Origin of the sequence: Pseudoalteromonas sp. MMG024 (assembly GCF_021654175.1) — a bacterium.
Lineage (GTDB): Bacteria > Pseudomonadota > Gammaproteobacteria > Enterobacterales > Alteromonadaceae > Pseudoalteromonas.
Map to the genome: position 1 here is coordinate 1 of NZ_JAKFZO010000009.1, position 204,960 is coordinate 204,960.

At 40.7% G+C, this 204,960-nt stretch carries 192 protein-coding genes and 1 pseudogene; 87 read left to right on the forward strand and 106 right to left on the reverse strand.

Annotated features, from left to right (window positions below):
• Nucleotides 1–336 precede the first annotated feature (336 nt).
• Nucleotides 337–816: a nuclear transport factor 2 family protein gene (locus tag L1068_RS09980; RefSeq protein WP_237130124.1), complete on the reverse strand. Its 480-nt coding sequence runs from the start codon at nt 814–816 to the stop codon at nt 337–339.
• Nucleotides 817–948: 132 nt separating this feature from the next.
• Here L1068_RS09980 and L1068_RS09985 point away from each other — a divergent pair, with 132 nt between their 5' ends.
• Complete coding sequence (locus L1068_RS09985) at nt 949–1,353, forward strand: helix-turn-helix domain-containing protein (RefSeq protein WP_237130125.1); 405 nt, start codon at nt 949–951, stop codon at nt 1,351–1,353.
• A 28-nt stretch (nt 1,354–1,381) separates the two neighbouring features.
• Here L1068_RS09985 and bla read toward each other — a convergent pair whose 3' ends face one another.
• Together bla and L1068_RS09995 are read right to left on the reverse strand one after the other, a co-directional pair.
• Entirely contained in the window at nt 1,382–2,128 is a 747-nt protein-coding gene (gene bla, locus L1068_RS09990; RefSeq protein ID WP_237130126.1) for a subclass B1 metallo-beta-lactamase, read from the reverse strand.
• Nucleotides 2,129–2,184: 56 nt separating this feature from the next.
• Complete coding sequence (locus L1068_RS09995; RefSeq protein WP_237130127.1) at nt 2,185–3,606, reverse strand: alkaline phosphatase PhoX; 1,422 nt, start codon at nt 3,604–3,606, stop codon at nt 2,185–2,187.
• 133 nt (nt 3,607–3,739) lie between these two features.
• Between L1068_RS09995 and L1068_RS10000 the strand changes: the two genes are divergently transcribed.
• The 6 genes from L1068_RS10000 (at nt 3,740) to L1068_RS10025 (ending at nt 10,414) form a co-directional block, all read left to right on the forward strand.
• On the forward strand, nt 3,740–4,189 hold the full coding sequence (locus L1068_RS10000) for a transcriptional repressor (RefSeq protein WP_237130128.1): 450 nt from the start codon (nt 3,740–3,742) through the stop codon (nt 4,187–4,189).
• A 32-nt stretch (nt 4,190–4,221) separates the two neighbouring features.
• Nucleotides 4,222–5,550 (forward strand): dihydroorotase, encoded by a 1,329-nt coding sequence (locus L1068_RS10005; protein ID WP_237130129.1) that lies wholly within the window; start codon nt 4,222–4,224, stop codon nt 5,548–5,550.
• A gap of 115 nt (nt 5,551–5,665) precedes the next feature.
• Complete coding sequence (locus L1068_RS10010) at nt 5,666–6,331, forward strand: DUF1826 domain-containing protein (protein ID WP_237130130.1); 666 nt, start codon at nt 5,666–5,668, stop codon at nt 6,329–6,331.
• 166 nt (nt 6,332–6,497) lie between these two features.
• A complete protein-coding gene (locus tag L1068_RS10015) occupies nt 6,498–8,927 on the forward strand; it encodes a M1 family metallopeptidase (RefSeq protein ID WP_237130131.1) in 2,430 nt (809 codons plus the stop codon).
• 14 nt (nt 8,928–8,941) lie between these two features.
• Nucleotides 8,942–9,427, forward strand: a complete 486-nt coding sequence (locus tag L1068_RS10020) for a DUF6702 family protein (RefSeq protein WP_237130287.1) — start codon at nt 8,942–8,944, stop codon at nt 9,425–9,427.
• Between the two features lie 51 nt (nt 9,428–9,478).
• A complete protein-coding gene (locus L1068_RS10025; protein WP_237130132.1) occupies nt 9,479–10,414 on the forward strand; it encodes a GTP-binding protein in 936 nt (311 codons plus the stop codon).
• A 77-nt stretch (nt 10,415–10,491) separates the two neighbouring features.
• Here L1068_RS10025 and L1068_RS10030 read toward each other — a convergent pair whose 3' ends face one another.
• The 4 genes from L1068_RS10030 to L1068_RS10045 form a co-directional block, all read right to left on the reverse strand.
• Nucleotides 10,492–10,866 (reverse strand): hypothetical protein, encoded by a 375-nt coding sequence (locus L1068_RS10030; protein WP_237130133.1) that lies wholly within the window; start codon nt 10,864–10,866, stop codon nt 10,492–10,494.
• 29 nt (nt 10,867–10,895) lie between these two features.
• Nucleotides 10,896–11,702, reverse strand: a complete 807-nt coding sequence (locus L1068_RS10035) for a transporter substrate-binding domain-containing protein (protein ID WP_237130134.1) — start codon at nt 11,700–11,702, stop codon at nt 10,896–10,898.
• Between the two features lie 6 nt (nt 11,703–11,708).
• Nucleotides 11,709–12,839, reverse strand: a complete 1,131-nt coding sequence (locus L1068_RS10040) for a porin (RefSeq protein WP_237130135.1) — start codon at nt 12,837–12,839, stop codon at nt 11,709–11,711.
• A 65-nt stretch (nt 12,840–12,904) separates the two neighbouring features.
• Nucleotides 12,905–14,776 (reverse strand): methyl-accepting chemotaxis protein, encoded by a 1,872-nt coding sequence (locus L1068_RS10045; protein WP_237130136.1) that lies wholly within the window; start codon nt 14,774–14,776, stop codon nt 12,905–12,907.
• A 698-nt stretch (nt 14,777–15,474) separates the two neighbouring features.
• On the opposite strand from L1068_RS10045, the gene L1068_RS10050 reads away from it, so the two are divergent.
• Both L1068_RS10050 and L1068_RS10055 read left to right on the forward strand, forming a co-directional pair.
• Nucleotides 15,475–15,684, forward strand: a complete 210-nt coding sequence (locus tag L1068_RS10050) for a cold-shock protein (protein WP_010558354.1) — start codon at nt 15,475–15,477, stop codon at nt 15,682–15,684.
• Nucleotides 15,685–15,809: 125 nt separating this feature from the next.
• On the forward strand, nt 15,810–16,208 hold the full coding sequence (locus L1068_RS10055; protein ID WP_040642098.1) for a hypothetical protein: 399 nt from the start codon (nt 15,810–15,812) through the stop codon (nt 16,206–16,208).
• 75 nt (nt 16,209–16,283) lie between these two features.
• Here the strand turns inward: L1068_RS10055 and L1068_RS10060 are convergent, their stop codons facing one another.
• Entirely contained in the window at nt 16,284–16,748 is a 465-nt protein-coding gene (locus L1068_RS10060; RefSeq protein ID WP_237130137.1) for an HPP family protein, read from the reverse strand.
• 105 nt (nt 16,749–16,853) lie between these two features.
• Between L1068_RS10060 and L1068_RS10065 the strand changes: the two genes are divergently transcribed.
• Nucleotides 16,854–17,405, forward strand: a complete 552-nt coding sequence (locus L1068_RS10065; RefSeq protein WP_237130138.1) for a TetR/AcrR family transcriptional regulator — start codon at nt 16,854–16,856, stop codon at nt 17,403–17,405.
• A gap of 62 nt (nt 17,406–17,467) precedes the next feature.
• On the opposite strand, the gene L1068_RS10070 is transcribed toward L1068_RS10065, so the two are convergent.
• The 8 genes and pseudogenes from L1068_RS10070 to L1068_RS10105 form a co-directional block, all read right to left on the reverse strand.
• Nucleotides 17,468–18,487 (reverse strand): acyltransferase, encoded by a 1,020-nt coding sequence (locus L1068_RS10070; RefSeq protein WP_237130139.1) that lies wholly within the window; start codon nt 18,485–18,487, stop codon nt 17,468–17,470.
• Between the two features lie 162 nt (nt 18,488–18,649).
• The gene (locus L1068_RS10075; RefSeq protein ID WP_237130140.1) at nt 18,650–19,138 is read right to left on the reverse strand and encodes a hypothetical protein; all 489 of its coding nucleotides are present in this window, start codon (nt 19,136–19,138) and stop codon (nt 18,650–18,652) included.
• Nucleotides 19,139–19,299: 161 nt separating this feature from the next.
• Nucleotides 19,300–19,667 (reverse strand): annotated as a pseudogene (locus L1068_RS10080) (GNAT family N-acetyltransferase).
• Nucleotides 19,668–20,186: 519 nt separating this feature from the next.
• On the reverse strand, nt 20,187–20,846 hold the full coding sequence (locus L1068_RS10085) for a CoA transferase subunit B (RefSeq protein ID WP_237130141.1): 660 nt from the start codon (nt 20,844–20,846) through the stop codon (nt 20,187–20,189).
• Nucleotides 20,846–21,550 carry a CoA transferase subunit A gene (locus L1068_RS10090; RefSeq protein ID WP_237130142.1) on the reverse strand — a complete coding sequence of 235 codons (705 nt, stop codon included), beginning with the start codon at nt 21,548–21,550 and terminating at the stop codon, nt 20,846–20,848. Before L1068_RS10090 ends, L1068_RS10085 begins: the two co-directional genes overlap by 1 nt.
• A gap of 9 nt (nt 21,551–21,559) precedes the next feature.
• Nucleotides 21,560–22,321 (reverse strand): 3-hydroxybutyrate dehydrogenase, encoded by a 762-nt coding sequence (locus L1068_RS10095; RefSeq protein WP_237130143.1) that lies wholly within the window; start codon nt 22,319–22,321, stop codon nt 21,560–21,562.
• The gene (locus L1068_RS10100; RefSeq protein WP_237130144.1) at nt 22,314–23,495 is read right to left on the reverse strand and encodes a homoserine O-acetyltransferase; all 1,182 of its coding nucleotides are present in this window, start codon (nt 23,493–23,495) and stop codon (nt 22,314–22,316) included. The genes L1068_RS10095 and L1068_RS10100 overlap by 8 nt, the downstream gene beginning before the upstream one ends.
• 9 nt (nt 23,496–23,504) lie before the next feature.
• Nucleotides 23,505–24,806: an SLC13 family permease gene (locus tag L1068_RS10105; protein ID WP_237130145.1), complete on the reverse strand. Its 1,302-nt coding sequence runs from the start codon at nt 24,804–24,806 to the stop codon at nt 23,505–23,507.
• A 258-nt stretch (nt 24,807–25,064) separates the two neighbouring features.
• Here L1068_RS10105 and L1068_RS10110 point away from each other — a divergent pair, with 258 nt between their 5' ends.
• The 7 genes from L1068_RS10110 to L1068_RS10140 all read left to right on the forward strand — a co-directional run bounded on the left by L1068_RS10110 (nt 25,065) and on the right by L1068_RS10140 (nt 32,508).
• Nucleotides 25,065–27,377, forward strand: coding sequence for a TonB-dependent receptor (locus L1068_RS10110; RefSeq protein WP_237130146.1), 2,313 nt, complete (start codon nt 25,065–25,067; stop codon nt 27,375–27,377).
• 110 nt (nt 27,378–27,487) lie between these two features.
• Nucleotides 27,488–28,159, forward strand: a complete 672-nt coding sequence (locus tag L1068_RS10115; RefSeq protein ID WP_237130147.1) for a response regulator transcription factor — start codon at nt 27,488–27,490, stop codon at nt 28,157–28,159.
• Between the two features lie 110 nt (nt 28,160–28,269).
• The gene (locus tag L1068_RS10120; RefSeq protein ID WP_237130148.1) at nt 28,270–28,977 is read left to right on the forward strand and encodes an AraC family transcriptional regulator; all 708 of its coding nucleotides are present in this window, start codon (nt 28,270–28,272) and stop codon (nt 28,975–28,977) included.
• Between the two features lie 99 nt (nt 28,978–29,076).
• Nucleotides 29,077–30,018, forward strand: a complete 942-nt coding sequence (locus L1068_RS10125) for an EamA family transporter (RefSeq protein WP_237130149.1) — start codon at nt 29,077–29,079, stop codon at nt 30,016–30,018.
• Nucleotides 30,019–30,062: 44 nt separating this feature from the next.
• Nucleotides 30,063–30,944 carry an NAD(P)-dependent oxidoreductase gene (locus L1068_RS10130; RefSeq protein ID WP_237130150.1) on the forward strand — a complete coding sequence of 294 codons (882 nt, stop codon included), beginning with the start codon at nt 30,063–30,065 and terminating at the stop codon, nt 30,942–30,944.
• A 452-nt stretch (nt 30,945–31,396) separates the two neighbouring features.
• Nucleotides 31,397–31,858, forward strand: a complete 462-nt coding sequence (locus L1068_RS10135) for a hypothetical protein (RefSeq protein ID WP_237130151.1) — start codon at nt 31,397–31,399, stop codon at nt 31,856–31,858.
• A gap of 122 nt (nt 31,859–31,980) precedes the next feature.
• Nucleotides 31,981–32,508, forward strand: coding sequence for a DinB family protein (locus L1068_RS10140; protein WP_237130152.1), 528 nt, complete (start codon nt 31,981–31,983; stop codon nt 32,506–32,508).
• A 316-nt stretch (nt 32,509–32,824) separates the two neighbouring features.
• On the opposite strand, the gene L1068_RS10145 is transcribed toward L1068_RS10140, so the two are convergent.
• Both L1068_RS10145 and L1068_RS10150 read right to left on the reverse strand, forming a co-directional pair.
• Nucleotides 32,825–34,066 (reverse strand): HDOD domain-containing protein, encoded by a 1,242-nt coding sequence (locus L1068_RS10145; RefSeq protein ID WP_237130153.1) that lies wholly within the window; start codon nt 34,064–34,066, stop codon nt 32,825–32,827.
• Nucleotides 34,067–34,251: 185 nt separating this feature from the next.
• Nucleotides 34,252–35,130 carry a LysR family transcriptional regulator gene (locus tag L1068_RS10150; RefSeq protein WP_237130154.1) on the reverse strand — a complete coding sequence of 293 codons (879 nt, stop codon included), beginning with the start codon at nt 35,128–35,130 and terminating at the stop codon, nt 34,252–34,254.
• A gap of 110 nt (nt 35,131–35,240) precedes the next feature.
• On the opposite strand from L1068_RS10150, the gene L1068_RS10155 reads away from it, so the two are divergent.
• Both L1068_RS10155 and L1068_RS10160 read left to right on the forward strand, forming a co-directional pair.
• Entirely contained in the window at nt 35,241–35,612 is a 372-nt protein-coding gene (locus L1068_RS10155; RefSeq protein ID WP_237130155.1) for a DoxX family protein, read from the forward strand.
• Between the two features lie 227 nt (nt 35,613–35,839).
• Nucleotides 35,840–37,837: a methyl-accepting chemotaxis protein gene (locus L1068_RS10160; RefSeq protein ID WP_237130156.1), complete on the forward strand. Its 1,998-nt coding sequence runs from the start codon at nt 35,840–35,842 to the stop codon at nt 37,835–37,837.
• Nucleotides 37,838–37,970: 133 nt separating this feature from the next.
• On the opposite strand, the gene L1068_RS10165 is transcribed toward L1068_RS10160, so the two are convergent.
• The gene (locus L1068_RS10165) at nt 37,971–41,402 is read right to left on the reverse strand and encodes a PAS-domain containing protein (RefSeq protein WP_237130157.1); all 3,432 of its coding nucleotides are present in this window, start codon (nt 41,400–41,402) and stop codon (nt 37,971–37,973) included.
• Between the two features lie 449 nt (nt 41,403–41,851).
• Here L1068_RS10165 and L1068_RS10170 point away from each other — a divergent pair, with 449 nt between their 5' ends.
• The gene (locus tag L1068_RS10170; protein ID WP_237130158.1) at nt 41,852–43,477 is read left to right on the forward strand and encodes a methyl-accepting chemotaxis protein; all 1,626 of its coding nucleotides are present in this window, start codon (nt 41,852–41,854) and stop codon (nt 43,475–43,477) included.
• Between the two features lie 68 nt (nt 43,478–43,545).
• Here the strand turns inward: L1068_RS10170 and L1068_RS10175 are convergent, their stop codons facing one another.
• The 3 genes from L1068_RS10175 to L1068_RS10185 all read right to left on the reverse strand — a co-directional run bounded on the left by L1068_RS10175 (nt 43,546) and on the right by L1068_RS10185 (nt 47,557).
• On the reverse strand, nt 43,546–45,591 hold the full coding sequence (locus tag L1068_RS10175) for a TonB-dependent receptor (RefSeq protein ID WP_237130159.1): 2,046 nt from the start codon (nt 45,589–45,591) through the stop codon (nt 43,546–43,548).
• A gap of 85 nt (nt 45,592–45,676) precedes the next feature.
• Nucleotides 45,677–46,588, reverse strand: a complete 912-nt coding sequence (locus L1068_RS10180; RefSeq protein ID WP_237130160.1) for a DMT family transporter — start codon at nt 46,586–46,588, stop codon at nt 45,677–45,679.
• A gap of 243 nt (nt 46,589–46,831) precedes the next feature.
• Entirely contained in the window at nt 46,832–47,557 is a 726-nt protein-coding gene (locus L1068_RS10185) for a transporter substrate-binding domain-containing protein (RefSeq protein ID WP_237130161.1), read from the reverse strand.
• Nucleotides 47,558–47,773: 216 nt separating this feature from the next.
• Between L1068_RS10185 and L1068_RS10190 the strand changes: the two genes are divergently transcribed.
• From L1068_RS10190 to L1068_RS10200, 3 genes are all read left to right on the forward strand, one after another.
• Entirely contained in the window at nt 47,774–48,307 is a 534-nt protein-coding gene (locus L1068_RS10190) for a dihydrofolate reductase family protein (RefSeq protein WP_100914629.1), read from the forward strand.
• A complete protein-coding gene (locus tag L1068_RS10195; RefSeq protein ID WP_237130162.1) occupies nt 48,307–49,314 on the forward strand; it encodes a S66 peptidase family protein in 1,008 nt (335 codons plus the stop codon). Before L1068_RS10190 ends, L1068_RS10195 begins: the two co-directional genes overlap by 1 nt.
• A 335-nt stretch (nt 49,315–49,649) precedes the next feature.
• Entirely contained in the window at nt 49,650–51,824 is a 2,175-nt protein-coding gene (locus tag L1068_RS10200) for a M3 family metallopeptidase (protein ID WP_237130163.1), read from the forward strand.
• 132 nt (nt 51,825–51,956) lie between these two features.
• On the opposite strand, the gene L1068_RS10205 is transcribed toward L1068_RS10200, so the two are convergent.
• Nucleotides 51,957–53,537 carry a methyl-accepting chemotaxis protein gene (locus L1068_RS10205; RefSeq protein WP_237130164.1) on the reverse strand — a complete coding sequence of 527 codons (1,581 nt, stop codon included), beginning with the start codon at nt 53,535–53,537 and terminating at the stop codon, nt 51,957–51,959.
• 192 nt (nt 53,538–53,729) lie between these two features.
• Nucleotides 53,730–57,113: a S8 family serine peptidase gene (locus L1068_RS10210; protein ID WP_237130165.1), complete on the reverse strand. Its 3,384-nt coding sequence runs from the start codon at nt 57,111–57,113 to the stop codon at nt 53,730–53,732.
• Between the two features lie 464 nt (nt 57,114–57,577).
• Here L1068_RS10210 and L1068_RS10215 point away from each other — a divergent pair, with 464 nt between their 5' ends.
• Entirely contained in the window at nt 57,578–58,693 is a 1,116-nt protein-coding gene (locus tag L1068_RS10215) for an anhydro-N-acetylmuramic acid kinase (RefSeq protein ID WP_237130166.1), read from the forward strand.
• Nucleotides 58,694–58,948: 255 nt separating this feature from the next.
• Here L1068_RS10215 and L1068_RS10220 read toward each other — a convergent pair whose 3' ends face one another.
• A complete protein-coding gene (locus tag L1068_RS10220) occupies nt 58,949–59,305 on the reverse strand; it encodes a gamma-glutamylcyclotransferase family protein (protein ID WP_237130167.1) in 357 nt (118 codons plus the stop codon).
• 83 nt (nt 59,306–59,388) lie between these two features.
• Between L1068_RS10220 and L1068_RS10225 the strand changes: the two genes are divergently transcribed.
• Together L1068_RS10225 and L1068_RS10230 are read left to right on the forward strand one after the other, a co-directional pair.
• Nucleotides 59,389–59,955, forward strand: coding sequence for a hypothetical protein (locus L1068_RS10225; protein WP_237130168.1), 567 nt, complete (start codon nt 59,389–59,391; stop codon nt 59,953–59,955).
• Nucleotides 59,956–60,230: 275 nt separating this feature from the next.
• Nucleotides 60,231–62,360 carry a GGDEF and EAL domain-containing protein gene (locus tag L1068_RS10230; RefSeq protein ID WP_237130169.1) on the forward strand — a complete coding sequence of 710 codons (2,130 nt, stop codon included), beginning with the start codon at nt 60,231–60,233 and terminating at the stop codon, nt 62,358–62,360.
• A 45-nt stretch (nt 62,361–62,405) separates the two neighbouring features.
• On the opposite strand, the gene L1068_RS10235 is transcribed toward L1068_RS10230, so the two are convergent.
• From L1068_RS10235 to L1068_RS10245, 3 genes are all read right to left on the reverse strand, one after another.
• Nucleotides 62,406–62,846: a hypothetical protein gene (locus tag L1068_RS10235; protein WP_237130170.1), complete on the reverse strand. Its 441-nt coding sequence runs from the start codon at nt 62,844–62,846 to the stop codon at nt 62,406–62,408.
• A 10-nt stretch (nt 62,847–62,856) separates the two neighbouring features.
• Nucleotides 62,857–64,674 carry a S8 family peptidase gene (locus L1068_RS10240; protein WP_237130171.1) on the reverse strand — a complete coding sequence of 606 codons (1,818 nt, stop codon included), beginning with the start codon at nt 64,672–64,674 and terminating at the stop codon, nt 62,857–62,859.
• A 553-nt stretch (nt 64,675–65,227) separates the two neighbouring features.
• Nucleotides 65,228–66,214, reverse strand: a complete 987-nt coding sequence (locus L1068_RS10245) for a helix-turn-helix domain-containing protein (RefSeq protein ID WP_054977934.1) — start codon at nt 66,212–66,214, stop codon at nt 65,228–65,230.
• Nucleotides 66,215–66,342: 128 nt separating this feature from the next.
• Between L1068_RS10245 and L1068_RS10250 the strand changes: the two genes are divergently transcribed.
• Both L1068_RS10250 and L1068_RS10255 read left to right on the forward strand, forming a co-directional pair.
• A complete protein-coding gene (locus tag L1068_RS10250; protein WP_237130172.1) occupies nt 66,343–68,241 on the forward strand; it encodes a beta-ketoacyl synthase in 1,899 nt (632 codons plus the stop codon).
• Between the two features lie 364 nt (nt 68,242–68,605).
• A complete protein-coding gene (locus L1068_RS10255; protein WP_100914614.1) occupies nt 68,606–69,205 on the forward strand; it encodes a lytic transglycosylase domain-containing protein in 600 nt (199 codons plus the stop codon).
• Between the two features lie 23 nt (nt 69,206–69,228).
• Here L1068_RS10255 and L1068_RS10260 read toward each other — a convergent pair whose 3' ends face one another.
• Nucleotides 69,229–69,462 carry a hypothetical protein gene (locus tag L1068_RS10260; RefSeq protein ID WP_010558399.1) on the reverse strand — a complete coding sequence of 78 codons (234 nt, stop codon included), beginning with the start codon at nt 69,460–69,462 and terminating at the stop codon, nt 69,229–69,231.
• A 415-nt stretch (nt 69,463–69,877) separates the two neighbouring features.
• Between L1068_RS10260 and L1068_RS10265 the strand changes: the two genes are divergently transcribed.
• Entirely contained in the window at nt 69,878–70,750 is an 873-nt protein-coding gene (locus tag L1068_RS10265) for an autotransporter domain-containing protein (protein WP_237130173.1), read from the forward strand.
• Here L1068_RS10265 and L1068_RS10270 read toward each other — a convergent pair.
• A complete protein-coding gene (locus tag L1068_RS10270) occupies nt 70,747–72,792 on the reverse strand; it encodes an EAL domain-containing protein (RefSeq protein WP_237130174.1) in 2,046 nt (681 codons plus the stop codon). The genes L1068_RS10265 and L1068_RS10270 overlap by 4 nt on opposite strands.
• 346 nt (nt 72,793–73,138) lie before the next feature.
• Between L1068_RS10270 and L1068_RS10275 the strand changes: the two genes are divergently transcribed.
• Nucleotides 73,139–73,861: a YebC/PmpR family DNA-binding transcriptional regulator gene (locus L1068_RS10275; RefSeq protein ID WP_237130175.1), complete on the forward strand. Its 723-nt coding sequence runs from the start codon at nt 73,139–73,141 to the stop codon at nt 73,859–73,861.
• Nucleotides 73,862–73,930: 69 nt separating this feature from the next.
• Here L1068_RS10275 and L1068_RS10280 read toward each other — a convergent pair whose 3' ends face one another.
• Nucleotides 73,931–76,099: a malate synthase G gene (locus L1068_RS10280; protein ID WP_237130176.1), complete on the reverse strand. Its 2,169-nt coding sequence runs from the start codon at nt 76,097–76,099 to the stop codon at nt 73,931–73,933.
• 253 nt (nt 76,100–76,352) lie between these two features.
• Between L1068_RS10280 and L1068_RS10285 the strand changes: the two genes are divergently transcribed.
• Nucleotides 76,353–77,960 (forward strand): isocitrate lyase, encoded by a 1,608-nt coding sequence (locus L1068_RS10285; RefSeq protein ID WP_237130177.1) that lies wholly within the window; start codon nt 76,353–76,355, stop codon nt 77,958–77,960.
• 919 nt (nt 77,961–78,879) lie between these two features.
• On the opposite strand, the gene L1068_RS10290 is transcribed toward L1068_RS10285, so the two are convergent.
• From L1068_RS10290 to L1068_RS10310, 5 genes are all read right to left on the reverse strand, one after another.
• Nucleotides 78,880–79,524, reverse strand: a complete 645-nt coding sequence (locus L1068_RS10290) for a hypothetical protein (protein WP_237130178.1) — start codon at nt 79,522–79,524, stop codon at nt 78,880–78,882.
• A gap of 117 nt (nt 79,525–79,641) precedes the next feature.
• Nucleotides 79,642–81,321, reverse strand: a complete 1,680-nt coding sequence (locus L1068_RS10295; RefSeq protein ID WP_237130179.1) for a phosphate ABC transporter substrate-binding/OmpA family protein — start codon at nt 81,319–81,321, stop codon at nt 79,642–79,644.
• A gap of 149 nt (nt 81,322–81,470) precedes the next feature.
• A complete protein-coding gene (locus L1068_RS10300) occupies nt 81,471–81,809 on the reverse strand; it encodes a DUF3718 domain-containing protein (RefSeq protein WP_237130180.1) in 339 nt (112 codons plus the stop codon).
• A gap of 215 nt (nt 81,810–82,024) precedes the next feature.
• The gene (gene deoD, locus L1068_RS10305) at nt 82,025–82,726 is read right to left on the reverse strand and encodes a purine-nucleoside phosphorylase (RefSeq protein WP_010558407.1); all 702 of its coding nucleotides are present in this window, start codon (nt 82,724–82,726) and stop codon (nt 82,025–82,027) included.
• Nucleotides 82,727–82,743: 17 nt separating this feature from the next.
• Nucleotides 82,744–83,955 (reverse strand): phosphopentomutase, encoded by a 1,212-nt coding sequence (locus L1068_RS10310; RefSeq protein ID WP_237130181.1) that lies wholly within the window; start codon nt 83,953–83,955, stop codon nt 82,744–82,746.
• Between the two features lie 309 nt (nt 83,956–84,264).
• Between L1068_RS10310 and udk the strand changes: the two genes are divergently transcribed.
• Together udk and L1068_RS10320 are read left to right on the forward strand one after the other, a co-directional pair.
• Nucleotides 84,265–84,891: a uridine kinase gene (gene udk, locus L1068_RS10315; RefSeq protein WP_040642196.1), complete on the forward strand. Its 627-nt coding sequence runs from the start codon at nt 84,265–84,267 to the stop codon at nt 84,889–84,891.
• 21 nt (nt 84,892–84,912) lie between these two features.
• Complete coding sequence (locus L1068_RS10320) at nt 84,913–86,142, forward strand: NupC/NupG family nucleoside CNT transporter (protein WP_237130182.1); 1,230 nt, start codon at nt 84,913–84,915, stop codon at nt 86,140–86,142.
• Nucleotides 86,143–86,688: 546 nt separating this feature from the next.
• Here the strand turns inward: L1068_RS10320 and L1068_RS10325 are convergent.
• Complete coding sequence (locus L1068_RS10325; RefSeq protein WP_343221908.1) at nt 86,689–87,381, reverse strand: transporter substrate-binding domain-containing protein; 693 nt, start codon at nt 87,379–87,381, stop codon at nt 86,689–86,691.
• Between the two features lie 93 nt (nt 87,382–87,474).
• Nucleotides 87,475–88,956 (reverse strand): VCBS repeat-containing protein, encoded by a 1,482-nt coding sequence (locus L1068_RS10330; protein ID WP_237130184.1) that lies wholly within the window; start codon nt 88,954–88,956, stop codon nt 87,475–87,477.
• 90 nt (nt 88,957–89,046) lie between these two features.
• On the opposite strand from L1068_RS10330, the gene L1068_RS10335 reads away from it, so the two are divergent.
• The 4 genes from L1068_RS10335 (at nt 89,047) to L1068_RS10350 (ending at nt 96,241) form a co-directional block, all read left to right on the forward strand.
• Nucleotides 89,047–91,269: an exonuclease domain-containing protein gene (locus tag L1068_RS10335; RefSeq protein WP_237130185.1), complete on the forward strand. Its 2,223-nt coding sequence runs from the start codon at nt 89,047–89,049 to the stop codon at nt 91,267–91,269.
• A 225-nt stretch (nt 91,270–91,494) separates the two neighbouring features.
• A complete protein-coding gene (locus L1068_RS10340) occupies nt 91,495–92,931 on the forward strand; it encodes a hypothetical protein (RefSeq protein ID WP_237130186.1) in 1,437 nt (478 codons plus the stop codon).
• Nucleotides 92,931–95,078: a LodA/GoxA family CTQ-dependent oxidase gene (locus L1068_RS10345; protein ID WP_237130187.1), complete on the forward strand. Its 2,148-nt coding sequence runs from the start codon at nt 92,931–92,933 to the stop codon at nt 95,076–95,078. The genes L1068_RS10340 and L1068_RS10345 overlap by 1 nt, the downstream gene beginning before the upstream one ends.
• Nucleotides 95,079–95,110: 32 nt before the next feature.
• Complete coding sequence (locus tag L1068_RS10350; RefSeq protein ID WP_237130188.1) at nt 95,111–96,241, forward strand: tryptophan 7-halogenase; 1,131 nt, start codon at nt 95,111–95,113, stop codon at nt 96,239–96,241.
• Nucleotides 96,242–96,263: 22 nt separating this feature from the next.
• Here the strand turns inward: L1068_RS10350 and L1068_RS10355 are convergent, their stop codons facing one another.
• On the reverse strand, nt 96,264–96,482 hold the full coding sequence (locus L1068_RS10355) for a TIGR02450 family Trp-rich protein (RefSeq protein WP_237130189.1): 219 nt from the start codon (nt 96,480–96,482) through the stop codon (nt 96,264–96,266).
• Between the two features lie 46 nt (nt 96,483–96,528).
• A complete protein-coding gene (locus L1068_RS10360) occupies nt 96,529–97,437 on the reverse strand; it encodes a histone deacetylase (protein WP_237130190.1) in 909 nt (302 codons plus the stop codon).
• A 227-nt stretch (nt 97,438–97,664) separates the two neighbouring features.
• On the opposite strand from L1068_RS10360, the gene L1068_RS10365 reads away from it, so the two are divergent.
• Nucleotides 97,665–98,951 carry a diguanylate cyclase gene (locus L1068_RS10365; RefSeq protein WP_237130191.1) on the forward strand — a complete coding sequence of 429 codons (1,287 nt, stop codon included), beginning with the start codon at nt 97,665–97,667 and terminating at the stop codon, nt 98,949–98,951.
• 86 nt (nt 98,952–99,037) lie between these two features.
• Here L1068_RS10365 and L1068_RS10370 read toward each other — a convergent pair whose 3' ends face one another.
• Complete coding sequence (locus L1068_RS10370) at nt 99,038–101,047, reverse strand: urocanate hydratase (RefSeq protein WP_237130192.1); 2,010 nt, start codon at nt 101,045–101,047, stop codon at nt 99,038–99,040.
• A gap of 11 nt (nt 101,048–101,058) precedes the next feature.
• Nucleotides 101,059–102,558, reverse strand: coding sequence for a histidine ammonia-lyase (hutH, locus tag L1068_RS10375; protein WP_040134779.1), 1,500 nt, complete (start codon nt 102,556–102,558; stop codon nt 101,059–101,061).
• Nucleotides 102,559–102,697: 139 nt separating this feature from the next.
• Here hutH and L1068_RS10380 point away from each other — a divergent pair, with 139 nt between their 5' ends.
• The 3 genes from L1068_RS10380 (at nt 102,698) to L1068_RS10390 (ending at nt 105,352) form a co-directional block, all read left to right on the forward strand.
• A complete protein-coding gene (locus L1068_RS10380; RefSeq protein ID WP_237130193.1) occupies nt 102,698–103,597 on the forward strand; it encodes a LysR family transcriptional regulator in 900 nt (299 codons plus the stop codon).
• A 166-nt stretch (nt 103,598–103,763) separates the two neighbouring features.
• Nucleotides 103,764–104,204, forward strand: coding sequence for a phosphate ABC transporter substrate-binding protein (locus L1068_RS10385; protein ID WP_237130194.1), 441 nt, complete (start codon nt 103,764–103,766; stop codon nt 104,202–104,204).
• Between the two features lie 11 nt (nt 104,205–104,215).
• Nucleotides 104,216–105,352 (forward strand): porin, encoded by a 1,137-nt coding sequence (locus L1068_RS10390; protein ID WP_237130195.1) that lies wholly within the window; start codon nt 104,216–104,218, stop codon nt 105,350–105,352.
• 51 nt (nt 105,353–105,403) lie between these two features.
• Here L1068_RS10390 and L1068_RS10395 read toward each other — a convergent pair whose 3' ends face one another.
• Nucleotides 105,404–106,552, reverse strand: a complete 1,149-nt coding sequence (locus L1068_RS10395) for a capsular biosynthesis protein (RefSeq protein WP_237130196.1) — start codon at nt 106,550–106,552, stop codon at nt 105,404–105,406.
• 296 nt (nt 106,553–106,848) lie between these two features.
• Between L1068_RS10395 and L1068_RS10400 the strand changes: the two genes are divergently transcribed.
• Both L1068_RS10400 and L1068_RS10405 read left to right on the forward strand, forming a co-directional pair.
• Entirely contained in the window at nt 106,849–107,238 is a 390-nt protein-coding gene (locus tag L1068_RS10400; protein WP_237130197.1) for an MAPEG family protein, read from the forward strand.
• A gap of 26 nt (nt 107,239–107,264) precedes the next feature.
• Nucleotides 107,265–107,834: a GNAT family N-acetyltransferase gene (locus tag L1068_RS10405; protein WP_237130198.1), complete on the forward strand. Its 570-nt coding sequence runs from the start codon at nt 107,265–107,267 to the stop codon at nt 107,832–107,834.
• 60 nt (nt 107,835–107,894) lie between these two features.
• Here the strand turns inward: L1068_RS10405 and L1068_RS10410 are convergent, their stop codons facing one another.
• The gene (locus L1068_RS10410) at nt 107,895–108,038 is read right to left on the reverse strand and encodes a hypothetical protein (protein WP_237130199.1); all 144 of its coding nucleotides are present in this window, start codon (nt 108,036–108,038) and stop codon (nt 107,895–107,897) included.
• Nucleotides 108,028–108,366 carry a DUF413 domain-containing protein gene (gene maoP / locus L1068_RS10415; RefSeq protein ID WP_010558434.1) on the reverse strand — a complete coding sequence of 113 codons (339 nt, stop codon included), beginning with the start codon at nt 108,364–108,366 and terminating at the stop codon, nt 108,028–108,030. Before maoP ends, L1068_RS10410 begins: the two co-directional genes overlap by 11 nt.
• Nucleotides 108,367–108,678: 312 nt before the next feature.
• Here maoP and L1068_RS10420 point away from each other — a divergent pair, with 312 nt between their 5' ends.
• On the forward strand, nt 108,679–109,440 hold the full coding sequence (locus tag L1068_RS10420) for a DUF4097 domain-containing protein (RefSeq protein WP_237130200.1): 762 nt from the start codon (nt 108,679–108,681) through the stop codon (nt 109,438–109,440).
• 206 nt (nt 109,441–109,646) lie between these two features.
• Here L1068_RS10420 and L1068_RS10425 read toward each other — a convergent pair whose 3' ends face one another.
• The 3 genes from L1068_RS10425 to rmuC all read right to left on the reverse strand — a co-directional run bounded on the left by L1068_RS10425 (nt 109,647) and on the right by rmuC (nt 112,093).
• The gene (locus tag L1068_RS10425; RefSeq protein WP_237130201.1) at nt 109,647–109,820 is read right to left on the reverse strand and encodes a hypothetical protein; all 174 of its coding nucleotides are present in this window, start codon (nt 109,818–109,820) and stop codon (nt 109,647–109,649) included.
• Between the two features lie 295 nt (nt 109,821–110,115).
• The gene (locus L1068_RS10430) at nt 110,116–110,511 is read right to left on the reverse strand and encodes a DUF3465 domain-containing protein (RefSeq protein WP_237130202.1); all 396 of its coding nucleotides are present in this window, start codon (nt 110,509–110,511) and stop codon (nt 110,116–110,118) included.
• 223 nt (nt 110,512–110,734) lie between these two features.
• Complete coding sequence (rmuC, locus tag L1068_RS10435) at nt 110,735–112,093, reverse strand: DNA recombination protein RmuC (RefSeq protein ID WP_237130203.1); 1,359 nt, start codon at nt 112,091–112,093, stop codon at nt 110,735–110,737.
• A 262-nt stretch (nt 112,094–112,355) separates the two neighbouring features.
• On the opposite strand from rmuC, the gene L1068_RS10440 reads away from it, so the two are divergent.
• Nucleotides 112,356–112,598, forward strand: coding sequence for a hypothetical protein (locus L1068_RS10440; protein ID WP_237130204.1), 243 nt, complete (start codon nt 112,356–112,358; stop codon nt 112,596–112,598).
• A gap of 33 nt (nt 112,599–112,631) precedes the next feature.
• Here the strand turns inward: L1068_RS10440 and L1068_RS10445 are convergent, their stop codons facing one another.
• From L1068_RS10445 to L1068_RS10460, 4 genes are all read right to left on the reverse strand, one after another.
• Nucleotides 112,632–113,447: a WYL domain-containing protein gene (locus L1068_RS10445; RefSeq protein WP_237130205.1), complete on the reverse strand. Its 816-nt coding sequence runs from the start codon at nt 113,445–113,447 to the stop codon at nt 112,632–112,634.
• Between the two features lie 230 nt (nt 113,448–113,677).
• Entirely contained in the window at nt 113,678–116,830 is a 3,153-nt protein-coding gene (locus tag L1068_RS10450; protein ID WP_237130206.1) for a DEAD/DEAH box helicase, read from the reverse strand.
• Nucleotides 116,831–117,024: 194 nt separating this feature from the next.
• A complete protein-coding gene (locus L1068_RS10455; RefSeq protein WP_237130207.1) occupies nt 117,025–117,993 on the reverse strand; it encodes a ParB N-terminal domain-containing protein in 969 nt (322 codons plus the stop codon).
• A gap of 13 nt (nt 117,994–118,006) precedes the next feature.
• The gene (locus L1068_RS10460) at nt 118,007–119,242 is read right to left on the reverse strand and encodes an AAA family ATPase (RefSeq protein WP_237130208.1); all 1,236 of its coding nucleotides are present in this window, start codon (nt 119,240–119,242) and stop codon (nt 118,007–118,009) included.
• Between the two features lie 857 nt (nt 119,243–120,099).
• Here L1068_RS10460 and L1068_RS10465 point away from each other — a divergent pair.
• Nucleotides 120,100–121,317 (forward strand): hypothetical protein, encoded by a 1,218-nt coding sequence (locus L1068_RS10465; RefSeq protein ID WP_010558445.1) that lies wholly within the window; start codon nt 120,100–120,102, stop codon nt 121,315–121,317.
• Between the two features lie 6 nt (nt 121,318–121,323).
• Here L1068_RS10465 and L1068_RS10470 read toward each other — a convergent pair whose 3' ends face one another.
• On the reverse strand, nt 121,324–122,187 hold the full coding sequence (locus tag L1068_RS10470) for a DNA replication terminus site-binding protein (protein WP_237130209.1): 864 nt from the start codon (nt 122,185–122,187) through the stop codon (nt 121,324–121,326).
• A 116-nt stretch (nt 122,188–122,303) separates the two neighbouring features.
• On the opposite strand from L1068_RS10470, the gene L1068_RS10475 reads away from it, so the two are divergent.
• From L1068_RS10475 to L1068_RS10490, 4 genes are all read left to right on the forward strand, one after another.
• A complete protein-coding gene (locus tag L1068_RS10475) occupies nt 122,304–123,287 on the forward strand; it encodes an iron ABC transporter permease (protein WP_237130210.1) in 984 nt (327 codons plus the stop codon).
• The gene (locus L1068_RS10480) at nt 123,287–124,066 is read left to right on the forward strand and encodes an ATP-binding cassette domain-containing protein (RefSeq protein WP_237130211.1); all 780 of its coding nucleotides are present in this window, start codon (nt 123,287–123,289) and stop codon (nt 124,064–124,066) included. Before L1068_RS10475 ends, L1068_RS10480 begins: the two co-directional genes overlap by 1 nt.
• A 76-nt stretch (nt 124,067–124,142) precedes the next feature.
• On the forward strand, nt 124,143–125,492 hold the full coding sequence (locus L1068_RS10485) for a 3-deoxy-7-phosphoheptulonate synthase class II (protein WP_200911100.1): 1,350 nt from the start codon (nt 124,143–124,145) through the stop codon (nt 125,490–125,492).
• A 203-nt stretch (nt 125,493–125,695) separates the two neighbouring features.
• Nucleotides 125,696–126,418, forward strand: a complete 723-nt coding sequence (locus tag L1068_RS10490; RefSeq protein ID WP_237130212.1) for a transporter substrate-binding domain-containing protein — start codon at nt 125,696–125,698, stop codon at nt 126,416–126,418.
• Here the strand turns inward: L1068_RS10490 and L1068_RS10495 are convergent.
• Nucleotides 126,415–127,224: a sterol desaturase family protein gene (locus tag L1068_RS10495; RefSeq protein WP_237130213.1), complete on the reverse strand. Its 810-nt coding sequence runs from the start codon at nt 127,222–127,224 to the stop codon at nt 126,415–126,417. The genes L1068_RS10490 and L1068_RS10495 overlap by 4 nt on opposite strands.
• A complete protein-coding gene (locus L1068_RS10500; RefSeq protein ID WP_237130214.1) occupies nt 127,211–127,639 on the reverse strand; it encodes an SRPBCC family protein in 429 nt (142 codons plus the stop codon). The genes L1068_RS10495 and L1068_RS10500 overlap by 14 nt, the downstream gene beginning before the upstream one ends.
• 100 nt (nt 127,640–127,739) lie before the next feature.
• Between L1068_RS10500 and L1068_RS10505 the strand changes: the two genes are divergently transcribed.
• The 6 genes from L1068_RS10505 to L1068_RS10530 all read left to right on the forward strand — a co-directional run bounded on the left by L1068_RS10505 (nt 127,740) and on the right by L1068_RS10530 (nt 132,643).
• Entirely contained in the window at nt 127,740–128,726 is a 987-nt protein-coding gene (locus L1068_RS10505) for an AraC family transcriptional regulator (protein WP_237130215.1), read from the forward strand.
• 112 nt (nt 128,727–128,838) lie between these two features.
• On the forward strand, nt 128,839–129,342 hold the full coding sequence (locus L1068_RS10510) for an NAD(P)H-dependent oxidoreductase (RefSeq protein ID WP_237130216.1): 504 nt from the start codon (nt 128,839–128,841) through the stop codon (nt 129,340–129,342).
• 10 nt (nt 129,343–129,352) lie between these two features.
• Nucleotides 129,353–130,162 carry an arylamine N-acetyltransferase gene (locus L1068_RS10515; RefSeq protein WP_237130217.1) on the forward strand — a complete coding sequence of 270 codons (810 nt, stop codon included), beginning with the start codon at nt 129,353–129,355 and terminating at the stop codon, nt 130,160–130,162.
• 117 nt (nt 130,163–130,279) lie between these two features.
• Nucleotides 130,280–130,696 carry a VOC family protein gene (locus L1068_RS10520; protein ID WP_237130218.1) on the forward strand — a complete coding sequence of 139 codons (417 nt, stop codon included), beginning with the start codon at nt 130,280–130,282 and terminating at the stop codon, nt 130,694–130,696.
• A gap of 43 nt (nt 130,697–130,739) precedes the next feature.
• Nucleotides 130,740–131,141 (forward strand): GFA family protein, encoded by a 402-nt coding sequence (locus L1068_RS10525; protein ID WP_237130219.1) that lies wholly within the window; start codon nt 130,740–130,742, stop codon nt 131,139–131,141.
• Nucleotides 131,142–131,344: 203 nt separating this feature from the next.
• Nucleotides 131,345–132,643 carry an MFS transporter gene (locus L1068_RS10530; RefSeq protein WP_237130220.1) on the forward strand — a complete coding sequence of 433 codons (1,299 nt, stop codon included), beginning with the start codon at nt 131,345–131,347 and terminating at the stop codon, nt 132,641–132,643.
• Between the two features lie 137 nt (nt 132,644–132,780).
• On the opposite strand, the gene L1068_RS10535 is transcribed toward L1068_RS10530, so the two are convergent.
• The 4 genes from L1068_RS10535 to L1068_RS10550 all read right to left on the reverse strand — a co-directional run bounded on the left by L1068_RS10535 (nt 132,781) and on the right by L1068_RS10550 (nt 136,435).
• The gene (locus L1068_RS10535; protein WP_237130221.1) at nt 132,781–134,058 is read right to left on the reverse strand and encodes a M56 family metallopeptidase; all 1,278 of its coding nucleotides are present in this window, start codon (nt 134,056–134,058) and stop codon (nt 132,781–132,783) included.
• Nucleotides 134,055–134,432: a BlaI/MecI/CopY family transcriptional regulator gene (locus L1068_RS10540; protein ID WP_237130222.1), complete on the reverse strand. Its 378-nt coding sequence runs from the start codon at nt 134,430–134,432 to the stop codon at nt 134,055–134,057. Before L1068_RS10540 ends, L1068_RS10535 begins: the two co-directional genes overlap by 4 nt.
• A gap of 127 nt (nt 134,433–134,559) precedes the next feature.
• Entirely contained in the window at nt 134,560–134,967 is a 408-nt protein-coding gene (locus L1068_RS10545; RefSeq protein ID WP_237130223.1) for a hypothetical protein, read from the reverse strand.
• 238 nt (nt 134,968–135,205) lie between these two features.
• Nucleotides 135,206–136,435: an alpha/beta hydrolase-fold protein gene (locus tag L1068_RS10550; RefSeq protein WP_237130224.1), complete on the reverse strand. Its 1,230-nt coding sequence runs from the start codon at nt 136,433–136,435 to the stop codon at nt 135,206–135,208.
• Between the two features lie 139 nt (nt 136,436–136,574).
• Here L1068_RS10550 and L1068_RS10555 point away from each other — a divergent pair, with 139 nt between their 5' ends.
• The 5 genes from L1068_RS10555 to L1068_RS10575 all read left to right on the forward strand — a co-directional run bounded on the left by L1068_RS10555 (nt 136,575) and on the right by L1068_RS10575 (nt 140,713).
• Nucleotides 136,575–136,991, forward strand: a complete 417-nt coding sequence (locus L1068_RS10555) for a GFA family protein (RefSeq protein WP_237130225.1) — start codon at nt 136,575–136,577, stop codon at nt 136,989–136,991.
• Entirely contained in the window at nt 136,939–137,964 is a 1,026-nt protein-coding gene (locus L1068_RS10560; RefSeq protein ID WP_237130226.1) for a nucleotidyltransferase family protein, read from the forward strand. The genes L1068_RS10555 and L1068_RS10560 overlap by 53 nt, the downstream gene beginning before the upstream one ends.
• Nucleotides 137,965–138,026: 62 nt before the next feature.
• Nucleotides 138,027–138,245: a DUF6500 family protein gene (locus L1068_RS10565; protein WP_010558465.1), complete on the forward strand. Its 219-nt coding sequence runs from the start codon at nt 138,027–138,029 to the stop codon at nt 138,243–138,245.
• A gap of 172 nt (nt 138,246–138,417) precedes the next feature.
• Nucleotides 138,418–139,890: a diguanylate cyclase gene (locus L1068_RS10570; RefSeq protein ID WP_054977996.1), complete on the forward strand. Its 1,473-nt coding sequence runs from the start codon at nt 138,418–138,420 to the stop codon at nt 139,888–139,890.
• 358 nt (nt 139,891–140,248) lie between these two features.
• Nucleotides 140,249–140,713, forward strand: a complete 465-nt coding sequence (locus L1068_RS10575; protein WP_010558467.1) for an Sbal_3080 family lipoprotein — start codon at nt 140,249–140,251, stop codon at nt 140,711–140,713.
• A gap of 243 nt (nt 140,714–140,956) precedes the next feature.
• Here the strand turns inward: L1068_RS10575 and L1068_RS10580 are convergent, their stop codons facing one another.
• A complete protein-coding gene (locus L1068_RS10580; protein ID WP_237130227.1) occupies nt 140,957–141,856 on the reverse strand; it encodes a LysR substrate-binding domain-containing protein in 900 nt (299 codons plus the stop codon).
• 101 nt (nt 141,857–141,957) lie between these two features.
• On the opposite strand from L1068_RS10580, the gene L1068_RS10585 reads away from it, so the two are divergent.
• On the forward strand, nt 141,958–143,064 hold the full coding sequence (locus L1068_RS10585; protein ID WP_237130228.1) for an FAD-dependent oxidoreductase: 1,107 nt from the start codon (nt 141,958–141,960) through the stop codon (nt 143,062–143,064).
• A gap of 66 nt (nt 143,065–143,130) precedes the next feature.
• Here L1068_RS10585 and L1068_RS10590 read toward each other — a convergent pair whose 3' ends face one another.
• Both L1068_RS10590 and L1068_RS10595 read right to left on the reverse strand, forming a co-directional pair.
• Nucleotides 143,131–143,454 carry a hypothetical protein gene (locus L1068_RS10590; protein ID WP_237130229.1) on the reverse strand — a complete coding sequence of 108 codons (324 nt, stop codon included), beginning with the start codon at nt 143,452–143,454 and terminating at the stop codon, nt 143,131–143,133.
• 11 nt (nt 143,455–143,465) lie between these two features.
• Nucleotides 143,466–143,918 carry a hypothetical protein gene (locus tag L1068_RS10595; RefSeq protein WP_237130230.1) on the reverse strand — a complete coding sequence of 151 codons (453 nt, stop codon included), beginning with the start codon at nt 143,916–143,918 and terminating at the stop codon, nt 143,466–143,468.
• A gap of 493 nt (nt 143,919–144,411) precedes the next feature.
• Here L1068_RS10595 and L1068_RS10600 point away from each other — a divergent pair, with 493 nt between their 5' ends.
• Nucleotides 144,412–145,632, forward strand: a complete 1,221-nt coding sequence (locus L1068_RS10600; protein WP_237130231.1) for an endonuclease/exonuclease/phosphatase family protein — start codon at nt 144,412–144,414, stop codon at nt 145,630–145,632.
• A gap of 100 nt (nt 145,633–145,732) precedes the next feature.
• On the opposite strand, the gene L1068_RS10605 is transcribed toward L1068_RS10600, so the two are convergent.
• Nucleotides 145,733–146,272: an XRE family transcriptional regulator gene (locus tag L1068_RS10605; protein WP_237130232.1), complete on the reverse strand. Its 540-nt coding sequence runs from the start codon at nt 146,270–146,272 to the stop codon at nt 145,733–145,735.
• Between the two features lie 100 nt (nt 146,273–146,372).
• Between L1068_RS10605 and L1068_RS10610 the strand changes: the two genes are divergently transcribed.
• Nucleotides 146,373–147,545 (forward strand): benzoate/H(+) symporter BenE family transporter, encoded by a 1,173-nt coding sequence (locus L1068_RS10610; protein WP_237130233.1) that lies wholly within the window; start codon nt 146,373–146,375, stop codon nt 147,543–147,545.
• Between the two features lie 36 nt (nt 147,546–147,581).
• Here the strand turns inward: L1068_RS10610 and L1068_RS10615 are convergent, their stop codons facing one another.
• From L1068_RS10615 to L1068_RS10635, 5 genes are all read right to left on the reverse strand, one after another.
• Nucleotides 147,582–147,959 carry a hypothetical protein gene (locus L1068_RS10615; RefSeq protein ID WP_237130234.1) on the reverse strand — a complete coding sequence of 126 codons (378 nt, stop codon included), beginning with the start codon at nt 147,957–147,959 and terminating at the stop codon, nt 147,582–147,584.
• Between the two features lie 231 nt (nt 147,960–148,190).
• The gene (def, locus tag L1068_RS10620; RefSeq protein ID WP_237130235.1) at nt 148,191–148,694 is read right to left on the reverse strand and encodes a peptide deformylase; all 504 of its coding nucleotides are present in this window, start codon (nt 148,692–148,694) and stop codon (nt 148,191–148,193) included.
• Between the two features lie 103 nt (nt 148,695–148,797).
• Nucleotides 148,798–149,286, reverse strand: coding sequence for a GNAT family N-acetyltransferase (locus L1068_RS10625; protein ID WP_237130236.1), 489 nt, complete (start codon nt 149,284–149,286; stop codon nt 148,798–148,800).
• A 23-nt stretch (nt 149,287–149,309) separates the two neighbouring features.
• A complete protein-coding gene (locus L1068_RS10630; RefSeq protein ID WP_237130237.1) occupies nt 149,310–149,756 on the reverse strand; it encodes a GNAT family N-acetyltransferase in 447 nt (148 codons plus the stop codon).
• Between the two features lie 10 nt (nt 149,757–149,766).
• A complete protein-coding gene (locus L1068_RS10635; RefSeq protein ID WP_237130238.1) occupies nt 149,767–150,111 on the reverse strand; it encodes a lactoylglutathione lyase in 345 nt (114 codons plus the stop codon).
• A 368-nt stretch (nt 150,112–150,479) separates the two neighbouring features.
• Here L1068_RS10635 and L1068_RS10640 point away from each other — a divergent pair, with 368 nt between their 5' ends.
• A complete protein-coding gene (locus L1068_RS10640) occupies nt 150,480–151,448 on the forward strand; it encodes a dihydrodipicolinate synthase family protein (RefSeq protein ID WP_237130239.1) in 969 nt (322 codons plus the stop codon).
• Between the two features lie 85 nt (nt 151,449–151,533).
• On the opposite strand, the gene L1068_RS10645 is transcribed toward L1068_RS10640, so the two are convergent.
• Nucleotides 151,534–153,300, reverse strand: coding sequence for a hypothetical protein (locus tag L1068_RS10645; RefSeq protein ID WP_237130240.1), 1,767 nt, complete (start codon nt 153,298–153,300; stop codon nt 151,534–151,536).
• A gap of 269 nt (nt 153,301–153,569) precedes the next feature.
• On the opposite strand from L1068_RS10645, the gene L1068_RS10650 reads away from it, so the two are divergent.
• The 5 genes from L1068_RS10650 to L1068_RS10670 are packed head-to-tail and all read left to right on the forward strand — an operon-like array spanning nt 153,570 to nt 158,793.
• Nucleotides 153,570–154,244, forward strand: a complete 675-nt coding sequence (locus L1068_RS10650) for an ATP-binding cassette domain-containing protein (RefSeq protein WP_237130241.1) — start codon at nt 153,570–153,572, stop codon at nt 154,242–154,244.
• Nucleotides 154,241–155,215: an HlyD family efflux transporter periplasmic adaptor subunit gene (locus L1068_RS10655; RefSeq protein ID WP_237130242.1), complete on the forward strand. Its 975-nt coding sequence runs from the start codon at nt 154,241–154,243 to the stop codon at nt 155,213–155,215. Before L1068_RS10650 ends, L1068_RS10655 begins: the two co-directional genes overlap by 4 nt.
• Nucleotides 155,208–156,374, forward strand: coding sequence for an HlyD family efflux transporter periplasmic adaptor subunit (locus L1068_RS10660; RefSeq protein WP_237130243.1), 1,167 nt, complete (start codon nt 155,208–155,210; stop codon nt 156,372–156,374). Before L1068_RS10655 ends, L1068_RS10660 begins: the two co-directional genes overlap by 8 nt.
• A complete protein-coding gene (locus L1068_RS10665; RefSeq protein WP_054978014.1) occupies nt 156,371–157,561 on the forward strand; it encodes an efflux RND transporter periplasmic adaptor subunit in 1,191 nt (396 codons plus the stop codon). Before L1068_RS10660 ends, L1068_RS10665 begins: the two co-directional genes overlap by 4 nt.
• Nucleotides 157,558–158,793 (forward strand): ABC transporter permease, encoded by a 1,236-nt coding sequence (locus L1068_RS10670; protein WP_237130244.1) that lies wholly within the window; start codon nt 157,558–157,560, stop codon nt 158,791–158,793. Before L1068_RS10665 ends, L1068_RS10670 begins: the two co-directional genes overlap by 4 nt.
• Before the next feature lie 95 nt (nt 158,794–158,888).
• Here L1068_RS10670 and proB read toward each other — a convergent pair whose 3' ends face one another.
• A complete protein-coding gene (proB, locus tag L1068_RS10675; protein WP_237130245.1) occupies nt 158,889–159,998 on the reverse strand; it encodes a glutamate 5-kinase in 1,110 nt (369 codons plus the stop codon).
• Between the two features lie 3 nt (nt 159,999–160,001).
• Nucleotides 160,002–161,480, reverse strand: a complete 1,479-nt coding sequence (gene putP, locus L1068_RS10680) for a sodium/proline symporter PutP (RefSeq protein ID WP_275419477.1) — start codon at nt 161,478–161,480, stop codon at nt 160,002–160,004.
• 532 nt (nt 161,481–162,012) lie between these two features.
• On the opposite strand from putP, the gene L1068_RS10685 reads away from it, so the two are divergent.
• Both L1068_RS10685 and L1068_RS10690 read left to right on the forward strand, forming a co-directional pair.
• A complete protein-coding gene (locus L1068_RS10685) occupies nt 162,013–162,981 on the forward strand; it encodes a catalase family peroxidase (RefSeq protein ID WP_237130247.1) in 969 nt (322 codons plus the stop codon).
• Nucleotides 162,978–163,496 carry a cytochrome b gene (locus L1068_RS10690; RefSeq protein WP_237130248.1) on the forward strand — a complete coding sequence of 173 codons (519 nt, stop codon included), beginning with the start codon at nt 162,978–162,980 and terminating at the stop codon, nt 163,494–163,496. Before L1068_RS10685 ends, L1068_RS10690 begins: the two co-directional genes overlap by 4 nt.
• A 103-nt stretch (nt 163,497–163,599) precedes the next feature.
• Here the strand turns inward: L1068_RS10690 and L1068_RS10695 are convergent, their stop codons facing one another.
• Nucleotides 163,600–166,650, reverse strand: coding sequence for an efflux RND transporter permease subunit (locus tag L1068_RS10695; protein WP_237130249.1), 3,051 nt, complete (start codon nt 166,648–166,650; stop codon nt 163,600–163,602).
• Nucleotides 166,651–166,652: 2 nt separating this feature from the next.
• The gene (locus L1068_RS10700; RefSeq protein WP_054978021.1) at nt 166,653–167,735 is read right to left on the reverse strand and encodes an efflux RND transporter periplasmic adaptor subunit; all 1,083 of its coding nucleotides are present in this window, start codon (nt 167,733–167,735) and stop codon (nt 166,653–166,655) included.
• A 221-nt stretch (nt 167,736–167,956) separates the two neighbouring features.
• Here L1068_RS10700 and L1068_RS10705 point away from each other — a divergent pair, with 221 nt between their 5' ends.
• Nucleotides 167,957–168,568, forward strand: coding sequence for a TetR/AcrR family transcriptional regulator C-terminal domain-containing protein (locus L1068_RS10705; protein ID WP_237130250.1), 612 nt, complete (start codon nt 167,957–167,959; stop codon nt 168,566–168,568).
• A gap of 36 nt (nt 168,569–168,604) precedes the next feature.
• Here L1068_RS10705 and L1068_RS10710 read toward each other — a convergent pair whose 3' ends face one another.
• From L1068_RS10710 to L1068_RS10755, 10 genes are all read right to left on the reverse strand, one after another.
• Nucleotides 168,605–168,871, reverse strand: a complete 267-nt coding sequence (locus tag L1068_RS10710) for a GNAT family N-acetyltransferase (protein WP_343221909.1) — start codon at nt 168,869–168,871, stop codon at nt 168,605–168,607.
• A gap of 175 nt (nt 168,872–169,046) precedes the next feature.
• Entirely contained in the window at nt 169,047–169,313 is a 267-nt protein-coding gene (locus L1068_RS10715) for a hypothetical protein (RefSeq protein WP_237130252.1), read from the reverse strand.
• Nucleotides 169,291–170,037: an SDR family oxidoreductase gene (locus tag L1068_RS10720; RefSeq protein WP_152960688.1), complete on the reverse strand. Its 747-nt coding sequence runs from the start codon at nt 170,035–170,037 to the stop codon at nt 169,291–169,293. Before L1068_RS10720 ends, L1068_RS10715 begins: the two co-directional genes overlap by 23 nt.
• Before the next feature lie 4 nt (nt 170,038–170,041).
• Nucleotides 170,042–170,452 carry a GFA family protein gene (locus tag L1068_RS10725; protein WP_237130253.1) on the reverse strand — a complete coding sequence of 137 codons (411 nt, stop codon included), beginning with the start codon at nt 170,450–170,452 and terminating at the stop codon, nt 170,042–170,044.
• 8 nt (nt 170,453–170,460) lie between these two features.
• Nucleotides 170,461–170,946 carry a helix-turn-helix transcriptional regulator gene (locus tag L1068_RS10730; RefSeq protein ID WP_054978024.1) on the reverse strand — a complete coding sequence of 162 codons (486 nt, stop codon included), beginning with the start codon at nt 170,944–170,946 and terminating at the stop codon, nt 170,461–170,463.
• A gap of 154 nt (nt 170,947–171,100) precedes the next feature.
• Nucleotides 171,101–171,631, reverse strand: a complete 531-nt coding sequence (locus tag L1068_RS10735) for a GNAT family N-acetyltransferase (protein ID WP_054978025.1) — start codon at nt 171,629–171,631, stop codon at nt 171,101–171,103.
• A gap of 12 nt (nt 171,632–171,643) precedes the next feature.
• The gene (locus tag L1068_RS10740; protein ID WP_237130254.1) at nt 171,644–172,105 is read right to left on the reverse strand and encodes a DUF523 domain-containing protein; all 462 of its coding nucleotides are present in this window, start codon (nt 172,103–172,105) and stop codon (nt 171,644–171,646) included.
• Nucleotides 172,106–172,112: 7 nt separating this feature from the next.
• Entirely contained in the window at nt 172,113–172,607 is a 495-nt protein-coding gene (locus L1068_RS10745; RefSeq protein WP_054978027.1) for a GNAT family N-acetyltransferase, read from the reverse strand.
• Nucleotide 172,608: 1 nt separating this feature from the next.
• Nucleotides 172,609–173,364 (reverse strand): alpha/beta hydrolase, encoded by a 756-nt coding sequence (locus tag L1068_RS10750; RefSeq protein WP_237130255.1) that lies wholly within the window; start codon nt 173,362–173,364, stop codon nt 172,609–172,611.
• 73 nt (nt 173,365–173,437) lie between these two features.
• Nucleotides 173,438–174,043 (reverse strand): class I SAM-dependent methyltransferase, encoded by a 606-nt coding sequence (locus L1068_RS10755; protein WP_237130256.1) that lies wholly within the window; start codon nt 174,041–174,043, stop codon nt 173,438–173,440.
• An 81-nt stretch (nt 174,044–174,124) separates the two neighbouring features.
• Between L1068_RS10755 and L1068_RS10760 the strand changes: the two genes are divergently transcribed.
• A complete protein-coding gene (locus L1068_RS10760) occupies nt 174,125–174,532 on the forward strand; it encodes a helix-turn-helix domain-containing protein (protein WP_237130257.1) in 408 nt (135 codons plus the stop codon).
• A gap of 18 nt (nt 174,533–174,550) precedes the next feature.
• On the opposite strand, the gene L1068_RS10765 is transcribed toward L1068_RS10760, so the two are convergent.
• The 5 genes from L1068_RS10765 to L1068_RS10785 all read right to left on the reverse strand — a co-directional run bounded on the left by L1068_RS10765 (nt 174,551) and on the right by L1068_RS10785 (nt 177,423).
• Nucleotides 174,551–175,348 (reverse strand): PhzF family phenazine biosynthesis protein, encoded by a 798-nt coding sequence (locus tag L1068_RS10765; protein ID WP_237130258.1) that lies wholly within the window; start codon nt 175,346–175,348, stop codon nt 174,551–174,553.
• Nucleotides 175,345–175,716, reverse strand: a complete 372-nt coding sequence (locus L1068_RS10770; protein ID WP_237130259.1) for a hypothetical protein — start codon at nt 175,714–175,716, stop codon at nt 175,345–175,347. The genes L1068_RS10765 and L1068_RS10770 overlap by 4 nt, the downstream gene beginning before the upstream one ends.
• A gap of 133 nt (nt 175,717–175,849) precedes the next feature.
• Entirely contained in the window at nt 175,850–176,254 is a 405-nt protein-coding gene (locus tag L1068_RS10775) for an MAPEG family protein (protein ID WP_237130260.1), read from the reverse strand.
• A 43-nt stretch (nt 176,255–176,297) separates the two neighbouring features.
• A complete protein-coding gene (locus L1068_RS10780; RefSeq protein WP_237130261.1) occupies nt 176,298–176,819 on the reverse strand; it encodes a GrpB family protein in 522 nt (173 codons plus the stop codon).
• A gap of 166 nt (nt 176,820–176,985) precedes the next feature.
• Nucleotides 176,986–177,423, reverse strand: a complete 438-nt coding sequence (locus L1068_RS10785) for a GNAT family N-acetyltransferase (RefSeq protein ID WP_054978090.1) — start codon at nt 177,421–177,423, stop codon at nt 176,986–176,988.
• 228 nt (nt 177,424–177,651) lie between these two features.
• Here L1068_RS10785 and L1068_RS10790 point away from each other — a divergent pair, with 228 nt between their 5' ends.
• Both L1068_RS10790 and L1068_RS10795 read left to right on the forward strand, forming a co-directional pair.
• Nucleotides 177,652–178,479: a TIGR02285 family protein gene (locus tag L1068_RS10790; protein ID WP_161805648.1), complete on the forward strand. Its 828-nt coding sequence runs from the start codon at nt 177,652–177,654 to the stop codon at nt 178,477–178,479.
• Nucleotides 178,480–178,536: 57 nt separating this feature from the next.
• Nucleotides 178,537–179,181, forward strand: a complete 645-nt coding sequence (locus tag L1068_RS10795) for a VTT domain-containing protein (protein ID WP_237130262.1) — start codon at nt 178,537–178,539, stop codon at nt 179,179–179,181.
• Nucleotides 179,182–179,202: 21 nt separating this feature from the next.
• Here the strand turns inward: L1068_RS10795 and L1068_RS10800 are convergent, their stop codons facing one another.
• The 3 genes from L1068_RS10800 to L1068_RS10810 form a co-directional block, all read right to left on the reverse strand.
• On the reverse strand, nt 179,203–180,822 hold the full coding sequence (locus L1068_RS10800) for a diguanylate cyclase (RefSeq protein ID WP_237130263.1): 1,620 nt from the start codon (nt 180,820–180,822) through the stop codon (nt 179,203–179,205).
• Between the two features lie 346 nt (nt 180,823–181,168).
• Nucleotides 181,169–182,914, reverse strand: coding sequence for a methyl-accepting chemotaxis protein (locus L1068_RS10805; RefSeq protein ID WP_237130264.1), 1,746 nt, complete (start codon nt 182,912–182,914; stop codon nt 181,169–181,171).
• Nucleotides 182,915–183,046: 132 nt separating this feature from the next.
• The gene (locus L1068_RS10810; RefSeq protein WP_237130265.1) at nt 183,047–183,517 is read right to left on the reverse strand and encodes a hypothetical protein; all 471 of its coding nucleotides are present in this window, start codon (nt 183,515–183,517) and stop codon (nt 183,047–183,049) included.
• 255 nt (nt 183,518–183,772) lie between these two features.
• On the opposite strand from L1068_RS10810, the gene L1068_RS10815 reads away from it, so the two are divergent.
• The 6 genes from L1068_RS10815 to L1068_RS10840 all read left to right on the forward strand — a co-directional run bounded on the left by L1068_RS10815 (nt 183,773) and on the right by L1068_RS10840 (nt 187,131).
• The gene (locus tag L1068_RS10815; protein ID WP_232732436.1) at nt 183,773–184,075 is read left to right on the forward strand and encodes a hypothetical protein; all 303 of its coding nucleotides are present in this window, start codon (nt 183,773–183,775) and stop codon (nt 184,073–184,075) included.
• A 131-nt stretch (nt 184,076–184,206) separates the two neighbouring features.
• The gene (locus tag L1068_RS10820) at nt 184,207–184,626 is read left to right on the forward strand and encodes a hypothetical protein (RefSeq protein WP_054978093.1); all 420 of its coding nucleotides are present in this window, start codon (nt 184,207–184,209) and stop codon (nt 184,624–184,626) included.
• Between the two features lie 66 nt (nt 184,627–184,692).
• Entirely contained in the window at nt 184,693–185,322 is a 630-nt protein-coding gene (locus L1068_RS10825; protein WP_237130266.1) for a DUF6058 family natural product biosynthesis protein, read from the forward strand.
• Nucleotides 185,323–185,337: 15 nt separating this feature from the next.
• On the forward strand, nt 185,338–185,979 hold the full coding sequence (locus tag L1068_RS10830; protein WP_237130267.1) for a glutathione S-transferase family protein: 642 nt from the start codon (nt 185,338–185,340) through the stop codon (nt 185,977–185,979).
• Nucleotides 185,980–186,022: 43 nt separating this feature from the next.
• The gene (locus L1068_RS10835) at nt 186,023–186,664 is read left to right on the forward strand and encodes a glutathione S-transferase N-terminal domain-containing protein (protein WP_237130268.1); all 642 of its coding nucleotides are present in this window, start codon (nt 186,023–186,025) and stop codon (nt 186,662–186,664) included.
• Between the two features lie 11 nt (nt 186,665–186,675).
• The gene (locus tag L1068_RS10840; protein ID WP_237130288.1) at nt 186,676–187,131 is read left to right on the forward strand and encodes a GNAT family N-acetyltransferase; all 456 of its coding nucleotides are present in this window, start codon (nt 186,676–186,678) and stop codon (nt 187,129–187,131) included.
• Nucleotides 187,132–187,134: 3 nt separating this feature from the next.
• Here the strand turns inward: L1068_RS10840 and L1068_RS10845 are convergent, their stop codons facing one another.
• The 3 genes from L1068_RS10845 to L1068_RS10855 form a co-directional block, all read right to left on the reverse strand.
• Complete coding sequence (locus tag L1068_RS10845; protein WP_237130269.1) at nt 187,135–189,111, reverse strand: TonB-dependent receptor; 1,977 nt, start codon at nt 189,109–189,111, stop codon at nt 187,135–187,137.
• 79 nt (nt 189,112–189,190) lie between these two features.
• Entirely contained in the window at nt 189,191–189,547 is a 357-nt protein-coding gene (locus L1068_RS10850) for a hypothetical protein (RefSeq protein ID WP_237130270.1), read from the reverse strand.
• Between the two features lie 133 nt (nt 189,548–189,680).
• On the reverse strand, nt 189,681–190,658 hold the full coding sequence (locus tag L1068_RS10855; RefSeq protein WP_237130271.1) for a helix-turn-helix transcriptional regulator: 978 nt from the start codon (nt 190,656–190,658) through the stop codon (nt 189,681–189,683).
• A 374-nt stretch (nt 190,659–191,032) separates the two neighbouring features.
• Here L1068_RS10855 and L1068_RS10860 point away from each other — a divergent pair, with 374 nt between their 5' ends.
• From L1068_RS10860 to L1068_RS10880, 5 genes are all read left to right on the forward strand, one after another.
• A complete protein-coding gene (locus tag L1068_RS10860) occupies nt 191,033–191,929 on the forward strand; it encodes a DUF3369 domain-containing protein (protein WP_237130272.1) in 897 nt (298 codons plus the stop codon).
• On the forward strand, nt 191,929–193,257 hold the full coding sequence (locus L1068_RS10865; RefSeq protein WP_237130273.1) for a HAMP domain-containing sensor histidine kinase: 1,329 nt from the start codon (nt 191,929–191,931) through the stop codon (nt 193,255–193,257). The genes L1068_RS10860 and L1068_RS10865 overlap by 1 nt, the downstream gene beginning before the upstream one ends.
• 102 nt (nt 193,258–193,359) lie before the next feature.
• The gene (locus L1068_RS10870) at nt 193,360–193,800 is read left to right on the forward strand and encodes a GyrI-like domain-containing protein (RefSeq protein WP_237130274.1); all 441 of its coding nucleotides are present in this window, start codon (nt 193,360–193,362) and stop codon (nt 193,798–193,800) included.
• 85 nt (nt 193,801–193,885) lie between these two features.
• Complete coding sequence (locus L1068_RS10875) at nt 193,886–194,182, forward strand: hypothetical protein (RefSeq protein WP_237130275.1); 297 nt, start codon at nt 193,886–193,888, stop codon at nt 194,180–194,182.
• 223 nt (nt 194,183–194,405) lie between these two features.
• A complete protein-coding gene (locus tag L1068_RS10880) occupies nt 194,406–195,095 on the forward strand; it encodes a hypothetical protein (RefSeq protein ID WP_237130276.1) in 690 nt (229 codons plus the stop codon).
• 127 nt (nt 195,096–195,222) lie between these two features.
• On the opposite strand, the gene L1068_RS10885 is transcribed toward L1068_RS10880, so the two are convergent.
• From L1068_RS10885 to L1068_RS10940, 12 genes are all read right to left on the reverse strand, one after another.
• The gene (locus L1068_RS10885; RefSeq protein WP_237130289.1) at nt 195,223–196,389 is read right to left on the reverse strand and encodes a glycerophosphodiester phosphodiesterase family protein; all 1,167 of its coding nucleotides are present in this window, start codon (nt 196,387–196,389) and stop codon (nt 195,223–195,225) included.
• Nucleotides 196,390–196,609: 220 nt separating this feature from the next.
• A complete protein-coding gene (locus tag L1068_RS10890; protein WP_237130277.1) occupies nt 196,610–196,897 on the reverse strand; it encodes a YciI family protein in 288 nt (95 codons plus the stop codon).
• A 60-nt stretch (nt 196,898–196,957) separates the two neighbouring features.
• Nucleotides 196,958–197,539, reverse strand: coding sequence for a class I SAM-dependent methyltransferase (locus L1068_RS10895; RefSeq protein WP_237130278.1), 582 nt, complete (start codon nt 197,537–197,539; stop codon nt 196,958–196,960).
• Nucleotides 197,540–197,562: 23 nt separating this feature from the next.
• Nucleotides 197,563–198,339 (reverse strand): alpha/beta hydrolase, encoded by a 777-nt coding sequence (locus tag L1068_RS10900; protein ID WP_237130290.1) that lies wholly within the window; start codon nt 198,337–198,339, stop codon nt 197,563–197,565.
• 108 nt (nt 198,340–198,447) lie between these two features.
• Complete coding sequence (locus L1068_RS10905; RefSeq protein ID WP_237130279.1) at nt 198,448–198,792, reverse strand: hypothetical protein; 345 nt, start codon at nt 198,790–198,792, stop codon at nt 198,448–198,450.
• An 85-nt stretch (nt 198,793–198,877) separates the two neighbouring features.
• The gene (locus tag L1068_RS10910) at nt 198,878–199,282 is read right to left on the reverse strand and encodes a DUF1801 domain-containing protein (RefSeq protein WP_237130280.1); all 405 of its coding nucleotides are present in this window, start codon (nt 199,280–199,282) and stop codon (nt 198,878–198,880) included.
• Nucleotides 199,283–199,443: 161 nt separating this feature from the next.
• The gene (locus tag L1068_RS10915) at nt 199,444–200,130 is read right to left on the reverse strand and encodes a hypothetical protein (RefSeq protein WP_237130281.1); all 687 of its coding nucleotides are present in this window, start codon (nt 200,128–200,130) and stop codon (nt 199,444–199,446) included.
• Between the two features lie 506 nt (nt 200,131–200,636).
• The gene (locus L1068_RS10920; RefSeq protein WP_237130282.1) at nt 200,637–202,658 is read right to left on the reverse strand and encodes a TonB-dependent receptor plug domain-containing protein; all 2,022 of its coding nucleotides are present in this window, start codon (nt 202,656–202,658) and stop codon (nt 200,637–200,639) included.
• A gap of 198 nt (nt 202,659–202,856) precedes the next feature.
• Entirely contained in the window at nt 202,857–203,288 is a 432-nt protein-coding gene (locus L1068_RS10925) for a BLUF domain-containing protein (protein ID WP_237130283.1), read from the reverse strand.
• A gap of 316 nt (nt 203,289–203,604) precedes the next feature.
• Complete coding sequence (locus L1068_RS10930; RefSeq protein WP_237130284.1) at nt 203,605–203,766, reverse strand: hypothetical protein; 162 nt, start codon at nt 203,764–203,766, stop codon at nt 203,605–203,607.
• Between the two features lie 156 nt (nt 203,767–203,922).
• Nucleotides 203,923–204,240 carry a hypothetical protein gene (locus L1068_RS10935; RefSeq protein WP_237130285.1) on the reverse strand — a complete coding sequence of 106 codons (318 nt, stop codon included), beginning with the start codon at nt 204,238–204,240 and terminating at the stop codon, nt 203,923–203,925.
• Nucleotides 204,241–204,326: 86 nt separating this feature from the next.
• The coding region (locus tag L1068_RS10940; protein WP_237130286.1) for a hypothetical protein at nt 204,327–204,960 on the reverse strand (634 nt) is incomplete at its 5' end.

Genomic DNA, 204,960 nt, shown 5'->3' on the forward strand with positions numbered 1-204,960 from the left:
CCTAATGACTGCTATTCGCTCATTTGCGACCTTAAAAGCTTTTGCTAATAGTAATTTACCACTTGTTTCAAACCTAAAAGCATCATTAAAATGATTAATGCGAGCCAGAGAGCGTAGCTGTTCAAATTAATCCTGATAAATTTGTGATTACTTATCTTTGGCAACGTACTAATTTGCCGAGAAAAATAGAACGCCGAAGACGGTCTTTCGATTAAAAGAAGGTCATTCTAATCAAGAAAAGTAACCAAAAGCTCACGGGTGGGCTTTTGGTTAGAAAGATTTTTTCACATCTAAGCAGCTATAAATTAGAGGTATTTTTTTGCTAGCACCAAAAGGCTAAAACACACCATTACTATTTCGCACTTTGCCGCCAACCATCAAACTATATAAACGCATCGAAAAACTTAAACCTTGCACGGCATCCCAATGCTCTACTAATTGGCCATTTTCTAAACGCCATGTATCGATAATATTGAAACCTTGGGTATCATCGCCACTATGTTTACGTTTTAGCGTTGCATGCGAATGAATAATAACGTAATCCCCATCGACAAATGCATGTTTAACATCATAACTAAATTCCGGGGCCGTTTTTACAAGATCGCTTACCGCTTTAACCACGCCCTCAATATTATCAGCGATGGTACGGTTATGTTGCCTATAACTATTTTGCCCGTATTGTTTGGTCACTTGGTCGAAATTATGGTCATTCATTATCAGTTGAACAAAGGCGATAACGGCCTCAACTTTTTCTCTGTCTTGTGTTGACCAGTGAGGCTTGATTAACGCTGCAACATTAATATGTGGTTTGCTCATAAATACTCTCAAATATAGTTGCTGATTTAACTTTCACTTTGCAAGTTAAATTTTTTGCTTGCAGTTTGCAGTTTGCAGTTTGCAGTTTGCAAGTAAATTAAACTCTCTAAAACTTATTCAATGAGTATATTTATGACTAAACGATCACTTTGCCCTATCTCGAATGTGTTGGATCACCTTGGTGATAAATGGAGCTTACTGATCCTAAGGGATTTGATTTTCTTCAATAAAAATTCTTATTCGGAGTTACAAAACTCTGAAGAGAAAATGGCAACAAATATTTTATCGAGCAGGCTAGAAAAACTAGAAAATGTTGGTTTAATAAGTAAACAAACAGCGCAAAGCGATAAACGAAAAAAGCTGTATACACTTACTCAAGCAGGTAAAGATACCTTGCCAATATTGCTTGAAATGATTGTGTGGAGCAGTAAACACGGTGAGAATTTAAACCTACCAGAGCAGCTTTTAACGCGTATGAAAAACGACCGCGAAGAACTAATTAATGACTTGCTGGCAAATATAAAAAGCGCACCTTAGTGCACTTAAATTATTGCCCCTGAGCTAATTATTTATTTTGCTCTGCCAAGTAGTTTTTGGCTAGTTTGGCGGTATGAAGTAGTAACGACTTATCGCCAGCGCGACCGTGCCCCGGAAATACATGCTTGATATGTGGATACGCACTGAGCGTATTTTCAATTGATGTTGGCCACGTTGAAACACGCGCATCTTCAAGGTTGCCTAAATTTTTGCTGTTAAGCCCCTTTACAAAACAGCCTGCAAAGAGAGTTTGTGGCTTTTCAAGCCATACCACAACATTATCAGTAGTATGCCCGCCACCAGGATAAAATACCTCTATTTTATCTTTGAGCAGCGAAAACTTATCCTCTTCAATAATATGTGTTGCCGACAGCCCTTTATGTTTTTCTAATAACTGATTCGTTTTTTTATAAGCATAAGTTGGAATATTTCGCTGGTTTAGTGCAGTCAATCCGCCACTTGCATCTTGATGAAAATGCGTCACAACTGCGGCTTTCAGTGTAAAGCCTTGCTCTTTTATCCAATTAATCAGCTTTTCGGTGTCGCTGATCGACCAAGGCGTATCAATCATGTAAGCCTCTTTATCGTCAACAACAACTAACCCGCGTGCAGCAACATTACCCCACTGGCCAACGTGCTGATAGGAAATATGCTCATAAACTCCATTTTGTATTGGCTTTATCGTTAATTTCGGATCCGCGGCGTTAAGATTAAAGCTAATAATAAAAAGCACGTATAGGGTAAATTTACCCAGCGCATTAATTGAACTAAACATGTAAAAACCAGTAACGAGAAATAAAGCTATTACCTTGCAAAAACAAACAACAAAGGTCAACTTATGTTGTTAACAGTTTCTGCTTCGGCTGCTTCATTTATAAAGTTTTGCCAAGGACCCCTAATTGCCAAAGTGCGCGTAGGCGAATACAAATTAACAAATAACACCTCACCATTTGGCGAAAAACACGCCCCTGCCGGCTCTGTACTAATATTTATTTTGGCAAATGGATAAACCGCCCCACTTGGCGTTACACCGCGTAAATAGTTATCAGGAAATAAACTATATTGGTCTTCACATACCAATAAATGGCTATTTGGCATCACCGTTAAGTTATCGCCAAAGTTATATAGTGATTCATCGCTACTTTCTAAAAACAACTGCAATAACGCGGGGTGCTCTGCCTCGTTATCCGAGCCTTCAAAAGCAGACGGTTGATATCTCATTATTTGACCAAGCTGCTTTGTACCACCATTGGTGCAGCAAAAATAAAGTTCGTTATCACCAAAATGAATGCCTTCACCACGAGCAAAAACCGCTGCGCCCGCTTCATAACCGCGTTTACGCAGATCATCTTCTGGGCTTTCAGGGTTATCAAGGTTTATCCATTCCACCTCAAACCACTTTGCAAGTGGCAAAGTGGTTAGCTGCCAATTGCGTGTATCGAAGTGTTTGCTGTGTTTAAAAACAAGTGCTTGTAATTGACCACCTAAGTGCAATTTTTCTTTAACGATAGGAATAAAGCGATAAAACAAACTATCGCCTCTATCTTCTGTGAGGTAGACAATGCCTGTACGCGGATCAACTGCAGCCGCTTCGTGATTAAAGCGGCCCATAGCGCGAAGTGGCTTTGCTTCAACTAAACCCGTTGCAGTTGCCGGCACCTCAAATACATAACCATGGGATTTGCTTATTTCGTCATCGGGTGTCGCCACCGACTCTTCACACGTTAGCCAACTTCCCCAAGGCGTTATGCCGCCCGCACAATTTCGAATCGTGCCAACTAAACTGTAAAACTCACGCTCTACTTTTTGCGTACGCAAATTGTAAATGATGTGAGTGGTACCTCCGGGGAGTGCCACTTTGTCATGTTGAGAATCATAAGCAAGGTCGCTTATGTGATGTTTAATCTCATTTGATGCATCATCTAAATGCTTTGGGCTTAATTCATGATTACGCACAAGCGCAACCCGGTTTTCATCAAGCGCAAAACAGCCCATACCATCGGCGCGATCGGGTACCGTTAAACCATCACTCATTTCATTATTCAAAGAAGATATAACGCGGTAACTAAATCCTTTTGGCAGATCAATTAACCCTTTTGGATCTTCAACTAAATCACCATAGCCGTGCACACTGGGGGTGCTAACACGGTTTAAATTACTCGATGGCGAAATTGCACAGCCGAGTAAACTACTGCTCAACCCCATAAACGCTAATGTCACGGTATTTTTAGTAAATTGTCTGCGTGAAACCATTATAAATGCCCTCTCTCGTTATAAATTTTAGCCTATCCCATAAAGACGACATTTTCATTAAATCGCTGTGTATGTTGCCTTTGATTTATTTTGTTATATTATAACATTTCAATAATTCATAACAGGGGCGAAAATGTTATCAATTGAAAAGGAAGCCGAACTGAAAAAGCGGTTCAAACTCGCAGGTGTAAAAGCAACACAAAAACGCATGGAAATTTTCCATACCTTAGTGCTGGCTAATCGGGCGCTTTCACCTTACGAATTAGCACATTTTTGTGAGAACGATTTCTCGCTGTCTATTCCTGTAGTGTCAATTTATCGCACGCTCGATTTACTCGTTTCGGTTAACCTTGTTCATAAGCTCGACCTTGTAAACAAATACATTGCCTGTGCCCATTTAGAGTGCCAATCACATCATCCTCACAGCCAATTTTTAATTTGTAATGTGTGCCAAAAAGTCACCGAAATCCATATTCCACACACCATCACAAATGAATTAAGTGAGCATATTGCAAAACACGGATTTCAACTCAAATCACCTCAATACGAATTTCAAGGCATTTGCCAAACGTGTTCGTCTTGAGCCATTAACGTTCACATTATGCGGGATAGAAAATGAATCAAACCCTTTTAAAAAATGCCAAAATTGTTAATGAAAACAGCATGTTTGAAGCTGATTTACGGATAAATAAAGGCCGGATAGAACGCATCGAAAAACACCTTAACGCACAAGCAAATGAACAAGTTATCGATTTAAATGGGGATTGGTTACTTCCGGGAATGATTGATGATCAAGTACACTTTCGCGAACCTGGTCTTGAGTGGAAAGCAAACATTGCGAGCGAATCGCGCGCGGCGGTAGCCGGTGGCATTACTAGCTATATGGAAATGCCCAATGTAAATCCTGCAACCACAAACCATGCGGATTTAAGGCATAAGCGCGATATTGCCGCGGCAAATTCACTGGCAAACTACGCATTTTACTTGGGCGCGACTCCTGACAACCTTGATCAAATTAAGGCGTGTGACCCAAAAACAGTGTGCGGTGTAAAAGTGTTTATGGGTGCTTCAACAGGCGATTTATTAGTAGAGCACCCAGTTGCGCTCGAAGCAATTTTTAAAGAATGCCCAATACTTATCGCCACACATTGTGAGAAAGGCGATATTATTGCTAACAATTTAAAAGGATTGGCAGATAGACCGCTAACGATTCACGACCATCCGATTATTCGCGATGCTGAAGCGTGTTATGCCTCCTCTTCTTATGCTGTAAATTTAGCTAAAAAGTATGGTAGTGACCTACATGTGTTGCATATCACAACAGCTAAAGAGCTGGCACTCTTTGAAGCAGGCCCCATCGATAACAAGCATATTACCGCAGAAGCCTGTGTCCATCACTTATGGTTTAACCAAGATGATTACACTCGCCTTGGTAATTTAATTAAGTGTAATCCTGCGATTAAATCAGAGCATGATCGCCTCGCCTTGTTAAACGCGTTAAACGATGGCCGAATAGACATTATTGCCACCGATCATGCACCGCATACATGGCAAGAAAAACAAGTGCCCTATAGTGAAGCACCCGCAGGATTACCACTGGTGCAACATGCGCTGCTGAGTTTATTTGACCAAGTAAAGCGCGGCGCATTAACTATTAAGCAAGTTGTTGAAAAAACAGCACATAATCCCGCCAAGCGTTTCAAAATTAATGAACGCGGCTTTATTCGAGAAGGCTACTTTGCTGACCTAACTGTGGTGAGTAATAAAGCAAGCGAGGCGGTAACACACGACAATACCCATTATCACTGTGCATGGTCACCATTTGCTGGTCATCAGTTTTCCCATAGCATTCGCTACACCTTAGTGAATGGTCAATGCGTATACAGCCATGGCGACATTATTGACGACACCACCAGCGCAATGCCATTGGTATTTAACCGTTAACGTCACATTTCAATATTTGCCCTTGAAAAATGTTACAATATAACATTACAATTGAAGGCATATATTATATGTGAATAAGCTCATTTAAGCTTATTCACTTTTTTGGGGCAATAAAATGAGCGTTCAAGCTATTCAAGAAAGTTATGATCTGGATATTCGTCGTGCAGCGATGTCAGATATGCCAAGTGTACTGGCAGATATTTACCGTGAAGATATCAATATCGCTGTTTGGCAGGAAAGTTTAAATCAACAAGCAATCGACGACGCAAACACTATTTTAGCGAATAGTGAACATCTCAATCTCGTTATTGCTGCAACACCAAACGACATAATCAAACAGCTTTCAGAGCACAGCGAATTAGCAAGTCACACCGCACTTTGCCAGCACATTCACACGTTACTTGATATGTTTTGTACGTTGTTTGAGCTAAAACGGGCGGGCTTACGCTTAACGATTCTAGGCAAAGCGATGTGCCCAAAGTTTCATGTCGATAAAATACCGTGCCGCTTGGTATCAACTTTTAGTGGACCGGCAACTGAGTGGTTACAACATGAAGATGTTGACCATAGTAAATTAGGTGCAGCAAGTGTCGGTTTAAGCGATGAAGAATCAGGTGTTTACCAAAATGAGTCTCAAATACAACAATTAACAGAAGGTGATGTTGCGCTATTAAAAGGCTCAGGCTGGATTAATAATGAGCACGCGGGACTTGTTCATCGCTCACCCAACCAAGCAAAAGATCAAAGACGACTGGTGATCACCCTAGATTTTATAGATTAAACGAAAATATTTCATAGCAAGCATCTGATATTCAGTCACTTAACGCAAATACTCATGCATTATGCCGAACCGCATTGTGTAGTTTAATGTCTTGGTATCAGCTTGCTTCTTTTTCAATCAAAAACTAACCATAAGACCTGAAACTATGACAATAAGAAAATCGTTGATGTTTACGATCTTTCTTCCTCTCACTCTTATCGCTGGTGCACATGCGAGCGCTATAAAGCAAACAAAGGGTGGTTTTGAAGACAAGTTCCGTCAACTGGAAGAAGTCCTACCAACACCGAATGTATATCGCAATGCCTCAGGTGAACCAGGCGAGCGCTATTGGCAACAAAAAGTCGACTACAAAATTAAAGTGTCGCTTGATGAACAAAAGCGACGCATTACAGCTACAGAAGATATTACCTACCAAAATAATTCTCCTTACCGCTTAAAATATCTATGGGTGCAGCTAGATCAAAACCGCTTTAAAGATGATTCAATTGCAAACATGGCAACTGACTTTGGTGGTTTAGGTCGTCGTGGGCCGGTAAACACAGTTGGCGATGCAACGAAAGCAACAAAACTAAACCTCAATGAATTGCGCGCAATGCACTTTAAAGCCGACAATGAATTAGGCTATGAAATAAAAGCGGTAAAAGACAGCCGCGGTAATGCGATTAAATTTACCGTGGTTGGCACGCAAATGCGTATTGACCTAACTAAGCCTCTTAAATCAGGTGATGACGTAGAATTTACTATCGATTTTGCTTTTAACATTGTTGAAGAAAATGCCGTTTCAGCGCGCTCTGGTTACGAAAAGTTTGAAGACGGTAACGATATTTTCTTACTTGCTCAGTGGTTTCCGCGTTTACATGCTTACACTGACTACGAAGGTTGGAACAACAAGGAATTCTTAGGCCGCGGCGAATTCACGCTAGAATTTGGTGACTACGAAGTTGAAATCGACGTGCCTGCTGATCACATTGTTTCTTCTACGGGTGTATTAACAAACCCGAAAAAAGTACTTACAAAAACGCAGCGTAAGCGTTTAGAGCAAGCGAAAACGGCAAAACGCCCGGTATTTATCGTTACTGAAGAAGAAGCATTAGAGAACGAAAAAGAAGGCACAAACAAGCGTAAAACGTGGAAGTTTAAAGCAGAAAACGTGCGTGACTTTGCCTGGGCTTCATCACGTACCTTTATATGGGACGCCAAAGGCTACCAGCAAGGTGGTGACGTACAAGAGCACGTAATGGCAATGTCTTTCTACCCAGTAGAAGGGGGCGATTTATGGAAGAAGTACTCAACTGAATCTGTTATTCACACCATGGAAGTGTATTCACGTTTTTCATTTGATTACCCTTACCCAACGGCTCAATCAGTAAATGGCCCTGTTGGCGGCATGGAATACCCAATGATCACCTTTAATGGCCCGCGTACAGAATTGCGTGACGATGGTGACCGCACTTATTCGCAAGCTGAAAAGCGCTTTCTTATTGGCGTAGTTATTCACGAAATTGGTCATATATACTTCCCAATGATCGTTAATTCAGACGAGCGCCAGTGGACTTGGATGGATGAAGGCCTAAACAGCTTTTTAGATGGTGTTGCGGGTCGCGAGTGGGATCCAACCATTCCTTGGGGCGTTGAACCACGCGACATCACAGGTTATATGAAATCACAAAACCAAGTACCTATTATGACTCAATCAGACAGCGTGTTGCGCCTTGGTCCAAATGCTTATACTAAGCCTGCTGCAGCACTGAATATTTTACGCGAAGTCATTCTAGGGCGTGAATTATTCGACTTCGCTTTTAAAGAATACTCTGAACGCTGGGCATTCAAACGCCCAACACCATCTGATTTCTTCCGTACCATGGAAGAAGCGTCAGGTGTCGATCTTGACTGGTTCTGGCGTGGGTGGTTTTACTCAACCGATCATGTAGATATCTCAATCGATAAAGTCTACAAAATGCGTTTAGACACACATAACCCTGATATTGATTTCGCGCGTTTACGCGATATAGAAAATGACAAGCCATCGTCATTATTTGTTGAGCGCAATAAAGCCGAAGGTAAAACGCTATGGGTTGACCGCAATAAAGACGTAACTGACTTCTACGACGAAAATGACCGTTTCACAGTGACCAATAAAGAGCGTAATGCTTATCAAAAATTCCTAAAGGACTTAAAACCTTGGGAACGTGAAACGTTAGCGCGGGCGATTAAAGAAGACAAAAACTACTACGTATTAGAGTTCTCAAATATTGGTGGTTTGGTGATGCCAATTCTACTTGAGCTAACTTACCAAGACGGTACGGTGGAAGAGCAGTATATTCCAGCGGAAATCTGGCGTCGTAGTCCGAAAAAAGTACGCAAACTAATTGTTACAAACAAAGAAAAAGAATTAGCGAGCGTTGTGGTTGATCCAGGTTGGGAAACCGCTGATGTTGACGTAGAAAATAACCACTACCCACGTCAAATTATTCCATCACGTATTGAAGCGTATAAATCGAAGAAGAGCAAAGCTAAAGTTCGTCGCGACATTATGCAAGATATTAAAACGGAACTAAAAACTGACAAAGAAGAAACAGAGAACAAGGGTAACTAACGTTGAAACAGCCAATTTATACCCTGATTGCTGTGCTATTTATGCTGGTTGCGAACAATGCGTTCGCCCACCAGCTAAAAGCAGCTGAAACAACAGTGCTTTTTAACAAGCAATCGAATCAACTTGAAGTGATGCACCGCTTTTATCTGCATGATACCGAGCATGCCGTGCAGCACTTATTTGATAAAAAAGCCGATATCATCGGCTCAAAAGAAACCCAGCATGACTTCGCAAACTATGTGGCAACGCAGTTTTTTATTAAAGACCTTGCTGAAAACACATTAGCGCTAAATGATGTTGGCTTTGAAGTAGATGGCAAGTTTTTTTGGGTTTACCAAGAAACGAAGTTACCAACCGATCTCACCGGCATAAAGCTATTTAATGGCGCATTAAGAGAGCTTTGGCCAACACAAGTAAATATGGTCAACATAGAAGGTAAGGGCGAGGTAAAAACCTTGTACTTTACAAAAAATGAAGACTGGCTAGTAACAAAGTTTTAATCGTGAAAGTACGTCGAATTATCTCGACGTGCACTCTATTGGAGATATTTAATGGAAGCAATCATCGTCATTGTTGGATTTCTTGGCGCAGGAAAAACAACTTTACTTAAAAAGCTCGTAGATAACGCTGTTGAACGCGATTGGAATCCATTCGTAGTGCTTAATGACTATGAAAATGCCAACCTCGATGTGGCACAATTAAGTGAAAAAATAGACTCAAAATGGCTAAAAGCACTCAGCGGTAGTTGTATTTGTTGTAGCGGTATTTCTGAACTCAGGGATTCTGTAAATCGTATACCTGAACGCAAAAATGGCATCACCTTTGTCGAAGCGAACGGCACAACCGATGCATGTTCGTTAATGGGTTTTTTAGGCGTTGGCATAGACGAACGATTTCTCCCGCCCGTTCAAATATCGGTTGTTGACGTGAAAAATTGGCAACTGCGAGGGGAGCATAACGAGCTTGAGGCTAATCAAATACAGGTTTCGTCAATCTTGGTATTAACCCATGAAAGTGGTATTGAAAGCGCACGAATTGAAGCTGTAAAGACTCAGTTAAAAGCGCTCAACCCAAGCGCTAAAATAATCAGTGCAGATGAGTTAGACATCACCCAGTTGCCTGAAGTCGCACCGTCTGAAAATAGTGCTACAAAACTCGACCATCATAAAGCGCATTGGGCATCGAGTTCGGCCGATTTGCCGCATTTACCCGATTACCTATGTGTAAAAGACATTTGCGATGCTTTGCCCAGCACCATTTTACGCATAAAAGGCTGTACCACTATCGCCAATGAGCCCCATTATGTATATTTTGAGCGTTGCCCAGACGGAGAAGTATATGTAAGACCTTATCGCGGCAAACCTGACACCGGAACAAAATTACTTACCATTGGCCCAGGAAGCGATAAAGCGCTGTTAGAGCAAGTTATTAAAAATGCCTTAGTAACCGCAAAACAACGAAAAAGCCAGAAGGCCTGTAACGTTTAACACAAAACCACTTTGCGATAATTAAAAATAGCACGTAAAGCGCTATTTTTATTGCTTATCGAAAAAACAGCAAAACGCTAACCATTGGCTGCAACCATGGTCAAAGCACTAACTACCGCAAATAAAATCCACGACAAGTGTTTTGCTTTCGAGCCCACTAACGCCACGATAAAATAAATAGCAAACGTCACTGCAATAATATAAAGCACCGTAACCTTATTAAGGTTTGGCTCTGCAAGTACCAACAAAATAGCGGCAAAACCAACCCAAGTAACCGAGGTTAAATGCCAAGCAAAACGCAATGTGCGTTTGGTAAAATCATCGTTACCAAAAAGCTTAGGTAAATTATCTCGCTTAAATAGCCTTATCAGAATGTAACGCTCACCAAGGTAAGAGTGTGCTAACGATACAAGTAACAGTAAGCAAGCAGAAGTGTAGAGTAGAAACGTCATATCCTTATGTACCACTTTATAGATTAAGTTTATTGCTCAACTGAGTCAGTCGTTCGCTGCTGATTAGATATCAGTTTAATGGCGTTATTTAGCTCAGCCAAAAACAACTCAAAATCAGTAAAATATTTCACATATTCTTTTGAAAAGCCAATATGTGCAGATTGGGAAGAAATGGTTTCCATAACAATAAAATCGGCATTATTCAGCATATCATTTTGCGCTAACGCATCTTTTAACACCAGCAAAGTTGATGTTTTATCATTTATATAACAATCAATTCGCCGTTTCAGTAATTTTTCAACATTATGTTCAGTGCTCTTATTACTTTCTAACAAAATTGTGCCCTGTTTAACCGCATTTGAATATTTGTCATTGAGCAGTATATAACCCGCATTAATGCCTAAACTAAGCGGCTTTGAGGTTTTATTTTGAGAAAAATAATCAACTAATCGCACGTTTTTATGGCATAACACTACGACTTCTTCTAACCCAATTTTTTCCGAATAATGAGAAATAAAGGGTCGTGTTTCAGGGTGTTTATAAGGAGGCAAAATGGCAAGCTCTTTGCCTTGGTCAACAAGCATTAATGCACGCTTCCATGGCAGTGGCACAAACGTAATATGATAATTAGGTGCAAGTTCACGACTTACTTGGCGTATAAGATCAATGTAGATTCCTTGCACTCTGCCATTTTCAATGTAGCTGTAAGGCGGATAATCATCGTCCACTAAAATGCGTACTTCTTGACTATCTGCCGCCAATAAATAGGCACTGCAAAAAAGCAGTAAACTAAACGAAACAAATGGGCACAAACGCAAATAGTACTTAACTTTCATGTAGTTCTAATACGCCCACTGCTGAGAGTAATCATAGCGAAAGCCTACCGAAATTGACTGCGTGTCGTCCAAGGCATCAAAGTCTTTCGTTAAATATTCTAAATGAAAACGTAGATTATCGCTTGGCAGCCATTCAAATGTTAAGTTGGCTCCTTGATGGCTTTTAGTTTCAAGTTTTGAATTTCCATCATCAAAGTCAAAGAAGCCTAATTTAGCGCGGTACAAAGGATGAAAACGATAGGCAAGTGAAACATCGAGCGTGGAGCCACTTCTTGAGTTAGCACGCTGATAGTCAACATCTTGATACGCAATAGCGGCATAAAGATTGTCGCTAATATCAAGCGCTGCCATGCCCGCTACCACTTCAGTTTTACCAATTTTTATTTGTTGTTGATCATAATCATCTTGCGTTGAATAGGTTAGCGCTAAGTGCAAGCCATTTCGGCTGTAACCTAAACCGGTATTAACAAAGTCGGCAAAATCATCGCCACTATCGCCGTCAAACTGTCCACCTATCATAAACTTAAAATCATTAATTTGGTTTTCATAGGTAACTAGGTTATTGACAAAAAACGGGCTTTCAACATCGTAAGCAAAGGGACTACTGCGATGGTTAAAAATATCTACATATTCAGCAATTAAGGTGTATTGCACCGGTCTTTGTTTTCCAAGACCAAACTGACCGACTGGCGAATCTAGCGCCACGTATACTTGTCTGGCCTTACCAAAGTCACCATTATTGCCAAGATCGATACTCCATTCGCCATGAGCGATTGCCTGCCAACCGGGTTTAAATTGGTAGGTAGATTTAAATCCTGCATGAGACAACGCATCCTGAATGTCCCAAAAATCATCGTTATGATCTTCAATATAACCGTAAGTTGGCCGCAACGTCGCATACAGCTTAATACTGCCGTCTTCGCTCTTTTTGGGCTGTAAAACCTCTGGGTTTTCTGGCACATCGTTTTTATTCGTTGCGCCTTGTTGGTTGGCTTTTGCTTCTAAATCTGCCAAACGTTTTTGCAACTCAAGTAACTGCTGTTTTATAAGCTCAATTTCATTTTCTTGGCTGGTATCGGCATGTGCAACATGAGCAAAAAGTAACGGTGCACAAAGCAGTAAGTTAAAGCATTTCATCGGTGTATCCTCACTATGGCTAACTGACTAAACTATTGTCCATTGATTAAACAGGCGATTGTCCGTCACACCTTAAAGCGGTCTAATATTTGCTTCTGTTCTTGAATACTATTCGCTTGCAACTCAATTGATTCGCTCGTTTGGTGCGCATAATTAGAAACATTGACCGAAATATCCCGGATCCTAACGGTATTTTCATTAATTTCTTCCGACACCGAACTTTGCTCTTCGGCTGCCGATGCAATTTGCGTATTCATGTCGTTAATTAAATTAATTGCAGCGCAAATTCTATCGAGTGCTTGCTGTGTGCTTTTTGCTTGTTCAACGGTTTCTTGTGCAGCGCCTTGGCTTACTTTCATAGCCTCTACAACCGTTTTTACGCCCGATTGCAATTGATCAATCATGGCGCGAATTTCAGTTGTGGAATCTTGGGTACGAGAGGCGAGTGTACGAACTTCATCGGCCACCACGGCAAAACCACGCCCCTGTTCACCTGCCCTTGCAGCTTCAATTGCAGCATTAAGCGCAAGCAAGTTAGTTTGTTCTGCAATCTCGTTGATCACTTGCAAAATGGTTTCAATGTTATGGGTCGCATTTTCTAAAATTTCGACATTACCAACCGCATGCTCAATGCGCGTCGATAATGTATCAATCAATGAGGTTGTTTGTTCTACGATTTGCACCCCTGTTTGGGTGGCGTTATCAGCTTCTTTCGTTGCTTCAGCGGCACTTTGCGCATTATTGGCAACTTCGGAAGCAGTTATCGTCATTTGATTCATCGCCGTGGCAAGCAAATCAATTTCTTGCAACTGCGTCGATACCGCAGCATTCGAATCGTGTACGCCTTGTTGTGATACTTTCATGCTGCTCAAAACATCATCGCCAGTCGACTTTAACAGCTTAATCTGTTCTCTCAGGTTTTCTTTAAACAGGTTAAACCCGGTGGCCAGTTCAGCAAATTCTTGATCTGTATCGGTAGATAGCCGTCTTGTTAAATCCCCTTCACCAGTTGCAATATTCTCTATCGCACTGTTTAGTGCATTAAGCGGCGTCAATAATTTTTTAATTATAAACTGCAGCACTAAGACGCTCACGATTAACGCAATAATACTAAAAATAACAACTTGGTTACGCATATCGGTGACCGCTTTGTAGGCAATTTTTTCGTTAAGTAATACACCTATGTACCAATCCTGCTCAGGGATTTTAGCAAATCGAAGGTTAAACTCTGCGCCATCAACGATTGGGTGTTCAATGTTATTAACCTGAATACGAGAATTTGGTAAAAACTCACTCATATTTTTACCATTTTTACTGGAATCGGGATGGGCTATCACCACGCCACTTTCCGATACAATAAAAATGTAACCAGCATCGAACAATTGCACGCGATTAACCAAATCCGATAAACCAGACAAACTCAAATCAAAAAAGATTGAACCAATAAACTCATTGGCTTTTATCAACGGAGTGGCAACGGAAATCAGTATTTCACCTGTAGCCGAATCCGCATAAGGTTCGGTAATAATCAGTTGCCTTTCATTTTTTGCTTTTACATACCAAGGTCTTACTCTTGGGTCCCAACCAGCCCCTGGTTCCCAATCAGGGTCACTTTTAAAGTTTGAACCATCCGATTCGTAGCCGCCGCCGATCAGTAAAAACTCTTGTTTAATTTCTGGAATACGAATGACATCGGTAATGTGCTGATGAGAAGGGTCTAATTGCGCAAGCGATGTAGCATAACTGGCAATTGCTTTTTTCCCACCGAGTTCTGACGAAACGGTGTTTTTAACACCGTGCACAATGTCTTCAATACTTTCTTCGATGGTTGTGTGAAGTTTTGATTTAATGGTGAAAAACTGAATGGTGCCAAGAAAGGCAATGGTGATGATAAGTAACAGTGAAGATGCAATTGCAACCTTATGAACAAATTTCATAACATTCTCAACCTAATGTTTGCTACATAACTAAAAAGCGTCTAAGCAAGTGGGTTGCTTAGCCTCTTTTTATTAGATGTCTTTAACATTAGTTAATAAATTTACATTTTTCCTTCTCATCACCCATATATCCTCTATTTTTTGTCGTTATAAAAGCGATTTAAACAAGATCTGTAACCGCGAAAATAACTATCCAATTCGGGGAATGCACCTTTAATTGAAGTCGCATCAAAGCGAACTGTCCGTTGCAGTTTAAAGTAATAAACTGCAACGTGTTACCGATGTATTTGAGCGCTTCACAAATGTCACCGCGGTGTCTTTTGCATGCTTAACACTACTGTAACCAATGTAACCTCTTGTCATTATCACAATATTTAAATTAATTACTTATACTTCAAGTATTAAACCATCAGAAAAGCCAATCTTTCTGTGTATATTGAGTCGCATAAAGCGCTCACTAATCAAACAAAAATTGAGTAAAATTTTCCCAACATTGTCATTAAATTATCATTGACTTTGACTTGCATGCCAGTTAACTTGAGTTAGTAGCTAATAAGTTGAGTTACAGTATTATTTCTTCATTTCGCCGAATATGATGTACGTCGTTCTGTTGTTATTAACACTTTGCTTTATTTTGACGCTATTCACGCTCATTGTGAGCAATTGTTACACCCCTATTTATATACTGGATTTATATCATGTCAGAAAAAGTAAACGGCACTGTAAAGTGGTTTAATGAATCAAAAGGTTTTGGCTTTATCGAGCAAGCATCAGGCCCAGACGTATTTGTACACTTTAGTGCTATTACTGGTGACGGCTTCCGTACCTTAACTGAAGGTCAGAAAGTTGAGTTCACTGTAACGACAGGTCAAAAAGGACCTCAAGCTGAAAACCTAGTGGTTTTATAAGCAAAAATTCCGGAGGCAAGTAATCTATTTGCCTCAGCTCCCCTCCAACAAATTCGTATTAAATTCCAACTGATATCTGTCACTAATTCGGTTACAATTACATTTTTCACCCCTAATCACCGAAAATGAAAGTTAATTCATCAAGTAGCTATGGAAAGTTCACCGTATCCCTATTAAGTGAGCGCATTATTTACGCCAAACTTATTGGCAGCTTTAGTGAGCGTGGTATTAGTGATTACATCAATCAGGTGAAAACAATAATCAGTGACTTTGCCGGCAAGCCGTTTGCAATGCTAATCAATAATCTAGAAATTGAGGGTGGCACGCCAGAGGCATACCAAACCCTCGATAACTACAATCACTGGTTAAATCAGCAAGCAATCGTTGCAAAAGCATTTATCATTGATGACAACGTCACAAAACATATTTTGTTAACGCGCACGCCATCATTAAAACAGCAAAACATCGCCTTTTTCAAAACAGTAAATGAAGCACAGGACTGGCTAGAAGCCGAATTGCATTAATTTTTCACTGCAATATTTGCCTCAGATAATCACTTCATAAGCAGAGTAAAAATCGCTTTCGCATCGGACTGGTATTTACGCACGCTTTAACATACTTACCCCATTGCGTTTTACAACCAACATTAATTTTCCAACTAACACTAATAGCACCGCGCCAATCAGCACCGGAGTTACTAAAAAGCTCCAACCTTCTCCCGCCAACATTATTAATATTGGATTTGCTCCCGCTGGCGGGTGTGTTGTTTTAGTTAATAACATTGCAGTTACCGCAAGCCCTGATGCCAGCGCTAAAGTAAAGGGTGACACGCCAATATACAAGGTAAATATAATACCAATCGAAGCTGTAATTAGATGGCCGCCAATCACATTTTTCGCTTGTGCTAATGGGCTTTCTGGCACACCAAAAACTAATACGGCTGTTGCACCAAACGGCGCCATAAGTAAGGCAAAGTCCATTACAGACGCATCAAAAAACGAGAGTAAAGCGATACCTAAAAACGCCCCCATACCTGCTAGTATCGGTAAAAACAATGTGTTCATTTCAACTCCAAATAAAAGTAGACCGTTTTGTCTACACCCTTAGGGTAGACAAACCGGTCTACTTTTGTCAATATACTTTTCAGACAAAGCCATACAAAGATGAATATGAGTAAAAAACGGCAACTGCTTATTGATACCGCCCTAACGCTTTTTTATAAGCAAGGCATTCACGCTATTGGGATCAATGAAATACTAACTGTATCTGGCGTGGCAAAACGCACCTTGTACAGTCATTTTGCAAGTAAAGACGCTTTATTAGAGGCCGCTCTCGAAACACGACATAACACCTTTATGGCATGGCTAAATGATAAGTTAGATGGCGCAAATTCGGATCAGCACACTATTGAACTGCTTTTTAACGCGTTGGCAAGTTGGTTTACACACAATGAACCCAAATTAGGGGATTTTAGGGGCTGTTTTTTTATAAATACATCAGCTGAATTTAGCGATACCCAATGTAATATTTATGCGCTATGTCAGCAACATAAAGCCGAAGTAAAAACCGTAATAGAAAATAAGTTGCAAGGCACTAACCCATTATTAGTTGATGCCATTTGTATTATGAAAGAAGGTGCTATTGTCAGCGCACAAGTCTCAGGGTACAACCCAAAACACATAGCAAGCTGTATTACTGCCTTGCAAGGTATGCTCGACTAAAACACCTAATTACTGACGTAAATTAACCTAGCCGCAAGCGAGCTATTAACGTGCTCGCTTTATTAACTAGCAGATCGAAAATTTACATTTCGCCTTATTACATTTGCAATCGGCCTTTCAAAGTATTGATACGATAAAAAAGCAACAAGCACACTCAAAACCAATGAGAGTAGCAATTTAATCTCGATAGGTAGTTTAAGCTGATTTACTTTAGTAATAATCGGCATATGCAATAAGTACAATGAATACGATATTTTGCCAATAAAATCACCAAATCGGTTTGCCAAAAGCACATTGTTATTCGGAACCCAAAATACCACACAAAAGAACACCGTACTCATAACAAGCAGCACTTCGTAGCTAAGCCACATTCTCACTTTATCAACAGTAGTCACAGGTGAAAACGCAGGGTACATTAAAGGAATAAGCAAAAGAGCCAATACAAACCTGTGTTTTTTAAGGTATTCGGGCACATTAAAGCTGTGATAATGCATGCCAAAAAGAACACCAACAAAAAAGAATGGCAGCGTTCTTAATATACTGAAATAATTGTATGGAACCCCATAAATATCACCCGTTATTCTTGGAAAATTGGTAAAAAACAAGGCGATCATTACTGCCAAAATGGATAGGTAAATATACCCTCTTCGCTTGTGTGCAAATAGCCAAAATACGATAAATAATAAATAGAAATGTATTTCTGGAGGAATTGACCAGAGCACGCTGTCACCGTAAACAAACAGTAAGTGCCCCATTAATTTATTAGCGTCAGGAATATGATAAAGGCTGTCATCTCCCATTAACGTTAAAAAATACGACGCGAAAACAACAATAAAGAATAGTGGTAGCACCCTTGCCGCCCTCGCTAAAAAATAGCGAATAAGGTTATGTTTGTTAAAACCTTGCCCTAAATACAAGTACGCCATTAAAAAGCCGCTCAATAAGAAAAAGAGCATTACCCCGTAGGCTCCCGAGCCGCCTCCTAACGCACCATCAAGCCAATGGGTTATATCGCTAAAATGCGTAAAAAACACAATCAACGCAGCTAAACCTCGCAGCATGTTCAGTTTTCGAATTTCCAAGAAGAGCTCCTACGGAGTATTAATAAGCAACACTTTGTGTCGCTAAAAAGGTTAAATCGATTTGTTAATGTGAGTCTCTAGCATCAAATAGCCGTTTTTGTACACGTTATTTCTCGTACATTAAGATACACATAACGGCAACATATCGTGCTCGTTATTCAATTATGAAGAAGTGACTAACGTTCGCTCAAGATACGTTCTCTTTTTGAAAACTAAAAAGCCAATCACTAGGTAAAGCACACACATAATTAGCAACGATGTATACATGCCTTGCTGTGAAAATATCATGTTGAGCGCATCTTCTCGCACAGGCAAACCTCGCGCTTCTCTGCTTGCCGCATACACATTGCGAACCGCATCTAAATCTCGAAGCGCAAGACAAAACGTAAATATATTTTGAGTAGCCGCAATCACTAACGCATTCATTGCAATATAAAACCCCTTGGGGTTAGGCCTAAAAAGGCAATAAACAGTTGCTGTATTTAGAACAAACACTATAAATGCAAAAACGAAGAATAACGGCGTTAGATTATTAAGCGAAAACACATAAAAATCGGTCGATAGCCCAAAGCGCACTATGGCATCAAGATCTTTACCCGCCGCCCAAATAAACCACACTATGAGTAATATTATTGATTTGCTCTTTCTCATTAATCTTCATTCCCTTATAACTACTGCGCGTTCTAAAAGGCCGCATGAGATCTGTTACCTTACAAACCAAACTAACGCTATAAAATAGTTTCTATTACACTGAGGTAAATATACCTAACTAAAGCCGACAAAAAGGCCAAAACTATTGGTATTTTAAGTGGTTATAGCGCTTTAACCATAAAGTATTTACAGCCCTCTTTTGGGTAACCTTCTTGCACCCACTGGGTAACATAGCCGTGCTTTTTATAAAATGGCATCGCTTGGAAATTTAATGTATCTAGCAAGCACTTTTTGCAGCCTCGCTTTCTCGCCGCTGTTTCAATTTTGTTAAGAAATTGCGTACCCACGTTTTGGCCTCGTAATTGCTCAGAAACCCACAAAATATCGAGTAACAGCCAATCACCAAATGTGCGAGCCGACGCTCCTGCAATAACCTCTCCCGACTCATTTTTTATTTGCGCAGCCAAAGGTAACCTCTCTTGCACTTCCCAATTCGCCCACTAATTCTGTCGGTAAGGTAATCCGTCAGCTCTTTTTCAGGGTTGTTAGAGCGTGCTAACCTTAACGGTCTTAATTCTGTTCAAATCCAAACCGTTTTGATCGCGGCGTCGCTTTGTAGGCCTTGTGAGCTAAGTCAAAAAGTGACAACAAAGAGCATAACGGTTTGGGTTGAAGCCTGCAGGCAGCGCTTGTTTGGCATTTATACTGTGTTGTCGCTCACTTATGTAGAAGAGCTACACTACAATCGCTCTGCCTAGTCTAAATGACAAACAAACTGCTGCAGAAATAGACAGCAAAGGTCAACACGCTCTTATATTTCAATATCCAATTTCAATTCCAACGCATGTTACAACCACAATTACGACACCAAGTTTTAGGTAACTGAAATTTATAAAAGCCAAGTCTGATCTGAACCTTGTGGTGTTTTTGACACGAATAAGTAATCGCCCTTATTGCACGTAAAACAGCAAGCAGCATCAGACCCCAAAAATAAAAAGAGGAAGTGCTCAGCTTCCCCTTTGGTTTAACGCTACAACTGGAAATTAAATTAACTAAACACCATTTCGGGCACACACTCTGGTACCACTAACTTGCCTTGGGTTTTGCTGACAATTTCATCCACACTAATACCCGGTGCGCGTTCTAATAAATGGAACGCACCGTCTTTTACTTCGAGCACTGCTAAATCGGTAACAATTTTATTGATACAATTCACACCGGTTAACGGTAGGCTGCAATGGCTAAGTAATTTGGATTCACCATGTTTATTAGCGTGAGTCATTACACAAATAATATTTTTGGCACCTGCCACTAAATCCATTGCGCCGCCCATGCCCTTCACCAATTTTTTGGGGATCATCCAGCTGGCAATATTGCCATGTTGGTCCACTTCAAATGCACCTAGCACAGTTAAATCAACATGGCCGCCGCGGATCATGGCAAAACTTTCTGCCGAGCTAAAAATGGCAGCACCTGTGGCTGCGGTAACGGTTTCTTTACCTGCGTTTATCATATCGGCGTCTACTTGGTCTTTTGTTGGGTAAGGACCCATGCCGAGTAAACCATTTTCTGATTGCAACATTACTTCGATACCTTCAGGCACAAAGTTTGCCACAAGTGTTGGAATACCAATGCCAAGGTTTACGTAAAAACCATCTTCAAGTTCACGTGCCACACGCTGTGCAATTTGTTCTCTGGTTAACGCCATTAGTTTTGCTCCTGTGTCACAACGCGCTCAATGCGTTTTTCAAATTCACCTTTAATAACGCGGTTTACATAAATACCCGGGGTATGAATTTCGCTTGGCGCAAGCTCACCAGGTTCCACAATTTCTTCCGCTTCTACCACGGTAATTTTGCCTGCGGTAGCCGCCATGGGGTTAAAGTTCATTGCAGTATGGCGATAAACGCAGTTGCCATAGCTGTCAGCTTTCCACGCTTTAATAATGGCAAAATCACCAACAATACTTGGCTCGAGCAAATAGTCGCGACCATTAAATTGTTTAATTTCTTTACCTTCAGCCACTAAAGTACCCACACCCGTTGCGGTATAAAATGCCGGAATACCCGCACCACCTGCACGCATTTTTTCAGCTAAGGTACCTTGTGGAGTGAGTTCAACTTCCAATTCACCCGCTAAAAGTTGCTGCTCAAATAACGCGTTTTCACCCACATACGACGACACCATTTTTTTAATTTGCTTGTCTTCAAGTAAAATGCCCAAACCAAAGCCATCAACACCACAGTTGTTTGAAACCACCGTAAGCTCTTTGGTTTGCTGGCGTTTAATTTCGCTAATTAAACCTTCTGGAATACCACACAGGCCAAAACCACCCGCAATTACTGTCATGCCATCTTCAAGCCCAACCATTGCCTCACTGTAACTTGAAACTACCTTATTAAATCCTGCCATTTTAAACTCCTATTGTGCGGTCCAGCCGCCATCTAGCGCCAAGGTTTGCCCGGTAATATTGCACGCCTCTTTTGCCATTAAAAACCGCACTGTGTGAGTGATTTCTGCAATATCGATAAATGATTTTTTTGGCATAGGCGCGAGCATAATTTGCTCAATCACCTGTTGCTCGCTAATGCCATGGTTTTTTGCCTGATCGGCAATTTGCTTTTCAACGAGAGGGGTTTTTACATACGCAGGGCAAATGGTGTTAATGGTAATGTCGTGATCAGCGGTTTCTAACGCCATCACTTTCGAAAAACCTACTAAACCATGCTTGGCCGCCACATAGGCTGACTTAAAACGCGACGCCACTAAGCTATGAATTGAGCCAATATTAATCACGCGGCCAAAATTGCGCTCGCGCATACTCGGTAATACCGCTTTGGTCATTAGTGCCGTGCCGGTAAGCATTACATCCACCAGCAAACGCCACTGGTTTTGCGGAAACTCTTCAAGCGCCGCAACATGTTGAATACCTGCATTATTAATTAACACATCAACCGGTGCTGGCAGCTCGCTAAGCAGCTGAATAATCGCAGCTTCGTCGGTCACATTGAGTGCTACACCAAGCGCGTGGTAGCCCTTGCTACTGAGTTTTTTTGCCGCCTCAAGTGCAGCCTCTTGGTTTAAATCGGTTACGGTAATTAAGGTGTCACTATCGGCAAGCGCTTCAGCAATGCCCAAACCAATACCACTGGCACCGCCGGTGATCAAAATATGTTTATTCATTAGTTGCCTCCAAAAACGCTTGAATACGTTCTTTTTGTGCTGAGATTGCAAATACCCCTTCTAAGTGTCCCCAATCGCCAGTGAGCTCTACCATATCGGTTTGTTTACCCTGCGCTGTTAATGCGCTATTAAGGGCACGGCCCATTTCTGGGCGCAGCAGTAAATCCTTGCTGGCAGGAATAATTAAACTTGGCGCGCTAATTTTGCTAAGACTTGCTAAGTAGTCATCTTGATGGCCCGTTACAAACAGCTGCGATGCGCGTACTAAATAAAGTACATGATTGGCATCTTGCGTTTTAGCGCGAAGCTTGGCTCGGCTTAATAGGGTTTGTACTACCTCAGGTTGGGTGCGAATATCGTTAAGTGCCCCTTTATCCAGCACTTTAAAATTGGGGAAACTCAGCGCAAACATATTCGGGTGCATCGCATCTTGAGTGATGTTGAGCATAGTGGCAGTTAACCCATCGATAGGCGCAGCTTTGCCGTAGTAATCACCGTTATTCCAGTTTTTATCTAAACGAATTGGCAATGCCCAATGTTCTAGTGCCGATACACTCCATGCATCCATTTGGCCAGCACCAATCACATGCACTAATTTGCCAACCCAATTTGGGTAAGTTACCGCCCACTCAAGCGCTTGAAACGACCCCATAGATGCGCCCATCACCGCATGCAGTTTTTTTATGCCTAAACTCTCAAGTACTAACTTTTGCACATTAACAAAATCGCGAATGGTCACCACAGGAAAATCAAGGCCATACGGTTTGTTTGTGGCTGGATTAATTGATGCAGGGCCTGTCGTAATGGTGCGACCATCATTTACATTGGCATTGGCAAGTGAATCCACACTAATGACAAAATATTTATTGGTATCAATGGTTTTGCCAGGGCCAATAATCGCATCCCAATAACCTGGTAGTGCATCGCTTTCGGCGTATTTGCCTGCAGCGTGCGAATTACCCGAAAAGAAATGGGTAATTAAAATAGCATTGTCTTTTTTGGCATTAAGCGTGCCGTAGCTTTCATAACCTACCTTTACTTCGGCAATGCTTTTACCGCCAAAGGTTTTAAAATTTTGTGTAGTAAATGTTTTTTTTTCAACAAGTAGCGTTTCGGCATTTACGTGCAAACACAGTAGCAAAAACACCAAAGTAATCATTTTTATTATTTTCATAATCAGCCCTTAAAACCAAATAAACAAACACAATGCCAACACAACGCCAAGTAACGGTACCACCGCACTTAATGCCGCCATAGACCAATATGCCGCTTGATGGGTTTCTTTACAAATTGCGCGAATGGTAGTTATTACATACCCATTGTGTGGCAAGGTATCGAGCGCACCCGACGAAATTGATACCACACGGTGTAATTGTTCAGGGTTGACCCCTGCATCTAAATAATGCGGCGCGACTAATGGCAGCGCAATCGCTTGCCCGCCTGAGGCAGAGCCCGTTAACCCCGCAATCACACTGACCGCAACCGCTGCACCAATCAGCTCGTTGCCTGGAATTTGAGTCATTAAATCAACCGCCACGGTAAACGCTTCTGACGATTTAGCAATCGCACCAAAACCCACAACAGCGGCGGTATTACCAATCGCAATCAGTGCGCCATTAGTGCCTTCGGTGGTGGCTTTGGCAAGATTGTGAAAGTGTTTAAAGTTGATCACCACAATCGTCAACACCCCACCTAATAACGCCACAATCAAAGCGGCCTGCTGTAAGCTATCGTGCAAAATAAATGACAGTGCCAACACCACTAATAACGGAATAAGCCCCGTTACTGGGTGCGGGTAGTCACGCTCAGGAATTTCAGGGTCGTCATCGCGCGCTTCAAACTGCTCACCATTAGCCACTGCTTTGCCAATCATTTTTTTCAGCCACCAGTAGCCAAAACACGCCATAAAAATCGCTACAACCAAACTCACTTCCCACGCAGCATAAGGCGAGGTGCCTAAATACTTGATGGGGATCCAGTTTTGAATTTCAGGCGATCCTGCGGATGTCATGGTAAAAGTAACCGAGCCAAACGCCAGCGTGGCCGGTATAAAACGGCGCGGTAAATTGGCATCTTTAAATAGCGACAGCGCCATGGGGTACACCGAAAACGCCACAATAAACACGCTAACACCGCCATAGGTTAATACGGCACAGGCAATCACAATTGCCAATACTGCGTGTTTCATACCTAGTTTATCGACAATATAGCGAGCTACACTGTCTGCAGCGCCGGTGTCTTCCATAAATTTGCCAAACAAACTGCCAAGCAAAAACATAAAAAACCATGCACTAACAAAATTAGCAAAACCATTCATATAGCCTTGAATAAAGTTATCAGCGCCAGCGCTTGGAAAAATCGCCAAATTACTGGTGAGCGCCACAATCAGTGCACATGCTGGCGCGGCAATAAATAAATTCATACCGCGCAGCGTTAACACAATCAAAAGCACCAGACCACCAATCAGGCCAAGCATACTTAACATAAAATATTCCTATTTGAATCACTAACAAGGGTGACTTGGCTGCTAGTGCGTCAAATTACTGCTGACTATCAATGTGGCTAACGGTGGCGATTTAAACAATAGCACTATAGTTATACGCGTAAGATTTATCATTTAAAAACAACAGATTAAAGTTAAATAGCACTATAGTACTAAAGCAATTGAAAAGATTACCCACTAGATTGGTAACTGACTTGGCTGTGCGATGTAACGTATAACAATAAAGATAGGAACAACATTATGACCAAGGCAAATATCAACAGCAGCAAACACGCTTGCCTGCGCTCACTGTCTGCAGTAAGTGGTGCTGTATTATTGGCATTAGCAACCCCTACATTTGCAAATCAACAGGAAAACGGCGAGAAAAAAGCAGAGCTTGAACGCATTCAAGTAACCGCGCGTAAAACCGTTGAAAATTTACAACAAGTACCGGTAGCAGTCACTTCAATCGGTGCAACCGAACTCGCCGAAAAAGGCATTGCTGAGCTTATTGAAGTACAGCAATTTTCACCGAACACTACGCTACAGCGCAGCCGTGGCACAAACTCGACTATCACAGCCTTTATTCGCGGCGTAGGCCAACAAGACCCGCTTTGGGGTTACGAGCCAGGTGTAGGTATTTACATTGACGATGTGTATTTAGCACGCCCGCAAGGCGCCGTACTTGATTTACTAGATGTTGAACGCGTTGAAGTATTACGCGGTCCGCAAGGCACACTGTATGGCAAAAACACCATAGGTGGTGCCATTAAGTACGTAACCAAAGAGATGTCGGGCGACCCAACATTTAACGTATCGGCAAGCGTAGGCAGTTATAACCAGCGCGATATTAAACTCACAGGTCAATACCCGCTGATTCAAGACACCCTTTATGTAGGCGTAGGTTATGCCAATCTAAATCGCGATGGCTTTGGTGAATACTTACAATCAGACTTACCAAATCAAGATAGCGAAAACTACAACAAAGAAGTGGAAGCAGCCCGCGTTACACTCGAATGGCATGCCAATGAGGATTTATTCTTCCGATTAAATTGGGATAAAACCGACGATACCTCAAATGCCAAAGGCGGCTACCGTTTACTACCGAGTTTATTAACAGATGCACCAGTACCAAATAGTGTATATGACTCCTACACCAGCTTACCAACGTGGAACAAAGTAGAGCTTGAAGGCTACAGCCTACTTGCCAACTGGGACTTAACAGATGCCACCAGCGTAAAATACGTTGCATCGAAGCGAGAAAGCTATTCGCCAACGAATATCGACTTTGATAATACACCGCTTCGCATTTTTGATGTACCTGCTGTGTATGACGACAATCAAACTAGCCATGAATTACAACTAAACCACGCTGGTGAAAACTACAAATTGGTGTCGGGCCTTTATTACTACGATGGCGAATCATGCGGCCAGTTTGAAGCCATTTTAGGAGTATTAGGTAATGCCATTTCATTGCCGGGGTTAACCCGTGAAGTGTCTGGTTGTAACAATTCATCAAGTAAAGCCGCGTATATTCAAGGCAGCTACTACTTTAACCAGCAGTGGTCGGCAACCCTTGGTGCCCGTTATACCCAAGATGAAAAAGAAGCAAACGTAAACAATGGCTTAGTATTTGAAACTGTCTATCCTTACTCAGGTTGGATCCCAGGTTATGAGCGACCAGCAGGCGAGCTCGTGCCAGAAGTACTGAACGATAACGAAGATTGGTCGCGCTTTACGCCACGTCTTGGTGTGGAATATCAACATTCAGATGACATGATGTTCTTTGCAAGCTACGCACAGGGATTTAAGTCAGGTACTTATAACCCACGTGCCACAACCGCAGAGCCCGCAGCAAACCCAGAGATTGTAGATTCATTTGAACTCGGTATTAAAAGCGAATGGAACGACAACCTGCGCGCTAATATCACCTTATTCTCATTACTGCATAAAGACCGCCAGTATATCTCAATTTTACCGGGCGAAACCTCAGCCGACCTCAATCAGCGTCTTGGCAATATTGGCCGTTCAGAGTCGCAAGGTATTGAAGCCGAATTTACCTATGTTGCCACTGAAAACCTAAATTTTAATGCTTCGCTTGGCTACATTGATGCTGAATTTACTGAAGTGATCGACACCAACCCAGAAACGGGCGAAGAATTTGATAAATCAGAATTTTTCGATATCGCCAATACGCCAGATTTAACCTTTAACTTAGGTTTTGATTATTCGATTGAATCAACAGTTGGTGATTTTGTAGTAAATGGTAATTACTACCACCGCGGCGATTACGTGTTGTTTGAAGAGGCTAGCCTGCTTTCGCAAGATGCCTATGGTTTAGTGAACTTAGGTGTTACTTGGTACTCAAATGACGGTCACTGGAGCGCATCACTAACAGGTAAGAACCTCACAAGCGAAGAATATCTTGTTGGTGGTTACCAGTTTGTAACCCCTGATCCTTCAGACCCAACGGATACAAGCAAATATACGCCGGGGTTAGGTGGTGACAATACCTTAATTGGTTATTACGGCGACCCGCGTACCGTTACGCTCACCGTTAATTACCGCTTTTAATTAACACTCCCCCTTGGGTCGCCAACACTTAGTTTGGTGGCCCAGCTTTGGGGAAATGCTTGTAACCGTATTTCGAATACCTTATAACAGGAAGAATTGGAGTTAATTGGATGACAACGCAAGTGAAAGCCATTATCGCAGACGATCACCCGCTATTTCGCAGTGCTTTAAGCCAAGCGGCGGCAAACTATCTCGAAAAAGACAATCTTCAAGAGTGTTATGATTTAGCGAGCTTGTTTTCTTTGCTGGAAACTCACCCTGAAACCGAACTGATTTTCCTCGATTTAAATATTCCAGGCGCCAAAGGCCTGCAAGGGCTCACGCAAATCCGCAACCAATACCCTGATATTTTAGTGATTATGGTATCGGCAACAGAAGACGCCAAAATAATTAACCACGCCATGGAAGCTGGTGCCTGCGCCTACATTCCAAAATCGACCTCGCTGAGCAATATTGGCAAAGCCATTGAAGTTGTGATTGATGGCGACACGTGGCTGCCTGAAAATCTAGACCTAGAAGCCCACCCAATCGACAACGAGCAAACCGAATTTGCGCAAAATCTAGAAAAGCTAACGCCACAGCAATACAAAGTACTCGGCATGATTGCCGACGGCCTGTTAAACAAACAAATTGCTTATGAAATGTCTGTGCAAGAAACCACAGTAAAACAACATGTATCCGCCATTTTACGCAAACTTGGCCTAAACAACCGCACCCAAGCCGGTATTTTATTTAATCAACTCAGCCAAGTAGATACCAAATCCGCAGAAGGGTTTGCGTGACCAGCTATTGTGATATCGGTTTAAAACTCATTCAAAGGTAAAACGCCTCTTGTCGCGGCGTAAATTACCGATTAAATTGCTATGAATTATCACAATTTGATGTAGTTGGCATGCCAAACCTATTATCTATTCGCTCTTATAGTGCAAACCCTGTTTCTCACTCTCATGAGTTCAATCAAATTGTTTTACCCTTGCGAGGAGTCATCAACATACACGTTGACGATTTTAGCGGTAAGGTCGCGCCGCGAGAATGTGTCGTTATTCGAGCCAATGAGAAGCATTTATTTGCAGCAGAACGGGAGGCACGCTTTATTGTTGCTGATATGCGCAACCTACCTAACAATCTTATTTCGTCAGGGCAGATTGTTTTTGAAATAAATAAGCCTTTGTTAAATTATCTACTTTTTATCGAGAGCCAGTTAGAAAATCAAATCAACCCGCTTATTGAACAGTCAATGTACGAAACATTTTATCTATTGTTAGAAAGTCAGAACTTGCTGCCTAAGCTAGATGCGAGAATTAACAATGCACTGCTTTACATTACTGAACACATTGCCGAACCTCTTAATATTGCGACACTGGCTGAAGTCGCTTATTTAAGCCCAACTCAATTTAAAAAAATATTTAAAGCACAATTGGGTGTAACTGTGCTTGAGCATATTACCCAACTTAGAATGGAGAAAGCACAGGCATTACTTACACATACAGACTACTCGCTACAGATAGTTGGTGAGAAAGTTGGCTATAAAGATTTATCGGCATTTAGCCGTAAATTCAAACAGTATTTTGGTTTATCTCCTAAAAATTTCAAAAATTAATGTCTGTCCAATTTGATAAGAATTCCGTCCGAATAGTCAAAAATAAAGTCTCTAAAAAACATATTATTTAGTCCTCAAATATTAATCTGAGAAGTTATTATGTTTGTTGAGTCAAAAATGATTAAAGGTACTTTAGCGATTGTTATTGCTAGCTTTCTTTGGGGTACAACCGGCACTGTTGCAAGCTTTTCAAATGATGTAAGCCCCCTAGCCATTGGCGCATTCGCTATGGGTTTGGGCGGTGTATTGATGGTACTAACCAACATTCGAAGTCTACTTGCAAACTATCGACAGCTTACTAAACGAAAGGGACTATTTGCTGCTGGCGCCTTATCAGTTGCAATATATCCCCTGGCATTTTATTCCGCTATGCACTTATCTGGCGTTGCGATAGGTACTATTGTGTCAATAGCCTCTGCGCCCATGTTTGCCGCCCTTCTTGAGCGTCTTTTTAATCAAAAATCAATTTCAAGAAAATGGGGGGTAAGTTTTGCGTTTGGTGTGATTGGTGTCATTTTGCTCACTCACGGTAAAAAACCCGCATTTGATGACACATCTAATTTATTTCTCAATTTATTAGGAATTGTCTTAGGCTGTATCGCTGGGTTAACTTTCGCGTGTTATTCGTGGGTCGCAAAATCCTTTATAACGAAAGGCATTGACTCTAAAGCCGCCATGTCAGGGTTATTCGGGGGAGCGGCAATTCTGCTATTACCTTCTCTATTTTTTACAGGTGAGAATTTATTTTTAAACATCACCAATAGCGCTGTTTCACTTTATATGGCAATTATCCCAATGTTTCTAGGATATTTATTATTTGCATATGGCTTAACATTTATTGAAACAAGCAATGCGACATTAATAACGTTGCTGGAGCCTTTAATAGCAACAATATTGGCGGTTTTGCTGTTGGGGGAAAGTTTTATTCTAATAGGTTGGATGGGCGCATTGTTAGTTTTACTTTGCTTGGTTATTCAGTCCATTAATCTGACTAAAATTAACACTTCGCTCAGTGACAAAAATAATCAGCTTACTTCATAATGCTTGGATGGCTGCATCGAATTTCACATAGTAAAAGGCACAAAATGAAAATATTGATAACAGGTTCTGCAGGTAGAGTCGGGCGTGCTATTTATATCAAATTAATGAAACATCATAATGTAGTAGGTTTAGATAAAACCCCTTGCTCAACGGTAGACCTTATCGGTGATATTTGCGATTGCGAATTAATTTCTAAAGCACTTGAAGGTGTGGATGTTGTTGTTCATACCGCGGCACTTCATGCACCCCATGTTGGGCTAATGGCTGATAAAGAGTTTCTAACCATCAATGTCGATGCAACCGAAAAGCTAGCCTTAGCTGGCATCAAAGCAGGCATTAAGCACTTGGTTTTTACCAGTACAACCGCACTTTATGGTTATGCTTCATCTTCTGAAGGTGAAACCAGTTGGATTACGGAGCAAGTTGAGCCTCAGCCTAAGTCTATCTATCATAAAAGTAAAATACTTGCAGAAAACAAGTTGAATGAAATTTCAAAGCTCTTCAATCTTCCAGTTACCGTATTGCAAATGTCTCGATGTTTTCCCGAACCTGCAGACTTAATGGCAATCTATCGCCTTACTCGCGGTATCGATGTGCGTGATGTCGCAAATGCACATGCATGTGCCATCAATAAACGATTAAACGGCTTTAAACGTTTCATTATTTCTGGGTTTACTCCATTTAACCAAAATGACTGCGAACACCTCTACAATCATGCGAGTGAAGTCATAAAAGAAAAGTGCCCAGAAATAGCGGCAGCATTTGAGCAAAGAGCATGGCGTTTGCCAACAAGTTTAGACCGCGTGTATGACTCATCAGCAGCACAAGCCACGTTAGGTTGGCAGCCAAAGCATGGCTTCGAAAGTGTACTGGAGATGTTAGATAGTGAAATAGCAGAAGTGTTACCCGTTTTAAAACAGCGTTAGGTAGTAATAATCGAATTTTTGTAATAGATGAGATGATTACAACTTCCTGTTTAACATAAAGCCCATCAATGGGCTCTATGTTACTCTTCTTCGCCAAAGATAAAGTAAGCAAAAGAAAGGCGACTGCTCTATCAAACTTTATCCTCAAAGCAACTTTGAATTTTTAGATAAACGCCATGAGGCAGCATGCATACCTAAGCATGGCTTGCTCGACTTACTACGCTTCCTGCCTCACATTATCCATTCAAAGTGGATTTTCGGGTTTGATAAAAGCGGAAACAACTTTAACTCCAGCCTTTAATCTCGCAATTCAACAAGTAACGGCCGTTCACACAAAGTATATTGCTTGCATAGTCAGGAAAACGACGTAATTGATCGCTTTTGTCCTGAGATAAAAGCTAGAACTACCGCATTTTTCTAGTACTGGCAAATAGTTAAGAAGTTTGTTACAAATGAGTCATTCAAGAAAAACGTGCAATTCACTCGCTATAAACATGTTATATGCCAAAGAGGGAGCCGTGCATATTGCCATTAGTTTTAAAACATCTAAGTTTGATGTCTCAAAGGAACATAAGAATCCTTATAACCATATTTATGGTGAATCACTATTAAAATGGCTAAAACAAGAGTTAGCTTCTGAGTTTGTAATTACAGCTCCAGATGCAGAGGATTGGGGCTGGTATAGCTACATTACATTTAATAATCGTCAATATATGCTGGGCGCATCTACTTACTTCGAAAACGGTGATGATCCAAAATCAGAATTAGAATGGCTCTTCCAAATAGATAAACCTCGCTCCCTTAAAGAGAAACTCCTTGGGAGAGAAAAGATATCAAACGCTGACGAGTGTGTGTTATTTTTCAAATCAAAGTTCGAGGCGCAATCAGACATTAACTCTGTAGCTTTTGAGTAATGGGAATACAATAAGTTAATTAAACAATGGACACAAAACAGCAGGCTTGTGCTCCTTCATCGATTTTAGCCAAGCTTTATTAGCTAGTTATGCGGGTTTTATGCCCTTGGAGAGTATATTTAGTGAAATCAAACTTTGAGTTATTAGCCAACTATAATTTGTGGATCAATCAAAAAATCTATGATTCTGCCAATAAGCTCGATCCCGAAGAGCAATCGGAAGATAAGGGAGCCTATTTCAGTTCAATTATTGGTACCCTTAATCATATTTTGGTCGGTGACATTATTTGGCTTAAACGCATATCTAATCACCCAGATAGTTTTGAATCGCTTAAACTGATGAAGGAATTTGCTGATCCGGTTTCTTTGAGTGAGATTGTTCATCCAGATTTAGAGTCTTTGGCTCAATCTCGAAAAATTATTGATGAAGCCATAATTAATTTCATTAATGAGATTTCGGAAGAATCAATCTTGAGCGAGTTAGACTACATCAATACCAAAGGCAATAAGTTTACAAAAAATCTTGGCTTTATTATCCAGCACTTATTTAATCATCAAACGCATCATAGAGGGCAAGTAACGACAATGCTATTTCAATCTGGCATTGATGTTGGTGAAACTGATCTATTGGCGGTTATACCCAGTGAATAACGGCATAATAAGGCGCTGCAATCGACCTCCAGTATTTGTCATTTAGCTTTAGCTGCCTTAAGGTAACTAGCACAAAGTAGCCTTGAGTAATAATTTATCCATAAGGCTTGGTTCCATCGGTCACTGCTAAACTCAGATCAAGTTACAACGAAACCGCGTTATGATTGCTTCTAATCTTTGTAAGATGTTAGAAGCAAAGACAAATATGGCTAAATGCTATACCAAAAATTAAATGGGGTGAAAAAGTGGCCTTTATTCTACTTAAGCAGTTTAAAACCGATTCTTTAACGTTTTAAGGCGCGAACTCTACCCCTTCTTACCCTGATACAACTGCAAACACATCATCTGCATAAGTGCGGCTTTGCTCTGCCAATTCAAAAATGCTCGAAATGGGTGTTGCGGGTCTTACTTCTGCTAAAATGGATTCGGCTGCTTGCCAATTATTTTCTTCAATCGCCATCGCGATTTTTAATGCGCCACCGAGAAGACCGTCATAATTTAGTAGTGCCCCGCTTGAATTACTATCCAATGAAAACTCACTAATAACGGTATTAAGATCCATATCTAGTACGGCGCCTAAAATAGACATTAAACCAATCAGGTAGCCCTGCTCGGCCATCTCTTTACCGCCCGGTGCTAGAAATAGCGACATAAACTGGGCGCGCATTAAACCAAATTTGGTCAACTCTGAAGGCTTATCAACCCCCAAGTCACTAAGTGCTAATACCCGTATAAACTGCCTAAGGGTATCTTCTCCCAAATACACCACAGCCTGCGAAATTGACCTCATTTCTTGCTTATCAAGGCCGGAATGGGCATTAACCAATTTTAACACGCGCGCAGTCAGGCTTAAGTCTTTGGCAATCTTGCTCTCGATTTCTTTGAAATTGAGGTTAGGTTGAGTGGTCGATTTTAATAAATCAAATACCACCAGCTTTGATGGTTCAACATTGCCATGGGTTAACATTTCGGGCTTGGCAAAAAAGTAGCCTTGAAACAAATCAACGCCAGCTTGTTGTAAGTAATTAAAGTCTTCGTAGGTTTCTATTCGTTCAACAACAATTTTAAGTTTGGGGTATAAACGTTTAAGCTTTTTAGCTAAGGTGGTGGTTTTTAAAATTGGGTGCTCTAGCTCTAATTTAACGTAAGACATGTAAGGTAACAAAGGCTCCCATCTTGGATCTTTGTCGTAATCATCAAGCGCAAATTTGTAATTTTGTTTTCTGAGCGTTTTTACAATCGCCAGCAACTCCTCAATATTCTGAGAGCGTTCAACAATTTCAAGCACCAAGTTATCGGGTTTTAGTAAACGCGGAATTTCCTGTAACAACGTAGTGTCAGATAAGTTGATAAATGCACAATGGTTAGCAACTAACTTATCTTTACCAACTAAAATCAGTGAGTTAAAAAACATTCGTCCCGTAGCTTGCTCATCGGTCACACCAACAGGAAAAGCATTATTGTCTGAATCTCGATACAGCAACTCATAAGCAAATATTTGCTTCGATGCATCAAGAATGGCTTGTCGTGCAATAAACTGGGTTACAGGTTTCGTCATAAGTACAGCCAATTGAGTAGTGAAAGCTCTAACAGAGTGATTTAAATTGTAACAACTATGATTCTGACTAAATTATCAACACTTTTATTAAGACTACGCCAGCCAAGCCGTTTGAGCAAACAAAACATGTTGATGAATTAAAGCCATGTCGTAAATACCCCCTCACTTAGCTTGCACAACAGGGGTCAGACCTGTTCAGAAAAATAACGCGATAAGTAATCCACAAACGCACGGATTTTAAACGGGATATAGTCTGCATTTTTATATACTGCATACATCGGGAGAGAAGCCTTTTCACAATCAGTAAATAGCTCTACCAATACGCCTTCATTCAACTTATCGTGTACCATCCATTTAGGCATTCCCGCAATTCCACAGCCCATCAGGGCCATTTGCACAATAAATTCTGGGCTATCACTTTTAATAAACTCTAAAACCGAATGCCTTTGCTGATTAATAAACCACACATTCGATGGCCGACTAAGCGAGTAAGTAATACATTGATGGTACGCCAAATCTGAAGGGGCTGAAGGATGGCCATTGTGTTCCAAGTAATCAGGCGCAGCAAAATAACACAACTCATGATGCAATATTCTTTTTGCTTTCAGCCCAGAATCAGGTAAATGTGCGGCCCTTAGTGCAATATCAATATCGTCTTTATAGAGGTCCACTTGCTGATCGTTTACAGAGACTGCTAACTTAACCTCAGGATGTTGTGATAAAAACTCTGCCACGGGCTGTGAAAGCATGTGCGTTGCAAACGCTGACGGAGCGGATATTTTTAATCTTCCCGAAACCTTTGCCTGCTCACCCTTTAACGTTTGCTCGGTGACATTAATTTGCTCAACTAATTGCACACAAAATGCTAAGTAAGATTTTCCTGCATCCGTTAAGTTTATTTTTCGTGCACTTCTTTCAAATAAGTTAAAGCCCAACTTATGCTCTAACCACGCAATCTTTTTGCTCACTGCACTTTGCGTCACATTAAGCTCATTGGCTGCAGCTGTGAAATTATTAAGCCTTGCCACCACACAAAATAAATTAATACATTCGAGTTTATCCATCTTCCACCCATACATTCCAATTGGGAATACTATAAATCATTATATAGGCATTTATGAGTGAAAACAGGAATGCTTAAATAGCGCTAACAATTACTTTAAGGCGTCACAGTATGACTATAATTACTTCCGTGCTATTTCTATTTTTTCTATTTGCAAGCTCAATCAAAGTGCTGGGTTGGCAACCGTTTATCTTTAATACTCAATTAGCCTTTTTTAAAAAGTATGGGCTCACGCGTACCCATATGTATTTAGTCGGATTGATTGAAATGGCTGCAGCCATTTTATTGCTCGCCTCACTCATATTAAAGCTAGATATACTCATGGTGTTAGGCGCATTAGGCATTGCGTTTACATCTATTGGTGCGCTTTATTTTCACTTTCGCTATGACACGTTTAAAGATGCAGTACCCGCACTCATCACACTCGTTTTATCTGGCACGATATTAATCAAGCATTATGGTTTGATCGCCAGTTTGCTCTAAGCAATTTATCACTCTGAACAAGAAACTCGTTCTGCCATACAATGCAAAATTAATAGCGAAATAAAATGACTCTAATTGTTTAAATTTTAATTTTTCACCTACTATTAGTTAATGTCTTGTTAAAGTTAAGACTGCTTTCGGCGTGCTAAAAAAATTAAATTTAATAATAAATTCATTATTAATCAAAGACTCACATAGAGCAGTATCGTTGTTGGAGACTCAGTAGTATGCATAATCGAGTTTTGAAATTTATCTCTAAACATGTGGTGTTTGTGGTTTTGCTACCGTGTGTTTTGCTCGCAATGGTTGTTTTCTATGATGTATCCATTTCTTATAAACGCATGCAAGATGCCCTTTACAGTGAATACAATGCGTTTGTCAGTCATCATGTACTGTCTCTAATTCATGAAACACAAAAAGAGCGAGGCACTTCTGCAGGGTTTCTCGCTTCAAAAGGGCAACAATTTTCCTCTGAACTGTCATCTCAACATCGCAATACAGATGAAATCCTCGCTAAATTAAAAAACACAAAACCAACTTGGACCTTATCCGACGAAATGCAGCGAGAGCTCGAGGGCTTCTTACTCAAATTTAATCGGCTAAATCAGGTTAGACAATCTGTTAAACAACAAACTATTCCGCTTGCCGACGTACTTAAATTTTATACCGACATTAACTCTAAGGGGTTACACATTGTTAATGTCGCATCTCGCCTAAGTAAAGAACAACTAATCTCTTCAGAGCTGTATAGTATTCACAATTTTTCAAGTGCAAAAGAATCCGCGGATATTGAACGCGCTGTACTATCAAATGTATTTGCAAACGACGCGTTTACCCCTTCACTTCGCAACAAATACGTTGAGCTAAAAACAAAACAATCGGTTTACTTATTCGAAGCCGTCGACTCAGCGCCCGAAGGTATACGTGGAATTTTCGAACAAGCACTCGCTTCACCAGAATTAAAGAGCGTAGAAACTTTTCGAAATGCCGCAGATAGTAAAGATAATGGGTTTAATATAGATGCAACTGAATGGTTTGCAGCCGCCACCAAACGCATTAACAGACTTAAGCAAGCTGAAGAAAAAGCGCTGATACAAGTGGACAACACAGCCATCAAAATTCAGCGCGATGCATTAAATATACTGGTTATTGAAGTAATAATTTTAATTATTGGTGCGTTAACAACGGTTGCAATCTTTCTATCTTTAAAACTAAGAGATCAACAAGGTAATGCTATTGCAAAAGGTATTGAGGTGGCTATCACAAATCGCGATCTTGCTGATGAAATTGAAATTTTATCCAGCGATGACTTAGGTGTGACAGCGACACGAGTCAACGCTTTAACGAGTCAGTTTGAAACGGATTTAGTCGAACTTATCACTGCTTCAAGAAAAATTACCACTTCAACCCATGAAACTGCTGTTGCAATTAGCCAAAGCAAAACCAATCTAGTAGAACAACAAGAAGGGGTTCAAACAATCGCCTCGGCAGCTGAACAAATGGGTAATAATGTTCAACATATCGTTGAGTCTATGGCACAAAGTGCAGAATCCGCAAAACAAGTATACATGGCTTCTTTTAAAGGTCAGGAAGTTGTGACAGATGCGGTGGGTGTTATTCAAAAAGCATCGGAAGACATGGCTCTCTCAGCCAATAAAGTGAACGAGTTAAACGAAAAAGTAGGCAGTATAACCTCAATGGTTGACCTAATCAGAGGTATCGCAGAGCAAACAAACTTGCTCGCCCTCAATGCGGCCATTGAAGCCGCGCGAGCTGGAGAACAAGGTAGAGGGTTTGCCGTTGTTGCAGACGAAGTTCGCAACTTAGCTAGCCGAACACAACAATCAACGGAAGAAATCTCAGCATTAGTCGAACAACTGCAAGAGAGTTCTATTGAAGCTGCAAGAGTCATAACACAAGGCAAAGAGAATGCATTGCAAGCAGCAGATCGTGCTGACGAAATAAGAACGGCACTGGGTGAAATAGTTGAGCAAGCAAAGCAAGTGGAAACTAATATGGGAGCGGTTTCAGTGAGCACGCAACATCAGCGTGATGCAATTGATGAAGTGAACGAAAAGATTTTTGAAATATTCCAAAAAGCCTCAGAAAACGTTGTGGGTGCAGAGCAAATAGCGGTTGCAGCTTCTCATATTGCAGAGTCTTCGATGAATATGGATGACCTTATTGAACGATACAAACTAAAAACGAAACAACCCGAATATTAGTTGTTGCGGTGGGCGCATTAAAACTCAATGCCCTTTGAGTACTTTAACGCTTCACAGTATCAAGCCTAAAAAGTGTTGCGTTTTTGCTTTATAAATCAAAAAGGCATTGCTCAGAATAGCAATGCCGACACCATTAGGCACATAACTTTTTAATTAACCGCTTTAACGCTGGCGCTTTTACCGGTTTATAAAGAAGCGGATATCCCGCATCACTTATCAATTCACGCACCGACTCGTCATGCTCGGCGGTATTTATAATACAAGGCAGATGGTTCAAGCCACATTCGTGCAGTAATTCCACCCCCGTTACACCGTCATCAAGGTGATAATCGGCAATTATTAGCATTGGCAGTACTTTTTTCTCTTTAAGCGCCGTTAACTGAGCTTTATTGGTTGCCATTTGCACATTACAGCCCCAGGTTTGTAAACGCTTGGCTAGGGCTTGTAATACCGTTTCATCGTTATCGATCAGCCAAACAGTTAAGCCAACAAAACTCGCTGCTTGCTCATTATTTACTGGTATTGGAGTAAATTCTTGTCGATTTTTATTTTCTACAACAAGCGGCAAATAAATAGAAAACTGCGCGCCGCGACCTATATTTGACCGTAAAGTAAGGCCTAGATTGAGCGCATCAGAAATACGTTTTGTAATCGCTAAGCCAAGGCCAAGTCCTTGCGCTTTATCATGTCCATCGAGTTGTTTAAATTCTTGGAATATCAGAGTTTGATCCTCAGCTGCTATACCTGGGCCTGTGTCTTTGACTGATAACACGAGTTGTTTTCCCACTTTCTCAGCGCAAAGTGACACCTCACCCGATTGGGTATAACGCACCGCATTACTTAATAAATTTTGAACCACTCTTCGCAGTAAAGTACGGTCGCAATTTACCATTATCTCATCAAAATGTGATTTAAAAGTAAGGCCTTTTTCACTAGCTAGTGCCGAAAATTCGGCACTTAGGGGTGTTAATAATTTCGCTATTGAAAATTGGCTTTTCTCTATTTTTAGATTGCCCGACTCAAGTTTCGTGAGTTCTAAAATACTGCTTAGTAATTCTTCTGCTGAGGTAAGTGAATTTTTAATATTACTGGCAAGCTCAGCATATTCTGAACCCTGTGACTTCTCTTCCATTACTGAACAAAATAAGCTCGCCGCATTAAACGGCTGTAACAAATCATGGCTCGCCGCTGCAAAAAAGCGGGTTTTACTCTCGGTCGCTTGCGCTAATTCTAAGTTTGCTTGGGTTAGTGCATGAGTTCGCTCATTTACTTTTTGCTCCAGATTAGTATTGGCTTCTTTTAGCGCATCTTGCGTATTCACAAATTCAGTGACATCACTAAAAGTGGTAACAAAGCCGCCGCTTGGCAATGGGTTGCCTTGCATTTCAAATACCCGACCATTTTGATGAGCACGCTGGTATTTATAGGCACTGCCAGTTTTTAAAAACGCCAAACGTTTAGCTATTTCGCTTTCGATGTCGCTAGCCTTAAATAACCCGCGTTCGGCATTAAAACGAATAATATCGGCAATGGGACGACCAATATAAAGGGCGTTATCTGGGTAATTGAACATGGTTTGATATACGCTATTCCATGCCACTAAATTCAAATCGCCATCTACTACGCTAATGCCTTGGTTAACGTTTTCAATTGTCGATTGCAGTAAATCGCGATTAAATTTAAGTACTTGACTAGCTTCATCGACGATGGTTGCCACTTCGCTTAATTGCCCGTGTTTATTTTTCGCAGCCGTGAGCACCAAATTAGCTGACGAGCCGCCAATCACCGCAGCCATTTCTCGGGCAACCAAAGACTCTAACTCCATACTAGCGGGTTTTTGCCAGCCTGTTATCTCTAATGGAAAATACTGCTGAATAATTTGCTTACCAGTCGCGCCATCAACAAAGCGCAGCAGTAAACGGCTTAATTCATCAACGCTTAGCTGATGTTTGGTATTGTTGGCATGTTGTTGCTCTACTGAAAATACAAACTTTTCAGCTTGCAGCTGCTCCGCCACTTCCGCGCCGCGTTTTAATGAAATATAAACAAATACTAAGGTATTAAAGGTGAGTGATAACAATAAAGTTTGCGAAATGCTATCAAGACCAAGCCCCAAAAAATCCGCAGGCGCAAGAAAATTTAATCCTAACGGGCCAGACACTAACCAAGCGCTTTGCCAATTTAAACTAGTAGCAACTGAGGGTAAAAATAAGCCATAAACCCATACAGCAAAGCCCGTTAAAATGGCGTATTTTGCCGCCTTACGCGATGCCCCCCGCCATACTAGCCCTAGCAATAACGCAGGGGCAAATTGCGCAACCAACGTAAACGACATAAGCCCCACATTTGCCAAACTATTCGTGCCACTGAGCAACTTATGGCAAAAATAGCTGGCAATAAGCACACCCAAAATAACCGCTTTTCGCGCACGTAAAATCCCTGTGGGTGAAAGCCCTGCTGCGGTGCTTTTCTCTTTATTTTTAGTTAACAGTAATGGGTTAATAATGTCGTTTGTTATCATCACTGAGAGCACAATGGCCGCTAAAATCACCATGCTAATTGCGGCTGAAAAGCCACCTAAATAGGCCACCATTGCCAATGTTTGATTTTCAAATGCAAGCGGTAACGCCAGTACAAAGGTATCTGACGCAACACTTTGTGGCTCGAGTAACAACAGCCCAGCATACCCAATTGGCAGCGTACAAATATTTAGCAAAAGCAAATATATAGGAAATATCCAGCGTGCTTTTTTAATGTCAGTTTTGTCGTCACGTTCAACAAAACTAACGTGGAATTGACGTGGTAAACACAGCATTGCCAATACGCCTAAAATCATATGGCTAATATACACATAATTGGCGCTGCCATGATCAGCAACTTGTTGTTCTAACCCTGCAGATTTAGCGCTATGCAACAGCGCTGTTGGGCTTTCAAATAATTCAAAACATACATACAAACCAATTGCTAAAAACGCGAACAGCTTAACTAATGATTCAAACGCAATTGAATTCATCAGGCCTAAGTTATGCGCATTAGGGCGCAGTTTATTAGCGCCAAATAACATCGCAAAAATCGCTAAGACTAGCGTTATATAAAACGTTCCATCGTGCCAAATTGACTGTGTTTCAACGCTACCGGCAATTAATTGGGTACTTTGGCTAATAGCACTTAATTGCAACGAAATATAGGGAATAATAGCAAATACCGATATGGCGGTGATAATGCCAGCGAGGGAACTGGATTGCCCATAGCGGGTAGCAATAAAATCGGAAATAGAAGTGATTTTATGTGTTTGGCATATATCACTGATTTTTAAATACACTTGCCAACCAAAAATAAATAAAAGCAAACTACCCACATAAGTGGGCGCTAGCCACCAGCCGTTGTTTGCAGCCTGTGCAGTGGTGCCATAAAAAGACCAAGAGGTACAGTAAACCGCTAATGTTAGCCCATAAACCATGGACTTAAATGACTGAAATTTATATTTTTCACTAACATAAGCAATCGCAAATAACAGTGCTAAATAAACAAATGCAATTGCACTAACTGACCAAATTGTAAGCATTATTTTCGTTTTTTTATATGCGTAACACTAGACTAAGTCATATTGCAGCAATTAGCTCGTATAACTTTAGTACTATCAGCGCATTCATTAATTGTGCTGCAAAAATCAAATCGTTTACATTTCAAACAATATGCCCTTCATTGTAAAAACTAAAATACCGAACCCATAAATAAGTGCGAGCATAATTTGATCAGAATCAATAAGCCTTTGATTTATCGACACTCCTTAATCAAGATGAAATAAAATAAATTTAAAATGAATTTTTAGTGAATTCAACAATGTACTTTTCTCAACAATAAACCATACTTAAAACTGGTTTATGGCTTGTTTTGTTTTTTACATTGGATAGGGAGGACCATATCGGCAAAACAGTAAGGTCGAAGGGTATATGTTAAAGCCGTTAATCTGACTCGCTCAGATTAATTTAATAAGCCTATAAGGTAATTACTATGCTCAATACCGTCAGTGTTAAAACTAGACTTACCATTCTAATAACCGTTCCCATTGTTGCTTTTATTGGCCTTGCCATCATATCGCTGATGATGACTAAGTCACTGGTGATGGGAATTCAAAGTATCAACAACGACCGTGTCGTCCCCCTAAAACAAATAAAAGTGGTGTCTGACAATTACGCCGTGAGCATTGTTGATAATCTGCATAAATACAACGCAAAATTACTTTCTAAAAGCCAATTACTCGCAGCTATTGAAAGCGCTGAAAACATTGCTAATCAAAACTGGCAGGCTTACTTAAATACCGAGCTTACCAGCGAAGAAAAACGACTGATTGGTGTGAGTGAATCCCTATTTAGCAAAGTAAAACAAAAAGTTAATTGGTACCAAAATCAGATAGCAATGGAGCAACCTCTCGCCAGCTCTCCTGAAATGTTTGTAAAAGAGATGTACGATGTGTTTGACCCATTTAGTACCAGTTTAAATGACCTTATCGATTTGCAGTTAAACACATCACAGCAATTTACCGATGATGCAACAGAAAACTACGAATCTACGCAACTGAGTTTTATCATTGCTTGTGTTTTACTGCTTATTGCCACCATCGTAATGGCGCTATTCATTTATAAATCAATTATTACCCCGTTAAGAGCAATTGGTTCTACCATGGCGAATATTGCCAATAATACCGACCTAACCCTACGTGTTTCAGAATACGGTAATGATGAATTTTCTCGTACGGCGGTAAGCATTAATACTATGCTCAACCATTTTAAGTCACTGATCGAAGAGCTTTTAAACGCGGTTAACACCCTTAGTAATGAATCAGAGCAAATGTCGCGTAGTAGTAGCCAAGTAGCTGCAACCACAGAGCAACAAGAACACCAAACCACCATGATTGCTACAGCCATTACCGAAATGAGCGCAGCTATTGGCGAGGTTGCATCCAATGCGGTAACCACATCACATAAAGCCAACGAATCTGACGATACCGCTAAACACGGATTAGCAAAAGTTCAAGAGAACATTGATTCAATTAATCAATTAAACGAAGTGATTCGTCACACCAAAGAAGACATTGATTTATTGAGTGAAAAAAGCAATGAAATCAACTCAGTGGTGCAAATTATTCAAAATGTAGCAGAGCAAACTAATTTGCTTGCACTTAATGCGGCAATTGAAGCAGCGCGCGCTGGTGAATCAGGCCGCGGTTTTGCTGTGGTTGCCGACGAAGTACGCCAGCTTGCTCACAATACGCAAAAAGCCACAGAGCAAATTAGCTCTATGATCATCGCCTTACAAGATGCGTCTCAACGCGCAGTTTCAAGTATGGAAGATGCCTCAGGTAAAGCGAGCCACAGTGTTGAAATTGCCGCGGCATCAGCCAGTTCAATTCAATCTATTGCCGACGCAATTACCGAAATTGCCGATATGAATATTGTGGTTTCTACCTCAACTGAAGAACAAACTACGGTTGCCGCTGAAATTTCGCAAAATATTAACGAGTTTAGCGATAGCATTCGCAGCGTCACAATTAGTGCATCTGATATGGCGCAAACTGGTCGTACGCTGTCGGAATTATCGGGTAAGCTTAATAACGATATTAGTATCTTTAAAGTTTAACGAGTAGCTCTTAATACCCAACAAAAAAGGAGCGATATCGCTCCTTTTTTAATATTTACAGTAACGCGCTATAAGCTCACATTAAACCCAACAAATACGTTGCGGCCAACCTCAGGTACACCTTCGCCCACCATTATTTCGCTGCCCATTGCACGGTTAACACCATTTAAATGAGGGCGATAAGCTTTATCTAGCAAGTTGTTAACACCAAAGTTAACTCTTAGTTGTGCTGTTACATCGTAATCCAATTGCCAATCAAGGATGCCGTAACCTGCTGATTCTTTCTCGTTGTTTAATTCGCTCACTTTTGTTTGTTTGGCATACCCACTCAGTGTTAACTGCGAGTGCCAATCACCAATTTGATAATGAGCAGTAATACGCGAGTTTAACGGCGCGATACGATACAGATCATCGTCGATGTCTTCTCGCTCACCGGTGACGTAACTAACAACCCCAGTTAGTTGCCACATATCATTTAAACGCCAAACAAGATTTACATCTGCACCAAATAAGTGTGCATCAATATTATTAAACTGAAGTGGCGCTTCTCCTCCCATCATAGTTCCAACCATATTCGCAGCCATATTATTTGATGGCGTACCTTGAATATAATCATCAATTTGATGATAGAAAACCTGTGGTGAAATACTGAAGCCATTGGCTTGATAATGCCATGCGAGATTTAACTGATAAGCGGTTTCTGCATTTAAATCAATATTACCAATATAAGTTTTACCATCAGCAAGGCCACCTGTAGCTTGCATTGGTAACCATAAATAACGCTGCTGATAAGATGGCGCGCGTTGTTTTAAGCCAAAACTAATTTCCGTAGAGTAGCGCTCTGAGTGCTGTGCCCTGCCCGAGTAGCTAATATCAACTGTGGTATCGTTAACACTGCGGTCGGCATTATTAAATTGCTGTTGTAACATTTTAATATGCGGATTCATCATCGCCATTGAGCTAGACACAGTACCAGCATCTGCTTTATTGTACTTAACACGCGCACCCACACGCTGGCTAAAATCATTGGCTTCTGATTGCCACTCAGTAAAGATTGAATGGCGGTTGTCTTCAACTTGATTAAAGTTTTCAACAAAAAACATCGCATTATTTGGATTGGTAATGCGTGAGCCATGCTCACTAACATAGCCCTCTAAACCAAATTGCCACTGAGCCAATTTGCCCGCAACAAAATAACTTAAATTATCAACATCTGTTGTGTTGTAGCGATGTTTTTGCATATTTGCATTACTTCGCTGTGAGTAATTGTCCATACCATGCTCTGCTGTGTGGTAGGCAATATATGCATCTAATGCAAGCTCGTTAAGCTGCGTTTGATAATCAAGTTTAATGCGATCACTTTCTACGTAATCAATGTCCATTGGCAATGCGATTGTGCCGGTAGGTTTGGTATCGGTGCGCTGCCAAATTAAGCCGACTGAAGACGCTTGTTGGCGATATGCCAAATCAACGCCATATTGTAAACGCTCGACTTGCGATGAGTGAACTTCTCGTCCATCACCATCTTTATAGTCATCCGCATTTTGCAATGCAACGTAGCTATTTAAGGCAAATTCATCAAACCCAGCCCCTGCCACGGCTGACACATTGTAACCCGCGTAATTAGATAAATAAGTACCGGTAAGTGCTAAATTACGCTCACCTGCATCAATATCAGCAGCACGTTTTTGATGCACCTTAATCACACCACCAAACGAATCTAACGCGCTACTCACAGGTGCAATACCGCGATACACATCTACCGAGTTAATTAAAAGTGGCGAAACATAACTAAGCGGCGCATCCATGGCATTAGGGCCCGCACCAATTTGCTTTACGCCGTCAATGGCAACAGCGACTTGGTCACCGTAGTATCCACGATATTGAGCTATACCCGATATTTGACCATTTTTATTGGCATTTGCCCCAGGTACTGAGAGTAACCAATCTGATACATCAGGCAGTGATACACTGGCCTTGGCCTGCTCAGTAGATAGCGCAAATTGATTAATGTGAGACGAAACAGTGATCACCTCCATATCTGACTTAGCAAATACTAAAGATGAAGATAGCGAGAGAATACAAAGCGTTATTGTGTTAAGTGTGCTTTTCATAAAAAACTTCCATATACAAACTAAGGAAATTTTCCGAAAAAAAGCACCACATCACAAAGTAAAAACCGTAAACTGCGACAATATGTCACAGTTCGCTTGATGGTTGTAAATCCCCTTTACGTTTTTTTAAAAAACGCATAGGTGAAAACCCGGTTACTAACATGGTACCTAGTAACACCGTAATAATGCCTACTAACACATTTAAAGTTAGTACTTCGCCAAGGACAACATAACCCCAAATTGCAGCAAATCCCGGAATTAAAAAGGTAACCGACAATGCTGACGCTGCGCCAATTTCGGCAACTAAATCAAAATAAAAAATAAGCGCGATGCCAGTACACACTATGCCAAGCAATACCACCGCCAATATTTCATCTGTTGATGGCATTTGATTCACTGGGAAAAACGGCAATAGCGGCACTAATAAAATGACCGTTGCGCACAAGCTACCATGAGATGTATCAAAACCCGGCACTTTGTGTTTAACATGCTTAGTGTAATTTGTAGCAATACCATAACAAAACGCGGCAAACGTAGCGGCTAGTAACGCGGTTAAACTTTCGGCATTGATCATATTCGGCGCTAACCCAACCATTAAAACAACGCCTAAAATACCCAAGCCAAGCCCGCACCAACCTTGCCTAGGAATTCGCTCACCATGCCAAAATCGGCCAATTAAACTGCCCCAAATTGGCGCCGTCGCATTTAGAATAGCTAACATCGCAACAGTTAAGGTTTGCGCCGCGTAGGCAAACAACATCCATGGAATTGCCGAATTAAAAAGTCCGACAAAAAAGTAATGCCCAACTAGGCCTTTTACCATCACTTTACGCCGCATCAATAGCGCAATAATTGATAGGCTAAGTGCAGCAAATAATACCCGCGCCTCAATTAAAAAAACCGGTGCAAAGCTGTCGACGGCAATACGAATAAGCAAGAATGACGCGCCCCAAATTGCAGCGAGCAAAAGCAAAAGAAAAAACTGTTTATTGGTCATATTTATACCCAAATAGCAATACGTTTAGGGTGAGAAAAGCGATACTACGTTGCTTATTTAAAGCAGTAAGGTTTTGCAATAGGCTAATAAACGGAGCAAATAACACTCCATTGAGAAAGGGAAAACAAAGCAACATACACAATGCTAACGTTAAATAACAGGGGCCTGTAGCATATACTAAATCTTTGTTGTGTGTTGCACTTTTAAGCTCGTTTTTTCAGCTGTTAAGTTTACCGTTAGACGTTACGGCTTTGCGCCATATTTAGCGTAAATGGTGTCTATTTCACCGCGTTGTTTCATATCAATCAAAATTTTATTTAGCTCTGCGCGCAAATCACGTAAATGTGGTTGAAACCGCATGGCAACTGGCAAATCACTCACTAATAATACCGGTTTAAACGAGGTTCTTTTGTTTTTATTTATATAAAACAGCGCACTTGCTTCGCCTAAAATAGCGTAATCAATATTGCCATGTTCAATTTGCGCCAATAACTCAACCTCAGAACGGGAATCTACTTTCACTATTTTCCCGGGTGCAAAGTGTTGTTCAAAGTCACCGTAGCGATAACCTCGTACTACGCCGAGTACTTTATGATATAAATCTAACGGTGTTTTTTCCTGACGATATTGCGACGCGATGACAATTTCTCGCGAGCTGGCATAAAATTCACTGTAGATACCCGGTACTTTGGTGTGACTGCGCCATATTGGATTAATGCCCGGTTCAATATCAACTTTGCCTTGATCGAACAGTCGTAAACCACGGGCAACAGAAAAAGTAACGAATGTAAACTGATGCCCAGATAATTCCGAGATACGCGCAAAGATATCAGGAAAAATACCTTTCACAATATCATCTTCAAAATAACTGTAGGGCGGGTTGGCACCGTGATAACTCAATACCGTATAGCTCTCTGCGTAACTTGCATTAACATACAAAAGCCCAATAAAAACCAATAACCGCAACATGGCTAACTTCCTTACTGATAACGCTTTAAGTATAGAAGCTCAATGTAATTACGCAGCTAAAAGTGGCATAACTGCTTATGAGGAAAACCCCATCACAAAACTATTTTTATGCCAAAACAAGTTGTATGGGTTTAGTTCACTACAACAAAGAGTTATTAGCCCGATTAAAATTTTTACGTTAAATTGAATTCAGAACAATAAAAAGAAGAATTTCTGATGACAAACAAAGTATTTATTGCAACTAGTCTCGATGGTTATATTGCTGATAAAGATAACAAAATTGATTGGCTACATCAGTTACCTAACCCTGACGGCGACGACTTTGGTTTTGATGCGTTTATCGCAGGCATTGATGCACTGTTAATGGGCCGAAACACCTTTGAAATGGTGTTATCATTTGGCGTAGAATGGCCATACAGCAAACCCGTTTTTGTACTTTCTAACTCCCTAACACATGTTCCTAAGGGTTACGAAGGCAAGGTTTTTCTGGTAAATGGTGAGCTACAAAAAATTGTGAAAAACTTAGCAGAACTTGGCTATCACAACCTTTATATTGACGGCGGTAAAACCATTCAAAGCTTTTTAAAGGAAGACTTAGTTGATGAAATGATCCTGACACGAATTCCTGTACTGTTAGGTGGTGGCTATCCATTGTTTGGCGATTTACCTGAACCATTGGGCTTTAAGCTCTTGGCAAGCAAAAAGTATATCGATAAAGTGGTGCAAAACCATTACATTAGAGACAGATAATGCAGTACCCAAATGCACTAGTTGCAGGCAGTAAAATCGCTGTTTGTGCATTTTCATCAGGCGTCGATAAAGCCTTTCATCCCCGCTTATCTTTGGCACTAGCGCATTTCAAACAATTGGGTTTTGAACTCGTTCTTGACCCAAACCTAAAAAATAATCACCAGCATGTGAGCGCAAACAAAGAAATTCGCGCTCAGCAACTCATGCAATACCTGCTCGACGATAGTATCGATGCGATTATGCCGCCTTGGGGTGGAGAACTTGCAATGGAATTATTGCCACTACTCGATTTTGCGCAATTACAAAGTGCGAATCCTAAGTGGTTAATTGGTTTTTCGGATGTAAGTACTCTGCAAGTTGCGCTGTCAACGCGGTTAAATTGGGCAAGTATGCACACAGCTAACCTAATGCAATTGGTTCCTAATCAATCCGATAGCACGACATCTGCTTTTTATAACGCAATAACGCTGAAAAAGGGCGATAGCTTTACACAAACCGCATCAAGTCATTTTGAAGCAGACTACGCTGATGTAATTAACAACCCAAATGCTGCTTATAATTTAACGCAAAAAACGTGTTGGAAAACACTTAATTGGGCAAGTGAGGGTGTTTCTGGGCGTTTAATTGGCGGCTGTTTAGATACGCTTATTTTTACCTTAGATAGCCCGTATTGTGATCTGCAGGGTTTTTGCCAACACTATGAAAAAGAAGGTGTTATTTTATACATCGAAAATGCTGAGCTCAGCCCTACCGCCTGGCTGCGCGCATTGCTAATGCTAAAATACAAAGGCCATTTCGAGCGCATTAATGCACTTTTTGTTGGCAGACATGCGGCCTCTGCTGCTAACAAGCAAATTGATTTTGCTTTGGCACTCACGCAAGCCGAACTTGATATTCCAATTATTTACGATATGGACATAGGCCATCAGCCACCGAACCTTACCTTGATCAACGGTGCGCTGTGCGAGGTATCACCTGGGCTTAACCTTAAGCAAACGCTCATTTAACGCAAAAACATTGTGCTTATGCAAAAAGCTTTTTAGCATAAGCACACAATCGAATTAAGCGAGTCGCTCTGCTAGCGAATTAAACATAGCAATTTGGTGCATTGAACATTTTTAGTATGAAATACCCGTACTGACATTTGCTTTTTACCTACTTGCCTGTTTTATATCAATTCTATTAAGTATGTGGTCAGATATCAGGCGGAATACACGCATTAAGCACGCTATTTAGCCCGTAAAATGATTAACTATTTAAAGAGTGAGCATTCACGCTTAGCGTGCCTTATTTTCTAAACACGATTGCAATTAAGACTCGCAAATAACACTAGGAACACACAATGAAAAAACTAAACCTTTCGCTGGTTGCGATGGCAACAGTATTTGCTTTGTCAGGCTGTGGTGAAAAATCAGCACCAACAGCTTCAAACGCACCAACAGCTGAAAAAACAGTTGCCACAAACACCAAAAACGACAACGCAATTTTGGCAGCATTTAGCGGTCCATATAACGGTGTACCAGCATTTGATAAAGTAACACTGAGCGAGCTTAAGCCTGCATTTGATGCCGCAATGGCACAAAAGCTGGCAGAAGTTGATGCCATTGCCAACAACCCTGAGCCAGCGACGTTTGACAATACCATTGTTGAACTTGAGAAATCAGGCAGCCTTTTAAAACGCGTTTACACTTACTACGGTATTTGGCGCTCAAACGTTTCTAGCGCAGAATTTCGTGCCATTCAAAAAGAAATGGCGCCTAAGCTATCTGCCTTCAACTCAAAAATTACGCAAAATGAAAAGCTTTTTGCGCGCATTAAAGCGGTATACGAAAGCGATGCGTTAAAGTCACTGACACCAGAAGAGCAACGTGTAACTTGGCTTACCTACAATAGCTTTGCACGTAATGGAGCAACGCTTGATAAACCGTCTAAGGCACGCTTTGCCGAAATTAATCAAGAGCTTGCTGGTCTTCACACTAAATTTGCCAACAATGTGTTAGCTGATGAAGAAAACTACGTGGTGTTTTTAACTAAAGAGCAACTTTCAGGCTTACCTGATTCGTTAATTTCAGCGGCAAAAGCTGCGGCGAAAGATCGTGGTAAACCAGAAATGTTCGCAATTACTAATTCGCGTTCATCAATGGATCCGTTTTTAACCTACTCAGATGAACGTGCACTACGTGAACAAGTATGGAAAAACTACTACAACCGCGGCGGTAATGGTGATGAGTTTGATAACAATCAAACCATTAAAGACATTTTAACTCTACGTCACGAGCGCATGCAGTTATTGGGCTACGACAACTACGCACAGTGGCGTTTAGAAGACCGTATGGCAAAAACACCGGCGGATGCAAAAGCTCTAATGGATAAAGTATGGCCTGCAGCAATTGCGCGCGTGGGTGAAGAAGTTGCTGACATGCAAGCAATCGCTGATAGCGAAGGTGCAAACATTAAAATTGCGCCATGGGATTATCGCTACTACGCAGAAAAAGTACGTAAAGCGAAATACGATCTTGATTCAAACGAAGTAAAACAATACTTGCAACTAGATAAACTACGCGAAGCAATGTTCTATGTGGCAGGTCGTTTATTTAACTTCAACTTTAAAGAAGTGGCAGCCGGTTCTGTACCTGTGTTCCATGAAGACGTGCGCGTGTGGGATGTAACAGACAAAACCACTGGCGAGCACATTGGATTATGGTATTTAGACCCATTTGGCCGTAAAGGTAAGCGCTCAGGTGCGTGGGCAACCACCTACCGCAGTCACACTACATTCGATGGTAAAAAAACCGTTCTGTCATCAAACAATTCTAACTTTGTTAAAGGCCCTGAAGGCGAACCGACGCTTATTTCATGGTCAGATGCAGAGACTTACTTCCATGAGTTTGGTCATGCACTTCACTTCTTATCAGCAACGGTTGCTTACCCTAAATCGCATTCAGGTGTACGCGACTATACTGAATTCCAATCGCAACTACTTGAGCGCTGGTTAACAACCGATGAAGTGATCAATAACTACCTTGTTCACTACAAAACTGGTGAGCCAATGCCAAAAGAGTTAGTTGCTAAAATTAAGAAATCAGCAACCTTTAACCAAGGCTTTAAAACTACTGAGTACTTAGCGTCGGCAATTATGGATATGCTATACCATACAACCGATCCAGCTAAAATTGACCCAGCTAAGTTTGAAAAAGAGCAATTAGAAGCCATTGGTATGCCAAGTGAGCTTGTGATGCGCCACCGCAGCACACACTTTGGCCATATTTTCTCTGGTGAAGGTTATTCAGCGGGTTATTACGGCTACTTATGGGCGGAAGTACTAACGTCAGACGCATCTGAAGCATTTGCTGAAGCACCAGGTGGTTTTTACGATAAAGAATTAGCTGACAAGCTTGTTAAGCACTTATTCTCAATTCGTAACGCAATGGACCCAGCTGAAGCATATCGTTTATTTAGAGGACGTGACGCAGAAGTTGAAGCACTAATGCGTGACCGTGGCTTCCCAGTCAAGTAACCTGACTTTGAGTTAAAATCAATTGATACAAAAATGCCGCGAATATCGCGGCATTTTTTTACATCGAACCTTGTTAACTTAAACCCTAATTAACCTGAACTCGGGTTAGTTAATAAATGATCCAACTATAGATTAACGGTGCTGACTAAATTGCTTCGCCATCGTGGTCAATCGTTCTGCTTCGTTTAACAGTTTTTCTGTCGACTCAAATGCATGCTCTGACGCGTCAAGTGTTTCTTTACTCGCATTATCAATGTTAATCACATTCTTTGTAATTTCATCGGATACCGCAGACTGTTCTTCTGCAGCGGTTGCGATTTGCGCACTCATATCGGTTATGGTATTTACCGCATCTAAAATACGACTAAGTGACGCTTTTGCAAGTTGTGCCTGATCGGCACTTTGCTCAGCTCTGGTTTGCCCTTGTTGCATCGCTGATACAGCTTCACCCGCAGATTGCTGTAACGTCGCAACCATTTGCTGAATTTCTTCTGTCGATGACTGAGTGCGTGCGGCGAGTGTACGTACTTCATCGGCAACAACGGCAAAACCACGACCTTGTTCGCCTGCCCTTGCAGCTTCAATTGCGGCATTAAGCGCAAGTAAGTTGGTTTGCTCGGCAATACCACGAATCACATCAACGACAGTGCCAATTTGCTGGCTATCTGACGCAAGTTTATTAATAACCGCTACAGCCGACTCTACTTCGCGTACAAGTTCGTTAATGTCTGCGGTTGTTCTATCAACTACTTGTTGGCCTTCAACGACTTCGTTATCGGCTACTTGCGTTGCATCAGCGGTAAGAGAGGCGTTTTGCGCCACTTCTTTTACCGTTGCCGACATTTGATTAATGGCAGCTGCGACCTGTTCTACTTCACGGTTTTGCTGCTGCATTAATTGATTCGTTTTCTCAGCCGTGTCCATGGTGCTGTGCGCAACAGTATCAAGCCCAGACGTTGCGTCGTTAATACGCCACACAATGGTTTCTTGCTGGGTTTGCAACATTTTAATCGTAAGCTGCAATTGACCTAGCTCATCACTGCGACCGGTGTATACTTGTTTAGCAATATCATTATCAAAAATCTCACGCGCTTTTCGTGCAGCATCCTGATAAGGTTTGGCAACACCCCATGCAAATAAACCAAACAGCACAAATGCCAGCGCTAATGGCCAAAGCTGTGCAACTGACGAAACAAAGAAAGAAGCAATCAAGGCAGGAATAACAGTTGCAAATACGCCCGCAAGCGTTAACTTACCCATTAAGTTAAACGACAATGCTGACGTAACTTTTTGACCAAAACTTGCGCCATTATTAACCGAACTATACAGCGCTTTCGCGCGTTTTAGATATTCTTCTTCTGGCTTTAGGCGCACCGATTGATAACCGACAATCTTTTGCCCTTCCATCACAGCTGTAATGTAAGCATCAACCCAATAGTTATCACCATTTTTACAGCGGTTATCAACAATGCCCATCCAAGGCTTACCTTGCTTTATAGTGCCCCATAAATCCTTAAAAGCCAGTGACGGCATTGCCGGATGACGGACAATATTATGCCCGTGACCAATCAGCTCTTCGCTTTGATAGCCACTGATATCGATAAAGTCTTGGTTTGCGTAAGTAATGCGACCTTTAAGATCTGTGGTTGAAACAATCCGTTGTGACGACTTTAGTTTTACCTCACTGCCTGTGAGGGTTTGGTTTTTCTGCATAAGACGACGCCAATTATTTTTTATTAATTATTTAGTTATACAAAGTGTAGTACAGAAAACAAGCACTGTACTGAACCTCTAATTAAGCTCTTAGGGGCTCGATAGTATACACTTATCTAATCAATTGGTACGTCAGACAAAAGCACTAAAAAAGCCCGCATTATTGCGGGCTTTTTAATAAAAATGAAATAGTTACTTCACTTTTCTACGACGAATAAATGCCAGTGGTGCAGCAAGCAGTGCAAGCCAACCAAATGAACCTGACGATTTTTTCGTTTTAGGTGGCGTTACTGGTTCAGGAAGTGGGTTTTCATTCACATCTGTCACCATAATTTTCACCATCGCAGGCTCAGAAATATTGCCAGCCGTATCGGTAACAACAACTTCCATTTCGATTTCAGTTAGACCAGCTTCATAATCAAGTACTGACTTATCAGCAACAACAATTTCACCTGACTGCTCTAACATAACCGCATTTGACGTTTGGCTAACGACGATAAACTCTGACGCTAAGTTTGCAAGCTCAGCACCATAAGACACTTCGAGCATTCCAACCACTGTACCGTTTTCCGAATTTTCAGCGATTGAGAACTCAGCGTCAGCAAGCATTGGTGCAACTGCGCGGTCAGCGCTTGGTGTTGCGTTAATCGCTTTCGAACCTGATTCAGATAAAATCGTAAAGTTTTTACCTGCGTGCGCAAGGTAAGCAGATTCACCCGGAGCCAACGACTCAACAATATTTTCTTCCGCAGTCATTAATGCTGCAACACCTGTTGATTTCTCAAATGTGAACGTTCCCATTGCATCATCAAGTGATTCATAAGCAATTGGTGTCCAAGTTCCTTCTTCAAGGCGGAATCGTACGTCAGCTGTTAGCCCCATGTCCTCAGTCGTTAGGCCAAATGCACCTAGACACGACTGAATAGTCATAAAGTTGTTACCCGTTGTGTGATACATATTGCCTAGCGTTCCTCTTGTATCACCGTAGGCATGAGTAAATGATATTTGTGTAGGCTCTACATCATAGAACCACTCAAGCTTACCATTTTGCGCAGTTACATCATATGTACCGTCTTGGTCTAAATCGAAGTCAACCATAAAGCCACCAATATAGCTATGGCTCACACCTTCATTCATTACAATTGTTGAGAAAACAGAGTAGCCTGATTCACAGAATTCAGTCGGCACTTCAATCATTTCAACCGAACCACTCACCAAATCTAAACGTTTGCCTTCAACAGCGTCTGAGACAGTTGTAGGTGCAAAGAATGGTTCAAAGTCAACAGCACCTACGTTAGTCACTTTATGCGCCGTGCCACCTTCCATTTGAACAGGTTCAAATGACAGTTCTGCCGCCGCCTTTGGTAATGTGTGGTAAACAAGGTGAAGTGCTTTTTCACCGCCCTCAGAAAAAATAAGCGCGCCATCTAATTCAAGATTAGTTAGATCTGTTGTAGCGTCTTGTGTACCAATATTATTTTGATTTAATGTCCACTCTGGCAGCTTTGCAGGATCAACTTTAAACGTAACATCAAACGATACAGTTTGACCGCCCGGCACTGTAATTGAATCTGGATGCATTACCATCAGCGCGCCGCGTTCAATATCGTTGCTGAAACGTTGCTCTAAGCTGAGGTCGTAAGTTTTGCTTTCACTTGTAAAGTTTTTCACTTGTACCGTTTTAACGTAGTCAGTTGCCTGAGAAGGGTTAATCAAACCAAGTGATAGTGCTGCTTGTTTTGTATCTTTTGCCCATGCTGCAACAGGCAGGTTTGCCGCTTTTTCAACGTCTACAAGACCCGCACCAATATAACTAATCGGCGCCAATTCAGTTTCTGGGTTTAATGAACGCGGCTCCATAGTGACATCAAGGTTCGCCGTATTCATAATAGTAGCTTTAAGTTCAATCGCATTGCGATTTGGATGCGCTTGCTTTAATAAGCTCATTGCACCAGCAGTCATTGGACCTGAGAATGATGTACCCGTCGCACCAGAAAGGCCTGTGCCTGTGCCCGGGTGTGCAGTCATAATGTTCACACCAGGCGCCGTAATTTCAGGTTTTAATAAACCGTCCATTGATGGACCACGTGATGAAAATGAAGCAACCGCACCAGCTGTCGTAATCGCATCTACATTAACCGAGAATACACCTGACTCTTTTAACGCCATACCCGCTTGATATGTAATACCAACAGAAGGAATGGTAACCTCTGTGCTGCTACCGCCCATAGGTGCTGGTGTGCCGTCATCGTTACTATTTGCAATAAATACAAGCTCAGCGCCCTTAGCTTGCGCCATTAAGACTTTTTCAACAAACGAACAGCCGCCACGATCAATCACGACCGCTTTCCCAGCAAAATCGGTACCGTCAGCAAAAGCTTCGCAGGCTGTTTGGTTTACATCTGGGTAGACAACTTCAAGATCTGTATTTGACAGCATGTAAGGTTCAGATGGACCAAATGACGCAAGCTGAATAATCGTTTCTTCACCATTAATAGTAAGGCTTGGAATTAATGTTTCATCTGTTGGGTGAGTCATTGCGCCAACTGATAACGCATTTTCAGAAGTACTTGGTCCACCAACAATAAATGGATAAGCGCCATCATTACCAGCTGAAATAACAACATTAGTACCTAGCTTCACTGCTTGATTAATAGCAAGACCAACACCATCCGATGCGATATCACCAAAGTCACCACCCAGCGACATATTAATTACATCAACACGGTCTGAAATATCACCATCACCATTCGGGTCCATCGCAGCTTCTAATGCCATGAACTGAGCAACACCTGGGCATCCACCAGCACACACAGAGTAAACATAAAGCTCTACATTTGGCGCTATTCCCGATACTGAATGTGACACATGCGTACCATGGCTTGTACCGGCATCAATTGGGTCTGGATCCATATTAACAAAATCATAGCCGCCCATAACCTGACCTTGCGGCCACGCTACTGCGTCTGTCGGGTCTTCAGCTGCTGCAACATATGCGGCTTCAGTACCTTCACCGCCAAATGCAGCGTGAGTGTAATCAATACCTGTATCTAACACGGCTACTTTAATACCACTGCCGTTAACAACATCCGATGCTACTAATTCGGCAGCTTTAATATATTCAGCACTGTCAGCGATATGTAACTCAGAGTCATAAATTGGGAAAATACCCGATACTTCATTATGAGCTACCAGCTGTTCAATTTCACGCTTGTCACCTTTAACAAGTAAACCATTAACAAGCTTAGAAGTTTTTGCAACAATGCTAATATTTAAATCCATCGTTTGAATTGCTGACTCAACTAAAGCCTGAGAAGTCATAATCGACGCTGTTTGACTTGCAATATTTGAATTAAGACTTTTGCTTTGCGCTATTGATGGGGTGTTAAGTTTAACTAACCAAGCACTCGCTTGCTTTACTTCTTTTTCGTCATTTTTGATACTTGCTTGCGCTTGAACTGGTTTTGCGCCACTGTAGTTATACTGCTTAAATGTTGCGGCACTTGCTGCTGTTGATGTAATTGCTGCCGCAACCGATAACGCAATTAACGTTCTTCTGTTACCAATTGTTGTCATTTTTTACTTCCCTCTTAGGTGAACTTTTTCTCTGGACAAAATAACTGTTGAGTTTGAATAACATTAACAACAGAATCTCAAAACAACAACAGCCCATTTACATTGATTTAAGATAAAGTTAAAAATTGAACGAAACCGTTGCGCGTTAGGCAACAATTTAATAATCAATGAACAAGCGAATAAATAACAAAAAAGATATTCAGTATAACTAGCTTATAAAATCACGTATTACTGTTTTTGACATGTACAGGAAAGAAAGTGAAGCATAGCTTTATGCTCCCACTTTAATGGCAACCTCTAGTCCTTCGAGAGTTTATTGATGAAGCAAACCGTGTTTGAATATCGTCCTATCACGGCAATATAACTACTTTTCCAAGTCTTTTATAATTACAAAATATATAACTAAGCATTTTTTATTCTTCTTTTAACCTTTACAATCACTTTTATTTGGCAAATGAATTTCCATGGAAAATAAATCGCATTACTACATTGGCATTATGTCTGGCACTAGCTTGGATGGTATCGACATTGCATTAGTTAACATAGTAAATGGGCAAACTAAGCTAGTAGCAAGCTTGGAAACCCCCTTTACAGACTCACTTCATCAGCTGTTGTCTTCAATTATTACCAATAAGACATGCAATATTGCAGATATAGGTAATGCGTCCTATCAACTAGCCTGTGAATACGCAGTTGCCGTTAATCATTTACTGCAAACGCAGCAAATTGATGCCAACGAAATAAATGCCATTGGCGCACATGGGCAAACTGTCTTCCACAACCCTAACAGTGAAACTCCGCATTCAACCCAGTTATTAAATGCATCTGTGCTCGCCGCTAAAACCGGCATTACTTGTGTACATAACTTTCGCGAAATGGATGTTGCCCTTGGTGGACAAGGCGCCCCGCTTGTGCCACTTTTTCATCAAAGTTTGTTAGCTCAAATAAGCACTAATAAGCATAAAGACTCTCTGGTTTTTGCCAATATTGGCGGCATTGCTAACCTAACAATTTGTCACCACAGCACCTTACTTGGTTTTGACTCAGGCCCAGGCAATACACTTATTGACGGTTTTACACAGCAAGCATTTGACCAACCATACGATCGCAATGGCGAGCTCGCAAAGCAAGGTAAAATCAATCAAGAGTTACTTAAACAACTATTAAATGATGACTACTTTACCCAGCCCACGCCAAAAAGTACTGGGCGAGAGTATTTCAATCTGACTTGGCTTAGGCAGAAGTGTGCTGAAAATACACTCAATAACCACGATATGTTAGCAACACTAACTGAGCTTACAGCGCTAACCATTTCAAGCCCTATTCAGTCAAAAGAAGGTGCGTTGGTATTGTGTGGCGGTGGTGCTAAAAACGCTTACTTGGTTGCACGCCTGCAACATCATTTACCAGATTGGCATGTTACTACTAGCGATAATATTGGTGTCAGTGCCGATTTTATGGAAGCAATGGCGTTTGCTTGGCTGGCTTATCGCACGTTAAATCGTCTGCCAGCTAATGCGCCCTCTGTAACGGGTGCTAACAAAGCAGCAGTATTAGGGCAGATCACCTTTGCACCTTAGTTTTATAATGGTGCAAATTTGCACCATTATAACTCGAATAAATATTGCGATATTGCTAATTGTTTGATTTAAATAACAAACTGATGCTGGCACGGATTTTCCATTACTAATAAAACATGTAAAGGAGAAGCCACTATGAAGTCAATTAAAGATACTTATCTATTTTTATATCAAATTACCCATTTAAACCTAGGTCAATGGAGCGTTGAGCAGCCACATGGCGCGAATGATGCGAAATACTAAACTTTAACGCTGCTAGTTACTATGCATTTTTTGCTCTTTACTAGCAGCGTATATCCAACATACTTGACCATCCTTTGTTTCAGCTTTTATGCGCGTGTATTCCGCTACTTCGTAACTATCCGCGTGCTTTAACTCTTCAGTTGAAAGCCAATAGCAATGGCCTGTAACTTCATCCGTTTGGTTACCTGTGCGCACTAAAATTGGATGATATTGCTTACCACTTTTGGCGATAACATCCTTATCCTCGATCTTTACTTCAGACAAAACATATCCTTGAAGTACAGCACGCTCACCTTCTAACACCCGTCCAAAATTAGCCCGCTGCACGTTTTCTTGTTGCAAAGTGCCATAGCTAAACAAACGCTCCATTTTAGATCCTTTTCGTTTGATTCAACCATTTAAGCCTTATCCGCTTTGTGGTATAAATTCGTTTAAAAAACACAGTATTAAACATGTCAGAAATCGGTTTTGGCTGCAATCAATATCAGCTTGCTTTTTATGTTGAAAACGCGCCACAATTTTCCTCATACGCGACTCCAAGGTCATTAGTTGAGTTACCCACGGGCGCGATTAATGAAATCTCAATGGCATGCGGTAATGGCTGGCGAAAACAGTTTAATGTTTACGCTAAATTCATTTACAACCTAAGCTCCAGTGTTTTTTCGGGTAAAACCGCAGCGCCAACCTGGCAGCAATATCGAGACACCCAATTACTACAGCAAGGCTCTGCTACCGCATTGTTGTTCAGCCCGCCAAAATACACACGCGCAAATACGCTACATATAATTGCTGGACGAGGTTACGCAAAAAAGCTTGCTTCACAAAATCTACTTGGTGGCAATTTAACCTGGCTCAACGACGAATTTGCGTACAATATCGAAAACAAATTGCTGGTTTCACCATTTTTAGACTATCGCCAACTTTCTAATCGTAAAATCGATTTTTTAGCACAAATGTGTGAGCAGCTAGTTCAACACAACTGTATTCAGCTAGAACGATTTCAACTACCGCAAATGTAGCGAATATCATTTATAAACAGCACATCTACTGCTAGTCGTTGTTTATACAGGTACCAGAATTAATTTTGCATTTAAAAAAGTAGCTGTTAACGCGAACTATTAGCTTAAGAGGCGGAGTGAATAGTTCGGAAAAAACGCCCCTCTCAACGCACTTTTTCTCTAAACCAAAAACTCACCAATTTATTGTTAAAAAAAGACAAGGATTTCAAACATACGGACTTTTTTTGACTACACTTACTACAAGCTAAGCGTATTAAGATAATGGAATAGCTATTTTGGTCAGGAAGTTAAGCAAAGGTTTTGCATTTAACACACAAGCGGTGCTGCAGCACGTCCCGATTGGTTTGTTTGTCGCCAAGCCAACTGGCGAATGCATGTTTGCAAATAATTCGCTGTATCGCGTACTAAACTTAACCAGTACTGATATCGTCGGCAGCAGCTACATTAACGCAATGCACCCAGATGATCGGCAAAAAGCCATTAAACACTGGTATGCCTGCACCGCCAAAGGTGCTAATTTTCAATTTACATTCCGATCAGCTGCAAAAACAAAAAATAAGCTGTTATCGATTCACGCTGAACCGCTCATAGAAAACAAAGTAATCACTGCCTATATCGGTGTAGTTGAAGACGTAACCACCATCAATGAAACAGAACGTAAGCTTTATTTAAGCCAACAACGTTACGAACTAGCTGCAAAAGGTGCCAGCGCTGGGGTCTGGGACTGGGATATTTCAAATAACGAAGTATTTTACTCTACTAAATTTACTGAGCTGCTTGGCTTTGATAATCTAGCGTTTGGTTGTGATTTTGCTTCCTTTACTGAACAAATCCACCCTGATGACATTAAACAGTTTAAAGCAAGCCTTGAGGTACACTTAGCCGACCCATTTGAAGCATTTGATATTGAAGTGCGTATGTATAGCGCCAAACAACAAGAGTTATGGTTCCATATTGTTGGTGAAGCTATGCGCGATGAAAAAGGCAATCCATATCGCATGGTTGGTTCAATGTCTGATATCACTGAGAAAAAGCAATCTCAGCAAGTTATTTGGCACCAAGCTAACTTTGACGCACTCACCCAGTTACCTAACCGTAATATGTTTACCGACAGGCTTAACCAAGAAATCGCCAAAAGTAAGCGCTCAGGCGATAAATTTGCGCTGTTATTTATTGATTTAGACCATTTTAAAGAAGTTAACGATACCATGGGTCACAATGCGGGCGACCTACTGTTAGTTGAGGTATCTGAGCGCCTAAAAATAATTTTACGCGAAACCGATACGGTAGCGCGCATTGGTGGCGATGAGTTTACTGCGCTGCTGTGTAATATTCACAACCTAGCAGATGTTGAAAACATTGCTTCAAAGTTGATTCAAGCGATTGAGATGCCGTTCTACATAAATAATGAATCAATATTTATTTCGGCCAGTATTGGTATTACTTTGTTTCCTGATCACAGCGAAAAAATGGAAGAGTTACTGCGTTTTGCCGATCAAGCAATGTATTTATCGAAAGAAGAAGGGCGCAAACAATACCGCCATTTTAACAAAACCCTGCAAGAAAAAACTGAAAAAGCGCACCTACTCACACAGGAATTACGTCTTGCTGTGATTAACCAGCAATTTGAAGTTCTTTATCAGCCAATTTTATCAATCTCTGATTTAAAAATTCATAAAGCAGAAGCGCTACTGCGCTGGCATCATCCCGAACTTGGTATGGTGAGCCCCGCTGACTTTATTCCACTCGCTGAAACATCAGGAATGATTATTGATATTGGTAATTGGGTGTTTCAGCAGGCTGCCGAGCAAGTAAAAAAATGGCAATCAAGCTATGATCAACACTTTCAAATTAGTGTTAACCGCTCCCCTGCACAATTTCAGTCAAGCGTAAGTAAGCACGATGTTATTTGGCTCAATACTTTACTGCAACTGAGTCTTAAGCACGGTATTTGTATCGAAATTACCGAAGGTTTATTACTTGATGACAATGAAGAAATAAAAGAAACACTTAAGAAGTTTCGCTCAGCAGGCGTAGCAATATCTCTTGATGACTTTGGCACTGGGTACGCCGCGCTATCTTACCTTACCAAATTTGAACTCGACTTTTTAAAAATCGATCGCGCCTTTGTCATGAATCTTGAAAGTTCGGCACAAAACCAAGCGCTGTGTGAGGCAATTATCGTAATGGCGCATAAATTAGGTTTAAAAGTAATCGCAGAAGGTGTTGAAACACAAGAACAGTTATTTATATTAGAGGCAGCTGGATGCGACTATGCCCAAGGTTATTTTGTCTCTAAGCCAATTAGCCATCTATTGTTTGAGCGTGAACTTGCCAGCCAAGATCCATTTTCAGTGCAGCAAAAGTTAAAGCAAACTTCATTTAAAAAAACGTCTGCTATTTAGCCCAAATAGCAGACGTTAACTATACTATCGCATGATTTAATAACGCTATTTTTCAATAACGCCTTTATCAACCAGCTCTAATGTTACCGAGCTTACACCTTCTAACTTTTTCAGTGCATCAACTAATGGCAACAAATCACGCTGGCTTTGCGATTTAAGAATATAATAAGATTTAAATGCCTGTTTAATAATCAGGTCATTATCTTTATTAAATTGCTCAAAATCCACATCACCTGAAAGCTTTACGATAATCTCGCCCGTAACGGTATAGGCATTTAGCCCGCTAACATCAAATACATCTAATCCAGGCACAACCGTTTTTGTACCATTAGTTTTAAACGTTTTATCGTTCACAATCACTTCAGATTGCGCTAAGGTGAGTTGTTCTACCGGAGTAATTGTTAAGCCTTTAAATTGCTCGGCGCTATTCGCTAGTGCGGCTTGCGTGCTTAGAGTTAACGCCGCAATGATAAATAATTTTTTCATGTTTTACTCCTTAATGACCAATTACACGTAGCGACCAGTCTTTCAACACGCCGTTTTCTGCATTGTTATTTTGGTTAAAGCCAACTAAGCCAATGCTTGCATTGAAACCAACAGTAAAGCTATTACCTTTGTCTGTATCGATTACTTTTAACTGCCATTCACCTTGTGCTGTTTCACCATAAAAATGATTGCTAAGCATTAATGTATCGGTATATCCACCTTCAGTAGTACCTAACCAGCCAGTGCGTGCACTCATTAATACTGAACGAGTACCCGAAGGTGAAATTAATTCGATAGCAAGGTCGCGTAAGCGAGTATGATCAATATTCAATTTCACTTGAACTGCTTCAACAGTCACATCTTGCTCGAACGCTAATGTACTGGTTGCGCCAGTTAAACTTGCATCAGGAATTTCAGCATCTGCGATTTGCGTTTGCCACGGCGTAATCACTTGCTCAGGCAGTGGTGTTACAGGTGTGAACAAGGCCTTATATACTGCATCATCCACATCAACCGCACCAAAACCGTAAAACTGATGGAAGTTATAGCCAGCTGCATTTCGTTGCCAAGATGGAATTGCATTATAAGTAACTAGCTCACCATCGGCATTTTCAAATGTTAAATCAACACCTGGGTGGTTTTCATCTGTTTTGCGTGCTGTTTGCGCTAAAATATGGCGAATCGAACGAGCGTCAAGTGCATGATTCGCAGACATAATATTCGCTATTGCACCAGATGTATTAGGTGCCGCCGATGACGTGCCGTTCATTGTGCCTGTATAATCACAGTTCGGATCTAGCTCAGAGCCACCATGCAATGCATTGCCATGCTCGCCCGCTACATTACTACCGGCTTCACACCCTTGTAAGTCAATTGTTACCATTGCAGGTGCAGCTTCGCCAAATTCACCGCCCGGCGCTGCAACAAATACGTTGGAGCCCACAGATGAATAAGACGTTAGCTTGCCACGCGCATCTAATGCTGACACGACTAGGTTCCAATGGTTATTGTTATCCGGAGCAATATTCGCATTATGGAAAGGTAAACCTTGGTTATTAAAGAACTGATTGTTTTCGTAAGGCAGCACTAAAATAGGCACACCTTGGTAATAAGCGTTATATGTTCCGAACGAATTACCCGCCGATTTAACATAAACAGAACCACGTCCCCAATGACTTTCTTCAGTAATGTAGCGATATACGTCGTCTTGCAGCTCTTGCCACGGGTTAAGTACGTAATTATGCACAACCGGTGTCGCTGGCGTGCTGCCATAACTTTGGTTAAACACTCGCGGATCGGTAAAACGATCTAATTGACGAAAATCTTCTGACAAACCGTGAGACACAAGCCAGTTACCAACAGTTTGATTAGGTAAATAGTTAAAGCCAACAATATTAGCGTGAGGTGCAACACCACGCCCACCTAGTCCATTTGCCTCGGTAGCAGCAATTAAGCCTGCGACAGATGTACCATGACCATTATTATCTTGCGGATAACCTGAACCGTCACCTAAATTAAGAGAACCCGCCACAACGTTAGCTCTTAAATCTGGGTGATCAATCTCTACACCTGAATCGATCACAGAAACTGTAATACCACGACCTTTAATACCCATTAAATGCGTGAAATCGATATCAAGGTCATTGCCAGATGTGCCCGCAGACTGTGAGAAGCCGGTTTGTCCAATGTTCTGTAGGTGCCATTGCTCAGCAACTAATGGATCGCCACTTTGTAATGGAAAGGTTGAATCAGTAATTTTTGCAATTGCTGGCGTACAGGCAAGTATTACACTTGCAGCCAACAAGGAAGGTTTTATTTTTATTTTCATTTTGTCCCCTGAAATTTAGTATTTCCCCTTTAATCGGGACGAACATTTAAAACAGATAACAAAAAAAAAAGAAAGTACGCCGATAGCAGTTACAGCAGACAATGACGCAAAAGTGTAAGTTATTAATTTTAAATAAACTTATTATGACAACGCTGTCTTTTTAGACTTGTTTATAAACTCTTAACTAATTGAAAGATAATGACTTACATTTATTTACATTAAATTAACAAAAATCAAATAAGTTAGATTATTCAGCTATAACAAGAGCGCTCTCAACACCTGCCGACGGGCGAGAAGTGCTATCTTACCTACGCTTTATCGAAGACATATAATCTCTCAATAAACATCACAAACAAGCATATTGAATCTGTGTTCAGTCACTACCAAAATAACTGTTAATACATTGAGCTTTCACGGTATAACTTTTGTAGATGACCAATTGGTTGCGCCGTTTTTGCGCACAGTAAGTTGCGAGAAACTGTAAACCCAATTGCAGAAATGAATTTTAGATAAGTGCTTAACAGTTATTCCAAACATCTAGATAATTAAAAAATCACGAATCCGTTTTAAACAATTTTTTCCTCACCAGTAAACGATAATCTGACGGTGTTTGTTTTAACTCGCGCTTAAATACTTTGGTGAGATAACCTTGATCAACATAACCTACAGCTACCGCTACATCTTGCACGGTTAGGTTGGTCGAAGCCAATAACTCTTGGGCCATTTCAAGGCGCATTTTTTGTAAATAATGGTTGGCTGTGGTGCCCGTTGCCGCTTTAAAACGCCGTGATAAGGTGCGCTGGCTAATACCAAATTGCTCAGCAACATGCTGCATTGATAATTCGCTCGACGCGTTGTTTTTAAGCCAAAATTGAATTTGCGCAATGAGTTCATCGGCATGTCTATCAACTGCCCCCTCTAAATAACGCTGCTCTTCGTATGGTTTTCTAATTTCATGAGAAAAGTTACGTTCCACATTTTGCGCGGCATCTCGCCCAAATAATTGCGCAATCAAGTAAACCATAATATCAGCCAGCGAGTTTAAACTGGCCGCACAAAAAATACGCTCCGATTGCGTAATAAAAAATTCCGGTTTTAGATCGACCTTAGGATAGTCTTTGCGAAATTGTTTAGCGTAATGCCAATGCGTTGTTGCTGCGTGATGGTCAAGCAAGCCTGCTTCCGCAAGTAAACAGTTACCAGTACCAACACCGACAATTGTTGCACCCTGTTGCCACTGAGCTTTCAAATAGCCAATCGCCGCTTGGTTTTGCTTAATAACAGGGCGAGGATTTCGCCAGATCCCCGGCACAATAATAAAATCGGCATTGTCATCACAGCCAACAGTTAATTCGGGTAAAAAAGCACACCCCGCGCGGCATTGGATCAGCTCTTGTTTATCGGCTACAAACTTAATATCAAGCTTACGATTTTTGCGGTCATGAAATGATGCTTCGCCCGCTTTAAGCATTTCTACTGGCAGCGTAACGCTGGTCGCCAATATTTGTGGATACAATAAGAGTCGTACTTTTGTTGTCATAATAACTGCTCAAACCAGTTTGAAATGGCCAAATACACCAAAACTATGTCCAATTAAACACAAACTAAAACTTAAAATCAAAATAAACTGTGTCTAAATAACGCAAACTGTATATATCTAGGGTTTTTATGACTGCATTACCTATTGTTGTTGGAATGGGTGGTATTAATGCCGCAGGACGCACATCTGCTCACCAAGGGTTCCGTCGCATTGTAATAGATAAATTAACACAAGAAGCGCGACAAGAAACATTTCTTGGCCTTGCAACGTTAATGAATCTAGTACGCCAAGAAAACGGTGAACTTGTTGACCATGAAAACCAAGCTATTTGCGCAAGCGAAATCGAAGCTAAATTTGGTGAGCAAATTATTGCTGGTACCTTAATTCGTAAAATTGAAAACAATCATTTTGATGTTGATGCCACTCATGGGCATCAAAAAATGACGGTAATGCCAAGTGAAGGCGACAGCATTGTATTTGAAACAAGTGCGCGTCACTTACCGTCACCCCAGCCGCGCGATTGGCAAATAGAAAACTTGGAAGGCGGTAAAGTTAAAGTAACGATTAACAGTGAATTATCACTTAAGCACGATACCTACCGCGATAATCCAATTAAAGCAGCTGGCCAATTTCCAACGGGCTTTGATCCAAGCACGCTTTATAACAGTCGCTATCAGCCTCGTGGCTTACAAGCCACTATTTTTGCCGCAACTGATGCAATCAAATCAACTGGTTTAGCGTGGCAAGATGTACTTGCTGTTGTGGACCCTGATCAAATCGGTACTTATTCCGCATCAGTTGCAGGCCAAATGCAAGATGAAGCATTCGGCGGTATGATGAAAAACCGCTTAAGAGGCGACCGCGTTAGCACCAAAAACTTAGCACTTGGTTTAAATACCATGTCGACGGACTTTATTAACGCTTATGTAACCGGCAATGTGGGCACAACCTTCACTACATCAGGCGCATGCGCTACCTTCTTGTACAACTTACGTGCAGCAGTGCACGATATCAAAGCGGGCCGCACCCGTGTTGCAATTGTTGGCAGTGTTGATTGTGCAATTACGCCTGAAATTGTTGAAGGCTTTGGCAATATGAGCGCACTGGCAAATATTGAAGGCTTGAAAAAGCTTGATAATAGCGATACCCCAGATTTACGTCGCACCAGCCGTCCATTTGGTGAAAACTGCGGCTTTACCATAGGTGAAGGCGCACAATTTGCCGTATTAATGGATGACGCATTAGCATTAGAGCTTGGCGCTGACGTTATGGGCTCAGTACCTGATGTATTTGTAAACGCTGATGGCATCAAAAAATCAATTACTGCGCCAGGCCCAGGTAATTATATTACGATGGCAAAATCAGTAGCTCTTGCAACAAGCATTCTCGGTGAAGAAGCAGTACAAAAGCGTAGCTATATTCTTGCCCATGGTTCAAGTACACCACAAAACCGTGTAACTGAGTCAATCATTTATGACCGCGTTGCAAAAGCATTTAATATTGATAATTGGAAACTGGCCGCGCCTAAAGCCTTTGTTGGTCATACAATTGGCCCAGCAAGTGGCGACCAAATGGCCATGGCACTTGGTATTTTTAGCCATAACATTATGCCGGGTATCACCACAATCGATAAAGTCGCTGACGACGTTTACGCCGAGCGTCTTGATATTCGCACTGAGCACTATGAGTGTGAAGCACAAGATATTGCCTTTATTAACTCAAAAGGCTTTGGCGGTAACAACGCTACAGCGCCAATGTTCTCAGCAAATATTACGCTAGAGATGCTCACTAAACGTCATGGCGAAAGTGCAATGGCATCGTATCGCGATAAACTCACACAAACTAAACAAGACCAAGCTGATTACAGCGCGGCTGCAAATTTAGGTGATTACCAATTAATTTACCGCTTTGGTGATGGCTTAATTGATGAAAACGATATCGAATTAACGCAAGAAACTCTTTCTTTGCCTGGTTTTACACACTCTGTAAAACTAACTGCAAACAACCCTTTCGATGATATGGTGTAAGCAAATTCACTTCCTTTAAATAGGATACACTGTCATCTACTAAAGGCGCGTTAAGCGCCTTTTTACTTTTTTGCACTCTTTATAACACTGCACTTAACCAGCTCATCATCATTACACACTACATAACATGCTAATTGCGTTTTAATTTATCGATATAGCATAACGCTCAATTATAAATTCAGCTTTGTTAGCATTTCATTTATCAATAACAGAATTTATCGAATTCCTCTATCTAGGCTACAAAGCACATCTAAAAACAGGTAAAGTAACCACCATTGAAAGAGTTGAAAATCTGCTCTTTCAGACCATAATTACAATAATACGTTATACCTTACCGAAAATGATTTTTAGACTACTTCTAATAATGCTGTTTTTCGCGTTTTCAGCGGCTGCTAAACCTATTTATCAGTACGTTAAAAGTGATGGTTCTATTGCTTTTACCGACCGAAAACCAATAAAACACAGCTACAGTATTTATCGTACGGGCTGTTATGCCTGCCAACTGCGCTCGTCTTTAAATTGGCACAAAATTCCAATCTATCCAGACAAATATCATTTAGAAATAGCGACAGCAAGTAAACAACATAATGTTGACCCTGCTCTCGTTCGCGCGATGATCCACGCTGAATCAGCATTTAAAGCCAATGCACGTTCAAAAAAAGGCGCAATAGGATTAATGCAACTGATGCCGGCAACGGCTAAATACATGGGTATAAAGCGCCCAACTCAACCGAGCCAAAATATCTTAGGCGGCGTTAAGTATTTATCTTATTTATTGGAAAAGTTTAATGGCAATATTAGGTTAGCCACGGCTGCGTATAATGCAGGGCCTAATGCCGTTAAAAAATACCGAGGCATACCACCATTTGCAGAAACGAAAGCGTATGTCGAACGCGTTGGCATACTGCATAACCGTTATCGTGTGGCAATAAATAAAAAGAAAAGAAAGATTTCACCCAGCTAGGGTAAATAAGGAAGCTGTGGTGGTTAACTCACCCACCACAGTAGAATCAATGCAAAAATAACAACACTTAAACGGAGCAATGGCCCTTTAAGCGTTTCAAAGGTTTTTCCCTTTAGCTTGTTAATAGCTGCTTGCTCAGTACATGCCGCTACTTTATCAATATAGCTATAACCCGATTTTTCATAGCTTTTGCAAATTGCTTTGTCAGCAGGAATGGCTTTTAGCTCATCCCCTTTTTTTAGGATATAAAAATCCATAACGCACCGTTATTTTTATTTCTCTAACCAATACTAACTTCGGTATTTTTGCCCAAGGCAAAAAAGTGGCGGCCATTAAATACTAAGTAGAAAAAAAGTGCAATACGCAATTAGCAATAGTGAATAAAAATTTACCAAGCAAATGAATAAGCTTTACATTCGTTATGTAATTGCAAAAACAATTCATTTTTCAAAGTGCAATTAATCTCGATCGTCAACTTTGAATCACACGCTACGCTAAACAAATTTTCTAAGGGCTGCGCAGCTGTAGATTAAATAAAAACCACATAAGCGTTTAAAAAGCACTCAACTGTTAAATTGGATTACAAAATTTCACACTTTATTAGCAATTTCACTTATTTGCCGCGGCTAATTGCTGCTATTATCGTCACCGCTGTATCGTTATGAGTTGGCTATGTGCAATTTAAACCGCTTTACATATCACTGTTTTTTACCAGTTTTAATGCTTGGCATAACAACTGGTGCGAATGCTGTTGAAATTAAAGTAGGCCAAAGCCATTCTGATTTACCGCTAGATCAATCTGGCACATTGACCAGTGTAACACCCAGTGGCACGAGTTTTTCATTAGCACACGACTTTAGTGAGAGCGTGCGAGTCAGTTTAGATTATATCAACTGGGAAGATACCCACTTTTCACGAAAAGCGAATTCACTAAAGATTGACTCACAATCTTACGCTGCAACGCTAACCTACTTCATTGAAAACTTTGCGATATCAGGAAATTACACTTACTGGCAAAGCGATTACCGAGAATCATTTTTAGAACTCCCCTCATCACAACACAAAACGTATGCTCCTAGTTACGGCCTGTCTGTAGGGTACGGTATATTTTTTGACGAGTGGGTTATCGAGCCGTCGTTACTTGTGCAATACAACGAATGGCGTTATCGCGACATTATGATTGAGCAAAATGAAATGGCGCTAACGTTACTGGATGCGCTAGAAGATGAAACTGTAGTGTTAAGCGGCTTACTCTCGGCGTCAAAGATCATTGAAATTAGACCCGATACCTATTTACTTGCAGGCGGCGTTATACGCTGGAATGAACTGTTTCAAGGCGATGGTACTAAACAAACCGATAAGTTTGTCAGTTTTGCAGGCAGAAAGTCGTATCCTCACAATACTGATGATGACTACGCCGAGCTAAGTGTATTTGTCACTTACGATATCACGCCCGAGTGGATGGTTGAGCTTGATAGCAGCGTGGCATTTTTACCACATGATTATGTTTCAAGTATAAGCTGGCGTATTGGGTATCGTTTCTAAACGGATTTATTTTTAAATTCAGCCAGCCAGTTTGGAAAGGTGTCTATAGGTTGTGGCTTTGCATAAAAGTAGCCTTGGCAATAATAACAGCCAAACTCAGCTAATTTATTAACCTGCCCTTGTGTCTCTACACCCTCTGCAAGTACATTTAACCCAATGCTTTTTGCGATGTTAACTACCGCTTGTACTATAGTTTGGTCACTTACATCAGTTTCAATATTATCAATAAAGCATTTATCAATTTTAATGGTATTAACGGGCATCATTTTTATGCGATGGAGTGATGAATAACCCGTGCCAAAATCATCAATGGCAATTGGAAATCCCATTAAATTGAGTTCTTTCAATATCGCTAAATGATCTGCATCTTGATTGCTAAATAATGACTCAGTGACCTCAATTTCTACTTTACTTGCTGCAACGAGTGTTTTGCTAAGCAAGTTTCTTAAACCTACAAGATAATTAGGGTTTAAAAACTGCGCTATCGATACATTAACTGCAACTTTACCATCAAAAATATTGCTTAACAGCCACTGTCTGACATGTGTTAATGCTTGCTCCATTACCCAATCACCAATCTCACATATAAGCCCACTCTCTTCAGCAATGGGTATAAATGTATCAGGTGAAATACTCCCCAATTCAGGGTGTTGCCAACGTAACAAACACTCAATCGCGAATACCTCATTGGTAGCACTATTCACTTGAGGCTGAAAATAAACGGTAAGTTGGTCGCGCTTTATCGCTGTTTTCAATCCTTCCTCTAATTTATTTCGAGTAGAAAGCGCTTGTTTTATTTGATTATTAAACAATTGAATATAATCATATTGCTGCTTTTTGGCATGGTACATCGCCATTTCCGCATACGCGAGGATATCATTATGTTCTTTGCTATGTTCTGGAAATATTGCCGCACCAATATTGACGGATAACTTAATGTTTTGTGTGCCGAAATAAAAAGGTTCGTCAAAATAAGCTGCGATATTTTGGCAAATTTTATCGATATTTTGTGGCACATTTTGTTCGCTCATCAAAATCACAAATTGATTGCCGCTGAAACGCGCCAACGTATCTGAAAGGCGTATGCGTTTTGCTAATCGCTTAGCTATTTCTTTAAGTATATGATCGCCTGCAGCATGCCCTAGCGCATCATTCACCGTTTTAAAACGACTTACATCAAGCATAATTATGACATAAGGCACATTTTGTTTTTCGTATAACATTTGTGCAATACTTAAACGTTGGTTAAATAATTTTAGGTTTGCTATGCCAGTAAGTAGATCATGAAATTCAAGAAACTCTTGTTGACTCGTGAGCCTTTTCGACTCAGATAAATCATTAAAATGCGCAATGTAATGGGATGTCTTTTTACCGCTCTTTAATGAATTAATGGTGAGCCATTCAGGATAGATTTCACCTGTTTTTTTCTTGTTCCATACCTCACCAGCCCATACTCCTTTTTTTTCAAGAGATGCCCACATTTGATCATAAAAGGAAGCTGATTGCATACCTGAACTTAACACTGCGGGTGTTTTACCGATTACTTCATCACTCTGATAACCGGTAATATTGATAAAAGATTGGTTTACATATTCAATGATCCCCGAGCTATCGGTAACTAAAATGCCATCGCTCGCTTGGTTAATGATATTATTTGTTAACAGCAGTTTTGCTTCATATTCTTTTCGAACGCGAATATCTCGAATAAGACCAAAGAACAACCCTTCTTTATTTGGCACCGCACTTGCCATCACTTCAACATCAACGACTTCGCCGTTTTTAGTTACGTGCTTACTCTCAAATCTAACGCTACCAAATTCAGTGATTTTAGCGATTCTATCATTGGTATCTTGATTTGATTCAAAGAGTTCAAAATCCTCAATGAGATGCCCAACAACTTCTTCTTTACTGTACCCAGTAAGTGATAAATATTGTTCGTTAACATCTAGGATAACACCATGCTTGTTGACCAGCCAAAAGCCGTCAAGCATCCGCTCCACCAGTAAGCGTAAACTTATATCGCCCTGTCCATAATCCTTCACAGTGCCATTAACTCCATAAACTTAATAATATTCCCTATTGTTCTATTCTTTTTAGTAAAAGACCTACCGAGTTAGCGCAAAGCCTAAGTCGTTGTCGCAACAAATAATACATCCATACTTTAGAAAACTACTTTAAAAATAATAGTCTATAAACAAAAGATTAAAAGTAAAAACAACAAACATAAATTAGATAAATGATAAAAATAAAATATATATATGTACTTTATAATCAACAAGCTTACTGACTTACAATAATTGTTAATATTGCGTTGCTACTAGCTGTTTTATCCCTTACTTGTTAGAATCATGCAACTAAATTTCCTGCGAGAATAGAGAGTGAATTAAGATGGGAAGAGCGTTTGAAGTTCGCAAGAACGCGATGGCTAAAACAGCAGCCGCAAAAACAAAAGTAAACTCTAAATACGGTAAAGAGATCTATGTAGCGGCTAAAAACGGCGGCGCAGAATTAGATACTAACTTATCGTTAAAACGCCTTATCGAAAAAGCAAAGAAAGACCAAGTACCGGCACACGTAATCGACAAAGCGATTGAAAAAGCAAAAGGCGGCGCTGGCGAAGATTACCAACCAGCACGCTATGAAGGCTTCGGTCCAGGTAACTGCATGGTTATTATCGATTGTTTAACGGATAACCCAAACCGTACCATCAAAGATGTGCGTTTAGCATTTACTAAAACTAATTCAAAAATTGGTGGTCCTGGTACAGCTGCCCACAGCTTTGATCACCAAGCTGTATTTGCATTCGCAGGCGATAACGACGAAGAAGTGTTAGAAGCACTAATGATGGCAGACGTTGACGTAACTGATGTTGAAGTTGAAGATGGCATCGTTTCAGTATTTGCACCACACACTGAGTTCTATAACGTTAAAACTGCTCTGGCAGAAGCATTTCCAGATATGAAGCTAGATGTTGAAGAAATCACTTTCGTACCACAAACAAGTGTGGATATTGAAGGCGATGATATCCCGCTTTTCCAAAAGTTTATGGATATGCTTAACGATAGCGATGATGTGCAAAACATTTACCACAACGCAATCGTACAAGACTAATCAAAGTCATATAAAAAAGGCCTGATTATTCAGGCCTTTTTTGTAATTGAGCTTGATAAATCAGCACATTTAATTCGCCGCTTTAAACTCTAAACGACGGCGGTGTAACACAGGCTCTGTATAACCGTTCGGTTGTTTGGTACCTGATAACACTAACTCTAGTGCCGCTTGGAACGCCACGCTCTGCGCATAATTATCTGACATATTACGGTAATTAGCGTCGCCTTCATTTTGTTTATCAACCACTTTGGCCATTGCTTCAAGGGTGTCAATTACCTGTTTCTCGCTGCAAACACCATGGCATAACCAGTTAGTCATATGCTGTGATGAAATACGTAATGTGGCTCTGTCTTCCATCAAGCCCACATTATTAATATCAGGCACTTTAGAGCAACCAACTCCCTGCTCAACCCAACGTACCATATAGCCTAAAATACCCTGCGCATTGTTGTTCAGCTCATTTTGAATCGCATCAGAGGTCATTGATTTTGGCTCTGGATGCAGTGGCGGACACAAAATATCATCCACATTAGCAGCAACGCGCTGTTTAATTTCCTGTTGTAAGCTAAATACATCCTGCTGATGATAATGCATCGCATGTAAGGTAGCAGCCGTTGGTGATGGCACCCACGCCGTATTTGCGCCACTTTGCACATGTGCAGTTTTTTGTACGAGCATTTGCGCCATTTCATCTGGCATTGGCCACATACCTTTACCAATTTGTGCTTTACCGCTTAAGCCACATGCTAAGCCTACATCCACATTGTTGTTTTCATACGCACCAATCCACTTTTGCGCTTTAATTGCATCTTTTGGCAACATTGGTCCTGCAAGCATACTAGTATGAATTTCATCACCTGTTCTGTCTAAGAAACCAGTGTTGATAAAGATAACGCGCTCTTTCGCCTCAGCAATACACGCAGCGAGGTTAACCGAAGTCCGACGCTCTTCGTCCATAATACCCATTTTTAAGGTATTTTCAGGCAGGTTAAGCAAGTTTTCTACCTTACAAAATAACGTATTCGCATAAGCCACTTCTTCAGGGCCATGCATTTTCGGTTTTACAATATTAATGCTATTAGCTCGGCTGTTTTTTCGAGTACCATTCCCTTTTAAATCATGCAACGCAATCAACGACGTGATCACAGCATCCATAATGCCTTCAAAAACTTCATCGCCGTTTTTATCGAGAATCGCAGGATTTGTCATTAAGTGACCAACATTGCGCACGAGCATTAAGCTGCGACCTTTGAGCTGTTGCTCATCGCCACTTAAATCTGTGTAGGTTAAATCTGGATTAAGCGCACGCGTAAGTGTTTTGCCACCTTTTTCGAACTCAACCGATAAATCGCCTTTGTTTAAACCAAGCCAGTTGCTGTATACGCCAACTTTATCTTCTGCATCAACCGCGGCAACAGAATCTTCGCAATCCATAATGGTGGTTAATGCCGACTCAAGCACAATATCTTTTATATGTGCGCTATCTTGTTTGCCAATTTGATGGTTTTCATCAAACTGAATCACAATGTGCAGCCCATTATTTTTAAGAATCAATTCTGTAGGTTGCTGCTTAGTACCGTTATAGCCGACCAACTGCTCTGGTGATTGCAATGCACTTTGGCTTACATTGTTTAACGTGACAATCAGCTTACCATCAACAATCGCGTAATCACTGGCATCTTTGTGTGATCCATATGTTAGTGGCAATGCTTGGTCTAAAAACTCACGGCCAAAATCAATTACCGCATTACCACGCACGGGGTTGTACTCGCGTCCGGCTTCACGGCCATTGTCGTACGAGATAGCATCGGTGCCATATAACGCATCATACAATGACCCCCAACGGGCATTCGCTGCATTTAGCGCAAAGCGCGCATTGCTTACCGGCACAACCAGCTGCGGGCCTGCCATTGTGGCAATTTCAGGCTCCACGCTTTCAGTTACCACTGCTACATCGCTAGGTGCTGGTTTTAAATAGCCAATTTGCTGCAGAAATTGTTTGTAATGGTCGAACTCAAAGTTTGAATGCGCTTGATGGTATTGATCGATTTGCACTTGCAGATCATCACGTTTCACTAATAGTGCGCGGTTAATCGGTGTCATTTCAGACACGATTTTTGAGAAGCCTTGCCAAAAGTGCTCCACGTCAATGCCCGTACCTGGAATAACTTGATGGTTAATAAATGCGTATAAGCTGGGATCAACAGCTAACCCTGCATGGTGAATACGTGTTGTCATAAATTTTCTCACCTTGAAGTGGCACACAATTGTATGCGTTTAAATAATTTGGTTATTTGATTCTATCTAAGTTACACAAGAAAGCTTGCTTTTGGCATTCATAAAAAAAATATTCATGATAAAAACTATAAATTTTATAAATCATGCCGTTTCAGCCTAACTTAAATGTAAAGGCGCTACCCGTTCAATGTTGTTGCTCAAAAAGGTAATAACACCAGCGCCATCTAATCAACAAGATGAAGGACTTAACACGATGGCTAAACAATTAACTTACCAACAAGAAATCGACCGCATTGCAACGTTAAAAGAAGTAGGCGAGAAGAAATGGCAAAATATTAACCCTGAGTCAGCAGCGCGTATGCGTTTGCAAAACCGCTTCCAAAACGGCTTGGAAATTGCGCGTTACACTGCTGATATTATGCGTAAAGATATGGAAGCATACGACCAAGACCCATCTCAATATACGCAATCACTTGGCTGTTGGCATGGCTTTATCGGTCAGCAAAAAATGATTTCAATTAAAAAGCATTTCCAAAATAATACTGACCGTCGTTACCTTTACCTTTCAGGTTGGATGGTGGCAGCACTACGCTCTGAATTTGGCCCTCTTCCAGACCAATCAATGCATGAAAAAACGTCGGTTGCTGCATTAATCGAAGAACTTTACACTTTCCTACGTCAGGCTGACGCCCGTGAACTAGGCGGTTATTTCCGTGAACTTGATGCAGCGCGTAAAGCAGGTAACAGCGCAGAAGAAGAGACAATCCTAGCTAAAATTAACGACCATAAAACACACGTTGTACCAATTATTGCTGATATTGATGCTGGTTTTGGTAACGAGGAAGCAACTTACCTACTTGCTAAGAAAATGATTGAAGCAGGTGCATGCTGTATCCAGATTGAAAACCAAGTATCGGATGAAAAACAATGTGGTCACCAAGATGGTAAAGTGACTGTACCGCACGAAGATTTCTTAGCGAAAATCAATGCTGTTCGTTATGCATTCCTTGAACTTGGTGTAGATAACGGCGTTATCGTAGCGCGCACCGATTCACTTGGTGCCGGTCTAACTAAACAAATCGCAGTAAGCAACGAACCTGGTGATTTAGGCGACCAATACAACGCATTCTTAGACGTAGAAGAAATTGAATCGACTGATATCAAAAACGGTGATGTTATTTTAAACCGCAACGGTAAGCTGGTTCGTCCTAAGCGTTTACCAAGTAACTTGTTCCAATTCCGCTCTGGTACGGGTGAAGAGCGTTGTGTGCTTGACTGTATTACTGCATTACAAAATGGTGCTGACTTACTTTGGATTGAAACGGAAAAACCACACGTAGGCCAAATTGGTGCGATGGTAAATGAAATTCGTAAAGTAGTGCCAAACGCTAAACTTGTTTACAACAACTCTCCATCATTTAACTGGACTCTAAATTTCCGTCAGCAAGTTTTCGATATTATGGTTGAAGAAGGTAAAGATGTATCTCAATATAACCGTGCGCAGCTAATGAGCGTGGAATACGATAACACTGAACTTGCAGCATTAGCTGATGAAAAGATCCGTACTTTCCAAGCTGATGCAGCCCGTGAAGCAGGCATTTTCCACCACTTAATTACACTGCCTACTTACCACACTGCAGCGTTATCTACCGATAACCTTGCAAAAGAGTACTTTGGTGAGCAAGGTATGCTTGGTTATGTTAAGAACGTACAACGTCAAGAAATTCGCCAAGGCATTGCGTGTGTTAAGCACCAAAACATGGCAGGTTCTGACATGGGTGACGACCACAAAGAGTACTTCTCTGGAGATGCGGCCCTAAAAGCTGCAGGTGAAGACAACACTATGAACCAGTTTTCTTAATACTGTTTAGCCAGTAAATCAGCTAGGCACTTGCCTAGCTTTTTTACCACTATTATACCAATTCGGTTAAGTATTTGAGCAGGTTTAGCACCGGATAAATAAAATGCTAACAAGGCGTAGCTTTCTTATCGTGTGATACTACTTCGATAAGCCCCAGCGCATTTAACATGATAGTTAGCCGGTTAGACTGATTAGCTATTTAAGCGAATTGATATTATGTATCCCTAACTGTGATCCAAAGGCCTGACGGCCTTTTTTTGTTTTAATAAATAATAACTTTGAGATAGAGATCATATTTTTACTAAGTATCAAGATTGCCGCTAAAAAAACAGATCGAGATTTTACTAGCGATTTAAAACCACGCTCATTTGTAAAATCAAAGTTAACAACTGATTACTTTTAACCCTAACACACCCTTAAAGTACCGCTAACACCTCGTTTTCACAGCCAAAACCAAACAATAGAGATCAAAATTTTACTAACTGTTGATTTTAGAGATCATATTTTTACTAACTTGTGGCGTGTTTGGGATCATTATTTTACTAGCTGATTAGTAAATTAATGATCAAATACCTTAATAGATCAGATTTTTACTAACTAAAATCAATAAAACGACATTTTTGTGTTTTTAGAGATCATAATTTTACTAACTAAACGCTATTTTTAGTTAAAAGTCAGCTATGAGATCAAAATTTTACTAACTAAAATGGGCTTGCTTAATATTTTTCTGGCTTAGCTTAGTAAAAATATGATCTCTGCATTCAAATCTAAGAAATAAATACGGTAAATATGTCCGAGTACGTTTAAAAATAAGGGGGAACGCTAGTAAGTTAGTAAAATTTTGGTTTGTAACGGTCTGGTACAGTATTTATAGAAAAATGAAGGGGATCTGTTTATCAATCAAGTACAACTAGGTTATTTAACCTAGCTGTACAATCTTCTGTTTGGCATCTGCGATGATAGTTGCATTATCGGTTACTGAGGCTTTATTAAGATTAGCTTTAACACGCGCTATTTTTAACTCATCAGCACACTGCTGCGGCTTACTAGAAAGCTTAGCTAAGCGCTCTTTAACTTCATCAACTTTATGATCGCGTTTATTTTGAGAAAGTGCTGCGATTTTATCTTTTACGGCTTTTGCTTTATCACTTTCGCCCATCAATACATCAAGCACACCCTCGCGCTGCATTTTTTCAACTAACGCTTGTGGCGGTAAATGTAACATCGGCATCAAGCTTTGCAGAAACGCTCTCAACTCAACTTGCTCAGATAATGAGAAGTCTGAAAATGTTTTTAGTAGCTTGTGTTTATCAAGAAACAATTCGGTCAAATGTGAACTTAGCACTGTGCTATTAATTGTAGTTAAATCCACTTTTTTTGATGCTGAAGGCTTATCTGATAGGTCAATTCCTAATACTTGCATCTCGGCTAATAGCTCAGCTGATGGCAGTGATAACGCCTCAAGTGCATAATCAATATTGTGTTTAACTTTAAGCGCTTCCATCGGTGCAAACGCCAGAAAAACTTGCGATAAACTCGCTTTATCCATTAATAAATTGTACACAATAAGCCCTCCCTAATCAGATAAGGCACTGAGTTTAGTCAATAAACATGACAAATATATGACTAGGTTAACTAAACTCAGTATTAAGTGTGATTTATGAGACTACTTTAATTTGTATTAAAGTACCCAAACTTCAACGCGGCGATTACGTTCACGACCAACTTCGTTATCGTTATTTGCAAGTGGCATATCTTCACCAAAGCCTTCTACCGCATAGACATTAATACCGCGAGCATTAAGCTCTTGTTCAACACTTTTAGCGCGGCTTAGCGACAACATAGTGTTTTTATCGCGTGCCCCAATGCTGTCCGAAAAACCCATTAGTACAAGCTTGCGATTTGGGTTTTCTTCAACAAACGATACAAGGCGCTGTAAATCTCGTTTACCTTTGTTATCAAGGTCGCGCGTTGCATAGTTAAAGCGGAAGTTCAGCGATAAACGTTTCGCAAGTTTTGCATACTGATTATATTTGTCTGAAGCCAGTTCGCTTGCCATAACGTCTTCAACACGAATAGACTGCGAGATTAATCCCAGTTCCTGCACGATTTCTTGGCCGCGGTCTGAAATTGCAAAATTAGCAAAGTCTTTTATTTGCGTAGCACTATTAGTTGGCGTGTATAAGTATAGTCGACGTGCCAGCGGGTAATCTTCCGTCGCAATGGTAAAACGCGTTGGGTAAATTGCTTTAGTGTCACTGCTATCTGCAATTGCCAGTGCTTTACTGTATCGAATGTAATTTAAGCCGATAAACCCAATTGCATAATCATCGCGTGACACATGCTCAGACAGTTCTGAGCTCGATTCAAATCGCTCTGCTTTCTTCGTTAATTTGCGACCATATTTCTTTAATACCAACGATTTGAACGTATCAAATGTGCCAGAGTTATCATCACGAGCAAATACTTTTATCGGGGCTTGGTCACCACCAATCTCGGCCCAATTATCAATTTCGCCAGAGAAAATACGCGATAGTGTTTCAGTTGTTATGGTCTTTAACGGGTTATTCTGGTTAACAATAATTGCCAAACCATCCAGCGCAATAATGTGCTCATTGCCAAGCTTAGATAAGTCACCTGACTGACCTTTTAACGCTTCAACTTCACTGGTTTTTATTTTGCGCGAAGACATACCAATTTGCGCCATATTCGCGTTTAACGCTTTAAACGCGGTTGACGAACCATGTGCGGCCAAACCTATTTCCAGCTTGTCACCATCCATTTCAAACTGCATGGTGCGCTCAGTTGCAATGCGTCCCTGTTGCCAATCAATATCTTTAGCACCTTGCTCTTCAAAATAGGCTTTTAATAATGCTGGTGCGAGTTTTTCGCCTATGGTATTCGAGCCGTGAATTGCAAATAGGGATTGATACACCGCCTCAGGTTCTTTTTCCACCGGAGTAGGCTTGCTCATTTGTGCTGATTTTTGTGAAATCACTTTATTCGGTACTGCCGCTACCTGGCTCGATTGTGCTGTCGTGTCGCCAGATAAGCCAAACCAAGCGCCTACCGCACAAAGTGCTATCACGGCAACTGATGCAGCAATTATTACGCCCGTGTTTCGCTGTTTTGACTGTGAAATCGGTTCAGCCTGTGAAGCGTGCGCTTGATGACTAGGTGACGCATTAAACTGCTCAATAAGACGACTTAGTTCTGTGTTTTCTAAACTCAAAAGCTCAGTGAACACTAACGCGCGATATTCTTCTTCTGAGATTAACTTTTCTTTTGCTAAATCGATATCAAACTCTCGTTTGGCAGTTGAGATTATTTGCTCGATTAACTGTTGCTTTTCCTGTTCCATTGCCATACCTCATTTTTTTTCGGGTATGTTATGAACTTTATATGGCAGTTATATGACAATACTTTAGATTTATTGTGAAAGTTGCTTGTAAAGGGGGTTGACAAAACAGCCTGCATGATTGCAGGCTGAATAGTTTAAATGCTTATATTTCAATCATCTAACCATACCCAAATTTTATCTGAGCTATTATAGGCAACATCATGAATTGACACCGAACCGGTTCTTAACAGCTTAGCGGTTTTATCGGCATTGTGCGTCATAGCAAAATCATACACGCTTTCACCATTACACATAAGCTTTTCACTAATTAACGGAAGGGTTAAGTGATTTGATTTTAAATTGGTTTTTAGCTTGAGTACCTTGTTACTTTTTACATCTTTGCATGCCTGTATTAATAAGCTCTCAATAGTCGATTTATCAAACGCGATTGCCGCGCTAGGTAACACCAATAGCGATGCCGCTATTGCAGTAGTTGCTAATGCTTTCATACTCCATTCCTCACTCTCTCAGAACGCCTTTTAAAATTAGCAGAACCTAGTAATTTCGCCTGTTACAGAGGTAATTACAGTGTTAATCCAAGGATCTAACTGTAATGAAATATGTATTTGATGTGCTTTCAGCAAGTTGTAGATGAAAAAAAACCAGCAGAATTATCTACTGGTTTTTGACTTCACAACTGTTTAGGAGTTTTTTAATAAAACCGTTAAATTGACTCGAGAGCAATTTTAACCATTTCATTAAAACTATTTTGTCTTTCTTCACTTGGGGTAGCTTCACCTGTGATCACATGGTCACTTACCGTGAAAAGCGCCATTGCATTTGCGCCATATTCTGCGGCAACGCCATAAAGACCCGCAGTTTCCATATCAACTGCTAATACGCCAAGTTTATCTAGTTTTTGATAAAGATCGTTCGACGCTTGATAGAAAGTATCTGTCGTAAATACATTACCTACTTTAGCAGCGATGCCTAAACGCTTCGCCGCTTCCACACCGTTTACCAACAGGTCGAAGTTAGCAATGGCAGCAAAATCGTAGCCTTGTACACGTGCACGGTTAACATTTGAATCTGTCGATGCGCCTTGAGCAAAGATTACGTCGCGAATTTTGATATCGCTACCAATACCACCACAAGTACCAATGCGAATTAAGTTTTTTACACCGTAGCTCACAATCAATTCACGCGCATAAATGCTCATCGATGGAATACCCATGCCAGATGCCATAATGCTCACAGGTTTACCATTATAAGTACCGGTATATCCAAGAATATTTCTTACAGATGTAACTTCACGTGCATCTTCTAAAAATGTCTCTGCAATGTGCTTCGCGCGAAGCGGGTCGCCTGGCATTAATACCGTTTCGGCAAAATCGTTTAATTGTGCATTAATGTGTGGAGTACTCATAATCTTTCCTATCTAAGTTAACTGCCAAGCTGAGATTTAAAACTGTTACCGTATTCAAGTGGCGCAAGTGAAAACCATGTTGCTAATGTTTGACCTATGTCTGCAAAAGTTTCGCGCTCACCTAAATTAACTGGCGTCATACCAGGTGTATACGCTAAAACCGGCACATATTCACGAGTGTGGTCAGTGCCTTGCCATGTTGGGTCGCAACCATGATCTGCAGTAATCATTAGCACATCATCTTTGCCAAGTAAGGCTAAAAATTCAGGTAAATAGTCATCCAATTGCTTTAGCGCTTTGGCATAGCCGATCGCATCACGGCGATGGCCAAACTTTTCATCAAAGTCCACTAAGTTTACAAAGGTTAAGCTATGCTCTTTTGCCTGTTTAAATACCTCGGCGGTTTTAGCCATTAAGTTTTCAAGCCCTGGCGCTTTGTGTTTTTCGGTAATGCCTTGGTGTGCGTAAATATCAGAGATTTTACCTATGCTGATTACTGCACCATTATCTTCAGCTAGTTTGTCGAGTAATGTTGGTGCCGGTGGCAATACCGAATAATCACGGCGGTTGCCGGTACGCGCAAAGTTATCTGCTGCGTCACCTAAAAATGGACGTGCAATCACACGGCCAATATTGTATTCATCTAATAACTCACGCGCTATTTCGCAAATTTCATATAAACGCTCTAAACCGAAGGTGTCTTCGTGGCAGGCAATCTGAAATACGCTATCAGTAGAGGTATAGCAAATAGGCTTACCTGTTTGCATGTGCTCTTCACCTAACGCTTCTAAAATAACCGTACCTGACGAGTGGCAGTTGCCTAAAATACCCGGTAGATTAGCGCGTTTTATAAACTCGGCGATAAACGCATCTGGGAAGCTATTTTGTTTATCGTGAAAGTAACCCCAATCAAATAACACTGGTACTCCGGCCATTTCCCAATGACCAGATGGTGTATCTTTGCCTGATGAAATTTCTTTTGCATAACCATATGCTGCAATCGGAGCGTTACGCTCAGCCACTTGGCAATTGGTATTGCTTGCTTGTTCGCACGCATCAATTAATCCAAGTTTTGATAAATTAGGCAGCGCGAGTTTTTGGCCAGTTTCACCATGGTAAGCAGCGAGTAAATGCGCCAAAGTGTTTGCACCTTTATCACCAAAGCGTTCAGCATCAGGTGCAGCACCTATGCCTAAACTGTCTGCCATTAAAATTAGCGCTCTTGCCATAGTTACCTCAATTTAAAATAGCCTGATATACCAAATGCCGTTGTGTCTCGCCAAAAATAATTGGCGTGCCTGCATTTATTTTAGCCATTGGTTCACATTTCGCCTAGCTAATCACGCTCAGCGTTATAAATACTCTAGGCTGTGCGCCTAGGGTTACACAGGACTTTTGTCCTGTTTTTAACCAGTTAAAGGGGCTAAATTTACCGCTGTATTCAGGAAAGAACCAGTAGGCGTCACGAACTAAAGATAATTGTGCGCTTTTTTGCTAAGGTAAGTCACTGTTGTAATGATTTTTAAGGTAACGTTTTTGTGACACGCACAATTATCGCGATTGCAGGTGCATCAGCTTCTGGTAAATCGTTGTTTAGTCAAACTATTTACAATGAGCTTTTGAACGAACTAGCACCTGGTGCTATCGCTATTATTGAAGAAGACGCGTATTACCGTGATCAGTCTCATTTGCCGTTCGAACATAGAACGCAAACGAACTACGATCACCCAGACGCTTTTGAGCATGAACTTTTGCTTGAGCACTTAAATCAGCTCAAGGAAGGTAAACCAGTCGATATTCCTGTATACGATTACGCAAAGCACACGCGCAGCGACCAAACTCGTCGAATTCAACCGGCTAAGATTCTGATTGTTGAAGGTATTTTACTTTTATCAGACCCTAAACTGTGCGATGAGTTTAATATTAAGGTGTTTATTGATACACCGTTAGATATTTGCCTGATGCGTCGTATGCAACGTGATCTAGAAGAGCGCGGTAGAAGCTTGCAATCGGTGATTGAGCAATACCAAGCCACGGTAAGACCAATGTTTTACCAATTTATCGACCCGTCGAAGCACAATGCAGATGTTGTTGTGACCCGCGGGGGGCGAAATCGAGTTGCCATTGATATACTAAAAAGCAAAATAAAACAATTACTTCAATAGAAGGTAACTTGGGAAATATATATGACCTCATTAATGAGTTTAGTTGGCATCGCGAGCTTATTAGCGCTCGCATTTTTATGCTCAACTAACCGAAAAAAAATAGATTTACGCACCGTAGGCGGTGCGTTTGCACTGCAAGTGCTGATCGGCGCATTTGTTTTGTACGTACCTGCAGGGCGTGAAGTATTAAACGGTATTTCAGTAGGCGTTGCCAACGTTATTAGTTATGCGAATGACGGTATTCGATTTCTATTTGGTGGCCTAGCGGGAGATGAAATTGACGGCATCGGCTTTGTATTTGCAATCAAAGTACTGCCAGTAATTGTCTTTTTCTCTGCGCTTGTTGCGGTGTTATATCACTTACGAGTGATGGATTTTGTTATTAAAATTTTAGGTGGTGGCCTACAAAAGTTATTAGGTACATCGAAACCAGAATCACTTTCTGCAACCGCTAATATTTTCGTTGGCCAAACAGAAGCGCCACTGGTAGTAAAACCATTTATTGCCACGATGACACGCTCTGAATTATTTGCCGTTATGGTAGGTGGTTTAGCAACAGTAGCAGGCTCTATTTTAGCAGGCTACGTAAGCTTAGGTGTTGAATTAAAATACTTAATTGCAGCCAGCTTTATGGCGGCACCGGGTGGTTTCTTAATGGCAAAAATGATGGTGCCAGAGACAGAAACACCAAAACAAGATCTAAACGATTTAGATCACGGTGAAGAAAAGCCAGTAAACGTGATTGATGCAGCCGCAGGCGGCGCATTAAACGGCATGCAGCTGGCAATGAATGTAGGTGCAATGCTATTGGCTTTTGTGGCACTAATTGCCCTAAGTAATGGCTTTGTTGGCTGGATTGGTGGTTGGTTTGATAACCCAGACTTAACAATTCAACAAATTTTAGGTTACGCCTTTGCTCCAATTGCATGGTTGTTAGGTATTCCTTGGAGTGAAGCACAGCTTGCTGGTAGCTTCATTGGGCAAAAACTTGTAGTAAATGAGTTTGTTGCTTACTTAGACTTTATGAACTATCAAGCGCAACTGAGCGAGCACACGAAAGCCGTTGTTACTTTTGCACTGTGTGGCTTTGCAAACTTGAGTTCAATTGCAATTTTACTAGGCGGTATTGGTGGTATGGCACCGAGTCGTCGTAAAGATATTGCGCAATTAGGTTTACGTGCGGTTTTAGCCGGTTCAATGGCAAACCTAATGAGTGCAGCGATTGCAGGCTTTTTCCTGTCAATTGCATAACGGTTACTCGGCTAGAAGTAACTTAACTTAGCAACGTAGTTACTCGTTTTTATTGCAGGCACGATAGAAATGAGTGTGTTGATAAATGTGCTAAATCAACAACTACAGCATGTGGGATGTAGGCTAAGTTAATACCTAAGGGTATAAAGTTACTTGTATAGCCGCTTTATTTAGCAAATAGGCAAGACCTGTCTGCTACCCAAATCCAAGTACTTGATTAACACTCCGGTACTGGAGCCCTGCAAAGGGTTGCCTAATTGTCTTAAGGGGTTAAGACTGGCAAAAAATTTGAACGATACTAGAGAAAACCAAAGGGCCCTTTATGGGCCCTTTTTATTTGTCTCAATTATGTAATCACAACCAAAAACTGTTTAAACGTTATGCCAATCCTGTTAAGTATGAGATCAGAGATAGCGCTGGATAAATGACATAACAGCAATGCGGAGTTTTTCTTATCTAGTTGTTCTACATTGATAAATTCTAACGCAGTGAGCATGATACTTAGTCCGCTAGAATGAGTAGCTACTTAAGTGAATTGGTATTAAACTATTCAGGCTTAATATATTTAGCGAATACCCGCTTAAATTCACCGTTATCACGCAGTTTATGCGCCGCATCAATTAAGCTCTGACGTTTTTTTGCATTGAGCTTAGGTGAAAACGAGCAATGTAAATCATAAGAGTTCACTTCTAACACATTAAAACGTCTTAGTCGGGTTAAGTAATTCGCTTCGCTGTAGGACGCAACAAAACCATCTAATTCGCCTTTAGTAAAGCGTGTTAAGCTATCTTTAGATGAGGTGCTATTAAAACGTTTAAGATTACCCGCCTCAAAATACTCGGTAAGGTTAGGATACTTATAGCCAAGCACAGTGCCTAGTTTGAACTGTTTGTGTAAGCTTAGCGCTTGCAGCGAGGCGATAGCCTGATCACTCACAATAATGTCAGCATCAGAATAAAGCACCTCACTCCAAATAATAGAAGGCGCGTTATACCAAATAGGGTTAGCATGACATTGTGCATCGATTTTGCCATCAATAAGGTACTGTTCAATACGCTTACGCGGCAAAGGAAGCTGCTTTGCCATAAATCCAGCTTCTTGTGAAATCGCATTACTTACATCAATCACAATGCCCGATACGCTTGTACCCTTTCCATTATTAATCACATGTGGCGCTGAATATTGCTGATTATAGCCAAAACGAATAGCCCCAGCTGAAGCTGAAAAGGAAAGTGTTATTAAGCTCGCTGTAAGTAATTTTTTAACACTGTAGTGCCCTTGGAAAAATAATTAGCAAGTGTAGTCTAGAGTTTGCTGACTGAATACGAAAACTTAGCTCGTCGCAAACAATATCTTTATGGTTTTACGCATATTTTTATCATCTAATCGACCGTAGCTCATTACCAAATCGTCTTTGCCATCTAAGTTCAAGTCGCTTGTTACAACACGACGACCTTGCATTGGCAAAGTGGTTTTATACTTGCTCGCGCGACGAGAAAAACTATGTTTATTATTAGCTAAATACACGTTAAACGCTTTTTGTTCATCCGACAGCACCCAGTCTTTTTTACCATCACCATTTACATCGGCAAACAACACTACAGGTGAGCCACTGCGCCCTTTCGACAAGCTAAAGCTTAGTTCAACCTCTCGTGTAATTTTATTTTTGGGGTTAAATTCGCCTTTTTCATTTTGATAAAAAAGATGCACATCTTGAGATACCGACCCCGATAACAACGCACCGATAATTTGTGATACGCCAATATCAAAACCCGACACCAAAGCCTCTAACTGTTTATCGTTATCAATATCAAGCAAATGCAGATCGGTTAATGTGCCTTCATCTTGAATAAGCGAATTCGTTTGGTTTTGAAAGATAAACTTTCCTTGCTCGATTGCGCCTAAGTAGATTTCATAATCATTTTGCCTATCAAGCGCCCCGCTACTTCGTGTATAACGCACCACCAAATCAAAAATACCATCGTGGTTAACGTCAACAACACGCTCTAGTTTGCGATACACTAAATTACTTTGGTCAAGTGAATCACCGTCGGCATCTTTGGCATGCCACCAGTCATCCACCATAATATCATCACGCAATTTTATCGCCTGACCAGAGTTGCTACCGACACTTGGCAGTAAATTCAATAAGCCATTTTCAAAGCCGATAAGCTCTGACATGTTGTCTTCATTTGTATCAAAAAAGGCAAAACGAGGCGGTTCAATTTCGGCACTGTGCCCTTCTATTTCTAGTCGTGCAGGTAAATCAACCTTGGCCATTTGATAGCCAGTATCATCAGAAATATGCACATAACTGTGATTAAGATCTGTTGTGAAAAAGTCCGCTTTTTGGTCATCATTAATGTTGTAAACAAACTCCATTTTGCTTAGGTGTTGTGCACCACTTTTTTTCAAGTAAGTTTGAATGTCAACAACCGGTACAACTAACTCAGGCCCATCAAGCGCTAACTGATAAATGCCATTAGATGAAAATAAATAAACCTGCTGTGTGGTATCTTGCCACTTAGTAAAATCAACACCAAGCATCGTATCAGGCACTTTTACACGTTTTATGCGGTTATATAGCTGAGCCTCTGATGCAGCAAAAATATCAATATATTGCTGTCCGCTGTGTGTGCCGATAAGCATTAATTCTTTGCCAGGATTAGGCAATAAATCTATTGGATAGACAGGGTGAGACAAGGTTAGATCGGTTTCTATTGCCACTTCATTAAATAAATCTTTTTTGCTATTTGCCAAGCTCGATGTACTGGCAAATCCCAGAGTAACGACTAATGCTGTTATTATTTTCATGTTACTTCCTCGCTGTATGTCATCATAAACTATCAAATACTGGTGCTATCAGTAAAAGCAAATTAGTTAGAAAATGTTAATACGTGCAAAATGATTGATAAGTCGAACGTAGCAACCCAAAATATTAGCTATGCCAATGTTTGTCGCAGCGATGTAATGAAAGAACTGCCAGAAAAATATTATTTAACGCACTTTATTGAGTTTGCCGAATTTATAAAATCCACGTCTTCTCACTTGTTAGGCGATGACGAGACAGCGTTTTTTGCCGAGTTTGCAACACTACCAGAAGATGCCCAATGTATTTTGGTGCGGATTGTAAACCGCAAATCCTCTTTTGTGCGAAAAAACACCCTAGTCTACAGTGAAGTAGCTGACTCTGGCGCGGCAATTAATCTTTTAAGAAAAGTTGGTTTTGTATCTCGCATAAATAAGCACTGTTTTCACGACTTTATAGGGCAGCTTAATAAGCAAGACTTAATCGACTTAAGCATCTCATTAACAATTGATAAGCCAGCAAAAAGCGCAAATAAAAATAAATGGCTTAATTTTGTGAGTAGCGCCTTGTCTAACGCCTTAAGTTACGACCAAGTTAAAAAAAGCCCCGTGCTAACAAGCCATATTTACTTTGCCAAGCAGGACACGTTTCACTATTTATTGTTCTTATATTTTGGCCATTTATCTGGTCGCCTCAATCAATTTTCTATGCGCGATTTAGGTGTAATGCAAACCCAAAACGTGCAACAGCAACAGGCTAACTTCAGCGATAAAGATGAAGCTAAAAGTGCGTTTTATTACGCAAACCTGTTTAAAGCGATAAAAGAAGCCAATAAGAGCGACATCCCATTATTGCACACGCTTGCAGAACAACTTCTCGCATCCGACAAACCAATCGGCTTTTTAGCTACGCAAAAGTACCACCACAGTTTATATAAGCTGGCGATTGTTTTAATCGAACAAGCGCCAACACTCGGTGAAACCTTGCTTAGCCAATCACAACACCCTGCAGCACAAGAAAAATACATTCGCTTACTCTACAAAAACGATAGAAAAGCACAGTGTGAGGCTTTGCTGCTGGCTATTTTGGACGACCCCGACAGTGAAACCTTGCTGCTATTTGCCGAGGATTTTTATGCGCAAAAGTTTAACCAAAAGCGCACCAGTGTATTGACTGATATGCTCAAAAAGTCAGGCGAGCCAATTAGTATTGACGAAGCGTACTTAGGGCAGGTCGAAACAGGTGTAAAGGACCGTTACATTAAACAGCATCGCCTCTGCTACTTTACCGAAAATAAGCTTTGGCGCGCGTTATTTGCATTAACTTTTTGGCATGAGCTATTTCAGCACCCAGCGTCACAACGTGCCAATGAATTTTCGTATTACCCAAAAGTCCTTAAGCAAGATAATTTTTACGACTTGTTGCACACAGAAATTGATCACAAATTGTCGGAATTTACCAACAATCAGCAGTTTTGTGATTATATTAGCGCCACAATTGATCAATATTCAGGTGAACCGAATGGTCTGTTCTACTGGCATGATGAACTAAAAGATGTGTTAACCACCTTTATTCAACATGCACCATTTGAGTCAATAAAGCATCATTTATTGGCAATGAGTAAAACCTTTAAAGCGCTTTGCGATGGCTACCCTGATTTAATGTATATTGAACAGGGTGAAGTGTTTTTTGAGGAAATAAAAGCGCCGGGCGATAGTCTAAGGCGTAATCAACTGGTCAGTATCAAACAATTAATAAACGCAGGTTTTAACGTATCAATTCAGCGCACTGAATGGCATTTTAATAATGAGCAAAATTACGTTGTCGTGGATATTGAAACCACTGGCGGAAAAAAAGATACTCATCGCATCACTGAAATTGGCATGGTAAGAGTTGAACAAGGAAAAATTACCGACAGCTGGCAGACACTGGTAAATCCAGAGCGTCATATCCCGAAAATGATTACCGAGCTTACAGGGATCAGTAATGAAATGGTTAAAGACGCCCCAAAATTTGAACAAATCGCCGAAAAGTTAGATACATTTAGTCGTAATGCCATATTTGTCGCGCACAATGTTAATTTTGACTATGGCTTTATTCGACAAGAGTTTGCTCGACTCAATAAAAAATACACGCGCGCTAAAATTTGTACTGTGCAGCAAGCACGCAAATATCTGCCCGGTTTTAAATCTTACTCATTAGGTAAACTCTGCTGCGACCTTAATATTGAGCTTAAAAACCACCACCGAGCGCTCGATGACGCTAAAGCCGCAGCCGAAATTTTATTGCGCATAAATCACGTGAGAGCAGACCAATAAGCGTATCTGTAAACGGGGTTTACATCAATGTATGCCTCATTAATTTCACATAAGTCATCACAAAAAATACTTCTTAAATTTTCCATTGCCCTACCCGCTACTTCGCCTCAGAGCCTGTAATAAAGTGTGATAACGAAACGCGTATTTTACGACTTAACTAGATTAATCGATGTAGCTCAATTTGTGAGCGTTAAGGATTTATCGTTACCGCGCCTAGGAGGCAAAATGAAACACGCAAGTAAATGCATGCTCAATCGCATCGCACCCGCAGTTATATTGTTCGCTATTTGTTTTACGCATAGCAGTTCCGCTCAAACGTCAAACACATGTGAAATAGACCCGAGTTGGTTTAAAAACGGCAAAGTCATTAGGCCTGATGACAGTGCTTTTCCAGCAAACCCAAAAAATTGTGATTTCCACCAATGGTCATGGCAAATGTTTTTATGGTTAATGGATGACGACAATGGCCAACCTCGCTTTCTCGGATTTGACTCGCCGCAGTCTTTAATCGGATTAGAGCAACGAGGCCTTTCGCCACGCACCCGAAAACAACCGCATACAGGCGCATCATTTGACGAATATTTACAAGCGGGTACCGATGGCATCTTGGTAGATCAAAACCGTCGTGCCATCTATTACTCACAGTACATTAATCAAACCTTTGCCGACTTTATGCAAGGTAAAAGTGGTGGGCCCGATTTAACAATCCCAGCAAATGTGCTCACAATGAACCCGCGCAATGCGTTTCCAATTATCGGCACCAAAGGCACGCTAGAGCTGAAAGCATCGTGGAAAATCGTTAGTAAAGATGACGATACCAGTAAGTTATTTACCATTGAAAAAGACATCGCGCAGTTTGAAAACTCGCCATCCGGTATCAAAATCAATCCTGCAAAAGTCGAAAAGCAAACGCTTGCCCTAGTTGGCTTTCATATTGGTGGCGTCGTTGCCAATCATCCCGAAATGATTTGGGCTACCTTTGAGTTTGATAACAATGCACCGAATGTGCCCAACGGCATGACACTTGACCAAATTGTCGCAGATCAAGATTACCTGTTTTACAAAAAAGGCACGCAACTTGGGAATTGTAATAAAAACGCGGCGGTTAGCGGCTTAGCACTCGAGCAATCAATGCAGGAATTTACGCCGATCACCCAAGTGTGTCGTCGCTATGCTTACGGCAATGCAGCAGGCCCAAAAAAATCGAATACCGAGAATAATACCGAGAATAATACCGAGAATAATACCGATAATATAAAATCACTGAATGCGAGTGTTAAAAAGCATTTAACAAACAACTTAAGTATTTGGCAAAACTACTTTGAAGTTGGCGCAATTTGGATCAACAATGAAGCAGCTACAGGTAAACCGAATGTATCGCCACTAAAACCTGGGCTCGACTTTGCCACCGATGAATATCTCACCGGTTCTTTAAAACTCTCTAACAGCACCATTGAAACTTACACGCAATCAGCAACCGCAATGAACAATTGTTTTCGTTGTCACAACACAGAGCAAGCATTTGCAAGTAAAGACGGATTAAAACCGCTACCAGCAACAAACTTAAACATTAGCCACGCATTTCAAAATATCTTTTTCTGGTCTCAAGAAAAAGAACAACGTGCCGCAATTGCCTACTTACAATCTCAAGGAGAGAAATAATGAGTTATTTCAGAGTTCACCCAAGTATCAACTTTGCACGTGTTGGCAATAGTGAAGAGTATTACATCGCCCCTGAAACCGCTGCGGGTACCATTGTTGATAAGCGCACCGGCTTATTTGGCGGTTTGCCGATAAAACCGAGTACAAACAATACACCAATTGACGAACACGATTTTCGTGATAGTCATGGCAATGTAAAACGGCAAGCCGCGCGTTTTCGCATTTTTGCTTATGACAACGAACAAACAACTTATCCATCAAATGACGGTGGCCGTGAAATCAATATTGGCGATAATATCGGTGGTAAAGTGATTAAAGATATTATTTGGCAGGTTCATACCGCTAATAAAAAGAACAACAACTTTACAATCACTTCCATAGTTGACGGTAAGCCTCAAGAAGAAGGTATTATTGCCTATCAAAATGAAAACACGCCTCCGGTACGAAACCCGAAGTTTGGCGATGACCTTAATACAGCCGTGCGCCGCCAACAATTAGTGGTTGATCCGGGCCCACGCGCCCTTTCGGTTACAAGTGATTCAAACACCTGCTTAAACTTTGATAAAAAAACACCAGATAGTTTTATTAAAGAAGGCAAAATAGCAACCGCAGCGCCCTGCTATCCAAAAAGCTTTCCCGATGATTTTTTCTATATGTTTAATCCACTTGGCGAGATTTCGTCGCTTGGTGAAATGCGTATTGAAGAAAATACAACAAGACTTATTGTCACTGGCGGCTTTGGTAAAGCCAGTGGCATCCTCGGTAATAAAAGTGATAAAGACAAAAAATGTTGCATTCCAAAACTTAACGGTGCGATTGATAACGATGATTGGTTTGACGATACATCTGATGGCCCAGTAACCGCCACCATTGTTTTTGATGATGGCTCGTTTGAAGAGGCTGTGCACGGTTGGTTTGTATGTACAGATCCAAGTTACGCCCCACAAACCCGTAATGTAGTATCGACCTGGGATGACGTTTACGATACATGGATACAACATTTAGCTCTAGCGCCAAATATATTTGACAATGGCTTTAATCATGACCATTTAGCCTCGTTCGATGGTGATGTTCAGCCAGTATTTCACGGTGCTTTCTTGCAACAATGGAATACCGCATTACCTGAAAAAGGCATTCAGGGTCATAAGCGCATGAAAGAGATAAAACCAAGCGATACCCCCAGTGAAAAAATCCCGTCATTTACCAGTTTGCTAAGAAAGCCATCAGCCCCGGGCACCAAAGACGAGCCAGACAATGAAGACGGTACGCGTAAAAAAATGCCACTGGCGCTTGGCGATGCAATGAAGAGCTTTTTATCAGTTACTGAGACCCAATATTTTTTATTGATGCAATGGTACAACAATAAGTTTAATGCAACTGCACCGAGCTTAGGCGAGGGTGAGCAACTCGATAAAGTAGTGTTAGAAAACTGTTTAGGCGGGCGTTATTCACCGGGCATTGATTTAACCTTTATTGTGCGTGATACCCATTTATATAAAACCGATTGGCACGGTAAAACAGGGCCATTTCGCATTAATATGGCAACGTTGGATTACAGTAAAGCAACTCAAAATGAGCCTTTTTTGCAAGTCGGGTATATTCCTCTTCGAGACAGTAAAGTAGAGCCAGGCGATTTAAGTAAATTTATGTCGCAACCTTGGCATACTGATTACAACAGTTGTGCAACACACACGCCTGATCCAAATCCAACTATGCCAAACCCCAACGAGGAAGGTGAAGCAATCGCTGATAACACTTTGTACTGGTCTTGGCCCGCGCAGCGTCCTGTGACCGTCTACCCTAAATTCTTGTTTAAGTACGATGCAAATACCGGGCAAGGTAAAGGCGTATCTCTTTATAGTGTGCGCGGCGATGAGGGCCATGGTACAAAAACACTCTACCCACAGCAGCAAGGTCGCTTTCAATGCTACTTCGACTTTGTTGAAAACTGGCATAAAGTTGGGTTTGTTATTCAAGGTCTGCAGATCAATGATGACAGCACCAAGCAAAACTATGGACCCGATTACTTTCTTGAAGTTGCCAGCCAATTCGAAAGTAAAGGCGATGGTGTTGAAGTATGGCCGCAAGCATCAGAACCAGGTTATAAAGCACCTGATAGCTGTGGTCCAACCCAATGTGATAAGTAAACTTTATGAGTGACATGCCAAATGGACATATTATGGCTCAGCCAATAATACAAATAGGCATAATCGGTGGCGGACCCGCGGGTTCAGCCACCGCACTTGCCCTAGAAAAAGAACTCAGCTTAAGTAACAAACGCGTAAAAATAATACTTATTTGCGCGCCACAAGCTACTGCACCAAGTATCGGCGAAACAATCCCTCCCGCCGCGAGTTTCTATCTAAGAGAACTCGATGCTGAGCACATTCTAAATAGTAGTAAACACTTAGTTTGCCCCGGTAGTAAATCTAGGTGGGCAGATGAAGTAACCGGTTATAATGACTTTTTTATTTCACCAGTCGGAAAGGGCTTTCATCTTGATCGCAAACATTTCGACGCTGATCTCATTGCACTATGCAAAACTAGGGGGATAACAGTTTTCGAAAACACGAAAGTATCGTCAATAGATTCGTCAAAAAAAAGTTACGTATTACACTGTGATAATCACACCACCAGCATAGCATGCGATTTTTTAATTGATGCAACCGGGCAGCACCAAGTTGCAGCAAAAAGCCTAAATATTAGCAATAACGTGTTTGATAACGTGATTTCAGCCTGCGCCTTTTTTGAACTTGAACACATACCTGCGAGTACTACACATACTCTTGTTGCTAGCGACCCAAATGGATGGTGGTATGGTGCTATATTGCCAAACAACAAAGCTATTATCAGCTTATGTACTGACGCAGCGGAATTAAAAACACAAAAGCTAACTTGCTATGAGAATTGGTTAAATTGTTTAAAAGCCAATAACTGGTTTTTTCAGCAATGCACAACATTTTTGCAAGACAAAACAAAAACTCCTGTAAAGCTTTACGCTAAAGCGGCATCCTCAGCCATTTTATCGAACGTGATTGGGCATAATTGGCTTGCTGTTGGGGACGCAGCATCAAGTTACGATTCGATTTCATCGGCCGGAATTACGAAATCGCTAAAGCACGCAGGTGTCGCGGCAAAAGCCATAAAAAAGTGGCTTGAAGAACCACAAAAAGACTCTTTGGAAGACTATCAATCACAGGTATTTAAAGACTTTAATGCATTTATTTCATTGCATCAGCAACATTATCAACAAGGCGCACATAAATACCCCAACGCCAAATTTTGGCAACGACGCTTACTTGCTAACTAACCTGAGTTGGCAATAACTAAATTTATTGCCAACCCATTTTCCACATTTTGCTATCTTTTAAGCTGCGCCAGTTTATGCTTTGCTCACGCTTGGTTAAAACCGCTTCAATAATGCATTCAACCACGTTATTTTCTTCATCAAATTCAACACTGGTTACCATAAAATGCTTTTCTTTATTTTGCGGTGACACAGCTGTCCATTTACTGTGTAAGAGTTTATTAGGGGAAAGGGTATGTTGCATAAAGCCTCAAAAAAAAGTTAAATTTTAGACTTAATTGCAAACATTTTTAGAAACGGGCGGCTTGCTCAACAATTAATGCGTGACGCTCTGCTAATCGCTGATGATCTTTATCGTAACCACCGCCAATCACTGTGGCTACTGGTACACCTTTTTGCTGGCAAATCTCAAGCACAGCATAATCACGCGCTGCGATACCTTGCCAACTAATATCCAGCTTACCTAAGGTATCTTGTTGCCAAATATCAACACCGGCATCGTAAAGAACCAGCGAAGGATTGAGCTGCTCAATTAAGTCATTTAAAGTACTTGATACGATATTTAAATAATCAGGATCAGTTAATCCTATCTCTAAGCCAATATCTAAGTCGCTGTGTTGCTTTCGAAAAGGAAAGTTCTTTTCGCAGTGGATTGAACAGGTAAACACATAAGGGTTATGGGCGAGCATCGCCGCAGTGCCATCGCCTTGGTGCACATCACAATCAAAGATGAGTACGTTTCGCGCTTTTCCTTCATTAATTAGCCGTGTTGCTGTGTAGACCAAATCATTTACCATGCAATAGCCTGAACCAAAATCATAATGCGCATGATGCGTACCCCCAGCTAAATGACAAGCAATACCGTGTTCAAGCGCAAGTTCAGCCGCCAAATGCGTACCTAACGGCGCGGTAAAGGTGCGTGCCATTAATTGTTCTGACCATGGCAAACCTATGCGTCGCATCGCCTTGCCATCAAGTTGATTATGAAAAAGGTCGTGTACATAACTTTCACAATGTACTAACTCCATTGGTTTAAAGTCCCCCATCGGCGGCTGATATAAGTTGCGCTGATTGATATACCCTTTGCTATCTAAATATTGATAAAGACGTGCAAATTTACTCATTACAAAGCGGTGCTTTTCATCAAAACTAAATGAATAATTAGGATGGTAAACAAGGGGTAAGTCGGGATTAATCATTGTGTCTTTGGTAAATTGTTATGACTGCTAGTGTAACTGAAACATGGCACTGCGTCTTTGCCAAATACCATTATTCATACCTGTTCATCAGAATAATTGCGCAGCAAAGCGGGGGAATTGCATACACCTATTGATTAAAAAAACGCATTAATTGCCACCATAATCTACTAGCAACTAATATCAAATTGAGTAATATATTCTAAACAACTAAATGCTAGAGTCTCTTTGTGTATCAAGATGTCGCTGTCGATCACTTACCAATAATTACATCACCACAGGAACTGGGTGGATTTAACTTTTCACCCGATATTATTTGGGTATTTGACTTAGACCGCCATGGCTTTTGGTGGGGTAATAATCATGCCCTTAACTTTTGGGGACTAAACAATGTGCAACAACTCATCGATAAAGACTTATCCGCAGATACCGAAGGCGCACGCAAGCGTACCGAACAAACCTTTGTAAAAGCCGCGCAAGAGGGCTTAACTAACGACCCTTGGACCACTTACCCTAATGGTGAGCCAAAAGTGATGTTAATGCGTCATGTAGCTGTGTTACTGGGCCCAGAAAAACACCGCGGCATTATTGCCTTTATTAGCGAACAAATGGATGCCACCAGCCAACCAGAAAACTTACTTTTTGCCGAAGCGATGCGTTACACCACTGTCGCGGTCAGTTGTTACGACATGCAAGGTAAGCGGCTGTTTGAAAATCCCGCGTTTACTCAGTGGTATTCAACAATTAAACAAGACAATATCAGTGACTTTGAGCTGCGTTTTGCCAATCCAAATGAGGGTAAAGAACGCTTAATTGACTCTCAGCAACACAAAGCGGGTTGCCAAGAGCACATCATGTTTACCAAGCTTGGTGAAAGACGACATAACGTTGATATTCGCATTAGTCGCCATCCCTTAAGTGGTGATTATGTGTTTCTTGTTACTGAATATGACATTACCGAGCTGCATGACACTATTGAAGAGCTCAAACACACCAAAAACGAGCTCAAGAAAATTGCGCACTTCGACCCTCTAACTAAATTACCCTCGATATGGCTCACTAAAGAGCGCCTAGCAAGTGCGCTAAAACAAGCAAAACGCAATGAATCACTATTGGCTGTAATGTTTATCGACTTAGATGGTTTTAAGCAGGTAAATGATAGCTATGGTCACAGTAGTGGTGATGAGTTACTCAAGCAAGTAGCGATTAGACTTAAAAACACATTCAGAGAATCAGATACAGTAGGGCGCTTAGGTGGCGATGAGTTTTTAATTTGCCTACCGAATCTTGCAAACAAGCAAGATGCCGTTAGGCTCGCTGAAAAAGCCATCAACGAAATCGCGAAAGACTATCAAATTAAAGATACAGACGGGCAAAGTAACAAAGTAAATATCAGTGCTAGCTTAGGTATTGCTTATTACCCTGATAGCAGTGACACATTAGAGGCACTTATTCGTTCTGCCGATGAAAAAATGTACCACGTAAAGCGAACAGGTAAAAACCGCTTTGAAGTTTAGTTTAAATTAGCATGAAGAATTAACATCAGATTAAGTAACAAAAAAGGCCATTTATAATGGCCTTTTTGCTATATGTTTAAAAAGTTTTAAAAATCTAGTTTATTTAAAATATCATCTTCTACGTTTTGTGAAAGCGTGACTTTCAGCTTAGGTGTACGCTCCATTTCACGTTTGATAGCAAAATTAGCTTCTTCGTTACGTGCCCAGCTACGGCGTGCAATACCATTGTTTACATCAAACAATAGCATTGACTTAAGGCGACGCTCAGCATCGTCACTACCATCAAGTAGCATACCGAAACCACCATTCATTACTTCACCCCAACCAACGCCACCACCGTTGTGAATAGATACCCAAGTTGCACCGCGGAAACCATCACCAATCACGTTGTGAATAGCCATATCAGCAGTAAAACGGCTGCCATCATAGATGTTTGACGTTTCACGGAATGGCGAATCTGTGCCAGATACATCGTGGTGGTCACGACCAAGTACCACAGGGCCAATCTCGCCGCGCGCAATCGCATCGTTAAAGGCATTTGCAATTTTAATACGGCCTTCAGAATCAGCGTAGAGAATACGCGCTTGTGAACCAACCACTAGCTTGTTTTCTTTCGCATCTTTGATCCAAGTGATGTTATCTTGCATCTGTTGCTGAATTTCCTCTGGCGAGTTTGCCATAATTTCTTCAAGCACTTTTGCCGCAATTGCATCGGTTTTATCTAAATCTTCAGAGTTACCAGAGGTACATACCCAGCGGAACGGACCAAAGCCATAGTCAAAACACATTGGGCCTAGAATATCTTGCACGTAAGACGGATATTTGAAATCGATGCCGTTCTCAGCCATAACATCACCGCCCGCACGCGATGACTCTAGTAAGAATGCATTACCGTAGTCAAAGAAGTACGTGCCTTTTGCAGTATGTTTGTTAACAGCATCAGCGTGGCGTTTAAGCGTTGCTTGTACTTTTTCTTTAAATACCTCTGGTTCTTCACGAATTAAACGGTTTGATTCTTCATAGCTAATATCAACCGGGTAGTAACCGCCTGACCAAGGGTTATGAAGCGACGTTTGGTCTGAACCTAAGTGAATGAAAATGTCTTCAGCTAAGAAGCTTTCCCAAACATCAACTACGTTACCAATAAACGCAATCGACACTACTTCTTCGTTTTCTTGTGCCTTACGCACACGGGCAATAAGGTCTGGCATGTTATCAACAAGCTCATCAACCCAACCTTGCTGATGACGCTTAATTGCCGCTTTCGGGTTCACCTCAGCACATACAGTAATACAGTTAGCAATGTTACCCGCTTTTGGCTGTGCACCACTCATGCCACCAAGACCGGCAGTTAAGAAGATCTTGCCTTTTGGTGATTCGCCTTTGTTAAGTACTTTACGGAATGCATTCATCACCGTAATAGTTGTACCGTGAACGATACCTTGTGGGCCGATGTACATAAATGAACCCGCTGTCATTTGGCCATATTGCGTTACGCCTAATGCATTGAATTTTTCCCAATCATCTGGCTTTGAATAATTCGGGATCATCATACCGTTGGTTACAACTACGCGTGGTGCATCTTTAGATGATGGGAATAAACCCATTGGATGACCTGAGTACATGTGTAGCGTTTGGTCTTCTTCCATTTCGCTTAGGTACTTCATGGCAAGTAAGTACTGCGCCCAATTTTGGAATACCGCGCCGTTACCACCGTAAGTAATTAGCTCTTCAGGGTGCTGTGCTACTGCTGGATCAAGATTGTTGTCGATCATTAACATGATCGCCGCAGCTTGTTCGCATTTTGCAGGATAATCAGAGATTGAACGTGCTTTTAGCTCATAGTTTGGCTTAAAGCGGTACATATAAATACGGCCAAAATCTTTTAACTCTTGTGCAAATTCAACAGCGAGTTCTGCGTGCCACTCTTTCGGGAAATAACGTAGCGCATTACGCACCGCTAGCTGCTTTTCTTCAACCGATAAAATATCTTTACGCTTTGGCGCGCGGTTAGCGCCTGCAGGATATGCCTTTGGTGCAGGTAATTCACTAGGAATACCTTGCTTGATGATATTCTGAAATTCTTGTACGTTCATGTCAGTTATCCTTAATTAAGCGTAACAGTAAATGCCTGAGATTTTACAAACTCAACCATGGCATCAATATCAGGCTTTAATAGTCTGTCTTCTTCTAATTTCGCAACCTTAGTACGAATGAGTGCATGATTTTGTTCAATAATATCTGAACAAGTATTAGGGCGTCTAAAATCAACGGCTTGCGCTGCGTACATTAGCTCAATTGCGAAGATTTTCTCAAGATTACCAAGAATTTGGTTAAGTTTACGGCCCGAAATACTGCCCATAGACACGTGATCTTCCTGACCCATTGACGTTGGTACACTGTCAGCTGACGGTGGGAAACACAGTGACTTGTTTTCGGTTACGAGTGCCGCTGTGGTGTACTGCGGGATCATCATGCCTGAGTTAAGGCCGCCTGATGTAGTTAGTAGGCGCGGTAAACCGTGTAAACCTTCAAGCAATAAATAACAACGACGATCAGAAATGTTACCCAATTCAGCAGCTGCAATTGACGCATAATCAAGTGCCATTGCCAGCGGTTGGCCGTGGAAACTACCGCCCGAAATCGCTTCTTCTTCACTGATCACAATTGGGTTATCAGTGACCGAGTTCATTTCGATTTCAACCAGCTCTTTTAAGTGGTTATATGCATTGCGTGATGCACCATGCACCTGCGGAATACAGCGCAATGAATATGGGTCTTGTACGCGGTCGCAATCAGTGTGATCCGCCATATTTTGCGAGTCTTTAAATAAACGACGCATACGTGTTGCCACTTCAACATTGCCTGCAAAGGCACGAATAGCATGTAGCTCTTCTCTAAATGGCGATTGGCTGCCTTGCATACCTTCAATACTCATTGCTCCTGCAACATCGGCAAGGTCAAGCAGGTAACGCATCTTAGTTAGGCCAGTAATACCATGCGATAAAATAAACTGAGTGCCATTAATTAAGGCTAAACCTTCTTTAGCATGCAGATCCATCGGCTCTAAACCATTGTCAGCAAGGGCTTTTGCCGCAGGCACAATGTCATCACCTACCCAAAACTCACCTTCACCTAAAAGCGGCAAGAATAAGTGCGATAATGGCGCTAAATCGCCCGATGCACCCACCGAGCCTTGCTCTGGTACGACTGGAATTAAATCAAGCTCAATAAACTTCAGCATACGCTCAACAGTTTCAAGGCGAATACCAGAGAAACCTTGGCTTAAGGCATGTACTTTAGTGATAAGCATTAATTTAGAAATCGATTTAGCAATTGGATTACCAACACCTACTGCGTGGGTGATCAGCAGGTTTTTTTGTAATAGGTTTGTTTCTTCTGGGGTGATTTGCGTATCACAAAGTGGGCCAAAGCCAGTGTTAATGCCATAAACCGCTTTGTCTGATGCGGCCATTTTGTCAACGCGTTGACGGCTGGTATTAATTTTATCAATCGCTTCTTGGCTAAGCTCTGCTTTAACACTGCCATCGGCAATGCCATTTACAATATCAATATTCAGGCGATCTACGCCGTATTTAAACGTCATTGTTGTCTCCTAACGTTTTAGTCATCTAACTGTGATGATTAATCAATGCAGTAATGTTAGCTTGCGACCCAAGTTTTATAAATGCATAATTATCGATGCTTATTCCGGTATTATCGAACTAAAAACAAGGCTAAAAAAGATGCAAATTCATGACGTCGATCTGCGCCTATTGCGCATATTTGTTGCAATTGTGGAATGTGGTGGGCTCTCTGCTGCAGAATCTCGACTGAATATTGGCCGCTCTACAATTAGTTCACATTTATCAGATTTAGAAGTGCGCCTTGGCATCAAATTATGTAAACGCGGGCGCAGCGGTTTTGAGCTAACCGAGCCTGGCCGTATTACATACCAAGCAAGCCTTGAGTTATTGCAGCAATGCGAAGCGTTCGCCACCACAGTTGCAGGCTCTAAAAATGAGCTATCAGGCCGCGTAACGATTTCGGTAATTGACACCATGGTGAGCGACCCGCGCTGTGGCATTAGTGAGGTTATTCGCGAGCTAAAGCAAAAAAGCGATAACATTCAATTTGATATCAATGTGTGTGAAGCACGGGAAGTAGAAACTTCTGTAGTAAATGGTCGCTCGCTGGTAGGGCTTGGCGTAAGTCGCCATCATTTGCGTGGTTTAGATTACTTCCCACTACATAACGAAACCAATTATCTATATTGCGCCAAAGGGCATGCCCTTTTTGATTGTAAACCGAATGAGCGCAATAAGTTATTGAAACAAGCCGAGGTGATTACCTCAAATTATATGCGGGATAAAGAAGTGCGAAATGATGGCCTTAATTATCAAAATAGTGCAACCGCCTATCATGATGAAGGTATCGCACATTTGATTTTATCAGGCGCCTTTATAGGCTATCTACCAGAGCACTACGCTAATTACTGGGTTGATAAAGGACTGTTTAAAGCAATTCACCCCGAGAAATACCACTATCAAATCCCCGTAATGCTAATCACTAAGAAAATGAGCTCAGTATCGCCGCTTGCCAAAGCACTGGTTGAAGAGATTAAACGCTGCCATCAAGCCTATTAAACAAAAAGTTATTTGTCTTCCCCCAGTTAAGTCTTATTCATATTAAGGATATATTTCATACGATTTAAAATTTAATTTCTTGATAACAGGAACATGCCGAACTACTTTTTAAAATAGCGTTATGTAATGAACATAACGCCTAGCGCAGCAATTATAAGGATTAACAATGTTATTACCTTCCCATAAAAAAGCGTGGAAAGTTGTTTGTGTAGTATCCACAATGACGTTATTCAGTATGTCAAACGCGTTCGCCGACGTGGCGATTGTAGTCCACCCAACTAATGATTCGGCATTTGATCAAGGCACCATAAAAAAAATATTTTTAGGAAAAACTAAAAGTTACTCTAATGGGCGTTCTGCGATCTTAATTAGTGCTAACTATAGCGATCCTGCTACAGAGGAGTTCAATTCTAAAGTTATTGGCAAATCAAGTAGTCAAGTTAAGGCTTACTGGTCGAAAATCTTATTCACTGGAAAAGGAACTCCGCCACAAGAAATGGATTCTAACGCCGCTGTTATCTCTGCCGTTGCATCAAACCCTGATGCAATTGGCTATTTAGATGCTAGTGCCGTTACCAGTGATGTTAAAGTTGTAGCCACCTTTTAAGGAGATGTAACATGAAAAAATTATCACTAGTTGCATCAGCACTGTTGATTGCTTTCTCACAATCAGCAAATGCAGAACTTAAAATAAGTGGATATGGTTCAATCATCGCAGGTAAGACTCTTGGTACGGTCGACGACCCACTCAATCCAGGCCAAACCCGTGATGAAATATTAACAGCCGACTTTTATGATGTTGGTCAATATGATAACGATCTTACATTTAAAGCTGAGTCCATTCTCGCAGTTCAGGGAACATATCAATTTAATAGCCAACTTTCTGTCACTGCGCAGTTGGTTGCTAAAGGCGTTGATGACTTTAAACCTGAGTTTGACTGGTATTATGTGACCTACCAAGCAAATGATAATTGGACTTTCATGGCTGGGCGACGCAACATTCCTATGTATTACTTCTCAGAATTCGCAGAAGTAGGTTACGCTTATCCTTGGATGCGCCCGCCATCAAACTTGTATTGGTGGCAGGTAACTCAGTTTGATGGTGCGCATGCTATGTATAGCTTTGATATTGGAGACTACTCAAATACCATTACTGCTTTTTATGGTAATGAGTATTCAGACGACAATGTTGAAATGCTGTATTACGATAAGCTCTATGGCGGCACAGCACGCACAGTAAATGAGTATTGGACAGATATAGCTGGTTTTAACTGGAACTTATCCGGCGATTTCTTTGATCTCCGTTTTGTGTACTTCCAAAATGACAGAGACAGAGAAACGATTCAACAAGACGGAAGTATCAGCCCCTATACACCTTTCTCACAACAGTTCGTTGGTTTAGGTGGTCAAGTTAATATCAGCGACTTTACCATTCTTTTTGATATGAACTATGTTGAATATGATGATGCTGTAGGTACAGAATTCCCAACTTATCTCATATCGGTAGTGTATAACATTGACGAGTTTCAACCTTATATCTCATACTCAAAAGCAGATCATGAACGTGCCAATGTTCCGACTGAAGACTTAGAAGAACACTATATGCTGAGTTATGGCTTGCGATATGACTTCCATTCAAATGTAGCATTTAAAGTCCAATATGATACGTTTGTGGATCAAGGTGATGAAGCCACGGGTTGGGCATACCATGGTGATTCCAGAACAATCACTATGGGTATAGACTTCGTATTTTAACTTTAATGAAAGGGCAATAATACTGTTGCCCTTTTTTGTATCCATTTAAAACTATTGATTTTGTAACGAAAACTCATCGGCTCCTAGAATTCTTGCCTCTATCGCTTTGATGTGTTTTTTATCGGCACGTCGCCATGCTTGTGGAATAGCGTAAACCCCGTTTACATAATCAAGAAAACGTTCAATTAACCGTGTGTTGGGTTGCCAACTGTTAATTTCTTTCAATTGTTCAACAAGTTGTTGCTGCGAATTTGCGGGTAGCACCATGCCGGGTAGAGCGTAACAGGCATTACCTAGCGTAATAAGCTTACCGCCTAGCTGCAATGTTTCTAATCCAACGGTTGAATTAATGGTAATTGTTACCTCAGCCCGTTTTATCAATTCAGACGCTTTTACGCCATTGGCAAACATCGCTTTATCATGGGCTTTATGTAAATGCGTGAATTTTTTTGGCCAGTTAGGGTGCTCTTTAAATACCACTTTAAGGTTACTTTGTGGCAACGCATCAATCGCTTGCATTACTTGCCAAAACAGCTGCTCCATACTCTTGATCCAGGGGGAATGAACCACTACTTGGGTATCGTTTGGTACTTGAAATGGCACAAAAATATAATGTTCAGGAAGTGCTACTTCCGCGCTATCGCTAGTGCGATTTTTATGGTTTTTTGCTTGTTCTATCGCTGCGAGCGCAACCCCTGAAAGTTCCCGTTCTAAATAAAATTCTGGCAGCTTTGGCAAACTCGATAAATAGTTTACTCCCTTGGGATCTAAGCATGTGGTGTTAGGTACTAAGCCATTTTCAAAGAACATCACCGGAATATTTAAACACTCAGCGGCACATACCACCGTTTGATTTGGTAGCTTTTTACCGTTCCAAACAACCACTTTATCTGGCTGCTCTGCTTGAAATAAATCGATAAATTTTAGAAAGCGTAACGTTTCTATTGCTTTTAAGTACCCACGAAATACCTGACAAACTAGCTTTAATGAAAATAACGCGGGATGACGCGCTTTTTTTCTTAATAAATGATGCGCTAGCATTTCATTACTATCAAAATTCGCCAAATGTTTTGTGTGTTTCAACGCCCCTAAACGCGGCCAACCAGTTACATGAAGCTGCGCGTCTAGGTTCAGCTTACTAACCAATTTTCGGTAATATTTAGCATGACTGCTATTTCGGGATACAAATAAAATACGCATAAACAATAAAGAGTCTGACTTTTTAGCGCAGTGTATGAAAGAAGTGTGACGAAATGATTAAGCTACAAACGTATATAACGGAATTACTGTAGCTAACGCTAAAACGCGAAAATTTAAATCACATGGATATACCAAAATACATATCGCATTGAATATCAAAAGTGTTTCACAGTAAAAAGCGATGTATTTCGTAGTCGTCTCTGTGTTACAAAAGGACTCAGAATAAGTAAGATAAACGATCTTTCAGATCAGAATTAAATAATTAAACAAATAAAAGGCTCTGTATGATCTATGCAATGTTTGGAATGGTTTTATTAACGTTTGCCGTTGGTATTGTGGCCGTTACCACTCGTATTAAAAGCGTTAAAAATGGCAGCGTGAAAATTAAATACTATCGCACAATGGAAGGCCAAGACGTGCCCGAAAAATTAACCACATCAACGCGTTGCTTTAACAACATGTTCGAAGTACCGGTATTATTTTATGTTGTCTCTACCTTGTTTGTGAGCCTAGAAATTACGAATGGCTTAGCGCTCACCTTGGCGTGGAGTTTTGTTACTTTTAGAACTTTACAGGCCTTTGTACACCTTACCTACAACAATGTACTACATCGCATGATAACGTTTTGGGGTGCTGTGATGTCAGTGCTGTCAATGTGGGTTATTTTGCTCATTCAAATAGCGTAACCCGTGCAAAGAAACAAGGAGTACTAATGCAGACTAATCTACAATTTCCAAATTTAGACACTGCACGATTAACACTAGACACACTAACAATCGATGATAACGATAGGTTATTTTCGATTTTTTCAGATCAAGCTGTGGTTAAGTTTTATAATATTGAAACGTTTACATCCAAGCAGCAATCTCTTGATCTAATAGATTTCTTTAATCAACGATTTAAACAGCAAGAGGGCATTCGTTGGGCTATTCGCCTCAAAGAAACTGGCGAGCTAATTGGCACATGTGGTTTTAATTCGTTTAATTCAAAAATGCACAATGCAGTGATTGGTTATGAATTTGCTAGTGATCATTGGGGCAAAGGGTATGCCACTGAAGCGTTAAACGCGATTATTACACTAGTTTATTCAGACAACTCACCATTTGGTGAATTATATCGCATCCAGGCTGATACCATGCAGGGTAATGGCGCGTCCGAATCCGTACTTAAAAAGCTTGGCTTTAAACAAGAGGGGATCCGCCGCGCAAGTGGTTTTTGGAAAAACCAATATCACGATTTAACGTGCTTTGGTTTACTAAAACCCGAGTTTACGCCACGTTAAATAAAAGCGGCCAGAGCGCTAACTCTGGCCGCAATTATTATCAAAGATTGAGCGCTTTTATTAATCGCGATCATCCCAATCATGATCATCAAATTTTTTACGCTTATTTTTATTATCAAATTTGGCTTTCGGCTTATCGCGCTTTGGTTTTCGGCCAACTTTTGTTTTTTCTAAATAGCTATCTTGTTGCAAACTACGCTTCATCATATCCCTCAAATGAATAATGTTGTTCTGTACGTGAACTATTCGCACTGGCTCTGTGCGTCACGCTGTGAACAGCTTTTATATATTTTCGCCAGAGCTTTACTTCATAGCTGTTAGACGCAATATTAGACTGCATACAGGCCACAAATTCCGATTCAGCAGCAGATTCAGGATTTAAATTACCTGCGCTTAGCCCATTCAATGTGTCACCGTATTCAACTAAAAAATTAGCCTCAGAAATAGTAAAAAAGCCAGAACGCTCAATGCCACCGGCAAAATGCTCATCGTCATAAAACTTTCGACGTCCAGCGCGGATCGTGTTTGTCATAACAATATTCTCTTATATTTGGAGCTGTTATTCGGCGATAAAATTAGCCAACAAATATGAAAGATAAATGACACTTTTAAAAAACATTCAATACAGTAAATATGACGCGAACTCGCATAGTTGGTCAAAATGACAAAGTTCGAATGGCAAAAATGACTAATAATTCGTTTGATTGTTTTCTTTATTTTATTAAATAAAAATAAACCTATATTATTCAAAGATTTGAATTTTGGCCTAGTGATTGCTTTAAATTACTATTAGTCACTCAACACGGCAATGAATAATAAAAATAATTCATTAGAAGGGAACATCATGTATAAAACATTTTCAGCAATTGCCATGGCAACACTGCTTCCAGGTTGTATTGTGCATATCGGTGGAAACACCAATTCTGCGGATACTCACATCGAGCGAGAATTAGTGCTAAACGCAAGTCAATTATCTACACTTATCGCCGAAACTGGTGCTGGGTCACTTAAAATTATAGGCTCAGACAGTAGCGATAAAATTACAGTGAATGCCGACATTTATACCAGCGAAGATCTAAATTACGAACTTTCTTTAACTCAATCTGGTGATACTGCAAAACTCGTTGCAATACACGATATTCAAGATGGTTTACGTATTCACATCAACCAAGGGCATAGCATCGACCTTGTCATCACCATGCCAAGCAAACTAGCACTCGAACTCGATGATAGCTCTGGCGATGTTACAATCAACGGCTTAAGTAACACCATTAAGGTAGACGATAGCTCTGGTGACTTAACCATTGATGGCGGTAAATCAGTATACGTCGACGACAGCTCTGGCTCACTCTACATAAGCAATATTCAAGGTGACGTTGAAATTGAAGATGGCTCGGGTGATACCGAGGTTGAAAACACCAAAGGAGCAGTCACTATTGACGATGGTTCAGGTGATTTACTTGTTAGAAATGTTACGGGCACAGTAAAAGTAGATGATGGCTCCGGCGATATTACCGTAAACGGTGCGGGTGGATTGATTGTTGAAGACGACGGTTCGGGCGATTTAAATATCGATAATGTAAAAGGTGAAGTTAAAATCGATTAAACAGGCTCCATTAACTAGCATGTGAAGTGTAAACCCCCTTTATACTATTTCATGCCTGTTGTGCTGTTAGGTTTGCTCCGTTTTATCGTTCAAACCTAACAGCCAAGTTATTATAAATATACTTAAGCAAGCGTTTCGCGCACTAAAACAATCCCAAAACGACTAAGATTAGATATTAAACCAACACAGTTACATAGTTTGCATTTTTATTGTGTACGTTGTTTTCGTCTCTCTTTTATAAGTAAAGCCACGCCTGCGCCATAGAATACGGTAAAAAAACAAAAGCCAAAACTCAACATAACATATCTAAAAATATCATTTTGAGCGGCATAACCACTTAAAATCCATGATAAAGAAAAAGGTAACACCACAATAGACACACCTCCACCACGAGCGGCCTTTTCAAACAGTTATTGCAGAGGTGAACAAAAATAAATAAGTACTGGTAAAACTGTTAAGCCTATCATTACAAGTTCAAACTCTGTAAAGCTATCCACAATTCACAACTCCTTTAGTGAAATAAATATCTATCAAATGATAAGATGTTTGTAGTCAAAACCGATGAAAATCACTTTTAAAAAAAGCAAGTATGTAACTAGCTAATATGCAAGATATACTCATAATATCTGGCGTTTACAATACATTAGGTCGTGATTAATCCTATTTTCAACTCTTTTACTCGTAAACTTTGCCTTTATGTTTAAGCCACCCGTGAGTATGTTTATTGCGCGGATCTTTGTGTGTCCAGTGCATCACACCACCTTTTTTAGTCCACTCATATTCACCGTAAAACTCTACCTTATCACCCATTTTTAAGTTCGAAATACGCGGCGCTAAATCAATATTATGTGCAACGAGGAGCGTTTGCTTACTTGCCAAACCCAAAATAAATTTTTGGTGTCTTGAGCCATTATTATCATCAGGCAAAACACGTAGCACAGTGCCTGAACCTTTAACTTGAATATCACTTTGCTGATTTTTATATGCGTCACTGAGCTGACGATCATTTGCGTGTAGGTTAATAGCGGTTAAGAAAAAACCAACTAATAAAAGGGCAGTGAAGTGTTTCATTTTCAATCCTTTGAGTTACTACTAGAAAGAGTGATTATAAAATTAATATGCTTTTTGACGAAGCCTGTTTATTGGCCTTAGCGTTTCAAAAATCCAGAAATTACATTTAAAGTTTAATTTTCAACAACAAGGTAATTTACTAAAAATGACACATTATTGGTGGTTTTGGCAAACCATTTAAAACTGTAAAGGGCATTTACACCTCCCCTTAGTACTTTATAACTTACTCACTTTGCTCAAAATTTAATTCAAGTTCTGCCTTCTCAATGAGTTCTTTAGGCAGTTCTTTTTGTACAGCTACACCTAATTCTTTAAATTCAGCAGCTTGTTTAATTAAGTTACCTTTGCCAGAGTAAAGCTGTGCAAATGCGCGATCGTAACCTTCTTTTGCTTTATCAAGAGTTTTACCAACGCCTTGCATACTGGTTAAAAAGCCATTTAACTTAGTATAAAAACGTTCTGCACGCTGCGCCAGTTCAGCACTATGTTTACTTTGCTCTTCAAAACGCCATAATTGGCGCACAATATTCATGCTCGTTAAGAGGGTCGTTGGCGTAGCCACTAAAATATTCTTTTCGATAGCACGTTGATAAAGATCAGGTTGGTATTTCAATGCTTCAACATAAGCCGATTCAATTGGCATAAATAAAATCACCACCTCAGGTGAATTTAAGCCTGGTAGTTTGTCATATCCTTTACTTGCAAGCTCCTCGATGCGCGCATTTACGGCCATTACATGTTGTTTTAATGCTTGCTCTGCAATCAGTTCATTCTCTGCATTTACATATTGAGTGTAGGCGTTCAACGACGTTTTAGCGTCAATGACCAAGTGACGCTTTTGTGGTAAAAATACCACCACATCAGGCCGGTAATTTCCTTCCAACGCTTTAACATGAAATTCGCGTTGGTAATCGTCACCAACGCGAAGTCCGGCACTTTCTAGTACATTCTCTAGCATTAATTCGCCCCAATTTCCTTGGGTTTTCTTTTGTCCTTGTAATGCAGTTGTAAGTTGTTCGGCCTGTGAAGTAATGGCTTGATTCAATTTTTGCAAATGCACGAGTTCTGTTTTTAGTTCTGAGCGCTGTTTTAATTCTTCGCTATGAATGGTTTCAACTTTTTGTTTAAAGCCTCTGAGCTCTTCTTGCATTGGCCTTAGTAAATTAGACACGCTCTCTTGGTTTAACGATTTAAACGCTTGTCCTTTTTCTTCAAATATTTGATTAGCAAGCAATGAAAATTCTTTTTTAAGTTCAGTTTTAGCATCTTGTAAACTCGCTAATTGCTGCTGATAGCTGTGTTCACGCTCAGTAAGACGTGTTTGCAATGCACTGTACTTAATACGCAGTTGATTGGTGCGTTCTTGCTCTTGTTGCCAGTTGGTAAAATTTTGGTCTGAGGTTTTTGCAAGGTCCGCCAATTTTTCTTCTAACCCTGCTTTTTCTTGTAAATACTGGGCTTGTAGCAATGCAGTTTTGTTTTTAGAACGACCTACAGTCACCAAAATAGTCACTAAAAACACCACAAAAAGACATAAAAACGCTGTGGTCACTATTTCAGGTTGGTTTAACAAGGCTTGCATAAGCGATTCCTATTTGAAAAGACGTGATTAGTATACCTTTTTTGCCATTTATGCCGCACACAAATCAATTATTTACATCACTACCTGTAAAACTTTTTTACACCCACATTGCCATTGAGTAAGTAAAAAAGTGGTTTATTGGCTAGTAAAAAAGTGATCTGTAAACATCTTTTACAGGTCAAAAATTGGTCTATTTATTTTTAAATAAAAGTTGGCTTTAATAACCTTAAGAAAACGAATTGAATGATAAAAAGGCTTTATTATGAATACATTAGATAATTTTTTAAGCGCACAAAACGGCTATAAAAAACTCCTAAATGTCGAGCGACAGTTAATCAAAAGCGCGGTAAAAGAGTATCAAATTTCAGAGTTAGTAAAACAATGTTCCGAAGCGAGAACAGCCCGAAATCAGCAGCTTTTAGCCTTATTGCAGAGTAACGCTCTGGGTGCAGTTACTTTTGTTGGTATATTAATGATCCCATATTTAACACTTATGGCTTTTTAATATGCGTTTAGAACTAATTAACCCGAGTTAAGGTTAATTAATGTATGGTGCAAGCAGTTTTCGGCATTCAGGGTCGATCACGATTTGCTGTTGCTCAGCGGCCGCTTGGTAAATATCCAGTCGTAAATGTTGTAGCAAATACCTTAATAAAGCGGCGCGAGTTTTAAGTGCTAACTTTTGCTCTGTCATTTGGTAATCGTGTGCAATCACCTTTTTTTGCAACTCAGTTAAACGGTGATCCGGACACACCACGAGCGTAACTTCAGTTTGCCACAGCGTATCATGCGCTTCATCAAACGTAGCTTCTCCCTCAAAAGCGAATTCCCCAGAAAAACGCGACAAAACAAAATCGCGATAGTCTTGGTTTTTCTCGCAAAATGCACGTACATGATAACGTGTACCGTCAAATACTAAGCTGTGGGGCTGAATAATTCGGTCTTCAAACTCAGGGCTCGAAAGTGAAATGTAGCCGATATCTAAACGTAATTGATAACGGATTGCTTGCAGGATAGGCCTGACCAATTGCGGGCTTATATTGCGGTGTACCTGCGGTAATGTTTCAACAAGCGATGTCACTGCGTGCTCGCCTTGAGTATTAAAAAGCGCGTGATAGCTTGAGAATTCTAAATCAATAAATTGCGGCGTAAAATCGACATTGGCAATATGTGCACGTTGCTGGCTCACAAACTCAAATCCGCTTGGATTAAGCTGCTTGTATTCTGAAATGTATTTTTGTGCCGTGGGGCGGCTCGTTTCAAAGTAATCCATAAGTTGGCGAGCATTTAGCTTACCTTCCCATAATAAAAGCGCTTCAATTACTTGATAGCGTTTTATATCTTCCCAGCGCATTGTGTATGCCTTTGATGACGCAATTTTTATTGTTTGAAACTATTTTGACCAAATAAAATGAAAAAAGCCAGCCACATTGTTTAATGGGGCTGGCCAAAAATTACTAACTTAGTAATCAACGGGAAATCATTTAATCCAGGGATGGATTGAGACAACAACAGCAAAGTCAACATGTCATCTGTAGTAATAGACTTACCGTTTTTAGTTAAGTTCAAATTTATTTAAAAAAATTACGATCCAATTAATTGCAGCAGATCTTGTTCACTAAAATCAGAAAAACCGTGGCTATTGCTATCGAAAAAGCGCTCGGCTAATGCGGCTTTTTCTTGCTGCATGCGCTGTACTTTTTCTTCAATACTGTTTTGGCAAATCAGTTTATAAACAAAAACAGGTTTATCTTGGCCAATACGATAAGCGCGATCGGTTGCTTGGCGCTCAACCGCAGGATTCCACCAAGGATCGTAGTGAATAACGGTATCGGCAGCGGTTAAATTAAGCCCTGTACCACCGGCTTTTAAGCTAATTAAAAACACGCTCACATCGCCTTGCTGAAACTTATCAATGGCTTTTTGACGGTGGCGAGTTTGGCCTGTTAGTAGGCTGTAATCAATGCCAATTTCGCTAAGCTTTTGTTCAATAAGCGACAGCATGCTGGTGAATTGGCTGAAAATAATGACTTTTCGCCCTTCTTTTAACATTTCAGGCAGTGTATTAGCTAAATAGTTTAATTTAGCGCTGTTAATTGCTTCGTCTGGATCGGTAGACTTACTGATTAATCGCGGATCGCAGCATATTTGCCTAAGTTTTAATAACGACTCTAAAAACAGTAATTTACTAGCTTGTTGCTCACCGGCTTCAAAGATCGATTTAACTTTTGATTCAATTTGTTCACTGACTTTTTGATACAGTGATTTTTGGCTATCACACAGTTCAATCACTTTTACCATTTCCGACTTAGCTGGAAGTTCTTTAGCAACTTCCGCTTTCGTTCGACGTAGTACATATCCGGCAATAATGTCGTTTAATTGCTCGGCGCGATATGCATTATTCTCTTTTTCAATGGGTTGTTGGAAATGATTTTTAAAGTACGCGGTGCTGCCAAGTAATCCCGGCATAGCAAAGTCAAATAACGATTTAAGCTCCGATAAATTGTTTTCTACCGGTGTGCCGCTTAAGCACAAGTGAAAATCACCTTTCAATGACTTAGCAAAGCGCGATACTTTTGATTGATAGTTTTTAATGGTTTGCGCTTCATCCAAAATAATATTGCCAAAGTGCATCTGTAAATAATGTTCATGATCGCGCAATAGCAATGGGAAGCTGGTGATAACCACATCGGCCGTCGCCGCTTTAGTTAACAGCTTTTTACGATTCGCGCCTTGAACGGCAACCAGCTTTAAATCAGGTGTAAACTTTTCAGCTTCAAGCAGCCAGTTGTTTACCAAACTGGTTGGGCAAATAATTAAACTAGGCAAAGTACTGCGTTTTGCTTCTTTTTGGCTAAGTAAGAAGCTAAGTACCTGAATCGTCTTACCTAAGCCCATATCATCAGCCAAAATACCGCCTAGACCGTGTTTCTCTAAAAACTGTAGCCAAGCTAGACCTTTTAACTGATAGTCGCGTAGCGTGGCGTTTAGGCCGTTTGGTAAGCTTGCCGTAAGACTGCTCTCACTGTGCTCTAGATAAAACAATTCTGATAGTTGCTTATCTTCGATGATAAACATTGCACTATCGCACACACGCAGCAATGTAAGCGCCGATAATGGCAAGGTAAAACGCTTAGGCCAGCGTTTTTCACCATAATACTGATCAATCACCTGTTTTAGGTTTAGCGCATCGCTGCGGCTTACCACAAGCCAACGGTCTTGGTGATAATTTATGTAATAACCTTTGTTAGCTTTGTTATTGATTAACGCCGCTTTTTCTCTCAGCAAATTAAAATCAAGTACTAGCTGATCAACAGAGAAATTAACATCAAGTTGCAGTTTGTTATTTGCAACACGCGATAAATTGGCAACTAACTTTGCCTCTGACGGCATGTGTAACTTTTTAGTCGGCTCACTTACTTTCCACAAATGGCTCTTTAGTTCATCGCATACTTCATTGATAAACCAGTGCCATTGCACTTGGTTTTCATTGGCCGGCGGAAAACGAAAATATCGCATATTAGCTTCGCTAGAAACAAGCTCTAAGCCATAGTTGTTAAGCTGATTAATACACGTGTTTTCAAACGCGCCATTGTGCACTGCCGTTTTGTAATTAAAACTAAGCGCCAGTGTTGGCAGTTCGTCCACTAATTCAAAACGCAGGCAAGGCTGTGGGGTGGTTGATTGGCTGTCGCTGTCAACCAAATACGGCACAAAGCCAAAACCGTACAAACCGTTAAGTTTATCCTGCGCTTGGGCGTAGCTGCTTTTTTCAACCGCGGGCATGGTCAGTAATAAGCTCATTTCATCACTGGCAAGACTGGTATCTATTTCACCAACTTGTTTTGTTTCTAAATCAACAAAATAAGGTGGTGTGGTCGGCACTAATACCCAATTTTGGTGAGTATTAATGCTTAATTTAAGCTCAGCACCCAGGTCGTTTTCTTGCCAATCTATAGCCAGAGGCTCTTTATGAATTAAGCTAAGCGGAGTGCGCTCATCGCCCCAATAACAGCGCTTAGTTTCAACGAGTTTCGCCAGTGCCAACGCGCCCCATTCACCATGTAGCGTTAGTTTACCTAACGTATTTTGCGATCGGATCCAACTAAATAGTCGAAAGTCTTTTTCATCGAGATCTTTTGGTGTGACCTGCGAGCTCAGTTGTTTGGCCGTAAGTGCGCGACCTAATCCGTACTGACTTTCGCTACGCGGGGCTATTTTAGGCAATAACACGATGTCGTCGCCATTTTTCTCTAAACTAAATAACAGCACATTGGGCGCGTGCTTTTCAGATTTTGATTTAAGCGATTCTAACCGCGTAAACCAGTCATGCAGTAAGTAATTTTTGCCAAATTCACCCGAGTGCTCGGTTTTTAATGATAAGAATACTGCGGCAATATGTTCGCATTTTTGCCCTAAACGACACGAACACGATGTGGTTACTTTAGGTTGGCCATTAAGTTGTTTGATGGTTGCTTGTGGGTAGAAAGTTTCGCCTTCTTGGTTAGCCACTTCGCCATTGATTGATTTAAAGCCTTCGTTGGCTTCACGCCATAAGACAAGGTCATGACTAAGGTAGTCTTTCGCTTTATTGAACACAGCAGGCTTAAAGAAACGTTTTAAGAATGACTCAGTTAGTGGAAAACTGGCCAGCTCCTCGTTTTTTATTTCATCAAATAAGGCGAGTAAATCGTTTTTTGACAAGCGCTGTGACATATCGGGGCTATAAAAAATCAATAATTCTGCCAGTATATGGCTATTTAGCTTGCGGGCAAAGCGAATTCTGGCGATTTATGACGAATTTATGATATCGATTAGCGAATGGTTAAAAATTGACATTAAAAAGCGCGCCTACAGGGCTGTAAACACGCTTTTAGTGTAAGTGACTACTCGATATTACGAGTCGTACTTGGTTAACGTTAGCAACTAACCTAGTTAAAGTTAGTAAGTAGCTTAGTTAATTGCTCCAAGCGTTTGTCGGTTAGCACGCGATTATCAATTTTAATCACGACATCACCGCTCTTTTCGTGTTTTTGCGCGCTAATATAGCTATTACCCATATCGATATTTTGACGAGCGCTTGATTTAACTGGCTCTGCGTACGTTAATTCACGAGTAATTGCTAGAGCTGTTTTATCATCAGTATCAAGTGCTAGCTCAGCTAAACGCTGTTTAACATCTGCCACTTTTTCTGCAAATTGTTGCGGATCTTTTTCACGGGCATCAATTAACTTCTTTGCGACTTCGCGGCCTACATGGTTTGCAGTAGGGTAAAGCGATAATACTTCTTGTGGCAGTTTTTCATAGGCTTTCAATGCATCTGCAATCGCAGTGTGCGAAACACCTTCAATTTCAGCCAGTTCACGGTAAGAGCCTTTACGCCCTTCAACAATTAGATCGTGTTTTGTTTGTGCGTAAGCTTGGCCTAGTTCCCATAAACTTGGCGCAATATACTGATCAGATGACACCGCTAAAATTTTTGCATCTTCATCTGTAAAATCTGGCGAACTGAGTACCAGATAATCACTGCCAGAGATCATACAAGCTTTACGACGACGCGATCCTGCAAGTACCACTTCTTGTTCACCTTGCTGCCAACAAAGGGCTGGGTGTTGGTTGCGGCCATCACTTTTGATGCTTGTAATAATGTCAGCTACTGACTTTTCGTTCAGTAACGCTTGAACACGGCGGTTTTTACCATAAACGTCTGTACTTTTTGCAATATCTGCATTTTTGATCAGTTTGCAGTACAGTTTAATTTCACTGTTAGGATCCGATGGTGCAGGCATGGTGATCTGATCACCGGCTTGTGCGTTTTCTAATAAAGCGTCTAAACTGCTCGACTCCACTGTTGTTGCAAATGGATCGATGCGAGTATCATTTTTACGTTTCTTTGCCATTGTAAAACCTAAATTAAGCTGTTTCTAACTGACATTGTGTTGACGACCAGTTTGAACGGATCAACATTTCTAGTTCATCAACCACATCTTTGATGTTTTCTTGTGATTTTATTAAAGACTCGCGACTGGCGAGACTGTCAGATGTTTTTTGATCGAAAATTGTATTGAAAGACGATGAACTTGCGGTAATGGCAGAGCTATGATTAATCGGATAACTCATCACCTGACGGCCAAACGCACTGCGTACATCTTTAACAATATCGCGCTGTGAGTGATTGCCTTTAACATAGTTAGTTACCAAGAACTGCATAAAGTCCCAACCGTTATGACCCAATGCCGCAACCGTATGATAAATTTCACCTAAACGCTTTAAGTACTTGTTGTTAGCGTCAAAATCTACCGCTTCTGGATGAACCGGTATTAACATCGATGTGGATGCCATTAATGCGTTGTAAAACATAAAGTTAAGCGATGGTGCTGTGTCGATCAGAATAATATCGAATTGATCTTCAACGGGCTTAATCACTTTATCGAGCAACTTATGGTAATGCTGAGACTCTTCATACCCTTTGCCTTCTTTTAGCTCTGTTGCAGTTTCGTGCTCAAAGTAGAAGTCGTCCATACCTGACGGTAAAAAGCGAATATTGGGAATATGCGTTGGCGCAAATGCACTTGATACTACATCAGACCATGTTTCACCTTCTTCAAGATCAATACAATCACGCATCAGATCGCCAACCGTAATTGGCTCAGGCTCTGCTGGTGGAAAGAAGCTTGTAGAGGATCCTTGTGGGTCAAGATCAATAATACCTATGCGGTAGCGTTTAATATTTGTTGTTGCTAATGCAGCAGCAATATTAACGAGACTTGTGGTTTTACCACAGCCACCTTTTAAGGAGTTAACAACAATAACCTGTAATTTATCACCTTTAGCGCGATTATCTGCAGGAATACCTAAGATATCGGCCATTTGATAAATATTACTTAGTGTATAAGCATAATGACCATTTGCCCCTTTCTTAATATCAAGGTGGTCAAAATCGCCTTGGTCATGACGACGTTTAAGCGTGCGGTTGTTACATCCTAATAAGTCCGCAGCTGCTTTTTGCGTATACGTTCTTAATTCTTTGTCATCTGCCTTAATATGAGCGCGATAATGTTGAATACGCCCTTCAAGAGATTCCTCAGCTACTTTTGCAGTGGCCTTTAATAGCTTATAGGTACTTAACGCATTTTGAGTGATTGTCATAGCTAAACCTTAACACTTACGTGTAATATGCAAATGTCCATTAAATTTGCTGTTTTCACTATTCTATGACGACATCGTTTTAATTGAAAGAAAAAAATACTGTTTTATTGCGTTATAATTTTACTTAAAGAATAAGAAATAAGTTTAAAGGTGGTTAAATACTAAGGTATTTAAGGTTAGAGCTGTGAATAGTTGATCTAACTGTTTGTAAAACATCATTTTATTATTTTTTTTCGGATCGACTTTATACTTGGTAAAGATCCGTTTTATATCTACAGCGAGATCAGCCTTTTACTGACTGATTTTTATATTCACCGTTAATGTACAGTTTATGCACAGCACAATTCACAAAAAAGGCCGTTTAGATCAGCTTTATACTAAGATAACGCTTTGTAATTGTGCAGTTTTTTAAGGAATTACTTAGATCGTGTTAATTAAGATCGGATCCTAACCTGGTTGAGATCAGATCCCTACTAATTCGATCTTGAGTTATCCACATTTTAAATTTTGAGTGCCCATTTTTACTGGCTCAGAACCGATTTTTACCAACTCTGGGCCCGTTTCTCTAAAAAAAACGCTATTTATACTAATAAATCGTGCTTTGAGTTGGTAAAATATCGTTCTGAAAACGATTTGTTAGTAAAAAAGTGATCCCAGTACGTCAAAACTTGATTTGTCTGTGTGTTTTTTACACGAAACAGCCATGTTTATTTCGTTTTATATATTTTTAGTTGGTAAAAATTTGATCTGAGCAAAAAAAACGAGGCCAGATCACAATTTTACTAACTAATTTAATTAACTTTAGTAATGATCTGTGATGATATTAACAGATAATAAAAATTTAGATGGGAACTTGAATGTCTAACAAAGTAAATATCTCGGTTGAGAATTTGCCGGATACCTTACGTGGGCAGATCCATGGCGTTGAAAGCGCTATTGATAATGAAAATTTGGCATTGTTTACCGATAATAAAGATGTTCGTGTTCCTATTGAAAACGCTCGCCACGATCTTCGCGCGTACTCAAACACTTTTAATCATTATGATCTTTGGGGCCGTTTTGTGCGATCAGGTCATAAAAAACTGCCGGTTGAAGAAGCGCCGGGCAGAACGATTGTTACTCGACGTATCTCTGAACGCATTGATGGCATTCAATATGAAGGCGAACTAAAAATTACGCCAGCAGTTGTTAGTACCAAGCAGCAGGGTGAAGAAAAAGAGTTTTTAGTCTGGCCATCTGATCGCGAAGAAAAAGTAGAGCGTGCCCTTATCCGCCTTGCTTCAAAAGGCAAAATTGTAAAAATTAACTTTAAATCGGGTATTCAATACGCGGTTGTATTCTCTATGAATGAGCTGGCACAAGAACTTAAAAGTGTTGGCCAGTCAATGCCTTACCCTCAAATTAAAGAGGCGTTAGAGGCGCTGCAAGGCTCTAAACTGAGCTTTAAATATTCAGCGAAAGATACCAAAAATACTGATGTTGATGACTCGTTTTATGAGTCGAATATGAACTTTTTATCGTCGTTACATTTTAGTGGTAAAAAAGGTCAGGGCGGTAATATTAAGTGTGTTGCTTGTCTTAATGCCTTCGTTCACAACATGATCGATAATCTTGAATACAAAGGCTATTACTTTAACCGAGCACAAGAGCTTAAACGTGGTTTATCTCGTTGGATGATGCTACGTCTTTATCATTTGTGGCGTTATGCTGCTCCAGGGAAAACACATCACTTCCGTTTATTGTCGATTATGGAAAAGTACGGATCAATTACAGGTGATGAAGAAATTACCGAGAACAAACTTAAAGCCTTGCGTCGTGATATGACGACAACAATGAAAGATTTGATCAGTAAAGGGGTTATTTCAGACTACACCATTGATAATGTTAAAGATGATAAGTCTGGCAAAATTGTTGATTACGTCTATGAAATGTTCCCAACAGATGATTTCTGTGAAGAAATGCTGAGCCTGAACAAGCAGAAGAAACGCTTGGAAATTCAAAGCGGTAAACGCATCGCTGATGATGCTATTGTCATTGACAACGAAGAAGATATTGTACAAATCGTTGAAGATTAAACGCTTTTAAGGTGTTTCTAAGAAAAGTCGCTCAATTAGGTAGCGACTTTTTTTTGCGCGTGTATCTGGCTTTTTAGCATAATTTGTAAGCTTGCCAACTTTTGTAACCTTTTCAGCGTTAAATAAAATAAACGGTAGCGCTGCACTAACATGATAGCGATCGCGGGCGCTAAACCGCACGTTTACTTGGGGTGACACCCGAATAGGGCGACGAATACGTAGCTTTTTATTTTCACTTAAACCCACTATCCGTTGTTTTTCTTGTTCAACCATAGCTTGCCATGTTGCTTTATCTTGCGTGATTATTGGTTTATGGCTTTGGTTTTGCTGTAAAAAGGTAAGTGCCTGTTTTGCGCTTAAGTGTTGAATCGAATGTTTATGCATCCAAGTAAATCGCACTGAATATGCGCTGCGGCTTTCACAAAAGATCTGACGATAAAACGCTAGGGTGATCAAGTTGGGAATTATGCTGTGAACCAGTTCAAAACGGGCGTCTTTGTTTTTTTCTGATAATACAATTTGCTTAAAATTCTGTTTTTCTTGATTAATTGCGCTAATAAGTGATCGGATTTCGGGAGCATCCCCTTTAATACCAATCACCCCAGGATGGCGAGTAAGTAATTTTCCGCTTAATTCGGGCTGTTTAAATACATCTTTAAATGCCGAGCAACTTTTATTGAGCGCATCTAATCCCTCAAAAGGAGTGACGGGAATTTCAGTGGGAGGACGGTGGTTTTCCGCCTCTTTGACTTTTGGCAGTTGATAATAATGACAAAATGCGAGATCTGAATTAACTAACGCGTGTTGTAATTGTTCAATCAGTTGAGTGCACTTATCAAAGTGGCTGCGCAGTAAAAAACGTTTATTCATTCTTTGATCTCTAGCGATACTGAGTGTTTGATGGTATTTACTGTTGCCGACAAGCACAAGCTTTATGCGCCATTTTCTGATATAAACGCAGTATTACCAATCAGTTAAATTGTTTCATGCGCAAACACGCTATTTTTACGTACGGTGTTGGGTTTATTGCTATTTTATTGAGCCTTTTTATTGGGCTCAATGGCGGTAAAACCATTCTGCCCTGGCAGCTAAGCGAAATCGATAAAGTGATTTTATTTGATTTACGTTTAGCAAAAATTATTACTGCCATAACGGTAGGGACCTGTTTGGCGATTGCCGGGCATTTGTTCCAGCTACTGTTAGCTAACCCGCTTGCTGAACCCAGTTTACTTGGCATTTCAGGTATCGCATCGCTTGCTGTTATCTTAGGTGCGGCGGGGCTGATATCAAGTGCCTTTGATTTTAGTGTGTTCTACATGTTTTTATTTGCCTTATGCGGTGCAGCATTGGCAATAAGCGTGATCTTTTTGATCGCGAAAAAGCTCGGAAATTATGCCAGTCTCGCAATTATCTTGGCAGGTATTTGTATCACCACAATTACATCAGCGATTTCTAGTTGGTTTATTTTTTATTCAGATAACGACCAGTTACGTATTTTTAGTATATGGATGCTCGGTAGCTTTGAACATGTCACCATGACCAGCGCACTGGTAACACTTGCAGCAACCGGTGTAATTGTTTCTTTATTAAAGCGTCGTAGTCGCGCACTTAATTTTGTCTATCTCGGTGATAGAAACGCACAATTGCATGGTATCGACGTAAAACGCTTGCGTTTAGAGTGCTTGTCGGTTGCTGCTTTATTAACGGCGATTGCGGTATCGCTAGGCGGAATTGTGGCGTTTTTAGGCTTGTTGGTTCCTCATGCGTGCCGTATGATTTTCGGAAATGATAACAAGCATTTAATCACTAAACTGTGTTTCGTTGGCGCTACGACTATGGTGTTTATCGAGTTTTTATCTCGTTCATTAATGAGTACTAACTTACCTTTAGCGCTTGTTAGTGCAACACTTGGTGGTCCTTTGTTTATTTGGGTGCTGTTTAAACACTTTGCACACAGGAACCATATGTAATGACAGCGTCTATCAGTTTAAAAATAAGTGATTTATTGTTAAACCCGTTTAATGGCTTTACGGTTCAGGTATCTGAGTTGTCGTTAAGCCCTGGTTTTTATCACTTATTAGGTGCAAATGGGGCGGGAAAATCAACCTTACTTGATTGTATTGCGGGCCTCTATAGCGAGGTTTATGATGCGATTACTATTTCTGGAAGCGTTTATTCATCGTTGTCGCTGCAACAATTAGCGCAAAAACGGGCGTACTTAACTCAGCAAAACCAAGCACATTTTTCAATTACCGGTTATGAAATGCTGGCAATTTGTTTTGATAGCGAGATTGATAGTTTAAAAGTACTACTTGAAAACAATGCGGTAGTACGAGGCTTAGAAGTGGCCGGTTTACTTGAAAAACCATTGCAGTTTTTATCCGGCGGTGAACGACAGCGCTGTTATCTCACAGCTACCTTGCTTGGCTGCGATGAAAAATTAAAGCCTCAGGCCAACTTATTATTGTTGGATGAGCCTTTCACCGGGTTGGATATTAAACATACTTTATGGTTAATTGATTATTTAGAACATATTAGCAGTCGAATTTGTGTTTTATCTTCTCATCATGAGGTTAATTTCGCCTTAAAATCGCAAAATCCTTGTTTATTAATGAAAAAAGGTTCGCTAATAGGCGAGTTTAAAGCAGGTCGTGATATTAAAATTTCGAATCTTATTGACTGTTTTGGCCTTAATTCATCGCAAATAAGTTATGAAAATAATGCTTATTACCAAATATCATGGAACTAAACAAATTATCACTTGAAATTTAATTTTAGCCCTGTAAATTCGGAACTGAGGTTATATTGGAATGAGGAAAAATGTAGTGAAACCTTGGAGCCCGAATAGCTGGAGAGATCTCCCTATTCAACAACAGCCAAATTACAGAGATGCTGAACAATTATCAAACGTAGAAGCACAGTTAAATTCAGCACCACCACTGGTGTTTGCAGAAGAAACTCGTAGTTTATTTAAGTACCTTGAAAATGTGTGTGAAGGTAAAGCTTTCTTACTACAAGGTGGTGACTGCGCAGAGAGCTTTTCAGAGTTTAACGCAGCGAGCATTCGCGATACGTTTAAAACCCTTATGCAAATGGCGGTTGTTTTAACTTACGGCGGTAAATGCCCTGTAGTAAAAATTGCACGCATGGCTGGTCAATACGCTAAACCGCGTTCAGCTGATCTTGAAACGATTGATGGCGTTAGCCTACCGTCTTATCGCGGTGATATCGTTAATAGTTTTGAATTTACAGAAGATGCACGTATCCCTGATCCGCAGCGTTTAATGCAGGCGTATCATCACAGCGCGGCAACATTAAACTTATTACGTGCATTTGCTCAAGGTGGCTTAGCAGATTTACACCAGGTAAATCGTTGGAACATGAGCTTTGTTGCGGCAAACCCACTTAAAAACAAATACCAAGAGCTTGCAGATCGCATTCAAGATGCACTGCAGTTTATGGAAGTGTGCGGTATTACATCAGGTAACTCTGCAAATATTCGCGAAACTGAATTGTTTACATCGCACGAAGCGCTACTGCTTGGTTATGAAGAAGCATTAACACGTCGCGATCACTTATCGGGTGATTGGTACGACTGTTCTGCGCACTTCGTATGGATTGGTGAGCGCACACGTCAGTTAGATCACGCTCATATTGAGTTCTTCCGTGGCATTAAAAACCCAATCGGTGTGAAAGTGGGCCCTGGCATGGATCCTGACGATCTTATTCGTTTAATTGATGCAGTAAACCCAGATAACATCCCTGGTCGCCTAACGCTTATTACGCGCATGGGTGCGGACGTATTACCTGAAAAACTACCTGCGTTGGTACGTAAAGTACAACAAGAAGGCCGCAAGGTGATTTGGAGCTCAGATCCAATGCACGGCAATACTGAAAAAGCCAGCAATGGTTATAAAACGCGTAGCTTTGATAATATTATGCGTGAAATCAGCCAGTTCTTTGCGGTTCATAAAGCTGAAGGTTCATACCCAGGTGGTATTCACCTAGAAATGACAGGCCAGCACGTAACGGAATGTACCGGTGGTGCATATGGTTTATGTGAAGAAGACTTAGCACAGCGTTATCGCACTCAGTGTGATCCGCGTCTAAACGCCGATCAGGTACTTGAGCTTGGTTTCTTAGTGGCTGATTTATTAAAAGACGCTCGCAAATAAGCGGTGTTTTTTATCACCATAGAAATACATTAAAGGCCTAAATATGGGCCTTTTTTTATGGCTAAATGGATCGATTTTATATTCATTATCGTTTAATTTTATTTACGCAGTTAGGCTTATTTACGCTAAGCTTAACGGTAGGTTGTTAATATTTATCGCTTTTGTTGTTTTGAGTTATCGATGGTAAGGAGATTGGAGGCATTTTGATACGGATTTTACTGCTTACATTGAGTTTGCTTACGTTTTCAGCGTTTGCGGAGCAAAACAGCTTGCGTTACAACATGTCTGGTTCTAACAACTGGGTGCCTTACTACATGCCCGATAAAGCAACGCCAGGCATTCTTGGCGAGCTTATTCCGCTTATTTTAGCTGAAGCAAAAATCGAAGGCGTACAGCTTAATTTACCGCCCAAGCGAACCAACCAAGCATTATTAGAAGGCAAACTCGACTTTGATACTGTGTGTGCTGAATGGTTTCCAAACCAAAAGGTCGGCCCTGAATTTGTGTTATCAAAGCCCTTGTTTACCGTAAAAGAATATTTTGTTGGTTTAAAAGATACGGATAAAACTGCGCACCTAAATCACGACAACATCGGCACCGTACTCGGTTACTATTACTACGATGATAGCTTGTTTAATCGCATTGATTTCAAATCAGAAAGGGAATTGGTGTTAGCACTTAAAAAAGCGCGTGTTTCGCGCATTCTTATTGGCGATTTAACGGCGAGTTATTGGGGTAAACGTTACGATGTAAATCTCGATTTCCAAAAGCTACATACTGAAGGGCTACTAAGATTACGCCTCAATAAACAAAAGCAGCATTTGTTACCAAAACTTAATGCTGCTATTGATGCGCTTACAGAGCGTGGTGTGATAGCGCGTATTGTATCAAAATACACCCGCCTTTATTCGACTAACCTTAACTAGTGACTAGGATACCCAAATAACACGCTAAGTTTTGCTCGCAGGGTTTTAGCTTGCTTTAACTGCCTGCTTAAAACACCTAATTGCTTAAAGTTCGCGCTCAGAGGGTTGTCTTTTGGTAATTCACCAACAATGCCATATTTAATGGTAATTGCCTTATCTTCTGGTGCAAATGTGCCAAATAGTTTATCCCAAATAATTAATACACCAGCGTAATTTTTATCGATGTACGGCCTGTTAGTGGCGTGGTGAATACGATGATGGGTTGGTGTGTTAAATACCTTTTCAAACCAGCCTAAATTACCTATCACTTGAGTATGAACAAAAAACTGATATGCCAGATTAATTGCTACAATCGCGAACACTAAACTCGGTGAAAAGCCGATTAAAATCATCGGCAACCAGAATAGCCACATGCCAACAATCGGATATAAAATGCTTTGTCTAAATGCCGTAGTAAAATTCATATGCGTTGAACTGTGATGCACTACATGAGCCAGCCAAAACCAATGAATGTTGTGGGATGCACGATGAAACCAGTAGTACAAAAAGTCCTGTAAAATAAAACCAAATAACAAGGATGTGAAGGTAAGTTTAATGTCGAATAGAGCATACTGGTGTAGCCATAAAAATATTGGCATTAACAACAGCAATATCACTGCATCTGAAGCTTGGTGTAACAGCGCCAGCAAGGTGTTATTAATGCTGTCTTTTATATTGTAGTGTTGTCGCGCTTTCTTAAACTCCAACGCGACACAAATAATAAAAACGGGGCTCAACCCCAATAAAATAAGTTCAACTGGGATCATAAAATGCTCCTAATTTATCAAGACAATTGCGAATGTCGTTGGCCAAAATGCGGCGCAATAAAACACTAGGTAAATACCAAGGTGAATTGCATTGTATGGTGTAAGTTATGGTTGTGTGCTCGCCATGTGGTAGCAAGGTAATAACGCCCAAATGATCTTTCACAGGAAAGTTATTTAATACGCGATAACGGATCTCACGTTCACTGGCATGGATAATTTCTTCTAAAAACGTAATACCCAACAGGCTTATTTGCCTTACGCAGCCTTTTCCACCTATTGGCTCGTTATCATCTTGTGGCTTTACAATCTTGAACGACGCATTGAAAAACTGATTAAGGTTTTCGTGATCGATCAACTTAGTAAAAATTTGATCTGGCGTGGCCTGTATTGTTTTTTGATATTGAACAGAAATCATAAAAAATGACGCTAATGAACACCTGTTAGCAGCATAATTTGACTTTAGCTGTTTATCTTGCGCTAATACGTCATAGTTTTTGTTATTTTACGACAATATTATGGCATCGGTTTCAATTGCGTATTTGCAAAGCGTTTTACACTACTTACATGATTTAGGCATAGATCCACCAGCGCATAACGCAAACATTGCGCTGAGTAATAGCGATAGCGCGCACCAAGTAACAATGGAGCGTTATGTTGATTTGCTCAATTGCGGCGCGCTTTTAAGTGAGCAAAGCTTATTCGGTTTTGAACTAGGTAAACGCATTCAAGCCAAAGATTATGGTGTACTTGGCTATTTGGTTGAAAGCTGTGAAAATTTAGAACAAGCGATAGAGGCACTTATTCGTTTTGATTCGTTAGTTGCAGATATTGGCGAAACTAAAGTGAGTCATTTAGATCAACAAGTTCAGCTAGACTGGCACGTTAAAAGTGACGATTGTAAGCAAATGGTGCTAAGAAACACCACTGCTTGGGTTGCCACTGTGCGCAAGATTCTTGGTGAACACTACCAACCTGATGAAATTACGTTTACCTTTAATTTAAGCCAAAATGAGCGGCTTACATTGCGTAATTGGTTTAATTGTAATGTGACAACAAACGCACTTAAAAACAGTATCGTTTTTTCTAAAGCGTTACTGTCAATCCCCTTTACAAGTGAAAACAAAGCAATGTTTCAGGCCTTAATACAGGTATCTGAAAAAGAGCTACAAGCACGCCAACCCAATGAAAATATAAAAGAGCAGGTGATATTGCTACTAAAAGCAAAAAGCAGCTTAAAACACTGCGATCAAAATAGGATCGCAGCAGCTTTGTTTATGAGTCCAAGAACTTTGCAGCGCAAACTAAAACAGAAAAATACTAACTTTATTGAATTATTAACAGATGAGCGAAAATCGCGAATCGATTTTTTACTAACTCAGCACACAATTGCTGAAACCGCCTACGAGCTTGGCTTTCAAGAACAATCTTCGTTTACGCATGCGTTTAGAAAGTGGTTTTCGACAACACCGCTGCGCTATCAAAAGTTACTATTGAAAAAATAATTTATGATTTTTTCGCTTTTGATAAATAAAAAAGTTTAAAAAAACGCTTTACCTCAACCCGACTTGAGCTTTTAAAGTACCTGCACAATTTTGGCAAAAGGACTTTAAACTGATGAAAAAGTTAGTGTTATTTTCAAGCGCAAATAAACAAGGCAATACAGCAAAACTAATTGAGCAAGTCGCGAAACACCATCAATTGGATGTGATCGACATCGACTCGTTACAGATTTCGCCATACAACTATCAAAATGAATACCCTGAAGACGACTTTTATGCCTTGGTCGAACGAATTTTAGCGGCTGATAAATTAATTTTTGCATCGCCTGTGTATTGGCATGCACCCACCGCCCCGATTAAACAATTGATTGATCGGATCACTGAGCTTACAGACGTACCAACACTTAAACCAAAAGCCCGTGCGTTTGCTAATAAAAAGGCCTTTGTTTTGGCCACATCGGCAAGTGATGAGCTATGCCCTATTTTTGATGGCTTTTTCGCAAAAGTGTTTAATTATTTTGATATTCAGTACACAGCGAAATTACATGTTAGTTGTCGTGACGATTTTTCGCTAGATAACACCGTATTAGCGCAATTTAACATGGCACTAAATAAATAGGAGTACACTGATGGAACAATACGTACAAGATTATTTAAATCAGCTCAATGTGGCACCACAACTGCAAGGACTAGCGCTTATATCGGCGCTTTATAAAGCGCATATAGCGATATTCCCTTTTAATAGCGCCAATGTGATTTTAAAAGAAAACTTATCACTTGAACCTGAAGCATTGTTTGACCGTGTAGTTACAAGTCGACGAGGCGGATATTGTTTTGAACACAACAAGGTATTTTACCTTGCCTTAAAAGCGCTTGGATTTACGGTTAGGCCACTTATAACACGGGTTTTACTTGATGGTAATGAGCAAAATGGCCGCTTGCACCGTGTTACTTTATTAGAGTATCAGGGGAAACAATACATTGTAGATGTGGGCTTTGGCGTGCTTAACCCGCGCTTTATTGTGCCATTAAAAAGTACATCGATTGATGCGTCAAATGGGAGGTATAGCCTTGAACAAACTGGCGAGCAAGCGTATCGCTTGGCGTTAGCGCCCAATAATGAGGAACCGATCACACTTTATCGTTTCGATTTAAGTGAATTCACCGAGATGGATTGCAATATTGGCCATTTTTATAGCTCGCAACATGAAAATGCGGCATTTGTGAATAATCTAGTGGTATCACGAATAATGGATAACGAGCGCATTTTAATTAGGAATAACCAAGTTACCTTTTTTGACGATGCACATAACCAGCAAGAGGTATTTACCATTGCCTCGGCAAACCAATTACATTCGCTACTGACAGAGCAATGTTTAGTGGAGCTAACATTTGCACAAACGCAGACCTTGTTTGAGTTTATTAATCGAGAAAGGTGATAAGACATCTAGCAAACAAAAGCGGCTTTTTAGCCGCTTTTGTTGTTTTAGGTTAACTGGCTGGCGCTTTGTCGTTAAACTAAATAATCTGAGCTAAAACCGTAAAAGTGAAAAGTGATGAAACAGAATATTGTAAATATTGCGCTGGTCGTAAAAGACTATGATGAAGCAATTGATTTTTATGTAAATAAGCTTAAGTTTGAATTGATAGAAGACACTTATCAGGCAGAACAAGATAAACGCTGGGTTGTTGTGGCACCACCAAACTCTACCGGTACGGCACTGTTATTAGCAAAGGCATCAAAACCTGAGCAGCATGCGTTTATTGGTAATCAAGCGGGTGGGCGCGTTTTTCTATTTTTGAATACCGATGATTTTTGGCGCGATTATGAGCACATGAAATCGGTAGGCGTGTCGTTTATTCGTGAGCCACAACAGCAGCCCTATGGCACCGTTGCCGTATTTGAGGACTTGTACGGAAATCGTTGGGATTTACTACAATTAAACGCTGATCACCCAATGGCAAATAGATAACGCTGATCGTCAGTCTAAAAGAGAGCGGGTAGGAGAAACGCGTATGCAGCATCAAGGTTCATGTTTATGTGGCGCAGTTAAGTATGCGGTAACCGGTAGTTTTAATGCATTTTATTTGTGCCACTGTGCGCGCTGTAAAAAGGGAACTGGTACCGCTCATGGTGCCAATTTATTTGCATTTAACGCGCAGATAGACTGGCTGCAAGGACAGGCACAGGTAAAACGTTATCAACATTTAAATACTCGACATGTTAAGAGTTTTTGCACCTATTGCGGTTCACCATTGCCAACACTCGATCCTGAATTAAATGGTGTTGTGGTCCCTGCAGGCAGTTTAGATACTGATGTGCCCATGTCTCCAAGTGCGCAAATTTTTGTTAAAAGCCGTGCGGCTTGGTTTAATGATATTGCGCACATACCGTGTTTTAACGGCTTGCCTAAATAATATTACGTAACTTGAACTTGCCGTTATAAACTACTTTTAGCGACAGAATTAGTTAATGTGTTTGCAAAGGTTTTGCGATTGCCGCTTTAATTAATTGCATCAGTTGCTTTGCTTAATAACTAGCCTAAAGGTTAAGTATCTGATCTAAATAGTATATATTTTCGTAGTAATAAGCTTAATTAAAACGGAATTTCTAAGGATTTATGACACATTTTTCAAAATGGGTAGAGCGTTTCCATAATCGCATCGGCAGCAATTCGTCTAAGTGTAACGAACTCGACGATAACGCTTGTCAGGCGCAAAACGGTAACTACCTGTTGTTTGTTGTGTCGCTGGTATTAAGCAAAATCGCCGATTCACTCGCCAGTGCTAAAGTGGTGTTGCCTTGGTTAATGGCAACCACAGGTGCGCCAATCTTTCTAACTTCACTGCTTGTGCCAATACGTGAATCGGGCGCGATGTTGCCACAAATTGTATTGGGTGCGCATATTCGCCGCCAAGCAACACGCAAGCAGTATCTTGTTTATGGCGCGGTATTACAGGCTATTGCGGTACTTGCTTTGCTGTGTGCGGCAATAAGTTTGAGTGGCATAGTGGCTGGTAGCGCCATCGTTGTTTTAACCATCCTATTTAGTTTGGCACGCGCTATTTCCTCTATCGCAAATAAAGATGTGATGGGTAAAACCATTGATAAAAGTAAACGTGGCAAATTAAGTGGTACCGCCGCCAGCATAGCGGGTGCAATTACAATTGTGTTTGGTGGTGCGTTATATCTGCGCTCAAGCGAACAAGATGGATCGATTATTTTACTTGCGCTGGCCGCTGTATGCTTTTTATTAAGTGCATTTAGTTGTGCGCTTATTAAAGAATATGATGGCGATAAGAGCGACGACAAAAGTGCGCTCGATGTTGCAAAAAATAACTTAAAACTACTTAAGCAAGATATTGGTTTTGCACGTTTTGTGTGGGTACGAAGCCTGATGATAAGCTCTGGTTTAGCGGCTCCTTACTTGGTTTTAATGGCAGAGCAGCAAGCCAGTTCTTCTTATGTTTCGCTAGCCAGTTTAATTGTACTTGGTGGTATCGCAAGCCTTATTAGTGGGCGAATCTGGGGTAAATTAGCAGACAAAAATAGTAAAGGGCTGATGGCATTTACGGCAAGTTTAAATACTATTATTTGTTTGCTTAGTGCGATGTTTATTTGGTTTGAAGTTGACAGTATTTACCCTTTCCTTGCATTGTTTTTTGTACTACTTGTGGTGCATGAAGGTGTGCGCCAAGCACGAAAAACATATTTAGTCGATATGGCGGGTGGTAATAAACGAACTGACTATGTATCGGTCAGTAATAGTTTAATTGGTGTGGTGCTGTTACTAATTGGTCTATTAAGCGGGGCATTAGCGCAGTTTTCAATTTTTGCGGTGATGCTAGCATTTGCGCTTTTTAGTGGTATTGCATTTGCGCTGAGCTTTAGTTTGAAAAATGTATCTAAGAAAGACTGATTATATGAGACTTTAAGCTACGTTACTTGCTGGATTTAAGTTGGTATTGGCGTAATAGCGAAGCTAGTTTTACTTTTCACAAAGATTCAACAGGCCTATTTATCTTTGCTCTAAGTTGATAAATAGACCTAGCTGTTTTATTCCGGTTTTTGCCCTCGGCTTGGTGTAAACGCAATAGAATACGCGTGGTTACTTACTTGGTAATTATCAATTTCAATTTTTGCTTCTTGGTCAAACGCAACAATGAGCTTTGGTTGCGCTGCAATTTCTTCGCCCGCGTCACTTACTTCTAAAATGGCCATTTCTACTTCAGCAACGTCATTATTTTCAGATACCATAAAGTTAAAATGAAATTTGTCGCTAATGTTAAATGCCGCTTTTTCGTTAAAATGTACCCACATTGTCATTTTTGAAGTGTGTGTATTTATCGCTTGATCACTCGTGCGTTCGGTCACGTTAATTTCAAAATTTACAAAAGCACCTTGCTCGCTTTTGGTGTTCGCGCTGTTTGGTGCAGCTAGGGCAAGTGTGTGCCATGTTATCAACAATAGTGCTGCTGTAACTGACATGGTATAGGTAAGTTTGTTTTTCAAAGTCATTTCTCTTTGTTCCTTGAGACGTTTTAATCGTTGAATGTTATTGTTTTTAGTTGAGGTTGCAGTGCAGTTTAAAGTGAGCTGCTGGCTTTGGTGTTGGTGTAAAATTAACTCGGCAAAATCAGCCTGATATGCTTTATAACCATAATGTTGTGCGCATTGTTCATCACACAGGGCTTCAATATAAAAGCGTGTTTGTTTGCTCAGCTTTTTAACCAGTGGATTCCACCACAACAAACTCTCCACTAAGGTTAAAATCAGCAAACGTAAGTTATCGTTACGTACTTTGTGTGTTTTTTCGTGGTTAACAATAAGCGCGATTTGGTTGGCTTGCGTGATGGTTTTTGATAGCACTATTTTACTGTTAAACACTCCCATAAGCATGCCACTTGGCACGCTTTCAGCGCGGTAAACGGGCACTGCATGTTGTTTAGATAAGGTGTCGCAATAGCTAAACGATGCACTATTAACAATGCGCGCATGTGTTTTTAACTGTCGCATCAAGCGTATGCTAAATATCATGCCACCCAACAACAAACTGCTAAGCAATAGCATTAAACTTAGTTGCTGATAATCAATAAAATGAGTGTTAAGAGGCGTTTGCTGCGTGGTTATTGTGCTGAATGTTTGCGACAGAATAATTGGATTCACTAATACATCTGCTGGTAGCAATTTAGCGAGCATCGGGTAGGGAATACACCAAGTAACAAGCGCAAATACCGATAAGCGATAGTTTGCTTTATTTGACCCATTACCAAATGCTAATAAGCCCAGCACAAGCACCGAAATGCCTATGTTTATCAGCAGGTAAAACATCATTTTTGTAAGTCCTTTTTACGTTCTTTAAGCACCGACTCTAAGTATTCAAGATCGTCCATTGAAAGTGATTCCTGCTCTAAAATATGCGCCGCTAATGGTCGGCTTTTACCGAGAAACACTTTGTTTATAAAGTCTTTAATCAGCGGCACGCTAACGCTTTGTTTTTCTGTCGTAGGTGCGTAAAAAATAGTACGTCCTTGGGTTTTGCTGCGCTTTAAACTGCCCTTTTTTTCTAGTCGATCGATGATCGTTTTAACGGTGCTGTACTTTACGTCGCGTGTATTTGCGATTTGCTTATGAATTTCAGGTGCACTGGCCTCTTTGTGGTGCCAAAAAAGTTGCATCACTTCTAGTTCAAAATTAGAAAGTGCCATCAGATTTCTCTATATCTACAAATGTAGATATACTTTATCTCTACATGTGTAGATATAGCAAGTGATTTTTTAATTGAATGTATGGATTGGCTTGTTTATTTAATTAGTGAATTGACTATTAATTACTTTATTTTTTCGTTATAGCTTTTAGCTGTGCTATTTGCTGTAGTGCAGTATCTAAATCGCTCGCAAAAAAGTGCGTCATTTCAAGTTTTTCGAAGATTTGTGTTATTTGTTGCTTAGAGATGTTTTTGCTAAAGCTTTCGGCAAGTATGGTGTTGTCTGACTGTACATTATTTTGTTTGCGCCACAAAAAATGTTGTTCAAGTCGCGCGACAACTTGTGGAATAAATACCGTTTCACAACGAAGAATCGCAATATGATGCCATGGGTTGCCGGCAAATCCATTTACTATTGCAGCTACGTCGTTATGGTAATGATCAACAGCTTCAATATTCCAAGGCCCTTTTGCATCGGCCACGATGATATTGTTGGGTAATAATGTAAGTGAGAAAGTTCCGTGTTCTAATGCCATTTTATTGGAGTTGGCTAAGTTTCATTCTATGAGTGTAATTCAAATTAACGTGAAATCTAGTTATTGACTGGGCACCAATAAAAGTGAAAGTAAAAGCGCCAATTTGGCGCTTTTTATTGTGGTGATGTTTGGTGCTTAATAAGGTTGTCACTTTTCCAATCTAAATATGCGGAATGTGACGAAGCTATTCTATCTATCAAGTTTAAACAGTTAATAAACCTTTAAGCAAAAGGCCTGGCTAGTTAATTTTTGCAGCCAAAATATTAAGTTGCCATTGCTGTGCGTTTTGATTTTTCGCAAGCGTGAGGGCCTTTTTGTAATATTGCTGAGCATTTTTGCTATCGCCGAGTTGTTCGTAAACGCCGGCAATTGCTTTTAAATAGCTAATCGATTTACCATGCTGGCTTTCACTTTCTTTTAGAATACTTAACGCAGCCTTTGGCGAATCAAAATGGCCAGCATAACTTGCTTGCTTCGCGACTAAAACTTGGCTTGATTGTGGCAAAGTATTAATTGCTGATGCGATAAACTCAGGCACGTTATCAACTAATTTATTGCGGTAGTGATAGCGCATTAAACTTTGCGCGGCACTATTGGGCATTGCTTGTTTTAGCTGCCACGAGTCTTGTAAAGCAGCGTAATGCTCGATGATTGACTGTGGCGTTTTTGTTGCAAGTTCGCGCTCATTGATGTGCCAATCTTTGAAAATCGTTTTTAAACTATTTCGTAACGCAATTAAACCTACAGAGTTATGATTTTCATCTGGATAATGGGTAAATTGCCACGTTAGATTAGCGCTAGGATTTAAGTCCAAATAATTAATGAAATCATATTGTCCCATACGGGTTTCATCGCCAAGGGCTAAGTGAAGCGAAATCTGCGTATCGATTTGTTGCTTTAATTGGTCGTTGGCTTTTTTAACGATGGCGTTATCGCCAACCCAAACAGACGGGCTAATCGCAATATAATGATTAAAGCTATTGGGCTTTTCAATTAACGTATTGAGTACAAACAGCCCGCCAATCGACTGACCCACCAAAATATGATTATTTGCTGTGCGGTAGTGCTCACTAATATAAGGTTTTACTTCTTTGGCTAAATAGGTGGCAAATTTTGTCGCATTATCGGGCGTTTTTTGCTCGTTAAAGCTAGGTGTCATATAGCTACGGTATGACTGAGTGCCTTTATCAGCAATTGCCACTAAAATCACATTTGGAATGAGTTCGCCTTTATCTGCGAGCATATCTAACATGCCAGATACTGCGTTAAAATTGTAGTCGCCATCAAGCAAGTAAATTACGGGGTAAGTCGCATTGGTGTTTGCCGCGTAGCTTTCAGGCAGTAATACTTGAATTGTTCTGTCTTCATTTAGCGTGCTAGACGCGGTAGTAATACGTTGAGCTTGTGCCTCAATGGTCGCCGTGAAAAATACGACGCATATTAAAAATAGCTGAAAAAAGCGCTTCATCTTGGTTCCTGTTTTATGTTGTTTCTATCCGTATGCTTTGGGTCTGCTGAATTTGATAAATTAACAGACCCTAGGATCATTACCTAAATTACTTTAAAGTGAAAATAATTAAGATAAAACACAGATTGAGGTCGTTGCGATGATTAAAGGGGCGTGTAATTGTAATGCGGTGCAGTTTGAAATAACCCGTGATGTAAAAGACATTTACATGTGTCACTGTTCGATTTGCCGCAAGGCGACAGGCACAAATGGCATTGGTGTGCTAGTGGTTGCCAATGCCGATTTTAAATGGCAAAGCGGAGCAGAACATATCTCAACGTGGAAAAAACCAAACAGCGACTGGCAAACGTGGTTTTGCACAGTGTGTGGTTCTAAATTACCGGGCGATAACGACAGCGAACGAAAGTTTATTCCGGCAGGGCTAATCACACGCGGTGCTGAGCAGTTTAAAGTACGCCATCATATTTGGGTTAATTCTAAAGCGCCGTGGGATGAGATTTGCGATGATGGGTTACAGCACCCACACGCTTACGGCACTGCAAATTCAAATGATTAGCCTACAAAAAGCAACACAAAGCGATGTTGATTATTTAGTATCGCTGCGAAAAATAACCATGCACAACTATTTGTTTGAGGCAGGTATGCCGTGTTCGGAGCAAGATCATTTAGCGCGTGTTAATTATCAATTTGATGCAACGCACTTAATAGTTTTTGATGGCAACATTGTTGGTATGGTCAAATTTGCTAATCAGCATGAAACTGGGTGTTATTACATTTATCAATTACAAATTCACCCTGATTTTCAAAATAAGCAGCTTGGTAGCCAAGTTATGGCGTTAATGATTGAAAACGCCAAAGTGCAGCAGCTCGATGTGGCGCTGAGTGTAATCAAACAAAATCCAGCATATGGGTTGTATTTGAAGTTGAGTTTTCAAGTTGTAGGTGAAGACTGTGCTGAATATTTGATGCGAAGGCCTCGTGATCATAGTTACCAGTACTTGCTTGAACGCGATGTGTTAGACGATCCACTTCGGATGTCAGCACTTAATGCACTGCGCCAACTTAATATACCAAGTGCGTATATTGCGGCTGGTTTTTTACGTAACTTGGTGTGGGACAAACTTCATGGGAAATCTAAATTAAGCGATTTAAATGACGTTGATGTTATTTATTTTGACCAAGACGAGACAGATCACAATATTGCAAAACATCATCAAGCAAGCTTAGTTAAGTTAATGCCAAACGTAAATTGGCAAGTAAAAAATCAGGCGTTAATGCATGTAAAAAATCACGATAACCCTTATTGTTGTTTGGTGGATGCGATGCGTCACTGGCCTGAAAAAGAAACCGCCGTTGCGGTGAAATTAAACCATGCTAATCAGCTTACCTTTATCTCGGGGTTTGGCTTTGAGTCGTTATTTAATTTAACCCTGCGGTATAATTCAAAACGTGAAAAAGCTATTTTTTTAACACGACTTAATAACAAAAAGTGGCAAGAAAAATGGCCTAAATTAACATTAGAGCTGTAAACGGGGTTTACAGCTTATGCAGCTTAACTTGGTTTTTAAACCATAAATAGGAAGAAGTATTAATGAGAGCGGAACTTAGGCAAAAAATAATTTCAGTATGCGATAAAAAAATTGCCGCGAAAGGCGATAACGTAGGCGTGTCATTTTACGCGTTTTTTGCCAATAAAAATGACGATCCTGAACGTTTAATGGAAGCCGCTACGTGGTGGATTGAAACACATAAACTTGATCATTTTGAAAAAGCGACAAAAATTAAGAATATGGTACTAGCTGAGCAATAAGCACAAAGCTATTCTGTAAGGCTAAAACACGTATTTTGGAAACCCGCAAGCGTAACACTCATTATGGATTTTAAACATTTGAATAGAACTTAGATCGTAAAGGTCAACACGCTCTATGTTGTCCAAGGGGAGATGCATTTAGTTCAGCCCACTTGAGCTAGATAACAAGAATATGAAAATAGTATTAAAGCCTTGGCAATTTAATTTAATTACCTGCTGCATATACTTACTGTTTGCTATTTTTACGATGCAAGCACTGCATACTCTCTCTACGTGGCCACCTGCGGGAGTTGCGCTTGCTGCGGTCACTTTATTTGGCCGTAAGGCATGGTTAGGTGTTGCATTGGGATCGTTTCTAGCAATTATCTATTATTTTCATCTATATAATTTAAACCCATTCACATTTAATCACTTTGCTATAAACCTAGCTACATCAACAGGAAATACCCTAGCGGCACTGTGTGCATTTAATATTATGTACAAGCAAATTGTGTTACATAATCCATTAAAAAGAGTCGAAAATGTCGCTGGCACGTTTATTTTTGCCTGTGCCGCAATGGGCATGGTTTCGGCTATTTTTGGTGTGGGCATTTATTATGTGCTTGGGCTTGAGTGGTTCGACGGTTTCTTCTTTGGCGTATTAAATTGGAGTATTAGTAACGCGCTTGCTGCAATTGCGATAAGCCCGGCGCTTTACTTTTTATGGCGACGTTGGCCGCATAAAATGACGACCCAAAATGTTACGCAGTCTTTGCTAATAACCGCCATTACAGTGTTATGCTGTTATTTAATTTTTGGCCCTGGTTATACCCATCTCGATTTACCTATTTTACAGCCGTCTCTAATACTGTTTCCGCTTTTGTATTGCGCTATGCGATTGTCATCGACTTTAACCAGCTGCATGAATATGCTGGTGTTTTGTCTTGCTTGGATTGGTAGTAACCAAGGGTGGGGCTATTTTTATGAACATCATGCTGGCGATGCTGAAATCACTTTGCAGTTTTTCTTTTTGTTTATTTTTGCGGTGGTGCTTTTGGTGCAAGCTGTGTTTAACCAAAGGCAAGATGAGCAAGAAGAATTAACTCGATTACTAGAACAACGAGTTGAAGAGCGTACATGCCAGTTAGAATATCAAAAACAAAAGGCGCTTAAGCTAGCGGTGACCGATCCGCTTACTGAGCTATACAATCGCAGAGGCTTTTTTAGAACTGCCCATCATTTATTTAGCCAATATTTGCGCCATCCGGGATCATGTGCGCTGTTGTTACTTGATTTAGATAAATTTAAATTAATAAACGATAACTACGGCCATGCGATGGGCGATGAGGTGATAAAAAACACGGCTGATATACTGCGGCACTTTACCCGTGAATCTGATATTACCGGGCGAATTGGCGGCGAGGAGTTTGTCGTGTTTTTGCCTATGTCAACGCAAGATGATGCAACTTCACTTGCAGAGCGTATACGTCAGGCTATTTCAGAGCAGCAAGTAACATTGGATAATGTTACCGTGCAATACACTCTAAGTATTGGCGTGAGTACGTTTGATCAAAATGATAAAACGCTAGAATCCATGCTTAAACGCGCAGATAAAGCACTCTATCTCGCAAAAAACCAAGGTCGTAATCAAGTGCAATATTGCTGATAAGTGCGCTTACTAAAAGCCTACCTAGTCATTTAGTTTTTTCGCCTCTTATCACTTATATTTTTAGTTTGTTTAACGTTTAATAATTGATTTAACATTTGTTGCGATAAAATTAATAATTTATTGGGATAAGTAATGTTAAATATGATATAAATCATGCCGTTACTTTATCTTGATAAAGTGTTTTTAAAAACAATCTTTAGGGTCTTTACGGCTTTCTTGGTAGTTTTTGTAGTGGTTAAACTAAGGTTTATACAAAACTGACTTAGCATCGCTTTGTAGTAAATACTCACTTAATCCCGCGAAAATTCAAAAAGCGCATAAACACCCCCTCAATATTTCAAAGGATTTTGAATTCATGAAAAAGTTAGCATCAGCAGTCGCTATTACTTCTACGTTACTACTTTCTGGTTGTATGACGGTAGTTCAAAACTCACAGCAAGCTTCACTTGAAACCAATAAAACCGTTACGGTAATTGACGACACACGTACACGTGATGGCGTGCGTGACTCAATTACTGGTTGGTTAACAAAACAAGGGTACCAATTTGAAGTTGTAGAAACGCCAAATTATGTACTTGAGTATGACCAAGCAATTGTATATCAAGCAAATTGGGCGTGGGATATTACAACTTACATGCGTTATGCAGATATTAGTTTATACAACAAAAACAATCGTATCGGTAACGTAAGAGTAGATACTGTTGGTTGTGGTGGTTTTGGTAAGTTCGGTAACGCTGCTGAACGTATTTCGCTATCAATGGATTTACTGTTTAAGAAAATCGATACAAAACAAGCTGAAAAGCTAATTTGTAAAGCGTAATTATAAAAACAAATACAATAACGCATCGTCTGTGTTGTACATAAAAAACTAGGCTACAGCTTTTGTTTATTGCGCCCGCCATGTAACTGCTTTAGGTTAAATAAATGTACGCTTCCCATAGTTTAAGTGGGAAAAATATAACAAGATGCTCTTAAAAAGCGCTGATAATTCAGTGCTTTTTTATTTTTACTGGTCTTTATTGCATCAGCTATTTTAGCTAAACCAATACACTATTTATGGCCACTAACTCGTGGTCAAATTGAGCTCTTTTAGCCCTGAGATTAGGTGATCCAAAAATGCTTTTACTTTTGCAAGTGGGTACTTTCTTCCCGAGTATAGTGCATATAAAACAAGATCTTCAGGCTCGTAGTTTAGCGCTATTTTGATAAGACTACCGTTATCAATTTCTGTTTGGCACGCATGCATCGGTAATATCGCAAAGCCAAGTCCTTTTAATGCAGCCGCTTTTGCCATATGGCCACTATTGACCTTGTAATCTGATTGCACCTGAATGGTTTGCTCGCCTTTAAATCGCCAAGGCATACCTTGCAGTACAGATAGCGACGTGATGCACGGCACTTTGTTCATATCGTTTAATGACTTTGGTAATGCGGTATGCTCAAGCAAACGGGGAGACGCCACCACACAACTAGGCCAGCGAATAATTTCTTTAGCTACCCAGCTGGAATCCTCCAACGCGCCACGGCCAAAGCGTAACACCAAATCATAGCCATCTAACAAGCCTTCTTTCGGGTTTAAATGGGTATCACAGCTTAGATTAATTTGCGTATGCTCGAAACAGAAATCCGCAATAATCTCAGCTAGAAAGGGAAGATCTGGCATAACGACCTTTAGGTGCCCAGATAATGAATCGCCAAATTGAGAAACCTCTTCCAACGCATCATTTATCGCACAGGTAAGCGGTATGATCGACTGATAAAGCTGTTTTCCAGCGGCAGTTGAAATCATTTTTCGCGTTGTGCGCTCCAGCAATCGTAGCCCGAGGTTTTGCTCCAATAACGCGACATGCCGACTGACATTCGAAGTCGGTATTTCCAGTTGTTCTGCCGCTAACTTAAAACTGAGTTGTTCATAAACAGCTTGAAAGCTAAGTAACCATTGCAGCTCTATTTTTTCTATCACTATTAACTCAAATAATGGGATTAATAAGTCAATATTAGCATGTTTATCCTATTTATTGATTTTGTAATTATCGTTTCCGATTTAACCATAGAGATAGAAAAATGAATAACATTAATCGAATTGCGATTGTTGGTGCAGGCGTGGCGGGATTAGCACTGGCGATACTTGCCACAAAACGAGGTTACAAGGTCACGGTATATGAGCGCGCTAGTTCAGTGTGCTCAATTGGTGCAGGGGTAACTTTGTGGCCAAATGCCATGTTTGTATTGCAGCAGCTAGGACTAGAAAGCGAAGTAACGCGTGCTGGGGGAAAACCCGCTTATATGCGTCACTTTAATCATTATGGGGTACAACAAGGTGAATTTGATATTGAAGAAGTGAACCTGTTGTGTGGCTTTCCAAGTGTAACCATATTACGCCGCGATCTTATGAAGATTTTGGTAAAAGCATTCACTGATTTAGGCGGTACTATTCGCTTGAGTTGTTCCATTAAAGCGCAAGATATCGTTAGCCTTAAACAAACATTTGATTTGGTAGTAGGTGCTGATGGACGTATGAACTCGGCGGTACGCCAGTTTTTATACCCAGAAAATGTAACGCCCAGTTACCATGGTTTTATAAATATTATTGGTGTTAGCAAGCTAAGCGAAGATTCTGTATCTAATACGATTTGTGATTTTCGTGATAACGCAGAACGGTTCGGCATTGTGCCCGTTAAACGAGGTTGGTGTTATTGGGCTGCGGCATGGAATACAAAAATAGCTAAAGAGCGGACCTTGGCTGATTGGCAACAAGAGGTTAATGCCCGTTTTAAAAATTGGGCAAAGCCGGTTCGAAGTGTGCTAAACGCAACGGATAAAACAACGTTAAACCGTATTTTTGTTCATGATATTGAGCCACTACCATATTGGCATCGTGATAACGTTGTGATTATAGGCGATGCCGCTCACGCACCTTTACCCACTTCAGGGCAAGGCGCATGTCAGGCGCTAGAAGATGCATGGCATCTTATTCAACTTTTGAACCCAGAAGTTGATTTGAATGATGCCCTTACACGCTTTTACCAACAACGATTCACTAAAACTTCAGCTGCTCAAACCGTTGGTAGGCAAGTTGCTCAAAAAATATTTGTTGAGCAAAGAGAGCCGCAATCACCCTCAAATATTTCAGCTACGCAGTTAAGTCAATTTTGGATGCAAGGGCTTTGATTGAGGTTTTTAAAAAGTAAGGTTTTTAAGTGCTTAGGTATACTTTGTAGCGTATTAATAAAGATATCAAGGTATTAAAGCTCGTTTAATAAAGGTTTCCAAAGCATAGTGTGTGCTCTGTTCCTGTTTCGCTTTTTCAATAATAGGTATGCCCCAACTGCATCCTATTTTACTTAAAAAATCGCGCCAGCTTAGTCCACCTGGGCCAACAGCACTGTCTAATTCACTTAAACCAAATGAGCTGGCGCCTCCGGTTTGTGCAATCGGAGGCAAGTTGGGGTCGTTAGTATAGCCGCCAAGCACAAAAGGTTTTGCCACATTGCTTTGGTTAATTGCAAAGTAAAGCACTTCTTTTCTTTGTGTGTCGGTGTAAGTAGCGATTTTTTTCATGGGTTGCAACGTTAATCTTTAGTGTAATACTCGCGTATGTGGCTATTGCCATCATTTTGTGAGTTTCCCATATATTCCCAGTAGGTGGTTTTATTTTCAAAATGGAGCTGTGATATCTGTGTTTTACCGTATCGATCAAACTGTAAAACAATGCTGCTATCGGTGCATCCTAAAACGGAGTAGTTAATGCGTTCTTCTTTTGCTGGCATCGTCATGGTTTTTTCGCCCATTTTGATCTCAATATCAGGGGTGTTGATGCGCATTTCCTGTTTGTTATTGAATGTTATGACTTCTTTACCTTGAGTTTGGGTCATAAAAGCCCACGCATTGCCGTCAACATTGGCCCACTTTTTATTGAATGATTCGAACTTTTCGCTGGATGATGTCCATGTTCCGGTCAACGTAGGGCAACTCATCGCAATATTGGGTAAAACAAGGGATAAACAGAGGATTAATTTTTTCATATGTAAAATGACAATTTATTTGTGCAAAGCTTATTTTTATTATTAGAGCGTGTTGACTTTTATGGTCTAAATTCTGTTCAAATCCAAACCGTTTTGATCGCGGCGTCGCTTTGTAGGCCTAGTGGGCTAAGTCAAAAAGCGACAACAAAGAGCACAATGGTTTGGGTTGAACCCCACAGGCAGCGCTTGTTTGGCATTTATACTGTTTTATCGCTCATTTATGTAGAATAACTACATCACAATCGCGCTGTCTTGTCTACATACCAAACAAACTGCTGCAGAAATAGACAGTAAAGGTCAACACGCTCTAATATCAAATTATATAACTTATTGACATTGTTATATATTTTTAGATGTAAAAGAAAGTTACGCAAGGTTTAATTTAAGTCTGTTATAACGAGTGAAGTGTTTATTGGTGGCTGAGCGTCTTTGTTTGCGCTTAACTAGGAACTAAGCTATTTTCCAAGCCAAAATAAAGCCATTGTTAAACTGTATGAATATTAATTTACGTGCCATTAGTTACGCTGTTGTATTAGGTATGCTGTTGGGCTGCAATACTGTGCCAACACCGCAGCAAGATTTTAAAAATACAAACCAGAACAAAGTGCTTCGCATTGCTACATTTAATGTCAGTATGGAAGCCACTAATTATCAATCAAAAGAACAATCAGCTACAAAATCAACCCTAAATGCACATGCGCTTACGCAAGCATTAGCAGTTGGTAATGAGCAGCAAATTAATAATATTGCTGAAATTATTCAGCGCACTCGCCCAGATATTATTTTACTTAACGAGTTTGATTACATTGCAAAGCGCGAAAAAGGCATCGATTTATTTAAGACGACATACCTTGAAGTATCGCAAAATGGCCTAGCGCCAATTACTTACCCATATGTGTATCTTGCTCCCGTAAACACGGGAGTAAAAACCGGATTAAAAGGCGATGCTGTTAAGCTTACTCATTTTGGCTTTGGCCGTTACGCTGGGCAGTATGGCATGGTACTGTTGTCGAAATACCCCATCGTTTCAGAGCAAGTCCGCACTTTCCAACACTTTTTGTGGCAAGATATGCCGAATAACTTGATGCCAGTTAACCCAAATGGTAACCAGTGGTACTCAAGTGACGAGCGTGCGATAATGCGTTTGTCGTCTAAGTCTCATTGGGATGTGCCGGTAAATGTTTGTGATAACACGATTCATGTGCTGGCAAGCCACCCAACACCACCAGTATTTGACGACGAAGAAGACCGCAATGGAAAACGCAATCACGATGAAATCCGCTTTTGGCGAGATTACATTAGCCCATCAAGCAATCACTACATTTATGATGATAACGGTCGCCATGGCGGCGTTAGTCCAGAGTCTTTTGTGATTTTAGGCGATTTAAATGCCAGCGCAGTGGACGGTGATGCGCACCCAAATGCGATTAATCAATTATTGTTTCACCCACGAGTTAATCACTATGGCGCGCCACAATCTGAAGGTGGCTTGCAAAATAAACCTGAAAACACACACGCCGCAACACATACCGCAGGGTGGGGAATGCGTGCCGACTATGTGTTGCCGTCAGCAAATTTAAAGGTGTTAAACAGCGCTGTGTTTTGGCCCGCTAAAGGTAAACAAGGTGCACATTTAGTTGCCGATAGAAGTGCCTCATCAGATCATCGTTTAGTTTGGGTTGATGTAGCGTTAGCAAATTTATGTGCAAAGTAATGCTCTTCACTAAGTGACGAAAAACAAAAACCTAACAGTCGACTATTAGGTTTTTTGGCTCTAGTTTTAAATCTACTTTAGCGACATACACACACTAAGTTTACTTAGAGTAACTAATAATATTGTGAAAAACCGCGGTTTCGCTTAGTGCTTCATAACCGTGCGGTTGATCGCTATAAAAACGAATGCTGTCGCCTTGTTTTAAGGGGTGCCATTGTTGGTCAAAAAACACCTGTAACTCACCTTCAATTACATGAATATGCTCAATAACGCCCACATTATGCGCACTTGATAGTTGCTGGTGGCGCTCAGATAAGGTGATCTCGAATACTTCAATGCCTGTGTCTGGTTGAAACGCAAATAAGGTATTTATTTTCATACGTGGGTCGTCAGGGAACACCCGCTCACTTGTGCGTAAATCAGGCTGATCGGCGAAAAATGCTGAAAATGACGTTTCTAACCCACTGGCAATTTTCCATAACGTGGCAATGGTTGGGCTAGATTCTTCTCGTTCAATTTGGCCAAGCATGGCTTTTGATACACCGGTTAACTTAGCAGTTTTATCTAAGCTTAACCCTTTCTTTTGACGTTCACTTTTTAAATGTTGGGCAATTTCGGCTCTAAAAATCGCATCTTTCATAGTAATTTCTCGGTTGTGCGCTATAACGCACGGTGTTATTGTTTTGTTTTTTGTGCGTTATTACGTACAGTTTTTAAAAATATAACACAGAGAATAACGAATGATGAACACCAAATATCTATCTGTAAGTCATATCACAGCGGGGTTTAGCGCTGTACTAATTGGTTACACCAGCTCTATTGTTATTATTTTACAAGCGGCAACGGCAGCAGGTGCCTCTGCGGCGCAAATTGAAAGTTGGTTGCTCGCCCTTGGCTTAATAATGGGACTGAGCTCACTCGGTTATTCTTGGTATTACAAAACACCTATTTTAACGGCGTGGTCTACCCCGGGAGCAGCGATGCTAGTAAGTATTGCCCCACAACATGACTTGCCTACGTTAGTTGGTGCGTTTGTTGTTACTGGTGCGCTCATTTTCATTACGGGGCTTGTTACACCACTATCAAATGCCCTAAAACGTATTCCTTCATCACTGGCAACCGCCATGCTTGCCGCTATTTTATTGCCGTTTTGCGTAAAAGCGTTTGAACCTATTATGAGTATGCCGGTGATGTTTTTGTTGATGTTCATCACCTATGCGTTAAGTAAACGGTTTGCCGCAAAGTTCACCATGTTAATGCTGCTGTTTGTTGGTTTAGCTGGGGCATTTTATCTTAATAATGATTTAGTAAGCACAGCACATTTAGCCGTTGCTAACCCAGTTTGGCTTAATCCTGAGTTTGATGTTTTGGCTATTTTTAACGTTGCTGTGCCGCTTTATATTGTCACTATGCTATCGCAAAATTTATCAGGCATTGCGATGATGCAAAGTTATGGATATGACGCACCAGTTAAGCCTATTTTGGTTGGCACTGGGCTTATTAATATGTTGGCGGCACCGTTTGGTGGTTTTAGTTTAAATCTTGCTGCTATTTCTGCCGCAATGTGTATGACTGAAGAGGTTGATAGCAACAAGGGTAATCGTTATCGTGCGGTAATTTGGGCTGGTCTATTTTATATTTTGGCGGGAATATTGGCGGCAAGTGTCGTGTCTATCTTTGTTGCGTTTCCAAGTGAAATAACCCAAATGCTTGCTGGTTTTGCATTATTGGGCACCTTGTTAATGTGTTTGCAAAGTGCATTTTCAAATGCACGCTACCGTGAAGCGTCGTTACTTACATTTTTGGTCACGCTGTCAGGCATTAGTTTTTTGGGGTTAAATGCAATTATTTGGGGCTTATTATTTGGTTGGTGCTATGTCAGCTTAATGAACAAAAAAGCAGAGAATTCGTAACTAAATTAACGTTATATTGGTGTTACTAAAATAGTATTAGCCGGATAAAGCGTTAATGGTAGCCAAGGCATCTTCTTGATTGGTGAAGGCTCGAACATTTAAGGCGGATTTTTCAATAAACGCGTTAAGCAAACTTAATTGCACGCGATTGGCACACACAATAGCAATCATTTGACAGTTGTTTTCAAGGCTCCACACGTAAGTTTGCCCGATGGTTTTCATTACTTCAGGGCAGCCAAAGGTTTCGTCGTCAATCACATCTATGCGATACCACTTTTCAAAAAAGTTAGCGTTAGCTTGCTTTTTGAGCTCTTCAAATGCGTTATTGATACCAATAACATTAAAAGGGCCAAATACTTCTAACTGAAGAATATTGCCATGCCAAGAGTAGTTAACTTTTCCGTGCGCAACCATGATTACATCTGTGTTTTTAAATTGGAGTCAGTATACGGTTTAGCTTATTATTTTAAAATATGTCATTTGCTCTTTTTATATCTTACGAACAGGTAACACAATGCGTGTTAAAGCAATCCGTTACCTGCTTGATAAACACAGTAGCTACAAACGCATCAGCATATTTTCAAAAATAATCGGTGTGCTTTATACATGATAAACTAAACCAACGGCCTTTTTTGACAAACCTTATCAAACAACTGACTTAATTGTTTTTTTGACCTTTTTAAGTGCCATTTTTTGCTTTAAAGGCGAAAGGTAGTCAATAAACAATTTACCTTTTAAATGATCGATTTCATGCTGCAATACAATGGCAAGAAAATCATCACTTTCAATAGTTACTTCTTTGCCGGTGCGGTCTAAACCTTTAACCGTTACTTCGGTGTAACGCTCAACGTCTGCGTAGTAACCGGGAACAGATAAACAGCCTTCTTGCCCCATTTCTTTGTGGTTGCCACTTACAACTTCTGGGTTAATTAAAATTAATGGTGCATCTCGTTGCTCAGAAATATCAATAATGATAATGGCTTCGCTTCTACCTACTTGTGTTGCGGCGAGCCCAATGCCATCGTCGGTGTGATACATGGTATCTAGCATGTCATCAATTAAAGTTTGCACGCTGGCAACATCGGTTACCTTTTCGGCGTTAACTTTTAATTTCTCGTTTGGAGCTTTTAGTATTTCTAAAACGGCCATTTTACCTCAATTATTTTTGGCTAATCGCCCTTGATGGGGCTTTGGAGTACTTGCTGATTAATTATGACAAACAAGCAAAGTGTTATGATGGCGCAATTGTATGTTAGATAGGGGTCGATTGATAAACGTTATTTTCGATTTGTATGCCAGCAAATTCAAAATTAAGTTGGCCAATTTTGCGAAACCCTAAATGCAAATAAAACCCGTTAGACTCGTTTTCAACCCAAGTGTACAGCCAATACGCCTTACCAAACTCGTATTCTACTGCGGTTAAAAGTTGTTTACCTAAACCTTGGCCTTTAATCGCAGTATCGATATACAGTTTTTCAAGCTCAAAACCATTATTTGCCGATTGATAGTGAGAGTTCATATTAAGCAGGGCATAGCCTTGTAGCGCTTTTTCTTTTTCAACCACTAATAAGTTGTAATCTGGCGAATCAAGTAACGAACTAAAATAGCTTTCAGTAAATGTAGCAAGGGCATACTGCGCGTATTCACGCTTTATGCCTTCAACGGCATAGGTGTCGAGCCACACTTTTATTGAAAGGGCGGCTAATTGTAAGCAATCATCCTTGCATGCATGTCGGATCATAGTTTTGTAAATGTCTTTTATTATTATTCTTTTACTAATGCCAGTTTTTCAATGCCATGGCTGGGTGTAAAACGCTTAAACTCGTTAAAGCCGTGCTTTTGGTATAAGCGAATAGCGAGTGCGTTGACTACCGCGGTTTCAACAATGGCTTTGGTAAAATCAAACGTATTTAACACATACTCCATTAGTTTTCCGGCTATGCCTTTACGAAAATGCTCAGGAGCGACGGTTAAACTGTCTATTTCTAGTATTTGGTCTTGGTATGTAACTTCAATAACGCCCGCAAGTCTGTCATTCTCATAAAAACCATAAAACAAGGTGTTTGAGCTTGCTATATCCTGTGGCGTGCGCGATAGCGGTGGAAAATTATCGGTGCCAATCAGTGCGGCTTCAATTTTATAAGAAGATTGAAACACAGCATAAATCTGCGAAGCAATATCGCTATTTGAATGGGTAAGTTGAGCTATCATATTTTGTTTTTTAACTGCCTAACTGGGTAATATGCAAAAGTTCGCCCGAAGGTCCCCAAAGATAAAATACTTTACCCCAAGGCATTTGTTGGATTGGTGAGATTTTAGTTTTGTATTTTGAATTGCTGCATAACTCAAACGCATCATCGATATCCGCAACGCAAATTTGCAACATAAAGTTATTTGCTAAATCTTCGTTGTAAAAGCGTTGCAGGAAGAAAAGACAATCGCCATTTTCAAAAAGGGTAAGATCTTCGCTCACATATTCAGACTTAAAGCCAATTTCAGCATAAAAAGATAAAGAGACCTCGTAATCCTTACTCGGAATAAATGTTTTTATATTGATAACATCCATGATATTTCCATAAATAAGCAGCACGTATTTACACTTAAAAAGTGCAAAAGGGCATTAGTGAAATGGCTAAGTAAATACGCTTACAATTTTACAAAACTATAAATAGCGCAGGTGCATTAGTAAACCTTTCAATAGCTAAAGATAACTAAACGCATTAAAAACGGAGTTTTAGGTTTATAAACGGTGGTTTTTGTAGATTTTTTTTTACGGCAAATAGGTTTTTACTTAAGGTAAATTGTATGCGTGCTAAACTCAATACAGCGTAATAATTTGGGCACTTAATTGAAGACTAATTCATTCAATTGTTTATTTTGTATATTTTATACGATATAGTCAGGCAATAAAGATTTTATACAAAAGGTAATACGATGCAAACAAATAGTACAGATTGGCGTTATACGGTTATGCCTGCCGTGTTTACATGGTTAAAAGAGACTGATACAGGCGCACTTGAAATTGACCTAGTTGCAACACAAAAGTACGCAGCAGATATTTTACGTGTTGAAGGTAAAGCTGGCACGCGCATGGGTGGCCTTGTTGGTTCGGGCACGCTAGGTGAAAACAGCTACCTAAGCGCTGAGCAGCGTCTTTCTCTACTAAGTGCGCTTTCTGAGGTTGCTAAAGAGTTTAACGTGCCATTAATTAGTGGCGCTGCGGCAGAAACCAAAGAAGCGCTTGCAACTATTGTTACTGAGTTGGCAACAGTTGGTGTAGATACGGTAATGGTAATGCCACCAAAAACCCAAGAAGCGCCTTCTGATGATGAAATGTATGCTTATTACGCGCTTGCGGCAGATGCAGCGCGTGAAGCTGGCATTACGATTATGCCTTACAACAATCCAGATGCAGCGGGTTACCATGCACTTTCAACTGATATTTTAAGAAAACTTGCAGCGCTACCTGAAGTAACAGCACTTAAAATCTCAACAACGGACGTATCAGTAATTGAAACCCTGATGCTAGAAAACAAAGATGCAAAAATCTTAGCAGGTGTAGATACAGTAACGGTTCACGCAGGCCTTGCTGGCGCATGTGGCGGCATTACAGGTGTTGGGTGTATCTTCCCGAAAGCAAGTGTCACCATGCAAGAGTATGTAAATGAGGGCAATTGGGCTGAAGCGAATAAAATCTCGCAAGCAATGAACTCAATTTCATACCTTGATGCACAGCCACTGTTATTAGAGTACCTAAAGTTTGCATTTGGTATTCACCATAATGACGAACAAGGCGGCTTACGCACATTGGGTAAAACGCTTACGGCAGCGCAAATTGACGATGTTCGCGCACGCTACCAACTTGCAAAAGCGCGCCTTGAAGCACTAGGTTTAGCTGAATAATTTTTTTCCGTGTTTTGAAAAGACAAAAGCTCCGTTTACGGAGCTTTTTTTGTGGGTTTTTGAAATTTGTTATTTTTTTGCAGGGCTATGGTTTACACAATATGTGAGCTTGAACTCCAAAATCTTTACATGAACTTATAAACGTATTTATAAGCCAGACTAACTGCACATAGTGTGGCTTACATTTTTGACCTAGAGCCAACTTGTTTAATTCTACTGTTAATTTAGCCTTACTCAAAAAAGGTGTAGCAAGTACAATTTTTTTTATAGAGTTAGGATTTTGACTTACAGCATCGAGAGCTACTTCTATATCTTGCCAATTTTGGGCACCCGTTACCCTACTAATATTGGTATTTTCATAATTATTGTGCCACTCATTGTCATATTTATTCTTAAATAGTTGCTTTTCCGCTTGGGTTCGGCCAATGTTTTTTAGTGCTTGAGCAACTACGTCATGAAAAGCACTAGCACCATATGTGTCCTTCTTAGTAAATTTAGAATGTATAAAAGAAATACTCGGAATCGCGCTATTACTATCTATAGCAATATGATCTGACCACTCGTCATTCATATCATCACAGATAACGATATTATGAGGAGCACAATATTGGTCTTCAACCACTCGAAATAAAGAGGTTACAGGGAATCTAGTTAAATCAGCTGAATGCGGCTTTTCTTTTTCACTGGCAATGCCGTTAAAGTTATAACTATCATCAAATATATTTAGTATTGACTGAATGTTATTTATTAAATGTTTATCTTCAAAACATGACTTTGAATAATACGAGTAGTTTGGAGAGTCAAACACCGCAGAAAATGGTTTTTCTTTATTTATATACTTGCCTATTGTGTAAACATCAGTGCCGTTTTCAGTTACAGATATATTGTCAAGAAGCTGATTTCTAATTGTAATTAAGTTTTTTGAATATGAAACCGTGCCAGTTAAAGTCTTACCTTTGACCTTCATTAGATTACCATCAACTAAAACAGGAGATTTCAATTGATTAAAAATTTTATTTATTTCTCCTCGATCTAATTGGCTACCATCGGCTTTGCTTAAAACAGCACGGCCATTCAAAACCTTAGTTTCTATTTCAGTCAGATCTATGAGAATAGCCACAACTTTATGTCCTAAATCTATAATATCCTTCAAACAAATAGGTGAAGCAAAATTACTAATAAATTCACTTTGATTGGTAGTTATTTTGATTTCATCTTTAATTTCAACAACCCAGTCAACTAGACCATCAAATGCTAACTTTTTATCCCTATGACTAACCCGAGAAGTACTTGGTGTTAGAGTGTATGAGTCTTCTCCGACTTTCATTCTGAAGTTGCTTGGGATTGATCGGCTAGATGAATTAGATGGAATGATACCATTTAAGCTTTTAGCTTCTAATGAACGGGATCTAATGACAGCATTTGATATGCTCATATTTCTCATAGTAACCCTTTCATATTCTGGGTTTTTATCACCATGGAAATGACAGAACTTTTCATAATCAAACTCATCTATAAAAGAAGAAAAATGTTTTTCAGGTGAATCAACATATTTCTTCAAAATGGCCAAGGCATCATCACATTCTATTAATAACAAATAGGCGTATTTTTGCTCGTTAACCGAAGTGCCAGATAAAAAGGAGGGCTCTGCTTCTATCTTATATGAAACAATAGAATATATTACTTGATTACCTGAGGCCGTTATATAGCTTATTTTAGCTTCGTTTAAAAGATAGTTTCCTACACGTTCTTTAGATATCTCTTTGAATGTATCTTCAATAGATTTTTTGGTAAGTGCTTTATTCAGTTTATAAAACTGAACATTCTTACTTAGACTGAGATCACTAATCATTTAACTAAAATCCTTTTACGTATGACTAAACCCGAAAACATTGGGTTCGGGTTTTCATTTTGCACGCTGATAGTGACTTTATCAACGACCTATACTTACACCTTTTATAAATCATTCGAAAATACACGTTTTGTTACAAATAGTTAACGCGATTAATTCTCATTTAAATGTGTTTTTATCCATTTAAATCAGTTGGTTATATCAGTTGACTGAACTGTTCAGATTGTATACCGTTAACGGCTGAAAATTATAACCAAGGAATGTGTGCAGTGCTTGAAGTGAAGAATCTGTATCGCGAGTACGGCAGTGGAGAAACGCGTGTTACCGCGTTAAACAATGTCTCTATCACCATTGACGAAGGGGAGTTCGTCGCCATTATGGGCTCGTCGGGGTCGGGCAAATCAACGCTTATGAATATTTTGGGCTGTTTAGATACGCCAACCAAAGGCCAGTATTTTTTGTCTCAACAATCTATTCAAGATATGTGCGATGAAGACTTATCAAAAATCCGTAACCAGCGCATTGGCTTTATTTTTCAAACCTTTCATTTGTTAACCCGTTTAACCGCACTTGAAAATGTTACCTTGCCGCTTAGGTACAGTGATATATCGCCAGAACAAGCAAAACAAAAAGGGTTGGCGATGCTTACCAAGGTGGGGCTTGACCACAGGGCGGGGCATAAGCCAAATGAAATGTCTGGTGGGCAAAGGCAACGTGTGGCAATCGCCAGAGCCCTAGTTAATGAGCCTAAAGTGATTTTTGCCGATGAACCCACCGGTAACCTAGACAGCAAAACATCCCACGAAATTATGTCGTTGTTATGTGACTTGCATGCCCAAGGCCACACCATTGTAATGGTGACCCACGAAGAAGATATTGCTGAATATGCTAAGCGCATTATTCGTATGAAAGATGGTGTGAAAATAGAGGACAGCGTTCAATGAAAACACTTAAACTCGCCGCACTGCCTTTGATGTTCGCAAGCGCGCTCGCAACAACACCTTTGACTGCATCGCAAAATATTTTTATTACTGGGGAGATAAAAGCGAGCGACAGCCAAACTTTTTTTGCACCGCAAAGCGATACATGGCGCATTCAAGTTGAATGGATGCTACCCGAGGGCGAAATAGCCAAACCCGGTGATGTGGTTGTGGTATTTGAGGGCGGCTCAATTGCTAGCACCATTGAGCAAGATGAAGTAAGCCTTAATACCGCTCAAGATGAATTAAAACGCCAACAAAATAAGGGTAAACAAGCCATTTTAGAAGCTGAGTTTGCGCTTACTCGTGCTGACTTATTGCTTGAAAAGGCCAAAATTGATGCTGCGGTGCCGAAAAGCCATTTAAGCGCATTTGATTATGAAGAAAACCAGCTAAAGCTAGAGCAAGCGGTGATCCAAAAACATAAAGCCAAAGCGAGTCTTGCTGAGGCAAAAACCACAGCGCAGGTAAACATTCGCAAGCAAGAAATCGAGATAGAACATTTGCAAATTAACTTAAAAGAAAACCGCGAACGTTTGCAAAAGCTTACCCATAAAGCTACCAATCAAGGCCCCATTTTGTATGGTAATCACCCTTGGTATGGCACTAAATTGTTTTCAGGGGTTACCGCGCAGCCTGGTTGGAAAATTGCTGAAATCCCAGCGATGACCGGTCTTTATTTAGAAGCGTGGGTACATGAAATTGATTATAAGCACTTAAAGCAAGAGCAAACAATGTCGCTTACGCTTGATGCGTATCAAGATACGCCACTCACTGCAAAATTAAGCGATATTTCAACACAACCGGAAGAGCGTAAAGAGTGGGGTAAAGATGCCTATTATCGCGCTAAGTTTGAGTTTGACGATACACAGCAGCTAAAAATATTACCGGGTATGACGGGACGTGTTGTGGTGCAAGGAGGCAGCAATGAATAAGTTTAAAGTTGGCTTAGTTGCAAGCCTAATCGCGTTTTCGTTAGCCGGTTGTGGCGATGATGAATTTGATTATCACACCATTGAAAAAACCAGCTTACAGTTGGCTGTGCAAGCCAATGGCGAATTAGAATCAGCACAGCAATCGCTTATTGCACCGCCGTCTATTTCACGTATGTGGCAATACAAGGTGAAGTTTTTAGCGCCTGAGAATAAACAAGTGAAAAAAGGCGAGATGGTTGCCTCTTTTGATGATAAACCCGTGCGCGACCGCTTAATTGAAAAAACCAGCGAATATGACCGCGCGGTAAAAGAGCTCGAAAACCAAAAAGCGCAAGAGATTAAAAACCAAGAAGAGTTAAAACTTGCCCTTGCCGAAGCGCAAATGAATTACGATATTGCCAAGCGTAAGGCCGATATTAACGATGATTCAATGTCGGATAACGATAAACGCAAGGCACAGATTGATTTTACCATTGCTAAGAACGATCTTGAGCTGGCTAAGAAAAAGCTGACCTTTCAAGATGAAACTAAAGCGCTCAATATTCGCTTAGCTAAAGGTAAAGCCGATCGCTTAAAAGCCGAAGTTGATGCCCTAGAACACGACATTGAAAAGCTGAAAGTAAAAGCACCCATGGATGGCATTGTAATGTATTACACCGACGCCAGTGGCGAAAAGCCTACGGTAGGTGAAAGTGTGCAATTTGGTCAGCCGGTAATTGAATTAGCGGTAATTGAAGATATGCAGGTAAAAGCACAAATTGACGAAGCTGACTTTGGCCGCATTGCACTTAATCAGAATGTTAAAGTGACCATTGATGGCTCTGAGCCGATTATTACATCGGGCAAAATAACCAGTATTGGCAGTGCGTTTCGTGAAAAATCGCCGCAAGATAAACGCCGAATCGTCGACACCTTAATTAAACTCGATAATATCAATGCAGCTGCAATGCGCCCAGGGTTAACCGCCCGCGTAGAGATCGCTACCGATAAAATTGACGATGTATTGATTGTGCCTGTAAGCGCATTGCATAGCGACCAATCAAGCGCGTATGTAATTGAAAAAAATGGTGATAAAACCCCTGTTACGGTAGGTAATATTAGTAATGGTTTTGCGGTAATAAAAAGCGGTATTGAACAAGGAGAGGTAGTGCGTTTATGAAGTATTTAGCTATTGTTGTAAGCGTGATTTTATTAACCGCGTGCTCAAAACCCGATGACGTAGCCGCTGAGCTTACGTTCACGGTGCAAAAAGCCCCGTTTAAAAATTATGTAGAGGCAAAAGGCGAGCTAATTGCCGCCAATGAAACCGTGATTAGCACCCCTGCATCATCGCGTGGGCCGCAAACGCTGGCATGGTTAATGCCTGAATACTCTCAAGTTAAAAAAGGTGAAGTGATTGCACGGTTTGATGGTCGTGTAATGATTAAGCAAAAGCGCGAGAGTGATTTTTCAAACCAAAAAGTATCACAAGATTTATCCGGTAAAAATACCGAAATCGACACGCGCAGAAAACACTTAGGGCTTGATATGGAAATTGTTGAAGAAGAAAAGCAATTTGCTGAAAATTTCTCTATCGACGATGACCGTATTATCTCGAAACTTGAGATTTTAGAGCAAGCGCAAAAGGTCGACTATTTAAATGCCAAAACGGCCTATTTTAATTGGCAGTCTGATCAGTTTAATAGCAGCGCGCAAGGCGAGCTAGACCTCTTAAGCATGCAAAGTCAGCAGCATCAAAGCAAAATTAATATGCTCGATGGCAATTTGTCGTCGTTAGAGGTGGTTGCCCCGCACGATGGCTTGCTTACACACAGTGTAAACTGGCATGGTGAAAAGCCAAGAGCAGGGCAAACTTTATGGCCGGGCCAAAAAATTGCGGGCTTGCCTGATACCTCGGTTATGCAAATCAAGTTGTTTGTAAAAGAGCGCGAAGCGATTAATTTAAAGCAAGATCAAGCAATTGAGTTTTCGCTTATTTCAACACCCAATAAAATCTTTACTGGCAAAATAAGTAAGCTTGCACCGTTTCCTAAATCAATTAAGCGACAAGATCCGCAAAAGTATTACGAGATCACCGCCAGTATTGATGAGCAAGGCGACTACTTACGACCGGGTTTAAAAGTGGTGGCAAATATAGTGGCGGATCAGTCAGCCGAAAAGCTAATCGTACCAAAATTTAGCGTATTTGCTGACGAAGAAGGCGCGTATGTGCAACTTAAAACGGCATCGGGTTACAGCAAAGCGCCAGTTACCTTAGGTGCAAGTAATTTAAGCCATGTTGAAATTGTAAAGGGCCTTTCCAAAGGTGATGTAATTGCGCTAGTTGAGCAGGAGGGCAAGCTATGAATTTAGTCGGATTATTTAAAGATGCCGCAGTGCAATTGCAGCAGCATAAAATGCGCACTTTTTTAACTTTGCTCGGTATGATCTTTGGTGTAGGTGCGGTAATTGCCATGTTGAACATTGGTGAAGGTGCACAGCGTGAAGCACTGAAAATGATTGATTCAATGGGCCTTAATAACGTAATTGTAGAAGCTAAAGACTTTGAAGAGGATGAACTTAGAGAGCAGCGTAAGCACTCGGACGGGTTATCGCTTAATGATGGCAAAGTTGCAGTTGAAGCCTTGCCGTTTATTACAGATTTTGCCGCTGAAAAAGTGGTTGAAACCTACCATGTGTTTAGTGAATACGCCAAATTTGATGGCCAAGCAGTAGGTGTAAGTGAAAACTACTTTGAGCTTGCACATTTTGATTTAAGTGCCGGGCGCTTGCTTAATCAGCAAGATGGTCAGCACTTTTCGCAAGTGGCGCTACTTGGTGCAAATACTGCGCGTACTTTGTTCCCGCTTGGCAATGCGGTGGGAAAATCAGTCAAAATTAACCATTTGTGGTTTGAAGTGGTAGGTATTCTTGAAGCGCCATTTTTAAAGAAAAAAGAGTTTCAGGGCGTTAAATTAGGCGATGAACAAAATCAGATTTTTATTCCGCTTAAAACCGCGATTCACCGTTTTAAAAGCGAATTACTCGACCCCGAAATTACTCGCATTAAACTTGCTACCGAACCGGGTTTTAGCCCTGTGATGGCGGCGCAAGCGATTGATGCTTTAGTGAAAGGGCGTCATAACGATATTGATGATTACAAGCTAATTGTGCCTGCCGCGTTATTGGCGCAGCAAAAGCAAACCCAGCAAATTTTTAATATTGTAATGTCGTGTGTAGCCGGAATTTCGCTGCTGGTGGGCGGTATTGGCATTATGAACATAATGCTAGCCACTGTGCTTGAGCGCACTAAAGAAATCGGTTTATTGCGCGCCATTGGCGCAACGCAAAAGAATATTCAAGTGCAGTTTATTACCGAGAGTTTCACCATTTCCATTTTAGGTGGCTTATTGGGTGTATTCTTTGGTATTGCACTGTCAGAGCTGATTGCTTTTTACTCTCAATGGGCGGTGTCGTGGTCGCTAAGCGCAATAGTGTTATCGTTTAGCATTTGTGCGTTGGTAGGTCTTGTTTTTGGTGTTTACCCCGCGATTAAGGCATCTAAGCTTGATCCGATTGACGCACTGCAAAGTGACTGATATTGCAATATAAAAAGGGTTAGCGCTATGCTAACCCCTTTGTTGGGTTGTAATTATGTTTGATAGGGTCAAACAATTACGGTGCAAGTTAGTTGCTAATTACTTAAAGATACATATTGCTCAGAGAGAATAGGCGCTGCTGAGTCATGCAGCTTCTCAGACAAGGCATCGTTGTCTTGCTCGGCCACAAAATTAAGTAAGCAACTGCTGTAATTACTTTTTACTTTGGCAAGTTTGTCGCCGTTTTCTTTACGAAGTAGTACCACTTCGCCAGCTGAAAAATCACCAATCACATTCACCAAATCTTGCGGCGTAATGAGATCGTCGCTTTGTTTTTGCATCGCAAATGTGTCTTCAACAACCAATTCACCTTGTGCTTTGGTGGTGTGTTTCATCCAGTGACTTTGGTCTTGCATCGGTGTTTCGATGGCGTGGAACAAGGTGCCTGGGTTACCGCCTTGTAATAACGTATTAAACGTCGCTTCACTAAAGCCGTTAACAATGTATGTATTAATACCGTGTGAAACTGCTTTTTCAGCTGCTTGTACTTTGGTTTTCATACCGCCAGTACCTACATCGCTGGTTGCACCGCCTGCCATTGCGTAAATTTCAGGATCAATACGCATTACATCAGGAATCAGCGTTGCGCTTTTGTCCTCATGAGGATTAGCGGTATAAAGCCCGTCGATATCAGAGCAAATAATCAATGCATCGGCGTAAGCGGCACTTGCCACCATTGCTGATAAATTGTCGTTATCACCCACTTTTAGCTTGTCGGTGGTTACTGTATCGTTTTCATTTACGATTGGCAGAATATCGTTATGTAATAACGCAGTCAGCGTATCGCGCACACTTTCAAAGCGGTCGCGATTGCGTAAATCGGCATGGGTAAGCAGTACTTGGGCTGTATTAAAATCAAATAATCTATCCCAAGTTGCCATCATTTCTGACTGACCTGCTGCCGCCATGGCTTTTTTCACTATCATTGACGAGTTGTCGACGTTATTAAATAAGTGCGCGCCTGCGGCGACCGAGCCCGATGATACTAATACCACCTGAATACCCGATGCACGGCAACGTACAATAAAATTTGCGATACTTAATAAATACTGGCTACTGCATCCATCGCGGTGAGGCGCAATTAATGCGCTTCCCACTTTAATCACAATCCGTTTCCAGCCGATATTTTTAAGATTTTGTTGCATAAATTAAGCCTCTTGGAGCTTGGCGTTTGTTGCGTCGAACCATTTGATAGCTTGCTGGTCTGGCTGCTGCGTGTTCAGGCTAACGAGTACGATTGCCAGTGAACTTGCTACAAAACCTGGTAGTAACTCGTAAAAGTAAACACTTAAGGTTTCGCCATTTTCGAGTAGCGGTACGTATGCCCAAAGTAGTACGGTGAGTGAACCAACAACTACACCGGCTACTGCGCCGCTGTGCGTTAGCTTTTTCCACCACAAACTAAAGATTACCAGTGGGCCAAATGCTGCGCCAAAACCGGCCCATGCGTTTGATACTAAATTAAGTACGCTGCTATTGCTGTCTAGCGCAATAAATGATGCCACAACGGCAACCACGAGCACGCACACGCGGCTAATCATGAGCAGTTCGTTACTGCTTGGCTGACGCTTCGCATAGCTCTTATAGATATCTTCAACCAGTGAGCTCGACGACACTAATAGCTGTGACGAAATGGTGCTCATAATGGCAGCTAAAATTGCTGCAAGCAGCCAACCTGCTACAAATGGGTGGAACAAAAACTGCGATAGAAAGATAAAAATGGTTTCGGGATCAGATACTGATTGCTCGCTATTGGCGATAAAGCTTGCACCAACAAGGCCTGTTACTAGCGCACCAATAATCGAAATCGTCATCCACGATAAACCGATTTTGCGTGCTTTGGCTAAGTTTTCATGGCTATCAATTGCCATAAAGCGCACGATAATGTGTGGCTGACCAAAGTAACCAAGGCCCCATGTCATTAAGCTGATTGCGGCAAGCAATTCAACATTGCCAAAATCAAACGACATTGATTGGGTGAAGTTACTGGCAGCTTTAGCATCAAAGTTACTGAAGGTCACCATAGGTACGGCAATCAGCGCAATGAGCATGATTACGCCCTGAATAAAGTCACTTAAACTGACCGCAAGGAAACCGCCAAGCACAGTGTAAATCACGACAATGCTTACGGTAGCAACAATGCCAATGGTGTAATCAATATTAAATGCTGATTCAAACAATTTACCACCGGCGACTAGGCCAGATGCGGTATAAACTGTAAAAAATACAATAATAACAATCGATGCAATTAGTCTGACACTGCCTTTTTCAAGAGCGAAGCGCTTCGAAAAGAACTCGGGAATAGTCAGCGCATCATCTGCAAGTTCTGTAAATACACGAAGCTTAGGCGCAACTATGTGATAGTTCACGTACGCACCTAACACTAGGCCAACTGCAAGCCAAATACTGCCTAATCCACTAACATAAGCGGCACCTGGTAGACCCATCAACATCCAGCCACTCATATCTGAGGCACCAGCTGACAATGCGGTCACTTTGGCGCTGACATTGCGCCCACCGAGCAAATATTCACCGTTATCTGATGTGGATTTTTTCATGGCATAAACGCCAATGAAAATTAGCAGGGCGAAATATAATAAAATAGAAAAAGTCGCGTAATCGAACATTTTATTTTAGTACTAATTAATTATGTTATTTGTTTTGAGAATTTGCGTAGCGCCCTAGTGAGTCACCTGAGATTCGCTTTTTAGCAAGAGAACCCGCGGCTAATAAGTAACTTACAGCGGCGATAAATTTAAAAGAAAGGTACCCAAAAAGATCCGTTTTAGTACTCATGATATTTACCTCATATGGTTAAAATTAATTACAATTCTAATTATTTGAGCTCTAATTTCAAGTGAATAAAACTTGATCAACACAGGAAGTGTGTTTAAGTATTTGTTTATATTGATCTAATTTATTTTTAACGTTTTTATGATTTATTTAGATTTATTTAGATTTAGTTAGATAAACAAATATTAATTTGAAGTCGAAGCAAATAAGGCTAAATCGGTGAAATAAATTGGCCTGTTTTCTGGTTTATACCGTATAGACGGTGCATTTATGCCAATCGGCTACACTCTTTTAGTTATGTTTGCATTTTCAGCGATTGGTATGGATGTGAACTTTATCGTGGTTTATTAAAGTTAAGGGGCACATTTGAAAACACTTATTCAATTTTTATCTTGGTCGGGCTTGGTGTTGTCTGCCAATTTAGTTGCACAGGAAAAAGTCACTGCGCAGCAATTTGTCGACTTGCAAGAAGGCAATAAGCCGTTTGCTGGTTTTCGCCGTGCGCATGCGAAAGGTGCGTGTGTAACAGGCGAGTTTGTCGCTAATGGCGCACTTGCACCCTACACAAAAGCAAGCTTGTTTGAAGCTGGTACGACTGCTTTTGTTGGTCGCTTTTCAATTGCGGGTAGTAATCCAACAGCGCCAGATTTAAAAGCGCCAGTGCGCAGCCTAGCGTTGAGTTTTAATTTAAGCAGCACTGAGCAGTGGCGTATTGCCATGAATACACCGCCTGCGATGGCGGTCACTAATGCACATGATTTTTATCATCAAATTGTGGCAATTAAGCAAGGACCTGCTGCGATTAAAGCATTTTTTAATGAGCATCCTGAAAGTAAAGACTTTTTAAATTGGAAAGCCAGCTACACACCGTCTTCGAGTTTTGCTCTTGAGCAATACAACAGCATAAATGCGTTCTATTTGATTGATAATCAAAGCAATAAACACGCTGTTAGGTGGCATGTTATGCCTAGCGATAACACACCAAATACTCTTGCAAATAGTAATAACGCGCTGTTTGATGAGTTGGCAAACCGTTTAGCAGGTGGGCCTGTATCCTTTAATTGGGTATTTACTTTAGCCAGTACTGACGATGATGAAACTAATCCTGCGGTAATTTGGCCAAGCTCACGCGAACAGATATCTGCGGGAGTGCTCAAGATTAAAACTATCGATGCCAGCGAAGATGCGCGCTGCCACGACATAAACTTTGATCCGCTAACTTTACCAACAGGCGTTGTCGCGACTCAAGATCCCATCTTGAATGCGCGCTCTGCTGCATATGCAGAGTCTTATCGTCGCAGAGCGAAAGAAAAACTGCTGGAGGCGCTGCAATGATTGCTAAACACAGCTTAAGTTTAAGACTATTACACTGGGTAATGGCGATGATGTTCGTATCGTTGTTTGCTGCAGGTTTAACTATGGTTAGTTCACTTGAACCATGGCAACCCAGTTTACTGGCGCTACATAAGGCGTTTGGCTTAGTTGCTTTAGTATTATTTGTGCTGCGTATGTGCACCAAATTTAGCTCAACGCCGGTAACTAAGAGCGGTGATGAATCTAAGTTGCAGAAAATGGCAGCAAGCGGTGTGCATTTTCTACTTTATTGCCTGATGTGTGCAGTGCCACTAACGGGCATTTTGTCACAGTATTTTGCCAGTAAGCCAATCTCGTTTTTTGGCATAGTGAGCATTGGCGTGAAAAGCGAACCAAACATTGTGCTTTATGGCCTGTTTCGTGAATTACACAGCTTATTTATTACTGTTTTTGCCTTGCTAATTTTGATGCATGTCGCGGGTGCGCTGTATCATCACTTTATTAAAAAGGACGATACTTTAAAACGCATGCTTTAATGTTTATTGTTTTTTTACATGGCGACGTTATCGATAACAAAAAAGCGAGTTGGGAAACCCTAACTCGCTTTTTTAATTTTGCTTTTATTCAGCTAGCAAAGTATTAATTTACTTTCACCTTACGATAGCTTAAGCGGTAAAAAATGCTATAGAACACAGGCACGGCAATCAGTGTGAGCAAGGTTGCAAATGCTAAACCACCCATAATGGTTACCGACATATCGGCGAAGAACGCATCGCTTAAAAGCGGCGCCATACCTAAAATGGTGGTAATCGCAGCCAGTGCAACAGGGCGTAAACGTGACGCGCTGGCCGATAAAATAGCTTCGTTTGGTACGCTGCCTTCTTTGATTTGCAGGTCAATTTCTTCAAGTAAAACAATGGCATTTTTAATTAACATGCCAAATAAACTTAAGAAACCCAGCAGTGACATAAAGCCAAACGGCATATCGGTAACAAGTAAACCAGTTACCACACCTACCGCAGCCATTGGCACAACTAACCAAATAATCAGTGGCTGGCGCACGCGGCCAAACAACACAATAGAAATCAACAGCATCACTAAAAAGCCCGCAGGCAAGCCTGTACCAAGTGCTTTTTGTGCATCGCGTGATGACTCGTATTCACCACCCCATTCTAGGCTATAGCCAGCAGGTAGTTGCATCGCTTCAATTTGCGGTTTGATACGTGCAAATGCTTTACCTGCGGTTTCATCAAAGCCCGGGTCGGCAAGTACCGTAATGGTTCTTACGCGGTCGCGGCGGTGAATTTGAGTCTCTTCGTTTTCCAGTTTTAAGCCAGTAGATACTTGCCTAAATGGAATGTATTTACGCTGTGATGAGCTCCACACTAAGCTGTTTTCAATAGCTTCGGTTTCCGATTGGCCTGAGCTTGCAACTTTGGCGGTAATGGCGTAACTGTAATCGCCATCTTGCAAGCGGCCAAGTTCCAGCCCCGTTGAAGCATATTGAATAGTTTGTGCAAAATCATTACGTGAAACCGCTGCAATGCCCGCGTTTACCGAATCATAATGGGTATTTAACACTAAGCCTTTTTCACGCCAATCATGGCGAATATCGCGAATTTTGCCATCGTTTAGCATAATGTTTTCAGCTTCACGGGCTAACTGGCGTAGTACTTCAGAATCTGGGCCTGAGAATCGCGCTGCTAATTTAGCACCGCCACCTGGGCCAAACTGCATGCGTTCGGTATAAAAATGGGCGTTGAGATCGATATCTGGCATCAGCTTAGTTAACTGCTGAATCACACCGTCAATTTCATCGCGCTGGTGGGTGCGTACCAAGAAAAAGCCGTAACTTTCGTTTGGTTGTTGTGGCGCATAAGTTAAGGTAAAGCGATCTGCACCACGGCCAACAAAGCTGGTTACTGACTTTATTTCATCAAAGTGCAGCAGCATTTTTTCGGTATCGGCTACTTTTTTGGTGGTTTCGCGAATATCTTGCCCTTGTGGCCCCCAATAATGCACAAAGAAAATAGGTGCATTTGAAGGCGGGAAGAAACCTTGTTTCACTAAACCAAAACTGGCGTAGGCAACAAAAGTAATAGCAAACAGTACCGCAACCGTAATCCATCTTAATTTAAGTGCGCTGTGCAGTAGGGCGATATAACCACGGTAAAATGCACTGTGGCCAGATTGTGTATCAGATTGCTGCTCCACTTTATAAAAGTATTTACCAAATAGCGGCACTACGGTGATTGCTAATACCCAGCTGAGCATGAGTGAAATTAACACCACCGCAAATAGCGAGTAAAGAAACTCACCCGTTGCGTCGTCTGATAAACCAATGCCCGAGAAGGCCGCGATTCCGATTACTGTTGCACCTAATAATGGCCATTGCGTACGTTTTACAATAAAGCTTGCGGCTTCAAGCGCTTTTTTGCCTTGTTTCATGCGCAGCATCATACCTTCGGCAACTACAATGGCATTATCAACCAGCATCCCCATAGCAATTACCATAGCGCCCAGCGAAATACGCTGTAACTGCAAACCCATCAGCCACATAATTAATACGGTGCCCATTACTGTAATTAACAATACCGAGCCAACCACCACGCCTGAGCGCCAGCCCATAAATACCATTAGCGTTAAGGTTACAACAATCACCGACATGATTAGATTATTAATAAACCCTTTTACAGATTCATCAACAATATTGGCTTGGTCGTAAATTGGGGTCAGTGTGATGCCTGCAGGCAGCTCGTTTAACAAGTCGGCCACTTTAGCATTCACGCGCTTGCCCACTTCAACAATGTTGACATCGTTTAACGCCGATACGGCAAGGGTAATTGCTTCGTTACCTTGGTAGCGAATAAGCGTAGGCTGGATATCGAGCGGTTCAAATTTAAGCTCAGCAATATCACGAATTTTAAATGATTGGTTAGTACCCGGTACAACAATTGTTAGGTTATAAATTTCTTCAATTTGATCTAGCGGGTTTTCAACAATTAAGCGCAGGCTGCGGCCTTCTAGTTGAATACGACCGCCATTAAATGGTTTTAAATTTTCTTCAAGTAGTGCGGTGATCTCTGGAAATGAAATACCTAAGCCCGACAACTGATATGGGTTAATGTAAGCCACCAATTGCTCTTGTTGTACACCACTGACTTGCACTTTGGCAACGCCTTCGGTGATGAGTAAATCGCGGCGAATAATGCGGGCAAATTCACGTAACTCTTGCGGGCTAAATTCAGGCGCACTGAGCGCGTAATACATGCCGTAAACATCACCAAAGTCATCGTAAACCGTTGGTGCGTGGCTACCTGATGGCAAAATGCTGGTGACATCGCGCAGTCGTTTTCTCAGCTCATCCCATATTTGCGGTAACTCGTTTGAGTCGAAGTTTGGTTTTACTTCAACGGTAATTTCCGACAAACCGGGTTTTGAAATAGACGTTAGCTGTTTAAGTTGCGGCATTTGTTGCAGCGCAATTTCAAGCTGCTCGGTGACTTCGCGCTCAACTTTTTGCGCACTAGCGCCCGGAAACTGGGTTACAACTTGCACCTGCTTAATGGTAAATGCCGGGTCTTCTAAGCGACCAATATTGCTTAAACCAAGGGTGCCACCAATTAATAATACAATCACCAGCAGCCATACATTGGCCGGGTTTCTAATTGAATAACGAGCGATATCCACAGTTATAGCTCCGCTTTATAGGGTTTTACAATCATGCCTTCGCGCATTTGTGCGGCGCCTGCGGCTACTATTAAATCACCTTCGGTAATACCACTTTTAATGGCTGCAAAACGGGTTTTAACCGATAACACATCGACGTTTGTCTTGCTTACTTGTGCTGTGTCGCGATTGAATTTCCAAACATGAAAACCCTCGCTATCATTACCTTGTAAAGCGTTAAATGGCACCAGTAAATGTTGCTCGTCGCTCTGATTTTCAAGGCTTACTTGTACAACCGCACGGGCACCTGGGGTTAAATTGGTATCATTGGCTTGTGCGGCAAATACCACCTTGTATGTTTGTGTAATTGGGTCGGGCTGAGTGGCATGCTCAATGTATTCTAATTGGTAAATTTTATCGGGCGCCGAAATAATATGTGCATTAGCGCCAACTAACGAACCCTCTTTGTATTTACTTACTAAACGCTCCGGTACATTCACATTAAAGTAATAGCGCGAAACATCTTGTAGGCGAGCCACAATATCGCCGGCTTGTACGTAGTTTCCTTTTTCAGCGAAACGTTCTGAGATCTGCGCGTTAAATGGCGCGAGTAAGGTGGTGTAACTGAGATCTTTTTCAGCGCGTTTAAGCGCGATATCGGCCAGTTCAAAGTTGGTTTTTGCGTTATCTAACTGACTTTGAGATACCAAACCGTTTTTTGCCGTTGCTTCAATACGTTCTAAATCTCGTGTTGCCTGACTTAAGCGAGCTTCGGCTTCTTGTACGCGTTGTTTAAACGGGGTTGGGTCTATTTGTGCAAGCAGTTGACCTTGGTTTGCCAGCGTACCTGTCATTAACTGTGTTTGGATTAAACGACCAGATACTTCAAAACTTAAATCGACGGTTTTTACTGCCGACACTTCTGCAGGGAAAGTACGGTTAACCAATTTGGCGTTGCTTACAGCAGGTACTAGCTTAACGGCTTGTACTTTTTCTACAGTAAGTTGTTCGGCAGGGGCGTCGGAACATGCTTGCAAAAACAAAGTTAACAGCGAAAGTGCGACTAATTTTACACGGGTCGCAGAGGTAAAAAAGTGAGTTTTCATAGTCATTGTTGCTTAGTTGTCAAAGTTTAATAAAACGAACTTGATTTTATCTTTATGATTTTTAAAGCATTTAAAACCTAAAATAGAAAACCGTTAACGGCTAAAGACGCTTCAGTACAATCATTGATCAAGTAAACTGTGCGGTGTAGTTTACTGGTCGCAATTGAAAAGTAAACCAATTAGTGTAAAAATAATTTCCAACTTTTCTAAGAGACCAAATCATGAGCGAAGCCAAAATCAGCCGCAGTATGCAAAAACGCCAAGCGATTATTGATGGCGCAAAAACGGCATTCCAGCAATATGGTGTAAGCGACACCAGCATGGATAAAATTGCCGAAACTGCGCAAGTATCAAAGCGTACTGTTTACAATCACTTTGAAAGTAAAGAGATTTTGGTAACTCACATTATTCGTGATATTTGGAGTCAGAATATTCTGACGTATGAGTTTGAATACGATAAAAATCGAGATTTGCGCAGTCAGCTGAGCGAGTTGATTGCCAACGAACTTCAGTTTATGTGCGATCAAGGCACACTTGATTTAATTCGCGTGGCGATGGGTCACTGCTTATTTAACCCAGAGATGTCTAATGGTGAGTTGCGTGAGTTCTTTGAACAAGAAACAACGCTTATTCGTTGGCTTAGACATGCTATGGAAGATGGAAAGTTTCGCAAAAAAGACCCGTATCTAGTGTCTGAGCAATTACTTGGTTTGTTAAAAGGGCAAGCTTTTTGGCCGCAGGTGTTACATTTTGATGAGCGACTCAATGAAGAACAAATGCGTGAGCTAACAAATGATACTCTGGACTTGTTTTTAAGCTACTACGAAATTTAAATGGATTAACGCGGTTTTAGCGTAAATGTTTCCGCATTAACGAAGGCTTAGTACCATTTTGACGTAAGTTAGGTGGTGTTTTAAAAAGGGCTCACCCTCAACAGTTAAGCCAAATCGACGATAAAAAGGTACGGCTGTTTCGCGGGCATCAAGCCAAAATTTTTCAATATTTCGCTTTTTAACATCGCTTAAAATATGCTGTAAAAGTTCGCTACCGAGACCCTGGTTTTGGTAACTAGGCAAGGTGGCAAATTTGCGCAAACGCGCTTCGTTTTTATTGATAAATAACGATGCTACACATATTAGGGTCTGTTGATCTTTGCTGTTCTATTTTTGTTCTTGTTGACCGTGCTTTTATCGCGGCGCTCGATGTGTGGCCTAGCAATCTAAGCGAATATCGAGCAACAATGAGAAAAGTGCGCTCAAAAGAACCGTTCGGCAGCGCTTGATTGGGCTTTCTACTGTGTTATCGGCTGACTCACATAGAGTAACTATGCCACACAGCCTCTGCCTTGTATAAACCCCAATCAAACTGCTGCAAAAATGAACTTGAAAGGTCAATAGACCCTAACTCTCGCTTGATTTCAATGCCAAAGTGGATGGCGTTTTGGTCTTCCGGTAGTTGGCAAAAATCCATTGGTTTTTCTGGCCACAGTACTTGATGACGCACGCTAATCGTTTCGGAGGCGGTAATTTGTTGTACTTGAAAGGGGAACGCATTGTTAGATGCCACCTGTAACATCAAGTATTTTTCCGGTGATAAATGAGGCGTCGTCTGATAATAAATAAGCGATGCTGTTTGCCACTTCAATAGGTTGCCCGCCACGCTTAAGTGGAATTTTTTCTTTGAGTCGGTCAACGCGCGTTGGTTCGCCGCCGTCGCTATGAATATCAGTATAAATAAGTCCTGGGCGTATAGCGTTAACACGAATACCGCGCTCGGCAACTTCTAGGGCAAGGCCACGGGTCAGTGAATCTACCGCGCCTTTTGCCGCGGCGTAGTCAACGTATTCAAAGGGCGCGCCTGATTGCGATGCACCCGAAGATACATTCACAATTGCGCCATCACTCGGGCAACGTTTTATAAATTCTTTTGCGCATAAAAAGGTGCTGGTAAGATTACCGTTAACGGTATTTAAAAAGCGCTCAAGGGAAATATCTGAAAGTGTGCTTTGTTTAAATAAAATGCCTGCGTTATTAACGAGATAATTCACTTTGCCCAAATTCGCTTCAATGTCATCAAAAAGGTGAGTAACTGCGTTTTCGTTTGTGACATCTGAACAAAATGTATCGCACATTCCGCCGTTTTGTTTTATCTCATTTGCAACATCTGTTGCGGCATCGTCATTTTTAACATAGTTAATAGCGACACGATAACCACGCTTAGCGAGCAGTTTTGCCGTAGCGGCGCCAATACCGCGAGAAGCACCGGTAACTAAAACAACTTTGTTTATTGTGTCTTTATTCATAATGCTATTTTGAGCGACTTGGCTCGAACTCGTTGTAGTGTGGCAAATCCATGTTTAAACTATCCCAATTGGCTTTTGAATCAACAAAGTTATGAGACATTGGGCGTTCAACAATATCGCAGTCAAGCACACCTAAGCGCAGGCGTAAACGTGTTGGGTCATCCGCATTTGAGCTATAAAGTGGAGACGCGCATTGCTTGCAAAAATGACGTTTTCTACCCGGTTTAACTTCAAAAGAGTTAATGAATTCTTGCCCTTTTTCGATTGTTAGCGACTGCGAGTCAATAAAGCCATTGGTCGCAAAGGCGGTGCCGCTTGATTTTCTGCATAGTGAGCAGTGGCAATGAATAATATCGCTGATTGGGCCGTTAAGTGTCATGTGAACTTCGCCGCATAGGCAAGTGGCAGAATACATATTTGTCCTTAAACTGAGGGAGTTGAATTTGATAGCTGCTTTTTACGCGCTTGAAAATCAACAAAAATGTTAATGCTTAACCACACAAACCCTATCACAAAGCTGATGCCACCAAAATCCAAATAACGAAAATTTCCGTGCAATTCATATTGGGCATCAAAATTGGCGCCTTTTAGCGTAGGGATCAGAATATCGACAATCCACAAACCAAACATCACACTTGAAATGGCAAATGCGGCAATCCAGCCGTACTTAATTAAAAAGGCAAAGGTAATATGTTCAATATTTGATTGTTGCTGCAGTTGCGCGGGGGTTAGCTCAAACACCGCGGCCAACGCTTTACTGGTTTCGAGCGAGGCGTTGCCATTTTTTTCAACACGCTGAATGGTGCGAATACTTAACCCCGCCGTGACTGCCAGCTCTTCTTGACTCCAACAGTGTTGTAAGCGCAGTTGTTGTATTTTCTTATTATCTAGTTTCACAAATAAACTCATGATGTATTTCCTTATCGGTGTAGGTTGATAAGGAACAGCATAAAAATTTAGTGTACCGACTGCGCTGACAAATACCAGACATCTTAATGACATTCGCCCGTCATCTATCTGACAATTTAGCGACAGTCAAATAAAGTGGTGGTTATAGTGAGTGTTAGTACTCACTTAATTGTGTTTTATCCGACCATTGGTAAACAAATTCATCGACCACTGAACCACATGGCGCATGCCATACGCCTGCTTTGACTCGTTTAGCACCCAACTTTTCATACACTTTAATGGCGTGATGATTTCCTGATAGCACTTCTAAGTAGATGCTTGGGTGTTTAGCGTTTGCTTGTAGCCATTGTGTTGCCATAGACATTAGCTGCTTGGCGATGCCATTACCATGATAATGACCATCGACATGTAGGTTATCGAGCAAGCTGCCAAGCTCAGCTTCGTGATCGGCGTAAACACAAATAAAGCCAACGAGTTTGTTTTGATGAGACGCAATAATCACATGCTGCTTGCTATTTTCAGTAGCCAAACGAGATTGCCAAAGCGTTAAACGCTCGCTTGGGGCAACTTGGTTTAAGTATTCGGCTTTTAACATAGTATGGTAGGTGTTTTGCCAACTTTGTGTGTGAAGAGACGCAATTGCTGAGGTATCGCTTTGATTGGCAACGCGGTAGTTGATGTCCATGTTTGGTGTTCCTTATTGTTTAGCCCGTTCAATTAAAGCATTAATATTGAACTGATTAAATACTTTTACGCCGTGCTGGTTTAGCAGCTGTACAGTGACGCCTTGCCCACTTATTTTACTGCCCGTAAAGGTGCCGTCATATATTTCAGTGCTGCCACAGCTAGGGCTAAGTTCGGTTAATAACGCCAATTTAATATTGTGTGTTTGGCAAAATGCTAAGGTGAGTTTTGCACCTTTTATAAATGCGTCGGTCACATCGAGCCAGTCATCTTGTATAACGCGTGTGGTATTGTGTTTTTGGCGATAGATAATTTCAGCAGGCGGCCTTGGAATTGGCAAACCTGCGCTTACTTCGGGGCAAAAAGGCAAAAGTTCAAAATGCTGTTTAAGTGTTTGTAACTCAAGGGCGAGGGCTTTGCCGTTGTAGCGTACAGGATTGCCAAACAAACAACTGCTTATTAGTAATTTTTGCATCAGTTTATTAAAGCGCTAATTCAAACTGCAGCATATCGCTGGTGTTAGAAGGCGTTTTGGTAAACCCCATTTTGCTTAGCACGTGCGCCGATGCTGGATTATCAATGCTTACGCCACCGTGTATTACGCGCCACTGTGTTTTTGCTTTGCCATAGTGAATAAGTGCTTTTAGTAGTTCACTGGCGTAACCTTTGCCCCAATATTGCGCGTTAAATAAATAACCAATATGTGCGTGGCCCTTGTCTTCATAAATTATAAATAAGCCAATCAGTGTTAACTCGGCATTGTGATAAATGCCATAAACTTGGCTTGTTTGTGCTTGTTCATTTAACCAAACCTTTGCATCAACAGGTGTTGTAATCCCGTGAAAACTAGGTGGTAGGTGACGTGTTACCTCGGGACTTAAAATCGCAATCAGCTGGTTAAGTTCTGCATGGTTTAGCGTTTGCTTTAACGCCGACACCGTGAGTCGTTGACTATTGAACAAGCACAGGTCTTTCATATTACTCGCTTTTAGAATGACAAGGTTGGTTGTTTAAAAACTGCGTGATGTGTGTGTTTATTGCTTGTTTTAACCACTTAGGACCACCGTCGTACATATCGTTATGACGAGATTTTGCAATTTTAACAACACATACAGGTAGTTGCTGAGTTTCGCTTTCGCTATAAAGCACGCCTTTATCGGCTGGGAAGTCGCTGCCACGAATTGAAAGTACCTTAATATTTTTATTTCGAGGAAGCGGTACACGGCGATGGTCTATAGTGATTACGTGCTCGATATAATCGACGTTTTCATTGGCAAGCCACGACGAAATATCGCCACCGTTTGAATGGCCGATTAACGTGAGTGCATTAAAGTTATAGTGTGTGTATTTGTTGGCATAGTGTGATTTAACAAAGCGCAGTGTTTGTGCGCCACGTTGCCAATTTTCACTGCGCGTTTGGTATAAGTCACCGCTGACTGAGAGCGGTGGGTCATTGGGCAGTTCGTGCCCTACAGCGATAGTTAAAAATCCATTTTTATTAAGCAAAGTTTCAATAAATTGGTATTCGGTGTGTTTAATCCCATATCCCGCGCTAATTATGGCGACCGGGCATTGATTTTTTTGCGTGCAACTTGCTGAATTTATAGGCTTTGAGACTGTCACTGGAATATGACGGTCGCGTGATTTATCAAACACGCTCAGGTCACTATTTTTGGCATTAACCGCATAACTTGCAAGGCCTAACAACATGCTTAACGCAAGAGAAAAACGCATGAATCTTCCTTTTCATAAATTATTGTTTTTAAACGTTTGATTGAGCGTCTTTTTAACATTTTAGCTATATGATTTATAGTGATTTCCGTGCGATTGCTTGGATCACAGCTGCCTCACCGGTATGAAATGCACCTTCAATAACAGTGCGCTTAAGGCTTTGTAGCAATGCGAAATCTAATCCGGTTAATTCATTTTTAAGCTGCGTTGTTGTGATCATAGTACTGATATCGTTGCCGCCGCCTGTGCCTAAATGAATTTGCTCGGGTGTGTAGGCTTCAAGTAAAAATACTCCGTTTGGTTTTAAACTTTTAACCACATTGGCGTGAAGTAAACGCCTATGCGCTTGTGAAAACGGGGCAAAAATTGAGATGATGCTATCCCATTTGTTTTCGCCTAAATCAAAGTTGGTTAAATCAGCGTGAATAAACTCTATGTTTACGTTGTGCTTGTCAGCTAATTGCGCTGCTTTTTCTAATCCTTTGATTGATGCGTCGACGGCGCAGACCTCAAAACCTTGCTGAGCAAGAAATACTGCGTTGCGTCCTTCGCCTTCTGCAAGAGTGAGCACTTTGCTTGCTTTAAGTGATGAAACGTGTTGCTTTAAAAAGTCATTTGCTTGTGTGCCGTAAGCATATTCGCTGTTTGAAAATCGTGTGTCCCACATGCTGTCAAAGGTCATGATTTACGCCTGTTAATTTAAACAATAGAATAAGGGTATTACTTCAAGTCGACTTTAAGTCAAGTGCACGTGAGAAAAATTATGGATATTGCACAAGTTGCTAAACAATCGGGTTTAAAACCATCAACCTTACGTTATTACGAAGAAAAAGGGCTGATCCGCTCTGCAGGTCGCAATGGATTGCGCCGTTATTACGACAAACAGGTATTAGAGAAGTTAGCGCTCATTAATTTGGGGCGTTACGTTGGTTTGTCGCTCGATGAAATTGCTGAAATGCTGTTGCCGAAAGGCGTTGAGGTGAATCGCTCGTTATTGCTTGAAAAAGCAGATGAGCTTGATAAACAAATTAAATCGATGACGGCAATACGAGATGGCTTGCGCCACGCTGCACAGTGCAGCGCGCCGCATCATTTAGCTTGCCCAACGTTTCAGCGTTTTTTAAACCTTGCGGGTAAACGCCTAAAAGCTAAGCCGAGCAAGCTGAAGTAATATCATTGTTGATTTTGCTTAAATTGTAATGGTGCCTGTAAGGTATTGCACTGCGTCACCAGAGATTTTGACGCGGCTGTCGTTTACCTCACAATATATAATGCCGCTGCGTTTTGATGCTTGCAGCGCTACAATTTGCTGTTTATTGAGCTTTTCAGCCCAGTAAGGGGCAAGCCCTGTGTGAATAGAGCCGGTTACCGGATCTTCATCGCCGCCATTAGCTGGCCAAAAATAGCGTGATGCGCAATCAAAGTCTTTACTTGGTGCACTCACCGTAACGTCATATGGCGCGAGAAGTTTTAGCTTGTCAGAATCGGTGATGATCGCGTTGATAATTTCTTCATTATCATAAATAGCGAAATAGGCTTGGTCATTTTTAAGCACTTCAAGTGGCGTATGTGATAAACCTTCAAGTAATGCCGCGGGCACATGGTTTGGCTCAACGGGTATTGGTTTACGATTTGGAAAGTCCATTTCAATGCGGCCGAGGGCATTTTTCACTATGGTCATTTCGCCGACGGCGCTTGCGAAAAAGGTAAATTCTGACATTTCTGGATAGTTAGAAAATAGAACAAAGGCCGATGCAAGCGTAGCGTGGCCGCAAAAATCAATCTCGGTAAGTGGCGAAAACCAGCGAATATGATAAACATTAGCCTCATTTTTCACTAAATAAGCGGTTTCTGATAAGTTGTTCTCACTGGCAATATTTTGCATTTGGCTGTCGCTTAGCCAATCATCGGTAATGATCACCGCTGCAGAGTTGCCTTTAAATCGCTCGTTGGTGAATGCATCAATCACCTGCATTTCAAGTTTCATGATTGCCCCTTCTCGTAAACTTTTTGTGTGATTAGCTCGCTTGTGAGTGGTTGCCCTTGCCAAATAAATACTTTGCTTGCACCAGCACCTAAGCCAAGTTCAAGCAAAATACGCTCTTCAATTTCACACAAACCACCGTCGTTCAGTGCTTGTTGATGCATCACTAAGGTGAGTGTTTGCAGCAGCGATTTAGTTTGTACTTGGCTGATAGCTTCTTTAAGTTTGGCTTCGCAAGTTTGAAAATGTGCGATAGCTAAGCGCTGATTTGAAAATTCACCGCTAATGCTGTGCTGCTTTGCCGCTGAAAAGTTATCAATGGTGATGTGGTCTTTTTTAATGGTTACATAGAGTACTTGCTGGCTAAACATAATATTTCCTAAAAGGCGCGTTTTTAGCGTAAATAAACAGCTTGGTATTTGCCGTTGTTTTTAAATTTATTACTTTATGGTTAATTGTTATTATTTCAAATGGTTATTTTTCAAGCGTGATATTGCTGAGTTACTAAAACCACGCAACAAAACCTGCGATATTTATCACAATAAGTGCCACTAAACTGATGGCAAATAATGCGCTACGCAATAATTTTAAATTTAAGTAATAACAAAGTGTATACAGGGCGCGTGCAACAAAGTAGCTGAACGCGGCTCCGTTAACCACATTGCTATTGGCATTAATGGCTATCGCAAACGCTATGCTTAAAATAAAAATGGCAATGCTTTCATTAATGTTTAGATGAGTGCGATTGGCACGAAATAATAAATTTGCGTGATTGTGTTCAACTGGAAATCCGGGAGGGTGCTTTTTTACAATTGCCAGTACATCGGCAATTAACAGCTGCACTATCATTAACATTGCGGTTAAGCCAAGGGCTAACAGGGCAAGGTGATATTGAGTTAGGTCGACCATGATATTGTTGTGTATAAAATAGGGTTAAATACGCCAGTTCCGTTTAAAGATTATTTTTGTGATGCCACTGTACTGCAAGAGCAAGGTGTTGGGCAATAAAATCTGATTTTAATTCACAATATAACGCATTGTTATTGTTACAACTTATTGCTGCATTTTGTTTGATTTGAGCGTATTCAGTAGCGGTATTTGGCATCGCAATAAGGTAGTCGCGAAAAACGCGATGCTCAAAGAGGTGCTCATCTCCTTTTGCAAAGGCATGAATATGATGACTGCGTTTATCGCCACCTTTTTGAAAGTAGCGCCGACCACTAATGCCATTTTCCCCTTTGGCTTTGTAGCCAATGTATTGAAGTGCTGCGTTGCATGTGTCGAGCACATCGAGAGATTTTACTTCTAGCAAAATATCAATCACTGGCTTTGCCGCCAAATTAGGCACCGACGTACTGCCAATATGCTCAATTGCGATTAAGTTACCACCAAGTATGGGTGAAATTAATGCGACTTCACACTCGAAGTGTTCATGCCATTGTGGTGTGTAATCCATAATCTCGATTTTTCGCATGCTACTTCCTTTATTGTTTTTTGATTAAAACGCTGTCTTTTAATTAGGCATATCAACAACGATAAATAGACTTTTACATAAACGCAAAAGCCCAAAGTTATTAGCTTTGGGCTTATGTTTTAACAATGTGGTGACGACCAACCGAGCCGTGTTATATGGTTATTGTTTAAGGCTGCAATGTCATATGCAATATTGGAAAGGGTTTACCCAAATCATCAATTGGCGAGCGGGCATTAACGCGAAATCCCTTGTGTTGATAAAAACCAACAGCTTGAGGGTTTTGCTCGTTAACATCTACTTTGTTTACCGCTAACTGATCAATGGCATAATTCAACAATAATGTACCAATGCCTTGACCACGTGCCGCATTAAGCACAAACAACATTTCAATTTTGTGTTGATGAACGCCAATAAATTCTAATATTCCACCCAAATCATTTTTAACACATTTTAGCGTTACCGCTGGAAACGCCTGCGTTAAAATAATGGGTTTAAAATACGCAATGTCCTGCTCTGTAATAAAGTCATGCGTTGCTCGGACTGAATTTTCCCAAACAGCTAGCAATTCTGCGTAGTCGTTAGGAAGCACATTTTCTACAATCATGGTATTTCTCTTTGTGACTGAAATTGATGTGCAGCCGCGAAAAATTAGTTTACCCCGTGAAACAGCATAAAGCGATGTATTTAAGTTTTGCTCATATTTAAGCGCTAGTCCGTAAAGGTCAGCACGCTCTGGTATAAACACTCTATTTATTAGTTAAATTTGTTCTTATGAAGAAATTTTAGCGTGTTAGCCTAGACTTATAGCGTGGTTAAATTTGAGGCGAAAAAAGTGCGCATTTTGTTACTTGTATTGCTGCTCCCCACGTATTGCCTAGCTGAAGTGATCAATTGGATTGTGGTTGATTACCCTCCTTACTATATTTTAAAAGGCGAATACATGGGTCAGGGAAGAGACGAGCAAGTAATTGATTTGGTTTCTAAAAACTTAGTGGGTTATAAATTTAAACGTCATGTTATGCCGGCAAGTCGAGCGGTGAAAGCGCTTGGCAGGAGTGATCAGGTGTTTTGTATGGCGTCTTTGTATCGTAATCAAGAACGCGAGCAGTTTATTCGCTTTACCGAGCAATATTCTACGCTTGGGTTATCGCCTGCTATTGCCATGCGTAAATCATTGGTTGATAAATTAGAGCTTGGCAACAGCACTGATGTGTCGTTGCGTTATTTAATTTTAAATCGCGGTTTAACCGTGGGCACCACACTTAATCGGTCATACAGTAAAGAAATAGATGCAATACTAAAATCATCGCCTAGCGAACAGCTATCTACTCGCGCGGGCCGCGACTCGCTTGAAAGTTTAACCTATATGTTATTAAAAGGGCGGGTGGATATTATTTTGGGCTACCCCAGCGAACACGCCTATTTAAGCAAATTGATGGACGCCAATAATGAGCTCACGCAATTAAGCGTGCAAGAAGCAAAAGCGGTAGCAACCGGATATATTGGTTGTAGCAAAAACCCGCAAGGCGATATTGTAATAAAAGCGATTGATGAAGCACTTGCAAAGCTTAACCACAGTAAGCAGTTTACAACTATAATGTTGCGTTGGTTACCTCAGCATATGGCGCCAACATTAAAACCGTATTTAAAGGAATATTAGCGTTTGGTTAGGCGTTGTTAGCGGTATTAGGTTTGTGGTGTTTTTTGTTAGCAATACATGCTGACATTAGCGACATTTTTTGCCTCAACTTTCGTTGTTTTAAAATCAACCGGCTTGGTAACCGTCTCAAAAGTAGAAGCGTGGTTTGAAATGGCCAAATCGGTTGATGCAATTTATGTTTGTGTCGTTATTGTATTACTGCTGTTTGCAGACTTATTTATTGCTATTCCAACGTTAACTGTGATGTTGCTAGCAGGGTTTTTTCTTGGCCCATTTGTTGGGTCGATAAGCGCTGTAGTAGGCTTGAGCCTTGCGGGAGGTTGTGGCTATGGCTTAAGTAGGCGCTATGGTCACTTTCTTTTGAGCTTTTTAGTAAACGATCAGCAAAAGCAAATTGATGCAGTTAATATGTTTCAGCAACATGGCGCAGTAGTGATTTTACTTTCAAGAGCGACGCCAATTTTGCCCGAAGTTTCAGCGTGTATGGCGGGTATGACCAAAATGCCTTTTATGAAGTTTTGCATTTTGTGGTTGGTGAGTACGGTACCTTATGCTGTTATTGCCTGCTATGCAGGTTCGATTAGTTCGGTTGAAAATCCCAAACCTGCAATTTTCACCGCAATTGGTTTAACCGCGTTATTTTGGAGTGGTTGGTTTGTGTTTAGCAAAGTAACGAAAGCGAAGCGCCAGCTATTAACGTAAAGTGTGTTAACCGAGTTGAGGCTAAACCGCATGTTTGTGCATTTCGCTGTTGTAATCCACTACGCAGTTTCGGCCTTGCTCTTTGGCTTTATACAGTGCGCTATCAGCTTGGTGCAATAGCGTTTCAATAGAAAAGCTATCAAACTCATCGCAACAGCTAACGCCAATTGATGCGGTTAAAAATTGCGAAATCAAAGACGTTTTGTGCTCAATGGCAAGTCCCTCTATTGCTTCACGTATGGCGTATGCCATGTTGCGCGCATCACTTTGGCACGTGTTGAGCAGCACAACCACAAACTCTTCGCCACCATAGCGTGCAATTACATCACTTTGCCGGCGAGTATGGTGCTTTAAGGTTTTAGCGACGTGTTTTAACGCCAAGTCACCTTGCTGGTGGCCGTAGCTATCGTTGAATTTTTTAAAGTAATCAACATCTAACATGATCACACTAATTGGCATAGCGGATGGGGTTAATTTTTCTAACACTTGCATCATGGCGCGGCGGTTAGCAATGCCAGTAAGCGGATCGGTATCACTTAATCGTTTTAATTGGCGGTTGTTATGTTTTAGTGCATGTTGTTGCACATGTACTTTATTAAATAGCACATCAATAAGCAGCGCTAAACGGCCTATTTCGTCGGTGCGTTCTAAATTGGTTTTGAGCTGAAAATTACCGCGCTCCATCACTTCCCTGACGGTGGCTTTAAGCTTATTGAGCGGTTCAATAATCATAATGGTAAGAATAAAATAGATAATAAGAAGTACGACCAACGACATTAATAGCGCCATAACCATCGACATTTCAAATGGGCTGTCGTCAAACATTCGTTTGGGTGTGGGATAACTCAGGATCAACGCTGGCTTATTGAATATGTCATTAAATTTCACATGAATATTCGAAAGTTTGGTGCGAATATGGGTTTGTGCATCCAGCTGATTAAAATCGATAACAGGCGTTGTGGCAGAGAAAGTGTCAGCTTGTGCAGCAGTGACTGTAGTTTGGGTTATTTCACTAAGTTGGTGTGCAATTTTGCCATCAAAATAACTCCATACTAACATTGTGCCGGCTAAGTCACCCACGCCAGATGATGGTAAAACACTCCCGCTTACGAACAAAATAAGTCTGTCATCAAGGGTAATTAGCCCTTGCTTAAATAATGTTTGTTGCCCGTTGTTTATCATTTCTTGTTTGCTGATCAGCAAGTTTTTTTTAAGGCTTGGCGGTATTGATTTAAAAGGGGAGCTTGATAGTGGATTGTTGTTTTGATCTATCGCTAATTCGTCAATAAGCGTTTGGTTTTGGTCAAAAAAACTCATGCCATTTATTTTTAGTGAAACAAACGATTTAGGAATAAAAAAGTTAGTTTCCAAATAGTCTAAATCACGTGTCAGAATCACGTTATAAAGTTCATCCCACACGGCGTTATCGTACACCAGTAATTCAAGTTCGTTGTAAACTCTAAGCAGCGCAGAATTGAGTTTGTAAATATCCTTTTTATCTTTTTCTACTTCAAGTGCGACTAGTTGCGGAATAGTCCAATATTCACGGATCACTAAGTGCACGCTTGAGAACGCAAGTAGCATGATTACGAATATAAGTAGTAACTTAATACGCAAACTTCGCGCGATAAAATTAAACATACACAAACCTGTAGCAAAAAATGTGAGAGTAGCGCGTTGTGGCTTAACGCTCTTATTTATGAGTATAGGAAAGGATTTAACTTTGCGTAGAGCGAATGAAAATAGTTATTTTCAAGCGTTACTAGTTAAGGTTTTTCTAATTGTTATTTTTATTGGTTTTTGCGTTAAATTTTATTCCGATATTTGGCTAAAGGAGCAAGGAGTACTAAGGGTGATTGGTTGATTTGCGACTGTGCAGGAAGTGTAATGGGGCTTTACACTTACGGTAAGCATTATTTAATCTCGAGAGTGAACGTTTGTTGGCACTTAATGATGTTTTGCCTTAAGTGCCAATTATAAACATATGTTATACCGTGAATTCGCGAGAATTCTCATTAAGACGTTCGCTGGTTTGTTCAAGCATTTCAACCACCGCCATAAATTCGTTCATTCTATCAACGGCCTCTTTTGATATATCACTCAGGCCATTGATATTGGCATTTATGTCTTCGGTTACCGTAAGTTGCTCCTGTGATGCGGTTGCAACCCCTTGGGTCAGCTCCTTAATTTTTCTGACCGCTTCAAAAATACTGTCGAGCACTTCTGAGGACACCATTACCTGTTGTTCAGTGGTACTTACTTGCTGTTGGCTTTGTTGAATTGCACTGTTGGCATTACCGGCTTTAACTTGAAGCTGGTTAATAATATCGCGAATTTCTTCGGTAGATTGCTGTGTTCGCTGCGCCAAGGTACGTACTTCGTCTGCAACAACGGCAAAGCCTCTACCTTGCTCTCCGGCTCTGGCTGCTTCAATTGCAGCATTAAGCGCAAGTAAGTTGGTTTGCTCGGCAATCGCCTGAATTACGCTCACTACGTTCGCAACCTGATCACTTTGCTCTGTTAATTCTGAAATAATATTAGCGGTTTGCTCAAAACGTGACGACAAATCACCAAATTGTTGACTGGTTTGTGACATCACCTCCATTCCACGCTGCGCTTCTAGCTCTACTTGGTTGGCATAATCTGCTGTGCTTACGGTGTTAGATGTCACCTCGTTTAAGGTTGCGGTCATTTCTTCTGCGGCTGTAGCGATGGTTTCTAAGCGTGAATTTTGCTCTTCGCTAATCGCTTTATTATTGCGAATAAACTCGCCCACCTCTTGTGATGATTGAGACATTTGATTGCCCGCGCTACCAATATTCGTCACGGTTTTTTGAAAGCTTTTGAGCATGCGGTTAACCACGTTTGCAACCGCGCGTACTTCAGTTGCGCCAGTTTCGTCTAATGATTTACTTAAATCGTTAGCGCGACCAATTTCATCAAACGTTTTACCCAATAATTCAATGGGTTTTACAATTCTACGGCGCACTAAATAAACACCAAATAAACTAAAACATATGGTAATAATTAAAATAACAATTACCCAATATAAATAGGATTCAACGCGTTTATTGGCAGTTTCTACATTGTTTTGGGTGCGTGTTTCGAGGGCGGTGAAAAACGATTCAACGGGTTTCATAATATCCGCTTTAAAGCGGTGGTAGTCTTCACTGTGTGTGAGTTGAATGGCTTTTGCTAAATCGGGTGAGCCGTTGATTGTATAGTTGCCAGACGCGTCTTTGAACTTACCTTTCACGGCGTTCATTGCTTCGACTTCTAATGCGACTAAGCCGTCGGAATTCTTCTGTGCTTGCGTTAAATAGTCAAGCTCTTTTTGCGTAAAGCCAGTGGCTTTCATTTCGTCGAGTAATACTGAGCGTGCGCCATCTGGTTTGGGTTTACTGCCGTAATTGAGCACTAAATCCCAATAGATCTTATGATAGCCCTGTGGCCTTGGCTTTTCGCCATTGCGAATTGCTAGCACATCCATATACATTTTTTCGTACTTGTCGTTACCCGTTACGGCATAAGTGCGCCCTAAGCGGGTGAGGTCGTCCGAGCTTTGTCGTAATTCGTCGGCAAGTTGATACGCTTTGTAGCGGTTATCAGCCATCTCTTCTACGTCAATTAACGCGTTATACATGTTAATTACAAGCAGTGTTACTACTAAGACAAATACGATAATGCCACTAAAAATGGTCGTCATTAAAATGCGAATGGAGTTTAGCTTCATCGTCATTACCTTTGTTGAATAACCACAATAAAGACTAGTGCAGGACTAAACATTCAGCTAGCTGTAAATTTACAATTAGCGCCGTTAACCTCCAATTTCTGGCTGATGACGCACAGCCAACAAAAAAACAGCTTATTTCAATAGATCGCGTAGCAACACCGCTTTATTTGATGTTGTAAGCATGGCTTTGTTTTTGGGTAATTGTTTAAGTTTCTCAGCAACTTGTTTTTGTTCATCTAAGGTTAGCTCGCCGTACATGCGCGGGTAAGGCCAGCCATAGCCCCAGCGAAATGTGGTAGGTAAAAATGGAGTGCCGCCAACGCGTACGCCTGCCAACATTAAATTTGCTATTTGTTTTTCACCCACTTCTGCAACGCACATTTTAAGTGCCATATCGGCATCTTTGCGTTGCTGATAACTGCCGCCTTGCCAGTACGCTAAATCGTGCGCAACACAGCAGTTGAGCCAAAGACTGTTTTGTTCAAACGTGCCATCGGGAAAGGCGCTGCAACCGTCACTGGTAAAGGGCTTTAGTTCGTTTGCTGCAACCGCGGTTTGGGTAAAAAACAATAAACCAATACTTGCTAAGAGTGTGTATCTCATTGAATGTTTAAATACGCGAGGATTATGCTGTGCGTTAGCATATCAGAATGTTGTAATAAGAGAACCACATTACACCTGTTGAATGACTGGATTTTGACAAAAAAATAACGGGTTGCTTGCGAGCCTTATTATTCCCTTACCATTATCAGCTTACCTTAAACACTTAGTAACATTAATGACACATGGATTTGATGACAACTCATTAACAAGCGTGTTATAAATTAGCAGCACAACAAGGAGTTATACACATTGAACGTGAACGATGAAAAAGAACAAACAGCTACGGTAATTTGTTTTTTAATTGGCGGTTTAGTTTTAGCCACCGGAATTTATGATTTTTTCTATTACGACCTACATATTCGAGATCTGATAAATATAGTTGCTGTTTTTCTTATTCTGGTCGGCCTTGGTTTAGCACCAAAAACCTTTTTTACGCCGATTGGCAAACTGTTTTCAGCGTCTTATAAATTACCCACATTAGTGAATTCAAAAATACAGCAAAGCCTTATTATTAGTGGCGTGTTGCTAAGTCTGGTATGCATTATTTGGGGATATTGATACTAACTGAGTTAACTTAGCGGGCAATTAGGTTAGCAACATAGAAAGAATTAACAAGGCTACCAAAATTGTGTTAATGGCGAAATAACGTGCAACGTGAGTTGTTGCTAGCAAAGCAAAATGAGGCAAATATGAACGTATTTATGTTAATTGCAGGCGGGTTAAGTGCTTGCGCCGCCTTGTTACATTTGGCGTGCATTTACTTTGGTGCGCCTTGGTATCGTATGTTGGGCGCAGGTGAACAAATGGCAAGGCTTGCCGAGCAAGGCAGTCATCAACCTGCGCTTATTACGAGTGTTATCTTTGTGGTGCTCGCAATCTGGTCTGCCTATGCGTTTTCTGCGGCAGGATTATTTATAAAGTTACCTTTACTGCGCTTGGCGTTGATTTTAATTACGTTTATATATTTGGCGCGCGGCATTGCGGGATTTTTCTTTATTTCATCCCCTATCGGGCGAAGCCCCGAATTTTGGCTTTGGAGTTCACTGATTTGCTTAGTATTTGGTCTAGTGCATTTGATTGGCATTAAACAAACATGGGCAACTTTATAGTGATTTTACAGATTTCAACTAAGCCGTTTGAGTTAGGTTTAGCGCATTGCATATTGAGTAACTATTTTGGAACTAATTAATTATTTAAACGCACACTTTTATACCAAACAACAACTACTTGAGCTAAGCAAAATACCTGAAAGTGTGTTTGAACAGTGGCAGTCTAACGGGCTTATGCCAAAGTGTTCATATAAGTTGGCGATGAATGTTGAAAGCGACTCATTTTTTGGCATACATGCCGAGGCACACACAGTGGAATATTATGCCAAAGGCTATACCGCTTGGCTTGGTAACTTGCAGTCTATAAGTGATGAGCACTCTGCTTATAAGTTGTTCTCTACGCGTTATCAAAACGCGATAGCCGAACTTAAAGCACAAGGGTTTGCATCGCAAAATAGCAAAGTAAATGATGGGTTATCGCAACATATTGAAAGTGAGTGGCAGCATTTTCAAAACGGTATTTATGGTTTATGTACGCAGTCTGGCTTACCAGAGGACATTGCCGCAAAAGAGTTTGCCATCGTGATTATTAATGAACTTACCGAGCAGGAAAATTTAACTAACGCTCAACTGACACAACTTGAACAAGCGGTTACTTTGCTTGATTGTGCCAGTGCACTGTTTGCGCCACATGAGCGAAACAACAGTTCTCGTCATCGTTTAGTGGATGAAGTAAGACGTAAATATCAATTTTAATTACAGGACTGCATCATGAAGCTTTATGGTCGTACTACCTCGTTTAATGTGCAAAAAGTGCTGTGGTTTTTAACCGAACTGAATCTCGACTTTCAGCATATTGAGCTAGGCGGTCGTTTTGGTGGTTTAGAAAATAGCGAGTTTAAACAGCTCAATCCGATGGGCAAAGTACCTGTATTGGTCGATAACGGGCGAGCTGTTTGGGAGTCGCATACCATATTGAGGTATTTAGCGGCACAATACGGCAGCCCGATGTGGTATCCGGCATGCGGGTTTGAGCGTTCGCTCTATGAACGCTGGCTCGATTGGTCGCAAACCATTTTTCAGCCTGCTTTTATGGGCACTTTTTGGGGATATTACCGAATGCCGCCTAACAAACGCGATATGGTGACAGTCAACCGTCATTTAGACAGTTGCATTAATTGTTTAGAAACCATTAATAAGCAATTGCAGCAAACTCCTTACTTGGCAGGGAGCACGCTTTCACTTGCAGATATTGTTGTTGGCGCAGTGAGTTACCGATTAACGTCGCAAGGGTTAATGATACCTTTGCCAAAACGCGCAAGTGATTGGTATTACGAGCTTAAATTTCGACCCGGTTATAAAACTTGGGTGATGAGTGATTTTACCGAACTAAAAGCCCGAGAAGACTTCTAACCCTATGATTTATTAATGGCAATCACATTAAAAGGAAGGTTCTGTGTATCAGTTATATTATTATCCGCTTAATGCCAGTATGGCGCCGCATTTTATACTTGAAGCGCTGGGCGTAGAGTATCAGTTGATTAAGGTCGACAGAAAAAGTAATCAACAAAAATCAACAGAGTATTTGGCATTAAACCCTGCAGGGCGCATTCCTACCTTAATTGATAACGGCACTGCAATTTTTGAAAGTCCTGCCATTTGCATTCACTTAGCCGAAAATCACCCAGATGCGAATTTGATCCCGCCATTAGGTGATATTAATCGCCCGGTATTTTTCCAGTGGATGATGTACCTAACCAATACGGTTCAGGCTGAACTTATGGTGTACTTTTACCCTGAAAAACACACCTTAGATGCACAGCATGCAACACAGATTGTTGAGGCGCAAGAAGCACGCATTACCGATATGCTCGCGCTGCTTGATAATGAACTAAAACATAAAAATTATTTGGTTGGGCAAAGTGTGACGGCCTGTGACTTTTTCTTATTTATGTTGTGTGTATGGGCTGACGAATTTAAAAAGCCGCCGCTTGCGTTTAACAACTTAGCGCGTTTTTTAAAAAACCTAGCACAGCACAGTGCGATTAAAACCGTGTGTGAAAAAGAAGGGCTAAGCCTTCTCGATTATCTATCGTAGCGAGCGCGATGATGGCGTTAATTTATCAAGAAACCGTACCAAGCCCTCTCGAATTTTGCGAGATGCGAATTAAAGCAGGGCTTTCTGCAAAATCGTTAAAAGCGGCAAGTATTGCATTACCGAATAGTTTGTACGGCATTTCAATACGCGATGATGAAAAGTTAATAGCTATGGGGCGTGTAGTTGGAGATGGCGCGTGCAATTTTGAAGTGGTGGATATTGCGGTAGACCCAGCCTATCACGGTTGTGGTTTAGGCCGTGAGGTGATGCAATACATTGATAACTATTTAGCATCGGTCGCGCTTGAAGGCTCGTACGTGTCTATGATCGCTGATGAGCCCGCTTTTTACGAAAAATTAGGTTATCGATTGGTTGCGCCGAAAAGCCAAGGTATGACAAAAAATTTATTCCGATTAAAGAGTAAGTTGCAAAGCAAGCCTCAGTCTTGCTTTGCAGCGCGAAGTTAAGGTTTAGTGACCAAATTTAATTCGAATGCCCGCATTAACCGTAAAGCCATCATTGCGAGACCAAATATCAGTCGTCCAACGCCCGCTTGGGTCTTGCTGTGGGAGTACGAGCGAGTCCGTTTTTGTTTGACGTACGTTGAGTAAGTTTTCTGCATTTAAAAAGTAACTTACTCTGCCAAAGGTAATTTGACCTAAAAGACCTAGGTGCCAATATGCCTCACTCTTGTCGCGGTATGGGTTATTTTCTAAGTGTTGTGTGCCTGTATAGTAAGCTTCAAAACCTACTAAATGACTACCATGCTCTTCCCACATAATAACAGCACCTGCAGAATGCTTGGGGGTTAAATCAAGCGGTACACTCCCCATGCCATTACTATTTTGTTTTCTGGCATCAAGATACAAGTAGCTGCCGGTCAGTTTTATATCGTGCCAGCGATAACGCAGTAATAACTCTGCACCATGAATATCAGTTTGTCCTTCGGCATTTGTAATGCGCACCGTTTTACCGCCAAATTCTTCAGGGTTGATGGGCTGTAATTCGGTGACATTATCGATTTCAGAGGAAAATAAAGTAACACTCGACTCAATGTTATTAAGGGTGTAACTAATATCAATGGATGCGGTTGATGCGGTTTCTTCTTGCAGGTTTTCAAGCGGTGCTAAACGCGATAAACCTGTATCGTCAATGTCTTCAATAAACGGCGTAGGGGCAAAGAACCCTTTTCCGTATGAGCCGCGAATAGTCCAGTTTTCAGGGCGATAGAGTATGGATGCGCGCGGGCTAAATTGGGTGCCATATTCGCTGTGCCAATCGTTGCGCGCACTCAGTGACATCGACACATCATCCGTTGCATCATAATCGATTTGAGAGAATAACCCAGGTACATGATAGTTGTAGTTAAACATAGCGAAGTCATCAGACTCAAATCGGTCTGACTGATACGCTGCGCCTACAAGCCATGTAAGTGAGTCAGCGTAGCCAGAGACACTTGATTCAAGTAAATAGCTTTTGTGACTGTCGTCTTCCAATACTGAGCCATACTCATGTTGATGATCTTGCTGCATTGCAGAGCCGCGAATATTGAGGTTCATCTCATCACTCAGTGGGCTATCGAAGATAAAACCGGTGTCGAGTCTTTGCGTATCTTGGTTTTGTGCGTACGGATTACCATCTGGCATCACTGCGCCTTGTTTTGCTCCGCCTTCACGAGTTTCTTGCATCGCGCCAACAGTTACATACAGGTTAGCACCGTGCTCGCTCTCCCAATACATGCGCGGCCTGACAGTGGCACGCTGATACGCTGCCATATCTAACCAACCGTCGTTATCTAAGTCTTGCTGGTGTTGATTGTGCACGCCAGCGGTAACTGACACTCGCGTTTTATCGTTAGCTGGCGCGGCAAAATAGGCTGTAATATCTTGCCCGTCTTTTGAAGTGGCGTTCAGTAATACCTCGCCTTCAAATTCATCGTTTGGTGTACGCGAAATTAAATTGATAACGCCGCCCAACGCTGAACCGCCATAAAGCGATGAAGCTGAGCCTTTTATAATTTCCACATTGGCTAGATCGGTGGGCGGGATCTGTAATAAACCAATAGAGGCAGTTTGGCCACCATAAAGTGGTAAACCATCGCTTAATAACTGGGTGTAACGGCCGTACAGCCCTTGTAAACGAATATTCGCACTGCCAAGCGCAGGCGAAGTATTTTGCACGCGTACGCCACCGGTTTCAGCCACCAACATCGAAATATTCCCAGGGCGCATCAGCGCCTTTTCTTGGATTTCTTCGCCGTTTATTAGCTCAATACGGGTTGCTGATTCCGTGACGATGCGACCTAAACGGGATGCGGTCACTTGGATTTTTTCAATTGTCTTTTCGCCATGCTCGTGATGATGCTCATCATGATGGTCTTCACCAGCAACTAAAAGTGATGGCGATAGCATTAGCGCGAGCGCTAAACGTGATTTTTGTGTGTACATTTTTACCTCAAATATATGCCGTGCAAGCCTAAAAAGTGTGCATTAAAACCTTTTGTAACGGATTTTAAAGGGACTAACCCTAGGCACTAAAAATGGGAGGTCTAAATGGGGACTCTATTCGGCTAAGCGGTGAGCTCATATAGTGTTGGTGGAAAGTGTTATTAATGAGCTGCACAGGATGCTGTGCCAGCGGTGACAAATATAAAAATGATGCGCAGGTATTGGCGGGACAAATACAGTCGCTTTCGCAGCATTCAACATCGCAGCAGTCGTCGCTCTCTTCGCTTCCGTTGGAAGTGACATCAATTTGCGAGCTAATAGTGTGAGTGTCATTAAGTGATTCTACCGATAGCGCAAAGTGGTTTGCCACTGCTTGCCCAGTAAAGGCAAATAACAATGTTATTAATACAACCAATTGTACGAATGGCTTAAACATATCACTCTCACATTAAATTCAGCGGTATTCTAAAAGGCTTTATGAAGAATGTGAAGTTTCTCTTTAAATGACTGCTGCATATTTTAAAGCATGCAACCAGCTTGGTGATTAAACAGGTTGCATGCTGTGAACACTAATCCGTGTCTTTGCTCATTAAACCTATCAACCCCACCAGCGCGGCAAATAGCACTGCTGCCACAGGCCAAATAATCCAAGTAACGCCCCAGTTCATTGTCCATAAGCTCCATGCTAGGAAAATAGCGACAATTAAAGGCCAATAAAACGGTGCAAGTTTGAGTGCGTTGCGTTCACTTTGGGTGAGTTCGCGGTTTTTATCCCCTTCGTTTAATACGTGTTTATAGGCTTCATATTCACTTGATGCAGGAATAATCACCCATAAACCTAAGGTAACGATAAACAATAACGCGGCGAGCATCAGCAAGGTTAAATCGGTGCGACCAATCAGCATAATAACTAACAATAATGGAATGCTACTGGTAATAAATAAGGTCACAGCGAGCGATACTTTGCCGTTGTACTTAGGTGTGAATGCGTCGATTTTCTCACTAAAGGCACTATGCACACCATACATCAATTCAAATTTACCTTTTTCAATGGGGGCAATGGCACGCTCATACTGATTGGTTTGGATCACCAAGCGCACACCTGCTGCAATTAGAATAAAAATTGAAATAATACCAAACACCACTGCGGTATTTTTATTTAACGCAATGCTGTTGTTATTGGCTAATGCCAACAGAAAAAATAACGGCACAGCCGAGCATACAAAAAATGCGACGCCTTTTGCGGTGAGAATGGCTTGGGCTTTTTTGGTGTTTACGTAGTCGATAGCTTGCTCTAGGCTAATTTGTGTTAAGTCATTGTCGCGCTCTTCTAAGTGTTCAGCCGTTTCGATTTCGTCTTTTAACAAAAAGTCGGTTGAGACATTAAACAGTTCGGCCAATTTGATAATTTTATTTAAATCGGGAATGCTGTTGGTGCTCTCCCATTTTGAAACCGATTGGCGCGATACGCCCATTTTTTCGGCTAATTCTTCTTGTGACCAGCCTAGTTGCTTTCTTAATGTAATTATTTTCTCGGATAAGATCATTGTTCGTTACTCTGTTTGTTAAACTGCCTCTAGCTTAGGAATTTCAACGGTTGCACACTAGCAAGCTAGCTTGGAATCTTGTCAACTGGCAGTTGCATTTACTTGTTTTTGCTAAAAAACGGCAATTTTTTACTTTCTAGCATACCGTTTATTGATTAATCGACCAGTAAATTATTTATGCGTTTTTATAACTTTTTTGCCGCGTTTTTGTTGCAGCCCTATCGCAATATTCAGAAAACAAACTGGCAAGTTCAAAAAACGGTAAGTCATATTGATGCGCTTTTAGTTTTCTTACTTAGTTTTGATTTAAGTCCTTTTGTGAAATAAATTTAGTTGATAGATTGGTATGCAAAATAGCGATTGCTGGATAAAAGATGGATTGGCTTGCCGAAGAATCAGAAACAATTACAAATAACCGTAAACCATGGAAAGTAGTGATTGTTGATGACGATTTAGAAGTACACAAAGCAACAAAGTTAGCAATGAAGACGTTCGAGTTTATGGGGCGTCGCCTTGAATTTTACAGTGCCTATAGTGGCAGCGAAGCAAGAGCGCTTTTGCGTGAACATCTCGATGTGGCCGTTATTTTGCTCGATGTTGTAATGGAAACTGACGACGCGGGTTTAAAGCTCGTTAACTTTATTCGTGGTGAGTTAAATAATCGCGATACGCGTATTGTGTTAAGAACAGGGCAAGCCGGACTTGCGCCAGAGAGCGAAGTGATTAAAAACTACGATATTGACGGTTACAAAGCCAAAACCGAAATTACCGTTGATAGCTTGCATCATTTGTTCTATACCTCATTACGTTCGTTTCGCGATATTTCCCGTTTGTGCAGTTACAAGAATGCGTTAAAAGCCTTGCTAAATTCGGTGCTAAAAGTCGATAAGCTCGCCGATATAGAATCGTTTTCGACAAATTTACTCACCTATTTGAGCGATGTGCTAGACGCCTATGAAGCCGAGCTAGTGATCAATAAGCGCAAAGCGTCGGTGATAAATATAAAAAGCACTAATACCACAGTAATTAACGCGCAAAGTGATAGTTCTTCAGCCATTGATGTACCTGAATTTATTAACACGGTTACTGCTGCCAAACAGCTTACTTATGAGGGCAATTTCGCCGGAATTTATTATAAAAGCGAAAATGAAATTGAAGCTGTGGTTGTGCTAGAAGTGGACACTGAACTCGATAACAATGCCATAGAGCTGGTGGAAATATTTACTGAACATGTGTGTGCACTGATCAGCAAAGTGAATGGAGCAATGTGATGATACATTTCAATATTGATAAAATCATAACCTCGCTTAAATCGTCTTATGGTAAAGATTTTTTAGATACCATTACGATGCAGCTGCATAAATCAATTGGCGCGCAGTTTACCTTTATTGCCAAATTAGATGCGATACGCAATGTATCCCAAACAATGTCGTTAGTGGCAGGTGACGAATTTGCCGAAAATTTTGAATACTCGCTGGAATTCACCCCGTGTGCTGATGTAAGTGACGATTCTACATGTATTTTCCCCAGTAAAATTTGTAACTTATACCCAAAAGATCAACTGCTTATTGATATGGGCATCGACGGTTACATTGGCGCACCGTTACACGATTCAAAAGGCGCGGTATTCGGCTTAGTTGTAGCACTTTACAGTAAACCAATCGAAAACGCCGAAGAGGTTGCGTCGTTATTTGAATTATTTGCCGGACGTATTTCTGCTGAATTAGAACGCGCTGAAAAAGAACATGCATTGTTTGAATTAAACCAATCACTTGAGCAAAAAGTAGCGTCGCGCACCCATGAATTAGAAAGCGCATTAAAGCAGTTAAAAAGTTCGCAAAAACAGCTTATTGAACAAGAAAAATTGGCGTCGCTAGGGCGTTTAGTGGCAGGTGTTGCACACGAAGTAAATACGCCATTAGGTGTTGCTATGTTAGGTAATTCAACGGTACTTGCTGGGGTTAATCAGCTTGCTAAAAAGTTAGCGAGCAATACCCTCAGCAAACATGATTTAGACGCTTTTTTGATTGATACGAAAGAGGCAGGTGAAAGTGTTGAGTTTAATTTAAACCGCGCCAGTGAATTGGTGGTTAACTTTAAGCAGATCGCGACCGATTTTCATACGGATCCGAAAAGCGACGTCAATTTAGTTGAGTGGGTTTCGTCTATTTCTACAAGTTTAAAACCAATGCTAAAAAGTGCGGGTATTCAATTTAAACTTGAACTGCCACCTTACGCGTTAATTGTAAATACGTACCCGTCACGTTTAGCTCAGGTGGTGACTAATTTAGTATCGAACGCGATAAAACACGCCTTTCCAAAAACGCACAACCAAGCTGAAAAGGTTATTACCATTAGGCTAAGTGGCGATGCTACTAATTATGCACTGGAAATAGCCGATAACGGCATTGGTATGGACGAAGACACACAAGCACATATTCTTGACCCATTTTTTACAACAAACCGTAAATCGGGCGGCATGGGGCTTGGTATGAGCATAGTGCACAATTTAGTTACGGGGTCGTTAAATGGGCGCTTGGTTATTAACAGCGAACAAAATAAAGGCACTAAAGTAAGTGTTTATTTCGAGGGCAAGTAACTAATTTTGAATTAAAGTTTTGGGATAATGGTTACTGACTTTTATAGCGTGCGTATTTATGTCATGCTGCGCGGCAAATAATAATCAAATATTAGGTTGGTAATGGAATTACGACACGTTAGTGAAACGATTATTCATGGTATCTCAACAAGAACTAATAACAATGCTGAAATGGGGCCAAATGGTAAAATTCCGGGTCTGTGGCAAACGTTTGATGCACAGGTACCGGTAAACTATCAAGGTGGTGAACGGGTTTACGGCGTTTACTACGATTATGAATCAGATCACACCGGCATGTTTAATGTGCTAGCGGGGTTTGACGGTACATCTTACCCAGATAATCTAGAAGCAATTACGATTAATGAAGGCAAGTATTTGGTGTTTAGCCATAAAGGTGATATGCCACAAATCGCAATAGATGCGTGGACGCAAGTTTGGCAGTATTTCGCAGGTGATGCGTGTGAACATCAACGCTTGTTTACCACTGACTTTGAATACTATCCAAATGGCAATCAAATAGATGTATGCATTGCGGTAAAATAACACGATAGCTGTGTTTAAGTGGGTGAGCTGATTTTACTTTCAGCCACCACAATATAAAAACTGTTTAATATCAATTGTTAGCGCCATGAACAAATGCCCAAACTGTCAACAAAAGTTAAATCCATTTTCATTGTCGCTTGCTGCATTTCCTGTTTACTTTAAATGTAATGGCTGCAAAACACGGCTAACGCTAAAACGAGTAAAGGCTTTTTGGCTTACTTATTTGCTTTATAGCGTCATTATTTTGCCAATTGTGGTTCATACACCGTTTATTAATAACAATAACCTTGGTCTGCCAGTGATGATTGCTGGCGCATTTGTGCTTTATTATTTCGTAGCTAACTACCTATTAAGACAAGAAAACGTCGCGATTTATAAATAAATTATTTATGCCACCTTAAGCGGTTGTACGTGAACATTTGCGTGTTTGATGTGCGGCGTTTTACCTTCTTTAGCCCTATCTTTTTACGTTGAAATGCAAGGGCACATTGGTTTCCTTTTTTATATTGTCGACAATATTACGCTTATAAATATAAAAAATGATCTTAATTTAAGTTTATACTTTATATTTGTCGACAATTTCAATTTAAATAAGATTGCTAGTCATGCTTTATAATCTGTTTGGCACTATTAATACGCTGTTTATTGTCGTTAGTTTGTATGGTGTTTTTTCACAGCTTAAAACCGTTTTTGAACGTAAACAGGCTGCGCAATGCAGCGATTCGCCAACTGCACTTTTGTCGCTGAATCAATTTTCGGTGAGTTTTTTAGCGTATTTATCGTTTTTTATTTATGGCTATTCCATAGCACCATTTAATCATTACATTGTATGGCCTAGGCTTGTGGCATCGCTACTTGTGTTGGGCATTTTGATAGAAATATGGCGAGACCGAAAAACACATTTAGCATTTATTAGCATGAGTTTGGCATGCGTTTGTTTAGTGGGCTCAATTTTAGGGTTGTTTGTGGGCGAAACGTTTGCTGATAACGGTAAGTTAATTTCGACAGCCATTATTTTGTTGGTATCGGCGTTAATTGCGCAGGGTTACGCACATCAAATTTATGTGATTATTCGTTCTGGTTCTACAGGTGCGGTGGATTTAAAAATGAGTCAGTTTATTTTGATGATGGATATCTCCACCATTGCGTTTGCCTTTAGTATGGGACTGAAACAAGGGTGGCCGTTGCTTGTTTTAGCAATCACCAGCGGCGTGACCAAACTCATTATTATGTATTTGTTTCGCTGGGTTAAGTTAAGCCCCTTAGCAAAAGCACGTCGCGCAAAGGCTGCTTAAACCTATATTTAAGTCTAACTGCTGTTTGGTGATTACTTTTAGCACTTTTTCACTGCGTTGGCAGTATATAACTGCCAAAACTACTGTGTTGTGTCATTTCACTTTAAGCTATGCCTCAACTGCGCGATTACGCGCAGTTGCTGTAAAAAGTAGTGGTGGCGGGCCAATCACTAAATACCCCAATTACACCTACTTTTTTAGCGAGAAAGTCGAGCAACTCTAAGGTAAAACCTTCATTTTTAATTGCCGGTTTAACTGATTGATAATAAAAACCGCCACCTTGTGTGAGTTGCCCTGAGCGCTCTAACGTCCATGTAATTATTTTTAGTCCGGCTTTTTTTGCCTCTAGCGCATAGGCTGATTCAATCAGTTGATTCTTTTCACCTAAACTTACCAACACCCAAAGTGGTGGCGCAATAATGTTGATGCCCATGGCTTTTAATTCGCTCATGCTGTGTTGCCACGTTGTGGGGTTATTGTGATCAAAATTATCTTGTTCATAGCCATCGTCTAAATACACAGCTTGCGTGGCAAAATCAGGATGATGTTTAATCCAATATTGTAAATCGCCAAGCTCAAACGATTGCACAAATACATCGCTTGGAGAAATACCCGCTTGTTTATATTCGCCGATAAGCATTTTTGCGTATTGGTGTTGTGATAATCCATCAAACGGCATTGTTACTTGGGGCTTTTTAAGCTCAGGTGTCATTTTGACACCGAGACTTTTAAATAGGTCAATGCTTTGTTGGTGAGTCATTAAAGTGCCGTTAGCAGCATATAAATCAGTGCGCCAATTAGGTGTGCCAGTTAGGTAGTCTTGCGGCGTTTTGGCGTACACGTTGGCGCCGTCCATTTTGCCTGATAACTGTAAAAACTCTGCGAGCGTAAAATCGGACGTGCAGCACTCTACTTGTGCTTTTTTGCCAAGGGACTTGTCACCTGGAGTAAAAGGGATGCGGCATTTCTTAGCTAATTCTGGCTTTGCCAGCACGTTTGTTGTTTGGTGCAAATCACATTGCGAATGGCGACATACTAGGGCTTTGTCTTTAGTAAAGGCGACATCACATTCTAAAATACCCGCGCCCATTTTTGCTGCAGCAAGGTAAGACTCTTTGGTATGTTCTGGAAATTGCAGTGGCGCTCCGCGATGGCCAATAGAAAAATCGGATTTTTCGAAGGTATTTGTATTACAACTTTCAAGCTGGGTTTTAAGTGGTGAGTTGTCCATTTTCGAGACGAGATAATATGGTCGCACACCCACTTCAACTTTTTCATTATGTGTTTGTGACATGCTTTGGCAGCCACTAAGAAGCAAGATCATCAAGAAAATTATCGCGCGCATATATAACCCTTATAGTTATGATTTGCCCATTACAGCACAATAAAATGACAAAATGTGAAACAACACATTATTTTTGGCAATGCGCATATTAACCTTGCTGTGGTGTATTAATACTTGAGCACTAGCAGTGTGATTTTGTTACTTTACGGCCTTACCTAAATGACATTGGCTAATCAATCAAAAACTTCAGCTCGGTGACTGCTTTAGTCGGTATAACTTCTGTTATCTCGTAGCTGGCTATGTTTTCACGATAAAAAGGGTCATGTGCTAGTTCGCGCTCCAGTGTTTTGCGATCGTTAATGGTTGAAATGATCACGCCACCTGTTCTTGGCTCTTTTCGGCCCGACAAAATGAAATGTCCTTTTTCATATTGGGCATTTAGGTATTCAATGTGCTCAGGTATAAATTTATCAACCTCGTTAAGTGGCACTTGGTAGGTGAGTGAAATAATAAACATATGTCGTCCTTGATTTATAAATGCAAAGTCTGATTATTAGCGCGAAAAGGCCAATACGCTTTAATTGTTTTTAGCGATGCCCATTAATACCTGCATAGTGCTATTGTTGCTGGTTAATGAAAATGCGTTCGTCACGCTTTCAATAAGCAAGTTTGCGTTTTTATAGCCTTGGCTGATCATCTCTGGTGTAAAACCAAAGTTATCCTGCTCGTTGTGCTGCCAATCCCATTGTACAAACGTACCGTTTTGTTTTAACAAGCATTTAAACAAGGTTAATAACTGCTGGTAATTTGGCACAAACGCGCACACTGATGATGCAACAATTAAGTCAAAACTTTCTGTTAACAATGGGTTATTTGTAATTTCGTATTCAGATAGTTCACAACAAAGCGTTTTTACATTGGTAAGCGATTTGGCGTTTAACACATCAATCATTTTCGCTGATGTATCAATGGCAATGACCTCTGCGGCTTGTTTCGCAATTTTTTCTGTAAGCAAGCCTGTACCACAACCAAAATCGAGCACGCGTAGGCCATTTAGTTCTGCATATTGTGTAAGTGATTTGAAAGCGTTTTCGGCATAAAGGATCACATCTTGGTTGCTGTCCCAGCCATCGGCATATTCATCCCAACTATTGCTCATATTTGTTCCTGTTTTAAAAGTGTTTAAGGTTTGATGCGCGTAAGTAAAGCACGTATTTCGCTTACAACCATTTCGGGCTCGTCTCTTTGCGGGAAGTGATAACTTTTATCTGTTAATACGGCTTTTCCTTGTGGAAATGCTGAGGCCCAATCGGTATGTAACTCCCCCCACATTTTGCGCCCTTCGTCAGTAAAAAATAATAACGGAGGATTTTCAAATTTCTTAACTGATGCAATCACAGTAACCGGAATATCTGGAATTTGCGGGTAGTCGGGCAACGGGCGCTTAGACCAAAAATCTAAATATTGGTTAGAAAGCCCATTTGCTTGGTCGTCGAGTTTTACTTGCGCAATTTCTTTTTCTGCTTGTGCTAAGTTAATTTGGCGCATGATATCGACATCGTGCTCTGAGGCTGGCTCAATCAGCATTAATGCGCTTACTTGTGTTGGGTAAGTTGCCGCAAATCGTCTTGCGATGTAAGCGCCGTAAGAATGGGCAATTAACACCACGGGTTTATTAATTTTTAGTGCAGCAAGTAGTAAATGCGCTTCTTCTGCATATTCTTCAGAGCTGTAATTTTTAGTTAGTTTTTGCGAACCGCCATTGCCAATGCGCGAATAGCGAATAACACGCGCATGCTGAGTTAGCGTGTTGAAAATAGGGTCCCAATCGGATAAACCTGCCGAGCCTCCGGCTTCTAATAAAATGGTATGCTCACCGCTACCAGCTATTTGGTATTCGACGGTAACCCCTTTTACTTTTGTAAATTGAGCGGTAGCGAAAACATTAAAAGTGAGCAGTGAACTTGCGAATAACAACCAAAATTTCAAAATAACTCCTTGTTATGGTGGTGGGAGGTGAATATTTTAAGACAAAAACTAATACCAGTTTGCCCTTAGCCAAATAGCCTAATAGTCACAGGTGTATTTACTGTAATTCCAACTTCCACCTGAATCTAAGCAGGTGTCTGAGTGTAAAAATTCGTTTAAGAATGGCGTAACAGAGAGGGTGATTGCAGCAACTGCTAGCCAGACTTTAAATTTATTGTGTGACTTTTTGATAATAATGACAGCAAATAATGTGCACGATGCGGCCCACATTAAATTGTGTTTACTGTGCTCATTCCAAGCAAACTTGCTTTTATCGGGCAAGCTTATGGTCCAATAATTAAAAAATGCAGTGTTCACAAAAATTAAAGCAGTAACAACAAGAGACGTTGCGATACACCATTTTAAAATCTTAAGCTTATTCATGTGGTAATATTCTGATTAACGTATTTGCACGATTATGACTTAATTTTAGGTACATGTATTGTAAATAACTGTATTATTTAATTTGCTAAGCGCCTAGTAACGGCAGGTGTTTACGCCGCTGGTAGGTTAATGCGAGTGTTAAACATTGGCGAATAACATGATGCGGTAAAGGCTTATTGAGCGGCAGTATTATTGCTCTGTTTGCTTGAAATTCAAATGCATCGCGATAGAGTTCACGAAACGTATCGACAAGCTTGGTGCGGCAGTTAAAATACAATGCATAGTATTGAGGGTTTTTGGGCTTCCAGTCCATGCGTATTGGCGTACCTGATTTCACACTGTAGCTTGGCTCGCCCCATTTTAAACATTCATCAACATCGCCTAAGTTTAATTCTGTTGCCAGTGAAAATATTAGGCTGCGTAATTCTTCTAAACGTTGCTGTACGTGAAGAGGGTAAGTACGCAAACGCTTTTGTACTTCATTGTTCATGTCGCTTCCTGCTATCGATTAGGGTTCTATAAATCTTATTTATGTTTTGGTCACAAATAATTAGAGCAAAAAGGCTAATACGCGCTGGTACTTAATCAAGTTTATTTATACCGCGGGCTAGTAGCACTCTTTGCTAAAAATGGTATTAACTACCTTAAACACTATTTTAAATCGCCATGCTCTAGGTAGTATGCGTGAACTTTGATTGGATTAACATTGAGTTGGTGTGCAATTTCCTCATTACTAAGGTGTGTGCTCATACCTTCTATGTTAAATTTTTGCATTAGCGATGATGCGCTGTTAATCCAAAAAAAGTGATCAACTCCAGGTTTACCTTCAATAATACGGGCATAGAATTGCCTTGTTACGCCATTGGGAGTGAGGCGAATGTATTCCGCAGTTTTTGGCATATCCGGATTAAGCTGTTGTCTAAAAATAACGTCTTTCACAATGATGTTTTGGTGAGGTAATTCAAGCGTTCCACCGCGTTCAAAATGATCTGAGTATAGATCAGCCGTAAACTGCCATATTCCTTTTTTATCTTGGGCTAGCTGGGTTAGGTCAAATCGTTCTGGCGATAGCGTCCAATAATTTGAGCTATTTGCTAGCGCATTTCGCAACTTAGTGTGATTTACACTGTTTGCGAGCTCAAAACGCACAATTAACTGCATGTCGTGGGGAGCATGAAACATAGGTAAGTGTGACGCATAAAGTGATTGCCCATCTGAAAAAAGCAGCATGCCATGTAAACCAACTCGTGCGTTATGCGGGTGGCTACTGTTTTTCGCAGAGGCACCGTTAGCAACACCAAGTAAAATGGATAAAATAATTGGCAATATGGTTTTCATTACATAACTCCATGCTTTGTTTGTGAAAAAAGTAACCCCAAAACACTGATAGTGAGGCTGCATGTAAATACCCAAGCAGTAATCGACAGGGTGTTCTTAAACACGAAGTGTTGAATAATTGCTTGCCCTAAAATGCCAAGATCAACCCAAATAGTATACGATAACGTTATTGGAATTGTTTTACTGGCAACGCCAAGCAGATGCAAGCATAAAGCCATGTAAGTGCACAGTTGAAGAGTATAAAAATGAGATTTTGCGGATGTGTGAGCGCCGAGTAGCCCAACCCATAAAATTTCGAAAAGTGATGCACCAAAAAGCGCGAGATAACTCAGAAACATAACGCCACCTAATTAAATTGGGTGGGGCCGTCCCCGATGAAAATGGAGCGGTAAGGTCGTCCTTACTTCCTAACGGATGCTAAAAGTAGCAAAAGCAAAGCGCATCTGCAACACCCTTTTAACGTTTGAACAAGTCACGTGTGTATATTAGTAAATCATGTGCTTTAGTTAAAACGAATACTGAAAATCCAACATTACGCGTGTGCTTTCGTAGTTTATAGGTGATTGGCCCCCTTTAAAGGGTTGTACCGCATACACATTGCTATTAAAGAGGTTTTTGATGCCAAAATTCCATAACGTATGAGTGGTTCTAAATTGATAGAAAGCATCAACATCATAAATCGTATCTAATTTTTCTGGCTCGCCGCAGATAAAGTTTGGATCATTAGTACAAGCATATTGACCCGAAATAACTCTACCCAGTAGATGAAAGCGCGAATTGGCAGTAAAACGATAGTGGAAATCAGCCTTAAACATATGGTTTGGAATACCCAAAACCGCATCTTTGTTTGATGGAATAGTGAAGGAATCAATATTACTTTTTTCAACGGTAAAGTATGAATAATTCGCATTGAAATGGAGCTTATCTAATTGCCACTTAAGTTGCAGCTCCATACCCATTGTTCTAAAATCACCGAGAGTTGTATTACTGGCTGATTGCGGATTAAAACCAATAAAATTATCTACTTGTAATAAATATAAGTTACCTACGAGTGACGTCGTTTCGGTTAATTGATAACCTGTTTCCATTTCCCAGCTTTTACTGGTTTCTGGATCTAATATGGGAGTGCCTGCATTGTGTGCACTAGCTACGGTATCAAATTGCGGTATTTTAAATGCCTCGTTGTAGATTAATTTTGTATGAAGCTTGTCCCAAGTTTTGGTCAGTGACAGCCTAGGTACCAGCTCAGGCCCCGCTAAGTCGTGATTTTCGTAGCGGATACCGGCAAGTATGTTGGCAAAATCCCAATCCGATTCGTATTGGGCGTACAACGAATAATCATTATTTGACGCGTTATTGCTGCCAAAATATCGTACTGTTGGGTCGAAAATGTAAGATTGGCTCACCTCGGCTTTTTCATAATAATAATGAGAGCCAATCAAGAGACTGGTATTATCAGCTAATGCATACAAACCTTGAACATCAACGCGTGAGCGGTTTATTTTGCGTGAGAGATCATGACCATATTGCCCTTGGCTATTCCATGGCTTTTGATTGGTGTAAGTTAATTTACTGCTTAGCGCGAGCTTATCATTAAGCTGCCACTCTTTACCTAAACTAATCGCTTGATGTAAAAAGGTTAACTCATTGGCTTGCGTGTAACGCTGGTTTGGCGAAAAAAATAACCCCGAGTCGCCAAACAATAGGCGGTCTTCTTGTTTTAACTTTTCATATTGTGCATTTAAATCCCAACCGTTATAGCGCAGATTCATGCTTAGGTTAGTCGGTTGCGAGTTGCTATTGTTTTGCAGGTTAAATTGATAACCGTCCAGCGCTTGCCAAGTGGCATTACTGTAATCACCATAGCCTAAACTACCAGAAAGCCCATATTCTAACTGGGAAGATTTAAGTGTTACTTCGCCCGAGTGAGTAAAACCAACAATGCCATTATGAAAACCGGATTTACCAATGTCTGTCATCAGATTGAGTTTATTGTCGCCGGTTGCTTGGTTGAGTGTGGTGACGCGGATTACAGCTAAAGCAGCTTGACCACCATATTTAACGGACCCAGGACCACGAATGATCTCTACCTGAGAGATATTACTTACAGGATAGCGATTTCCCAAAACCAGTGAGCCAAATGCCATTTCATTTTGTTCAATGCCGTCAATAATCAGTAATATTTTTGCTTCCATGCCCCAAATACCACGAAAGCTTACCGAGAATGTGCCCAAGGTATCGGTGCCAAGCCAAAACCCAGGTACCTGTTTTAATAAATCTTTTAAGTAACGCGCACCAGAACTTTCAATGGTACTGCGAGTGATTAATGTTATGACACTTGGTTGTTCGTTTATGCCTTTTTTATCGTTGGATGCGATATCAATTTCGATGTCCATTAATTCTTGAATGGATAAGGAGAAAAGGTCAGCTTCAGAGCTCAGTGTTTGTGCGTATGTTTTAAACGGTAACCCACTCAAAATAAGTAACGAAATAAAGAGCATGCAGGTCATAAGGTGATTGAAAATCATACTAAATTACAGATGAGCAGGGTATATATATAGTTTAGAAGCATTGCTATTTTTATCAACTATTTAGAGTATAGTTTTATGCTAACTTGGTCTTTAAATGGGAAAGGTTATGCTTCAAAAGTATGGATTAAATAAGGTGAATTTTGCTTGCAAGTGGAGGAAAAGGTACTGATATTGCAAATATTTGATGGTGATAAGTTATGAGTGATTGAGTTGTTTTACTGTTCCGAGCAGATTTATGAGCGCATTTTTTTTAGCGCCTTGGGTCATATCGTAATCGCTAATAAAGCGAGTCATATTTAAAAAGATTTGCCCACCTAGCGAATCAGAATCATCTGGCGAGGCAAAATACGCCATTGACCACTCCGGAAATAACCTGCCATCAAGTGCTATTTGGTCGATAACCGTTATGACTCTATGGCGCTTGTCTGATTTTATTTTCACAAATAATTCATCTAATGCGTTGGCTGGGCCTTCAATATATTGAACAAATTGGCCATTTTTAAAATAAAGAAAGCCGGTAATTGAGTGTTTTTGATTGGTGTTAGCAGCATTGATTAAAAGACAGTTAAGGTCTAATTCATCAAAAAATGTTGTTGCTTCACTGAGATACACTAACCCTGTAATCACGTTATGCTCTTTCCTATTATATTAGCAGAGCTTAGCGTATTTCTAATGTTTTACCATGTAGCGCTAAGAATTTATTACTCAAAAGTATGTTGATTAATAATGGGTTTATTGTTTTTAACTTTACTTACTCACCTAACTCTGGAATTTTTTCTTTAAAACCACTTAAAGCTGGAATATTTGTTAGACGTTTTATGCTGATTTTTTACCAATGTATCGCCGTGTTTTAATGAAATAAAAATAGTTGGCTTAAATTGGCAAAACATAAGCAACAGCCAACTATTGTTTGTCTCATTTATCCAGCTTGTTGCAGCGGAATCTAATCTCCGCCCGAGTCACCGTCGCTTCCCGAGCTAGAGCTAGAATCAGACGATGAATCAAATTCGGAATAAGCACTTACTCCCAAGTCAGCATGTCGATAAATTAAAAGAGCAGTAAAGACAAGAATAACGCCAAAAATGGGGTCATCATGAAGGTACATCCAAGCACCTAGTATTGCTATTAAGATAGAGATTATCTTTTTAATCATGTTTTACTTCCTTGTTTGGTTTTATTAAATGCAATTCCGCTTTGCTAAATGGTGTCGTTATAGCTTAGTCCGGCAGTATTTTTGGCCGAAATGTGCTTTAGCAACTTATTATATGCCGCCTAAAATATACCCAAAAGCAAAAGCGACACATGCAACCAAAATCAATTGATTTAACTTTGTTTTTTCATTGCGCTCTGAAACAGATTGCAACATAGCTTCAACAGAGCCCTTGTATTTACCAAATGCGTTTAGTGTATAGGTGGATTTATTGTTTAGTTGGCAGAAAAAATCATTATTAGAATCGAGAAACTCTCTCAGTTGTGATTGGCTAATATTAGTTTGATTTGCCAAAGTTATAATACCGCATCCAGATTTACCATGGGATGCGACAGTTTCAAGAATTTGTTTAGTTTGGTTAAAGTCCATTTATTTTCTCCGTACTTTTAATATTTCGATTTCCATCGAGTCCTAGCATTAATGCCTTGATAATTTGTCCACTTTTAAACTATTTTTTAGCTGCCTTTGCATGACACCCTTACTAAAGAACCATCACTTTTTAAAATTTGGCTACCTTCTCGAGAATTTATTAATAAGTCGCCGTTGGCAAGTTTTAAACTGCTTTTAGGTGCTCCAATTAAACCGAACAATTTGGTCAAATGTGGTTTTTTATTCAAGAACGTTACAAGGTAGAGCATTCCATTGTCACTGGACATATGGCTTAAACCTTCGGTTACAACATAACCAAACTTAAATTCGTAGATATCCTCTACATTCATATCCTGAATCAATTGGACTGAGCCAGAGTTATCGACAAAAACAAGTTCGCCACCAAATTCACCTTGTGAATCTCCTGCCAAATAGCCATAAGGTGTTTTATATGTTACTGCTGCTGGTACATGATGAGTTGTTAAATGATTCTTTCGTCCAAAATATTTATCTCGGTAATACTCCATCGAATAAACTATTGTAGCCCCAATTTCATTAGCTAATGACTCATTACTGGTGAGCTTTATTCTTCTCTCATTTTCACCGAACTGCTCCACGAAATTAAATATTTCGGCATCTGTCGCTTCAACAGATTCAACTCTAGCTCTGACAGTATCCTTAAAATACTTTTTATTTGGTTCAAGCTCTAGTGCAAGAGCT

Excerpts from the sequence above, each read along its gene's own strand:
- L1068_RS09980 (WP_237130124.1), bottom strand. The coding sequence starts at position 816 with ATGAGCAAACCACATATTAATGTTGCAGCGTTAATCAAGCCTCACTGG.
- L1068_RS09985 (WP_237130125.1), top strand. The coding sequence starts at position 949 with ATGACTAAACGATCACTTTGCCCTATCTCGAATGTGTTGGATCACCTT.
- bla (WP_237130126.1), bottom strand. The coding sequence starts at position 2,128 with ATGTTTAGTTCAATTAATGCGCTGGGTAAATTTACCCTATACGTGCTT.
- L1068_RS09995 (WP_237130127.1), bottom strand. The coding sequence starts at position 3,606 with ATGGTTTCACGCAGACAATTTACTAAAAATACCGTGACATTAGCGTTT.
- L1068_RS10000 (WP_237130128.1), top strand. The coding sequence starts at position 3,740 with ATGTTATCAATTGAAAAGGAAGCCGAACTGAAAAAGCGGTTCAAACTC.
- L1068_RS10005 (WP_237130129.1), top strand. The coding sequence starts at position 4,222 with ATGAATCAAACCCTTTTAAAAAATGCCAAAATTGTTAATGAAAACAGC.
- L1068_RS10010 (WP_237130130.1), top strand. The coding sequence starts at position 5,666 with ATGAGCGTTCAAGCTATTCAAGAAAGTTATGATCTGGATATTCGTCGT.
- L1068_RS10015 (WP_237130131.1), top strand. The coding sequence starts at position 6,498 with ATGTTTACGATCTTTCTTCCTCTCACTCTTATCGCTGGTGCACATGCG.
- L1068_RS10025 (WP_237130132.1), top strand. The coding sequence starts at position 9,479 with ATGGAAGCAATCATCGTCATTGTTGGATTTCTTGGCGCAGGAAAAACA.
- L1068_RS10030 (WP_237130133.1), bottom strand. The coding sequence starts at position 10,866 with ATGACGTTTCTACTCTACACTTCTGCTTGCTTACTGTTACTTGTATCG.
- L1068_RS10035 (WP_237130134.1), bottom strand. The coding sequence starts at position 11,702 with ATGAAAGTTAAGTACTATTTGCGTTTGTGCCCATTTGTTTCGTTTAGT.
- L1068_RS10040 (WP_237130135.1), bottom strand. The coding sequence starts at position 12,839 with ATGAAATGCTTTAACTTACTGCTTTGTGCACCGTTACTTTTTGCTCAT.
- L1068_RS10045 (WP_237130136.1), bottom strand. The coding sequence starts at position 14,776 with ATGAAATTTGTTCATAAGGTTGCAATTGCATCTTCACTGTTACTTATC.
- L1068_RS10050 (WP_010558354.1), top strand. The coding sequence starts at position 15,475 with ATGTCAGAAAAAGTAAACGGCACTGTAAAGTGGTTTAATGAATCAAAA.
- L1068_RS10055 (WP_040642098.1), top strand. The coding sequence starts at position 15,810 with ATGAAAGTTAATTCATCAAGTAGCTATGGAAAGTTCACCGTATCCCTA.
- L1068_RS10060 (WP_237130137.1), bottom strand. The coding sequence starts at position 16,748 with ATGAACACATTGTTTTTACCGATACTAGCAGGTATGGGGGCGTTTTTA.
- L1068_RS10065 (WP_237130138.1), top strand. The coding sequence starts at position 16,854 with ATGAGTAAAAAACGGCAACTGCTTATTGATACCGCCCTAACGCTTTTT.
- L1068_RS10075 (WP_237130140.1), bottom strand. The coding sequence starts at position 19,138 with ATGAGAAAGAGCAAATCAATAATATTACTCATAGTGTGGTTTATTTGG.
- L1068_RS10085 (WP_237130141.1), bottom strand. The coding sequence starts at position 20,846 with ATGGCGTTAACCAGAGAACAAATTGCACAGCGTGTGGCACGTGAACTT.
- L1068_RS10090 (WP_237130142.1), bottom strand. The coding sequence starts at position 21,550 with ATGGCAGGATTTAATAAGGTAGTTTCAAGTTACAGTGAGGCAATGGTT.
- L1068_RS10095 (WP_237130143.1), bottom strand. The coding sequence starts at position 22,321 with ATGAATAAACATATTTTGATCACCGGCGGTGCCAGTGGTATTGGTTTG.
- L1068_RS10100 (WP_237130144.1), bottom strand. The coding sequence starts at position 23,495 with ATGAAAATAATAAAAATGATTACTTTGGTGTTTTTGCTACTGTGTTTG.
- L1068_RS10105 (WP_237130145.1), bottom strand. The coding sequence starts at position 24,806 with ATGTTAAGTATGCTTGGCCTGATTGGTGGTCTGGTGCTTTTGATTGTG.
- L1068_RS10110 (WP_237130146.1), top strand. The coding sequence starts at position 25,065 with ATGACCAAGGCAAATATCAACAGCAGCAAACACGCTTGCCTGCGCTCA.
- L1068_RS10115 (WP_237130147.1), top strand. The coding sequence starts at position 27,488 with ATGACAACGCAAGTGAAAGCCATTATCGCAGACGATCACCCGCTATTT.
- L1068_RS10120 (WP_237130148.1), top strand. The coding sequence starts at position 28,270 with ATGCCAAACCTATTATCTATTCGCTCTTATAGTGCAAACCCTGTTTCT.
- L1068_RS10125 (WP_237130149.1), top strand. The coding sequence starts at position 29,077 with ATGTTTGTTGAGTCAAAAATGATTAAAGGTACTTTAGCGATTGTTATT.
- L1068_RS10130 (WP_237130150.1), top strand. The coding sequence starts at position 30,063 with ATGAAAATATTGATAACAGGTTCTGCAGGTAGAGTCGGGCGTGCTATT.
- L1068_RS10135 (WP_237130151.1), top strand. The coding sequence starts at position 31,397 with ATGAGTCATTCAAGAAAAACGTGCAATTCACTCGCTATAAACATGTTA.
- L1068_RS10145 (WP_237130153.1), bottom strand. The coding sequence starts at position 34,066 with ATGACGAAACCTGTAACCCAGTTTATTGCACGACAAGCCATTCTTGAT.
- L1068_RS10150 (WP_237130154.1), bottom strand. The coding sequence starts at position 35,130 with ATGGATAAACTCGAATGTATTAATTTATTTTGTGTGGTGGCAAGGCTT.
- L1068_RS10155 (WP_237130155.1), top strand. The coding sequence starts at position 35,241 with ATGACTATAATTACTTCCGTGCTATTTCTATTTTTTCTATTTGCAAGC.
- L1068_RS10160 (WP_237130156.1), top strand. The coding sequence starts at position 35,840 with ATGCATAATCGAGTTTTGAAATTTATCTCTAAACATGTGGTGTTTGTG.
- L1068_RS10165 (WP_237130157.1), bottom strand. The coding sequence starts at position 41,402 with ATGCTTACAATTTGGTCAGTTAGTGCAATTGCATTTGTTTATTTAGCA.
- L1068_RS10170 (WP_237130158.1), top strand. The coding sequence starts at position 41,852 with ATGCTCAATACCGTCAGTGTTAAAACTAGACTTACCATTCTAATAACC.
- L1068_RS10175 (WP_237130159.1), bottom strand. The coding sequence starts at position 45,591 with ATGAAAAGCACACTTAACACAATAACGCTTTGTATTCTCTCGCTATCT.
- L1068_RS10180 (WP_237130160.1), bottom strand. The coding sequence starts at position 46,588 with ATGACCAATAAACAGTTTTTTCTTTTGCTTTTGCTCGCTGCAATTTGG.
- L1068_RS10185 (WP_237130161.1), bottom strand. The coding sequence starts at position 47,557 with ATGTTGCGGTTATTGGTTTTTATTGGGCTTTTGTATGTTAATGCAAGT.
- L1068_RS10190 (WP_100914629.1), top strand. The coding sequence starts at position 47,774 with ATGACAAACAAAGTATTTATTGCAACTAGTCTCGATGGTTATATTGCT.
- L1068_RS10195 (WP_237130162.1), top strand. The coding sequence starts at position 48,307 with ATGCAGTACCCAAATGCACTAGTTGCAGGCAGTAAAATCGCTGTTTGT.
- L1068_RS10200 (WP_237130163.1), top strand. The coding sequence starts at position 49,650 with ATGAAAAAACTAAACCTTTCGCTGGTTGCGATGGCAACAGTATTTGCT.
- L1068_RS10205 (WP_237130164.1), bottom strand. The coding sequence starts at position 53,537 with ATGCAGAAAAACCAAACCCTCACAGGCAGTGAGGTAAAACTAAAGTCG.
- L1068_RS10210 (WP_237130165.1), bottom strand. The coding sequence starts at position 57,113 with ATGACAACAATTGGTAACAGAAGAACGTTAATTGCGTTATCGGTTGCG.
- L1068_RS10215 (WP_237130166.1), top strand. The coding sequence starts at position 57,578 with ATGGAAAATAAATCGCATTACTACATTGGCATTATGTCTGGCACTAGC.
- L1068_RS10220 (WP_237130167.1), bottom strand. The coding sequence starts at position 59,305 with ATGGAGCGTTTGTTTAGCTATGGCACTTTGCAACAAGAAAACGTGCAG.
- L1068_RS10225 (WP_237130168.1), top strand. The coding sequence starts at position 59,389 with ATGTCAGAAATCGGTTTTGGCTGCAATCAATATCAGCTTGCTTTTTAT.
- L1068_RS10235 (WP_237130170.1), bottom strand. The coding sequence starts at position 62,846 with ATGAAAAAATTATTTATCATTGCGGCGTTAACTCTAAGCACGCAAGCC.
- L1068_RS10240 (WP_237130171.1), bottom strand. The coding sequence starts at position 64,674 with ATGAAAATAAAAATAAAACCTTCCTTGTTGGCTGCAAGTGTAATACTT.
- L1068_RS10245 (WP_054977934.1), bottom strand. The coding sequence starts at position 66,214 with ATGACAACAAAAGTACGACTCTTATTGTATCCACAAATATTGGCGACC.
- L1068_RS10250 (WP_237130172.1), top strand. The coding sequence starts at position 66,343 with ATGACTGCATTACCTATTGTTGTTGGAATGGGTGGTATTAATGCCGCA.
- L1068_RS10255 (WP_100914614.1), top strand. The coding sequence starts at position 68,606 with ATGCTGTTTTTCGCGTTTTCAGCGGCTGCTAAACCTATTTATCAGTAC.
- L1068_RS10260 (WP_010558399.1), bottom strand. The coding sequence starts at position 69,462 with ATGGATTTTTATATCCTAAAAAAAGGGGATGAGCTAAAAGCCATTCCT.
- L1068_RS10265 (WP_237130173.1), top strand. The coding sequence starts at position 69,878 with ATGTGCAATTTAAACCGCTTTACATATCACTGTTTTTTACCAGTTTTA.
- L1068_RS10275 (WP_237130175.1), top strand. The coding sequence starts at position 73,139 with ATGGGAAGAGCGTTTGAAGTTCGCAAGAACGCGATGGCTAAAACAGCA.
- L1068_RS10280 (WP_237130176.1), bottom strand. The coding sequence starts at position 76,099 with ATGACAACACGTATTCACCATGCAGGGTTAGCTGTTGATCCCAGCTTA.
- L1068_RS10285 (WP_237130177.1), top strand. The coding sequence starts at position 76,353 with ATGGCTAAACAATTAACTTACCAACAAGAAATCGACCGCATTGCAACG.
- L1068_RS10295 (WP_237130179.1), bottom strand. The coding sequence starts at position 81,321 with ATGGAACAGGAAAAGCAACAGTTAATCGAGCAAATAATCTCAACTGCC.
- L1068_RS10300 (WP_237130180.1), bottom strand. The coding sequence starts at position 81,809 with ATGAAAGCATTAGCAACTACTGCAATAGCGGCATCGCTATTGGTGTTA.
- deoD (WP_010558407.1), bottom strand. The coding sequence starts at position 82,726 with ATGAGTACTCCACACATTAATGCACAATTAAACGATTTTGCCGAAACG.
- L1068_RS10310 (WP_237130181.1), bottom strand. The coding sequence starts at position 83,955 with ATGGCAAGAGCGCTAATTTTAATGGCAGACAGTTTAGGCATAGGTGCT.
- L1068_RS10320 (WP_237130182.1), top strand. The coding sequence starts at position 84,913 with ATGACCTCATTAATGAGTTTAGTTGGCATCGCGAGCTTATTAGCGCTC.
- L1068_RS10330 (WP_237130184.1), bottom strand. The coding sequence starts at position 88,956 with ATGAAAATAATAACAGCATTAGTCGTTACTCTGGGATTTGCCAGTACA.
- L1068_RS10335 (WP_237130185.1), top strand. The coding sequence starts at position 89,047 with ATGATTGATAAGTCGAACGTAGCAACCCAAAATATTAGCTATGCCAAT.
- L1068_RS10340 (WP_237130186.1), top strand. The coding sequence starts at position 91,495 with ATGAAACACGCAAGTAAATGCATGCTCAATCGCATCGCACCCGCAGTT.
- L1068_RS10345 (WP_237130187.1), top strand. The coding sequence starts at position 92,931 with ATGAGTTATTTCAGAGTTCACCCAAGTATCAACTTTGCACGTGTTGGC.
- L1068_RS10350 (WP_237130188.1), top strand. The coding sequence starts at position 95,111 with ATGGCTCAGCCAATAATACAAATAGGCATAATCGGTGGCGGACCCGCG.
- L1068_RS10355 (WP_237130189.1), bottom strand. The coding sequence starts at position 96,482 with ATGCAACATACCCTTTCCCCTAATAAACTCTTACACAGTAAATGGACA.
- L1068_RS10360 (WP_237130190.1), bottom strand. The coding sequence starts at position 97,437 with ATGATTAATCCCGACTTACCCCTTGTTTACCATCCTAATTATTCATTT.
- L1068_RS10370 (WP_237130192.1), bottom strand. The coding sequence starts at position 101,047 with ATGAACGTACAAGAATTTCAGAATATCATCAAGCAAGGTATTCCTAGT.
- hutH (WP_040134779.1), bottom strand. The coding sequence starts at position 102,558 with ATGACGTTTAAATACGGCGTAGATCGCCTGAATATTGATATTGTAAAT.
- L1068_RS10380 (WP_237130193.1), top strand. The coding sequence starts at position 102,698 with ATGCAAATTCATGACGTCGATCTGCGCCTATTGCGCATATTTGTTGCA.
- L1068_RS10385 (WP_237130194.1), top strand. The coding sequence starts at position 103,764 with ATGTTATTACCTTCCCATAAAAAAGCGTGGAAAGTTGTTTGTGTAGTA.
- L1068_RS10390 (WP_237130195.1), top strand. The coding sequence starts at position 104,216 with ATGAAAAAATTATCACTAGTTGCATCAGCACTGTTGATTGCTTTCTCA.
- L1068_RS10395 (WP_237130196.1), bottom strand. The coding sequence starts at position 106,552 with ATGCGTATTTTATTTGTATCCCGAAATAGCAGTCATGCTAAATATTAC.
- L1068_RS10400 (WP_237130197.1), top strand. The coding sequence starts at position 106,849 with ATGTTTGGAATGGTTTTATTAACGTTTGCCGTTGGTATTGTGGCCGTT.
- L1068_RS10405 (WP_237130198.1), top strand. The coding sequence starts at position 107,265 with ATGCAGACTAATCTACAATTTCCAAATTTAGACACTGCACGATTAACA.
- L1068_RS10410 (WP_237130199.1), bottom strand. The coding sequence starts at position 108,038 with ATGAAGCGTAGTTTGCAACAAGATAGCTATTTAGAAAAAACAAAAGTT.
- maoP (WP_010558434.1), bottom strand. The coding sequence starts at position 108,366 with ATGACAAACACGATCCGCGCTGGACGTCGAAAGTTTTATGACGATGAG.
- L1068_RS10420 (WP_237130200.1), top strand. The coding sequence starts at position 108,679 with ATGTATAAAACATTTTCAGCAATTGCCATGGCAACACTGCTTCCAGGT.
- L1068_RS10430 (WP_237130202.1), bottom strand. The coding sequence starts at position 110,511 with ATGAAACACTTCACTGCCCTTTTATTAGTTGGTTTTTTCTTAACCGCT.
- rmuC (WP_237130203.1), bottom strand. The coding sequence starts at position 112,093 with ATGCAAGCCTTGTTAAACCAACCTGAAATAGTGACCACAGCGTTTTTA.
- L1068_RS10440 (WP_237130204.1), top strand. The coding sequence starts at position 112,356 with ATGAATACATTAGATAATTTTTTAAGCGCACAAAACGGCTATAAAAAA.
- L1068_RS10445 (WP_237130205.1), bottom strand. The coding sequence starts at position 113,447 with ATGCGCTGGGAAGATATAAAACGCTATCAAGTAATTGAAGCGCTTTTA.
- L1068_RS10455 (WP_237130207.1), bottom strand. The coding sequence starts at position 117,993 with ATGGCAAAGAAACGTAAAAATGATACTCGCATCGATCCATTTGCAACA.
- L1068_RS10460 (WP_237130208.1), bottom strand. The coding sequence starts at position 119,242 with ATGACAATCACTCAAAATGCGTTAAGTACCTATAAGCTATTAAAGGCC.
- L1068_RS10465 (WP_010558445.1), top strand. The coding sequence starts at position 120,100 with ATGTCTAACAAAGTAAATATCTCGGTTGAGAATTTGCCGGATACCTTA.
- L1068_RS10470 (WP_237130209.1), bottom strand. The coding sequence starts at position 122,187 with ATGAATAAACGTTTTTTACTGCGCAGCCACTTTGATAAGTGCACTCAA.
- L1068_RS10475 (WP_237130210.1), top strand. The coding sequence starts at position 122,304 with ATGCGCAAACACGCTATTTTTACGTACGGTGTTGGGTTTATTGCTATT.
- L1068_RS10480 (WP_237130211.1), top strand. The coding sequence starts at position 123,287 with ATGACAGCGTCTATCAGTTTAAAAATAAGTGATTTATTGTTAAACCCG.
- L1068_RS10495 (WP_237130213.1), bottom strand. The coding sequence starts at position 127,224 with ATGATCCCAGTTGAACTTATTTTATTGGGGTTGAGCCCCGTTTTTATT.
- L1068_RS10500 (WP_237130214.1), bottom strand. The coding sequence starts at position 127,639 with ATGATTTCTGTTCAATATCAAAAAACAATACAGGCCACGCCAGATCAA.
- L1068_RS10505 (WP_237130215.1), top strand. The coding sequence starts at position 127,740 with ATGGCATCGGTTTCAATTGCGTATTTGCAAAGCGTTTTACACTACTTA.
- L1068_RS10510 (WP_237130216.1), top strand. The coding sequence starts at position 128,839 with ATGAAAAAGTTAGTGTTATTTTCAAGCGCAAATAAACAAGGCAATACA.
- L1068_RS10515 (WP_237130217.1), top strand. The coding sequence starts at position 129,353 with ATGGAACAATACGTACAAGATTATTTAAATCAGCTCAATGTGGCACCA.
- L1068_RS10520 (WP_237130218.1), top strand. The coding sequence starts at position 130,280 with ATGAAACAGAATATTGTAAATATTGCGCTGGTCGTAAAAGACTATGAT.
- L1068_RS10525 (WP_237130219.1), top strand. The coding sequence starts at position 130,740 with ATGCAGCATCAAGGTTCATGTTTATGTGGCGCAGTTAAGTATGCGGTA.
- L1068_RS10530 (WP_237130220.1), top strand. The coding sequence starts at position 131,345 with ATGACACATTTTTCAAAATGGGTAGAGCGTTTCCATAATCGCATCGGC.
- L1068_RS10535 (WP_237130221.1), bottom strand. The coding sequence starts at position 134,058 with ATGATGTTTTACCTGCTGATAAACATAGGCATTTCGGTGCTTGTGCTG.
- L1068_RS10540 (WP_237130222.1), bottom strand. The coding sequence starts at position 134,432 with ATGGCACTTTCTAATTTTGAACTAGAAGTGATGCAACTTTTTTGGCAC.
- L1068_RS10545 (WP_237130223.1), bottom strand. The coding sequence starts at position 134,967 with ATGGCATTAGAACACGGAACTTTCTCACTTACATTATTACCCAACAAT.
- L1068_RS10550 (WP_237130224.1), bottom strand. The coding sequence starts at position 136,435 with ATGAAGCGCTTTTTTCAGCTATTTTTAATATGCGTCGTATTTTTCACG.
- L1068_RS10555 (WP_237130225.1), top strand. The coding sequence starts at position 136,575 with ATGATTAAAGGGGCGTGTAATTGTAATGCGGTGCAGTTTGAAATAACC.
- L1068_RS10560 (WP_237130226.1), top strand. The coding sequence starts at position 136,939 with ATGATGGGTTACAGCACCCACACGCTTACGGCACTGCAAATTCAAATG.
- L1068_RS10565 (WP_010558465.1), top strand. The coding sequence starts at position 138,027 with ATGAGAGCGGAACTTAGGCAAAAAATAATTTCAGTATGCGATAAAAAA.
- L1068_RS10570 (WP_054977996.1), top strand. The coding sequence starts at position 138,418 with ATGAAAATAGTATTAAAGCCTTGGCAATTTAATTTAATTACCTGCTGC.
- L1068_RS10575 (WP_010558467.1), top strand. The coding sequence starts at position 140,249 with ATGAAAAAGTTAGCATCAGCAGTCGCTATTACTTCTACGTTACTACTT.
- L1068_RS10585 (WP_237130228.1), top strand. The coding sequence starts at position 141,958 with ATGAATAACATTAATCGAATTGCGATTGTTGGTGCAGGCGTGGCGGGA.
- L1068_RS10590 (WP_237130229.1), bottom strand. The coding sequence starts at position 143,454 with ATGAAAAAAATCGCTACTTACACCGACACACAAAGAAAAGAAGTGCTT.
- L1068_RS10595 (WP_237130230.1), bottom strand. The coding sequence starts at position 143,918 with ATGAAAAAATTAATCCTCTGTTTATCCCTTGTTTTACCCAATATTGCG.
- L1068_RS10600 (WP_237130231.1), top strand. The coding sequence starts at position 144,412 with ATGAATATTAATTTACGTGCCATTAGTTACGCTGTTGTATTAGGTATG.
- L1068_RS10605 (WP_237130232.1), bottom strand. The coding sequence starts at position 146,272 with ATGAAAGATGCGATTTTTAGAGCCGAAATTGCCCAACATTTAAAAAGT.
- L1068_RS10610 (WP_237130233.1), top strand. The coding sequence starts at position 146,373 with ATGATGAACACCAAATATCTATCTGTAAGTCATATCACAGCGGGGTTT.
- L1068_RS10615 (WP_237130234.1), bottom strand. The coding sequence starts at position 147,959 with ATGGTTGCGCACGGAAAAGTTAACTACTCTTGGCATGGCAATATTCTT.
- def (WP_237130235.1), bottom strand. The coding sequence starts at position 148,694 with ATGGCCGTTTTAGAAATACTAAAAGCTCCAAACGAGAAATTAAAAGTT.
- L1068_RS10625 (WP_237130236.1), bottom strand. The coding sequence starts at position 149,286 with ATGATCCGACATGCATGCAAGGATGATTGCTTACAATTAGCCGCCCTT.
- L1068_RS10630 (WP_237130237.1), bottom strand. The coding sequence starts at position 149,756 with ATGATAGCTCAACTTACCCATTCAAATAGCGATATTGCTTCGCAGATT.
- L1068_RS10635 (WP_237130238.1), bottom strand. The coding sequence starts at position 150,111 with ATGGATGTTATCAATATAAAAACATTTATTCCGAGTAAGGATTACGAG.
- L1068_RS10640 (WP_237130239.1), top strand. The coding sequence starts at position 150,480 with ATGCAAACAAATAGTACAGATTGGCGTTATACGGTTATGCCTGCCGTG.
- L1068_RS10645 (WP_237130240.1), bottom strand. The coding sequence starts at position 153,300 with ATGATTAGTGATCTCAGTCTAAGTAAGAATGTTCAGTTTTATAAACTG.
- L1068_RS10655 (WP_237130242.1), top strand. The coding sequence starts at position 154,241 with ATGAAAACACTTAAACTCGCCGCACTGCCTTTGATGTTCGCAAGCGCG.
- L1068_RS10660 (WP_237130243.1), top strand. The coding sequence starts at position 155,208 with ATGAATAAGTTTAAAGTTGGCTTAGTTGCAAGCCTAATCGCGTTTTCG.
- L1068_RS10665 (WP_054978014.1), top strand. The coding sequence starts at position 156,371 with ATGAAGTATTTAGCTATTGTTGTAAGCGTGATTTTATTAACCGCGTGC.
- L1068_RS10670 (WP_237130244.1), top strand. The coding sequence starts at position 157,558 with ATGAATTTAGTCGGATTATTTAAAGATGCCGCAGTGCAATTGCAGCAG.
- proB (WP_237130245.1), bottom strand. The coding sequence starts at position 159,998 with ATGCAACAAAATCTTAAAAATATCGGCTGGAAACGGATTGTGATTAAA.
- putP (WP_275419477.1), bottom strand. The coding sequence starts at position 161,480 with ATGTTCGATTACGCGACTTTTTCTATTTTATTATATTTCGCCCTGCTA.
- L1068_RS10690 (WP_237130248.1), top strand. The coding sequence starts at position 162,978 with ATGATTGCTAAACACAGCTTAAGTTTAAGACTATTACACTGGGTAATG.
- L1068_RS10700 (WP_054978021.1), bottom strand. The coding sequence starts at position 167,735 with ATGAAAACTCACTTTTTTACCTCTGCGACCCGTGTAAAATTAGTCGCA.
- L1068_RS10705 (WP_237130250.1), top strand. The coding sequence starts at position 167,957 with ATGAGCGAAGCCAAAATCAGCCGCAGTATGCAAAAACGCCAAGCGATT.
- L1068_RS10720 (WP_152960688.1), bottom strand. The coding sequence starts at position 170,037 with ATGAATAAAGACACAATAAACAAAGTTGTTTTAGTTACCGGTGCTTCT.
- L1068_RS10725 (WP_237130253.1), bottom strand. The coding sequence starts at position 170,452 with ATGTATTCTGCCACTTGCCTATGCGGCGAAGTTCACATGACACTTAAC.
- L1068_RS10730 (WP_054978024.1), bottom strand. The coding sequence starts at position 170,946 with ATGAGTTTATTTGTGAAACTAGATAATAAGAAAATACAACAACTGCGC.
- L1068_RS10735 (WP_054978025.1), bottom strand. The coding sequence starts at position 171,631 with ATGGACATCAACTACCGCGTTGCCAATCAAAGCGATACCTCAGCAATT.
- L1068_RS10740 (WP_237130254.1), bottom strand. The coding sequence starts at position 172,105 with ATGCAAAAATTACTAATAAGCAGTTGTTTGTTTGGCAATCCTGTACGC.
- L1068_RS10745 (WP_054978027.1), bottom strand. The coding sequence starts at position 172,607 with ATGAAAGACCTGTGCTTGTTCAATAGTCAACGACTCACGGTGTCGGCG.
- L1068_RS10750 (WP_237130255.1), bottom strand. The coding sequence starts at position 173,364 with ATGCGTTTTTCTCTTGCGTTAAGCATGTTGTTAGGCCTTGCAAGTTAT.
- L1068_RS10755 (WP_237130256.1), bottom strand. The coding sequence starts at position 174,043 with ATGACCTTTGACAGCATGTGGGACACACGATTTTCAAACAGCGAATAT.
- L1068_RS10760 (WP_237130257.1), top strand. The coding sequence starts at position 174,125 with ATGGATATTGCACAAGTTGCTAAACAATCGGGTTTAAAACCATCAACC.
- L1068_RS10765 (WP_237130258.1), bottom strand. The coding sequence starts at position 175,348 with ATGAAACTTGAAATGCAGGTGATTGATGCATTCACCAACGAGCGATTT.
- L1068_RS10770 (WP_237130259.1), bottom strand. The coding sequence starts at position 175,716 with ATGTTTAGCCAGCAAGTACTCTATGTAACCATTAAAAAAGACCACATC.
- L1068_RS10775 (WP_237130260.1), bottom strand. The coding sequence starts at position 176,254 with ATGGTCGACCTAACTCAATATCACCTTGCCCTGTTAGCCCTTGGCTTA.
- L1068_RS10780 (WP_237130261.1), bottom strand. The coding sequence starts at position 176,819 with ATGCGAAAAATCGAGATTATGGATTACACACCACAATGGCATGAACAC.
- L1068_RS10785 (WP_054978090.1), bottom strand. The coding sequence starts at position 177,423 with ATGATTGTAGAAAATGTGCTTCCTAACGACTACGCAGAATTGCTAGCT.
- L1068_RS10795 (WP_237130262.1), top strand. The coding sequence starts at position 178,537 with ATGCTGACATTAGCGACATTTTTTGCCTCAACTTTCGTTGTTTTAAAA.
- L1068_RS10800 (WP_237130263.1), bottom strand. The coding sequence starts at position 180,822 with ATGTTTAATTTTATCGCGCGAAGTTTGCGTATTAAGTTACTACTTATA.
- L1068_RS10805 (WP_237130264.1), bottom strand. The coding sequence starts at position 182,914 with ATGAAGCTAAACTCCATTCGCATTTTAATGACGACCATTTTTAGTGGC.
- L1068_RS10810 (WP_237130265.1), bottom strand. The coding sequence starts at position 183,517 with ATGAGATACACACTCTTAGCAAGTATTGGTTTATTGTTTTTTACCCAA.
- L1068_RS10820 (WP_054978093.1), top strand. The coding sequence starts at position 184,207 with ATGAACGTATTTATGTTAATTGCAGGCGGGTTAAGTGCTTGCGCCGCC.
- L1068_RS10830 (WP_237130267.1), top strand. The coding sequence starts at position 185,338 with ATGAAGCTTTATGGTCGTACTACCTCGTTTAATGTGCAAAAAGTGCTG.
- L1068_RS10840 (WP_237130288.1), top strand. The coding sequence starts at position 186,676 with ATGGCGTTAATTTATCAAGAAACCGTACCAAGCCCTCTCGAATTTTGC.
- L1068_RS10845 (WP_237130269.1), bottom strand. The coding sequence starts at position 189,111 with ATGTACACACAAAAATCACGTTTAGCGCTCGCGCTAATGCTATCGCCA.
- L1068_RS10850 (WP_237130270.1), bottom strand. The coding sequence starts at position 189,547 with ATGTTTAAGCCATTCGTACAATTGGTTGTATTAATAACATTGTTATTT.
- L1068_RS10855 (WP_237130271.1), bottom strand. The coding sequence starts at position 190,658 with ATGATCTTATCCGAGAAAATAATTACATTAAGAAAGCAACTAGGCTGG.
- L1068_RS10860 (WP_237130272.1), top strand. The coding sequence starts at position 191,033 with ATGGATTGGCTTGCCGAAGAATCAGAAACAATTACAAATAACCGTAAA.
- L1068_RS10865 (WP_237130273.1), top strand. The coding sequence starts at position 191,929 with ATGATACATTTCAATATTGATAAAATCATAACCTCGCTTAAATCGTCT.
- L1068_RS10870 (WP_237130274.1), top strand. The coding sequence starts at position 193,360 with ATGGAATTACGACACGTTAGTGAAACGATTATTCATGGTATCTCAACA.
- L1068_RS10875 (WP_237130275.1), top strand. The coding sequence starts at position 193,886 with ATGAACAAATGCCCAAACTGTCAACAAAAGTTAAATCCATTTTCATTG.
- L1068_RS10880 (WP_237130276.1), top strand. The coding sequence starts at position 194,406 with ATGCTTTATAATCTGTTTGGCACTATTAATACGCTGTTTATTGTCGTT.
- L1068_RS10885 (WP_237130289.1), bottom strand. The coding sequence starts at position 196,389 with ATGTCACAAACACATAATGAAAAAGTTGAAGTGGGTGTGCGACCATAT.
- L1068_RS10890 (WP_237130277.1), bottom strand. The coding sequence starts at position 196,897 with ATGTTTATTATTTCACTCACCTACCAAGTGCCACTTAACGAGGTTGAT.
- L1068_RS10895 (WP_237130278.1), bottom strand. The coding sequence starts at position 197,539 with ATGAGCAATAGTTGGGATGAATATGCCGATGGCTGGGACAGCAACCAA.
- L1068_RS10905 (WP_237130279.1), bottom strand. The coding sequence starts at position 198,792 with ATGAATAAGCTTAAGATTTTAAAATGGTGTATCGCAACGTCTCTTGTT.
- L1068_RS10910 (WP_237130280.1), bottom strand. The coding sequence starts at position 199,282 with ATGAACAATGAAGTACAAAAGCGTTTGCGTACTTACCCTCTTCACGTA.
- L1068_RS10915 (WP_237130281.1), bottom strand. The coding sequence starts at position 200,130 with ATGAAAACCATATTGCCAATTATTTTATCCATTTTACTTGGTGTTGCT.
- L1068_RS10920 (WP_237130282.1), bottom strand. The coding sequence starts at position 202,658 with ATGATTTTCAATCACCTTATGACCTGCATGCTCTTTATTTCGTTACTT.
- L1068_RS10930 (WP_237130284.1), bottom strand. The coding sequence starts at position 203,766 with ATGTACCTTCATGATGACCCCATTTTTGGCGTTATTCTTGTCTTTACT.
- L1068_RS10935 (WP_237130285.1), bottom strand. The coding sequence starts at position 204,240 with ATGGACTTTAACCAAACTAAACAAATTCTTGAAACTGTCGCATCCCAT.